This window comes from Haloactinomyces albus, from assembly GCF_031458135.1.
Taxonomy (GTDB): Bacteria; Actinomycetota; Actinomycetes; order Mycobacteriales; family Pseudonocardiaceae; genus Haloactinomyces; species Haloactinomyces albus.
In genome coordinates, this window is sequence record NZ_JAVDXW010000001.1 from 1,548,281 (window position 1) to 1,778,966 (window position 230,686).

210 protein-coding genes, 3 tRNA genes, 2 rRNA genes, 2 pseudogenes and 1 CRISPR repeat array (1 of these 218 only partly in view) are annotated in these 230,686 nt (G+C 67.3%); of the genes and pseudogenes, 98 read left to right on the forward strand and 119 right to left on the reverse strand.

Going from position 1 to position 230,686, the window contains the following annotated elements; translation table 11 throughout:
* The 3 genes from JOF55_RS07235 to JOF55_RS07245 all read right to left on the reverse strand — a co-directional run.
* A 23S ribosomal RNA gene (locus JOF55_RS07235) occupies positions 1 to 573 on the reverse strand; it reaches 2,514 nt to the left of the window's first position.
* Positions 574 to 882: 309 nt separating this feature from the next.
* Positions 883 to 2,405 (reverse strand): 16S ribosomal RNA (locus tag JOF55_RS07240).
* Together the 16S and 23S rRNA genes form the textbook arrangement of a ribosomal RNA operon.
* Positions 2,406 to 2,934: 529 nt before the next feature.
* Complete coding sequence (locus JOF55_RS07245) at positions 2,935 to 3,351, reverse strand: HAD-IA family hydrolase (protein ID WP_310271475.1); 417 nt, start codon at positions 3,349 to 3,351, stop codon at positions 2,935 to 2,937.
* A 339-nt stretch (positions 3,352 to 3,690) separates the two neighbouring features.
* Between JOF55_RS07245 and JOF55_RS07250 the strand changes: the two genes are divergently transcribed.
* Complete coding sequence (locus JOF55_RS07250; protein WP_310271478.1) at positions 3,691 to 4,044, forward strand: Rv3235 family protein; 354 nt, start codon at positions 3,691 to 3,693, stop codon at positions 4,042 to 4,044.
* Positions 4,045 to 4,086: 42 nt separating this feature from the next.
* On the opposite strand, the gene secA is transcribed toward JOF55_RS07250, so the two are convergent.
* The 7 genes from secA to JOF55_RS07285 form a co-directional block, all read right to left on the reverse strand.
* Positions 4,087 to 6,987: a preprotein translocase subunit SecA gene (gene secA / locus JOF55_RS07255; RefSeq protein WP_310271481.1), complete on the reverse strand. Its 2,901-nt coding sequence runs from the start codon at positions 6,985 to 6,987 to the stop codon at positions 4,087 to 4,089.
* A gap of 301 nt (positions 6,988 to 7,288) precedes the next feature.
* A complete protein-coding gene (gene hpf, locus JOF55_RS07260; RefSeq protein WP_310271484.1) occupies positions 7,289 to 8,029 on the reverse strand; it encodes a ribosome hibernation-promoting factor, HPF/YfiA family in 741 nt (246 codons plus the stop codon).
* Positions 8,030 to 8,448: 419 nt separating this feature from the next.
* Entirely contained in the window at positions 8,449 to 9,228 is a 780-nt protein-coding gene (locus tag JOF55_RS07265) for a ComF family protein (RefSeq protein ID WP_310271487.1), read from the reverse strand.
* 66 nt (positions 9,229 to 9,294) lie between these two features.
* On the reverse strand, positions 9,295 to 11,025 hold the full coding sequence (locus tag JOF55_RS07270) for an LpqB family beta-propeller domain-containing protein (RefSeq protein WP_310271490.1): 1,731 nt from the start codon (positions 11,023 to 11,025) through the stop codon (positions 9,295 to 9,297).
* Entirely contained in the window at positions 11,022 to 12,782 is a 1,761-nt protein-coding gene (mtrB, locus tag JOF55_RS07275; RefSeq protein ID WP_310271493.1) for an MtrAB system histidine kinase MtrB, read from the reverse strand. The genes JOF55_RS07270 and mtrB overlap by 4 nt, the downstream gene beginning before the upstream one ends.
* A gap of 42 nt (positions 12,783 to 12,824) precedes the next feature.
* Entirely contained in the window at positions 12,825 to 13,502 is a 678-nt protein-coding gene (gene mtrA / locus JOF55_RS07280) for an MtrAB system response regulator MtrA (protein WP_310271496.1), read from the reverse strand.
* 112 nt (positions 13,503 to 13,614) lie between these two features.
* The gene (locus tag JOF55_RS07285; protein ID WP_310271499.1) at positions 13,615 to 14,271 is read right to left on the reverse strand and encodes a dTMP kinase; all 657 of its coding nucleotides are present in this window, start codon (positions 14,269 to 14,271) and stop codon (positions 13,615 to 13,617) included.
* A 286-nt stretch (positions 14,272 to 14,557) separates the two neighbouring features.
* Here JOF55_RS07285 and JOF55_RS07290 point away from each other — a divergent pair, with 286 nt between their 5' ends.
* Together JOF55_RS07290 and JOF55_RS07295 are read left to right on the forward strand one after the other, a co-directional pair.
* Positions 14,558 to 17,224, forward strand: a complete 2,667-nt coding sequence (locus JOF55_RS07290; RefSeq protein ID WP_310271502.1) for a hypothetical protein — start codon at positions 14,558 to 14,560, stop codon at positions 17,222 to 17,224.
* Positions 17,225 to 17,359: 135 nt separating this feature from the next.
* Positions 17,360 to 17,821, forward strand: a complete 462-nt coding sequence (locus JOF55_RS07295) for a hypothetical protein (RefSeq protein ID WP_310271504.1) — start codon at positions 17,360 to 17,362, stop codon at positions 17,819 to 17,821.
* Between the two features lie 45 nt (positions 17,822 to 17,866).
* On the opposite strand, the gene JOF55_RS07300 is transcribed toward JOF55_RS07295, so the two are convergent.
* The gene (locus JOF55_RS07300; RefSeq protein WP_310271507.1) at positions 17,867 to 19,390 is read right to left on the reverse strand and encodes an amino acid permease; all 1,524 of its coding nucleotides are present in this window, start codon (positions 19,388 to 19,390) and stop codon (positions 17,867 to 17,869) included.
* Positions 19,391 to 19,602: 212 nt separating this feature from the next.
* Between JOF55_RS07300 and JOF55_RS07305 the strand changes: the two genes are divergently transcribed.
* The gene (locus JOF55_RS07305) at positions 19,603 to 20,232 is read left to right on the forward strand and encodes a carbonic anhydrase (protein WP_310271511.1); all 630 of its coding nucleotides are present in this window, start codon (positions 19,603 to 19,605) and stop codon (positions 20,230 to 20,232) included.
* A 25-nt stretch (positions 20,233 to 20,257) separates the two neighbouring features.
* On the opposite strand, the gene manA is transcribed toward JOF55_RS07305, so the two are convergent.
* The 5 genes from manA to JOF55_RS07330 form a co-directional block, all read right to left on the reverse strand.
* Positions 20,258 to 21,487, reverse strand: coding sequence for a mannose-6-phosphate isomerase, class I (gene manA / locus JOF55_RS07310; protein WP_310271514.1), 1,230 nt, complete (start codon positions 21,485 to 21,487; stop codon positions 20,258 to 20,260).
* 141 nt (positions 21,488 to 21,628) lie between these two features.
* The gene (locus tag JOF55_RS07315; RefSeq protein WP_310271517.1) at positions 21,629 to 22,720 is read right to left on the reverse strand and encodes an SIS domain-containing protein; all 1,092 of its coding nucleotides are present in this window, start codon (positions 22,718 to 22,720) and stop codon (positions 21,629 to 21,631) included.
* A 5-nt stretch (positions 22,721 to 22,725) separates the two neighbouring features.
* Positions 22,726 to 22,953 (reverse strand): Trm112 family protein, encoded by a 228-nt coding sequence (locus tag JOF55_RS07320; RefSeq protein WP_310271519.1) that lies wholly within the window; start codon positions 22,951 to 22,953, stop codon positions 22,726 to 22,728.
* A gap of 136 nt (positions 22,954 to 23,089) precedes the next feature.
* Positions 23,090 to 24,439, reverse strand: coding sequence for a phosphomannomutase/phosphoglucomutase (locus JOF55_RS07325; protein WP_310271522.1), 1,350 nt, complete (start codon positions 24,437 to 24,439; stop codon positions 23,090 to 23,092).
* A 130-nt stretch (positions 24,440 to 24,569) separates the two neighbouring features.
* Entirely contained in the window at positions 24,570 to 24,920 is a 351-nt protein-coding gene (locus tag JOF55_RS07330) for a DUF3499 domain-containing protein (protein WP_310271525.1), read from the reverse strand.
* A 103-nt stretch (positions 24,921 to 25,023) separates the two neighbouring features.
* Between JOF55_RS07330 and JOF55_RS07335 the strand changes: the two genes are divergently transcribed.
* Positions 25,024 to 25,497: a metallopeptidase family protein gene (locus tag JOF55_RS07335; RefSeq protein ID WP_310271528.1), complete on the forward strand. Its 474-nt coding sequence runs from the start codon at positions 25,024 to 25,026 to the stop codon at positions 25,495 to 25,497.
* On the opposite strand, the gene JOF55_RS07340 is transcribed toward JOF55_RS07335, so the two are convergent.
* On the reverse strand, positions 25,458 to 28,994 hold the full coding sequence (locus tag JOF55_RS07340; protein WP_310271531.1) for a glycosyltransferase: 3,537 nt from the start codon (positions 28,992 to 28,994) through the stop codon (positions 25,458 to 25,460). The two genes, JOF55_RS07335 and JOF55_RS07340, sit on opposite strands and share 40 nt — an antisense overlap.
* A gap of 175 nt (positions 28,995 to 29,169) precedes the next feature.
* The gene (locus JOF55_RS07345) at positions 29,170 to 29,427 is read right to left on the reverse strand and encodes a WhiB family transcriptional regulator (RefSeq protein WP_310278300.1); all 258 of its coding nucleotides are present in this window, start codon (positions 29,425 to 29,427) and stop codon (positions 29,170 to 29,172) included.
* Between the two features lie 551 nt (positions 29,428 to 29,978).
* Here JOF55_RS07345 and JOF55_RS07350 point away from each other — a divergent pair.
* The 4 genes from JOF55_RS07350 to JOF55_RS07365 all read left to right on the forward strand — a co-directional run bounded on the left by JOF55_RS07350 (position 29,979) and on the right by JOF55_RS07365 (position 33,774).
* Entirely contained in the window at positions 29,979 to 30,728 is a 750-nt protein-coding gene (locus JOF55_RS07350; RefSeq protein ID WP_310271533.1) for a site-2 protease family protein, read from the forward strand.
* 162 nt (positions 30,729 to 30,890) lie between these two features.
* Positions 30,891 to 31,895: a 2-phospho-L-lactate transferase gene (gene cofD / locus JOF55_RS07355; protein ID WP_310271537.1), complete on the forward strand. Its 1,005-nt coding sequence runs from the start codon at positions 30,891 to 30,893 to the stop codon at positions 31,893 to 31,895.
* Positions 31,892 to 33,235: a coenzyme F420-0:L-glutamate ligase gene (locus tag JOF55_RS07360; protein WP_310271540.1), complete on the forward strand. Its 1,344-nt coding sequence runs from the start codon at positions 31,892 to 31,894 to the stop codon at positions 33,233 to 33,235. Before cofD ends, JOF55_RS07360 begins: the two co-directional genes overlap by 4 nt.
* Positions 33,232 to 33,774 carry an NUDIX hydrolase gene (locus tag JOF55_RS07365; RefSeq protein WP_310271543.1) on the forward strand — a complete coding sequence of 181 codons (543 nt, stop codon included), beginning with the start codon at positions 33,232 to 33,234 and terminating at the stop codon, positions 33,772 to 33,774. The genes JOF55_RS07360 and JOF55_RS07365 overlap by 4 nt, the downstream gene beginning before the upstream one ends.
* 60 nt (positions 33,775 to 33,834) lie before the next feature.
* Here the strand turns inward: JOF55_RS07365 and JOF55_RS07370 are convergent, their stop codons facing one another.
* The gene (locus JOF55_RS07370) at positions 33,835 to 34,005 is read right to left on the reverse strand and encodes a hypothetical protein (RefSeq protein ID WP_310271546.1); all 171 of its coding nucleotides are present in this window, start codon (positions 34,003 to 34,005) and stop codon (positions 33,835 to 33,837) included.
* Between the two features lie 152 nt (positions 34,006 to 34,157).
* Positions 34,158 to 35,264 carry a mannose-1-phosphate guanylyltransferase gene (manB, locus tag JOF55_RS07375; protein WP_310271549.1) on the reverse strand — a complete coding sequence of 369 codons (1,107 nt, stop codon included), beginning with the start codon at positions 35,262 to 35,264 and terminating at the stop codon, positions 34,158 to 34,160.
* A 212-nt stretch (positions 35,265 to 35,476) separates the two neighbouring features.
* Between manB and JOF55_RS07380 the strand changes: the two genes are divergently transcribed.
* Positions 35,477 to 36,043 (forward strand): hypothetical protein, encoded by a 567-nt coding sequence (locus JOF55_RS07380; RefSeq protein WP_310271552.1) that lies wholly within the window; start codon positions 35,477 to 35,479, stop codon positions 36,041 to 36,043.
* Positions 36,044 to 36,061: 18 nt separating this feature from the next.
* On the opposite strand, the gene JOF55_RS07385 is transcribed toward JOF55_RS07380, so the two are convergent.
* The 5 genes from JOF55_RS07385 to rfbB form a co-directional block, all read right to left on the reverse strand.
* Positions 36,062 to 36,937 (reverse strand): glycosyltransferase family 2 protein, encoded by an 876-nt coding sequence (locus JOF55_RS07385; RefSeq protein WP_310271554.1) that lies wholly within the window; start codon positions 36,935 to 36,937, stop codon positions 36,062 to 36,064.
* An 81-nt stretch (positions 36,938 to 37,018) separates the two neighbouring features.
* Positions 37,019 to 37,543 (reverse strand): DUF6346 domain-containing protein, encoded by a 525-nt coding sequence (locus tag JOF55_RS07390; RefSeq protein ID WP_310271557.1) that lies wholly within the window; start codon positions 37,541 to 37,543, stop codon positions 37,019 to 37,021.
* A gap of 156 nt (positions 37,544 to 37,699) precedes the next feature.
* Positions 37,700 to 37,930, reverse strand: a complete 231-nt coding sequence (locus JOF55_RS07395) for a hypothetical protein (protein ID WP_310271560.1) — start codon at positions 37,928 to 37,930, stop codon at positions 37,700 to 37,702.
* 155 nt (positions 37,931 to 38,085) lie between these two features.
* On the reverse strand, positions 38,086 to 39,006 hold the full coding sequence (gene rfbD / locus JOF55_RS07400; protein WP_310271563.1) for a dTDP-4-dehydrorhamnose reductase: 921 nt from the start codon (positions 39,004 to 39,006) through the stop codon (positions 38,086 to 38,088).
* Positions 39,003 to 40,061, reverse strand: a complete 1,059-nt coding sequence (gene rfbB / locus JOF55_RS07405) for a dTDP-glucose 4,6-dehydratase (protein WP_310271565.1) — start codon at positions 40,059 to 40,061, stop codon at positions 39,003 to 39,005. The genes rfbD and rfbB overlap by 4 nt, the downstream gene beginning before the upstream one ends.
* A 681-nt stretch (positions 40,062 to 40,742) precedes the next feature.
* Between rfbB and JOF55_RS07410 the strand changes: the two genes are divergently transcribed.
* The 3 genes from JOF55_RS07410 to JOF55_RS07420 all read left to right on the forward strand — a co-directional run bounded on the left by JOF55_RS07410 (position 40,743) and on the right by JOF55_RS07420 (position 43,904).
* Complete coding sequence (locus tag JOF55_RS07410) at positions 40,743 to 42,200, forward strand: LCP family protein (RefSeq protein WP_310271568.1); 1,458 nt, start codon at positions 40,743 to 40,745, stop codon at positions 42,198 to 42,200.
* Positions 42,201 to 42,294: 94 nt separating this feature from the next.
* Positions 42,295 to 43,026, forward strand: a complete 732-nt coding sequence (locus tag JOF55_RS07415; RefSeq protein WP_310271571.1) for a TIGR03089 family protein — start codon at positions 42,295 to 42,297, stop codon at positions 43,024 to 43,026.
* Between the two features lie 95 nt (positions 43,027 to 43,121).
* A complete protein-coding gene (locus JOF55_RS07420) occupies positions 43,122 to 43,904 on the forward strand; it encodes a thioesterase family protein (RefSeq protein ID WP_310271574.1) in 783 nt (260 codons plus the stop codon).
* A gap of 64 nt (positions 43,905 to 43,968) precedes the next feature.
* On the opposite strand, the gene purE is transcribed toward JOF55_RS07420, so the two are convergent.
* The 3 genes from purE to JOF55_RS07435 all read right to left on the reverse strand — a co-directional run bounded on the left by purE (position 43,969) and on the right by JOF55_RS07435 (position 46,669).
* Positions 43,969 to 44,469, reverse strand: coding sequence for a 5-(carboxyamino)imidazole ribonucleotide mutase (gene purE / locus JOF55_RS07425; protein WP_374727415.1), 501 nt, complete (start codon positions 44,467 to 44,469; stop codon positions 43,969 to 43,971).
* Between the two features lie 188 nt (positions 44,470 to 44,657).
* The gene (locus JOF55_RS07430) at positions 44,658 to 45,233 is read right to left on the reverse strand and encodes a DUF397 domain-containing protein (protein WP_310278302.1); all 576 of its coding nucleotides are present in this window, start codon (positions 45,231 to 45,233) and stop codon (positions 44,658 to 44,660) included.
* Positions 45,234 to 45,484: 251 nt separating this feature from the next.
* The gene (locus tag JOF55_RS07435; protein WP_310271582.1) at positions 45,485 to 46,669 is read right to left on the reverse strand and encodes a 5-(carboxyamino)imidazole ribonucleotide synthase; all 1,185 of its coding nucleotides are present in this window, start codon (positions 46,667 to 46,669) and stop codon (positions 45,485 to 45,487) included.
* A gap of 114 nt (positions 46,670 to 46,783) precedes the next feature.
* Here JOF55_RS07435 and JOF55_RS07440 point away from each other — a divergent pair, with 114 nt between their 5' ends.
* Entirely contained in the window at positions 46,784 to 47,329 is a 546-nt protein-coding gene (locus JOF55_RS07440; protein WP_310271585.1) for a GtrA family protein, read from the forward strand.
* Positions 47,330 to 47,382: 53 nt separating this feature from the next.
* Here the strand turns inward: JOF55_RS07440 and JOF55_RS07445 are convergent, their stop codons facing one another.
* Together JOF55_RS07445 and JOF55_RS07450 are read right to left on the reverse strand one after the other, a co-directional pair.
* Positions 47,383 to 48,657: a sensor histidine kinase gene (locus tag JOF55_RS07445; RefSeq protein ID WP_374727244.1), complete on the reverse strand. Its 1,275-nt coding sequence runs from the start codon at positions 48,655 to 48,657 to the stop codon at positions 47,383 to 47,385.
* Between the two features lie 16 nt (positions 48,658 to 48,673).
* Entirely contained in the window at positions 48,674 to 49,348 is a 675-nt protein-coding gene (locus JOF55_RS07450; RefSeq protein ID WP_310271590.1) for a response regulator transcription factor, read from the reverse strand.
* Between the two features lie 189 nt (positions 49,349 to 49,537).
* On the opposite strand from JOF55_RS07450, the gene hisN reads away from it, so the two are divergent.
* The gene (hisN, locus tag JOF55_RS07455; protein ID WP_310271592.1) at positions 49,538 to 50,332 is read left to right on the forward strand and encodes a histidinol-phosphatase; all 795 of its coding nucleotides are present in this window, start codon (positions 49,538 to 49,540) and stop codon (positions 50,330 to 50,332) included.
* 34 nt (positions 50,333 to 50,366) lie between these two features.
* Here the strand turns inward: hisN and JOF55_RS07460 are convergent, their stop codons facing one another.
* From JOF55_RS07460 to JOF55_RS07485, 6 genes are all read right to left on the reverse strand, one after another.
* On the reverse strand, positions 50,367 to 50,669 hold the full coding sequence (locus JOF55_RS07460) for a hypothetical protein (protein WP_310271596.1): 303 nt from the start codon (positions 50,667 to 50,669) through the stop codon (positions 50,367 to 50,369).
* Positions 50,666 to 51,466 carry a TNT domain-containing protein gene (locus tag JOF55_RS07465; RefSeq protein WP_310271599.1) on the reverse strand — a complete coding sequence of 267 codons (801 nt, stop codon included), beginning with the start codon at positions 51,464 to 51,466 and terminating at the stop codon, positions 50,666 to 50,668. Before JOF55_RS07465 ends, JOF55_RS07460 begins: the two co-directional genes overlap by 4 nt.
* Before the next feature lie 559 nt (positions 51,467 to 52,025).
* Positions 52,026 to 52,667 carry an adenosylcobinamide amidohydrolase gene (locus JOF55_RS07470; protein WP_374727416.1) on the reverse strand — a complete coding sequence of 214 codons (642 nt, stop codon included), beginning with the start codon at positions 52,665 to 52,667 and terminating at the stop codon, positions 52,026 to 52,028.
* 77 nt (positions 52,668 to 52,744) lie between these two features.
* Entirely contained in the window at positions 52,745 to 53,695 is a 951-nt protein-coding gene (locus JOF55_RS07475) for a hydroxymethylglutaryl-CoA lyase (protein ID WP_310271605.1), read from the reverse strand.
* Positions 53,696 to 54,235: a PH domain-containing protein gene (locus tag JOF55_RS07480; protein WP_310271608.1), complete on the reverse strand. Its 540-nt coding sequence runs from the start codon at positions 54,233 to 54,235 to the stop codon at positions 53,696 to 53,698.
* Positions 54,236 to 54,343: 108 nt separating this feature from the next.
* Entirely contained in the window at positions 54,344 to 55,180 is an 837-nt protein-coding gene (locus JOF55_RS07485) for a biotin--[acetyl-CoA-carboxylase] ligase (RefSeq protein WP_310271610.1), read from the reverse strand.
* A 310-nt stretch (positions 55,181 to 55,490) separates the two neighbouring features.
* Between JOF55_RS07485 and JOF55_RS07490 the strand changes: the two genes are divergently transcribed.
* Positions 55,491 to 57,128 carry an acyl-CoA carboxylase subunit beta gene (locus tag JOF55_RS07490; RefSeq protein WP_310271613.1) on the forward strand — a complete coding sequence of 546 codons (1,638 nt, stop codon included), beginning with the start codon at positions 55,491 to 55,493 and terminating at the stop codon, positions 57,126 to 57,128.
* A 96-nt stretch (positions 57,129 to 57,224) separates the two neighbouring features.
* Positions 57,225 to 57,488: an acyl-CoA carboxylase subunit epsilon gene (locus JOF55_RS07495; RefSeq protein ID WP_310271615.1), complete on the forward strand. Its 264-nt coding sequence runs from the start codon at positions 57,225 to 57,227 to the stop codon at positions 57,486 to 57,488.
* 77 nt (positions 57,489 to 57,565) lie between these two features.
* Here the strand turns inward: JOF55_RS07495 and JOF55_RS07500 are convergent, their stop codons facing one another.
* A complete protein-coding gene (locus JOF55_RS07500; RefSeq protein WP_310271618.1) occupies positions 57,566 to 58,858 on the reverse strand; it encodes an aminodeoxychorismate synthase component I in 1,293 nt (430 codons plus the stop codon).
* A 109-nt stretch (positions 58,859 to 58,967) separates the two neighbouring features.
* On the opposite strand from JOF55_RS07500, the gene JOF55_RS07505 reads away from it, so the two are divergent.
* From JOF55_RS07505 to JOF55_RS07520, 4 genes are all read left to right on the forward strand, one after another.
* Positions 58,968 to 59,612 (forward strand): Maf family protein, encoded by a 645-nt coding sequence (locus JOF55_RS07505; RefSeq protein ID WP_310271620.1) that lies wholly within the window; start codon positions 58,968 to 58,970, stop codon positions 59,610 to 59,612.
* A gap of 172 nt (positions 59,613 to 59,784) precedes the next feature.
* Positions 59,785 to 61,575 (forward strand): acetyl/propionyl/methylcrotonyl-CoA carboxylase subunit alpha, encoded by a 1,791-nt coding sequence (locus tag JOF55_RS07510; RefSeq protein WP_310271622.1) that lies wholly within the window; start codon positions 59,785 to 59,787, stop codon positions 61,573 to 61,575.
* 98 nt (positions 61,576 to 61,673) lie between these two features.
* Positions 61,674 to 62,039, forward strand: coding sequence for a DUF1707 SHOCT-like domain-containing protein (locus tag JOF55_RS07515; RefSeq protein WP_310271625.1), 366 nt, complete (start codon positions 61,674 to 61,676; stop codon positions 62,037 to 62,039).
* Between the two features lie 70 nt (positions 62,040 to 62,109).
* Positions 62,110 to 62,793 carry a DUF3558 domain-containing protein gene (locus JOF55_RS07520; RefSeq protein WP_310271629.1) on the forward strand — a complete coding sequence of 228 codons (684 nt, stop codon included), beginning with the start codon at positions 62,110 to 62,112 and terminating at the stop codon, positions 62,791 to 62,793.
* A gap of 39 nt (positions 62,794 to 62,832) precedes the next feature.
* Here the strand turns inward: JOF55_RS07520 and JOF55_RS07525 are convergent, their stop codons facing one another.
* On the reverse strand, positions 62,833 to 64,572 hold the full coding sequence (locus tag JOF55_RS07525) for a glycerol-3-phosphate dehydrogenase/oxidase (protein WP_310271632.1): 1,740 nt from the start codon (positions 64,570 to 64,572) through the stop codon (positions 62,833 to 62,835).
* Positions 64,573 to 64,728: 156 nt separating this feature from the next.
* Positions 64,729 to 65,520, reverse strand: coding sequence for a DeoR/GlpR family DNA-binding transcription regulator (locus tag JOF55_RS07530; RefSeq protein ID WP_310271635.1), 792 nt, complete (start codon positions 65,518 to 65,520; stop codon positions 64,729 to 64,731).
* A 439-nt stretch (positions 65,521 to 65,959) separates the two neighbouring features.
* On the opposite strand from JOF55_RS07530, the gene JOF55_RS07535 reads away from it, so the two are divergent.
* Positions 65,960 to 66,703 (forward strand): MIP/aquaporin family protein, encoded by a 744-nt coding sequence (locus JOF55_RS07535; RefSeq protein ID WP_310271638.1) that lies wholly within the window; start codon positions 65,960 to 65,962, stop codon positions 66,701 to 66,703.
* Between the two features lie 91 nt (positions 66,704 to 66,794).
* On the forward strand, positions 66,795 to 68,300 hold the full coding sequence (gene glpK / locus JOF55_RS07540; RefSeq protein WP_310271641.1) for a glycerol kinase GlpK: 1,506 nt from the start codon (positions 66,795 to 66,797) through the stop codon (positions 68,298 to 68,300).
* Positions 68,301 to 68,359: 59 nt separating this feature from the next.
* Here the strand turns inward: glpK and JOF55_RS07545 are convergent, their stop codons facing one another.
* The 4 genes from JOF55_RS07545 to JOF55_RS07560 form a co-directional block, all read right to left on the reverse strand.
* The gene (locus tag JOF55_RS07545; protein WP_310271644.1) at positions 68,360 to 69,247 is read right to left on the reverse strand and encodes an MIP/aquaporin family protein; all 888 of its coding nucleotides are present in this window, start codon (positions 69,245 to 69,247) and stop codon (positions 68,360 to 68,362) included.
* A gap of 159 nt (positions 69,248 to 69,406) precedes the next feature.
* Complete coding sequence (locus JOF55_RS07550) at positions 69,407 to 69,973, reverse strand: STAS domain-containing protein (RefSeq protein ID WP_310271645.1); 567 nt, start codon at positions 69,971 to 69,973, stop codon at positions 69,407 to 69,409.
* A 367-nt stretch (positions 69,974 to 70,340) separates the two neighbouring features.
* Positions 70,341 to 70,754, reverse strand: a complete 414-nt coding sequence (locus JOF55_RS07555; protein WP_310271648.1) for a thiol-disulfide oxidoreductase DCC family protein — start codon at positions 70,752 to 70,754, stop codon at positions 70,341 to 70,343.
* A gap of 47 nt (positions 70,755 to 70,801) precedes the next feature.
* Entirely contained in the window at positions 70,802 to 72,205 is a 1,404-nt protein-coding gene (locus tag JOF55_RS07560; protein ID WP_310271651.1) for an NAD(P)H-quinone dehydrogenase, read from the reverse strand.
* 159 nt (positions 72,206 to 72,364) lie between these two features.
* Here JOF55_RS07560 and JOF55_RS07565 point away from each other — a divergent pair, with 159 nt between their 5' ends.
* Complete coding sequence (locus JOF55_RS07565; RefSeq protein WP_310271655.1) at positions 72,365 to 72,817, forward strand: gamma-glutamylcyclotransferase family protein; 453 nt, start codon at positions 72,365 to 72,367, stop codon at positions 72,815 to 72,817.
* Here the strand turns inward: JOF55_RS07565 and JOF55_RS07570 are convergent.
* The 12 genes from JOF55_RS07570 to mbhE form a co-directional block, all read right to left on the reverse strand.
* Complete coding sequence (locus JOF55_RS07570) at positions 72,782 to 73,546, reverse strand: hypothetical protein (RefSeq protein WP_310271658.1); 765 nt, start codon at positions 73,544 to 73,546, stop codon at positions 72,782 to 72,784. The two genes, JOF55_RS07565 and JOF55_RS07570, sit on opposite strands and share 36 nt — an antisense overlap.
* Before the next feature lie 107 nt (positions 73,547 to 73,653).
* A complete protein-coding gene (locus JOF55_RS07575; protein ID WP_374727417.1) occupies positions 73,654 to 74,985 on the reverse strand; it encodes an amidohydrolase in 1,332 nt (443 codons plus the stop codon).
* 161 nt (positions 74,986 to 75,146) lie between these two features.
* Positions 75,147 to 76,415, reverse strand: a complete 1,269-nt coding sequence (locus tag JOF55_RS07580; RefSeq protein ID WP_310271665.1) for a M20 family metallopeptidase — start codon at positions 76,413 to 76,415, stop codon at positions 75,147 to 75,149.
* A 481-nt stretch (positions 76,416 to 76,896) separates the two neighbouring features.
* Positions 76,897 to 77,208: a hypothetical protein gene (locus tag JOF55_RS07585; protein ID WP_310271668.1), complete on the reverse strand. Its 312-nt coding sequence runs from the start codon at positions 77,206 to 77,208 to the stop codon at positions 76,897 to 76,899.
* A gap of 370 nt (positions 77,209 to 77,578) precedes the next feature.
* Positions 77,579 to 79,228 (reverse strand): BCCT family transporter, encoded by a 1,650-nt coding sequence (locus tag JOF55_RS07590; protein ID WP_374727418.1) that lies wholly within the window; start codon positions 79,226 to 79,228, stop codon positions 77,579 to 77,581.
* Between the two features lie 249 nt (positions 79,229 to 79,477).
* On the reverse strand, positions 79,478 to 79,825 hold the full coding sequence (mnhG, locus tag JOF55_RS07595; protein ID WP_310271674.1) for a monovalent cation/H(+) antiporter subunit G: 348 nt from the start codon (positions 79,823 to 79,825) through the stop codon (positions 79,478 to 79,480).
* Complete coding sequence (locus JOF55_RS07600; RefSeq protein ID WP_310271676.1) at positions 79,822 to 80,088, reverse strand: MrpF/PhaF family protein; 267 nt, start codon at positions 80,086 to 80,088, stop codon at positions 79,822 to 79,824. The genes mnhG and JOF55_RS07600 overlap by 4 nt, the downstream gene beginning before the upstream one ends.
* Complete coding sequence (locus JOF55_RS07605) at positions 80,085 to 80,768, reverse strand: Na+/H+ antiporter subunit E (RefSeq protein WP_310271679.1); 684 nt, start codon at positions 80,766 to 80,768, stop codon at positions 80,085 to 80,087. The genes JOF55_RS07600 and JOF55_RS07605 overlap by 4 nt, the downstream gene beginning before the upstream one ends.
* Positions 80,761 to 82,296, reverse strand: coding sequence for a Na+/H+ antiporter subunit D (locus tag JOF55_RS07610; protein WP_310271682.1), 1,536 nt, complete (start codon positions 82,294 to 82,296; stop codon positions 80,761 to 80,763). The genes JOF55_RS07605 and JOF55_RS07610 overlap by 8 nt, the downstream gene beginning before the upstream one ends.
* Positions 82,293 to 82,709, reverse strand: coding sequence for a Na(+)/H(+) antiporter subunit C (locus JOF55_RS07615; protein WP_310271685.1), 417 nt, complete (start codon positions 82,707 to 82,709; stop codon positions 82,293 to 82,295). Before JOF55_RS07615 ends, JOF55_RS07610 begins: the two co-directional genes overlap by 4 nt.
* Complete coding sequence (locus tag JOF55_RS07620; RefSeq protein ID WP_310271687.1) at positions 82,706 to 83,266, reverse strand: MnhB domain-containing protein; 561 nt, start codon at positions 83,264 to 83,266, stop codon at positions 82,706 to 82,708. Before JOF55_RS07620 ends, JOF55_RS07615 begins: the two co-directional genes overlap by 4 nt.
* Positions 83,263 to 85,725 (reverse strand): hydrogen gas-evolving membrane-bound hydrogenase subunit E, encoded by a 2,463-nt coding sequence (gene mbhE / locus JOF55_RS07625; RefSeq protein ID WP_310271690.1) that lies wholly within the window; start codon positions 85,723 to 85,725, stop codon positions 83,263 to 83,265. The genes JOF55_RS07620 and mbhE overlap by 4 nt, the downstream gene beginning before the upstream one ends.
* 494 nt (positions 85,726 to 86,219) lie before the next feature.
* On the opposite strand from mbhE, the gene JOF55_RS07630 reads away from it, so the two are divergent.
* From JOF55_RS07630 to JOF55_RS07660, 7 genes are all read left to right on the forward strand, one after another.
* On the forward strand, positions 86,220 to 86,636 hold the full coding sequence (locus tag JOF55_RS07630; protein ID WP_310271693.1) for a nucleotidyltransferase family protein: 417 nt from the start codon (positions 86,220 to 86,222) through the stop codon (positions 86,634 to 86,636).
* Positions 86,633 to 87,085: a type VII toxin-antitoxin system HepT family RNase toxin gene (hepT, locus tag JOF55_RS07635; protein WP_310271696.1), complete on the forward strand. Its 453-nt coding sequence runs from the start codon at positions 86,633 to 86,635 to the stop codon at positions 87,083 to 87,085. Before JOF55_RS07630 ends, hepT begins: the two co-directional genes overlap by 4 nt.
* 44 nt (positions 87,086 to 87,129) lie before the next feature.
* Entirely contained in the window at positions 87,130 to 89,016 is a 1,887-nt protein-coding gene (locus JOF55_RS07640) for a serine/threonine-protein kinase (RefSeq protein ID WP_310271700.1), read from the forward strand.
* A gap of 25 nt (positions 89,017 to 89,041) precedes the next feature.
* Positions 89,042 to 89,851, forward strand: a complete 810-nt coding sequence (locus JOF55_RS07645) for a purine-nucleoside phosphorylase (RefSeq protein ID WP_310271703.1) — start codon at positions 89,042 to 89,044, stop codon at positions 89,849 to 89,851.
* Between the two features lie 126 nt (positions 89,852 to 89,977).
* Positions 89,978 to 91,726, forward strand: a complete 1,749-nt coding sequence (locus JOF55_RS07650; protein ID WP_310271706.1) for a phospho-sugar mutase — start codon at positions 89,978 to 89,980, stop codon at positions 91,724 to 91,726.
* A gap of 78 nt (positions 91,727 to 91,804) precedes the next feature.
* Complete coding sequence (locus JOF55_RS07655) at positions 91,805 to 92,257, forward strand: flavodoxin family protein (RefSeq protein ID WP_310271708.1); 453 nt, start codon at positions 91,805 to 91,807, stop codon at positions 92,255 to 92,257.
* 95 nt (positions 92,258 to 92,352) lie between these two features.
* Positions 92,353 to 92,688: a hypothetical protein gene (locus JOF55_RS07660; protein ID WP_310271712.1), complete on the forward strand. Its 336-nt coding sequence runs from the start codon at positions 92,353 to 92,355 to the stop codon at positions 92,686 to 92,688.
* A gap of 102 nt (positions 92,689 to 92,790) precedes the next feature.
* On the opposite strand, the gene JOF55_RS07665 is transcribed toward JOF55_RS07660, so the two are convergent.
* The 3 genes from JOF55_RS07665 to rsmI form a co-directional block, all read right to left on the reverse strand.
* Positions 92,791 to 93,984 carry a glycosyltransferase family 2 protein gene (locus JOF55_RS07665; protein WP_310271715.1) on the reverse strand — a complete coding sequence of 398 codons (1,194 nt, stop codon included), beginning with the start codon at positions 93,982 to 93,984 and terminating at the stop codon, positions 92,791 to 92,793.
* 112 nt (positions 93,985 to 94,096) lie between these two features.
* The gene (gene upp / locus JOF55_RS07670) at positions 94,097 to 94,720 is read right to left on the reverse strand and encodes a uracil phosphoribosyltransferase (protein WP_310271718.1); all 624 of its coding nucleotides are present in this window, start codon (positions 94,718 to 94,720) and stop codon (positions 94,097 to 94,099) included.
* A gap of 110 nt (positions 94,721 to 94,830) precedes the next feature.
* Complete coding sequence (gene rsmI / locus JOF55_RS07675) at positions 94,831 to 95,679, reverse strand: 16S rRNA (cytidine(1402)-2'-O)-methyltransferase (protein ID WP_310271721.1); 849 nt, start codon at positions 95,677 to 95,679, stop codon at positions 94,831 to 94,833.
* Positions 95,680 to 95,702: 23 nt separating this feature from the next.
* Here rsmI and JOF55_RS07680 point away from each other — a divergent pair, with 23 nt between their 5' ends.
* Entirely contained in the window at positions 95,703 to 97,283 is a 1,581-nt protein-coding gene (locus JOF55_RS07680; RefSeq protein WP_310271724.1) for a dolichyl-phosphate-mannose--protein mannosyltransferase, read from the forward strand.
* Positions 97,284 to 97,354: 71 nt separating this feature from the next.
* Here JOF55_RS07680 and JOF55_RS07685 read toward each other — a convergent pair whose 3' ends face one another.
* Positions 97,355 to 98,086, reverse strand: a complete 732-nt coding sequence (locus JOF55_RS07685; RefSeq protein WP_310271726.1) for an ABC transporter permease — start codon at positions 98,084 to 98,086, stop codon at positions 97,355 to 97,357.
* Complete coding sequence (locus tag JOF55_RS07690; protein WP_310271729.1) at positions 98,083 to 99,021, reverse strand: ABC transporter ATP-binding protein; 939 nt, start codon at positions 99,019 to 99,021, stop codon at positions 98,083 to 98,085. The genes JOF55_RS07685 and JOF55_RS07690 overlap by 4 nt, the downstream gene beginning before the upstream one ends.
* Before the next feature lie 144 nt (positions 99,022 to 99,165).
* On the opposite strand from JOF55_RS07690, the gene JOF55_RS07695 reads away from it, so the two are divergent.
* Positions 99,166 to 100,359, forward strand: a complete 1,194-nt coding sequence (locus JOF55_RS07695) for a sensor histidine kinase (RefSeq protein WP_310271733.1) — start codon at positions 99,166 to 99,168, stop codon at positions 100,357 to 100,359.
* Positions 100,356 to 100,958 (forward strand): response regulator, encoded by a 603-nt coding sequence (locus JOF55_RS07700; RefSeq protein WP_310271736.1) that lies wholly within the window; start codon positions 100,356 to 100,358, stop codon positions 100,956 to 100,958. Before JOF55_RS07695 ends, JOF55_RS07700 begins: the two co-directional genes overlap by 4 nt.
* A gap of 85 nt (positions 100,959 to 101,043) precedes the next feature.
* Here the strand turns inward: JOF55_RS07700 and lat are convergent, their stop codons facing one another.
* Positions 101,044 to 102,429, reverse strand: a complete 1,386-nt coding sequence (lat, locus tag JOF55_RS07705) for an L-lysine 6-transaminase (protein ID WP_310271738.1) — start codon at positions 102,427 to 102,429, stop codon at positions 101,044 to 101,046.
* Between the two features lie 330 nt (positions 102,430 to 102,759).
* On the opposite strand from lat, the gene JOF55_RS07710 reads away from it, so the two are divergent.
* The gene (locus JOF55_RS07710) at positions 102,760 to 103,545 is read left to right on the forward strand and encodes an IclR family transcriptional regulator domain-containing protein (protein ID WP_310271741.1); all 786 of its coding nucleotides are present in this window, start codon (positions 102,760 to 102,762) and stop codon (positions 103,543 to 103,545) included.
* A 161-nt stretch (positions 103,546 to 103,706) separates the two neighbouring features.
* On the opposite strand, the pseudogene JOF55_RS07715 reads toward JOF55_RS07710, so the two are convergent.
* Positions 103,707 to 104,582: pseudogene (locus JOF55_RS07715) on the reverse strand (glycine/sarcosine N-methyltransferase); the annotation flags it as partial.
* Between the two features lie 777 nt (positions 104,583 to 105,359).
* On the opposite strand from JOF55_RS07715, the gene scpC reads away from it, so the two are divergent.
* Complete coding sequence (scpC, locus tag JOF55_RS07720) at positions 105,360 to 106,871, forward strand: succinyl-CoA:acetate CoA-transferase ScpC (protein WP_310271747.1); 1,512 nt, start codon at positions 105,360 to 105,362, stop codon at positions 106,869 to 106,871.
* A gap of 82 nt (positions 106,872 to 106,953) precedes the next feature.
* Here the strand turns inward: scpC and JOF55_RS07725 are convergent, their stop codons facing one another.
* The 6 genes from JOF55_RS07725 to JOF55_RS07750 all read right to left on the reverse strand — a co-directional run bounded on the left by JOF55_RS07725 (position 106,954) and on the right by JOF55_RS07750 (position 112,475).
* A complete protein-coding gene (locus JOF55_RS07725; protein ID WP_310271750.1) occupies positions 106,954 to 108,081 on the reverse strand; it encodes a formate/nitrite transporter family protein in 1,128 nt (375 codons plus the stop codon).
* Positions 108,082 to 108,348: 267 nt separating this feature from the next.
* A tRNA-Ala gene (locus JOF55_RS07730) sits at positions 108,349 to 108,421 on the reverse strand.
* Positions 108,422 to 108,490: 69 nt separating this feature from the next.
* Positions 108,491 to 109,342, reverse strand: coding sequence for a divisome protein SepX/GlpR (gene sepX, locus JOF55_RS07735; RefSeq protein ID WP_310271753.1), 852 nt, complete (start codon positions 109,340 to 109,342; stop codon positions 108,491 to 108,493).
* 214 nt (positions 109,343 to 109,556) lie between these two features.
* Entirely contained in the window at positions 109,557 to 110,216 is a 660-nt protein-coding gene (locus JOF55_RS07740; protein ID WP_310271755.1) for a GNAT family N-acetyltransferase, read from the reverse strand.
* 47 nt (positions 110,217 to 110,263) lie between these two features.
* Positions 110,264 to 111,487 (reverse strand): molybdotransferase-like divisome protein Glp, encoded by a 1,224-nt coding sequence (gene glp, locus JOF55_RS07745; RefSeq protein ID WP_310271758.1) that lies wholly within the window; start codon positions 111,485 to 111,487, stop codon positions 110,264 to 110,266.
* A gap of 58 nt (positions 111,488 to 111,545) precedes the next feature.
* A complete protein-coding gene (locus JOF55_RS07750) occupies positions 111,546 to 112,475 on the reverse strand; it encodes a UTP--glucose-1-phosphate uridylyltransferase (protein WP_310271760.1) in 930 nt (309 codons plus the stop codon).
* 38 nt (positions 112,476 to 112,513) lie between these two features.
* Between JOF55_RS07750 and JOF55_RS07755 the strand changes: the two genes are divergently transcribed.
* From JOF55_RS07755 to JOF55_RS07765, 3 genes are all read left to right on the forward strand, one after another.
* Positions 112,514 to 113,170, forward strand: coding sequence for a 5-formyltetrahydrofolate cyclo-ligase (locus JOF55_RS07755; RefSeq protein WP_310271764.1), 657 nt, complete (start codon positions 112,514 to 112,516; stop codon positions 113,168 to 113,170).
* A 145-nt stretch (positions 113,171 to 113,315) separates the two neighbouring features.
* Positions 113,316 to 113,714 carry an FmdB family zinc ribbon protein gene (locus JOF55_RS07760; protein WP_310271766.1) on the forward strand — a complete coding sequence of 133 codons (399 nt, stop codon included), beginning with the start codon at positions 113,316 to 113,318 and terminating at the stop codon, positions 113,712 to 113,714.
* Positions 113,715 to 113,882: 168 nt separating this feature from the next.
* The gene (locus JOF55_RS07765; RefSeq protein WP_310271770.1) at positions 113,883 to 114,590 is read left to right on the forward strand and encodes an SAF domain-containing protein; all 708 of its coding nucleotides are present in this window, start codon (positions 113,883 to 113,885) and stop codon (positions 114,588 to 114,590) included.
* Positions 114,591 to 114,652: 62 nt separating this feature from the next.
* Here JOF55_RS07765 and JOF55_RS07770 read toward each other — a convergent pair whose 3' ends face one another.
* The 7 genes from JOF55_RS07770 to JOF55_RS07800 all read right to left on the reverse strand — a co-directional run bounded on the left by JOF55_RS07770 (position 114,653) and on the right by JOF55_RS07800 (position 121,513).
* Positions 114,653 to 114,850, reverse strand: coding sequence for a hypothetical protein (locus JOF55_RS07770; RefSeq protein ID WP_310271773.1), 198 nt, complete (start codon positions 114,848 to 114,850; stop codon positions 114,653 to 114,655).
* Positions 114,851 to 114,977: 127 nt separating this feature from the next.
* Positions 114,978 to 115,478, reverse strand: a complete 501-nt coding sequence (locus JOF55_RS07775; RefSeq protein WP_374727419.1) for a MogA/MoaB family molybdenum cofactor biosynthesis protein — start codon at positions 115,476 to 115,478, stop codon at positions 114,978 to 114,980.
* Positions 115,479 to 115,703: 225 nt separating this feature from the next.
* Positions 115,704 to 117,209 (reverse strand): trypsin-like peptidase domain-containing protein, encoded by a 1,506-nt coding sequence (locus JOF55_RS07780; protein ID WP_310271779.1) that lies wholly within the window; start codon positions 117,207 to 117,209, stop codon positions 115,704 to 115,706.
* A 119-nt stretch (positions 117,210 to 117,328) separates the two neighbouring features.
* Positions 117,329 to 118,411 carry a galactose-1-phosphate uridylyltransferase gene (galT, locus tag JOF55_RS07785; RefSeq protein WP_310271782.1) on the reverse strand — a complete coding sequence of 361 codons (1,083 nt, stop codon included), beginning with the start codon at positions 118,409 to 118,411 and terminating at the stop codon, positions 117,329 to 117,331.
* Positions 118,408 to 119,223: a DeoR/GlpR family DNA-binding transcription regulator gene (locus JOF55_RS07790; RefSeq protein WP_374727420.1), complete on the reverse strand. Its 816-nt coding sequence runs from the start codon at positions 119,221 to 119,223 to the stop codon at positions 118,408 to 118,410. The genes galT and JOF55_RS07790 overlap by 4 nt, the downstream gene beginning before the upstream one ends.
* A gap of 161 nt (positions 119,224 to 119,384) precedes the next feature.
* Positions 119,385 to 120,824 carry a sensor histidine kinase gene (locus JOF55_RS07795; RefSeq protein ID WP_310271788.1) on the reverse strand — a complete coding sequence of 480 codons (1,440 nt, stop codon included), beginning with the start codon at positions 120,822 to 120,824 and terminating at the stop codon, positions 119,385 to 119,387.
* Positions 120,821 to 121,513 carry a response regulator transcription factor gene (locus JOF55_RS07800; protein ID WP_310271791.1) on the reverse strand — a complete coding sequence of 231 codons (693 nt, stop codon included), beginning with the start codon at positions 121,511 to 121,513 and terminating at the stop codon, positions 120,821 to 120,823. Before JOF55_RS07800 ends, JOF55_RS07795 begins: the two co-directional genes overlap by 4 nt.
* Before the next feature lie 129 nt (positions 121,514 to 121,642).
* On the opposite strand from JOF55_RS07800, the gene bluB reads away from it, so the two are divergent.
* The 5 genes from bluB to JOF55_RS07825 all read left to right on the forward strand — a co-directional run bounded on the left by bluB (position 121,643) and on the right by JOF55_RS07825 (position 125,168).
* Entirely contained in the window at positions 121,643 to 122,323 is a 681-nt protein-coding gene (bluB, locus tag JOF55_RS07805; RefSeq protein ID WP_310271794.1) for a 5,6-dimethylbenzimidazole synthase, read from the forward strand.
* A 122-nt stretch (positions 122,324 to 122,445) separates the two neighbouring features.
* Positions 122,446 to 123,936: a GGDEF domain-containing protein gene (locus JOF55_RS07810; protein WP_310271799.1), complete on the forward strand. Its 1,491-nt coding sequence runs from the start codon at positions 122,446 to 122,448 to the stop codon at positions 123,934 to 123,936.
* A 107-nt stretch (positions 123,937 to 124,043) separates the two neighbouring features.
* Positions 124,044 to 124,116: transfer RNA gene (locus JOF55_RS07815), tRNA-Arg, on the forward strand.
* Positions 124,117 to 124,351: 235 nt separating this feature from the next.
* Positions 124,352 to 124,720: a hypothetical protein gene (locus JOF55_RS07820; RefSeq protein ID WP_310271801.1), complete on the forward strand. Its 369-nt coding sequence runs from the start codon at positions 124,352 to 124,354 to the stop codon at positions 124,718 to 124,720.
* Between the two features lie 16 nt (positions 124,721 to 124,736).
* Complete coding sequence (locus JOF55_RS07825) at positions 124,737 to 125,168, forward strand: NUDIX hydrolase (protein ID WP_310271804.1); 432 nt, start codon at positions 124,737 to 124,739, stop codon at positions 125,166 to 125,168.
* Positions 125,169 to 125,343: 175 nt separating this feature from the next.
* On the opposite strand, the gene JOF55_RS07830 is transcribed toward JOF55_RS07825, so the two are convergent.
* From JOF55_RS07830 to JOF55_RS07840, 3 genes are all read right to left on the reverse strand, one after another.
* Positions 125,344 to 126,402: a hypothetical protein gene (locus tag JOF55_RS07830; protein WP_310271807.1), complete on the reverse strand. Its 1,059-nt coding sequence runs from the start codon at positions 126,400 to 126,402 to the stop codon at positions 125,344 to 125,346.
* Positions 126,399 to 128,534 carry a hypothetical protein gene (locus tag JOF55_RS07835; RefSeq protein ID WP_310271812.1) on the reverse strand — a complete coding sequence of 712 codons (2,136 nt, stop codon included), beginning with the start codon at positions 128,532 to 128,534 and terminating at the stop codon, positions 126,399 to 126,401. The genes JOF55_RS07830 and JOF55_RS07835 overlap by 4 nt, the downstream gene beginning before the upstream one ends.
* A 206-nt stretch (positions 128,535 to 128,740) precedes the next feature.
* Entirely contained in the window at positions 128,741 to 129,058 is a 318-nt protein-coding gene (locus JOF55_RS07840; protein ID WP_310271814.1) for a hypothetical protein, read from the reverse strand.
* 190 nt (positions 129,059 to 129,248) lie between these two features.
* Between JOF55_RS07840 and JOF55_RS07845 the strand changes: the two genes are divergently transcribed.
* Both JOF55_RS07845 and JOF55_RS07850 read left to right on the forward strand, forming a co-directional pair.
* A tRNA-OTHER gene (locus JOF55_RS07845) sits at positions 129,249 to 129,308 on the forward strand.
* 277 nt (positions 129,309 to 129,585) lie between these two features.
* Positions 129,586 to 129,816 (forward strand): FitA-like ribbon-helix-helix domain-containing protein, encoded by a 231-nt coding sequence (locus tag JOF55_RS07850; RefSeq protein WP_310271817.1) that lies wholly within the window; start codon positions 129,586 to 129,588, stop codon positions 129,814 to 129,816.
* 22 nt (positions 129,817 to 129,838) lie between these two features.
* Here JOF55_RS07850 and JOF55_RS07855 read toward each other — a convergent pair whose 3' ends face one another.
* From JOF55_RS07855 to JOF55_RS07875, 5 genes are all read right to left on the reverse strand, one after another.
* Positions 129,839 to 132,364 (reverse strand): EAL domain-containing protein, encoded by a 2,526-nt coding sequence (locus JOF55_RS07855; protein ID WP_310271820.1) that lies wholly within the window; start codon positions 132,362 to 132,364, stop codon positions 129,839 to 129,841.
* Positions 132,365 to 132,601: 237 nt separating this feature from the next.
* On the reverse strand, positions 132,602 to 132,802 hold the full coding sequence (locus JOF55_RS07860; protein WP_310271823.1) for a cold-shock protein: 201 nt from the start codon (positions 132,800 to 132,802) through the stop codon (positions 132,602 to 132,604).
* A gap of 352 nt (positions 132,803 to 133,154) precedes the next feature.
* The gene (locus tag JOF55_RS07865) at positions 133,155 to 134,111 is read right to left on the reverse strand and encodes an acyl-CoA desaturase (protein ID WP_310271826.1); all 957 of its coding nucleotides are present in this window, start codon (positions 134,109 to 134,111) and stop codon (positions 133,155 to 133,157) included.
* Between the two features lie 168 nt (positions 134,112 to 134,279).
* Positions 134,280 to 135,572 carry an MFS transporter gene (locus JOF55_RS07870; RefSeq protein ID WP_310271829.1) on the reverse strand — a complete coding sequence of 431 codons (1,293 nt, stop codon included), beginning with the start codon at positions 135,570 to 135,572 and terminating at the stop codon, positions 134,280 to 134,282.
* Positions 135,573 to 135,648: 76 nt separating this feature from the next.
* Positions 135,649 to 136,251, reverse strand: a complete 603-nt coding sequence (locus JOF55_RS07875; protein WP_310271832.1) for an NADPH-dependent FMN reductase — start codon at positions 136,249 to 136,251, stop codon at positions 135,649 to 135,651.
* A 134-nt stretch (positions 136,252 to 136,385) separates the two neighbouring features.
* Between JOF55_RS07875 and JOF55_RS07880 the strand changes: the two genes are divergently transcribed.
* A complete protein-coding gene (locus JOF55_RS07880; protein WP_310271835.1) occupies positions 136,386 to 137,060 on the forward strand; it encodes a TetR family transcriptional regulator in 675 nt (224 codons plus the stop codon).
* 26 nt (positions 137,061 to 137,086) lie between these two features.
* Here JOF55_RS07880 and JOF55_RS07885 read toward each other — a convergent pair whose 3' ends face one another.
* On the reverse strand, positions 137,087 to 137,794 hold the full coding sequence (locus JOF55_RS07885) for a GAF and ANTAR domain-containing protein (protein WP_310271838.1): 708 nt from the start codon (positions 137,792 to 137,794) through the stop codon (positions 137,087 to 137,089).
* Positions 137,795 to 138,332: 538 nt separating this feature from the next.
* On the opposite strand from JOF55_RS07885, the gene cas3 reads away from it, so the two are divergent.
* From cas3 to cas2e, 8 genes are read left to right on the forward strand one after another with little or no spacing between them, the layout of a single operon-like run.
* Positions 138,333 to 141,173, forward strand: coding sequence for a CRISPR-associated helicase Cas3' (gene cas3, locus JOF55_RS07890; RefSeq protein WP_310271841.1), 2,841 nt, complete (start codon positions 138,333 to 138,335; stop codon positions 141,171 to 141,173).
* Positions 141,163 to 142,809, forward strand: coding sequence for a type I-E CRISPR-associated protein Cse1/CasA (casA, locus tag JOF55_RS07895; protein WP_310271843.1), 1,647 nt, complete (start codon positions 141,163 to 141,165; stop codon positions 142,807 to 142,809). The genes cas3 and casA overlap by 11 nt, the downstream gene beginning before the upstream one ends.
* The gene (gene casB / locus JOF55_RS07900) at positions 142,806 to 143,456 is read left to right on the forward strand and encodes a type I-E CRISPR-associated protein Cse2/CasB (RefSeq protein ID WP_310271846.1); all 651 of its coding nucleotides are present in this window, start codon (positions 142,806 to 142,808) and stop codon (positions 143,454 to 143,456) included. The genes casA and casB overlap by 4 nt, the downstream gene beginning before the upstream one ends.
* Positions 143,457 to 143,461: 5 nt before the next feature.
* A complete protein-coding gene (gene cas7e / locus JOF55_RS07905; RefSeq protein ID WP_310271849.1) occupies positions 143,462 to 144,583 on the forward strand; it encodes a type I-E CRISPR-associated protein Cas7/Cse4/CasC in 1,122 nt (373 codons plus the stop codon).
* On the forward strand, positions 144,580 to 145,311 hold the full coding sequence (cas5e, locus tag JOF55_RS07910) for a type I-E CRISPR-associated protein Cas5/CasD (RefSeq protein ID WP_310271852.1): 732 nt from the start codon (positions 144,580 to 144,582) through the stop codon (positions 145,309 to 145,311). Before cas7e ends, cas5e begins: the two co-directional genes overlap by 4 nt.
* A gap of 1 nt (position 145,312) precedes the next feature.
* Positions 145,313 to 145,999, forward strand: a complete 687-nt coding sequence (gene cas6e, locus JOF55_RS07915; RefSeq protein WP_310271855.1) for a type I-E CRISPR-associated protein Cas6/Cse3/CasE — start codon at positions 145,313 to 145,315, stop codon at positions 145,997 to 145,999.
* Positions 145,996 to 146,946 carry a type I-E CRISPR-associated endonuclease Cas1e gene (gene cas1e / locus JOF55_RS07920; protein ID WP_310271858.1) on the forward strand — a complete coding sequence of 317 codons (951 nt, stop codon included), beginning with the start codon at positions 145,996 to 145,998 and terminating at the stop codon, positions 146,944 to 146,946. Before cas6e ends, cas1e begins: the two co-directional genes overlap by 4 nt.
* Positions 146,943 to 147,362 carry a type I-E CRISPR-associated endoribonuclease Cas2e gene (gene cas2e / locus JOF55_RS07925; protein ID WP_310271862.1) on the forward strand — a complete coding sequence of 140 codons (420 nt, stop codon included), beginning with the start codon at positions 146,943 to 146,945 and terminating at the stop codon, positions 147,360 to 147,362. The genes cas1e and cas2e overlap by 4 nt, the downstream gene beginning before the upstream one ends.
* A 75-nt stretch (positions 147,363 to 147,437) precedes the next feature.
* A CRISPR array of direct repeats spans positions 147,438 to 149,233; the repeat unit is 28 nt; unit sequence GTGCTCCCCGCGTATGCGGGGATGATCC.
* A 320-nt stretch (positions 149,234 to 149,553) separates the two neighbouring features.
* Here the strand turns inward: cas2e and JOF55_RS07930 are convergent.
* Together JOF55_RS07930 and JOF55_RS07935 are read right to left on the reverse strand one after the other, a co-directional pair.
* Positions 149,554 to 149,850 carry a hypothetical protein gene (locus JOF55_RS07930; RefSeq protein ID WP_310271866.1) on the reverse strand — a complete coding sequence of 99 codons (297 nt, stop codon included), beginning with the start codon at positions 149,848 to 149,850 and terminating at the stop codon, positions 149,554 to 149,556.
* A complete protein-coding gene (locus tag JOF55_RS07935; protein WP_310271869.1) occupies positions 149,847 to 150,035 on the reverse strand; it encodes a hypothetical protein in 189 nt (62 codons plus the stop codon). Before JOF55_RS07935 ends, JOF55_RS07930 begins: the two co-directional genes overlap by 4 nt.
* A gap of 352 nt (positions 150,036 to 150,387) precedes the next feature.
* Here JOF55_RS07935 and JOF55_RS07940 point away from each other — a divergent pair, with 352 nt between their 5' ends.
* Both JOF55_RS07940 and JOF55_RS07945 read left to right on the forward strand, forming a co-directional pair.
* Positions 150,388 to 151,239, forward strand: a complete 852-nt coding sequence (locus JOF55_RS07940) for a helix-turn-helix domain-containing protein (protein WP_310271871.1) — start codon at positions 150,388 to 150,390, stop codon at positions 151,237 to 151,239.
* A complete protein-coding gene (locus JOF55_RS07945; protein ID WP_310271873.1) occupies positions 151,236 to 151,427 on the forward strand; it encodes a DUF397 domain-containing protein in 192 nt (63 codons plus the stop codon). The genes JOF55_RS07940 and JOF55_RS07945 overlap by 4 nt, the downstream gene beginning before the upstream one ends.
* Before the next feature lie 302 nt (positions 151,428 to 151,729).
* Here the strand turns inward: JOF55_RS07945 and JOF55_RS07950 are convergent, their stop codons facing one another.
* The 5 genes from JOF55_RS07950 to JOF55_RS07970 form a co-directional block, all read right to left on the reverse strand.
* The gene (locus JOF55_RS07950; RefSeq protein ID WP_310271876.1) at positions 151,730 to 152,218 is read right to left on the reverse strand and encodes a hypothetical protein; all 489 of its coding nucleotides are present in this window, start codon (positions 152,216 to 152,218) and stop codon (positions 151,730 to 151,732) included.
* Between the two features lie 6 nt (positions 152,219 to 152,224).
* Entirely contained in the window at positions 152,225 to 152,851 is a 627-nt protein-coding gene (locus JOF55_RS07955) for a hypothetical protein (protein ID WP_310271878.1), read from the reverse strand.
* 497 nt (positions 152,852 to 153,348) lie between these two features.
* Positions 153,349 to 153,471 carry a hypothetical protein gene (locus tag JOF55_RS07960; RefSeq protein WP_310271880.1) on the reverse strand — a complete coding sequence of 41 codons (123 nt, stop codon included), beginning with the start codon at positions 153,469 to 153,471 and terminating at the stop codon, positions 153,349 to 153,351.
* A gap of 4 nt (positions 153,472 to 153,475) precedes the next feature.
* Entirely contained in the window at positions 153,476 to 153,694 is a 219-nt protein-coding gene (locus JOF55_RS07965; RefSeq protein WP_310271883.1) for a hypothetical protein, read from the reverse strand.
* Positions 153,695 to 153,774: 80 nt separating this feature from the next.
* Positions 153,775 to 155,610 (reverse strand): NAD(P)-binding domain-containing protein, encoded by a 1,836-nt coding sequence (locus JOF55_RS07970; protein ID WP_310271886.1) that lies wholly within the window; start codon positions 155,608 to 155,610, stop codon positions 153,775 to 153,777.
* A 156-nt stretch (positions 155,611 to 155,766) separates the two neighbouring features.
* Here JOF55_RS07970 and JOF55_RS07975 point away from each other — a divergent pair, with 156 nt between their 5' ends.
* The 3 genes from JOF55_RS07975 (at position 155,767) to JOF55_RS07985 (ending at position 159,180) form a co-directional block, all read left to right on the forward strand.
* Positions 155,767 to 157,041, forward strand: coding sequence for a GAF domain-containing protein (locus tag JOF55_RS07975; protein WP_310271888.1), 1,275 nt, complete (start codon positions 155,767 to 155,769; stop codon positions 157,039 to 157,041).
* A gap of 78 nt (positions 157,042 to 157,119) precedes the next feature.
* A complete protein-coding gene (locus JOF55_RS07980) occupies positions 157,120 to 158,328 on the forward strand; it encodes an FUSC family protein (RefSeq protein ID WP_310271891.1) in 1,209 nt (402 codons plus the stop codon).
* A gap of 144 nt (positions 158,329 to 158,472) precedes the next feature.
* On the forward strand, positions 158,473 to 159,180 hold the full coding sequence (locus JOF55_RS07985; protein ID WP_310271894.1) for an ANTAR domain-containing protein: 708 nt from the start codon (positions 158,473 to 158,475) through the stop codon (positions 159,178 to 159,180).
* Between the two features lie 39 nt (positions 159,181 to 159,219).
* Here JOF55_RS07985 and JOF55_RS07990 read toward each other — a convergent pair whose 3' ends face one another.
* Both JOF55_RS07990 and JOF55_RS07995 read right to left on the reverse strand, forming a co-directional pair.
* Entirely contained in the window at positions 159,220 to 159,807 is a 588-nt protein-coding gene (locus tag JOF55_RS07990; protein ID WP_374727421.1) for a protein-L-isoaspartate(D-aspartate) O-methyltransferase, read from the reverse strand.
* A 485-nt stretch (positions 159,808 to 160,292) separates the two neighbouring features.
* Positions 160,293 to 160,709, reverse strand: coding sequence for a CBS domain-containing protein (locus JOF55_RS07995; protein WP_310271900.1), 417 nt, complete (start codon positions 160,707 to 160,709; stop codon positions 160,293 to 160,295).
* A gap of 269 nt (positions 160,710 to 160,978) precedes the next feature.
* On the opposite strand from JOF55_RS07995, the gene JOF55_RS08000 reads away from it, so the two are divergent.
* A complete protein-coding gene (locus JOF55_RS08000; RefSeq protein WP_310271903.1) occupies positions 160,979 to 161,368 on the forward strand; it encodes a DUF2267 domain-containing protein in 390 nt (129 codons plus the stop codon).
* 64 nt (positions 161,369 to 161,432) lie between these two features.
* Here the strand turns inward: JOF55_RS08000 and qcrA are convergent, their stop codons facing one another.
* Together qcrA and qcrC are read right to left on the reverse strand one after the other, a co-directional pair.
* Complete coding sequence (qcrA, locus tag JOF55_RS08005) at positions 161,433 to 162,560, reverse strand: cytochrome bc1 complex Rieske iron-sulfur subunit (RefSeq protein WP_310271907.1); 1,128 nt, start codon at positions 162,558 to 162,560, stop codon at positions 161,433 to 161,435.
* Positions 162,557 to 163,429 carry a cytochrome bc1 complex diheme cytochrome c subunit gene (gene qcrC / locus JOF55_RS08010; protein WP_310271909.1) on the reverse strand — a complete coding sequence of 291 codons (873 nt, stop codon included), beginning with the start codon at positions 163,427 to 163,429 and terminating at the stop codon, positions 162,557 to 162,559. The genes qcrA and qcrC overlap by 4 nt, the downstream gene beginning before the upstream one ends.
* Positions 163,430 to 163,915: 486 nt before the next feature.
* Between qcrC and JOF55_RS08015 the strand changes: the two genes are divergently transcribed.
* The 6 genes from JOF55_RS08015 to JOF55_RS08040 all read left to right on the forward strand — a co-directional run bounded on the left by JOF55_RS08015 (position 163,916) and on the right by JOF55_RS08040 (position 170,694).
* The gene (locus JOF55_RS08015; RefSeq protein ID WP_310271917.1) at positions 163,916 to 164,569 is read left to right on the forward strand and encodes a cytochrome c oxidase subunit II; all 654 of its coding nucleotides are present in this window, start codon (positions 163,916 to 163,918) and stop codon (positions 164,567 to 164,569) included.
* Complete coding sequence (locus tag JOF55_RS08020) at positions 164,566 to 166,218, forward strand: cytochrome c oxidase subunit I (protein ID WP_310271920.1); 1,653 nt, start codon at positions 164,566 to 164,568, stop codon at positions 166,216 to 166,218. The genes JOF55_RS08015 and JOF55_RS08020 overlap by 4 nt, the downstream gene beginning before the upstream one ends.
* Complete coding sequence (locus JOF55_RS08025) at positions 166,215 to 166,790, forward strand: hypothetical protein (RefSeq protein WP_310271923.1); 576 nt, start codon at positions 166,215 to 166,217, stop codon at positions 166,788 to 166,790. The genes JOF55_RS08020 and JOF55_RS08025 overlap by 4 nt, the downstream gene beginning before the upstream one ends.
* A complete protein-coding gene (locus JOF55_RS08030; protein WP_310271926.1) occupies positions 166,787 to 167,470 on the forward strand; it encodes a hypothetical protein in 684 nt (227 codons plus the stop codon). Before JOF55_RS08025 ends, JOF55_RS08030 begins: the two co-directional genes overlap by 4 nt.
* A complete protein-coding gene (gene qcrB / locus JOF55_RS08035) occupies positions 167,464 to 168,975 on the forward strand; it encodes a cytochrome bc1 complex cytochrome b subunit (protein WP_310271929.1) in 1,512 nt (503 codons plus the stop codon). The genes JOF55_RS08030 and qcrB overlap by 7 nt, the downstream gene beginning before the upstream one ends.
* Before the next feature lie 105 nt (positions 168,976 to 169,080).
* Complete coding sequence (locus JOF55_RS08040) at positions 169,081 to 170,694, forward strand: copper chaperone PCu(A)C domain-containing protein (protein WP_310271932.1); 1,614 nt, start codon at positions 169,081 to 169,083, stop codon at positions 170,692 to 170,694.
* Positions 170,695 to 170,752: 58 nt separating this feature from the next.
* On the opposite strand, the gene JOF55_RS08045 is transcribed toward JOF55_RS08040, so the two are convergent.
* A complete protein-coding gene (locus tag JOF55_RS08045) occupies positions 170,753 to 171,196 on the reverse strand; it encodes a hypothetical protein (RefSeq protein ID WP_310271935.1) in 444 nt (147 codons plus the stop codon).
* 208 nt (positions 171,197 to 171,404) lie between these two features.
* Positions 171,405 to 171,662 (reverse strand): annotated as a pseudogene (locus JOF55_RS08050) (EAL domain-containing protein); the annotation flags it as partial.
* Between the two features lie 13 nt (positions 171,663 to 171,675).
* Here JOF55_RS08050 and JOF55_RS08055 point away from each other — a divergent pair.
* Positions 171,676 to 172,215: a hypothetical protein gene (locus tag JOF55_RS08055; protein ID WP_310271939.1), complete on the forward strand. Its 540-nt coding sequence runs from the start codon at positions 171,676 to 171,678 to the stop codon at positions 172,213 to 172,215.
* Here the strand turns inward: JOF55_RS08055 and JOF55_RS08060 are convergent.
* Entirely contained in the window at positions 172,210 to 172,404 is a 195-nt protein-coding gene (locus JOF55_RS08060) for a hypothetical protein (RefSeq protein ID WP_310271942.1), read from the reverse strand. The two genes, JOF55_RS08055 and JOF55_RS08060, sit on opposite strands and share 6 nt — an antisense overlap.
* A 282-nt stretch (positions 172,405 to 172,686) precedes the next feature.
* On the opposite strand from JOF55_RS08060, the gene JOF55_RS08065 reads away from it, so the two are divergent.
* Positions 172,687 to 173,289: a TetR/AcrR family transcriptional regulator gene (locus tag JOF55_RS08065; RefSeq protein WP_310271945.1), complete on the forward strand. Its 603-nt coding sequence runs from the start codon at positions 172,687 to 172,689 to the stop codon at positions 173,287 to 173,289.
* Positions 173,290 to 173,362: 73 nt separating this feature from the next.
* Here the strand turns inward: JOF55_RS08065 and JOF55_RS08070 are convergent, their stop codons facing one another.
* Entirely contained in the window at positions 173,363 to 174,979 is a 1,617-nt protein-coding gene (locus tag JOF55_RS08070; RefSeq protein ID WP_310271948.1) for an FUSC family protein, read from the reverse strand.
* Positions 174,980 to 175,025: 46 nt separating this feature from the next.
* Here JOF55_RS08070 and JOF55_RS08075 point away from each other — a divergent pair, with 46 nt between their 5' ends.
* Positions 175,026 to 175,577, forward strand: a complete 552-nt coding sequence (locus JOF55_RS08075; RefSeq protein WP_310271951.1) for a MarR family winged helix-turn-helix transcriptional regulator — start codon at positions 175,026 to 175,028, stop codon at positions 175,575 to 175,577.
* Between the two features lie 79 nt (positions 175,578 to 175,656).
* Here JOF55_RS08075 and JOF55_RS08080 read toward each other — a convergent pair whose 3' ends face one another.
* The 7 genes from JOF55_RS08080 to JOF55_RS08110 all read right to left on the reverse strand — a co-directional run bounded on the left by JOF55_RS08080 (position 175,657) and on the right by JOF55_RS08110 (position 183,372).
* The gene (locus JOF55_RS08080) at positions 175,657 to 177,270 is read right to left on the reverse strand and encodes a long-chain fatty acid--CoA ligase (RefSeq protein ID WP_310271954.1); all 1,614 of its coding nucleotides are present in this window, start codon (positions 177,268 to 177,270) and stop codon (positions 175,657 to 175,659) included.
* 309 nt (positions 177,271 to 177,579) lie between these two features.
* Positions 177,580 to 177,876: a YrhK family protein gene (locus tag JOF55_RS08085; protein ID WP_310271957.1), complete on the reverse strand. Its 297-nt coding sequence runs from the start codon at positions 177,874 to 177,876 to the stop codon at positions 177,580 to 177,582.
* Positions 177,877 to 177,934: 58 nt separating this feature from the next.
* Complete coding sequence (locus JOF55_RS08090) at positions 177,935 to 179,050, reverse strand: glycosyltransferase family 4 protein (RefSeq protein ID WP_374727422.1); 1,116 nt, start codon at positions 179,048 to 179,050, stop codon at positions 177,935 to 177,937.
* A 47-nt stretch (positions 179,051 to 179,097) separates the two neighbouring features.
* Positions 179,098 to 179,994, reverse strand: a complete 897-nt coding sequence (locus JOF55_RS08095) for an alpha/beta fold hydrolase (RefSeq protein ID WP_310271963.1) — start codon at positions 179,992 to 179,994, stop codon at positions 179,098 to 179,100.
* A gap of 9 nt (positions 179,995 to 180,003) precedes the next feature.
* Positions 180,004 to 181,239, reverse strand: a complete 1,236-nt coding sequence (locus JOF55_RS08100; protein ID WP_310271965.1) for a glycosyltransferase — start codon at positions 181,237 to 181,239, stop codon at positions 180,004 to 180,006.
* A gap of 12 nt (positions 181,240 to 181,251) precedes the next feature.
* Positions 181,252 to 182,202 carry a hypothetical protein gene (locus JOF55_RS08105; RefSeq protein WP_310271968.1) on the reverse strand — a complete coding sequence of 317 codons (951 nt, stop codon included), beginning with the start codon at positions 182,200 to 182,202 and terminating at the stop codon, positions 181,252 to 181,254.
* Between the two features lie 378 nt (positions 182,203 to 182,580).
* Entirely contained in the window at positions 182,581 to 183,372 is a 792-nt protein-coding gene (locus JOF55_RS08110) for a GH25 family lysozyme (protein WP_310271971.1), read from the reverse strand.
* Between the two features lie 287 nt (positions 183,373 to 183,659).
* Between JOF55_RS08110 and JOF55_RS08115 the strand changes: the two genes are divergently transcribed.
* The 9 genes from JOF55_RS08115 (at position 183,660) to JOF55_RS08155 (ending at position 192,616) form a co-directional block, all read left to right on the forward strand.
* Positions 183,660 to 184,355, forward strand: a complete 696-nt coding sequence (locus JOF55_RS08115; protein WP_310271974.1) for a DUF4232 domain-containing protein — start codon at positions 183,660 to 183,662, stop codon at positions 184,353 to 184,355.
* Between the two features lie 163 nt (positions 184,356 to 184,518).
* A complete protein-coding gene (locus tag JOF55_RS08120) occupies positions 184,519 to 185,343 on the forward strand; it encodes a DUF2382 domain-containing protein (protein ID WP_310271977.1) in 825 nt (274 codons plus the stop codon).
* Positions 185,344 to 185,655: 312 nt separating this feature from the next.
* On the forward strand, positions 185,656 to 186,192 hold the full coding sequence (locus JOF55_RS08125; protein WP_310271981.1) for a PRC-barrel domain-containing protein: 537 nt from the start codon (positions 185,656 to 185,658) through the stop codon (positions 186,190 to 186,192).
* 81 nt (positions 186,193 to 186,273) lie between these two features.
* On the forward strand, positions 186,274 to 187,227 hold the full coding sequence (locus JOF55_RS08130; RefSeq protein WP_310271984.1) for a hypothetical protein: 954 nt from the start codon (positions 186,274 to 186,276) through the stop codon (positions 187,225 to 187,227).
* A 163-nt stretch (positions 187,228 to 187,390) separates the two neighbouring features.
* Positions 187,391 to 187,651, forward strand: a complete 261-nt coding sequence (locus tag JOF55_RS08135; RefSeq protein WP_374727423.1) for a hypothetical protein — start codon at positions 187,391 to 187,393, stop codon at positions 187,649 to 187,651.
* 4 nt (positions 187,652 to 187,655) lie between these two features.
* Positions 187,656 to 187,907 carry a hypothetical protein gene (locus JOF55_RS08140; protein WP_310271989.1) on the forward strand — a complete coding sequence of 84 codons (252 nt, stop codon included), beginning with the start codon at positions 187,656 to 187,658 and terminating at the stop codon, positions 187,905 to 187,907.
* Between the two features lie 141 nt (positions 187,908 to 188,048).
* Positions 188,049 to 191,012, forward strand: coding sequence for an FtsK/SpoIIIE domain-containing protein (locus JOF55_RS08145; RefSeq protein ID WP_310271992.1), 2,964 nt, complete (start codon positions 188,049 to 188,051; stop codon positions 191,010 to 191,012).
* Positions 191,009 to 191,431 carry a hypothetical protein gene (locus JOF55_RS08150; RefSeq protein WP_310271996.1) on the forward strand — a complete coding sequence of 141 codons (423 nt, stop codon included), beginning with the start codon at positions 191,009 to 191,011 and terminating at the stop codon, positions 191,429 to 191,431. The genes JOF55_RS08145 and JOF55_RS08150 overlap by 4 nt, the downstream gene beginning before the upstream one ends.
* Positions 191,432 to 191,596: 165 nt before the next feature.
* Positions 191,597 to 192,616, forward strand: a complete 1,020-nt coding sequence (locus JOF55_RS08155; protein WP_310271999.1) for an NADP-dependent oxidoreductase — start codon at positions 191,597 to 191,599, stop codon at positions 192,614 to 192,616.
* Between the two features lie 60 nt (positions 192,617 to 192,676).
* On the opposite strand, the gene JOF55_RS08160 is transcribed toward JOF55_RS08155, so the two are convergent.
* Positions 192,677 to 194,350: an FAD-binding oxidoreductase gene (locus JOF55_RS08160; RefSeq protein WP_310272001.1), complete on the reverse strand. Its 1,674-nt coding sequence runs from the start codon at positions 194,348 to 194,350 to the stop codon at positions 192,677 to 192,679.
* A 16-nt stretch (positions 194,351 to 194,366) separates the two neighbouring features.
* Here JOF55_RS08160 and JOF55_RS08165 point away from each other — a divergent pair, with 16 nt between their 5' ends.
* From JOF55_RS08165 to JOF55_RS08190, 6 genes are all read left to right on the forward strand, one after another.
* The gene (locus JOF55_RS08165) at positions 194,367 to 195,047 is read left to right on the forward strand and encodes a TetR/AcrR family transcriptional regulator (RefSeq protein ID WP_310272004.1); all 681 of its coding nucleotides are present in this window, start codon (positions 194,367 to 194,369) and stop codon (positions 195,045 to 195,047) included.
* Positions 195,044 to 196,672, forward strand: coding sequence for a glycerol-3-phosphate dehydrogenase/oxidase (locus tag JOF55_RS08170; RefSeq protein ID WP_310272007.1), 1,629 nt, complete (start codon positions 195,044 to 195,046; stop codon positions 196,670 to 196,672). Before JOF55_RS08165 ends, JOF55_RS08170 begins: the two co-directional genes overlap by 4 nt.
* A gap of 138 nt (positions 196,673 to 196,810) precedes the next feature.
* Positions 196,811 to 197,083, forward strand: coding sequence for a helix-turn-helix transcriptional regulator (locus JOF55_RS08175; protein WP_310272010.1), 273 nt, complete (start codon positions 196,811 to 196,813; stop codon positions 197,081 to 197,083).
* Positions 197,080 to 197,664 (forward strand): hypothetical protein, encoded by a 585-nt coding sequence (locus JOF55_RS08180; protein ID WP_310272013.1) that lies wholly within the window; start codon positions 197,080 to 197,082, stop codon positions 197,662 to 197,664. Before JOF55_RS08175 ends, JOF55_RS08180 begins: the two co-directional genes overlap by 4 nt.
* On the forward strand, positions 197,657 to 198,568 hold the full coding sequence (locus tag JOF55_RS08185) for an ABC transporter ATP-binding protein (RefSeq protein ID WP_310272014.1): 912 nt from the start codon (positions 197,657 to 197,659) through the stop codon (positions 198,566 to 198,568). The genes JOF55_RS08180 and JOF55_RS08185 overlap by 8 nt, the downstream gene beginning before the upstream one ends.
* Entirely contained in the window at positions 198,565 to 199,860 is a 1,296-nt protein-coding gene (locus tag JOF55_RS08190; protein ID WP_310272017.1) for an ABC transporter permease, read from the forward strand. Before JOF55_RS08185 ends, JOF55_RS08190 begins: the two co-directional genes overlap by 4 nt.
* A 74-nt stretch (positions 199,861 to 199,934) precedes the next feature.
* Here the strand turns inward: JOF55_RS08190 and JOF55_RS08195 are convergent, their stop codons facing one another.
* The 3 genes from JOF55_RS08195 to JOF55_RS08205 form a co-directional block, all read right to left on the reverse strand.
* Positions 199,935 to 201,239: a citrate synthase gene (locus tag JOF55_RS08195; protein WP_310272019.1), complete on the reverse strand. Its 1,305-nt coding sequence runs from the start codon at positions 201,237 to 201,239 to the stop codon at positions 199,935 to 199,937.
* Positions 201,240 to 201,573: 334 nt separating this feature from the next.
* Positions 201,574 to 202,545 (reverse strand): carbohydrate kinase family protein, encoded by a 972-nt coding sequence (locus JOF55_RS08200; protein WP_310272022.1) that lies wholly within the window; start codon positions 202,543 to 202,545, stop codon positions 201,574 to 201,576.
* Entirely contained in the window at positions 202,542 to 203,225 is a 684-nt protein-coding gene (locus tag JOF55_RS08205; protein ID WP_310272024.1) for a TetR/AcrR family transcriptional regulator, read from the reverse strand. The genes JOF55_RS08200 and JOF55_RS08205 overlap by 4 nt, the downstream gene beginning before the upstream one ends.
* A gap of 183 nt (positions 203,226 to 203,408) precedes the next feature.
* On the opposite strand from JOF55_RS08205, the gene JOF55_RS08210 reads away from it, so the two are divergent.
* Complete coding sequence (locus JOF55_RS08210; protein WP_310272028.1) at positions 203,409 to 204,545, forward strand: acyl-CoA dehydrogenase family protein; 1,137 nt, start codon at positions 203,409 to 203,411, stop codon at positions 204,543 to 204,545.
* 87 nt (positions 204,546 to 204,632) lie between these two features.
* On the opposite strand, the gene JOF55_RS08215 is transcribed toward JOF55_RS08210, so the two are convergent.
* Together JOF55_RS08215 and pdxH are read right to left on the reverse strand one after the other, a co-directional pair.
* Positions 204,633 to 205,562, reverse strand: a complete 930-nt coding sequence (locus JOF55_RS08215) for an aldose 1-epimerase family protein (protein WP_310272031.1) — start codon at positions 205,560 to 205,562, stop codon at positions 204,633 to 204,635.
* Between the two features lie 65 nt (positions 205,563 to 205,627).
* Positions 205,628 to 206,281 (reverse strand): pyridoxamine 5'-phosphate oxidase, encoded by a 654-nt coding sequence (gene pdxH / locus JOF55_RS08220; RefSeq protein WP_310272034.1) that lies wholly within the window; start codon positions 206,279 to 206,281, stop codon positions 205,628 to 205,630.
* Positions 206,282 to 206,761: 480 nt separating this feature from the next.
* Here pdxH and JOF55_RS08225 point away from each other — a divergent pair, with 480 nt between their 5' ends.
* The 3 genes from JOF55_RS08225 (at position 206,762) to JOF55_RS08235 (ending at position 210,717) form a co-directional block, all read left to right on the forward strand.
* On the forward strand, positions 206,762 to 207,982 hold the full coding sequence (locus JOF55_RS08225) for a citrate synthase 2 (RefSeq protein ID WP_310272036.1): 1,221 nt from the start codon (positions 206,762 to 206,764) through the stop codon (positions 207,980 to 207,982).
* Positions 207,983 to 208,061: 79 nt separating this feature from the next.
* Positions 208,062 to 208,451, forward strand: a complete 390-nt coding sequence (locus tag JOF55_RS08230; protein WP_310272039.1) for a hypothetical protein — start codon at positions 208,062 to 208,064, stop codon at positions 208,449 to 208,451.
* A gap of 223 nt (positions 208,452 to 208,674) precedes the next feature.
* The gene (locus JOF55_RS08235) at positions 208,675 to 210,717 is read left to right on the forward strand and encodes a bifunctional copper resistance protein CopD/cytochrome c oxidase assembly protein (RefSeq protein ID WP_310272042.1); all 2,043 of its coding nucleotides are present in this window, start codon (positions 208,675 to 208,677) and stop codon (positions 210,715 to 210,717) included.
* Positions 210,718 to 210,817: 100 nt separating this feature from the next.
* Here the strand turns inward: JOF55_RS08235 and JOF55_RS08240 are convergent, their stop codons facing one another.
* Positions 210,818 to 213,109, reverse strand: a complete 2,292-nt coding sequence (locus tag JOF55_RS08240) for a heavy metal translocating P-type ATPase (protein ID WP_310272045.1) — start codon at positions 213,107 to 213,109, stop codon at positions 210,818 to 210,820.
* A 312-nt stretch (positions 213,110 to 213,421) separates the two neighbouring features.
* Here JOF55_RS08240 and JOF55_RS08245 point away from each other — a divergent pair, with 312 nt between their 5' ends.
* From JOF55_RS08245 to sepH, 3 genes are all read left to right on the forward strand, one after another.
* Positions 213,422 to 213,997, forward strand: a complete 576-nt coding sequence (locus JOF55_RS08245; protein WP_310272048.1) for a sigma-70 family RNA polymerase sigma factor — start codon at positions 213,422 to 213,424, stop codon at positions 213,995 to 213,997.
* Between the two features lie 345 nt (positions 213,998 to 214,342).
* Entirely contained in the window at positions 214,343 to 215,488 is a 1,146-nt protein-coding gene (gene serC / locus JOF55_RS08250; RefSeq protein WP_310272050.1) for a phosphoserine transaminase, read from the forward strand.
* A 256-nt stretch (positions 215,489 to 215,744) separates the two neighbouring features.
* Positions 215,745 to 216,962, forward strand: a complete 1,218-nt coding sequence (gene sepH, locus JOF55_RS08255; RefSeq protein WP_310272052.1) for a septation protein SepH — start codon at positions 215,745 to 215,747, stop codon at positions 216,960 to 216,962.
* A 64-nt stretch (positions 216,963 to 217,026) separates the two neighbouring features.
* Here sepH and JOF55_RS08260 read toward each other — a convergent pair whose 3' ends face one another.
* Together JOF55_RS08260 and JOF55_RS08265 are read right to left on the reverse strand one after the other, a co-directional pair.
* Positions 217,027 to 217,734, reverse strand: a complete 708-nt coding sequence (locus JOF55_RS08260; protein ID WP_310272055.1) for a DUF2537 domain-containing protein — start codon at positions 217,732 to 217,734, stop codon at positions 217,027 to 217,029.
* Positions 217,731 to 218,561 (reverse strand): TrmH family RNA methyltransferase, encoded by an 831-nt coding sequence (locus JOF55_RS08265; protein WP_374727424.1) that lies wholly within the window; start codon positions 218,559 to 218,561, stop codon positions 217,731 to 217,733. Before JOF55_RS08265 ends, JOF55_RS08260 begins: the two co-directional genes overlap by 4 nt.
* Before the next feature lie 153 nt (positions 218,562 to 218,714).
* On the opposite strand from JOF55_RS08265, the gene JOF55_RS08270 reads away from it, so the two are divergent.
* The 3 genes from JOF55_RS08270 to JOF55_RS08280 all read left to right on the forward strand — a co-directional run bounded on the left by JOF55_RS08270 (position 218,715) and on the right by JOF55_RS08280 (position 222,796).
* Positions 218,715 to 220,088: a multidrug effflux MFS transporter gene (locus tag JOF55_RS08270; protein WP_310272061.1), complete on the forward strand. Its 1,374-nt coding sequence runs from the start codon at positions 218,715 to 218,717 to the stop codon at positions 220,086 to 220,088.
* Positions 220,089 to 220,236: 148 nt separating this feature from the next.
* Complete coding sequence (locus JOF55_RS08275) at positions 220,237 to 221,172, forward strand: aldo/keto reductase (RefSeq protein ID WP_310272064.1); 936 nt, start codon at positions 220,237 to 220,239, stop codon at positions 221,170 to 221,172.
* A 130-nt stretch (positions 221,173 to 221,302) separates the two neighbouring features.
* Positions 221,303 to 222,796: a glutamate-cysteine ligase family protein gene (locus tag JOF55_RS08280; protein WP_310272067.1), complete on the forward strand. Its 1,494-nt coding sequence runs from the start codon at positions 221,303 to 221,305 to the stop codon at positions 222,794 to 222,796.
* Positions 222,797 to 222,945: 149 nt separating this feature from the next.
* Here JOF55_RS08280 and JOF55_RS08285 read toward each other — a convergent pair whose 3' ends face one another.
* The 3 genes from JOF55_RS08285 to JOF55_RS08295 are packed head-to-tail and all read right to left on the reverse strand — an operon-like array spanning position 222,946 to position 225,920.
* Entirely contained in the window at positions 222,946 to 223,785 is an 840-nt protein-coding gene (locus JOF55_RS08285; protein WP_310272070.1) for an ABC transporter ATP-binding protein, read from the reverse strand.
* A complete protein-coding gene (locus JOF55_RS08290) occupies positions 223,782 to 224,834 on the reverse strand; it encodes a FecCD family ABC transporter permease (protein ID WP_310272072.1) in 1,053 nt (350 codons plus the stop codon). The genes JOF55_RS08285 and JOF55_RS08290 overlap by 4 nt, the downstream gene beginning before the upstream one ends.
* A gap of 3 nt (positions 224,835 to 224,837) precedes the next feature.
* Positions 224,838 to 225,920 carry an ABC transporter substrate-binding protein gene (locus JOF55_RS08295; RefSeq protein WP_310272076.1) on the reverse strand — a complete coding sequence of 361 codons (1,083 nt, stop codon included), beginning with the start codon at positions 225,918 to 225,920 and terminating at the stop codon, positions 224,838 to 224,840.
* A 242-nt stretch (positions 225,921 to 226,162) separates the two neighbouring features.
* Between JOF55_RS08295 and JOF55_RS08300 the strand changes: the two genes are divergently transcribed.
* Positions 226,163 to 226,792: a superoxide dismutase gene (locus tag JOF55_RS08300; RefSeq protein WP_310272079.1), complete on the forward strand. Its 630-nt coding sequence runs from the start codon at positions 226,163 to 226,165 to the stop codon at positions 226,790 to 226,792.
* Positions 226,793 to 227,170: 378 nt separating this feature from the next.
* Positions 227,171 to 228,691 (forward strand): glycosyltransferase family 39 protein, encoded by a 1,521-nt coding sequence (locus JOF55_RS08305; RefSeq protein ID WP_310272082.1) that lies wholly within the window; start codon positions 227,171 to 227,173, stop codon positions 228,689 to 228,691.
* A 148-nt stretch (positions 228,692 to 228,839) separates the two neighbouring features.
* Here JOF55_RS08305 and JOF55_RS08310 read toward each other — a convergent pair whose 3' ends face one another.
* Positions 228,840 to 230,099: a multidrug effflux MFS transporter gene (locus JOF55_RS08310; RefSeq protein WP_310272085.1), complete on the reverse strand. Its 1,260-nt coding sequence runs from the start codon at positions 230,097 to 230,099 to the stop codon at positions 228,840 to 228,842.
* Between the two features lie 84 nt (positions 230,100 to 230,183).
* Here JOF55_RS08310 and JOF55_RS08315 point away from each other — a divergent pair, with 84 nt between their 5' ends.
* A complete protein-coding gene (locus tag JOF55_RS08315) occupies positions 230,184 to 230,663 on the forward strand; it encodes a MarR family winged helix-turn-helix transcriptional regulator (RefSeq protein ID WP_310272088.1) in 480 nt (159 codons plus the stop codon).
* Positions 230,664 to 230,686 lie beyond the last annotated feature (23 nt).

A 230,686-nucleotide genomic window follows, 5' to 3' on the forward strand; every position in this document is an offset into this window, starting at 1 on the left:
TCTCGGGGTACTTTTCACCATTCCCTCACGGTACTCTCCGCTATCGGTCACCAGGAGTATTCAGGCTTACCAGGTGGTCCTGGCCGATTCACACGGGAATCCACGGACCCCGTGCTACTCGGGATCACACCCGGGAGCACGCACCACTTTCACCGACGGGGGTCTCACCCACTACGCCTGCGCATTCCAACGCATTCAGCTGGCCATGCATACACTCCCCGCTGAGGCGGCAGCCCCAACCAGATGCTCCCAACAACCCCGAGCACGCAACGCCTGCCGGCTTGCCACGCACCCGGTTTAGCCACACATCCCGTTTCGCTCGCCACTACTCGGGGAATCGCTATTGCTTTCTCTTCCTGCGGGTACTGAGATGTTTCACTTTCCCGCGTTCCCTCCCACTGCCCTATACATTCAGACAGCGGTGACCGGACATCACTCCGGCCGGGTTTCCCCATTCGGACACCCTCGGATCACAGCTCGGTTGACAGCTCCCCGAGGCTTATCGCAGCCTCCCACGTCCTTCATCGGCTCCTGATGCCGAGGCATCCACCGTGCGCCCTTACACACTTACACACCAAGTATCAAGATGCTCGCATCCACTATACAGTTCTCAAACAACAACCACCACGGCAACACACCCACCACCACCCCAACCAGGGGCAGCACCAGCGGCATGTTCCCTCAGAACCCAACAGTGCACCGACACCGAGACCACCCAGGCCCCAGCAGCATTCCATGTTCGACGTTTCCACACTCTCGGACAGCACCACCCGGTGCGCACCACATCCGGGCACACCCACCAGGCAGCACCCACACCCGGCCACCACCCTGCCCACACCGGGACAGGACACGCCGGCATGTGCGAGTACCAGTGCTCCTTAGAAAGGAGGTGATCCAGCCGCACCTTCCGGTACGGCTACCTTGTTACGACTTCGTCCCAATCGCCGGTCCCACCTTCGACCACTCCCCCCGGCAAACCGGTTGGGCCATGAGCTTCGGGCGTTACCGACTTTCGTGACGTGACGGGCGGTGTGTACAAGGCCCGGGAACGTATTCACCGCAGCACTGCTGATCTGCGATTACTAGCGACTCCGACTTCACAGGGTCGAGTTGCAGACCCCGATCCGAACTGAGACCGGCTTTAAGAGATTCGCTGCCCCTCACGGGTTGGCCACCCTCTGTACCGGCCATTGTAGCATGTGTGAAGCCCTGGGCATAAGGGGCATGATGACTTGACGTCATCCCCACCTTCCTCCGAGTTGACCCCGGCAGTCTCCCGCGAGTCCCCAACCGCATTGCTGGCAACACAGGACAAGGGTTGCGCTCGTTGCGGGACTTAACCCAACATCTCACGACACGAGCTGACGACAGCCATGCACCACCTGTGCACCGGCCCCAAAAAGGGAAACCCTGTCTCCAGAGCGATCCAGGCATGTCAAACCCAGGTAAGGTTCTTCGCGTTGCATCGAATTAATCCACATGCTCCGCCGCTTGTGCGGGCCCCCGTCAATTCCTTTGAGTTTTAGCCTTGCGGCCGTACTCCCCAGGCGGGGCGCTTAATGCGTTAGCTACGGCACGGACACCGTGGAAACAGTCCCCACACCTAGCGCCCAACGTTTACGGCGTGGACTACCAGGGTATCTAATCCTGTTCGCTCCCCACGCTTTCGCTCCTCAGCGTCAGTATCGGCCCAGAGACCCGCCTTCGCCACCGGTGTTCCTCCTGATATCTGCGCATTTCACCGCTACACCAGGAATTCCAGTCTCCCCTACCGAACTCAAGTCTGCCCGTATCGACCGCACGCCTGCCGTTAAGCAACAGGTTTTCACGGCCGACGCGACAAACCGCCTACGAGCTCTTTACGCCCAATAAATCCGGACAACGCTTGCGCCCTACGTATTACCGCGGCTGCTGGCACGTAGTTAGCCGGCGCTTCTTCTGCCCCTACCGTCACCTTCGTCGGGACCGAAAGAGGTTTACAACCCGAAGGCCGTCCTCCCCCACGCGGCGTTGCTGCGTCAGGCTTTCGCCCATTGCGCAAGATTCCCCACTGCAGCCTCCCGTAGGAGTCTGGGCCGTATCTCAGTCCCAGTGTGGCCGGTCACCCTCTCAGGCCGGCTACCCGTCGTCGCCATGGTACGCCGTTACCGCACCATCCAGCTGATAGGCCGCGGGCTCATCCCGTACCGCCGGAGCTTTCCACACACCACCATGCGATGACATGTCCTATCCGGTATTAGACCCCGTTTCCAAGGCTTATCCCCAAGTACAGGGCAGATTGCCCACGTGTTACTCACCCGTCCGCCACTCATCCACCCCTGCGAACAAGAGCTTCAGCGTTCGACTTGCATGTGTTAAGCACGCCGCCAGCGTTCGTCCTGAGCCAGGATCAAACTCTCCAACAAAGGATCATTCAACAACCCCAGCAGAAACACACCCCACAACAGGGCATGCCCCAAAAAAACAAAACCGAAAAAACGGTCCGCATCAAACACAAAACCATCGGCACACTGTTGAGTTCTCAAAGAACACACCCACCACACGGCAGGCCCGCAATAACCGCTTGCTGCACCGAAAACCCTAGCAAACCCACCAGCAACCCACCCAAAGGGGGGTCACCCGAACCGGCCCACCGAGCTCTCACCACGCCACATTCCCACACCGGAAACCCAGCACCGCAACAACACGCTCACCGCATATTAACCTTGCTCCGCTGAAACAGCCCAACCAAACCGGAAACCAATCCCGCCGGACCGCCATTCACCGTAACAAACACCCGAAACCACCCAAAAACCCAGGAAGCAACCGGCCACCAACACCCGACCCGACTCACACCGGCTCGTTCCGTGCTGACAACGAAAACTCTACACATCCCCGAACCCACCCCCCACAACCCACCCCCCACAACCCACAAAACACCAGCACAACCCCCCATTAACACCGCGCCAACACAGGAAAGAGGATTTCCAGTTCGGCGATGGTCGCCGAGATCGAGGAGTGGTGCACGCCGACCATCCCGGTAGCCACCGCCCCCGAGACATTGCTGCGGAGATCATCGACGAACACACAGGTGTACGGCGCGACACCCAGCTTCCGAGCAGTCAGCCGATAGATCTCGACATCCGGCTTCGCCATACCCACCACACCGGAGAGCACGATCACATCGAACAACTCGGACCGATCCGGCCACTCCGGTCCGGTGTCGGCATTGGACAGCAGCGCCGTACGAATACCGGCGTGGCGCGCCCTGCGTACCACGGAAGCCATGGGGAACTCCCCACCAGGATCGATCGCCTCGCCGGGGTCGGTCATGACGCCGCCGTAATCCAACACCAAACCGTTGAGCTCCACACGGACGAGACTACGGCCTGTCCGGTTGGCCTTGGTGGGGTTGAAGTTCTCCCTGAAGCTTCACTCCTCCCCGGGCACAGGGGCGTGCAGTTCTGCCGAGAACCGGCAGGGCCGCCACGGGAAGGTTCGAGCCGCCACCCCCGACGAACAGACTCGCCGCAGGACTTCCAGCTGACACGATCAGGTGAGTATCGCGCTCGACTGACCGGATTCAGCCGCCCACTTCCTCTTGCCCATGAGACGTCATCGACAGGAGGAACCCCCATGTCCCAGGCCACTCGGATCCGGACAGACACCGAGCACATCACACGGACCGTCACGTGCCCGAGTAGGCCTGCGATGGCCGAGCCGCCCGAATCGTCGGTGACCTGCGGTCCGGGTGACCGTACGGCCTCCGCCCTCGCAAGCCGTACGGTCGGACGGCTCCTCGACGTACTCGCGGGGCGAAGGCCGCTGCACCAGATCCGGCACTGGGTTTCCGCTCCCGTCGCCGGCTTCCTCGCGGCAATGGTCCGAGGTAGGTCCACAGCCGACCCGGTCTATCACCTGCGGTCCGTGCACGCGTGCCTGACCAGCGCACGCACGGTCGAAGCCTGCGCGGTCATCGCCGATACCCGGCGTGTACGGGCCCTGACCATACGATTGGAGCGCCAGAGCACCCAGTGGTCCTGCACCATGCTGGCGTTCGTTTGAGCACCGCCCCATAAACAGCGGCTTGTGTCGCTCGGCTGTCGCTCAGCGCTTCTTGTTCTTCTTCGCCTCGGCACGCGCGGCTGCCCGCCGCTCACGTCGGGTGCCGCCGGCCGAGTCCGCGCCGTCGCCGGAGCCATTTTCCGAACCGTTGCCGGAGCCATTGCTGGTCTGTACACCGCCGCTTTCAGCAGGGCCGGAGTAGTTCAGACGCTGGTTCTCCGGTTGCCCCAAGCCCTTACCGCGCAAGGCCGTCGGTGGTTGCTCGGAGTCCGCCGAGAGACCGCCGAGCTGGCTCAGGGCAGGCCCCGCCGAGCTCCTGGAACCGCGGGAGCGGGTCGATTTCGACTGTGGCTGCCCAGCCGATGACCGTCCGTCGGTTGCCTGCCCGTTTCCGTCGGCGCGGCTCACCGAGACCGGCACCGACGGCTCTTCCGGCGCCGGTTCGGGTTCGGCTGCCTCCACCTGGACGTTGAACAGGAGCCCGACGGACTCCTCCTTCAGCGACTCCAGCATGGCGTGGAACATGTCGAATCCCTCGCGCCGATACTCGATCAGCGGGTCACGCTGCGCCATGGCCCGGAGCCCGATGCCCTCCTTGAGGTAATCCATCTCATAAAGGTGCTCACGCCACTTGCGGTCGAGCACGCTGAGCACCACTCGGCGCTCCAGCTCACGCGTCGCACCATCGCCGACCTTGCCGTCGACCTCGGCCTCCCTGCGGTCGTAAGCGGCTTCGGCGTCGGCGACTATCGCCTCGCGCAGCCGCTTATCGGAGAGATCCTCCTCATCCTCGGCAAGGTCTTCCCAGTCGATCGACACCGGGTAGAGAGTCTTGAGTGCCGACCACAACTTCTCGAGATCCCAGTCCTCGGAGTACCCCTCGGCGGTCGCACCCTTGACATACGCACCGATCACATCGTCGAGCATGTGCTTGACCTGCTCACGAAGATCCTCGCCCTCGAGCACCCGGCGACGTTCGGTGTAGATCACCGACCGCTGCTGATTGAGTACCTCGTCGTACTTCAGGACGTTCTTGCGAACCTCCATGTTCTGCTGTTCGACCTGAGTCTGCGCGCTGCGGATCGCCCTGGTCACCATCTTGTGCTCGATCGGAACTTCATCCGGCACCTTGAGACGGGTCATGGCCGTCTCGACCATCGCGGCATTGAACCGGCGCATCAGTTCATCGCCGAGCGAGAGGTAGAACCGCGACTCACCGGGGTCACCCTGCCTGCCCGAACGACCGCGCAGCTGATTGTCGATGCGCCGTGACTCGTGCCGCTCGGTACCGAGCACGTAGAGACCGCCGACCTGCCTGACCTCCTCGGCCTCGGCCTCGACCTGGTCCTTGATCTTGTCGACCACGGAGGGCCATTCCGCCTCGTACTGCTCACGGTTGTCCACCGGATCCAGGCCGCGCCTGCGCAGTTCGGCATCGGCGAGGTGGTCGACATTGCCACCGAGCACGACGTCGGTACCGCGGCCGGCCATATTGGTGGCGACCGTGACCGCACCCTTACGCCCGGCCTCGGCGATGATCCCGGCTTCCGACTCGTGGTGCTTGGCGTTGAGCACGTTGTGTGGCACGCCTTGCTTGGTCAGCAACTTCGCCAAGTACTCCGAGCGATCGACACTGGTGGTACCCACCAGCACGGGCTGGCCGTGCTGGTACTTTTCGGCGATGTCCTCGGCGACGGCGGCGAACTTCGCCTCTTCGCTCTTGTAGACCAGGTCCGGCTGATCCGCACGGATCATCGGCTCGTTCGTGGGAATGGTCACCACGCCGAGCTTGTAGGTGGCCTGAAACTCGGCGGCTTCCGTCTGAGCGGTACCGGTCATACCGGCGAGCTTGTCGTAGAGGCGAAAGTAGTTCTGCAGCGTGATCGTGGCCAGCGTCTGGTTCTCCGCCTGGATCTCCACACCTTCCTTGGCCTCGATGGCCTGGTGCATACCCTCGTTGTAGCGGCGGCCGTGCAGGACGCGGCCGGTGAACTCGTCGACGATGGCGACCTCGCCGTTGCGGACGATGTAGTCCTTGTCCCGCCGGTACAGCTCCTTGGCCTTGATCGCGTTGTTGAGGTAGCCGACCAGGGGCGTGTTGGCCGCCTCGTAGAGATTCTCGATCCCCAACTGGTCCTCGATGACCTCCACGCCCTCTTCGGTGACGCCGACAGTGCGTTTGCGCTCGTCGACCTCGTAGTGCTCGTCGCGCTTGAGCATCGGCGCAAGCCGGGCGAACTCCTGGTACCAGCGCGACGACTGGTCGGCCGGGCCGGAGATGATCAGCGGCGTACGAGCCTCGTCGATGAGGATCGAGTCGACCTCGTCGACGATCGAGAAGAAGTGCCCGCGCTGCACGCACTCGGTCAGGCTCCAGGCCATGTTGTCGCGCAGGTAGTCGAACCCGAACTCGTTGTTCGTGCCGTAGGTGATGTCGGCCAGATAGGCGTCCCGGCGCTGGTCCGGGGTCATATCGGCCGTGATCGCCCCCACTTCGAGACCGAGGAAGCGGTGCACGCGACCCATCCAGTCGGCATCGCGCTTGGCGAGGTAGTCGTTGACCGTGATGACGTGTACGCCCTTGCCCGCGATCGCGTTGAGGTAACCGGGCAGCACGCAAGTCAGGGTCTTGCCTTCACCGGTTTTCATCTCGGCGATCTGCCCGAGATGCAGTGCCGCACCCCCCATGAGCTGCACGTCGAAATGGCGCTGGCCGAGCGTGCGCCTGGCACCTTCCCTGGCGACGGCGAAGGCTTCCGGCAGAAGATCGTCGAGGGACTCGCCCTCTCCGTGCCTGCGCTTGAACTCGTCGGTCTTGGCCCGCAGCTCGGCATCGGACAGCGCGACCGTGTCGTCTTCGAGCTTGTTGATGTGCGCCGCGATGGCACGCAGACGCTTGAGCATCTTGCCCTCGCCGGCGCGAAGCAGTCGGGACAGGACCATCCGGTCGACCTCACTAGCTGATCGTGACGCGCCCGTCACGGACGCTTTTCGCCATCTTATTAGAACCTGCTTCCGACCCGGCCGTTCACTCGAACGCCACATCCGAAGGGACGTCCGCGTTGTGCAACGACCAGGAGGTCGGAGGCCATTCCTGCACCCACCCGGACAGCCCCGAGTGAGTGATCGGACGAACACCGCCGCCCTCCGGTCGGACATCGGCCGACGATGCTGTCCCCCGCGCACCACGGTACGCGGGGGACAGCATCGCGAGTCACTGTTGGCGCAGTTTTGCCTCCGTCATTCAGGCTGCCAATCGGATCACTCCGTAATCGAATCCCCTGCGCCGGTACACGACACTGGCCATGCCGCTGTCCGCGTCGGCGAAGAGGTAGAAATCGTGACCGACCAGCTCCATTTCGTAGAGGGCCTGGTCAACGGTCATCGGTTTGGCCGTGTGCTCTTTCTCCCGCACGATTCGTCCGGGTTCGTTCTCGTCGCCACTCCAGCGCTGGCCGGGAACCTCGACATCACGATCGATGGGCTCGGTCGTCTCCTGCGGGGTCGTCTCCTGCGCGGCCACCTCGCCCCGGGGCGTCTCCTGCTCGGGCTCCTCGAGCAGGACCGTTCGCATATGCGGTTCTCCGGACGGCCCGGATTCGGCACCGTTGGCCATCACCACGGGACGATCCGCCATCGCGGCCGTCGCCTCTGCCACGGATCGCGGGCTGTGCCTTCCGTGGTGGACCTTTCTGCGGTCGTGCTTGCGACTCAGTCGGGTCTCCAGCTTGTTCGTGGCGGAATCCAGAGCGGCGTAGAAGTCGGCTGCGCAGGCTTCGGCGCGGACGGCCGGTCCCCGGCCCTTCAAGGTGATCTCGACCCGCTGGCAATTCTTGGCCTGACGTGGGTTGCGTTCGTGGATCAGCTCCACATCGGCCCGCATGCTCTTCTTGTCGTACCGATCAAGCCGGGTCAGCTTTTCGCCGACATGCTCCCGGTAGTGGGTGGGCACCTCGACGTTGCGGCCCTTGACGACGATGTCCATTCACGACCTCCGTTGCTAAGCGTGCTTCCGTGAGAGGCGGTCACGGTGGCGCCGGAGAGAACACTTGTCGGCTTGCTTCCGGCACCGGAGACCTGGCTTGCACTCCTTTCAGCAGCCCGGATGTGCCCGAACATGAGCGACGTTAGTCCGCTGGTGAGGTTTGCGACAGCCCCCGAGTCGGGCGACGTCAAGGGAACACTCAGCGTAATCACTCCCCTCTTGCGCCGGAGGACTCGGCGAGCACCGTGCGGAAGTGTGCGTTCCCTCTCCGCGGTACGTCCTGCTCATACCCGGATAACGGATGGCTTATGCCACAAGTTCCAAGTTCCTCCCGCTGCGAACCCGGACCCCGTGTGAGCAGGCCGAAAAGGACGCCGACCGGGGAGTGCGGCGGCACGGCCACATCGATCGTCGACGCACTAACGAGCCGTGGCGGTCAGGGCGAGCACGGCGGCCACCCGAACACCCGCTGATTCCAGCGCCCGCACGCAACTCACAGCGGTCGCCCCCGTGGTGATGACATCGTCGAGTAGCACGACCGGTGTACACGATGGGGGAAGCCGCCTCGTTCGGAGCAACACTCGGCCCGACAGATTCCGAACTCGTTCAGCGGAACCGAGACCTACCGAATCCCGGGTCCCCCGACTCAGGGCCAGGCAGTCGGCCACCGCAACCGGTCGTCCGGCCGCGGTGAGCGCCGATGCCGCCCAACGACCGATCCGCGTCATGTGTGCGCCCCCACGTCGCCGGGACATCGATACCCGTGATGGCGCCGGAACCAGCCGGAACGCCATCACGGAACTCTCCCCGGCACCGAGTTCCGAAGCCATGGTGTCGAGGGCCGCGGCCATACAGTGCCCGAAGGGCACTGCCAGGTCCCGACGCCCCGACTCCTTGTAGGCGAGTACCGCGCTCCTGGCCGCACCCCGGTATCGTCCGAGCGCATAGGCGGGCGGGTCCGGCCCGAGCAGCGGCCGCTCCACCCTCCGCAATCCGCGAAGCTCGCCGTGGCAATGCGTACACCATCCGCTTCCGGCGGCGCCGCATCCCGCACAGCACAGTGGCAGCAACAGATCGACAAGTGCCGCGATCGAGTGCCGAACAGTCCGCCCGCGTCCGATCACATCCATGTCCGCGAGCATGCGCGCGAACGGCCCACCTGCCGCGCAGGTCACCGCCGAGCTCGCGCGTGTCGGCAAGCGAGCATCTCCGCAGGCTTGTTCCAAGCACGCGCAAGCCACAAGCGCACGCGGGCCACAAAAGGACTATCCCGGGTAGAACGGAAGAGCCCCGCTACCGAATCGACCCGGCATCAACTGCCACAGATCCCCCTGGTCGCCGACCTGCCACAGTCCGCTGCTATCGGCTACGACCACCTTCTGACCAGGTCCGACGGTCACGGCCTTGAGTGGCTGAACGAGGTTCGCCGAAGCATAGGGATCCCACGTGAGTCCGTTGACCGTCACCTCGACGACCGGGACCGAACTGCTGTCGGTGATGGCCACGAGCGAATCGTTGCTCACCCACCCGATGCCCCTGATGGTCGCTTCCGCAGGACCACCGGAGAGCGCGGTGGGCGAGCTCAGCGTGGTTTTGCTTCCCCGGTCGAGCACACCGGCGACCATGATTCGGCCGCCGACCACCGCTGCGACCCTGGTGCCGCCCCGGGACAGGCGTAGATCCGTAATGGGTTTGTCGGGAAACTGCTTCGTGTCGACCGTGCGTGCCGTCCAGGTCCCGTCACCGTTGCCGACCATGCGCACGACCTTGCGCCCGTCGACAACGGTCCACACCTCCGAGTTGGTGCGCCACGTCGGCCTGCTCATGAAGCTGCCGGTCACTCCGGTGGCGGCGAGCGCCTTGCCGTAGTCCCCGATCCGCATCTCGACCTTTCCGTCGGGGGTGCGCACCACCGTGGCGAGCTTCGAACCGTCCGCCGACCTCCCGGCCGTGATCACCTCGTACACACCGGAACCGGCGGGGCCGGGAACCGCGGGAGCCTGCTGAGTGAGCTTGATGAGTCGCTCGTTCACCACGGCGAGGGGGGCCACATCGGCTCGCACGCTGTTGTCCGCCTTGTAGGTGGCGACATCGGCGGGCCGCAACGCGCCCTCCCCGGGCAGCAACGGCGTGCCCTCCTCCAGCAGTCGCACCCGCGCGTTGCTGACCCCCTGCAGGGACAGCACCACCTGCGCCGCGATCAGCCGCTTGGTCCGCTCGGCCAGGTCCCCCAGTTCGCTGAAGTTGACCACCAGCGCACCGTCGCCTGCTTCGCTCACGTTCGTCTTGGTGTCCACATCCGGTGGCAGCGCCGTTCCCATCGCGCCGCGGAAGCCCTTCGAGGGACCCGCCAGCAGGAATTCGACGACGCGCGTGGGCAGAGTGCTGGCCGGCTGGCTCACCACGTAGCGCAGATCCGGGATCACACCGCCGCGCTCGTGATCGAGAAAGTAGACCGGTGCGGTCATGTAGTTGTCGCTGAAAGATCCCCGACTGACCAGAAGTTCATCCGGTGGGTTCGCGATCCGCCACTCGCCGTTCGCCTGTCGTTCGACTCGGAAATCGGCCTTGTACACGCCCTGCTTCGGCACGAAGGAGTGATCGGTTTTCAACCGCCCGACCTTGCTGACCCGCAGGCCCACTCGCTGCACCCCATCCGGCGCACCGGATGGTTCCGGCAACGGAACGGTGTCCACGTCATCGACGATCAGCAGCTCCGACGGAGCCTTCCAGGCCTGCCGCGCGGCTTCGGTGAAGTGCATTCGGGTCGCTGCATAGTCGTTGGCGGGCGCGGCGACGTTGACGAAGTGACGCACCAACTCCAGCGGACTGAGATCATCGGGGAGTGCGGAGACCCCGGTGTTGGCGGAGTCCTCGTCGACCCGCTTGATGACCTCCGGATCGGAGCGCGTCGGGATCGAGGCGCAGCCGGCCAGCGGAACCAGCACGGCCGCCAGTAGTGCGATCAGCCGTCTGCGCCGGGAGCCCACTCTCATCTCGTCTCCTCCCACGCTCCTCGTTCCGACAACCTTGCCGGGCCGTGATCGGGCCTTTCGGTATCGGCATCCTCCTCCGGCAGTGCCTCTGCCGCCGGGAGTTCTGCCGGTGTGGCCAGCAATGCGTCGGGGGCGGCGATGGTGCGAGCGCTGGGCAGGGGCAGCGGGCTGTCCGCGAAGTCACCGTCGACGTGCCGGGGCAACGTGAGTCGGAAGCAGGAGCCCTGCCCCGGCTCGCCCCAGGCATCCAGCCAGCCGCCGTGCAAGCGGGCATCCTCGGCGCTGATCGAAAGCCCGAGGCCGGTGCCCCCGGTCTTGCGGTCACGGGAAGGGTCGGCACGCCAGAAACGCGTGAACACCAGTTCCGCCTCACCGGGCCGCAGGCCCACACCGTAGTCGCGCACGGTGATCGCGATGGCGTCATCATCGGCATCGAACACGACATCGACGGGCCGTCCCTCGGCGTGGTCGATCGCGTTCGCCACGAGGTTGCGCACGATCCGCTCGACCCGCACCGGGTCGGCAACGATGCCGATCTCCTCCGACGGGAAGTTGGCACGCAGGTCGATACCGCTGGTCTCGGCGATCGGGCGCACCGATTCGACGGCGCGCCGCGCGACCGTCGGGATGTCCAACGGCTCGGTGCTGAGATCGGCCACCCCCGCGTCGAGCCGGGAAATCTCCAGCAGGTCGTTCAGCAATGCCTCGAACCGGTCCAGTTCGTCGACGAGAAGCTGGGCCGACCGTGCCAGTCCTTCCGGGAACTCCTCCCGAGAAGCGTGCAGCACGTCGGCGGCCATCCGCACCGTTGTCAACGGAGTGCGCAACTCGTGCGAGACGTCGGAGGTGAACCGGCGCTGCAACTGGCCGAACTCCTCGAGCTGCTGGATCTGATGCTTGAGGCTGTCGGCCATCTCGTTGAACGAGTCACCGAGCCGGGCCATATCGTCCTCGCCGATCACCCGCATCCGTTCGTCCAGGTTGCCGTCGGCGAGTCGTTCCGCGGTCTGCGCGGCATGCCGTACCGGGCGCACGATCTGCCGGGTGACCAGGTTCGTGATGGCGCCCAGCAGGACGAGGAGAACGAGACTCCCCACCACCAGAGTGCTCTGCACGACCCGGAGAGTGCGTTGCTCCGCGGTCAGCGGGAACAGGAAGTACGCCTGCAACGGGCGGGTGGCGCTGCCCACCGGGCTGCCGACCGCCAGCATCGTCACCCACTTGCCACCGCTGTACGCGGTGGTGATCTGGGTGGCGAACTGACCGCGTTCGACGAACCTGCGCAACTCGGGCGGAACGTCCTCGACCGGGCCCGCCGCGGGTTGTTGGCGCCGCGGGATCGCGGCATGTCCATCCACCAGAACGGGATTGAACGCGCCTACCGCCGAGTCGGTGTTGGACTGCGCCGACACCGAGGTGGTCAATCGATTCAATGCGGACTCGAGCTGTTCGCCGACGTCCTCGGAGTTCGGGTCGACGGCGGTCAGTTCCCGCTCCAGGGTCGGCAGAATCGAATCGACCTGCCGGATCGCCGCGGTTTCCTTGGTTTGCAGCAGCCGGTTGGTGATCTGGGTCTGGAGCACCATGCCGAGCACGAAGACCACCGTCGAGGACAGGGCGAGTGTGCTGACCACGACCCGCAACTGCATGGAGCGCCGCCACACCGACTCGAACCGGTGCCAGCGGCGTCGTAGCTCGTCACGAGCACGTACGACCTTCTGCCGCAGCACGCGGCCACGACGTAGCCAAATACTCACGTCAACCGTTCCCCACCGAGTTCCGAATGGCCACCCGGTGGATCACGGAGGTCCGGCCTTGTAACCGACACCTCGAACCGTCAGCACCACCTCGGGACGCTCGGGATCCTGTTCGATCTTCGAACGCAGCCGCTGCACGTGCACGTTCACCAACCGCGTGTCGGCGGCGTGCCGGTATCCCCAGACCTGTTCCAGCAACACCTCGCGCGTGAACACCTGGCGCGGCTTGCGTGCCAGTGCCACCAGCAGATCGAACTCCAGGGGCGTCAGCGCGATCGGCGTCCCGTCACGGGTGACCTCGTGGCCGGGGACGTCAATGGTGAGATCGCCGATCGAGAGCACCTCGGCAGGCTCACCCTCGGTGCGGCGCAACCGAACCCGCAGCCTGGCGACGAGCTCCTTGGGTTTGAACGGTTTGACGATGTAGTCATCGGCACCCGACTCGAGTCCGAGCACGACATCCACGGTGTCGCTTTTGGCGGTGAGCATCACCACCGGCACCATCGACTCGCCACGGATGGCTTTGCACACGTCGATGCCGTTCATTCCCGGCAGCATCAGGTCGAGCAGCACCAGATCCGGCTTGAGTTCGCGCACGGCAGGCATCGCCTTGGTGCCATCACTGACGACGGCAGTCTCGAAGCCCTCACCACGGAGCACAATGGTGAGCATTTCCGCCAGGGCCGGATCGTCGTCGACCACGAGCACACGTGCCTTCATGCCTCACATGGTTGCACCTGTCACTCAATGGGGAGAAACCACCCGGTAGCCATCACCGCAGGTGGCTGCGTCAGTGCATAGTGCTCAGCACACGGTACCGCCGAACGGGTTATTACCAGTACGTAACTTCCCCGACACTCACGGCGGCCAGTTCGGCGAAGTCCACGTGCTCGGCACCATCCACCACGCGCCACGGCGACCACCAACCGGATTCGGCAAGCTCGGTGTAGACCTCGGCACAGCGCTGCTGGAGAGACGAATCGGTTTCGAACCGGTCGCGGCGCCGCTCGGTATCCGAACGTTCCCGCTGCTCGGCGCGGCTTTCCGCCAGCGCCGTCGGTACCTGCAGCAGGATGTGCAGATCGGGACGGGGCAGGGCGAAGCGCTCGATTTCCAACTCGGAAGCCCAGGCGACGAAGTCACCTTCGGCGCTCTGGTGGAGCCGGGCGGCGCCATAGGCGGCATTGGAAGCGACATAGCGGTCGAGTAGCACGACATCGTGTTGCCGCAGGTCGGTGTGCAGCGCCTCCACTGCTCCGTGGCGGTCCAGGGCATAGAGCACCGCCATGCCGTAAACGGAATCGGCGAGATCGCCGTGAGCACCACGGAGCGCCTCGGCGACGAGGTCGGCGTGCACGTCGGCTCCATAGCGGGGGAATGCCGCACGGGCCACGGAGTGTCCGCGGCGGTCGAGCTCCGCGACGAGCCCGTCGGCAAGCGTGCGCTTGCCCGCGCCGTCCAGTCCCTCGATCACGATCAGTCGTCCCACGCCGGTGACCCTAGCCGAGCCACCACCGTGCTCGGTGCCTGCTCCCGGCTCTCCACCTCCATCGGGAGTACTTCGAGAGCTTGTGCAGGTGGTTGCTTCGGCCGAGGCCGCAGCGCTCCACCGGGCACATCCGGAGCACGCCCATTGGTGTCGAAACGGGGACAATCTCCGCGAAAGCGGTCGCACCATGGCGATTCTCGATGGACAATCATGATCGGCAGTCATGATCGGCAGTGCGGCGATCTCGTCCCCGGCCGCCAACAGCCGGGGCGGACCAGGAGGAACAGTGCAGGCACCCGGGCCCGACACCCGCGTGGTCGAGCTGCGGGTGCACGGAATTCTCGGTACCACGCCACATGACCTGACCGATTCGGTCGCGTCCGTGGATGTCGCAGGCGATGGTGTCGGCCGGATCGTGCGACCCGCCGATCGACTACTGCGCCCGGTCTCCGGGCCTGCGCTCACCGCCGGGGAGCACAGCGTCTCCCGCGTCGTGGAAGGCTACGCGTGGGGCGAAATGACCTCGGGAGGAGCAAAGGCCACCTGGGCACTGCTGTTTCCGTTCGCCCTGGCCAATATGGCCCATTGGATGCTGCCGCCGTCCCGATCGGACAGCCCGCTCAGCAGGGGACTGGCTTTCGTGCTGCGTGCGCTGATGCGAGTGGCCGCGCTGCTGCTGACAATGCTGTTCGTCGCGCAGTCGACCGTGATCGGCCTCGATCTGTTCGCCGCGCAGTGCCTGCGCGTCGGTTCCGGCTGCATGGGTTACGTGCCCGATGTCGTCCGGCACGCGGAGACGGCTCGTTCGATCCTCGCCCTGCTTGCTGTGTCGTCGGTCATCCTGGCGATGCAGTGGCTATCCACCGTGTCCTGGCGTGTGCTGGCTCCGCGGCCGGAAGATCCCCACGACTCGGCACGAGCACCCGTGCTGCCCGGCAGCAACGTGGTGACCGATCCGGACACTCCGGCACTGCGCGCGCTGCACGTCGTCGCGGCCCTGTCCACGGTGGTCCTGCTCGCGCTCGGTGGGCCACTCGCTGTCGACACCGACCCGCGCCGACTTGCCGCGGCCGGCCTGCTCGTGCTGTGCCTCCTCGGCACCGTCGCCCTGGACGACCCAACCGGCACGGGCTCGCACGGTAGCCGCGCCCTGCGGTCGGCGCTGGGACGCCGCCCCCGGCGACTCCTGGTGGCAGCAGCCGCCGTGCTGGTGGCGGCCACGGCCCTCGCTCCACCACCCCTGGACGGCCCGCTTCCCGGATCGGGCCCCACGATCGACGCTCTCACCGCAGGTCTGCTGCTCACCTGCACGGCGCTCGGCCTACTGCTGATTCCCGCCGCGCGGGCGGCGCGGCAGACAGGGACCCGTCTGCCGCGGCACCTGCGTCCGTGGGCGGGGGGTTGGATGGCCGCGCCGACCCTGCTGGTCGCGTGCCTGTTGGGGATCGGTTTCGGAGCCGGGCTCACGCTGAGCCTGCGTCAGGCACTCGGCGATCCCCGGCTGGTCCTGCCCCCCGCCTATACCAGTGTGGCGCTGTTCTGGGGAGCCACCACAGTCCTGACCGTGCTCGCCGCGCTCGTCATCGTGCCGTACGCATGGCTCCGGTGGTGGCGAGCAACCCGTACGGAGAAGGGGGTCTCACCCGAGGTCGCGTTACTGCACGCCGGTCGTCCGCAGGATCAGCAACGTGCCGCGGGTGCCTGGCAGTGGGCAGAGCTGCAACGCCGCTACGGTCACCGCCTGCTGCTCTTCGTCGCCGCCGTACTGACGGTCGGTACCTGCGTGTCCCTGGCGCTGCGCCTGCTGGGAGTACCCCACTCCTTCGAGTGGTCCCGGTGGCTGAGCGGGCTCGGTGTCGGTGCACTCGCGGCACTCGCCGCCGCGGCCCTGCGGACCGTGCATCTGGCCGTACGGAGGCCGCAAGCAGCTCGGCGGCTCGGCGTCCTGTGTGACCTGACGCTGTTCTGGCCGCGTGCGGCCCATCCCGTGGTACCTCCCTGCTACGCGGTCAAGGTCGTTCCGGAATTGGTGCGACGTGCCACCGAACATCTCGCCGACCCCGACACCCGGGTGGTGCTCGTCGGCCACAGCCAAGGCAGTCTGCTGGCCACAGTGGCGGCTGCTCGGCTCATGGACTCGCTGCCCGAATCGGATCGGGAGCGCATCGGGCTGGTCACCGCAGGTTCACAGCTGCAGTGGGCCTACTCACGCGCGTTTCCCGGGACCGCGCCGCACGACGCGCAACGCAAGCTCGCCGGGGCGCTGGGTGGCCGCTGGCGCTCACTGTGCCGGGGAACCGATCCACTCGGCGGGGCCGTAAGCACCTGGAACCGACAGGTCCACGACGGGAAGCTGCTCGGCGTCGGATTCCGCTCGGATGGCACGGAAGGCCCGTTGCCCGCCGCCACTCGCGGCCCCACCGGGGCTTTGGTTCTGGGGGGCGACCACTGGATGCCGGACCCGCAGCGGGGACCGTTCGGACTCCGTCGCTGGGTGCCGGGTGTGCTCCAGCACTCCGAGTACAGCGGCGATCCGGAATGGGATCGGGCCGTGGCGATGGCCGCGGGCCTGGAAATCCCGGTGCGCGGGGCCCAGCTGCCACTGTGCACCCCGGCGACCACCGCGACCCCCTCACTCGAACCCCACCCGGTGCCCGGCACCGTCCCCGACGGCACCGTCCCCGATGACGACGGTGCCTCCCTCGACGTGGCCGGGGGGCAGCACGAGGAGGCATCCCACCCCGTGAACACCCCCGCGCCTGCCGAGCCGGTCAACGGTCACACGTCCGACGTCGCTACGGAGCCACCGCAGCAGACCATCCCGGGAACCATCGAGACCTCCCGGAACATCGAACCCCGCCGATCGATCACCGAACCGCCGGAGGCCACCGACCCACGCGGAAAGACACCACCGTGGGAGCGCGCCGCAGCTTTGCATCCCCTGGACCACTGACACCGAAGCAGAGGATCCCGCGCATCGGCCGAAAGGCTGCTCACGCCGGGGGAGAAGCGCCGAATCGCGCAGCCTCCTCCGGCGCAGGCACGGCAGCAGCATGCCGAGCACGCCACACACGCCGACACTGGCACCATGCATTCTCAACCGGATCGACCCAGCGCGATCCACCAGCGTCCGCACGGGTGCAGTGACGAGGTCGTAGACGCCGTCGGCAAGCTCAGCGAGAGCTTGGAAACCGTCGAGCGAGCTCGTGGGCACCTCTACGAGTTCCACCAGCTGTGCGGAACCGCCGACGCAAAGCTCGGCGAGGCCATCGAAGGGATCCGCAGCGCAGGCCACCCGGAGATCGCCGACACCCTGCAGCGCGAGCTGTTCGGCCGGAACGTGCTACCGGGGCGATGGAGTTTCCAGGTCATCGAGGAATACGACGATGGGTACTGGAGCTGCTTCCGGGAACACGAACGTCACGTACGGGATACGCTCCTGGCCGGACATCGGCATGTAGCCGAATCGGAGATGAAAGAACGCGAACGCAGCACGACCGGGGACGGGCCCCGGCCCTGGCATGCGGCCCGCCCGGAAACGGGCACCTGAACGCCGACGAGCCGGGGATCTTTCGCCCTCGAAGGTTCGTCGCCCTCAGGAATCGCGGCCCAGCGCTCCTCCGTCGGAAACCTCGCTTGCCTGGCGCTGTCCGAGCACGGAGTGGTTACGGCTGTACAGGAAGTAGATCGCCACACCGACGATCATCCAGATGGCGAAACGGATCCACGTCAGCACCGTGAGGTTGATCATCAGCCACAGGCAGGCGATGATCGCCAGAATCGGCACCAACGGCACCAGCGGTGCGCGGAATCCGCGCGGCAGGTCCGGCCGGGTCCGACGCAGCACGATGACACCCAGCGAAACCAGTGAGAACGCGAACAGGGTGCCGACGTTGACCATCTCGGCCAGCCTGCTGAATTCGAAGAAACCCGAGGCGAGCATCACCGCGGTGCCGACCAGCAGGGTCGTACGCACCGGAGTGCCTCGTTGCCCCGTCTTCGCCAGCGGGCGTGGGAGCAGGCCGTCCCGGGCCATCGCGAACAACACGCGGGTCTGTCCGAGCAGCAGAACCATGACCACGGTCGTCAGGCCGATCAGCGCTCCCACCGAGATGAGGGTGGCAGCCCAGTCCACGCCGTTGAGCGTGAACGCGGTCGCCAGCGTCGCGCTCTCGCCGTCCGGGCCGGTGCTCAGCCTGGTGTAGTCGACCATCCCGGTGACCACCAGAGCCACGGCCACATAGAGCACGGTCACGACGGCCACCGAGCCGAGGATGCCGCGTGGCGCGTTGCGCTGCGGATCACGGGTTTCCTCGGCAGTGGTGGCCAAGATGTCGAACCCGATGAACGCGAAGAAAACCAGCGACGCACCGGCCAGCAGGCCGAAGACGCCGAAGGTGCTGGTCTCACCGCCGAGCATCAGCGAGAACAGGGACTGCTCGAGCGCAGGGCCGGACTCGGAGGACGACTGCGCGGGCGGAATGAACGGCGTGTAGTTCCGCGGAGCGATGTAGGCGATGCCCACAACGATGATGAACAGCACGACGGCGACCTTGATCGAGGTGACGACCAGGCTGAACCGTGCCGACAGCTTGGTCCCCGTCACCAGCAAAGCTACCAGCGTCGCGACCAGCAGCATCGCGCCCCAGTCGAACTGCAGCGGCCCGAGCGGCAGCGCTGTCGGCAGCCCCAGACCGAGAATGCCCAGCACTTCCTCCAGATACGTCGACCAACCCTTGGCCACGGCCGCTCCGGCGATGGAGAACTCCAGGATGAGGTCCCAGCCGATGATCCAGGCCAGGAACTCACCGAAGGTGGCGTAGGAATACGTGTAGGCACTTCCCGCCACGGGCACCGTCGAGGCGAACTCGGCGTAGCACAGCGCGGCGAGCGCACAGGTGATCGCGGCGATGACGAAGGCCACGGTCACCGCCGGGCCCGACACATCGCCTGCCACCTGGGCGGCGATGGTGAAGATCCCGGCTCCGACCACGACCGAGACGCCGAACACGATCAGGTCCCAGGTGCCCAGATTCTTGCGAAGTTTGGTATCGGGCTCGTCCGTATCCTTGATCGATTGCTCGACCGACTTGGTGCGCCATATTCCGGTCCCCGGCACCGTCGCCTCCTCTGTCACTCGCTCTGTCACTCGATGGTGGGTCAGCACGATAGCGAGGACTGCGCTCGGCAGGGGAATGACGCAGAACACAATCCACTAACACCACGCGGCCTTCGCCGTGCTTTGCCAACGCCGCGCCGGGATTGTCGCGTTCGAGGTCCCGGTACTCCAGTGCTGGTTCTTGTTCTCGCCAGTGCTGTATTTTGCTGTCCGTGTCAGCATCGACCTCCTTCTCCCCCGACGAGGCTCTTGCCGCCCTGCTGGCGGGCAACCGGCGATTCGTCGACGGCAAGCAATCGCATCCGAACCAGGATGCCGATCACCGTTCGGCCCTGGCATCGGGCCAGCACCCATCCGCGGTGCTGTTCGGATGTTCCGACTCGCGCCTCGCAGCGGAGATCATCTTCGATCATGGCCTGGGGGACCTGTTCGTGGTGCGCACGGCCGGGCACGTCTCCGGACCGGAGGTACTGGGCAGCATCGAGTATGGGGTGGGAGTACTGGGCACGCCCCTGGTGGTCGTGCTCGGGCACGGCTCGTGCGGGGCCGTGTCCGCTGCCGCGAAGGCCCATGCCGAGGGGACGACGCCGAGCGGTCACGTGCGAGACATCGTGGAGCGAGTCACCCCCAGCGTGCTCTCGGCGCGTGCGGCCGGTCTGACGGAAGTCGACGACTTCGTGGATGTACACGTCCGGAAGACCGTCGACTTCCTCGTGGAGCGTTCCCCCCTGCTCGGAACCGAGGTCGCAGCGGGACGCTGTGCGGTGGCCGGACTGTCCTACAGCTTGGCCGAGGGCACGGTGCGATCGGTCGGCAGCCGCGGACCTCTCTCCGAGCACTGAAGTTTTTCCCAAAGCTGCAGCACGTTCACACCGCTCCGGGTGCGGCACGGAAGACCTGTGCCGCACCGTCGGCTGCGATGTCCACCGGACGGGCGATCACAGCCGGGTCGGAGGCAGCCAGCCACACCGACTCGCCCCGGCCCAGCTCCAACTCGCCGTGCGCCGACAGCCGGATACGTCCCCGAGTGCACAGCAGAATCTGCGGCCCGATCGAATCCAGCCGCACACCGCCGGGTGCCTGTGGGGACCAGTCCACGCGGGACAGCTCGAACTCCTCGGCAGGCGTGCGATATACCGTCAGGTTCTGATCCTGCCGCCTGCCCGACAGCACTCGCATGTCGCCGCACTCGAAGTCCAGAACCCGCAGCAGCTCGGCAACATCCACGTGCTTCGGGGTGAGTCCGCACCGCAGGATGTTGTCGGAATTGGCGAGGATCTCCACACCGGTGCCGTGCAGGTAGGCATGCAGATTTCCGGCAGGCAGGAAGATGGCTTCGCCGGGCTGCAGCACGATTCTGTTCAACAGCAGGCTTGCCAGTACTCCGGCGTCGTTCGGGTAATCCGCACCGAGTTCGAGCACCGTGCGGCATTCCATCGCGAACTCACCGTGAGCACGCAGGTGGGCGGCACACGCTTCGAGCAGCTCGGGCATCACGTCCCGCAAATAGTGCTCGGGCAGGGTGATCCACGTGGTGAACAGCGCCCGCAGGCCGTCCTGGTCGGGCTGCGCGGCGAGCAGCCCGGTATGCGCGCGCAAGCTGGGCACGTCGAGTTCGTGCAGCAACCGTACCGTGCGGTGCGCATCCCGGAATCCCGCGAGCGCGTGGAACTCGGTCAGCGCACAGATCAGCTCCGGCTTCGCCGTGGGATCGGGATAGTTGCGATGCGAAGCGTTGCGCGCGATCCCCGAAGCCTCCTCCTCGGCGAACCCCGCGGCTGCCTGGTCGGCCGAGGGGTGCGCCTGCAGGCTCAGCGGCTCGTCCACCGCGAGTACCTTGAGCAGGAAGGGCAGGCGTGTGCCCCAGCGGTCGGTGCACGCGGCGCCCAGCTGGCGTGCGGGTTCGGAACGCAGCAGGTGCAGCAGGGAGACCTCCGAGCCGTCGGCTCGCAGCAACCGGGACGGGTCTCCGGGATGTGCTCCCATCCACAGCTCCGCCTCGGGATGCGGCGCGGGAACGGGGCGGCCGAGCAGGTCCGCGATCGCGGTGCGCGAACCCCATGCGTAAGGGCGCACCGCGTTACGCAGTAACTCCACTGTCGTTCTCGCTTCCTCTCTCGCCGCCTGTTCGATGTTCGCGGGCACAGCCCCCGGCCCAGCAGACCATTGCCCGAGACCTCCATGCCTCGGGGAGATCCCCATCCTGTCCGAAGGATCTCCCCTACTCCGACGGGCGTTTCACCAGCGACTCGAGTGCGCCGGGCGGGCCGACCGGTCGGGACCGCCCATCGTCCCCGCTGCAAGTCCCACGTAGACAGCGGCCAGATCGAACCGGGTCGCCAGCAACATCGACCGCACCACCGGGTCCTCGGAAGCCGAATCCTCCGGGGCGAGAACGTCCGCTCCCGGCAGCGCGGCGACTGCCATCCGCTCCTGCATCCCCGCCTCATCTCCGTAACGCGTACTGATCAGACAGATCCGCAGGCGCGAGGACGAATCCTCCTCCGGGTCGGCGAACAGATCCGCTTCCGTTCCGGTCGAGGCCGCGGCACGGTACAGCGCGTGCCGACTCACGGCCTGCGCATAGCCGGCGGCGTCGCAGGAGACACCCGCATGGCAGCCGAACGCGAAAGCCGCGTGTCCTGCGACAGCGGTGGAGACCGCATCGAGTCCCCACAACAGCGGTTGGCGATCCGCCAACCGCAGCGCCAGCGATTTCGCGGGATTCGTCGAGGTTTCCTGATCGGGAGGCGACAGTGCCGACTGCTGGTCCAGTTCGTCGGCAAGCGTCTCGGTGTCGACGCGCACCAGACCCAGTTCGCGGACCACGCACAGGCCGGCGGTGAACACGTGCGCCAGGGACAGCCCGGGCGGTACGGGCATCTTCGGCGGAAGCAGCTTCGCCCGGCCCGCCACCGATGCCGCGACGGGTCCTTCCGGTGGCGCGGTCAGGACCATGGTCGCACCATGCCGAGTGGCGCGCTCCAACGATTCGGCCAGGACGGAATCACCGGCATCATCGGCGTGGGCGAACACCACATCCAGCGGTCCCACCCAGGACGGCACGGAGTCGGCTCGCACGACCGGCACCGGGCAGGAGGGGCCGAGCAGTGCCGCCAGCATGTCGCACGCGGCAGGGCCGACACCGGGTTGGGCCACCAGGACGAGCGCGCGCGGACGAACATCGGCAAGGCCACCCAGCTCCGCCTCGGCTGCCGTCTCCACCGCGGAACGCACCTGGGCCCCGGAGAGGGCGGCGGCGCGCAGCAGACCACCGGTATCGATCCCGGTCAACCTCGCGGGGTCCTCGAAGAGGCTGTCGTCGAGCATGAACGTCATCCCCTCTCGGGACCACCGGCAGCGGCGTCCGTCCGTGGCCCGCCGACGGCTTCTTCCAGTAGCAGTACCGGAATGCCGTCGCGGACCGGGAAGCTCCGCCCGCAGGCGGTGCAGGTCAGGTATTCGGCCTCGGGGTCACCCGCCAACCCCGGCTGCAACGGCGCATGCTGTGGACAGGGGCAAGCCAGAATCCCCAGAAGCCGGGATTCCCACTCCACGCTCACGATTCCTCCCGAAATCAACGGCCTGCCGGTGTGGCTGGTACGTTCCCCACCGTCGAGGCCACGGCATGCCTTCGCAGGCCCTTTTCGTATCGCCCGGACCGCGCTACCGGATCCGGCGGCCGACCAACGAGTCCGCTCAGTCCCGCAGCACCGCGAGTACCTCATCGCGCAGCGCTGCCATGGTGCCGGTGTCCCCGGCCTCCACATTCAGCCGGAGCAACGGCTCGGTGTTGGACGGGCGCAGGTTGAACCAGGAACCGTCCGTCAGCTCCACGGTAAGCCCGTCGAGCTCGTCGATACGAGCACCATTTCGGTGACGGAACGCCTCGGCGACCGCACGCATCCGCTCGCCCTGGTCACGCACCGTCGAATTGATCTCCCCCGAGGCCGCGTACCGGGAGTAACCCGCCATCAGATCCGCCAACGTGCCGTCCTGCCCACCGAGCGCGGCGAGGACGTGCAACGCGGCGAGCATCCCGGAGTCGGCGCGCCAGAAGTCCCGGAAATAGTAGTGCGCCGAATGCTCCCCACCGAAGATCGCCCCGGTCTCGGCCATCGTCTGCTTGATGAACGAGTGGCCGACACGGGTGCGCACAGGCTTTCCGCCCTGCTCGGCGACGAGCTCGGGAACCACCTTCGAGGTGATGAGATTGTGGATGATCGACGCACCCGGTTCCTTGGCCAGTTCCCGGGTCGCCACCAGCGCCGTGATGGCACTCGGCGAGACCGGGTCGCCGTTGCCGTCGATCACGAAGCAGCGGTCGGCGTCCCCGTCGAAAGCCAGACCGGCGTCGGCACCGACCTCGCGCACCTTTGCCTGCAGATCGACGAGGTTGGCCGGGTCCAGCGGATTCGCCTCGTGGTTCGGGAAGGTGCCGTCCAGCTCGAAGTACAGCGGAACGACCTCCACCGGCAGCTCCTCGAAAACCGGCGGAACGGTGTGCCCGCCCATGCCGTTGCCCGCATCGACCACGACGGTCAGCGGCCGGATCCCGTCGAGAGCGACCAGTTCCCGCAAAAAGGTGGCGTAGGCCCCGAGCATGTCGCGCTCGCTGATCGTGCCCTGCGCACCGAGGAACTCGGGGACCCCGTGGGTCACGAGTTCCTGGATTTCGGACAGCCCGCTGTCCTGCCCGACCGGCGCGGCACCGGCGCGGCACAGCTTGATGCCGTTGTACTGCGCAGGGTTGTGGCTGGCGGTGAACATGGCTGCAGGCAGGTCCAGGTGCCCGGAGGCGAAGTACAGCATGTCGGTACTGGCCAGGCCGATGTAGACGACGTCGATGCCCTGACTCGTCACTCCCTCGGCGAACGCGGCCGCCAGCTCCGGCGAGGACTCCCGCATGTCGTAGCCGATGGCGACGGCCGGGCCGCCGACCAGCCTGGTGAACGCGGCCCCGATGTCGCGGACGACATCGACATCGAGTTCATCGCCCACCACCCCGCGGATGTCGTATGCCTTGACGATCCCCGACAGGTCACGCACGCTGCACTCTCCCCGAAACTCCGGCTCCACGGTGCCTTCCGTGAGCCTACCGGGAATCGCATCCATCGTGGTGACAGATCGGCCATCACGAACGCAGAGCTTCTTTCAGTACGGGTTTCCCGCCTGGATCTCACTCGTCCAGTGGATCGGGCAGAGCGCGCAGATGGCCGCGACGCCCGTACCCGGCCTGCGAATCCTGCCCGCTGCCGGGTCTGCCTGCCTCACGGACCGCCTCGGCGAGGGCAGTCAGGTCGTCGTCCGAGGGTTCCGGCGGCGTGAACTCCCCCTCGTGGCGGACGACCTCCCAGCCCTTGGGCACGGTCAGCCGGAGCGCATGCTCCTCACAGAGGTCGTAGCTGTGTGGCTCGGCATACGTGGCCAGCGGTCCGACGACCGCGGTGGAATCCGAATAGGCATACGTCAGCGTCGCCACCGCCGGGTTGGCACACCCGGTTCTCGAGCAACGCCTGACGGTCAGCACGCCTGGCACGATAGCGTCCTTGTCACGAGGCTCGCCGCAGGCACGCGGAAAAAGGATTCGAACGGCTCTCCACCGGGGTACGGCGAAGGCGTACCCTCGGCGCGTGGTAGTCGCACGTGGATCCCGACGCCAGGTCCGGGGCAGACGGGACCGGCGGGGCCGTGGCCTGCGAGGACCGTTGTACCCGTCCTCCGTCCCGGTCGCCCGGAGCCGGTCGCAGCGCTTCGACGCGCTGGTTCTGGAAGCCCTCGAGCCGATCGAACAGCGCTGGCATACCGAGTTGACGGAGCTCGACGTCGCCGTCGACGAAGTTCCCGAGATCACCATGACCTCCCCGGAGACGGTGGTGTGGGACGACGACGTCGTCGTCGATGCCAACGTGCCACTCGCACGACTGGTCCCCGCAGGGGTCGATCGCCAGGGACTGCCGACCCGCGCACGTATCGTGCTGTATCGCCACCCGCTGGAGGTCAGAGCACGCAGCGGCACGGATATGGCCCATCTGCTGCACGATGTTCTGGTCGAACAGGTCGCCGCCTATCTGGGGCTGGATCCCGGGGTCATCGAGGGACGCTGAGCGAGCTCATCGACCGAAACGGACGGCCCCGGGACGGGAGCAGGCCGCTCCCGTCGCCGCCCGGACATGCGCCGCCGCTGCGGCAGGGCTCCGATCAGAGTGAACAGGATCGCGGCGGCCTGCACGGCCAGCAGGGTGGTCCTCGGCAGCTCCGTGAAGGTCACCCGTACCCGGCTGGCCTGCTCGGGCAACGGGACGGCGACCTGGTGCCCCCACGCTGTGGCCAGGGGTACCGCACGGCCGTCGACACGAGCCTGCCAGCCCGCTTCGTTCTCCGCCCCCAGCACCAGCAGCCGTCCGGGCGCACCCTGCGAGACGCGTACCGTCACGTGTGGCAGAGTGGCCTCGACCACGACCGGCCATGATTCCGGTGCGGGTGCCTTCTCCTTGCGTGCCTGCCTGGCCAGGGCGGGTCCCAGCAGTTCGACCGGGCTGCTGGGCAGCAGCAGACGCAGCACCGCACGGCCGTCGGCGAGTTCGCCGCTGTCGGCCACCAGGTCGCCTGCCACCCCGTGCAGCTTCGCCGCAGTCGTGGCATCCGGTACCGCGATGAATCCCGCGCCGCGCGCGGCCGCCGCCGCCAGGGCACTGCGGACGCGGGAGCGCTGCCCGGACAGCAGATCGGCTTCGATCCGGTGGAGCCAGTCCACCGCCGTGCCGGTGGGAACCACGGCATCCGTACCGAACCGGGGCCGTCCGCCCTCGATGAGCCGGGCGGGCTGCGGGCCGGAATTCAGCGACAGCAGCAGGCCCGGGCCTGCCGGATCGGCCGTGAAGGCAGGGGTGGCCGCAGCCTGCTGCACCCGCAGCGGGCCGCTGCGGCCCGCCAGCACCGCACCCGATGCCACGGCCAGCAGTGCGACCACGAGGGAGGCGGCGGCGACACGCCGAGCCTGCCCGGAACCCGGAATTCCGGCAGCCGTGATCCGGGCAGGTCGTCGCCCACCGTGTGCCGCCGCGAGCACGATCCACACCAGGCCGCAGGCGGCCAGCACCAGAGGGGCTCCTGTCCAGCCGACCGTGCTCGGACCACCCCAGATCGGAGTCACCGGGACCGTGCCGATGATCACCGCCGTCGCCCATCCCGTCAGCGCGACGACGATCCCCGGCAGTACGGCACGGCAGGGTGCCAGCACGATTGCGGCGATCGCCGCGATGACGAGAGCACCGGCGGTCCAGCTCGCGGGCGAACCGCCCGGGCTCAACACCGCCACCGACATCCCGACGGGATCCTCGATCACTCGCGCGCCCAGGCCGTGCACCAGGATCTGCGGATTCCTGAACACCGCCACCGGCCACGGCAGCAGACACGCCACCGGCAGCAGCACGAGCGCGAAGAGCCCGGCGGTACGGCGCGGGGTGTAGCCCCGGGCGGACCGCGCACGGCCGGGGACGAGCACGAAACCGAGCAGCGCCAGTACGACGAGCACGAGATGCATCACCGGCGCGAAGGCTCCGAGCACGGCCAACCCCAACGCGGTCAGGCAGGCCCTGCCCAGCCAGTGACCCGATTTCGCCGCGAGATCGGCGCGCCCGGACAGGCCCACCACGGAGGCGATACCACTCAGCAGCACCGGCATGAGGATGTGTGCGACGACGACACCGAGCCGCCCCTGTGCGGCCGACATCGTCGCAGCCGGAAGCAGGGCATAGGCTGCTGCCGCAGCCGCACGCCAGGACCGCGGCACCGCCGGGAAACGAGCCGCCGCGTAGGCCGAGAGCCCGGCCAGCGGAACTCCCAGGAGCAGCAGTACGGCGACCCCGGTGGCGACTCCGCCGACCGGCGCGAGGACCGTGCCCAATGCGGCGAGCACCAGCAGCGAAGCAGGCGCGGGAGAACCCGTACCGCCGTGAGCAGGATGCCAGGCGGCGAGATACTCGGACCACGTCGCCGCGAGATCGGACGTCGCCAGGAGCCGCCCGCCGTGCAGTTCCGCACCGAACCGCGCGGATTCCGCCAGGGGCCCGTGGAGGAGCACGGCAATCCCCAGCAACACCGCCACCAACAACACCGGCGGGCTCAGCAGGAGTCCACGCAGCACTCTCGAACGATCGACCGGCACGAGCAGCAGCTTGTCTCCCGGTCCGCCACTCGGGACCTGCTCGTCCCGCGACACCGGTGAAGGACGCGGCCGGGAGTCCTCGGGGGTGGCCGTGGTCTCGGTGGCAACGGGCACGACGACCGGCTCGCTCGGCCGACGCAGACCGGCCACCCCACGCCTGCGCCCCCCCCGGGTGCCCGGTGCTCCTGCCGGAAGGGCCTCGGGACCGGCCCTGCGGACGACAGCGGGATCGTGCTGAAACGTCCCTTCGCCCGTCACGGGCAACGTCCGACCCGACATCACGTCCTGCCGCACACGGTTGCGCACCAACCGTGCGATTCCCCCGCGTACACCGTTGCGCAGACGGGTCAGCCGACTGGTCAGCAACCCACGCACGCCCTGCGGGCGGGGAATCACCCGCCGTCGCGCTGCTCGTGCCCGCAGCAGACCGAAACGGCCCGTGAGCAGACCCGACACGGTGGCGAACTCGGCAGCAGCCTCGGGTATGCGGCGCAGCACGGTGAATCCGCACCCTCGGAGCAGGGTGAGCAGGAACAGCCGCACGAGACCGAGTGCGAATGCGAGAGGGGCGCTGTTGACCAGGAAAGTGCGGACGCCGTGGGCGCGCCGTGCCACGGAAACGGCCCGCGTTGCCGGTGCGGGCAGCGCGGAGAGATCCCGCGCTCCCCGTCGCAGCGCACCCCTGTGGCGCATGCGCGCACCCGGTACACGCAGCACGAGATGACCGTCCGCGTTGATCCGCCAGCCCAGATCGATGTCCTCCCCTCCGAGGGAGAACGCCTCGTCGAACCCTTCCAGACGTTCGAAGACGGTACGCCGGATCAACGCACAGGCCGTCGAGACCGCCAAGGTCTCGGATACCTGCAAGGCGGACACGGTGTGCGCACTGTCCTCGACGTTCAGCGCAGGATCCGGTTCCGACTGCCCCATTCCGGTCTGCTGGTGTCCCGAGGTGTCCATCGACAGCCCGGCGTCGATCACCAGCCGGGGATCCTGCCAGTCCAAGCCGAGCGGTCCGAGCATCGCCGCACCGGAGTCCGCATCGGCCACCTGCAGCAGAGTCTGCAGGCAATCCGGCTCGGGGGCCGAGTCGTCGTGCAGCAACCACAGCCACTGGCCCGGGTCGCCCCAACGCTCGGTCGCGTGCTCGACCGCCGCTGCCACCGCCGCGCCGAAACCCGTGCCGCTCGACGGGGTGAGGATACCGTCCAAAAGAGGACCGGCGGCTGTATCGTCCGTACCGCTTCCGGCTGCCCGGGCCAGCAGTGCGGGACTGCCGTCACTCGAGCCCGTGTCCACCGCCAACAGATGCCGGGGACGAATGGTGAGCCGCCGCAGGGCGTCGAGCACCTCGGGCAGCCACTCCTCGCCGTTGTGGCAGACGAGGATCGCCAGCACCGGCGCGGTGCTCAGGCGAGGCACAGAAGCGGCCACAGTAAACCTCCCACCGCTGTGATCCGACTACCGCAAGACGGTAGTGGACCAGCGATGGGAGGTCGCCCCCTACCGGGTGAGGGCAAATTCCTGTCGGATGAGCGCAGATCCGTGACGGACGGGCACGGAAAGTGACTTGCTCATGACGACCACACCGACTGTCCGTGGATTCCGGTTACCCGGCACGGCGCTTGAGCCTGCGGCGTTCCCGCTCGGACAGGCCACCCCAGATCCCGAAGCGCTCATCGTGTTCGAGCGCATACTCCAGACATTCGGAGCGGACCTCGCACCCGGCACAGATACGCTTGGCTTCCCGCGTGGATCCCCCTTTTTCCGGAAAGAACGCCTCCGGGTCCGTCTGAGCGCACAAAGCACGCTCCTGCCACTCCTGTTCCTCCTCGTCCATCTCGAACAGCCCGGCGAGGACATTCATTTCGGCTATGTGCGACTCCCCCCGCTCCATGAGAAGGCCTTCTCCTGTCTGCACCATGTGTGTTTTCCTCCCCCGATCGCTCCCGGTCCCGCGAGCCCTCCCCAGGGCATTCGGGACGCACTCGACCAGCACTCCTACCGATCACACCCGGCGAAGAACGAGTTGTCTCCGCCGCCGGCCGACTCCCTCCGCGAATGTCGGAAAGTTCGACCGACCGCTTGCCTGTCGTGTTTCTCAGCCCCGGCCGATCACCGCATGACTTGCCAGCCGACAGGCTGATAGCTGCGTGTTCCCTCACACACCAACCGTTTCAGCGAAGAATGACACCGTTGTGATTACACCCGTGTAGCTCCTTGCGGTCAAGAAGAAACAGTCTGTAGGGGGACACCGCCACTCCACCACGAAGCGCAGGCACATCCCCACGTTCGGCAGACAGCGGTACTCCATCGGCGCACAGTGCCACTCCGTCCGACTGCCTGCATGATCCTTGATCTAGGAATACCACTCGGTGCGCTTCCACGCCTGCCGAACGACGAAGGGAGACTGGTGGGGTGAACAACACCGCGAAGCGAGTCAGCCCCCTCTTCCTGGCACTGCTCGGCGTGACTGTCGTAGGCGGTGTCCTGGCGAGTCAGGACAACACCGCCGCACGCATCGCGGGTGTCGTGCTGATCGTGCTCGGCGGGTGGGCGAGTTCGCTGTGCCTGCACGAATTCGGCCACGCGATCACCGCGTTTCGCGGTGGTGACCGCGAGGTCCGCGCGAAGGGCTACCTGACCCTGGATCCACGGCACTACACCGATCCGGTGCTGAGCATCGTGCTGCCACTGCTGTTCGTGGCCATCGGCGGAATTCCACTGCCCGGTGGCGCGGTCTGGATCAACCATGCCGCCCTGCGGTCCCGGCGCAGCGAGTCGATGGTGTCGCTGGCCGGGCCGCTGATGAACCTGGCCCTCGGGATCCTTCTCACGGCGGCCGTCGCCACGTTCACCATGCCTGCCGGTCTGGCCGCAGGACTGTCGTATCTGGCTTTTCTGCAGGTCATCGGATTCGTGTTGAACATCCTGCCGGTTCCGGGGCTGGACGGGTACGGCGCGATCGAACCGTGGCTGTCCGGCCCCGCGCGCCGCTTCGGGGAGAAAGCGCGGCCGTGGGCCCCGCTGATCATCATCGCCGTCATCATCGGCATCCCGGGCGCCGGAGTCGCGTTCTTCTCCTTCGCCTTCTGGTTCTTCGACCTGGTCGGCGGCTCCGGCTTGCTGGCCCGCATCGGGGATTCCCTGTTCCGCTTCTGGCAGTAAAACTGCACGGGGGCGCACGTACGCCCCGCAAGAAATGCAGTTTCGCGCGAAACTGCAAAAACCGCCCGCACCTGCGCATGCCGACGGTGCTTGCGGACAACGGCACGAGTCACAGCGAGGTTCACGGCATCGGCCGCGGCCCTCCGTGGGAGGATGCCGGGTGTGAAGGTCGTAGTACTGGTCGGTGGAGTCGGCGGGGCGCGTTTCCTGCTGGGCGTCAAGCAAGCTCTGGGAATGCCCGCGGTCGGTGAACCGGAACAGCCGACACCCCACGAGGTCTCGGCGGTGGTCAACATCGGCGACGACGCCTGGATGCACGGTTTGCGCGTGTGCCCGGATCTGGACACGTGCATGTACACCCTGGGTGGCGGCATCGATTCCGAGAAGGGCTGGGGACGCGTCGAGGAGACCTGGTCGGTCTCGGCCGAGCTGGCTGCCTACGGTGCCGAGCCGAACTGGTTCGGCCTCGGCGACCGCGATATCGCCACCCATTTGGTGCGTTCGAGGATGCTGCGTGCCGGCTACCCGCTGTCGGCGGTGACCGAAGCGCTGTGCGACCGGTGGCGGCCGGGAGTTCGGTTGCTTCCGGTCAGCGACGAGCGCGTCGAGACCCACGTCGCCATCGAGGGCCCGGAAGGGCAGGGGCCTCGGGCAGTGCATTTCCAGGAATGGTGGGTCCGCTACCGTGCCGAGCCGGCAGCGCAGGCGATCGTGCCGGTCGGAGCCGACGAGGCGGAGCCTGCCCCGGGGGTGTCCGAGGCTCTGGAACAAGCCGACGTCGTGCTCATCGCACCGTCCAATCCCGTGGTCAGCATCGGCACCCTGCTGGCCGTACCGGGTTTCGGTGCGGCTCTGCGCGCGACGCAGGCACCGGTGGTCGGGCTGTCCCCGATCGTCGGCGGACAACCGGTGCGCGGTATGGCCGACGCCTGCCTGAACGCGATCGAGGTGGACAGCACGGCCGAGGCCGTCGGCGGACACTACGGCGCGAGGCCCACGGGCGGCGTCCTCGATGCCTGGTTGGTACACAGCGGAGACAATGTCGATGTCCCCGGTGTCGCGGTCCGGCAGGTGCCACTGCTGATGTCCGATGTGGAGGCCACCGCACAGATGGCCCGTGCGGCGTTCGAGATCGCAGGCCTGCCCGTCCCGGAGGGAGCACGATGACCGATCACGCCGCTACGGGTGGAGTGCAGCTGTTCGCCGTTCCCGGACTTCCCGAGTTCGAGCACGGGGACGATCTCGCCGCCTCGATCGCCACCGCGGCGCCCTGGCTCGCCGACGGCGACGTGGTGGTGGTCACCAGCAAAATCGTGTCCAAAGTAGAAGGAAGAACGGTCCGGGCGCCGCTGGATCCGGACCAGCGCGACGCACTTCGCCGCGAGTACGTCCTGTCGGAGTCCACGCACGTGCTTGCCCGGCGCGGGCGGACACTGATCACCCAGAACAAGCTGGGAATCGTACAAGCGGCATCGGGCGTGGACGCCTCCAATGTCGCCTTGGACCACATTGCCCTCCTCCCGGAGGATCCCGACGCCTCGGCGCAGGAGCTGCGCAGTGGGCTACGGCAGCACCTCGGGGTCGAGGTGGCGGTCGTGGTGACCGACACGATGGGCCGGGCATGGCGCATGGGCCAGACCGATGTCGCGATCGGCTCCAGCGGACTCGAAGTGATCCACCGCTACGCGGGCAACACCGACTCCCAGGGCAACGAACTCGCCGTCACCGAGGTCGCCATCGGCGACGAGATCGCAGGCGCGGCCGACCTGGTCAAGGGCAAGCTCGGTGGTGTCCCCGTCGGAGTCGTCCGGGGATTCGTCTCCGACGACGACGGCTCGTGCGGGCGCGACCTCGTCCGCACGGTCGATGACGACCTCTTCCAGCTCGGCACTGCCGAGGCACTGGCGCAGGGACACCGCGAGGCGGTACTGATGCGCCGCTCGGTGCGCTCTTTCACCGATGATCCGGTGGATCCCGAAACTCTGCACCGTGCGGTCGGGGCCGCGCTCACTGCCCCGGCACCGCACCACACCCGCCCGGTGCGCTTCGGGTGGCTGCGTGATCGTGCACTGCGTGGGAAGCTGCTGGACGCGATGCGCGCGGCATGGCTGGAGGACCTGCGAGCCGACGGTCTGTCGGAGGAGCGTGCGCAACGCCGCGTCGGGCGTGGCGACCTGCTCTATGCCGCACCGGAAGTGATCGTGCCGTTTCTGGTGCGGAGCGGCTCGCACGACTACCCGGATGAACGCCGCAGCGATGCGGAACGGTCGATGTTCACCGTCGCAGGGGGCGCGGCGGTGCAGGGACTCCTGGTCTCGCTGGCCGCCGAGGAACTCGGCTCCTGTTGGGTGTCGTCCACACTGTTCTGCCCGGACGTCGTGCGTTCGACACTGGAGCTGCCGGAGTCGTGGGAGCCGCTGGGGGCGGTCGCGGTCGGTCATCCGGAGGAGAAGAGCACCGGACCGCGGCCCCCGCGGGATCTCGACGGCGGATTGGTGGAGCTGTGAGCGGTCCACACACCGACACCCTGCGCACTCTCGGCGAGTGGCGGCCGGATGATCCGCAGCAGGAAGCGCTGCGGCACGCCTTCCTGACGATGCTCGACGCTCGGTCGGATGTGTGTCTGCGTGCGTGTGCACCCGGCCATGTGACCTCGTCGGCCGCACTGGTCGACGCCGCCGGTGAACACGTGATGCTGACCCTGCACCCGAGGGTCGGGCGGTGGCTGCAGCTCGGCGGTCACTGCGAGGCCGAGGACACCACGCTGGCGGGCGCGGCGCTGCGGGAGGCCGCCGAGGAGTCCGGCATGGACGGTTTGACCGTGGACCCCGTCCCGATCCATCTGGACGTGCATCCGATCACGTGTTCACTGGGCACGCCGACCCGGCATTTCGACGTGCGATTCGTCGTGCGCGCACCGGCAGGGGCTCGGCCGACCCGCAGTGCGGAGTCGCTGGACCTGCGCTGGTGGCCTCTGGATGCCCTGCCGGCCGGTTCCGACCTCGCTCCCCTCGTGGCCGCCGCTCGGGCACGGCTGGCGGAGTAGCGATCACGCCGAGTTCTTGAACACGGCAGCCTCCAGCCGCCGCACAATGAACACGCTGCGTCACTCACCTCGGGCTTCACGAACAGCTTGGACAATCTCTTCCACGGTCAACAGGCCTCCGCCGATCGGCTCCCAGGTCGCGAGCTCAGCATTGCGGGCTCGGCGTTCCTCTGCTGTCGGGGACGACATGCTCTCCCCCACCATCTCGGATTGCTGTTCTTGCTCATCCATGGAGAGAGTGTGCCGCTGAACCGGATTGCTACGCGAGGCACATCCCGCGGTGGCCGCGGGCGGACACCGCGGCCGAAGCGAGAGCGGGCGGCAGGTCGAGCACGAACCGCGATCGCCGGATCCGCACGGCCGCGTCCTTCGGCGGCGAGGCGTCAGCAGTCGTGGGAGAACCGGACACCGCTCGGGGGCAGTTCCACACCGGGCCACACCCTGGCACCATCGAGGAGTTCGCACTCCGCGCCGATGACCGCACCGTCACCGATGACACCGCCGCGCACCACGGCGCCCTTGCCGACGCGGGCACCGGCGCCGAGCACGCTGCGCTCCACCACGGCATCCGCTTCGACGTGGGCGCGGGCGAACAAGGTCGATCCCGTGACTGCGGCACCCGCCTCGATCACACAGTCCGCTCCGATGGTGCTGCCTCCCGTCACCGAGGCTTCCGAGGACACCTCGGCCCGGTCGAGCACGAGCGCCTCGCCGGGACGGGCAGGCAGCGCTTCCGAGGGCGCCGCACCACGGACCAGATCGGCGGAGCCACGCACGAACGCTGCCGGGGTGCCCAGATCCAACCAGTACGAGGCGTCGACATGGCCTTGCAGCCGTGCGCCGGAGGCCAGCAATCCGGGGAACGTCTCACGCTCCACCGATACCGGACGTCCCGGAGGGATCGACTCGATCACCGGACGCCGGAAGACATAGCAGCCCGCGTTGACCTGGTCGACCGGCGGATCGTCGGTCTTTTCCAGAAAGGCCGTCACCCGGCCGTCCGCATCGGTGGGCACACAGCCGAACCGGCGCGGATCGTCGACCTTGACCAGATGCAACGTCGCGTCGGCGGAATGGTGCCGGTGCGTGTGCACGAGACCGTGCAGATCCACGCCGGAGAGGATATCGCCGTTGAACACCACGACATCCTGCTCACGCAACCGGTCGGCCACATTGCGGATGGCACCGGCCGTGTCCAGCGGCTCCTGCTCGACGACGTACTCCAGTTCCATTCCCAGCGCCGCCCCGTCACCGAAGTATTCGGCGAACACCTCGGCCTGGTAGGAGGTGCCCAACACCACATGCGTGATTCCCGCGGCACGGAGACGTGAGAGCACATGGGTGAGGAAGGGAACTCCTGCCGTGGGCAGCATCGGCTTCGGCGCCGACAGCGTGAGCGGGCGTAACCGCGTTCCCCGTCCCCCCACGAGCACCACGGCTTCCACCCCACGCAGGGCGGACTCACCGGGACCGGCCGAACCAGCCGACATGTCGCGTCGAGCCTCCTTCACCGAACGAAGTCACTGACGAGTGAACCCATGAGGAATACTCTGGCAGGAGCAGCGTCATCGTGGACACGGCACCCCTGTCAGGATGGCCCCCGATACGGAGCCGTCCCACGGGCCCGACGACCATGTCGGAAGGGCCGGCGCCGCGCTGCGGCCGAATACGCTGATCCGGCGAAGTATTGAGAGGGCACCGCATGGACCCCCGAAACCGAGCCGACGACGCGCTTGACCGTGCGAGGGCACGTGGCGCGTTCGTCGTCACCCCGGACAGCGCGACCTCACCGATGGACGCTTCGAGTACGGAGCGCATTCCGCGTGACATCATCGACGATGCGGACCGTGATTCGAACTCCACAGTGGTCCTGTCCCATTCCCCCCAGCAGGAGCCGTCCGAGCGGAGCGCTCCCTCGCACGGCGGATGGCCACCCGACGGCTACGGGCAATTCCCGTACGACCAGGGCGGGTTCGGCCCACCCCAGTACGGCCAGCCGCAGTACGACCAGTCGCAGCCCGGCCGGCCACAGTACGGGCAACCGCCGTACGCGCAACCGCCGTACAACCAGTCGCACCCCGACCAACTTCGGTACGGCCAGCCGCAGTACGGGCAGCCGCAGTACGGGCAGCTCGACCACGGTCAGTCACAGACCATGCCTCCGAACCCGTATGGTTCCCAGCGCACCACCCACGAGTTCGCTCCCCCCGGCTCATGGGCAGCGCAGCAGTATCCGAATCCCGAAGACTCCCCGGATCCCCGGAGCTGACGTCCGTATCATGCACGGCTACCCTTCGCGGTTCGCCGTGCGCACGGCGATGCGCGCACGCGTTCCCAGCGCTGCGCGCAGAAACAGGCGCAGCGGCAGCCATGCCGCGCCCCGATACCGGTCGGCAAGGTAGCGATAGGCGCTGCGGTGGTGCTCGGTCAGCATCCGGGCCGAGGCCTGTGACGTCGAGTGCCCACCGATGTGCACGATCTCGGCGGAGGGCACGTAGACGTTGAGCCAGCCCGCTCGAGCGAGACGGTCGCCGAGGTCCACGTCTTCGAAGTACATGAAGTAGCGCGGATCGAAACCGGTGACGGAATCCATGGCTTCACGCCGAATCAGCAGGCACGAACCGGACAGCCACCCGGCGGTGCGCTCGGCAAGGGCCACTTCCGACTGCCGGTAGGCACGGCTGAACGGGTTGGACGGCCAGATCTTGCACAGCAGCGCATGGCCCACTCCGCGACCGAGCGAAGGACGCAGTCGTGCCGAGGGGTAGACACCGCCGTCCGGTTCCTTGATGAGCGGTCCGAAGGAACCACCCCGGGGCCAGCGCGCGGCGGCGGCCAGCAGCTCGTCCAGGCAGCCCGCGCCCCATTCCACGTCGGGGTTGACCACGACGACCCATCCGTACTCCTCGCCCAGCTCGGCCACACCCCGGTTTGCCGCCGCGCCGTAGCCGAGGTTGGCACCCATCGGTACCAGGTCGACATCCGGCCGTTCCGCCGCGCGCTCGGGGGCGCCGTCGGTGGACCCGTTGTCGGCGAGGATGACCCGGACTCGCCTGTCGGTGGCCTTGGGCAGCGTGTCCAGGAACCGTTCCAGGGTGCGGCCGGGCGAGTAGGTCACGGTGACGACGGCGAGCTCATCGCCGTAAGTGCGCGAGTCGGTCACGGCGTCATTCTGCCGTGTCACCTGACGCACGCGACGCGCGGCACGGTGGCACGGCGGTTCCGGAGCGATCGCACAGTCCGCCTACTCCTTCGGCAGCTCCGGGGTCTTGCCCCGTATTCGGCGAACCAGCCGGTACGCGCCCGGGAAGCCCACGAGGGGAGCCACCACGCTCATGACCACCATCGCCACGGTCCCCCAAACCGGCCTCGGTTCGAAGTCGGCGCGATAGATCACCGAGCGGGTCGTGGCCTTCGAGGCTGCTTCCTCCCGTTCGACCACCGCGACTGCACGGCCGATGTCGGCGTCGGTCAATTGCGAGTACGGAACCTCACGCATCTCCACCCTGCCGTCATCCCAGCGCACCCTCGCATCACAGACCCACCACCAACCGGTCAGGTACTCCCGGCCCGGCGCCTCGGACTCCGTGATCGGCCCCGAAAAACGGCACTGCTGCGCGACGGCGACACCGCGCGCCACGACCTCGGAACCAGCCGCGAAGCCACCGAAACAATGAGTGGTCAGGTTGATACCGAGAAGAAGCATCAGGATCGAGGCCGCGACCAGCGGAAAATCAGGAACAATGCGCTTGGTTCCTCTTCGCCGCACCGGAAGCAGTGTCCCTCGAAGGAAGCGGGGCACTGCGCTGGAAACCTATTCCGCTTTTCCTGCCCGGTGGTGTCCTTCCAGTGATTCTGCTCATCATAGGTACCACCAATAGCGGCAGAGTTCCGCACGGTGTGAAGGCGGCCTCCTGCGGTACGCTCATGGAATCCAGGCAGTTTTCCCGGCAATTCCCCGCACGTCTTTACCGGCGTTGTGCACCGGCTCCAGAGTGCCCTTGACCCTGTCCAGCGCCGGCTTGACCCTCTTGACGATCTCGGCCGGATTCTGAATCGAGCGCACGATCCTCCGCAGCCATTCGGCCACTCGACGAGTTCGGGACATCGCCGAGGACAGCAATGTCCCGAACGGGTCGGACGAAGACGTCGTCACGATTACCCCGCCTGTTCCCCAGCACTCACCCGACAGCACTCACCCGACACAAGAGATTTGTCCGCGTTTTCCGAGGACGAGTCACTTCACCACGGCACACATCCCACCACATCGCGCAATACGCGAAGGCCGAGATGGTCGAAGCCACAGCTCGATCAGCGTGCGCGCAGGGCGCCACCGTCCCGGGCGAAGGCCTCGGACAGGGCCTGGCGCCACGGCCGCATCGGCGTGCAGCCCTCCTCGATCCAGGCACGTTCGGACAGCGCCGAGAACGCGGGCCGGGGTGCCGGACGGGGGAAATCCGCGGTGGAACAGGGCCGCACGCGATCCGGATCGGCCCCGAGTTCGGAAAAAACCGCACGGGCGAGTTCGAACCAGCTCGCCCGGCCGGAATTGGTGCAGTGCAACACCGCACGTTGCGGCCCCTGTTGCCGCGTGGCCCGGTCGGCAAGCTCGACAAGACCGCTTGCGAGATCGGCTGCCCAGGTCGGCGAACCGAACTGGTCGTCCACAACGGACACCGTCTCGCGCTCGGACTCCAGCCGGGTCATCGTCTTCACGAAATTACCGCCTCGGCCACCGTAGACCCACGAGGTGCGGACCACCCAGGCCCGCGCCTGCGAGGCGAGTACGGCGCGCTCGCCATCGAGCTTCGTTCGCCCGTACACCGTGCGCGGGCTCGGAGTGTGCTCCGGCTCGTACGGCTCGGTGGCATCACCGGGAAACACGTAGTCGGTGGAGACGTGCACCAGCGGTAGCTCGCAGGCTCTGCATGCCTCGGCGAGGGCGGCCGCACCGCCGGTGTTGACCTCGGCGGCACGGGTTCGGTCGGTCTCTGCCGCGTCCACCGCCGTGTAAGCGGCAGCATTGAGCACCACGGGTCGCAATTGCGCATCCCGGGCGGCCTCCGTGAAGGAGTCGACCACGTCGGCGACGGCGTCGGGATCGGCAATGTCCAGTTCGGTGGAGCCCGGGGCGTGTACCAGGCAATTCCGGCCTGCACCGACGCGCCGGGCCAGTTCCCGGCCGAGTTGACCTCGGCCGCCGGGTATCAGCACGGCCAGCCGCGACGTCACGAGGTCCCCCTGGTCCGTGTCACCGGAGACCGCGCCGCAGCGGATCGGGTCGCAGCGGATGAGGCCGCAGAAGCCTCGACTGCCGAACTCTTCAATGGTTCCCACCATTCCCGGTTGTCCCGGTACCACCGCACGGTCTCGTCCAATCCCTCGGTGAAGTCGACAACGGGGACATAGCCCAGCTCCGAGCTGATCTTGTCGTAAGCCACCGAGTAGCGGCGATCGTGCCCTTTGCGGTCGGCGACCCGGCGCACCATCGACCAGTCGGCATCCACGGCATCCAGCAGCTTGCCGGTGAGCTCCCGGTTGGTCAGCTCGGTGCCGCCGCCGATGTTGTAGACCTCGCCGGGCACACCCGACTCGGCCACGAGTTGGATCCCCCGGCAGTGGTCGGTGACGTGCAACCAGTCGCGGACGTTGCCACCGTCGCCGTACAGCGGTACCGGCTCGCCGTTCAGCAGGTTGGTGACGAACAGCGGAATCATCTTCTCCGGGTGCTGGTACGGCCCGTAGTTGTTCGAGCATCGCGTCACGCACACCGGAAGACCATGGGTGCGGTGGTAAGCGCGGGCGAGCAGGTCCGAACCGGCTTTCGACGCCGAGTACGGCGAATTCGGGTCGAGAGGATGCTCTTCCGGCCAGGAGCCGTCCTCGATGGAACCGTAGACCTCGTCGGTGGACACGTGCACGAACTTGCTCACCCCGGCTGCCACCGCCGCGTGCAGCAGCGTGTTCGTTCCGGCAACATTGGTGAGCACGAAGTCCGAGGCTCCCGCGATGGAACGATCGACGTGGGATTCGGCCGCGAAGTGCACCACGACATCGGCTCCGTCCATGACCTCGGCAACCAGGGCCGGATCACAGATGTCACCGTGGACGAAACGCAGGCCGGGCCGGTCGGCGACCGGCCGCAGGTTCTCCTCGGTGGCGGCGTAGGTGAGCTTGTCGAGCACGGTCACCTCGGCTCCGGCGAAAGCCGGGTACACCCCGTCCAGCAGTTGCCGGACGTAGTGCGAGCCGATGAAACCGGCTCCTCCGGTGACCAGAACCCGCATCGCACCATATCCTTTCGACAGTGGTCGCATCAGCCGCCTTGGCGACGGACCCCACCAGCCAAGGCCGAGCCCCCACCGTAATTCGGGCCCACACCACGGCCCGAACCCTCGCAGTCCGGCTCGTCGCCGCACAGAGATACGCCGATGTTACGCAACCCACGGTGAGCATGAAGCGTCACCCGGACGGGTAATGTGCTCCACCTTGGCGGCACACCAGCATGATGGCTCCACCGACACGAGGCAGCGACCGCAGTTAACCTGCAACAGAGGACGGGTGAAACCGCCTGGGATCGTGTAGCACGCACACAGGTAGCCCAAGGAGGATTCAGCGTGGACAACCGGCCACAGCGGCCAGGTGGCCCACCCGGCAGGCCGGGCCAGCCCGGCAGGCCCGTTCCGCCCGGTGACCGGCCGCCCGGAGCGCGCCGCTCCGGCCCGCCGCCCCCTCCCGAACGAAGGGGCAGGCAGGCAGGACCTCCACCGCCCGGCCAATCGAGTCCGCGCCCTTCGCACGGTAACCAGCGCAGCCGTTCCGGTCCCACATCGAGCGATCCGCGAAGGAAGCAGCCCCCTGGCGCCCCTCCGGACAGAGCTCGGCAACGCGGCCAAGGGAACCCCCGCGAACAGCGCCCGCGCGATCGACGCCCGCGCCGACGATGGTTCCACGCCGTCAGAGTCCTCATGGCATTGATCTCGGTCGTCATCCTGGGGACCACCGGTTACGCCTGGGGTACCTTCCGCAACCTCAATTCCGGCCTGCAGGGCAACGACGTCATCAACGAAACCCTGACGGCGCCGGACGGCGCAACGGACATCCTGCTCATCGGCAATGACAGCCGCACCGATGCCCAGGGGAATCCACTCCCGGACGAGGTCCTGAGCAAGCTTCGAGCCAGTGACGACGGGGGCGGCGACCTCACCGACACGATGATCCTGGTCCGCATTCCCAACGGTGGACAGCGCGCCAGTGCCGTGTCCTTCCCCCGGGACACCCGGGTCGAGATGCCCGAGAACTACGGCACCCACAAGCTCAACTCCGCCTATGCGCGGGCGAAGGCGGAGGCCGCGGACAACCTCAAGCAGCAGGGCCTGACCGATCAACAGGTCATCGAGCAACGGGCCACCACACGCGGCCAGAAGTTCCTCATCAAGACGATCGAGCGGATTTCCGGGGTCCACATCGACCACTACGCCGAGGTCAACCTGCTCGGCTTCTACCGGGTCACCAAGGTCATCGGCGGGGTGAAGGTCTGCCTGAAGAATCCGGTCGACGACAGCGAATACTCCGGTGCCGTGTTCCCGGCAGGGCCACAGGTCATCAAGGGCGCGGACGCGCTGGCCTTCGTGCGCCAGCGGCACGGGCTTCCCCGCGGGGATCTCGATCGCATCGTGCGTCAGCAGGTATTCATGTCCGCCTTGGCCAAAAAGATCCTGTCCCGAGGCACGCTGAGCAACCCGGCGAAGCTGTCCGAACTCGTGGACGCACTCAAGGACTCCATCGTCCTGGACAAGGACTGGGACATCCTCAGCTTCGCCCAGAAAATGCAGGGCATCGCAGCAGGAAACATCAAGTTCCACACCATCCCACTGGAGCGCACCGGCGGCTCCGGGAAGATCACGATCGATCGGCAGGAGGTCCAGCGCTTCGTCGACAACCTGCTGCTTCCGCCCGCCGAGCGCAAGGCCAGACAACAGGCCGCAGCAGCCGCGGAGGAAAAGCGGTCCCGGACCACGGTCAACGTCTACAATGCCTCCGACGTCGGCGGGCTTGCCGGGCGTGTGCTCGACAACCTCACCAATGAGGGTTTCGACAGGGGCGTCAGCGCCAACGCCGACTCGCCGATGTCGCAATCGGTCGTCCGGTATGCGCCGGGCGAGCAAGCCGTCGCCAAGCTGGCCGCGAGCGAGCTCGGGGGGCTAGCGACCGAGGCGAGCGACACCGTGGAATCGGGGAGTGTGGAAGTCTACCTGGGCAGCGCGTACAGCGGGCCCGGTACGCGGAACTTCGCCGGTGACAGGACCGTGCGCCTGGACGGTATGCAGCAGAGCAAGCCCCGGCCCGCACAGCAGCCGCACCCTCGGCAGCAGGACCAGGGCAAGCAGCCGATCACGGCAGGTGGTGTCCCCTGCGTCAACTGACGCGCCACCGGGCAATCCACCCACGAACGTGCATCCGAAAGCGCCGTGGATGCCGGTGACCCCGCGCTTCCCGGACTCGCGTTAGCCTGCCCGCATGAGCGTCACCCAAGCACTGCTCGCCCCGATGCTGAACACCGGCTCACCACGGCCGCTGATCACGCACTACGACGATGCCACCGGCGCCCGCGTCGAACTCTCCAGGATCACCGTGGCCAACTGGGCCGCGAAGACGGCGAACTGGCTGGTCGACGAGCTCGATGTCGAGCCGGGTACTCCCGTGGCGGTGTCCCTGCCCGCACACTGGCAGACCGCGGGGATTCTGCTCGGGGCCTGGTGGTGCGGTGCGCAGGTGACCGATGCTGCCCGGGGAGCCGAAGTCGCGCTCGTTCCCGCTGCGGCGACCGGGGCCGGCGAGGGCGCGCGCACGGTGGCCGCGGTCAGCCTGGACCCTCTCGGTGCCTCGGCGACGGATCTGCCCGACGGCGTCGTGGACTACTCCTCCGAAGTCCGTGTGCACGGTGACGAGTTCACATCTCTCGCTCCGATCCCCGGCAGCACACCGGCCCTGCTTCGGTCCACGGTGGATGAGGTGCTCGCTGCCGCGCGGGACCGTGCAGCGGAACTCGGCATCGGCAAGAACGATCGGGTGCTGTCCACCCTGGAGTGGTCTCTGCCCGCAGGCGTCGTCGACGGACTGCTGACCGTGCTGGCGGCCGAGGGATCGCTGGTGCAGCTCACGAACTCCACGGGGACCAATCCCGACCGCGACACGCTGGACAAGCGCCGCTCCGACGAGCGCACCACCGTCGAACTGGGTACCGGCTGAACGGATACCGGCGGCCGAGTCGCAGGCCGACCGTGGTCGGTATCCGGAAACCGGTCACCTCCACCCCGGAACCTACTGGCGAGTAGCATCGGCGTGTGTCGGAATCCCAGTCCCTGTTCCAACCCGATGGCGACCTGTTCGTCCCGACCGAGGCCGCCGGCAATCCCTGGGGAGAGTTGACCGGAGGCGGACCTGTCGCCGGGCTGCTCGCCCGCGCGATCGAGCAAGCGGTCGACGATCCGGAAAGGCTGATCACGCGACTGACCGTCGATCTGATGCGCCCTGTCCCCCGTCGGGGGGTCGCGGTCGCACACAGGACGCTGCGCTCGGGTAAGCGCCTCCAGGTGATCGAAGCAAGCCTCACGCTCGACGGCACCGAGGTGGTCCACGCGGTCGCGCAGGCCGTGCACCGCTCCGAAGTCGGAGAAACCGCACCGGCTCAGCAGGCACCCTTCGCGGGACCGGAAGGCCTGCCGGACGGCTCACTGCTGCCTGCAGGCCTGGGGCTGCGCTGGGGTGTGCACGATGTCGTGGAGGTCCGCTGGATCGCCGACCAGAGCAGCGAGGGACCCAGCAGGGTGTGGATGCGGATGCCGGTGCCGCTGCTGCCGGGGGAGCCGCTGACCCCGCTGGTGCACACGGCGACACTGGTGGACTGCATCAGCGCGGCCAGCCCGATCGGCACGCACTTCGGCCCGTGGATCAACACCGACATCACGCTCTATGTGCACCGGGAACTCGAGGGCGAGTGGCTGGGCATGGAAATGGAGCGGGACACCGAACCCACGGGCGTCGGCGTGACACGGGCGAGGCTGTTCGACCGGTGCGGCCCGCTCGGAGTCGCCAACGAGGCCGTCATGGTCAACCAGCTCGGCTGAGGCGGCGGGAAGGTCTGAGGTTTTAGGGAAAACTTCAGAGGCCCTTCCCCGCATTCGGCTACCACTACTCGGAAGCCCTGTCCTGGGAGAGCTCATCCTGCAGTGCGGTGTGCTTGTCCTGCACGAGGCTTTCGAGGTTGCCCTGGAAGGCCGCCATGTCCGCGCGCAGGCGAGCGCCCAGTTCCCCGGAGTCGGCAGCCAGCATCCGGACCGCGAGCAGTCCCGCATTGCGTGCTCCCCCGACCGAGACCGTGGCGACCGGCACACCGGCGGGCATCTGCACGATCGACAGCAGCGAGTCCATCCCGTCGAGGTGCTTCAGCGGGACGGGCACGCCGATCACCGGCAACACCGTGGCCGAAGCGACCATGCCCGGCAGGTGCGCCGCTCCTCCCGCACCGGCGATGATGGCTCGGATTCCCCGGTCGGCGGCTTCGCGCGCGTAGTCGAGCATCCGCTGCGGGGTACGGTGCGCCGAGTACACCCCCGCCTCGAACGGCACGTCGAACTCGGTCAGCGCCTCGCCCGCCGCCTGCATCACCGGCCAGTCCGAGTCACTGCCCATGACCACACCGACCAGCGGGGCGTCACCTTCCGCCACTTTCTGCCTCCCGAACTCTCACCGCGTTGCCGGACTCACCCGAAAAGCCTAAAGCACACGCGCGGCGGGCCGGTCAGGCAGCGTCCGCAGCAGGGCCGTAGCAGTTTTCGGCAAAACTGCGCGCCCTGTTCCCCGGGGGGAGGGCAGAGCGATCAGCGATGCGGCACGGCACCGGCCACGAACGCCCGCCACTGCGCCGAGGTGAACGCCAGCACCGGCGAAGCCTCCCCCAGCTTGCTGTCCCGCACACCGACCCAGCCCGACACGTTGGTAGCCGCTTCAACACACGTGTTCTGCCCCTGTGACCGGCTCGACTTTCGCCATCCCCCGCACGACGAAGCGCACACCGAACTTCTTCGTAGTTCACCGTCATAGCTGTCGATCTGGACCGCAGACGATTCCAGCCCCAGGAACAGCGAGAACCACTCGGGCGCAGTATCGAGGAAGTCGCTCCACCAGTCACACCCCTTCTTCGCTCGTTTGAGCAGCTCTCGGAAGAACTCGATGCGTTCCGGATGCCCGTACCACGTGAGCAGGACTTCCAAGTCTGCCGCCGAGGGAAGATTGCGCATCGTCTCGATGTGCCCGATCTGACTCGGTGCCTTCCCCAGTAGCTCGGCCGCATCTTGACGGCTCACGCCGTTGGACTCCCGCAGTTTACGCAGCTCGAACGAAGGAGCAGGGACATGGGCGAGGTCAGCATGGGGACATGGGCCAAGATCGACGATCTATCCCATCCACCACCACGTGTGCCACGACGTGATCGAGTTCGAACTCGGCGGACGAGGCTCCGGCATCGAACTGGTCGCCACCGAAGCCGGACTGGCCAACCTGGTCCAGCGGGGCAGCGAAGCACTGAACGCACTGCGCTTTCAGCAGCAGGGCCCCAGCAGCACGAGGACCGACCCGTCGAAGGCGACCGAGTTCCGTTTGCGTCACCCGGCCGACGACTTCGACGACTTCGACGATCAGCGAACGGTCAGTGCACGGAGTAGCCGTCGGGCCACTCGCCGTGCCCCAGCCAGTGCGCCGCCAGCTTCGCCTGTCGCCGGATCTCGTCCATCTCCTCGCCCAGCACCGTCACATGGCCGAGCTTGCGCCCGGGCCGCTCGGCCTTGCCGTACAGATGCACCTTGGCCTGCGGGAAGCGCGCGAACAGGTGATGCAGCCGCTCGTCCAGCACCATCCGCGGTTCGGTGGGAGCGCCGAGCACGTTGCCCATGACCACGGCGGGAGCGCTCAAACCGGTATCGCCCAGCGGATAGTCCAGGACCGCACGCAGGTGCTGCTCGAACTGCGAGGTCCGCGCCCCCTCGATCGTCCAGTGCCCGGAGTTGTGCGGTCGCATGGCCAGCTCGTTGACGACCAGCCCCTGCTCGGTCTCGAACAACTCGACCGCGAGCAGTCCCACTACGCCGAGCTCCTCGGCGATCTTCAGCGCGAGGTCCTGGGCCTGCTGGGTAACGGCTTCGGAAGTGTTCGGAGCGGGAGCCAGCACCTCGACACAGATTCCCTCCGACTGCACGGTCTCGACCAGCGGCCAGGCCGCGCCCTGGCCGAACGGCGACCGGGCAACCAGCGCGGACAGCTCCCGACGCAGCGCCACCCGCTGCTCGACCATCAGCGGCGCCTGCGCGTCGAGCAGTTCGGACACGGTGCGCTTCGCGCTCTCCGGCGTGTTCAGCACCCACACACCCTTGCCGTCATAGCCGCCCCGCGCGGTCTTGAGCACGCACGGCCAGCCGTACTCGGCACCGAACTCGAGCACCTCGGAAACCTCGGTGACCGCCGCGAACGGCGGAACCGGCAGGCCCAGTTCGGCGATCCTGCGCCGCATCACCAACTTGTCCTGCGCGTGCAGCAGTGCCTCCGGCCCGGGATGTACTGCCACCCCGGCCGCACTCAGCGTGCGCAGGTGCTCGGCGGGGACGTGCTCGTGATCGAAAGTGACGGCATCACACCCCTCGGCGAAGGTGCGCAGAGCGGCCAGGTCGCTGTGATGGCCGATCTCGACGTTCGGGGCGACGAGCGCTGCAGGCTCTTCCTTGGAGGTGGCCAATACCTTGAGTGACTGCCCCAGTGGGATTCCCGCCTGGTGCGTCATCCTCGCGAGCTGGCCACCACCGATCATGCCGACAACTGGAGTTCCGGTGCGATGGTCCACGAGGTGTACAGCCTAACCGGTGAAAGATGCGAGTTCGTATCGACCGTGCCACAGGACACGTGTCCGTTCACCACCACAGGATATCGGCCCGAGCAGCTCCGTAGACTCGATGCCGTGTTCGTCGTCGATTCGGTGCTCACACACCTCCCGCAGGCTTGCCGCAGGATCGTGGTCAAGCATCGCGAGTTGCTCAAGTTCGGGATCGTCGGCGCGACCACGTTCTTCATCGACACGGCCATCTTCTACGTGCTGAAGTGGACCGTTCTCGAACCCAAGCCGGTCACCGCGAAGGTGTTCGCGGTGCTGGTGGCCACCATCGTCTCCTACGTCCTCAACCGCGAGTGGTCCTTCCGCGAACGCGGCGGGCGGGAAAGACACCACGAAGCCTCCCTGTACTTCCTGGTCAGCGGCATCGCCGTGGCTCTGTACGCGGCGCCGCTGTGGATCTCGCGCTATGTGCTGCTGCTGCAGACGCCCTACACCGGCAGGCTGACGGAGGAGATCGCCGACTTCACCTCCGGGCAGATCATCGGCCTGCTGCTCGGCATGGCATTTCGCTGGTGGGCATTCCGCCGGTGGGTCTTTCCCGACGACGGCGAACCCCCGCGTCAGTCGGGCGAGCCTCCGAGCCCCCGCTCCGAGACGGTTTCCTCCAGCTGAGACGCCTCATACAGGCGGATGCACACCCGCTTCCGGCGGCCGAGGCCGCCGGCTCAGCGCGGTGTGGAGTCGGTCTTCCACGGCATTCCGAGAACATCGTCCGCACGCGCCACGGGCAGAAAGACCTCGAACATCGCGGGCCGTGCCGAACTCAGCTCCAGCCGTCCGCCGTCCGCCTCGACGAGAGCCCGCGCCAGTGCCAGACCCACTCCGGTCGAGCCGCCCGCCGAGAATCCCCGCTCGAACACGTGGTGGACGAGCTGCTCCGGGACCCCCGGTCCGCTGTCACTGACCTCGACGACGACGGTGCCGCTGCCGTGCCGGGCCGCCAGCGTGACCGGCCCCTCACCATGGCGCACCGCATTGTCCAGCAGCACACCAATGGCTTCGCGCAGCCGCGCCGGGGTGGCTCGGGCAAGCAGTCCCTCCTCGACGCGCAAGCGCAGCGTTCGACCCGCCGAACGCAGCAGCTCTCGCCACTCGGTGGCGACGTCGCCGAGTTCGTTGGACACATCGAGCGGCTCCGCGTCTCTGGCCCGTGCCGCGGTCGCGGCGGCAAGCAGGTCATCCAGCACCCCGGAGAGTCGTTCGGCCTGTTCGAGAGCCGCGGCGGCCTCCTCGGCGGTCGCCTCCTCGCCGGTCTCGGCAAGCGTCTCCAGCCGTAGCTGAAGTGCGGTGAGACGGCTGCGCAGTTGGTGCGAAACATCACCGATGAGTTCCCGCTCGCGCTGAACGAGATGTGAAAGCGCGGACCCCGAGGCATCGAGGGCATCCGCGACACGGTCGAGCTCGGGTACCCCGTGCCGCTTCGGATCCGACCGGAAATCGCCCGCACCGAGCCTGTTCGCGCGGGCCGCGACATGCCGGAGCGGCTCGGCGAGCCGCCGCGCCGTCAGAGTCGCCACGAGCGTCCCCGTCCCGGCGGACAACACGGCCAGCATCAGCACCACCCCGGCCATCTGCAGTTGCCGGGTCCGCACCGGGCCGCTCGGCACGGCCAGCCGGACGCTGCCGCTCTGCACCATGGACACCGTCTCCACGACCGGGTCCTCACCGGGGACGGGGCCGAGAACGTACTCCCTGCCGCGTATGTGCACCGTCAACCGCGCCTCGTCCGGGACCACGAGCCGAACGTCGCTCAAGTCGATCGGCCTTCCGGCCGCGATCTGCTCGTCCAGCCGCGTGGCGATCTGTTGCGCCCGGGTGGACAGGTTGCTGCGGGTGATGTCCTCGACAACTTTCAGCGCGCTGAAACCCAGCGGCAGTCCCAGCACCAGCACCGTCACCGCAACCGCGAGCAGAGTCGCCTGCAACACCCGTCTGCGCATCGCCGAGGGACCGCTGTCAATCGACGTTGAAACGGAATCCGACGCCGCGCACCGTGGCGATGCGCTGCTCATCGGCCCGGCCGTTGCCGTCACCGAGTTTCCGCCGCAACCAGGAGATGTGCATATCCAGTGTCTTGCTGCCCTTGCGGGCCGGTTCCGGCCAGACCCTGTCGAGAATCTCCTCCCGCGTCACGACCTGCCCGGCGTGCTGCATCAGCACCCGCAGAAGTTCGAACTCCTTGTTGGCCAGTTGCACTTCGCTCTCATCGACCAGCACCCGGCGGGCAGTGAGTTCCAGACGCACCCCGCCTGCTTCCAGATTCTCCGGCGCCCCGCGCCGCAGCAGCGCACGAATCCGGGCCATCAGTTCGGCCAACCGGAACGGTTTGGCGACGTAGTCGTCGGCACCGGCGTCGAGCCCGACCACGAAGTCGACCTCGTCGGTGCGGGCGGTGAGCATGAGCACGGGAACGCCCCGCCCCTGGGTACGCAGCCTGCGACACACTTCCAGCCCATCCATACCGGGCAAGCCGAGGTCCAGCACGAGCAGATCGATTCCGCCCGATGCGGCCGCACGCAGTGTCGGGGGGCCCTCCTCGAGTACCTGCACCGAGTAGCCCTCTCGCTGCAGTGCCCTCGACAACGGCACCGCGATGGCTGGGTCGTCCTCGGCCAGCAGTACTACACTCACGCCTCCCAGCCTAGAGGTCGAATCGTCCGGTCCTCGCTCACACACCGACTCTCCAGCGCACCCGCGCGGAATCGAGCACGCGCACGAAAGGCACCGTCCGCGTGGAGGGTCGACGTGTTCGACGCGCGCTTCGATCCACTCCCCGGGCACGGAACCGGAATCCGCCGGGCGGAACCTAGAGTGCTGGGCATGACGATCGCCGATGACCTCGAACTCGCCCTGCGACTCGCCGACCGCGCCGACGCGATCACCGCCGCCCGGTTCCGCGCACGGGACCTGGACGTCCACCGCAAACCCGACCGCACCCCGGTCACCGACGCCGACATCGCCGTCGAGGACGCGGTGCGCGAGATTCTCACCGAGCAGCGTCCGGGAGACGTCGTAGCAGGTGAGGAACGCGGTGGTGCCGTGGGCGACGGCCGGGCGTGGGTACTCGACCCGATCGACGGGACGAAGAACTTCCTGCGCGGTGTACCGGCGTGGGCGAGCCTGATCGCCCTCGTCGAAGAAGGGCGTCCCGTACTGGGTGTGATCAGCGCGCCCGCCTTGCAACGGCGCTGGTGGGCAGCCTCCGGTGCAGGGGCCTGGAGCACCCGCGACGGAAGCGAACCCGGCCGCATCTCGGTCTCGGGAGTGCGCGATGCCTCGGATGCCTATGTGTCGACGACGAATCTCGGCGAGTGGGTGCAACACCACTCTCGGGAGGCCTACCTGCGGCTGATCGACGCCTGCTGGGAGAACCGCGCATTCGGCGACTTCTGGCACCACTGCCTGGTGGCCGAGGGCGCGATCGACCTGGCCGTCGAGCCGATCATCAACGCCTGGGACGTCGCGGCCGTGCAGATCCTCATCGAGGAGGCCGGAGGGACCTTCACGGACCTGGCCGGAAACCCCCGGTACGACGGCGGCAATGCCCTGTCGTCGAACGGCCACCTGCACTCCACTGCGCTGCGGCTGCTCGGAGCTCCCGCGCAGCCGTCCTGAGCGGGGCGAATCCTTCCGAGGCCGGGCGGCTCCCTCACTGCTGTACGGAGGTTCCTCCCGGTGGAGTGCTCGTCGGATCGACAGGACCGACGACTCCGCGCAGCGCCTGCGTCCAGGTGAGCCTGCCGAACAAGTAGAAGCAGGCCACCTGCTCGCTGGAAAAGCGCGCCCAGTCGTAGCGGTTTCCCTGCTCCCGCCAGAACACCTCCCAGGCGGGCCGCCCGTCGACCTCCTCGCGCAGCAGGCACCAGGCATCATCGGCTTCGGCTCCCACCGAAACCACCTGTGGCGGCACACCCATTGCTTCGAGCCATCCGGTCACGGATTCGGCGTTCACTGCGTCTCCTGCTGCACATCCGCCGGCGTCTCCCGGCTCGGCTTCTCGTCCGGTCCCGTGCCCTCCGCCCGCTCGGTGCCGATGCGCAGGGTCGAGGCTTTCGAGGTCCGGGCTTCCTCCGCACTCTGCTCGGCAGGAAGCTCGGTAAGATACCCCATCGCCACCAGTTCGGCGATCGCGTAGATCGTCCGGTAACGGAGGCCACCGCCCGGCTGGGCGAACCACGGCGCCGTGATCGCCTGCCAGACGGGCAGCGGCAGCAACACCCGATAACGGTGGTACCCGCGATCCAGGTGTTCCGGAGGCAGGCACCGGAGGGCGAACGCGGTGCCTGCGGCAGCCAGTGCCCGGCCCGCATCGTCGCCGATCCGATCCACGACGGTGCCGGGGTCCAGGACCACCGCCGCACCGGGCTGCACCCCACCTTCCGGCACGTCCGCCGAGGCGGGCCACACGTAGGAGCGGCCATCGCCGTACGGACCGGCCCTGGCGACGTAGGCACGTTCCCATTCGATCTCGTCGAGTTGCCCGAGCGGGTCGTACTCGGCGACGAGGCCTCCCGGAACCTGCCGGCTCCCCTCGGGAGGCGGATTTCTCCGGGAACTTCCCGCACCGGTCGCACCGGTGCGCACACGCGCGAAGGCACCGGTGTCGACGATCAGATCCGACCGGGGATGGTCCCGAGGAGGAAAGCACGGCGGGGAAGCACGCGCGTCACCGACCTCGGGCACGGACCACTGCTTGCTCGGTCGACTCGCCGCGACCGGCATGTGTCCGATGGGAAACTGATGCAGCACGAAAGCCACGACAGCGGAATTGCGGTCGTTCCTCCGCAGGGGGCGCTGCGACGGTTCGGCCTGCCGCCCCGGTGCCGGCGGATGCGGGGCCGGCGGATGCGGGGCCGACGGATGCGGGGCCGACGGCTGCGGGGATGGTGGCGATGCCCCCGGCGCGGAGCCGGGGCGAAACGCCTCCGGCGGGGTAGGTTGCTGCGGCGGCTGAGCGGGAGCAGGCGCCGAGCCGTACGGGGCCGAGCCGTACGGGGCCGAGCCGTACAGGGTCGAACCGTACAGGGGCCGCGGCGCTCCGCCCGCCGCCTGCGGTGCGGCCCATGCTCGGTGCACGGCCTGCGGAGTGGTCGTCGGCCCCGGATCACCACCTGCCGTACCCGACGTAGCCGGCCCTCCCGCTGCGGGGACGGATCCGTGTGCCTCGCCGAGGGCGGGGAGCGGCCCGGTCCCGGCATCGGCCGGATCCGGTGGCCGACCTCCGAATCGAGTGATCGCCGCGGCAGGTATCGGTCCCGTGTGCGCTGCGTTTTCCTCGCAGGCGCCGGGAACCGAGGCCCGCATTCGCTCATCCATCGTCGGTCCGATATCGGGGGTTTTCGACCCGCAGACCCGCCGTGACCGCGGCATGCACGGCACGGGCGAGAGCCGAACCGACACGAGAACGGGGACCGCCGTAGGGTTCGGCCTCGCCATCGACCGGGCACAGCACCACTGCCGCATCGGTGCAGGTGCCGGTGCCCTCGACGCCCGCCTGTACCAGTGCCTGCGCCTTCGCCTCCGCCACGGTGGCAACGGCGTTGACCAGGGCCGATTCGCTCAATCGCACCGGCGACCAGCACATCGCGTTGATCGTGCCCACACCGGGAACGTGCTCCCCCGCGGGCAGGGACGCTTCGGCCGCCCAGATCGGGTACCCGACACCGGTTGTGACGGTCGCCTGGACACCGTTGTCGATCGCGGTCACTTCATGGCGGACGTCGACAGCGGTGAGCATCCCGACACCGTCACCGGTCAGGCCGAGTTCACCGGCCATTTCCGCCACATGCTCGGCCGGATCGCCGCGGTCGTAGTCGGAGGCGACCGTGGCGTTGAGGACCCAGTGTCGCGGTCCGAGGCCACCACCGTGGGTGGCGGACGATACCGCCAGCCAGGGCCGGTCTCCGCGCCACACCAGGAGCGGCCGAGTCCGCACGGTATGCAACGTCATCCTGTGCAGTGCCGCCTCGCTTCGGGAAGCCACCTGCGGGGAGAGCACATCGGACACGGGTTGCTCGGCCCAGGGGCTCATCGGGCGAGCGCCTTGACGACAGCCGACGGGCTGGGCTTCCCGAGGTGCTCGGCCATCCACACGCTGGTATCGGCGAGGGAGCGCAGATCGACTCCGTGCCGGATTCCGAGTCCCTCCAGCATCCACACCAGGTCCTCGGTGGCGAGGTTGCCGGTGGCCGATCCGGCGTACGGACATCCGCCCAGGCCGCCCGCCGAGGCGTCCACTGTGGAAACACCGAGGCGGAGTGCGGCGTAGGTGTTGCCCAGGGCTTGGCCGTAGGTGTCGTGGAAGTGCACCGCCAGCCGGTGCAACGGCACTCCCGCGGCCACGAAGGCCCGGATCACCGTCTCGACATGGCCGGGAGTGGCCACGCCGATGGTGTCACCGAGGGAGATCTGACTGCAGCCCATGTCGAGCAGCCGCTGCCCCACCGACACCACCTGGTCCACGGCGACCGGGCCCTCCCAGGGATCACCGAAGACCATCGACACGTACCCCCGCACGTTCAGGCCTTCCGCCACCGCATGCCGCACGACGGGGTCGAACATGACGAACTGCTCGTCCAGACCGCGATTGAGGTTGCGGCGGGTGAACGTCTCCGTGGCCGATGCGAAGATCGCGATGTCGTCCACCCCGGACTCCAGCGCGCGGTCCAGCCCTCGTGAGTTCGGTACCAGGACGGGATAGCGCACCCCGTCGGCCCGGCGCAGCTCGCCGAAGAGCTCGACGGCATCGGCGAGCTGCGGCACCCACTCGGGGTGCACGAAACTGGTGGTCTCCACCACCGGCAGACCCGCGACGGCCAGCCGCTCCAGGAATTCGAGCTTGACGTCGAGGGGCACGATCCCGCTCTCGTTCTGCAGACCGTCCCTGGGGCCGACTTCCCAGATCGTGACCTCAGCGGGCACGTCATCGGACTCGGGCGAGGCCACCGCGCTCGGCAGACCCAGCTCTCGCGGATCCATTCAGTACTCTCCCTCCCACCGGGACTCCGGCTCCCGGCGGTACCTGTCATCATCATCGGAGTCGTCGTTGACCTCGCGGTACAGCAGCGAGTGCACCCGTTCCACACCGGGAATGTCATCGAACTCCAACGGCTCGTCCGAGGCGGACTCGACGATCAGTGTGCCGCTGCCGAGCATCCGATCCACGATGCCGTGCCGGAAGCGCACGCTGTTGATCCGCGACATCGGAATGTCGATTCCGGAGCGGGTGAACACCCCTTCCCGCACCATCAAGCGGTGGCTGGTGACGACGAAATGCGTGGTGCGCCACCGCAGCAGCGGCGCCAAAGTCAGTCCGATGATCAGGCTTCCACCGAGTGCAGCCAGCGTGATCCAGACCGGAACCTGCCAGTCGGTCCCCATGGCCAGCGCAGCCAGGTAGGTTCCACCACCGACCACACCGAGAAACACCAGGACCGGCACGATGAGCGTCTTCCAGTGCGGATGCCTGTGCACGACCACGTGCTCGTCCGCGCCGAGCAGATCATCGGGATAGGCCACCGAACCCCTCCTCAGCCGGTGCGGTGCGGGCAATCGACCACGTTACCGGCAGGCTCCTGCCCGTCGCCGCACCCGCGGAGCAATCCGGTGGCGGTTTTCGAGCGGAAATCACTCCGAAGCCGGACGCACGTGCACCACGTCACCGGCCGACACCGGAGTGCTGCGCCCCGTGGCCGTCCGGACGTTCAAGCGGCCGCTCGCGTCGATTCCGGTGGCCGTTCCGGACAGCGGCTCGCCACCACCGAACTCCACTCGCACCTGCTGCCCGAGCGTGGCGCACAATCGCTGATAGCGCTCGAGCAGACCGTCGGCACCGGGAATGCCCCCGTACTCTCGCCACGAGCGCTCGAGGTCGGCGAACGACTCCAGAATTCGCGCGGCGAACTCCTCGCGGTCGACCTGCGCACCTTCGGCGGCCAGCGACGTCGCCGGAAGGCCTCCCGCACCGGTGGGCAGGTCCCCGGCTTCGTGATGCACATTGACGCCGATGCCGAGCACGATCGCCATGCCGTCGAGTGTCGACACGCCCTCGGCGAGAATCCCCGCGGCCTTGTGCCGGGACTCCCCGAGCAGAAGATCGTTCGGCCATTTCAGTCCGACGGCGACCTCGGTCGTTTCGCGGACCGTCTCGGCGAGAGCCACACCGGCAACCAGCGGCAGCCACGACAGCGCCGACTGCGCCACCACCACCGGACGCAGCAGGATGCTCATGTGCAGGCCGTAACAGGGTGGCGACACCCACGATCGCTGCATCCGTCCCCGGCCCGCCTGCTGCTCCTCCGCGATCAGCACCGTCCGGTCCGCGGCACCACCGGCGGCCTCGGCGACCAGGTCCGTGTTGGTCGAGCCGGTCACGGGCACGACGTCCAGCGCGCTGTAGGGACCGTTGCCGACCAGGCGATCACGGAGCTTGTCGGCGTTGAGTGGTGTCGGCGTCGTCCTCACACTCCAAGACTACGAGTCCCGGTGGACCGGATATTCACACCACCGCCGGTAAGCCTGCCAACGTGTACCGGCGCAACCACGAGACCGTGCACACCGGTTCCAACCTCCTTCTACGATCGCAGCTTTCCGACGGCGGCATCGTTGTTCTCCGTGATGCGGAAGCCGACGCCGAATTCGCGGCGACACTGGCGCGGACACTGGCCAACGGACTGCTCCGGAGAATCCGCATGAGACCGAACAGCGCAGTAAGTGACACGCATCACACCCGGTCTCCGGGTGTTCGCCGCCGCCCCTGGCTAGGCTGCCGGGCATGAGCAGTGCGACCGAACCGATCGGTGAGCCGCCAGCCGGTGAACCGGATATTCACACCACCGCCGGTAAGCTTGCCGACCTGTACCGGCGCAACCACGAGGCCGTGCATGCCGGTTCCGAGCGAGCGGTGGAAAAGCAACACGCCAAGGGCAAGAAGACCGCTCGGGAACGAGTCGAGGCGTTGCTGGATACCGGCTCGTTCATCGAGCTCGACGAGCACGCCCGGCACCGGTCGACGAACTTCGGGATGGAGGCTTCCCGCCCGTACGGCGACGGGGTGGTGACCGGCCATGGCACGGTCGACGGTCGCCAGGTGTGCGTGTTCTCGCAGGACTTCACCGTGTTCGGCGGCAGCCTGGGCGAAGTGTTCGGCGAGAAGATCGTCAAGGTGATGGATCTGGCGCTGAAGACGGGCTGCCCGCTGATCGGCATCAACGACTCCGGGGGTGCGCGCATCCAGGAGGGTGTGGTCGCGCTCGGTCTCTACGCCGAGATCTTCAAGCGCAACACGCATGCCTCCGGGGTGATCCCGCAGATCTCGCTGATCGTGGGACCCTGCGCGGGCGGTGCGGTGTATTCGCCTGCGATCACCGACTTCACCGTGATGGTCGATGAGACCTCGCACATGTTCATCACCGGACCCGACGTCATCAAGACCGTCACCGGTGAGGACGTCACCTTCGAGGAGCTCGGCGGCGCCCAGACGCACAATGCCACCTCCGGCAACGCGCACTACATGGCCTCCGACGAGGAAGACGCGATCTCCTACGTCCAGGAGCTGCTGTCGTACCTGCCCGCCAACAACCTCTCGGAGCCGCCCACCTTCGAGGCCGAGCAGATCGAGGGCTCGATCACCGAGTCGATCAGCGATGCCGACCGCGAGCTCGACACGTTGATCCCGGACTCGCCGAACCAGCCCTACGACATGCACGAGGTGCTCACCCACGTCCTCGACGACGGGGAGTTCCTCGAGGTCTCGAAGCTGTTCGCGCCGAACATCGTGGTCGGCTACGGCCGCATCGAGGGCCACAGCGTGGGTATCGTGGCCAACCAGCCCACCCAGCTGGCGGGCACCCTGGACATCGACGCCAGCGAGAAGGCCGCCCGGTTCGTGCGCACCTGCGATGCCTTCAACATCCCGGTGGTGACCTTCGTCGACGTCCCCGGGTTCCTGCCCGGCACCGATCAGGAGTGGAACGGCATCATCCGGCGCGGCGCCAAGCTGCTGTACGCCTATGCCGAGGCGACCGTGCCACTGGCCACGGTCATCACCCGCAAGGCCTACGGTGGGGCCTACGACGTGATGGGCTCCAAGCACCTCGGCGCCGACATCAACCTGGCCTGGCCCACCGCGCAGATCGCGGTCATGGGCGCCCAAGGGGCGGCCAACATCCTCTACCGGCGTCAACTGTCCGAAGCCGCCGAGAAGGGCGAGGACGTCGAGGCACTGCGTGCCCAGCTGCAGCAGGAGTACGAGGACACCCTGGCCAACCCCTACGTGGCCGCCGAGCGCGGCTACGTCGACTCGGTGATCCCCCCGTCGCACACCCGCGGCCACCTCGCCCGCAGCCTGCGCATGCTGCGGACCAAACGCGACAGCCTGCCCGCCAAGAAGCACGGCAACATCCCCCTGTGAGGGAATCGAGCCGGGCGGGTACCGAGGACGTGACCGGTCGGGAGTGCTGGTTCCTGCCGGAACCGACAGTCGGCACTCCCGCCCCAGGAGGTGCACATGAGTGACGAGAGCGCTCCCCACGACGAGCCGCAGCGGCCGGTGCTGCGCATCGTGCGTGGTGCTCCCGACGACGCCGAGATCGCCGCACTCACCGCGGCCCTGACCGGTGTCGCCGCAGCCAACGCCGCCGCGGCCACCACGCCGCGGCGGCGGCCCCTGTCGATGTGGGCCGACCGCTCCGCGGGACTGCGTCATCCCGGCGGCAGGCGTCCCCTTCGCCCCGGCCCCAACGCCTGGCGCGCCTCCGCACTACCGCAGTGAGGACGGTTTCGCGCGGAACCGCACACCGATAAAAATGCAGTTTCGCGCGAAACTGCATTTTTCCTGCCCGGGAGGGCCTACTCCGTTGCGCCGAGGAGGGAAAGCAGGGGCGCTGCCTTGGTCAGGCACTCCTGCCACTCCCGTTCCGGGGCGGAGTCCGCGGTGATCCCCCCGCCGACACCGAAGCGCAGCTCACCGCCTGCGTACTCCAGAGTCCGGATGGCCACGTTGAGTTCGGCACCGGCCACCGGTGAGGACATCCCGACAGTGCCGCAGTACACCTCGCGCGGCTCGGACTCCAACTCGGCGATGATCTCCAGCGCGCGCACTTTCGGGGCTCCGGTCACCGACGCCGGAGGGAACGCGGCAGCCAGCAGCGCCGAGGTCGGCACGCCCTCGGCGAGCTCGGCCCGTACCTCGGACACCAGGTGCCACACCCCCGGATGCGGTTGCACCTCCAGCAATCGAGGGGTCGTGACGCGTCCGACCTCGGCGACTCGGCCCAGATCGTTGCGCGCCATGTCGACGATCATCACGTTCTCGGCCACGTCTTTCGTGGATTCCCGCAGAACCTGCGCGTTGCCGTCGTCACCGGGACCGCGCCGAGGTGTCGTGCCCTTGATCGGGCTACTGCGGACAACGGTGCCGTGCCGCGACAGGAACAGCTCGGGAGACAGGGAGGCCACGGCGCCCCACCCACCTCCCACATAGGCGGCACGCGCGGGGCCGAACCGCGCACTGCCCGCCGCGAACAGCTCCAGGGGATCTCCCTCGAACGGCAGGGAAAACCGGCTGCAGATGTTGGCCTGGAAAATCTCGCCCGTCGCGATCTCGTCGAGGCACCCTCGCACGGCCTTGTGGTGCCGTCCGGGTTCCGGTCCCGTGACCGGGCCCGCCGACCATGACGACTCCCCTCCGTGCGTGGTGGCGGCAACCAGTTCACCGAGTTCGGTCAACAGCTCCTCGGGGGGTTCTCCGGCATGCAATGCCTCGAACCACCACTGCCCGTCCGCATCGCGACGCAGGACATGATCGGCCCATCCCCAGGCAGCCTGCGGCAACCCGCGCCCGGTGGGAAACCGACCGGGATCGGTCAGTCCGTAACCCAGGTAGCCGATCCATCCGCCACCGATGGCTCCCGGCGGGGCGGATACCGATACCGCCGGCTGGTCATCGAGCGTGGCGAACGCCTCCGCCGCATCGACCGGGGCAATCCTCACCGAGGGGGCCAACACAGCACTGCCGCCGAACCAGTCACCGGTCAACGCAGCAGGCGGCGCCAACCCGCGGCGACACGCGCGCGCGCCAAGCCGCCGCAACACCTGCTCCGCGCTCGCGGTGCCGCTGATCGGTCGGACGAAGAGTTGCACCGCTCCAGTATGACGGCCGACCACCACTGTTCCCGTCCGGCCACGAGCGGCGGCTCCGAAAAGGCCGCGGCACATCCGGGCAGGCGCGCCGGGCGCTACAGTCACGAGCGTGCGTTTCGTCCTTGCTTCCGCCTCACCCGCCCGCCTGTCCGTCCTGCGCTCCGCCGGAATCGACCCGCTCGTACGGGTATCCGGCGTCGACGAGGACGCCGTGGCAGCAGCACTGACCGACCCCACGCCTGCCGAACTCGTGACCGCTCTCGCCGAGAGCAAGGCCGAGGCCGTGATCCCCGCCATCGCGGACGAGGTGCCGGATGCGGTGATCGTCGGCTGCGACTCGATGCTGTCGACCCAGGAGGAGCACGGACCGGAGGTCGTGGGCAAACCCGCCACCGCCGAGGTGGCTGCGCAGCGCTGGAAACGGATGGCGGGCGGCACCGGCGAACTGCTCACCGGACACGCGGTCGTGCGGCTACGCGATGGGGCGATCGAAGCACGGGCACGCGATCACCTGTCGACCACCGTGCGGTTCGCCGAACCGACCGACGCCGAACTCGACACCTACATTGCCACCGGCGAGCCGCTGGCAGTGGCCGGTGGTTTCACCCTGGATGGCCTCGGCGGCTGGTTCGTCGAGGGCGTGGACGGCGACCCCTCCAGTGTGATCGGCATCAGCCTGCCGCTCACCCGCAAACTGCTCGGCCGGGTTCACGTGAGTGTCGTCTCACTGTGGGGCACGCAGGCCACATCCTGACGGGCACCAGCGCAGGAAACACGACCGTGTGAACTCTTTGACGTGTTCTCCGGCCACAACGGCGTACGGTCACACTTTATAGGACGGTGACCAACCACAATACGGCGACGAACGCTTAGACTCTTCAGCGATTTTCGGTGTCGTTGCTGTCGGTTTTCTTAGGAGGCATGGCGTGCCCGAGCAGGACTCGACCGGCCACGCGCGGTTGCGCAAGGTGTTGGTGGCGAATCGTGGTGAGATTGCGGTGCGGGTGGTGCGTGCGTGTGCGGATGCGGGCATGGCCAGTGTGGCGGTGTATGCCGAGCCGGATGCGGGGGCGCCGTTCGTGCGGTTGGCTGATGAGGCGTTTGCGTTGGGTGGGGCCACGGCGGCGGAGAGTTATCTGGATATCGGCAAGATTGTGGAGGTGGCTTGCCGGTCGGGGGCGGATGCGGTGCATCCGGGGTATGGGTTTTTGTCGGAGAATGCCGAGTTCGCCGAGGCGGTGTTGGCGGCGGGGTTGGTGTGGATCGGTCCGTCGCCGCAGGCGATTCGGGATCTGGGGGACAAGGTCACCGCGCGGCATATTGCCACTGCTGCGGGGGCGCCGTTGGTGCCGGGCACGCGGGAGCCGGTGGCCGGGTCGGCGGAGGTGGTGGCCTTTGCCGAGCAGTACGGGTTGCCGGTGGCGATCAAGGCGGCCTTTGGTGGGGGTGGCCGGGGGTTGAAGGTGGCTCGGAGTGTGGCCGAGATTCCGGAGTTGTTCGATTCGGCGGTGCGGGAGGCCGAGGGGGCCTTCGGCCGGGGTGAGTGTTTCGTGGAGCGGTATCTGGACCGGCCGCGGCATGTGGAGGCCCAGGTGTTGGCCGATGTGCATGGCCGGGTGGTGGTGGTCGGTACGCGGGATTGTTCGTTGCAGCGGCGGCATCAGAAGTTGGTCGAGGAGGCTCCGGCGCCGTTTTTGACCGAGCAGCAGCGTGGCACCATTCATGAGGCCGCGCGGGCGATTTGTGTCGAGGCCGGTTATCACGGGGCCGGTACGGTGGAGTTTTTGGTCGGCGCTGATGGCACGATCTCGTTTTTGGAGGTCAATACCCGGTTGCAGGTCGAGCATCCGGTCAGTGAGGAAACCACCGGGCTGGATCTGGTTCGTGAGCAGTTCGCCATCGCCGAGGGGCGCCCGCTGGCGGTGACGGCCGATCCGCCCGCCCGGGGGCATGCCATCGAGTTCCGCATCAACGGTGAGGACGCCGGGCGTAACTTCCTGCCCACGCCGGGGGCGGTGACCCGGTTGGACTGGCCGGCCGGGCCGGGGGTGCGCATCGATGCCGGGGTGGAGACCGGCAGCGTTATCGGCGGCCAGTTCGACTCGCTGCTGGCCAAGGTCATCGTCACCGGCGACAGCCGGGCCCAGGCGCTGCAGCGGTCGGCGCGGGTGCTGGCGGAGATGACCGTGGAGGGGCTGGCCACCGTGCTGCCGTTTCACCGTGCCATCGTGGCGGACCCGGCCTTTGCCGCCGAGCACGGCGCCGAGAGTTTCACCGTGCACACCCGCTGGATCGAAACCGAGTTCGCCAACACCATCGCCCCGCACCCCGGCGCGGCCGAGCCGGCCGAGACCGAGCCCCGCAGGCAGGTCACCGTCGAAGTCGACGGGCGGCGCCTGCAGGTGTCCCTGCCCGCCGACCTGGCCGCCCCGGCCGGTGGTGGCTCCGCGGCCCCGGCCAAACCCCGCAGGCGCAGCAGCGGCGGCGCGGCAGCGGCCTCCGGCGACGCGGTCACCGCCCCCATGCAGGGCACCGTCATCACCCTGACCGTCGACGACGGCGACCACGTCGACACCGGCGACCAAATCCTGGTACTGGAAGCCATGAAAATGGAAAACCCCGTCACCGCCCACAAAACCGGCACCATCACCGGCCTGAAAACCCAACCCGGCGACTCCGTCAGCCAAGGCACCACCCTCTGCGACATCAAAGACTAGACTGAACGTGTTCATGGCTTGGGGACTCCCTCCCGGACCCCTTGCCCAACACGGAAAACCGTGTTGAAGGCCGCACCAGGCAGCCACGGATGTGCAGCGTGAGCGAAAACCAGCGGGACCAGCACCTGCGGATCGGTGATCCCGAACGCAACCAGGCAATCAACCTGCTCGGGGAGCATCTCTCCGCCGGACGTCTGGATGTCCAGGAGTTCGACGAGCGTTGCGCGCGGGTGGCTTCCGCTCGGTTTCGTTCCGACCTGTCGGCACTGTTCGACGATCTACCTGCGCCACGTCCGGCCGCTCCCGCACAACAGGAGAAATCCGCCCGGGGAGTCGGGGGCGCCGTACTCGGCCTGTCGGTGCTCCTCGCACTCGTGGCCCTGGCCTTGCTGACCAGGCAACTATTGCTGCTCGTGCTCGTCCTCGGTGGTGTCGCGTTCTGGCTACTACGCCGCCGAGGATGAGCCGCCCTGCTCACTTGCTCGCCCCGCGCGCTTCCACTGCACGGGGTGGTCACTTCGCTACGGTGGCACCATGCACAGCTCGCTGCTCGTCGGCCGACAACGGCGATTCGGGACTCTCGTGGCCGGTACTCTCCTGGTGAGCGGATGCGGATTCGTACAGACCGAGAATGCCACCGGCATCGTCGGGGCCACCGAACCAGCACTGTCCGAAACGGTGTCGGCTTCCCCGCCGAGCACAGCACCACTCCCGCCACGCCCGGCCGACTTGCCGTTGAACGGGATCGACCCGTGCGAGCTGCTCACCGCGCAGCAGCGCGCCCGGCTCGGTTTCGACCGCGAACCGCTCACCGCTGCCGCGCCGGGCTTCGGTAATGTCGCCACCTGCAATTTCCGTAACAGCACGGCGCAGGTCGGCGCGCGGCTGTCCCTGGTGACCGGCGAAAGCATGGACGTGTGGACCAGCGATGCCGCACGAGTACGGGCCACACCCGTCGAGATCGCGGGATTCCCGGCGCTGGTGGTTCGCACCCCCGAATTGAATCTGGCCTGCAACGTGGCGGTGGATGTCGCCGAGGGCCAGCATGTGGATGTGCTGTACCGAAACGACGGCGCGAATCCTCCGCCGCCGCTCCATCGGTTGTGCGCGGGTGCCAAGCGGGTCGCGGAAGCTGCCGTGACCCGCTTGAAAGAGCCGAGCCCCTCGAAGACCAGCTCCTCTCCCAGCCCCTCACCCACCGTCAAGCTGAACGACTGAACCCGCTCGCGAATCGACCGCCCTCGCGGGCATCGGGTATCAACTGACGGGTTCGGTGAGGTCTTCGCGCACGTCCGGAGCCGCGGAGCGCTTCGCGTCGGCCGCCTGATCGTCGGGCTGAATCTGCGAGTCCCGCTCGGCTTCGACACGCGCAGTGTAGACCTCGATTTCCCGCGCGATCCGCTGCTCGTCCCAGCCCAGCAGATCGGCCATCAACCGGGCCACCTCCTCGGCACATCCGACACCACGGTGGGGGTACTCGATCGAGATGCGAGTGCGCCGCGTGAGCACGTCCTCCAGGTGGAGCGCACCTTCACGGCTGACCGCGTAGACCACCTCGATCCGGAGGTAGTTCGGTGCCTCGTGCAGTGGCTGAAGCAGCTCGGTCCGGTCATCGGCGAGACGGAGAACGTCGTGGATCAGCGATCCGTAGCGATCCAGCAGATGCCGGATCCGGTACGGGTGCAGGCCGTGCCGGGAGGCGAGCTGATCGGCCTGATTGACCAGCGCATGGTAACCGTCGGCGCCGAGGAGTGGCACCTTGTCGGTGATCGACGAAGCGATCCGACCGGAGACGTCACTGCCGATCGCATCGACCGCATCGGCGGCCATGACGCGGTAGGTCGTGTACTTGCCACCGGCGATGGCAACCAGTCCCGGAGCGACATGGGCCACCGCGTGTTCCCGTGAGAGTTTCGAGCTCTCGTCGCTTTCCCCCGCCAGCAGAGGGCGCAGACCTGCGTAGACACCTTCGATGTCGTCCTGGGTCAGCGGAGTCGCCAGGACCGAGTTGACGTGCTCGAGGATGTAGTCGATATCGGCCTTGGTCGCGGCGGGGTGCGCGAGGTCGAGGTGCCAGTCGGTGTCGGTGGTCCCGATGATCCAGTGGTTGCCCCACGGAGTCACGAAGAGTACGGACTTCTCGGTGCGCAGGATCAGCCCCGAGTCGGAGACGATGCGGTCGCGAGGCACGACGATGTGCACGCCCTTGCTGGCCCGCACCCGGAAACGTCCGCGACTCCCGGACAGTCGCTGCAGTTCGTCGGTCCACACGCCGGTCGCATTGATGACGGCCTGGGCGCGCACTTCGGTCTCTTCGCCGTTTTCCACATCGCGCAACCGAACGCCCGCGACCCGGTCGGCCTCCCGCAGAAACCCGATCACCTGTGTCGACGTACGCACGACGGCGCCGTAGCGCACTGCCGTGCGAGCCACGGTCATCGTGTGCCGTGCGTCGTCGGCCTGGGCGTCGTAGTAGCGGACGCCACCGATCAGGGCGCTGCGTTTGAGCGCGGGCACCATACGCTGCACGCCCGCGCGCGTCAGGTGCTTCTGTCCCGGAACCGACCGGGAGCCGCCCATGGTGTCGTAGAGCATCAGCCCGGCCGCCGTGTACGGGCGCTCCCACACGCGATGTGTCAGCGGGTAGAGGAAGCTGACCGGTTTCACCAGGTGCGGGGCCAAGCGGGTCAGCATCAGCTCACGCTCGTGCAAGGCCTCCCGGACCAGGGAGAACTCCAGCTGTTCGAGATAACGCAGGCCACCGTGGAACAGCTTGCTGGAGCGGCTGGAGGTGCCCGCGGCCAGGTCTCTGGCCTCCACGAGTGCGACCCGCAAGCCACGAGTGGCCGCGTCCAGTGCGGCTCCCGCACCGGTCACACCGCCGCCGATCACGACGACGTCGAATTCCTCGGAACCCAGCCGCCGCCAGTTCACGTCACGATCGGTGGGTCCGAGCCTGCCTTCCATCCGGGCGGTTTCGGATTCGTCCTTGGACACTGGTGTCCTCCTCGCTCGTATCGCCCACCGCCGACACGGGCTCGAGCCCGCGTTCCCCTGGTGGTCATCATGCCCGATGCACGCGCTGTGCGCGTTTCTCGACACTTCTCGTGATGCCCGGCGGCACCTTTCGTGTAAGAGGCCCCGGCACGGGACTCAACTCGCCTGCCGGACAGTGGCACCTCGTTCACGCAGCATCTCGATCTCGGACGGTGCGGTCTTGCTGTCCACGAGGACGATGTCGAAGTCCTCTGCGGGGGCCACCGCATGCAGCGCGCGCCTGCGAAACTTGGTGTGGTCGACGTAGAGCACCCGGCTACTGGCAGAGGCCAGCATGGCCTTTTTGAGCTGCACCATCTCCTGCTGCGGATAGAAGCACACGCCCTCGGTCACGGCGGAGACCGACATGATCGCCAGATCGACTCGCATCCCGCGGAGCGCGTCGAGTGCCATGCCGCCGACGAAAGCGTCCGCCCACGGGAGGTAGTCACCTCCGACAGAGATCAGGTGGATCCCCTGCTGTCCGGCCAGTTCGCCGAACACACCCCGATGGTTGGTCACCACCGTCAGCGGCGCCCGCTCCGGCAGGAGGCGAGCCAGATGCACCCCTGTCGTCGAATCGTCGAGCATCACCGCCTGGCCCGGCTCGACCAGCTCGGCAGCCGCGCGGGCGAGTTGCTGCTTCTCGGCCTCGTTCTGCTGCAGGCGGTATTCGGACGCCGCCTCGTACAGCAGAGAGGAAGCGGCCGAGACGTATCCGCGGTTGCGGTGCACCAGTCCCTGCGACTCCAGGTCGGCGAGGTCGCGATAGACGGTCATGGCACTCGTACCGACAGTGGAGACCAGGTCGTCGATGCGCAGGCTGCCCTCGGCCATGACCAACTCGGTGATCCTGCGTCGGCGATCCTGCTGCCGTGCAGACGGGCGTTTGCCCGGCGTCGTCGCCATCGTCTTTCCGTAACCTCCCGCACCGCCATCTTCCACCGGCAGCTCCCCATCCTCCATCGTCGCCGACCCGGTACGGGCTCGCACCGGCGGCAGCGAAGTCACGAGCTGCGGCCGTATCCGCACTCGTTCGTTCGCACCGTCTTTACCGATAAAAACATCAAACAGAAGGTATTGCAATGTTGCTTTTCACATGTCTACTGTGACTCAGTCGCCGACGAGTTCGAACACGGACACACCGACACGGCGATGCATACGGATGGACACCGGACAGGCCCTGCAGTCAGGTACGAACGAACGGCGGCACCCGTGGACAAGGAACACCTCGGACAGGAGCACCCCGACCGGGGATGCCGCACGCAGTACCGCTCCGGCTCACTCCCACTGGTGGGGAGTCGGTTCTTCGGACACGGGCCCCGACGACACATGAGGAGAGCCTGAGATGAGCGCCGGTGAGATCTTCCTCTGGGAACTCATGGGCACCGCCACGCTGACCCTGCTCGGCTGTGGCGTGGTGGCCAATGTGACCCTGCGCAACACACTCGGACACAACGGCGGCTGGCTCCTGGTCACCTTCGGCTGGGGTTTTGCCGTGTTCGCCGGTGCCAGTATCGCGGCCCCCTCCGGCGCCCACATCAATCCCGCGGTCACACTCGGTCTTGCCGTGAACGGGCAGACCCCGTGGGGCCAGGTGCCGATCTACCTGCTGGGACAGCTCATCGGGGCCACGCTCGGGGCCGTGCTGTGCTGGGCCGCCTACAAGCTGCAGTTCGACACCCACGACGACCCCGTCAATACGCGGGGCATCTTCTCCACCGGGCCGACCGTGCGCCATGCCCCGTGGAATCTCGTCACCGAGATCATCGGCACCTTCATTCTGGTGTTCTGGATCGTGCTCAACCCGGGAGCCGAAGTCAGTGCGAGCGGGGTTCCGGAGTTCGGCAATGCGGCGCTCGGCTACGCCGCGGTCGCGTTCATCGTCGTCGTGATCGGCACCTCGCTCGGGGGGCCCACCGGCTACGCGATCAACCCGGCTCGCGACCTCGGACCGCGCATCGCCTACGCGATACTGCCGATCAAGGGGAAGGGCTCCGCCGATTGGGCCTATTCCTGGGTCCCGATCCTCGGTCCGATTCTCGGCGGTGCACTCGCGGGCGCGCTCGCGCTTGCGCTGCCCGCAACCTGAGAAGAGAGCATCCTCGACTCAGTACACCTGGAACGTGCCCACTTGCGACAGCGAACCACACAGGACGAACCCACGGCAGGAAGGTAGTGACATGGCCTCCTACATCGCCGCCATCGATCAGGGCACCACCTCGACCCGCTGCATGATCTTCGATCATTCCGGTCGGGTCGTGTCCGTCGACCAGCTCGAACACCAGCAGATCATGCCCAGAGCCGGGTGGGTCGAGCACGATCCGGAGGAAGTGTGGACCAACACCCGCCAGGTCTGTGCCGGCGCCTTGGCCAAAGCGGACCTGGTTCTCTCGGAGATCGCGGCAGTCGGGATCACCAACCAGCGTGAAACCACCGTGGTGTGGGAGAAGGCCACCGGCAGGCCGGTCTACAACGCGATCGTGTGGCAGGACATCCGGACCGACGCGATCGTCGAGGAACTCGCCGCACTCGGCGGCGGCAAGGACCGCTATCACGAAAAGACCGGGCTGACGCTGTCGCCCTACTTCTCCGGCACCAAGATTCGCTGGATTCTCGACAATGTGGACGGGGTTCGAGAGCGCGCCGAAAACGGTGAACTGCTCTTCGGCAACATGGACACGTGGGTGCTCTGGAACTCCACCGGCGGGACCGAGGGTGGTCTGCATGTCACCGACCCCACCAACGCCTCCCGCACCCTGCTGATGAACCTGCGGACGTTGGAGTGGGACCCCGACATCTGCGCCGAGATCGGTATTCCGATGTCGATGCTGCCGGAGATCCGCTCGTCCTCGGAGGTCTACGGTTACTTCCGCGAGCGGGGCGTGTTCGGTGGGCTGCCGATCGCGGGCATTCTCGGCGATCAGCAGGCGGCGACCTTCGGGCAGGCATGCCTGGCACCCGGTGAGGCCAAGAACACCTACGGCACCGGCAATTTCCTGCTGCTCAATACCGGAACGGAGCCGGTCATCAGCGAGAACGGCCTGCTCACCACGGTCGGCTACAAGATCGGCAGACGCGAGACCGTCTACTGCCTGGAGGGCTCCATCGCGGTCACCGGGTCCCTGGTGCAGTGGCTGCGCGACAATCTCGGAATCATCGACACCGCACCGGAGATCGAACAGCTCGCGGCCTCGGTGGAGGACAACGGCGACGCGTACTTCGTGCCCGCTTTCTCGGGGCTGTTCGCACCGCACTGGCGCTCCGACGCGCGCGGCGCCATCGTCGGCCTCACCCGGTTCGTCGACCGTGGTCACCTCGCCCGCGCGGTGCTGGAAGCGACGGGATTCCAGACTCGTGAAGTGATCGAGGCGATGAACGCCGACTCCGGCGTCGAACTGAAATCACTGAAAGTCGACGGCGGCATGGTCGTCAACGACCTGCTCATGCAGTTTCAGGCCGATATCCTGGGAGTTCCGGTGGTCCGTCCGATGGTCAACGAAACCACCGCACTGGGTGCGGCCTACGCGGCCGGGTTGGCCGTCGGATTCTGGTCGAGTGAGGACGACATCCGCGCGAACTGGGCCAAGGACAAGCAGTGGAACCCCCTCATGCCCGCCGAACGCCGCGAGCAGCAGTTCCACAACTGGCAAAAAGCCGTCACCAAAACGTTCGACTGGATCGAATAGAGCGGGTCGAACAAGGACGTGCGCCATGCGCGCGCCGTGCGTGCCGGACGAGCTCCGGACTATTCCGGAACTCGTCCCGTCTCGGGTTCGGAGCGCTCCGTGAGTACTTGGCCGATGAAAAGATCATAGACCACGGCACCGATCACACCGCCGACGAGCGGACCCACGATGGGGATCCAGAAGTAGAAGCCGAACCATTCGTGGCTGCCGGGAAAGGCCAGGTCTCCCCATCCTGTGAGATAGGTCCACACTCTGGGGCCGAAGTCCCTGGCGGGGTTGATCGCGTATCCCGCGTTGGGGCCGAACGTCAGACCGATCACGGTGACGACCATGCCGATCAGGAAGGGTCCGATGTTGGAGGCGGGCGCCATGTTGCGTTTGTCGATCAAAGCACAGATGAGTCCGACCAGAACCGCGGTACCGACGATCTGATCCAGCAGTGGTCCCCACCACGATCCGCCGAAATAGTCGGCGGGATAGGTGGCGAAGATGGAGAACGTGCTCAGTGACTCCGACCGCGGAAGGCCCGCCGAGGCGTTGAACGCCTCGATAGCCGGCACGTAGACGGCGTATACCAGGGCCGCCGCGAGGAAGGCTCCGATGAACTGAGCCAGCCAGTAGGGCACCACCTTGTACCACGGGAAGCTCCGGCGCACCGCGAATGCCAACGTCACCGCCGGATTGATATGGGCACCGCTGATCCCGCCCGCGACGTACACGCCGAACACGACACCGAAGCCCCATCCCCATATGATGATCAGCCAGTTCGCCGCCCCGAACTCCGCCGCCTGCCGCCCGGACTCCGGCAGGGCGGCGACCGCGACGGCGACCGAACCACAGCCGAGCAGGACCAGAGTGAACGTCCCCAGCACTTCCGCCAGTGCCTCGCCCCCGAGCCCGCGTCGGAAACGCCAATGAGACCGGGAGGGAGCCGCGACTTCAGCCATCAGCCCTCCTTAGGACCTCGCCTGGCCGTAACCGGCATTGCAAGCGTAGCCGAGACGACGGAGGTATGCCGGGCAAACTTCAACCCTCTCCCCGGGCACGGGGCACGCAGTTTCGCCGGAAACCGGCACAGCCCTGCTCGCCGGGTCACCGATACTCGGTCACGACCTCACCACGTGATCGCCAGGTGGCTTCCGAACCGGGTTCGGTGCTGGGCCGAAGGAATCCGGTTTCCCCCGCAGGGACCGCGGAGCCGGCCGTACCCGGTCGGGGACCTCGACGATCGTCCGTTCCGATTCCCCCGGGTCGAAGGCGACATCGTCCGGACCAACGGCAGGGCACCCGCCATACGCGAACTGCCCGGCGAGACCCAGCACCTCCAACGGGCGATCCACCGCTCGTACGCCCGTCAGCAGCGACAACTGCTTACCGGTGGCCCCGGCGTGGCGCTGTGCCCGGGACAGCACCATGATGGCGTCGACCCCGAGGAACGTGACGGCCGTCAGGTCCAGCACGATGACACGGGCGGTCGAGCCCAGCCGGGACCGAAGCACTTCCGAAAAGTGAGAAAAACTCACCGAATCGAGCATCCCGGAGGCTTTGAGCACGATCAGACCCGGTTGCGGACGTTCCACGCACAGTGTCAGCCGAGCATCATGGTTCCTCACCCGCCCGGAGCAACGGGACTCCCGCACGGAGCCGTGGTGCTCATGCGATATTGCAGTCATGTAATCCACCTTTGTGAACCACAGTGTGCATCACAGGGCGCCGAGGGCACCCGAGCTGATCCAGCATTGCGCCTACGATGCGCCACGTGAAATTACTTTTCACCTCAGGAGGCTGCCTCTTGAACCCGGTGTCCGATCTCACTCTAAGGCATGAGAGGGAATCACGCCAGCGGATCAATTCACATCACGGCACGATAAATCTTGATGTCGCAAAAACTCCGGGAGGACATCGAAGCCCTCCCGGAAAAACGATCGATCTCCGCCAATTATCCGGTTCTCGGGATGGAACCAATCCGCCGTAACTTGATATTGCTTTCTTGAACGACTCTTTCGGGGCGAGCACGGCCCACGACGCGGTACCCGGCTTTCAGCCGCTCCGAGCTCCCGGGCGCTGTTCCGCGGGCAGCCTGCATGCCGGCGTCGCGAACGCCAGATGATGCCGATTCGCCGAGACCCAGCGATACACCCGGTCCGCCACGGTACGGACCACAGGCGCGGCAAGAGCCCTGCCTACCAGCTTCCACGGTCCACGGCAGTGCTTCAGCAGTTCCGCCAGGGCCATCCCGCCGCCGGACACATGTCGTTCCTGATCGACCCAGAGCACCTCGTGCCGCGCACGCTCCTCGGTCGTGCCCAGCGCAGCCAGGTCCTCCTCCTGCCACGGCACCAGCCTGACACGCACGGGTAAGCGCTCGACGACTCGTGCGCTACCGGTACAGAAGCCGCAGTCACCGTCATACACCAGCACGGGCAGTTCGGCCTGCTTCGGCCGTTCGGGCATGAGAATCACCTCGCCCTCAGTATCCCCGAGAAACCTCTGTCCGCATGTCAGTCGAGGTCGTCGTGCCGCATGAGCTGCCGACCGGCCTCGGTCAGCGAGCCCGAGAGCGCCGGATACACCGAGAAGGTGTTCGCCAGGTCCTCCACGGTGACCTGGTTCTGCACCGACAACGCCAGCGGCAGAATCAACTCGCTGGCGTTCGGCGCGACCACCACGCCACCGACGACGACACCGGTGGCCGGACGGCAGAACACCTTGAGGAACCCCCTGCGCACCCCCTCCATCTTCGCGCGGGGGTTTCCGGACAGCGGCAGCATCACGGTTCGGGCGGGTACCTCCCCCGACTCGATCGATTGCTGGCTGATACCGACCGTGGCGATCTCCGGGTGTGTGAAGACGTTCGCCGCCACTGTCTTCATCTTGATCGGAGTGACACCTTCCCCAAGGGCGTGCCACATCGCGATACGCCCCTGCATCGCGGCCACCGAGGCCAGCGGCAACACACCGGTGCAGTCTCCGGCCGCATACACACCGGGAACACTCGTGCGAGAAACCCGGTCCACCGGGATGTAGCCGCCACGTCCCGGCTCGATACCGATACGTTCCAGACCGATGTCGGAGGTGTTCGGCACCGAACCGACGGTCATCAGGGCGTGGCTGGCCTCGATCTGCCTGCCATCGGCCACGTGAATCAGCACCCCGGAATCGGTACGTTCCACTCGTTCGGCCCTGGCGTGTTTGACCACCTCGGTCTCGCGTTCGGCGAAGACCTCCTCCAGCACGGCCGCAGCGTCGGCGTCCTCGTGCGGAAGCACCCGGTCCCGACTCGAGACCAGGGTCACCTTCACGCCCATCTGGGTGTAGGCCGAGGCGAACTCGACCCCTGTCACACCGGAACCGATCACGGCGAGGTGCTCGGGCAGTTCCGGCAGGTCGTAGAGCTGCCGCCAGGTCAGGATGCGCTCGCCGTCGGGTTCGGCGCCAGGCAGGATGCGTGGTGTCGCACCGGTCGAAATCAACACCTCATCGGCGATCAGGTCCTCGTGACCACCCTCGGCAAGCTCCGCCCGTACGCAGTGCTGAGCCAGCCCCTGCGTGGTGTCGACGAAACGGGCCCATCCTCCGAGAATCCGCACGCCCTCACGGCGCACCCGGGAACGGATGTCGGCCGACTGTGCCAGTGCCAGTCCCTTGACCCGGCCGTGCACGACGGAACTGTCGACCCTCACCTCACCGTCGTCGGCGTCGATGCCGAGTTCCTGCGCATTCCGGAAGGAAGCACGTCCTCCGGCGGAGGCGATGAACGTCTTCGAGGGCACGCAGTCATAGAGCACGCAGGCTCCGCCCAGCCCCTCGGACTCGACGAGCGTGACATCCGCTCCGTTCTGCGCAGCGACGAGGGCCGCTTCGTACCCTGCAGGCCCACCTCCCATGATGACGATGCGGGTCACTTCGCTGTCCTCCTCGAGTTAAGCCTTGTGGGCGACGGCTCAACCGTACGCGGCAGCAAAATTCCTGTGTTCGTATGGTGCCGCCGGATCGAGTGATCTTCACTGCACACCCGGCCCGGCCCGTCCGACAGAGCGCGTCATCGTCGTTACCCTGAAAGCGTGCCGCTTTATGCCGCCTACGGATCCAATATGGATCCTGCCCAGATGATGGAGCGAGCCCCGCACTCCCCGATCGCGGGGACGGGCTGGTTGATGGACTGGCGGCTGACTTTCGGCGGTGAGGACTACGGCTGGGAAGGCGCGCTCGCCACGATCGTCGAGCATGCCGGCTCCGAAGTGTTCACCGTGCTCTACGACGTCAGCCCGGAGGACGAGCGCCAACTCGATCGGTGGGAGGGCTCCGAACTCGGGATGCACAAGAAGCTGCGCCTGCGGGTGCAGACCCTTGACGGGCCGGTGCTGGCCTGGATGTACGTCCTCGATGCGTATGAGGGTGGGCTACCGTCGGCGCGGTATCTCGGCGTGGTCGCCGACGCGGCCGAATCGGCCGGAGCACCGGCCGACTATGTCGCGAAGCTACGCACCCGCCCCTGCAGCAAGAACGGACCATAGGCGAGCACGGCCCGAAGCTTGCTCGAAGGGTTGCTGAACCGGCGTTCGCGTGGCGCCTTGCGGCGTTGGCGCTCGATCGGGCAGCGATCCGGATCGAGAGTTCCGGGAATCCCGCACGAGTTCGAGCACGGCATCGGCCCGCCTCGTTCCCCTGCGGTCCACTCGGCGGCTCACCCGCTCCGTGAGCAACTCCCGCAAGCGCTCGGCACCGTCGGCATCGAGTTCGGCGAGCGCCTGCTTCAGGCAGGCCAGCGCCATCGTCCGGGGCCCGGTACACAGGAGTTCGGCCAGCGCTATGTCGAGCGCGTACACCCGGAGACCATCGAGCTCGACCACGTCGGACTCCCGGATCCTCCCCTGATGCATCACAAGACCGGGCCGCGAACGCAGCTGACGATCGTAGGGCATCGTGACGTGGATCGACGATCCCGCCGCGGCCGAACATCCGTGCATGGCCACAGCCGTCGGTCCGGACAGCACCGAACAGGGACCTGCGCGCAGCAGCGCCGCCGCCGCGCGCGTCAGAGGGTCGTGCACCCGTCGACCGGGAACCACCACCCCCGCCCACAGCTCCACCCACGCACCGTCGGCCAGCGCCTCCCGCAACCCGTCGGAACCGAACAGACGTACGGCCTTCGCCCGGGACAGCGCGGAATGGGGCGGTCCGGAACGGAACGGTGCTTCCTCTGGTCGACGGCCGGAATCCGGGGACACAATCGAAGTGGTCATACCCTCAAGAGGCCGCAGCACCCCACTCTGATTCGCCCCGAACGAGTGAAACCATCTTCATTGCTGTTCACCAGGGCACCGATTCGGCGATTCCGGGCTGATCGGAGTCATTCGGAGTCATTCAGGGCGGACAGAGCCGCGTGGACCATCGTCCGGATACCGACCAGCAGGGCCCGCTCATCCAGGTCGAAGCTCGGCTGGTGCAGATCGGCGAATCCGTCGTCCTCCTTCGAGGACACGCCGAGCCTGCCGAACGAGCCCGGAACATGCTCCAGATACCAGCCGAAATCCTCGCCCCCGGAGGACTGCGGTGTTTCGGCCAGGGCATGCTCACCGAGCGCCGCCGACACTCCCGCACGAAGCAGGTGGGTGCTGACGGTGTCATTGACCACCGGCGGCACGCCGCGGCGATGCTGCAGGTCGTAGCCGACTCCGAGGGGCGCCAGCAATCCCTGCACGAGTTCGTGCACGAGGGGGCCGAGCTCGGCCCAGGTGTCACGATTACCGGTCCGCAGTGTTCCACGCACGAGCCCGTCCTGCGGAATGGCGTTCGGTGCCTCGCCCGCATGTACGGCACCCCAGGCGAGAACCGTTCCGGTGCGTGAATCGACCCGCCGGGACAGCAGCTCGGGCAGGCCGGTGATCACCGTTCCCAGGGCATGCACGAGGTCACCGGTCAGATGCGGCCGGGAGGTGTGCCCCCCGGGTGAGTTCAGAGACAGCTCGAGCAGATCGCTGGCCGAGGTCAGCGGGCCGATCTTGGTCCCGACCCGCCCCACGGGCAGGCGGGGATCACAGTGCAGGCCGAAGATCCGCTCCACGCCGTCGAGTCCACCCGCAGCCAGCACGTCCAGTGCACCACCCGGCATGACTTCCTCGGCGTGCTGGAAGATCAGGCGGACCCGGCCGGACAGGTGGGGTGCGCTCGCCAACGCCAGTGCGGTGCCCAGCAGGATCGTCGTGTGCGCATCGTGGCCGCAGGCATGCGCGGTCCCCTCCACCGTGGAGGCGAATTCGAGTCCCGTGTCCTCGGTGAGCGGCAACGCGTCGATGTCCGCTCGCAATGCGACCGTGCGCTGTGGCTGGTGAGTGCGGGGACCGATCTCGCAGACCAATCCCGTTCCTCCCGGCAAGGTGCGCGGCCGGAGTCCTGCCCGAGTGAGCTGCTCGGCCAGAAAGGCCGTTGTCTCGTGCTCGGCGCGGGACAGTTCCGGATGGGCATGGATGTGCCTGCGCCAGGCCAGCACGTGATGCGCATGGGCGGCAATCCACGCATCCAGCCAGGACGGGCCGCGCCCGGCACCGAGATCCTCCGGCCCGGACTCCGCAGCGGAAGCCGCAGCGGGTGACTCGGCCCCGGCGGCCCCACCGGGTATGTCCGGGTCAGCGGTGGAGTCCGAACCGGAATCCGTGTCCGGGGAGGCCGAACCATCGAGCATCGCGATGCCCGCCGGCTTCTCCGGCACCTGTTCGGTAGTTGTTCCGGCGACAGGTGAATCCCCGTCAGCGGAGTCCCGCTGAACTGATTTTCGCTCAGCGGAAGTCCCGTCGGCAGCAGGATATCCGCTGCGGGGGTCCGAACCACGAGAGTCCAACACGGTCACGTCACGCCTCCCGACGCGCAATACGCCTTCGATGATCGCCGCACACCGGACTCGGATCTGCGCCGGAGAGCGGCCAGCAGACGGGCACGCTGCTCCCCGTCCATGGCTGCGGCAACCGCCGTCTCGGCGATGGCCAGCGCGCCGTCGAGCACCGCGCGGTCGGCCGAGGCGGATGCACAGGCCGCCGCGAACTCCGCTTGATGGTTCACCGCGGTACCGCACTCCACGGCGATCGTCGGATGCACGGCGGGCACCTCGTGGGACACATTGCCCATATCGGTGCTGCCGATGACCCATTCGCGTGCCACCGCCCGGCCGAGCGGCTTCCGTCCGAGCCCGGTGATCGCCGTGCGGTATGCCTCCGACAACCACTCGTCACAGGCCAACTCGGCATACACCGGCGACACCTGCACGACCTCGTGGCCACACCCGGTCGCCGTCGCACCGGCTTCGAAGCAGGCCCGGATGCGGTTCTCCAAGCGCTGCAGGGAATCGCAGTCGGCGGCACGCAGGTTGTACACCGCCGTGGTGGATGCGGGCACGATGTTCGGTGCCGTACCACCCGCTGTCACGATACCGTGCACCATCTGGTGCTGCTCGAGGTGCTGCCTGAGCAGGCCGATCCCGACCTGTGCGACCGTCAGGGCATCTGCGGCGTTCACCCCGAGTTCGGGCGCGGCAGCGGCATGTGCGGCCCGCCCGGTGTAGCGCACCTCGAGGTCGGTGATCGCCAGCGAACGCGGTGTACACACGTCCTCGGTGCCGGGGTGCACCAGCAGCGCCACGGCGACATCGTCGAAGACACCGTGTTCGAGCATCAGGACCTTGCCGCCACCGGTTTCCTCCGCAGGGGTACCGATCACCCGGACGGTCAGGCCGAGTTCGCCGGCGACGTCGGCCAGTGCCAGACCGGCTCCCACGGCGGCGGCCGCGATGATGTTGTGGCCACAGGCGTGCCCGATCTCCGGCAACGCGTCGTACTCCGCACAGAGTCCCACCACGAACTCCCCCGAGCCGTAGTCGGCCGTGAACGCGGTGTCGAGCCCCGCCACCCCGGTACGCACGTGGAATCCCTGCGCGGCCAGTAGCTCGGTGAGCTTGCCCGCACTCCGGTGCTCGACGAAGCTGAGTTCCGGCTCCGCGTGAATACTGCGAGACAGCCCGATCAGCGCACTGCCGTGGCGCTGCACCGCCATGCGACAGGTGTCGTGGACATCCGCGCCGGTGGGGCACTCGGAACGATGTTGATGGGGACCGGTACTCATTTGCACCCATCCTGCAACACCGAGCGGCAACGGGCCCTCTCGGCCGAGGTCGAAGTATTTCACCGGTCATTGTGCCGCGCTGAACGGCAAGAACGATTCAGCCGAGCTATAGCTGGGTAACACCCCCGGTGAGGCGAGCACACCATGCTCGTCTCACCGGGGGTCAGGGTGTGGGCCGGCACCGGTCGGGGGGCTTCCCGGTGCCGGCCCACGTCTGTATCGACCCACGTTCGGGGCCGGAGACCGGAGCGGCAGCTCCACACACCGATATGCCCGGAGCAGCAGCTCCACACACGTCGATATGCCCGGAGCCAAGCTCCACACACGTCGGAATGCACAGTGTGCCGAGTAGACGGCACTGCGCACCGATCATGCTGATTGCGAAAATCCCACAGGTTCGGCTTCAGGTCCAGTCCACAGCGGAGAGAACTCGCAACCGATCTCACTGAAACCGACTCGGAGGTCTGTTTTTCCGAGGCGCTCAGCCACGTTTCCGCCAATTGAGACCGAAGTACGTCTTACCACGCAGCTTCCGCATCAGGAGGACAAAGGCGATCAGAGCCGCTCCTGCCAGGCCGATCGCGTAGCGCCGATCCTGTCCGAGGAGGTCCGGGCCGGAATCCTCCGGGCCGGGCTGCGGCAGCTCGGCAGCCGGTTGCTCATCGGTGGGAGGTGCGGCCTGCGCGTGCACCACCGCGGCGGGCGGGGCGGCCGATCCTGCCACGGTCACCGGGGTGAGCATGAGGAACGAGCCGATCGTGAGAACAGCAAGCACGCGGACCGCCTGCCGCATGATGGCGTCACCACCCTCTCCGTACAGGCTTTCCGTACAGGTCCGCCCAATATACCCATCCGATCATATTCCGTACTGCCCGTAACGGGCTTCGGCGAAATCCCCCCGGATCGGAGTACTCGACGGACGGAGACGCTCCGACGCTCGTGTGGCCGGTGCCGATCGGTTCACCGCCGGGTTCCCGTGCGTGTCCACACCACCTGGCGGGTGGTCGGCGAAAGCCACCAACGACGATCTTCCGCGACAAAAAGCGGTGTTCCCGGCCGAGAGACCGGGAACACCGCTCTGCCACACGGAGAGGAGGAATGTGCGGCACTCTTTCCGGTGACGTTCGTGGTCACATCATCGAGTGATCACGAGCGTGCCGGTGTCATGCTCCACTCGACGTGGAGGTGCCCTTCTCGCCCGACGATCCGGTGGAGTCCTGCTCCGCATCGGACTCGGAATCCTCGGAACGCGCTCCGGCCGCCGCGGGCACCCGGACATAGCTCTGCCGCAGTCCGGACATCGGTCCGGGCTCCTCAGCACCCGGCGTCAAGCGCTCGCCTGCCAGTGCCTTGCCGATACCGACACACATCAGCAGCAGCACGATGCAGAACGGCAGTCCCGTGACGATCGAGGCGGCTTGCAGCGCACTGAGCGCGTCCGCACCGGTCACGGCACCGGCTGCCAGCAGCACCGCGGCGACGACGCCCTCGGTGACCGCCCAGAACAGCCGCTGCTGCCACTTCGGATTCGGGTCCCCACCGTTGGTGAGGATGTCGACCACCAGCGATCCCGAGTCCGAGGAGGTGGCGAAGAACAGCACCACCACCACGATGGCCAGTACGGAGGCGAGCATCGCGAAGATGTCACCTACCGGCAGTTGCTCGATCAGCGTGAACATCGCGGTGTTCGTCCCCGCCTCGGCGAGGTCGTTGCTCGGGTCGGCCAGCAGCTTCTGCAGCGCCGAGTTGCCGAAGACGCTCAGCCACACGAACGAGGCACCGACCGGGGCGAACATGGCGCCCACGATGAAGTTGCGGATCGTGCGGCCGTAGGAAATGCGGGCGATGAACATCCCGACGAACGGCGACCAGGCGATCCACCAACCCCAGTAGAACAGCGTCCAGCCGGCCTGCCACTCCTGAGCGTCGGCGTTGCCCGGGAAGGTCTCGAAGCTCATCTGCGGCAGGTGCTGCAGGTAGTAGCCGACGTTGGACGCGAGCGTGTTCAGCAGATCGAGCGAGGGCCCGAAGAAGAACACGAACAGCATCAGGGCGAAGGCCAGCCACAGGTTGATCAGGGACAGGTTCCGAATGCCCTTGTCGATGCCGACCATCACCGATACGACGGCGACCGCGGTGATCAGCAGAATGATGCCGACCTGCAGGTACGCGTTGTTCTCGATACCGAACAGCGTCTCCAGGCCCGCACCGACCTGGCTGCCGCCGAGGCCCAGCGAGGTCGCGAGGCCGAACAGGGTGCCGAACACCGCGAGGATGTCGACGGTGTTGCCCATCCACCCGTAGATGCGCTCGCCGATCAGGGGATACAACGCCGCGGCGGGCCGCAGCGGCAGTCCCTTGCGGAACGCGAAGTACCCGAGCGCGAGCCCCAGGACGATGTAGACCGCCCACGGGTGCACACCCCAGTGGAAGAAGGTGTAGTTCATCGCCCGCTCGGCAGCGGCGGGCGTGCTGCCCTCACCGGTCGGCGGGCTCTGGAAGTGGGTGATCGGCTCGCTCACCGCGTAGTAGACGAGCCCGATCCCCATGCCGGCCGTGAACAGCATCGCGAACCACGCGAGGGTGCTGTACTCCGGACGGGAATCGGGCGGGCCGAGCCGGATCGTGCCGTAGCGGCTGAACGCCAACACCAGTGCGAAGATCACGAAGAAGGTCGCCGAGAGGATGTAGAGCCACTCGAAATTCTTCGTGATGAAGCTGTTCGCGGCGCTGGAGGCATCGGACACGCTGGACGGAGCAAACACTCCCCACAGCACGAACCCGATGACGACGATCGCCGAGATGACGAACACCGGCGGGTTCGTATGCCTTTTCAAATATTGAATCACAGAGTGTCACCCTCCTGGTACGCAAAGCAGGCAGGAGCGGTGACCACACTGCGAACCACACATGATCGTGCGGTGCGTGTTTCACCCTCCGCCTGGATTCCCCAGTGCGACTTGAATATCACGGCGTTCGACCATAAAGCCCCATACCGCAAACGCGGCAACCATAACGTGAATCGATACACAGTTGAAACATGAATCGGGCTTCAATCAAGCCTACCGGTGGTGTTTCTCACGGTCGAGACGCTGCCCGAGTTCATCGAGCACCAATGTATCCCGACGAATACTGTCCGCTCGGTAAGCGGCACGCCCGACGAGCTGGGACAACACTGGTGAGGTCAACATTTGGAACAGCGCGACGAGGATCAGTGCCGAGGCGTTGCGATATTCCAGATGTACGGCGGTTCCGATCAGAATGAGGATCAACCCGAGCGTCTGGGGTTTGGTCGCGGCTTGCAGTCGCGCGGCGACATCGGGAAAACTCATCAGCCCGATCGCACCGAGTAGACACGACAGGGAACCACCGAGCAGGCACACCGCGGAGAACACATCCAGCCAGCTCATCGATACGGCTCCTTCTTTTCCACCAGCCGCGCGGCACTGACCGATCCGGTGAAGGCCAGCAACGCGAACGCGGCAGCCAGCGCGATATTCGATCCGTCCGAGCGCATCGCCATACCGACAGCGGTCGCGGCCACGACCAGGGTCACGAACACATCGAGCGCCACGATTCGATCCAACGTGGACCGCCCCCTCAGCAGTCGCACGATCGAGAGCAGCCCGGCCAGACACAACATGCCGAATGCGATATCGAAGACAAAACTCATCGGGACGCCCTCTCTTCGGCAACGTGCGCATCGACCATGGTGACCTCCGCACGGGACCCGACCGCATGAACCACCCGCCGCTCCCACGCCAGCACACCGCGGCGGACCGAAGGAGCGTCCTCCTGCCTCATTCCGAGTGTGTAGACGTAGCAGATCCGGTTGACGCGATCGACCTGCAGGACGAACGTCCCGGGAGCCAGCGAAATCGCATTGGCCACCATCGCGGTCAGGTGGTCGGAATTCGTCACCAGGGTCACCGCGACGATGCCCGCTCGGGCCCCTGGGCCGTGGCGCAACGCCTGCCAGGAAACCCGCACGGTGGAGATCACCATGTCCCAGGCCAGAAAGCCCACGAGCTGCAGGAATCGCCACGGCCGCACCACGATGTTGGTGGCAATCGGCGGGGCCGGGAACACCGCGGTCACCAGCAGCGCGACGAGGACGCCGAAGAACACGGTGCCCACGTCGAAGGTGCCCCACAGCATGACCCAGACCAGCACCAACCAGACCAACAACGGGAGCCTGCGTACCGCACGGGCCACCGGGCGGCGCCTGCTCACCACATGCTCGGCCGGCCGGTGCTCGGCCGGAGGGTACTCACCACCGGAGTGCGCATCCCCGGAGTGCGCATCCCCGGAGTGCGCATTCCCGGGCTGGTCAGCCCCGAACCGGTCAGCCACCGGCACCACCTCCCAGCACCGCCGTGCGATACGTCGCGTCCTGCATCAGGTCGACCGCCGCACGCCCGCTGATCTCGGCCAGTGGCCCCGCCACCACGACGATCATCACGCTGGCCGCCACCAGAATCCCCGAGGCCACCATCATCGCGGGAGACGTGGTTCCGGTCCCGACCACGAGTTCATCGGTCGGGTCGGGATCTCCCGCAGGGGTCTGGACCCTGCCCCAGAATGCCCGGGTCCACACCCGGGCCACGGCATACAGGGTCAGCAGGCTGGTCAGCACGGCACCACCGGCGACCACGTAGGCCGTCCACGTCCCCGCGGTGATCCCGGCCTGCAGCAGGGCGAGTTTGGCGATGAAGCCGGAGAACGGCGGTATCCCGGCCAGGCTCAGGGCGGGGATCGCGAACAGCACCGAAACCAGCGGTGCGGCCTTGGCCAACCCTCCCATCCCGCTCAGGGCCACAGTGCCGGTGTGCCGTGTAATCAAACCGCTGACCAGGAACAAGGTGGCCTGGACGGTGATGTGGTGCACCACATAGAGAATCACCCCGGTGAGCCCGGCGATGTCATAGACACCGAGACCGAACAGCATGTACCCGATATGACTGACCAGCAGGAAGGACAGCATGCGGTTCAGGTCGTCCTGTGCCAGCGCCCCCAGTGCGCCGACGATCATGGTGATCAGCGCGATTCCCAGCATCAGCTGCCAGGTCGCGTTGTGCTCGAACACCAGCGTCTGGGTGCGGATCATCGCGTAGATGCCCACCTTGGTCAGCAGTCCCGCGAAGACGGCGGTGATCGGCGCGGGCGCGTTCGGGTAGCTGTCCGGCAACCAGAAGTGCAGGGGCACCATCGCGGACTTGACCCCGAACACGATCATCACGAGCAAGCCGAGCGAGGTCTGCAGCCCGTCCGGCAGATCGTTCACCTGCCGTGCCAGATCGGCGAGGTTGACCGTGCCGGTGGCGGCATAGACCAGGGCGATCACGGTCAGGAACAGCAGCGACGAGGTCAGGCTGACGATCGTGTAGGTCATCCCCGGCCGCACCCGGGCCGCAGTGGTGCGCCGGGTGATCAACACGTACGAGGACGAGAGCATGATCTCGAAGGCGACGAACAGGTTGAACAGGTCGCCGGTGAGGTAGGCCAGCGATACACCCGCGCACAGCATCAGGTAGATCGGGTGGAACGTGGTGCTGGAGGTGCCGCGCCCGTAGTCGGTGATGCGCTGCCCGATCGAGTAGATCAGCACCGCGAAGGTCACCACTGCCGAGACGAGCAGCAGCAGCGCGGCCAGCCGGTCCGCGATCAAAGTGATACCCAGCGGCGCGGGCCAGCCGCCCAGTTGCAGTACGACGGGACCGTGGAGGTCGGCGACATAGAGCAGATACGCCGCATCCGCGATGATCGCGCCCAGCACGAGGATGCCGAGCGCCCGCTGGATGTCGGCGAACCGGCCGAACGCCAGGGACAGACCCGCCGCCACCAACGGCAGGAGCACCGGCAGGGCCACCAGAGCGGTCACTGCGTGGCCTCCGTTTCCATTTCCTCCTCGTCCTCCTCGGACTCGGCGAGCCTGCGTTCCAAGCGACGGATCCGGCGGTCCTCGACGTCGTCACGCACCTCGTCATGGCCCAGCAGCAGCCAGGCACGGTAAGCCAAGGCGAGCAGGAACGTGGTCAAGGCGAAGGTGATGACCACGGCGGTCAACGCCATCGCCTGCGGGAACGGATCGGCCATCTTGGCGGGAGGCGTTTCGCCGATCATCGGGGGGCGGCCCGGTGGTCCTCCGGCCAGTTGCAGCATCAGATTGGCGCCGTGGCCGAGAATCACGATACCGAGCAGGATACGCATCAGCGACCGCTGCAGGAGCAGGTAGAACCCACCCGCGTACAGCCCGCCGAGCACGAGCGCCATCGTCACGTTCACGGTGCTCATCGCTGTCCCCTTTCGGCAGCGGCCACATCGGCCTCGATTCCCGAGCCGAGCGTGCGCAGCAGGTCGAGAACCACGCCGAGGATCAGGAGGTACACGCCGATATCGAGGAACAGGCTGCTGACGAGCTTGATCTTGCCCAGCAGCGGGACGGTGAACGTGTAGATGTCGCTTTCCAGCACCACCTCACCGAACAGCAGCGGGACGAAACTGGTGAGTGTGGCGATGGTCAGGCCGATACCGATGAGCACCGGTGGCCGCATGGACACGGTCGAGCTGTCGTCCATCCGCCCTCCCGCGAGATAGCGCAGCACGAAGGCCTGACCGGCGACCAGGCCACCGCTGAATCCCCCTCCGGTGTGGCTGTGGCCTGCGAACAGCAGGTAAAGCGAGAATACGATCACGGTCGGAAACAGGGTGCGGGCGGCGAGTTCCAACAGGACCGTGCGCTCTCGCCGGTCCCGGGTGTAGCCGGACAGCAGCCACCGCTCGGTCGGTACGTCCCAATTGGTCCACTTCATCGCCGATGCCCCGGGTGGCCGGGAACCGAGATCGGTCATTCGCGCACCTCCTCCTGTTGCGAGCCACTACCCTGCGCACCACTGCCCCGTGAGCCACCGCGCCGGGGACCTGCCCCGGGGCCGCCCCGGGGCGGCCCCCTACCGTGCCCGGCGCGTGGGGGCTCGGCCTCGTCCGATGCGGGCTGCTCGGTCATGGGTAGCGAGCCACGTCGCCGTCGTCGCTGATAGCGCGAGGTCAGCACCAGACTCGCGACACCGGTCGCGGTGACCGCGAGCACCGAGATCTCCCCGATCGTGTCGAACGCGCGGAAGTCCACGATGATCGCGTTGACCACGTTCGTTGCCCCCGCTCCTTCCTCGGCGCGGGCGATGTACTGTTCGCTGACGCCGGAGCGGGTCTGCCGAGCAGAGCTGAAAATCATCGACGCGAAGGCCATGAACACGCCTCCGGCAATCGCGATGAGCATCTTCGGTATCCGCAGGCCGGGTGCCGGTTCCGACTGGATGAATCGCGGCGGAAGCCGCCGCAGGACGAACACGAACGCCACCAGCGTCAGCGTCTCCACCAGGAACTGCGTCAACGCCAGGTCCGGGGCACCGTCGACGATGAACATCCCGCCGATGCCGTAACCGATCACGCCGACCAGCAGCACAGCGGTCAGACGCCGCCTCGCCCGCACCACGCCGACCACGGCGATCAGAATCACCACCGCCAGCGGTACCTGCAGAATCCGATCCCACGCCCGGAGATCCTCGATCGGGGTGTGCCTCGTGAGCAGTGCCGACCCCGACACGGTGAGCACGGTGAGCAGGATGACGCCCAGGTAGGTCGGCAGCGAACCGGCCTGGAGCCGTCCGGTGACCCCGACGGCGATCCGTTCCAGCAGCGCCATGATCCGTTCATAGCCGCGCTGCGCATTCAGCGGATTCGGCAGCCGCTCCCGCAGGCTCGTGATCCGCCCGCGTGCCGCGTGCACGGTCAGACCGCCTGCCAGTGCGAGCAGCGAGCACAGCAGCGGCAGGCTCGGACCGTGCCACAGTGCCAGGTGATACGGATCGGCACCGGCGTCGAACACGTCCGCATAACCGGCGCTGAGCACGTCGACGAGCGGATACGCCGCCCCCAGCACGACCCCGGCGATCGCCGGTAGCGCAGCGGGCAGGAACAGGACGGCACCCGACGAGCGCGCCTCGGTCGCGGCGACACCGCGTTTGCCGGCGAAGGCACCCCACAGCAGCCTCGCGGTGTAGCCGACGGTGAACACCGAACCGAGCACGAGCCCCGCCACGATGACCAGGTCACCACTACCTCCGTGCAGAAATCCCTCGAAGGCGGCTTCCTTGCCCAGAAATCCCAGCGCGGGCGGCAGCCCGGCCATCGACGCCGCGGCCAACGTCGCGATCACCGCAAGCCAGGGCATGCGTTTACCCAGGCCGGACAGTTCCCGAAGGTCGCGGGTGCCTGCCTGGTGATCGATGATGCCGACGATGAGGAACAGCGCCGCCTTGAACAACCCGTGCGCGAGCAGCATGGCCACGGCGGCCATCGCAGCGATGCGTGTCCCGGCGCCTGCGAGCACCATCAGGAAACCGAGTTGGCTGACGGTGCCGTAGGCGAGCAGCTTTTTCAGGTCGTACTCGTGCAGTGCCCGCCACCCTGCGACGATCATCGTGACGGTGCCGAACACGGCGGTCAGCACCGACCAGTGCGCCACGCCCAGGAACACCGGCGTCAGGGCGGCCACGAGAAACACACCCGCTTTGACCATCGAGGCGGCGTGCAGGTAGGCGCTGATCGGTGTCGGCGCCACCATCGCGGCGGGCAACCAGTTGTGGAACGGCAGTTGCGCGGACTTGGTGAAAGCGCCGATCAGGATCAACACGGCAGCGACTCCGATGGCATCGCCACCGGGCGGATTCGCCACCAACTCGGAGATCAGGTAGGTTTCCGCGGCCTCACCGAGCACGATGAACCCGAGCAGCATCGCGAGCCCGCCGAAAATGGTGACCAGCAGCGCCTGCATCGCCGAACGCCGCGACTCGCGGCTGATACCGGCCTGCCCCACCAGCAGGAACGAGCAGATCGTGGTCAATTCCCAGAAGATGTAGACCACGAGGAGGTCGTCGGCCAGCACCAGCCCGAGCATCACCCCGGCAAAGGCCAGCAGCAAGGGAGCCGAGCGTTTTCCGTCCGCGCTGGAACCGAAGTAGCCGACGGAGTACAGCAGCACCAGCACACCCATGCCGGAGACCAGCAGCGTCATCAGCAGGGCGAGCGGATCCAGCCGGAAGGTGATTTCCAGACCGAGGTGGGGAGCCCACGCCAGCGTCTCGACGATCTCCTGCCCGCCCAGCACGTCTCCCGCTCGGGTCAGCACCCAGGCCAGCGCGGCCGCAGGAGGCAACGCCGCCACCGTGCAGGTAGCACGGGTGCTGCGTGCGGCCACGAACGGCAGGACCAGGGCCACCAGCAGGTGTGCGGCCACCAACGCGAGCAAGGGCGCCTCCCTGGCGATCATCACGGGCGGACGGCGGACGGATCCGGCACAGCGGACAACCGGGATTGTTCGTTACCCGCACCGACGGCACCACCGCGTGCCACATCAGCCCGTCCGAGCAGCGGCGCTTCCCCGAACACCGCACCGTGCCGAACACTCCGGCCGACTTCGACCCCGCCCGGCGGCACGGATCTTCCGGTGCTTCACCGCAGGCAGGATCGTGGGCAGGACTTCGCCGGATTCGATCAGTACCCAATGTATCCGAAACGCCCTGTCCGCACACATCTGTTCGACAACGGGCCCGGAGAAATCACTCGCCGATTCGGGCGCGCTTTCGTTGCGATCAAAGGAACTTGTTCGCCCGGAGCGCGTACAGCGGCCGGTCGAGCACAGTGGGAAAGTTCACGATCGGTAACGCGGTCACATCACCGAGTGTCCCCGGTGGCGACGAAACGTGTTCGACCGCTGTCGGGGTGCTGCGCCATAATCGGACCATGGTCACCCCGATCGAAGGTCTCCGACGTCTGGAAGCCGCCGCGGAGTCCGGTGAGCTCTCCGCCCTGTGCGAGCGGCACGGCATCCGCATCGTCACGGTTTTCGGCAGTATCGGACGCGGCGAGGACAATCCGCGTGATCTCGATGTCGCCGTCCTGACCGAGCAGGACAACGACTTCGACCTGCTTCAGGCGCGCGCGGACTTCGAGGAGCTCGCCGATGTCCACGACGACAACTTCGACTTCGCCCACCTGAACAACGGCGGCCCGGTGATCAGGGAGAATGCTCTCATCGGCAGTATCGGACTGTACGAGGCACAGCCAGGTGAGCAACTCGAGAGGGGAACCGCAGCGGCGATGGAACGCATGGACACCGACTGGCTCCGTCGGCTGAACCTGAAACTGCTCGCCCGATGACACAAGAGAGCCCGTCCTACCACGTTGTCAATGCGCGTCTCACCGAGATCAAAATGCTCATCGAGGATCTCGAAGAGCTGGGGCTGGTGACCGCGGAGGACCTACGCCGCGATCGGCGTACGCGACATCTCGCGGAACGCGAATTAAGCCAGGTCATCGAGCTCGCGGCATCGATCAATATCCACATCGTGGCAGCGTTGCGAGGGCGCGCTCCCGAGTCTTATTACAACTCGTTCGGTGAGCTGGCACGGCTCGGTGTGATCGAGGACGAGTTCGCTCGTCGTCTGCAGCCGTCAACCGGGATGCGCAACGTTCTGGTGCATGAGTACATGGCCGTCGATTACCAGCGGGTGGCCGCTACGATTCCGCTCGCCATCGAGCAGTACAGCGAGTATGTGCGTCAAGTAGCACGCTGGATGGCTGAACGCTGGGAAGCCGAGCAGCAGTAGACACTGCTGCCACGGGGAGATGTGACGCGGTGGACAATGGGAGTGTGTCCGAGCCGCAGGGGGAACCACCACAGAGCGAGTCGCCGGGAGGCGAAGCTCCGGAGGTCGAGTCTCCGGAGGGTGAGCCGGCGGAAACCGAGTCACCCGAAACCGAGTCGTCGGAGGAGGCCCCGCACCCGGATACCGGCCGGCTGATCGCCGACCGATACCGGCTGGACACCAGGATCGGCGGCGGCGCGATGGGTACCGTCTGGGCGGGCACCGACGAGCTGCTCCGCAGGCCGGTGGCCGTCAAGTCGGTGCGGCTTCCGGCAGGCATGCCCGAGCACGAGGCCGATGAACTCCGCGAACGCACGTTGCGCGAAGCACGCGCGATCGCCGTGGTCTCGCATCCGAACGTGGTGACGCTCTACGACGTGGCGCGCGACGAGGGCGAGCCGTTCGTCGTCATGGAGCTGGTGCCCTCGCAGAGCCTCGCCACGATCCTGCGGGAGCACGGTCCGCTCGAGGAGACACAGCTCGCCACCATCACCGATCACATCGCCTCCGCGCTGGAGGCCGCGCACCGCTCCGGAATCATCCACCGCGATGTCAAGCCGGGCAACGTGCTGCTCGGTGAGCACGGCCGCATCAAGATCAGCGACTTCGGGATCTCCCGCAACCTCTCCGAGGCGAGCCTGACCCGCACCGGAATCATGCTGGGCACTCCCGCCTTCATCGCACCGGAGGTCGCAGCGGGCGACTCCGTCGGTATCGCCGCCGATCTGTGGGGGCTCGGTGCGACACTGTTCGCCGCCTCCGAGGGACATCCGCCCTACGACTCGGACGGTAATCCGATGGCCACCGTGAGTGCGGTGGTGCACGGCCCGGTGCCCGAACCGTCCCGCACCGGGCCGCTCGGGGAGGTCATCACCGCACTCATGGTCAAGGATCCGTACCGGCGGATGCCGCTGGCCGAGGTGCGCCGCCACGTACAGCCCCTGCTGCCGGATCCCGGCAGCCATCCGTTCGGACAGTTGCTCGATCCGGACGTCCCCACCGTCCGGGTGCGGAAACCGGCTGCCCCCTCCGGACCTGCTCTCTTCGAACCCGCCCTTTCCGGATCTGCCGCCTCCGATTCTTCCGTGCCCGCTGCCCCGAGCCGATCGGCGGAGGAGCAAGCCGGCGCCGAGCAGCAAGCGCAGGAGGAAGCCGGTCCCGCACAACTGGCCGACAATCCCGGTCCGCTTCCGTTCACACCTCGCGATCCCGCCCCCCGACGGCGGTCACCTTGGCCGGTCATCGCTCTGACGATCGGGGCTGTGCTGGTCTTCACGCTCGCGGTGGGGGCCGGGTTCGCAGCAAGCCGTACCTGGGCCGGACGGACGGTTCTGCCCACGTCCACCACTCCAAGCCCCACCACACGGCCGGATGCATCGCCATCGCTGGTGACGCATACCGGCCGGGCCCAACACCCCGGTGACGACGGTGCAGGACGGTTCACGGTTTCCGTGCCGCAGGACTGGACCCTCTTCCACGGTTACCGCAGTGGACCACCCACCCACAGCATGACGGTCCACTTCGTCTCCCCCGATGGACGTAGAGACCTGGCCGTCCAGCGCTTCGGTGGCTACTACGCCCGGGGATACACCACCCAGGGGTACCTGAACGCCCTGCCGGATATCGCCACGGGCCCGTCGGGGACTTTCCGGCTCACCACGAACAGGACAGTGCGCACGCAGGGCTACAACGATCGGTATCTGTCGTACGAGTCCACGCTGCGCGGGGTGTTGCCCCCCGCGGAATCCCCCATCACCCGCACGACCTTCGCACGGATGATTCCCCACGACGGTGACCTGTGGATACTGCGCGCCACGGTCCCCGGTGAGCAGGCTGCCCGCGGAAAAGCCCTGTTCGACAGGGTGCTTGCCGGTTTCGAGCCGCTACCGTGACGCCGATTGGTTAGGCTGGCGAGCCGTGACTCCTTCGACGACTTCCGATCCCGCCGCAGCCGCGGGCGCGGCAGCAGGCACTCTCGCCGAACTCACCGGAGCGGCCCAGCACGACCTCGCGGTGATCCTGGGGTCGGGATGGCGGCCCGCTGCCGAGGAAATCGGCACTCCCACCGCCGAGCTGAGCATGTCCGAGTTGCCCGGCTTCACCGCACCCAGCGCCGTCGGACACAGCGGGCAGGTGTGGTCCGTTCCGGTCGCAGGCAAGCAGGTGCTCATCATGCTCGGGCGCACCCATCTTTACGAGGGTGGCGGTGTCGAGAAGGTCGTGCACGGCGTGCGCACGGCCACCGCGGCCGGTTGCGGCACCATCGTGCTCACCAACGCCGCGGGCGGCCTGCGGCAGGGGATGCAGGTCGGTCAACCGGTGCTCATCAGCGACCACCTGAACATGACCACCTGGTCACCCCTGGTCGGCGCCCGCTTCACCGACCTCACCGACCTCTACGCGCAGCGGTTGCGCGACATCGCCAGGGACGTCGATCCTTCCCTCGAAGAAGGCGTGTACGCGGGGATGGCGGGGCCACACTTCGAGACACCCGCCGAGATCCGCATGCTGCGCGCTCTCGGCGCCGACCTGGTCGGTATGTCCACGGTGCAGGAGGCCATTGCCGCACGTGCGGCGGGAGCGGAGGTGTTCGGCCTGTCGCTGGTGACCAACCTCGCCGCGGGAATCACCGGAGAACCGCTGAATCACCAGGAGGTTCTGGAGGCGGGCAAGGCAGCGGCGGGCCGCATGGGCAAACTCCTGCGCTCGCTGGTCGAGCGGGCCTGAGCGTCGCCACGGCCGAGGGATCGCGGTTTTCCGGGAAAGTCGTGCTCCTGCGGCCGAGTGTGCCGCTGCGCAGTTTTCGGCAGAACTGCGGTCTCAACCACTCGCACAGCAGTCACCGAGGTGCTTATGCGGAGTTCGCTCGATCCCCGGGTTCGTGCTGCCACCTACCGGTGGATCGCCGATGACCTCGATCCGGAGTCCGGGTCCGAACTGCAGGAGATCCTCGCCTCGGCCATCGCGGGCTCGGCCGAGGCCATCGCGGATCTCGACGATCGTATGTCGACGTCGTTGACGTTCGGCACGTCCGGCCTTCGTGGTCCCGTGCGTGCCGGCCCGAACGGGATGAATCGCGCCGTGGTCGTGCGCACGACCGCGGGACTGGCCGCGTGGCTGTCCGCGCAGGGCAGTGGCGGTGGGATCGCCGTTGTCGGCAGTGACGCCCGGCACGGCTCGGGGCAATTCGCCGAGGACACCGCCGGGGTCCTCGCTGCGGCCGGGTTCGATGTGCGCATGCTCGCCGAGCCGCTGCCGACACCGGTACTGGCGCATGCGACGCGCACTCTCGGCGCGGTGGTAGGGGTGCAGATCACTGCTTCGCACAATCCGCCCCAGGACAACGGTTACAAGGTCTACCTGCACGGCGGGATCCAGCTCGTCGACCCCGCCGACACCGAGATCGAAGCCGCGATCTCGGAGGTGGCTGCGGCGATTTCGATTCCGCGCGAGCGCTCCTGGACGGTGCACCACACCGCGCTGAACGATTACCTGGCTCGGCTGGCGTCTCTACCGCGCGGTAAGAGCCGTGATTTGCGGATCGCGGCCACCGCGTTGCACGGCGTCGGTGCCCAGCCACTGCGGTATGCCCTGCACCTGGTGGGGTTCACCGACGTGCACCTGGTGGCCGCCCAAACCGAACCCGATGCCGATTTCCCGACGGTGAGCTTCCCGAACCCGGAGGAACCGGGCGCCGCCGACGCCCTGCTCGCGCTGGCAGCGGAGATCGATGCGGATCTTGCCGTGGCGCTGGATCCCGATGCCGATCGCTGCGCGCTCGGCATCCCCGCGGGCGACGGCACCTGGCGGATGTTGCGCGGCGACGAGACCGGTGCCCTGCTCGGTGAATACATATTGTCCACTCCGGACCGAGAAGCCCACCCGGACCCGCTGGTGGCCACCACCATCGTCTCCGCCACGATGCTGCGGGAAATCGCCTCCGCCCACCATGCCCGGTACGACGAGACCCTCACCGGCTTCAAATGGCTCGTGCGCTCCGGTGACGGTTCCGGCAGCGGGCTGATCTACGCCTACGAAGAAGCGCTCGGGCACTGCGTGGACCCCGACCATGTCCGCGACAAGGACGGCATCTCCGCCGCGGTGCTGGCCTGCGACATGGCCGCCACCGGCAAGGAGTCCGGACGGAGCCTGCAGGACGGGCTCGACACCCTCGCGCGATCGCACGGCGTGCACGAGACCGGCCAGTTCGCACTACGCGTCACCGACCTCGGCAGGATCGAGGAAACGATGCGGCGACTGCGCGCCGAACCTCCGCAGGAACTCGCGGGCGTGGCAGTACGGTCTCGTGACCTGTTGCCGGACTCCGACACCCTGGTGTTTCACGGAGAGGCACGGGAGTCTCCCCTCGGACACGGTGGCTCCCGGCACGAGGGCTCCCGGCACGATGACGCGGGAAGCGGCGGGCTGCGGGTCGTCGTGCGTCCTTCCGGCACCGAACCCAAGCTCAAGTGCTACCTGCAGGTCGTCGAAAGCGTCCCGGAGCCGGGCGGTCGCGGCGATCTCGATGCAGCCCTACAGCGCGCTCGCTCCCGCCTGTCCGAACTGCACAGCGCCGTGTCGGCACTCGTGACTCGCGAGTGAATTCCCCGCTCGCACCGCCCCGCGCACTCCCGAGCACTGAAGTGCCCGGACCGAACCGGCTGGACTAGACTGGCTGCGATGCCGCGGCTACTGATCGTGCACCACACTCCGTCTCCGGGGATGCAGGCGATGTTCGAGAAGGTCCTCGAGGGAGCAACCACCGACGAGATCGAAGACGTCGAGGTCGTCCGGCGTGCCGCACTGTCGGCCACCGCGAGCGATGTGCTGGAGGCGGACGGCTACCTGCTCGGCACCCCGGCCAACCTGGGCTACATCTCGGGTGCACTGAAGCACTTCTTCGACCAGATCTACTACCCCTGCCTGGACTCCACCGGCGGACGGCCGTACGGGCTGTACGTGCACGGCAACGAAGGCCCCGAAGGCGCGCTCAGGGCCGTCGGCTCCATCACCTCCGGCCTGGGCTGGAAACAGGCGGCGGAGCCCGTCACCCATTCCGGGCAGCCGGACGCACGGGCTCTGGAGGCCTGTTGGGAGCTCGGTGCCACTCTCGCCGCCAACCTGATGCCGTAGGACCTCCGACCGTCCCGGCGTCCGCTTCGTCACTTTCCGCAGTTTCGGCAGGATGCGGGCTTGCAAGTGAAGCCGTAGTGGGAGACCCTTTCACAGTGAGTGAGGAAACGATCGAACTCGAACTCGACGATTCCGGCGTCTCCGTGGATCTTCCCCAACCCACTGGTGACATGGACCAGATTCAGGGTGTGCCCTACCGACCGGTCGAGTTCCGTGACGACGATCTCCCGACCGCGCTGGAGCGGTCCGCCCGCTGGCTGCGCCAAGCGCAGGACTGGCTGGGCGAGCCCGTGGACGTCATCGCCGTCCACCTCGATTACGACGACCGCCAGGGTGCGCCCTACTATGATCTGAAGTTGCTGTGCAACGAGGAGGACCTGGCAGGCGCACCGGTCGCGATACGCAAGGCAGCGGCGGAAAACACGGGCTGACCCGGTACACGCAGGAACATCCACCTACCGTGGCCCGTCCGGACCATACCGGTGGGCGGGCCACGGACCTCGTAACGAAGATCCGCAGAAGCCGGCCTCGGATCAGAACCCGGTGTTGCGTCCCTTCCACTCCGTGGCCCTGCGCAGTACCTGCACGGCGCCGTCGAGCAGCACACCGCCGAACAGGGCATTGGTGAACGGCGCCAACGGTGCCAATGACGCCTTGGCACGCATCACCCGCGCCGTACGAGTATGGGCGGTTCCCTGTGCGGCCCAGCCCACGAGTCCGACGGCCACCAGGACCGGCCGGTGAGCACGCACGCCGGTCAGTACCGCCACCGGCGCGGTCAGCGACAACGCGACCTGGCCGAGCCCGCCACCGATCAGGACCGTCAGTGACCCCTGGGTACCGGCGACGAAACTCTTGCGAAACGACACCCATCCCTGGCGGAACGGGTCCATACCGCTGGTGGTCACATGGTCCAGCCCGTCCACGGTCCGGGTGATCCCGCCGTGGTCACGCACGGAGGTCGCGATGGCGACATCCTCGTTGCGCCTGCCCGCGAGGGCCGCCCAACCGCCCATCTTCTCGTAGTGCGAACGTCGCAGCAGGATGCAGTGGCCGATGGCGAAGGCCTTGCTGCCCCGGCCGGACGGGTCAGCGTTCTCCCCGATCATCTGCAGACCGGCAGGCATCAGTACAGGCCAGCTCGCGGAGTGTTCGCTGGGCGGTCCTCCCGGTGTGGAGACCAGGTCGGCGTCGGCCCGTTCGGCCGTTGCCAGCAATCTGGACAGCAACTCGGGGGCGAGCACGGTGTCCGCATCGACGAAGAGCAGCCACTCCCCGGGCTCGGGATGCCCTGCCGACTCGACACCGACGTGCATGGCATGGACCTTGCCGCTCCAGCCCGGTGGTGGACCCTCACTGCGCACGACCTGCACGCGCGGATCCGCATCGGCGTGGGCCTGCGCGATGTCGCCGGTCGCGTCGGTCGAACCGTCGTCCACGACCATGATGCGCAGCGTGGGGTCGTTTCCGGACGGGTGTCCGGAAGCACCACCGCGCGGATCATAGGTCTGCGAGCGGACCCCGTGCAGGCAGTCATCCAGCACGGCCGCCTCGTTCCGGGCGGGAACGATGACGGTGACGGTCGGCGGCAGCACAGTGGTGGGTGGTGCCTCGTGCAGGGGCAGGATGGCGCGCGCCTTCCGGATGGTGCGCACGCTGCGATACACGGATCCGGCGATCGCCGCGCCCAGCACAGCAGTCCGAAGGCCTATGTGTCGTGAAGCCACAGTCACCAGCTTGCCATGAGACGGGTAAAACGGACGCCCCCGCAGGTGGGAACTCTCGTGAAACGCCACGGGGACGCCGTGCGCGGAAAACGGAGGCAACCTGCCGGAGAACCTACCGGGGACCGTACTCGCGGTCTCCGGCATCGCCCAGTCCGGGAACGATGAAACCGGACTCGTTGAGCCGCTCGTCCACGCTCGCGGTGATCACCCGTGCGGGCAGGCCGCTCCGCCCGAGCCGGTCGATGCCTTCCGGAGCGGCCAGAGTGCAGATCACGGTGACATCATCGGCTCCACGCTCGGCCAGTATCCGAATCGTGTGCACCATCGAACCACCGGTCGCCAACATCGGATCGAGCACGAACACGGGCACGTTCGACAGGTCGGAGGGCAGGGATTCCATGTACGGCGTGGGTTGCAGGGTTTCCTCGTCCCTGGCCAAGCCGACGAACCCCATCCGGGCCTCCGGGATCAGCCGGTGAGCCTGGTCGGCCATGCCGAGACCGGCCCGCAACACCGGCACCAGCAACGGCGGATTCGCCAGGCGGTGCCCCGTGGTCCGTGCGACCGGGGTGTGGATCGGTTCTTCGGCCACGTCCGCATCGCGGGTGGCCTCGTAGATCAGCATGAGCGTGAGTTCCTGCAACGCGGCCCGAAACGCCGCGTTGTCCGTCCGCGCATCACGCATGGTGGACAGTCTTGCCTGCGTCAGGGGGTGGTCGACGACCCGGACATCCATGAGACATCACGGTATCCGCCGAGGTGGGGCAGGCACCGGCGGGAACCCTCCGACCGCGGCGGGAGCACGGCAGGATCGCGCCGGAAACACGACATCACCGCGACCGGGCCTCACTCCCTGGCGTGCAGCACCGCATCGTAGAGATCCTTCTTACGGACGCCGCTGACCTCGGCGATCTCCGCGACCGCGTCCTTGAGCCGCACCCCGTCGGCGGCACGCTGTTCGACCTGCCCGACCAGTTCCGCCGGATCACTCGGCGGCACTGCCGCCGCACCCGCGACCACGACGGTGATCTCCCCACGCACACCTTCGGCCGCCCAGGCGGCGAGTTCCGCCAGCCTGCCGCGGCGTACCTCCTCATAGGTCTTGGTCAACTCCCGGCACACCGCGGCTTCCCGGTCGTCCCCCAACACCGCGGAAGCATCGGCGAGGGTGTCGGCGAGGCGGTGGGGTGCCTCGAAGAACACGCACGTACGCTGCTCGGCCACGATCCGGCCGAACCAGCGCCGCCGCTCCCCCTGCTTGCGTGGCGGGAATCCCTCGAAGCAGAACCGGTCCGAGGGCAGCCCCGACACCGCCAGCGCAGTGGTCACCGCACTCGGTCCCGGCAGGCAGGTGACCGGGATTCCCTCGGCCGCGCAGGCCGACACCAGCCGGTATCCCGGGTCGGACACGCTCGGCATCCCCGCATCGGTGACCAACAGCACGGTACGGCCCGCCCGCAGCTCATCGAGCAACGCAGGCGTGCGCGCGGACTCCACGGCGTCGTAGTAACTGGTCACACGGCCTGCCGGGCGCACTCCGAGCGCCGTGGACAGGGCGCGCACCCGCCTGGTGTCCTCGGCGGCCACGACCGCGGCCGTTCCCAGCGCCTCGGTCAATCGAGGCGAAGCGTCCCTGGCATCACCGAGCGGGGTGGCGGCCAGCACCAGCGCGCCCGATCCGAATACGGCATTCACGCATCCCACCCTACGATTTGGGTGTGAGCGTCCTAGTGTCGAACTCCGGTGGCCGTACTGCCGACACCGATGAAACGGTCCGCGCCGGCGAGACGCCCCCGGCACGGTCCCCCGGAGAAGACGACCGGACGCGATTGCTCGATCCGCTGATGCCCACCGACAGGCTCCGAAGCTGGCTGATCACGATCGTGCTCAGCCTGATCGCGGGTGTGGTGCGGTTCTGGGAGTTGGGGCACGCCACCGACAACGGCACCCCGATCTTCGACGAGAAGCACTACGTCCCCCAGGCGTGGCAAATGCTGCGCAACGGTGGCTACGAGGACAATCCGGGATACGAACTGGTTGCTCATCCTCCGGTCGGCAAACATCTGATCGCGATCGGCGAGTGGCTGTTCGGGTACGACCCCTGGGGCTGGCGGGTGAGTGCGGCGCTGGCGGGCACGCTGATGGTGCTGCTGATCATCCGTATCGCCCGGCGCCTGACCCGCTCCACTCTGCTGGGAGCACTGGCTGGCATCCTGCTGATCTGCGACGGGCTCAGCCACGTCCAATCCCGAGTGGGCATGCTCGACATCTTCCATGCGGCGTTCGTGCTGACCGCCTTCGCGTTCCTGCTGATCGACCGGGACCGGATGCGGGAACGGTTCAGGACAGTCGTCGTCGAGGGCCGCATCGGTGCCACCCCGTGGGGTCCGCGGCTGGGTTTTCGCTGGTGGCGGTTCGCCGCCGGGATCTCACTCGGACTCGCGTGCGGCGTGAAGTGGAGTGGTATCTACTACGTCGCCGCATTCGGGTTGCTCAGCGTGATCTGGGATGCGCTGGCCCGGCGGACGGCCGGGGTGCGGCGTCCCTGGGCGGGTGCGCTGCTGCGCGATACCGTGCCCGCGCTGGCCTCGCTGCTGGTGTTGCCCTTGGCGGTGTACTTCGCCACCTGGGCAGGCTGGTTCGCCAGTGAAACCGCCACCGACCGGCACGCGGCGACTGTGGCCGACGATGTCGGTTTCGCGTTTCTGCCCGACGTGTTCCGCTCGCTGCTGTACTACCACTTCAATGTCCTGGAGTTCCACACCAATCTGGTCACCGGGAACGACCCGCATCCGTGGGAGTCGAAGCCGTGGGCGTGGCCGATGGGCATGCGTCCGATGCTCTACTACTACGAGTCCGGTATGCCCGGTTGTGGGCGTGCGGACTGCGTACAGGCGATCATGCTGCTCGGTACTCCGGCGCTGTGGTGGACGGCGCTGCCGGTCGCCGGCTGGGCCGTGTGGCGTGCGGCGAGCCGAATGGACTGGCGCTATGCCGCCGTGCTGGTCGGCTACTCCGCCGGTTTTCTGCCGTGGTTCGTCAACCTCGACCGGCAGATGTACTACTTCTACGCGACCCCGCTGGCGCCGTTCCTCGTGCTGGGCATCGTGCTGGTGCTCGGCGAGATACTCGGGCCCGCCCGAGCGCACGGTGAGCGCCGTAAAACCGGGCTGCTGGTGGTCGCCCTCTACGTCGGCGTCGTCGTGGCGAACTTCGTCTGGCTCTGGCCGATCCTCAACGGCTTCCCCATCACCGAAGCACGCTGGGATGCCGAGCTCTGGCTGCCTTCCTGGCGTTGAGCCACCGGTGAATGCGGCGTTGTGGCAGCGAGAATGCCACAACGCCGCATTCGCCCCGTCTTCCTGCCGAATCAGGAACGTGGCTCCCACCGGAACCAGCGGCGCGCGAGGAGTCCCGCGACGACGATCCACGCGAGCAGCATGCCCATCGCGGGGAGAGCACCGGTGAGCTGCGTGAGCCAGTCGCCCTCGGCCAACGAGCGGCGGACCAGGTCGGCGACCGCACCCCCGGGAACGGCCAGCGCCAACAGGTTGGTCCCCCCGCTCACCGAAGCCCAGACGGCGCCGGCGAACAGGGCCATGAAGAACGGCAGCGTCGTGATCTGAGCCTGCTCGGACGTGGACGTGTGCGCGCTGGTGGCCAGCCCGGCCGCAATGCACATCACGGTCCCGCCCACCGCGGCGAGCGCGACCAGGACCGGGTTGCCCGGCACGGGCGCCCCGGCGGCCACGGCGATCACCGTCATCACGACCACCTGAAGCAGGCCGAGCACCACGGAGGGCAGCAGCGTTCCGGTCAGCACCACAACCGGACTCGGTTCCGCGCTGCACAGCCGCTTGAGATAGAGATCCTCACGGCGACTGGTGACCGAGGCGGTCACGGTGAAGTAGACGGTGAACCCCAGCACGAACAGCATCTGCAGCGACAGCACCATCGCCCACGTGCGAGCACCACCGCCCACTCCAGTGGCCATGGCGAAGCCCATCAGGAGCGGGATCAGTATCGCCGTAGTCGCCACGGTCTTGTTGCGCAGCAGCAGTTTCGCCTCGGTCGTTGCCAGGGCGAACACCGGGGAGTTCATCGGGCGGTCACCACCTCGCGTGTCCGGTCATCGGCATCGATGTGTCCTTCGTGTACGGCGTGGAAGACGTCGTCCAGCGATGCGTGCTGTGCCCGCAGCCGGGCCAGCCGGACGTCCTGTTCGTCCGCCCATCCGAGCGCGGTGTGCAGATCGTGCTGCAGGTGATCGGTGCGCACCTCGACCTTTCCGTTCGCGTCGCGGCGAATGTCCCCGGTCAGGTCCGGCAGGGCGCCGATCTCGCCGGGCAGCTCGAACTCGATCCGGGCGCGCTGGGTGGCCAGCACGTCGGTCAGCGAACCGGACACCGCGATGCGGCCGGCGTGCATGATGGCCAGCCGGTGGGCGAGTCGCTCGGCTTCCTCCAGATAGTGCGTGGTCAGCAGCACCGTCGTCCCCGCCACCAGCAGGTTCCGCACGATCTCCCAGGTGGCCTTGCGGGATTCCGGGTCGAGGCCGGTGGTCGGCTCGTCGAGGAACAACACCTCGGGGTTTCCCAGGGTTGCCAGCACCAGGTCCAGGCGCCGCCGTTCCCCGCCGGAGAGCTGCTTGACGCGTACGTCTCTCCTGTGGTGCAGATTCAGCGCTTCGAGCGCGGAATCCACCCGAGCCGGATTGCTGATCATCGACTGCCACAGTCGTACCGTCTCGGCCACGGTGAGGTCTCCGGAGAAACCGCTGTGCTGCAGCATGATCCCGACCCGGGGACGCACGCGGGCACGGTCGCGCACGGGATCCATGCCGAACACGCGTACCCGTCCCCGGTCGGGAGTCCGGTGTCCCTCGATCGTTTCCATCGTGGTGGTCTTGCCCGCACCGTTGGTGCCGAGCAGCGCGAACAACTCGCCCGGGGCGACGTCGAAACCGACCCCCCGGACGGCTTCGAAATCGCCGTACGAGCAGTGCAGCTCGCCGACATCGATCACTGGTCCGTCCATGCCCTCAGTCTGGTTCCGGCACCCGAGTCCCGGTAGTGCCGCCCGTCATCGGACCGATTCCGGCTGTCAGCGATCGCGATGACAGATGTCATGGAAGCCCGGCCGGTGGCGAGCTCCGCGGCATCGATCGGCCATGCTGTTCTCGTGTCTTCCGCTGTTGCCGAGTTCGATCCCAAGCGGGTACGGCGCCTGCGCCGCTACACCTGGTGGTCCGTGGTGCCGATGGCGCCGGTCTACGCGGCGATCGTGGCGCTCAGCCTCGTCAACGGCTTCACCGACGGTACCTACACGACGATCGATCTCCTGGTGCTCGGTCCCGTGCTGCTCGTCCTCACCACCGAGGCAACGCGCTTCTGCACGAGCACGATGCGCGGTCTGGGGCAGGGGTATCACCACAGCGCCGAGCAGGCGATCGTCTTCGTCGCCGCGCTGCTGACAGCGGGGGCCGTGCTCGCGACCAGACCCGAGCACGGCTTCGTCTGGGTGTTGATTCCCGGCATACTGGCCGCCTCGATCGTGGCGAACGCCGCCGTCCGCCTGAGGTGGCCGTTGACGTTCGCCACGTGTGGTTCGACGGTGCTCGTGTTCACCGCCGCCTCCTGGCGTTACGGCCCTCCGATCGTTCCGATCAGATTCGCCCTGCTCGCCGCTGTCGTCGTCGCGTTCACGATCTTCGTCTTGGTGGTGGCGGTGTGGTTCTGGGATGTGGTCCTCGAACTGGACCGGGCACGTTCGATGTCGGCGGAACTCGCCGTCGCGCAGGAGCGTCTGCGGTTCGCCGCAGAGTTGCACGACGTGCAGGGGCACCATCTGCAGGCCATCGCGCTGAAGGGCGAGCTGGCGGAACGGCTGATCGGGGCCGACGACGGTGCGGCACGAGCGCAGGCGGCCGAGGTCGCCGAACTCGCCAGAACGGCGCTGCAAGAGACCCGGGCGCTGGTGCACGGATACCGGCACAGCGATCTGGGCACGGAACTCGACAACGCCCGCGGGGTCCTGGAGGCGGCGGGGATCACCACCACGGTTTCCGGACGGCCCCAGTCCGTGGCTCCGCCGCTGCAGCCGTTGTTCGGTGCCCTGGTGCGGGAGGGCGCCACCAATGTGCTGCGGCACAGCCGTGCGCTGCGCTGCGAAATGAGCATCGCCACCGACGAGCACGCCAGCGAAGTGGTGCTGCGCAACGACGGCGTGCATGCGAGCGGCGATACGTCCGGAACGGGAATCGAAGGGCTGCGGGAGCGCTTCGCCACACTGGGCGGGCAGGTACGCGCCGAACATCGCGACGGTTGGTTCGAGCTGGCCGGACACGCCGAGGAACCGAGGAGGGCGGAAGCGTGATCCGCGTGGTGCTGGCCGACGACGAGGACCTCATCCGGGGCGCACTGGCCGCGCTGCTCGACCTCGAAAGCGACATCAGCGTGGTCGGCCAGGCCAGCAGTGGCGATGAAGCACTGCAAGCCGTTCGGCAGCATCGGCCGGACATCGCCGTACTCGACCTGGAGATGCCGAAACTGGACGGCGTACAGGCCACGACGGAGATCAGGAGCGTACTGAGCGTGCCGGTCGTGCTGGTCACCCGCCACGCCCGGCCGGGTGTGCTCAAACGGGCGCTGGCTGCGGGGGTGCGCGGTTTCGTGCCGAAGACGACGCCGGCCACCCGGCTGGCGGCCATCCTGCGCGATGTGCACGGTGGTGGCCGTTACGTCGACCCGGAGATCGCGGCGAGCGCGCTGACCGAGGGAACGTGCCCGTTGACCACTCGTGAGCTCGAACTTCTCCGGCTCACCCTGCGCGGCAGCACGATCTCCGCCATCGCCGAGGAGGCGCACCTCGCCGCGGGCACGGTCCGCAACTACCTCTCGGCGGCGATGAGCAAACTCGGTGCGGGCACACGGTACGAGGCGGCGCGGCACGCCTGGGAGGAAGGCTGGATCTGACCGCACCGTTGCGCACGGAAGTGAACGCCGACTCCCGTCACTCCCATCGCGGCGAAAGTTGGCGTTCACTCCGCGTGCCGGTCGCTCAGGAGAGCTCACCGAGAGTCTTGCGGAGTGCGAGCACGGCATCGGTGAGTTCGTCGGGACGCACCGACAGGGCCGGTCGCCAGCGCAGCGAACGCGGCCCGGACGGCAGGAACAACGTGTGGTGCCGCTCGCGGGCGATGCTGATCGCACGGTCGCGCAGCGCCGAGTCGGGGAAGTCGACCGCGCACATCAGCCCTCGGCCACGCGGATGGCTGAGCACGGACGGAAACTCCTCGGCAAGCCCACGCAGTTCGGCCACCAACATCTCGCCCATGCGGCGCGTGTGGGCGAGCAGGTCCTCGGACTCGATGATCTCCAGAATCCTGGTGGCGCGCACCATGTCCACCAGGCCACCGCCCCAGGTGGAGCTGAGGCGGCTGCCCTCGCGGAAGGCGTTGTCGGCGACGTCGAGGACACGGCGACCGCCCATCACCCCGCACACCTGCACGCGCTTGCCGAACGCGACCAGGTCCGGTTCGAGCCCGAGCGACTGATACGCCCAGGCATACCCGGTGAGCCCGCCACCGGTCTGCACCTCGTCGGCGATGGTCAGCACGTCGTGCTCGCGGCACAGGTCCTGCATCGCCTGGAGGAACTCCGGGCGCAGGTGACGGTCGCCGCCTTCGCCTTGGACGGGTTCGTAGACGAAGCAGGCGATTTCGCGACCGTACCGCTGCAGCGCGGCCTCGGCGGTCTCCAGCGCGGCGATCTCGGCGGGAAGCAGGTCGGTGCAGTCCCGATCGGTACCCGGCTCGACGGCGGGACTGGGAATGCGCGGCCAGTCGAACGCGGGGTAATCGCGGATCTTGGTCGGATCGGTGTTGGTCAGCGACATGGTGTAGCCGGTGCGGCCGTGAAACGCCTTCTGCAGGTGCATGGCCCGGCATCCCCGCACGGGAGTGCTCCGGGCGGAGTTGATCTTGGTCTTCCAGTCGAAGGCGACCTTCAGGGCGTTTTCCACCGCGAGCCCCCCGCCCTCGATGAAAAACAGCAGCGGCAGCTCCGGATCTCCGAACACGCGCTTCAGGACCTCGGCGAAGCGGGCCTGTTCGACAGTGGCGAAGTCGGGGTTGGCGGGTTTGACCCGAGCGGCACGAACGAGCGCGGCCTCGAAGTCGGGCTCGCGAAGTCCCGGATGCCCGTGCCCGAGCGGCGCCGAGCTGAAGAACATCGTCATGTCGAGATACTCGGTGCCGTCACGCAGGTCACGCAGGCGACAACCCCGCCCGGAGTCCAAGTCGACCACGATGTCCAGCAGATCGCCGGTCACGTGCGCGCGCAGCTCGGTGACGGCGGTTTCCGCTCGGTCCCGCAGAAGCTCCTGCGCACGCTGATTCGAGACCTCGGCACCGGTGGAATCGATGGTCTCTTGCTGTGCGGTCATGCTCGACCTCCCGGCACTACGTGGGGCGCGGCTCTGCGGGCCGCGACGGCAACCCTCACTTGAAGCAATGGTTACACGAGACCAACGTCACAAATCAATATTTTCCCGAATATATCCTTCAAGTCAGGATATTTTCCTTTGCCCTGGATTGCTTCGCTCTCCGTGCGAGTACAGCCGGAAGACCACACGGTGATGCCGCTCGCGGCGGGCCGATGCGGGTCCCACACCGCATACCGCACACATACAGCCCGCGTTCGAGCGGCACCGGAGGGACCGCGGCACTGAAGCGACTAAAATCGCAGGCCGCACAGCAGCGAACATGAGGCGGCGATGGTCGAGGAACGTGGTGCGCATTTCATTCGCTCCGTCGAGCGGGCGCTGGCGGTGCTGCGTGCCTTCTCTCCCGAGCAACCGGAGCTGACGCTGACGGAGGTGGCCACCGCGACCGAGATCGATCGCGCCGGTGCTCGCCGACTCCTGCACACCCTGATGGACCTGGGCTACGTACGCCATGACGGGCGGCACTTCGCACTGACACCACAGGTACTCGAGTTCGGTTACGCCTACCTGTCCAGCCGCCCGCTCCCACAGATCGCCGAACCCCATCTGCAGCGGCTGACCGGGGAACTGCACGAAATGACCGCGCTGGCGGTCCTCGAACGCGACGAGATCTGCTACGTCGCACAGGTGCCCAGCCCCAAGCTGCTGTCCGTGACCATCCCGGTGGGCACTCGCTTTCCCGCGCACGCCACGTCGATGGGCAAGATCCTGCTCGCGGGACTGCCCCCGGAACGGTTGGAGGCACGATTGGGCGGCATGGACCTGCGGCCCGTCACGGCCAACACCATCACGACGCGGGAAGCACTGCGCACGGAACTGGCCGCGGTCCGCAAGCGGGGCTTCGTGGTCTCCGACAACGAACTGGAAAGCGGGCTGCGTGGGGTGGCCGTGCCCGTTCGCGATCACGCCGGGCGGGTCTTCGCGGCCGTCAATGTGTCCCTGCACGCCGAGAGCGCGTCCGAGGACTCGGTTCAGCAGGAGATCGTGCCACGACTGCTTGCGACCGCCTCCCGCATCGAAGCGGATCTACGGCTGAAACCCACCACACCGATGTAGGTACATCCGGGCGACGAGCGCATCCGGCCGGAAGAGACGGCTGCCCGGGCGCACGACCGGTCCGTGACGCACTCGTCGCCGAGTCACCGGCCGGTGACTCGGCGACGAGGCAGCCACCCCGTGGCAGGGGTCATCGCGGGATCGCCGCGTGATGATCAGCTATCGGTCAACTCGCCGGCCTCCCGGTACGACTTCTCCGCCACGTGGATGAAGTAGTCGGGATCGGCCTCGGCGTATGTTTCCTGGAAATCGCCGAAGGTGTCGATCTGCTGGAATCCCACGTCCCGCATCAAACCGCGCAGATAATTCTTCCGCAGCGGGTACATGTTCAGGAAGTACTCGCTGTTGTCCGGGAACGTGTACTTGTATCGTGCCAACCCGTCGTCGACGTGGTCCGGCACGGCCGAAACCTGCTCGCCGCAGTAGTAGTAGGTGCGGTTGCTGCCGGAACCATTGTCCAGGACAGCATCGTAATTGCGCTGATCGATGATCAGAACACCGTCGTGGGAGAGCATCGCGTAGAACTCGGCCAGCGCCTTGCGTCGATCGTGCTCGGCGAACAGGTGGGTGAACGAATTGCCGAGGCAGATGATCGCGTCGAATTCACCGTGCACGTCACGATTGAGCCAGCGCCAGTCGGCGTTGACCACGCGCAGGACGTGACCACCGTAGTCGATCCCGTTCTGGAACGCCTTCGCCAGCATCTGGGGACTACCGTCCGCGCTGACCGTGTCGAACCCTTCCTCCACCAGGCGAACCGAGTGGAATCCGGTTCCGGTTGCCGCGTCGAGCACGGTCTGCACACCGCGCGACTTGAGCTGGTCGATGAAGAAGCGACCTTCGCTCTCGGTGCGCTTCTTCCAGTTGATCAGCTCGTCCCACTTGTCCACCATGCCACCGACGTACTCTTGGGTGTAGTGGTCGGTGTCGCGCACCTCGGTCGGGTTTTCGCCGAATACCTGCTGTTCCAGTTCGATGGAACTGACCGACTCGGCATACCCGTCCACGTGAGGACGCTTGTTCGCGCTCTGGGTCATACTCCGTTTCCTGAACTCGTTTCGACCGCACATCACCATGATGTGCAGCGCAGACCCGACGGAAATGACATGTGATTCCACAAAACCGTCGGCGCATATGGATGCCCGGCATGCTGACACCGCACTCCCGGGAAAAGCGGGAGCCGATATCGTCGGCGTCATTGCCCGGCGCGTTGTCGCCACAGATCTGTGCGCCACTGGTGACGTTAGGGCACGCGGCCCGCGAAGCAAGCAGAAAATCCCTGTGACCCTGTACACACCCGCTTTCGCGGGATTGTCGCCGTGACTTCGCCATACCCGCTGACCAGGCAATTCCGTGGCCACCGGCCCGCTCCGGCACCGCCGACACCGGCAGGTACTCGGCGAACCGGAGGTTCGCGCTGCGACCACTTGTGTCGCGGTGCGAACTCCCGCGCCCTCGACTGCGGTCGGGCTCCTCCGTGGCTCCGCAATGGGCGATGAAGTCGCGCCCGAGACATCGGATCTCGAATAACACCATGTCAAAACGATTCAGAAACCACAGTTCCCCGCCTGGCGGATACCTCCGTCACCGCGACCGGGCACCGGTGCACAGCAGCACTGTAAGCCAGCTCACACTTTTGCCTCAGAGCGGGACCCCTACGATCTGCGTCACACCTGCCAAGCACCCGTGCACGCAAAGCCTCCTCGGGAATGTGCGCGCGAGAAACCGGGCATTGGCGGCGAAAAACGCAAGCAGCAAGGTGAGCAATTCCGACCATGGACAGCAGGGGCGGATTTCGCGGGAGTGGAGGCATCATGCCCAGCAGGGTCCGAAACCGGCACTTGGCGGACAGGATCGTGGAAGCCGACGAAGCGGCACAACTGATCCCCGCAGGAGCCAACGTCGGCATGAGCGGATTCACCGGCGCCGGCTACCCGAAAGAGGTGCCGGGGGCACTGGCCAAGCGCCTGGCGCAGGCCAACGCCCAGGGAGACCCCATGAAGGTCAGCCTGTGGACGGGTGCCTCCACGGCTCCCGAACTCGACGGGGCACTCGCGGAAGCCGAGGGGATCGAGTTACGACTGCCCTACCAGTCCGATCCGGTCAGCCGCGAGAAGATCAACTCCGGCCGGATGGATTACATCGACATCCACCTCTCGCACGTGGCGCAGCGGGTCCGGCAGGGATTCCTCGGGCCGCTGGATGTCGCCGTGATCGAGGTCAGCGGGGTCACCGAGGACGGCAAGCTGATTCCCTCCTCCTCGATCGGCAACAACAAGACCTGGATCGAGCAGGCCGACCGGGTGATCCTCGAGGTCAACTCCTGGCAGAGCGAGCAGCTCGAGGGCATGCACGACATCTACAACGGCACCGCGCTGCCGCCGAACCGGCAGCCGCTCCCGCTGACCGGTCCCGGCGACCGTATCGGCGCACCGTACCTGGAGTGCCCGGCCGAGAAGATCGCCGCCGTGGTCGAGACCGAGGCACCCGACCGCAACACCGTGTTCAAGGAACCGGACGCGGTCTCGCGCGACATCGCCGAGCACGTACTGGACTTTTTCACCTCGGAGGTGCGGTGCGGGCGGCTCCCGCAGAGCCTGCTACCACTGCAATCCGGGGTGGGCAATGTCGCCAACGCCGTGCTCGCCGGTCTCCGGGAGGGCCCCTTCTCCGGGCTCACCGCCTATACCGAGGTCATCCAGGACGGGATGCTGGACCTGATCGACTCGGGCACACTGCGCATGGCCTCGGCGACCGCGTTCTCGCTGAGCCCCGCCGCGGTTGACCGGTTCAACAAGCACGCGGGCACCTACCGGAACCGAATCCTGCTGCGCCCCCAGGAGATCAGCAACCATCCCGAGGTGGTGCGCCGCCTGGGTTGCCTGGCGATGAACGGTGCCGTGGAAGCCGACATCTACGGCAACATCAACTCCACGCACATGATGGGCAGCAGAATCCAGAACGGCATCGGCGGCTCGGGAGACTTCGCCCGCAACGCCTACACCTCGATCTTCATCACACCGTCCCAAGCCAAGAACGGCGCCATCTCGGCCATCGTGCCCATGGTCTCGCACGTGGACCACACCGAGCACGACGTCGACGTCATCGTCACCGAACAAGGTGCGGCGGATCTACGTGGCCTGGCACCGAGACAGCGGGCCAGGAAGATCATCGAGCACTGCGCACACCCGGACTTCCGACCCGCACTGCGGGACTACTACGAACGGTCACTGCACGCCACCCAGGGTGGCCAAACCCCGCACCTACTCGACGAATCCCTGTCCTGGCACCGGAAATACCTGCAGGAAGGCACCATGCGCACATGAGCCACCGGAATCGACCGATGGCTCGATGGATTCGGCCGTTCGGTGTCCGCACCGAGGGCCGGATCCATCCGCTCGGCGCGGCTCAGTTCCGACGTACCACCCAGGGACTTCTCCGCCAGGGGCGAGGACGGAGAATCGGCTCTCCCGCCTTCTCGTTCCGTTCCACGATCAGGTAGTCGTGGTGCTCCTCGACCACGGGTTCGATCTCGGGAGTCTGGTGCCCGCTGACCACCGCGAACCAGCGGGAATGGCTGCGCAGGTGCCGGTAGTCGTCGACGCTCATCGTGATCTCGGTGGTGCAGTTGGAAGTGGAACACTCGCACCTGAACTGCGCGATGCCCTCGGGTTCGCCGTTGGCCGACGAGCGCTGCCGGAGGCGTTCGCTGAGGCGGGAGAACACGGCCTCGTTCTCGGCCAGGCGTCGCGCGCGGCGGCGATTCATCTGTGCTCCGGCACGAACCTGTCCGTAGTTGAGCAACGAGACGAGGAGCACACCGCCGATGATGTTGCCTGCAGTGGCCGCACCCAGCCACATCACGTACGTCCCGAGCGAGGTGGCGCCGGCGAGGGTGGCGGCCAGGATGTAGCCGCTGGAGGCGATGCAGTGAGCCAATCCCAGCAAGCCCACCGGAAAGGTGATCAGCCAGATCACGGCGATCTGCCCGATCGTGCTCTGGGCACTGGTGACCAGCCACGACATCAAAGCGATCAGCAATCCCCCGAGAATGCCGCTGGTGAACACGCTCACCAGCGGTTGATCCACGGCCTTGACGCCCAACTGCACCAATTCGGCCACCACCGCGGGTTGCAGCGCGCCGGTGACGGTCGCCAGCGCCGCGAAGGTCAGCGCACCGAGCACGTTGGCTGCGAACACGACCACCCACAGTCGCAACGTGGCAGGCAGGTGGCGACGCTCTTCGAGGATGAGCACGACGGGAAACAGGGTGTTCTCGGTGAACAGTTGAGCCCGTCCGATGACCACTGCGATGAATCCCAGCGGATAGAGCAGCTCGGCGATGAACTCGCCTCCGTCACCGGGCAGGGCGGCGAGTGTTCCGGACACTCCCAGCCCGGTGAGCCCCATGAACAGACCGGCGGCAAGCCCGGAGAAACCGAGGGCGCTGGCCGTGCGGTTCAGTTCGGAACGAGCGTCGTCAAGGACCCGCTCGTAGATCTCGCGCGCGGTCAACCGCCCCGACTCAGTTGCCATCGGTGTTCCTCAAGTCTTCCGAGATGTCGACATGCCGTATCCGTGCACACCGCCAGGGCTTTCAGTAACAAGGAAACACCCGTGCCGACCTTCACCTTCCCGATCACCCCGAGCCAGCTCGACGCCGGACGGCGCCGACCTTCGGCCTGTTCGGCTTCTCGTGGGTCATCGTTTACTTTCCGGCGGCACGAAAAGATCCCCCACGCTGCTCATGTAGGGGATCTTCGTGTGTGTCCTTCGCTGCAGGAACACCCTGTATTGATGTTGTGGAGCTGCGGGGAATCGAACCCCGGACCTTCTCGATGCGAACGAGACGCGCTACCAACTGCGCTACAGCCCCTTGCCGAGTGCGGGACCAGCTTAGCAAGCCCCGAAAGCACCCGACGACACCCCCCTCGGTTCGGCCCTCCTACTCGCCCACGGCGCGGCGATACGGCTCCCAGGTTCGTTCGTCCAACTCGTCGAACATCGGATCCTCGTCATCGATGTCGAGGGCGACCGCGTGGGACGAGTACGCAGGTGGAACCTCACGGGAGGCACCGTGGCCGTACTTCCCACCGGGCTCGTCGGCGTGCCCGCCCTCACCAACCCCGTCATAGGACTCCGGGTCCTCGTACTCGTCGAACTCCGGGTCGGCCTCGCCCGAGAGACGAGCCAGCCTGCGCGCTCGGACATCCTCCTCGATCCGAACCTGCCTGCGTAGGTAGGTCAGATATCCGACGAGCGCGACATCGACGAGCGCGTGGAACCACCAGGCGACCGACCAGACCAGCGCGGCGAGCACCGCCGTGGCCACCGCCGTCAGCAGCATGCCGAACACGATTCGCTGCCTACGGGCGTAGATGGCCCGCGCGGCGAGCGCTGCGGCCTCCGGATCGAAACCACCCCGGCCCGGGCGGTATCGACGCCCCGCACGGGCGTCATCGCTGTAGACCCGACGCCACTGGCCGTTTTCGGTGTACTCGTCCCCCGCATCGATCTCCGCGTCGACCTCCGGGTCGACCTCCGGGTCGACGTCGGTCATCTCGCCCTCGTCCATGTCATCCCGGTCGGTGTCAGGCATTGCGAACGCCTCCTTGACCCTTGTGGTTCTCGCTCTACCGGACGCCGCCGGACGCCGGCCGCCACCTCGACGCACCACGCGCGCCGCCAGCGCGGAATCGGTGGTGTGCGCGACCTCCTGGCGGCGGCGGGCGAACATCGGCACGAGGACGACCAGCCAGGCCACCGCCAGCGCAACAAAGATCAACGAGCTGAGCACGCCTCGCCACCTCCCCCTGGCCAACGGCAGCACACACCTGCGATCACCACGCTAGCCACATCGATCATGCCTGTCTTGGAGCCACGCCGAACCCATGACGTTCCGCGTCGCGGTGAAAATACTGCGTTCGCAGCAATCGGATCCGCCATTCGCCGGTTGCAGCGGTCACCACCTGGCCGGCTGCTGCCCGGCAGGCCGGTCCACCCGAACCGACTCAGGGTCGACTGGTGCGCCCCGCACGGACCAGCACCGAGACCGCACCTTCCGGAACGTCCTCCGTCGTCAGCCCGTAGACGTAGTGATCGCGCCACGCCCCCGCCACGTCGAGGTACCGCTCGAAGAGACCCTCCCGGCGAAAACCCGCCTTCTCCAGGACCCGAATGCTGGCGATGTTCTCCGGCCGGACCGTGGCTTCCAAACGATGCAGCCCGGCCGGACCGAAGGCATGATCGACGGCGAGGGCGACCGCCGCCGTGGCGGTTCCGCCGCCTGCCACGTGCTCGGTGACCCAGTAACCGATCCAGGCCGAGCGCAGCGCCCCGCGCACGATGTTGCCGACGGTGATCTGACCGGCGAAACGCCCGTCGACGGTGATGACGAACGGCAGGGCCTGCCCACTCCGGCCCAGACTGCGCAGCGCGTTCCACTGGCCGGGCCAGGCGAGCACCGAATTGCGTTCCTGCCAGTCGCCGACGGGGGTCGGCTCCCACCGTTGCAGGTATCCTCGATCACGCAGCCGGGTGCTGCTCCATGCCGAGCCGTCCCGCAACCGGGGAGGACGCAATGCGACCTCGCCCGCCACGACCACAAGAGGTCCCAACTCGGCAGGCCAGCCCGGGTGACGCCCGCCTGCGTCCGAGGGCAGCACATCCATAGGTTCACCGCACCCGTTCGTCGTTCCTGCCGTTTACGGCGCACCGCTCACACCCGCTGGGACAGGAAGCTGATCGGGACGCTCTCTCCCTCGGCGACCTCGGTGACCTCCTCGTCGATGATCATCAGGCAGTTCGCCTCAGCCAACGAGGCGAGCAGGTGGGTCCCCGAAGTACCGACCGGCTGAACGAGGTAGGTCTCGTTGTTCGGATCACGCAGAAGTTGGCCGCGCAGGAAGGTACGGCGTCCGTGCGGAGCACTGACCGGAGACAGCAGCTCGGCCGAAATCCTCCGCCGATGCGGATTGGGCTTGCCCAGCGCAGCGCGGATCAGCGGCCGCACCAGCACTTCGAACACCACCAGCGCACTCACCGGATTGCCGGGCAGCACGAAGGTCGGAACCTCATCCGGTCCCAGGCGCCCCATCCCCTGCACCGATCCGGGGTGCATCGCCACTCGGGCCATGTCGAGATCACCGAGCTCGGCCAAGGCCGCACGGACGTCGGCACCGTCCGACCCGCCCACGCCACCGGCGATCACCACGATCTCGGACAGCAGCAGCCGCCCCTCCACCACCTCGCGCAGCCGTTTCGCATCGGTGCTGACGATGCCGACCCGCGTCACGTCCGCACCGGCATCTCTCGCCGCGGCGGCCAGTGCGTAGGAATTGACGTCGACGACCTGGCCCTGACCAGGTGTGCGGTCGATGTCGACCAGCTCATCACCGACCGAGATCAGCGAGACCCTCGGCCGTGGGTGCACCAGCACCTTGCTGCGGCCGACGGCCGCGAGCAGCCCCACCTGAGCCGCTCCGATGGAGGAGCTCCGGCGCACGGCCACATCGCCTGCCTGCACGTCCTCTCCCGTGCGGCGGACGAACGCCGCCGACGGCACCGCCTGACGCACCGTGACCTTGGCCGGATGCCGGTCGGTATGGTCCAGCGGCACCACCGCGTCGGCCAGGGTGGGCATCGGTGCACCGGTGACCACATGCACCGCCTGACCGGGTTGCAGACGACGCGGTTGCCGCGACCCAGACGGGATCTCGCCCACCACGGGAAGCACGGCAGGCTCCTCGGCCGCGTGCTGAACGTCGACGCTGCGCACCGCATAGCCGTCCACGGCCGCTTGATCGAATCCGGGCAATGCCCGCTCGGCGACGACCTCCTCCGCGCACAGCATCCCCTGCGCTTCGGAGATCGCCACACGAACCGGCGAGGGCCGCACCGCGGCCCCGAGAACGCGTGCGAGCTGCTCGTCCACTGACCTCATGGCTGTCGACCTCTTCCGGCGCACACCGGACCGTGACCGTGCGAAAACCAGCGTGGCTTCACCGCTCGTTCAACCGCCGGCTCAGCCAGTCCCGCAGGCCCGGCCCGTACTCGGGATTCTCCAGCGCGAAGTCCACCGCAGCTTTCAGGAAATCGCCAGGATTTCCCAGGTCGTGTCGCCCACCTCGATGTACCACGACATGCACCGGATGTCCTTCGGAGATCAGCAACGCTACGGCATCGGTGAGCTGCAGCTCGCCTCCGGCACCCGGTTCGATCCGCTGCAACGCCTCGAACACCACCCGATCGAGCAAGTAGCGACCGGCGGCGGCCAGGTTCGACGGCGCGTCCTCCGGAGCGGGCTTCTCGACCATTCCGTGCACCGTTTTGACGTCGTCTTCATCGGTGTCGGTGACCCGGAAGATGCCGTAGGACCGTGTCTGTTCGGGGGGCACATCGAACGCGCACAGCACACTGCCGCCATGCCGGGCACGGATCTCGGCCATCCGCGTCAGCACTCCGGCCTCCTCCCCGGTGGGAAAGACCAGATCGTCCGGCAGCAGGACGGCGACGGCCTCCTCGGAGCCGGCCAGGTTCGGTTCGGCGCACCCCACGGCATGGCCCAGTCCCAACGCTTGTTCCTGCAACGCGGTCTCGGCGGAGAGCAGGTTCGGTCCTCGCCGCACCTTGTTCAGCAGCTCGTCCTTACCGCGCTCCGCCAAGGTCTTTTCCAGATCGGGCTGGGGACGGAAGTACTCGGTCACAGCCTGCTTGTCCGGGGAGGTGACGATGACGAGCCGGTCGGCTCCCGCCTCGGCCGCTTCGGCGGCCACGAGTTCGATGCCCGGGGTGTCGACGACAGGAAGCAGCTCCTTGGGCACCGCCTTGGTCGTCGGCAGAAATCGAGTGCCCAGGCCGGCGGCGGGCACAATGGCGGTCCGAAATGCGGCGGGGTACGTACCCCGTGGCGTCCTTGTCGGGCTACTCATGGCCGCGAGCTTAGCGACGTTGGCTATCGTTCGTCGCTGTGACGCTTTCGCCCGAAGAAGTGACCCGCAAGAAGCAGTGGCGTACCCGCCTGCTGGCCGAGCGCACGGAGAAGACGGAAGGGACGCGCTCGGCCGAGGCGGCGGCATTACGCACATCGATACTGGAGCACATCGGCGGCAGCTCCCCGTCCGGCAGCAGCCCGGCAGGCCGTGCTCCGGGAGACAGCGCTCCGGGAAACAGCGCTCCCGTCACCGTGTGCGCCTACGTTCCGATCGGCTCCGAACCGGGCTCACCGGACCTGCTCGACGGTCTCCGCGAGTACGGTTGCCGCGTCCTCCTGCCGATCGTGGTCGGTGCGGAACCGCTGGAGTGGGCCGAGTACACCGGTCCGGAGTCGCTGCGCTCCGCCCGGTACGGGCTGCTGGAGCCCGCGGGCACGCACCTCGGTCAAACAGCACTCGGAGACGCCGACGTCGTTCTCGTTCCCGCGCTCGCGGTGGATCGCAACGGAACCCGGCTCGGACGGGGCGGAGGGCACTACGATCGTTCACTGCCGCTGGCGGACTCGCGGGCGCAACTGATCGCCGTGGTCAGCGATCACGAGTTCGTCGACCACCTGCCCGGGGAGGCCCATGACGTGCGGATGAGCGCCGTGCTGACCCCGGAGCGGGGGGTTGTGCCGCTTCCGTTGTGACACACACCTGTTTGCGCTGGCCACCTGATGTAACGCATTATTGTATTGGCACTCGTATGGCGTGAGTGCCAACCGTCAGTGCCACTAGCTGCAGTACGGATGACTGCACTACGAGTGCCCACGTGATCTCCGGAGGTTGAGGGCCGTGCCCACCTACCAGTATGCCTGCACCGAATGCGGGCACAACTTCGAGACGGTGCAGTCCTTCAAGGAGGACTCCCTGACCGAGTGCCCGCAGTGCACCGGACTGCTGCGCAAGCTGTTCTCCGCGGTCGGCATCGTGTTCAAGGGCAGCGGCTTCTACCGCACCGACAGCCGTTCCGGCTCCACCTCCAGCGAGTCGAGCTCGCCGAATTCCTCCGGTGATTCGGCAGGCGATTCCCCGAGCTCCGCGAGCTCCTCGAACGACTCGGGCGGTTCAGGCTCCGGTTCCTCGTCCGCCGACTCGTCGAGTTCCGGTTCCTCGTCGACCGGATCCTCGTCGACCGGTTCCTCGTCGGCCGGTTCGTCCGGCTCGCAGACAACGGCAGCCGCCGCGTCCTGACCGGTGCGGCCCCGGGGCCGTCGACCCCGAGGCCATCGGCCGGATGACCGCAGCCGGTTGTCCCCAGGATGCGGAGTTGTCCACAGATGTCTCAGTGGACTCCCGTAATCCGGGTAACCCCGCCTTACCTTCGAATCCGGATCAACACCGGAGGAGGCGGGAGACCTCATGTCGCACAAGACGCCGCAGTCGCACAACACCGGGAACGGACTCCGGCTCGACGTGACCGTGCGGGACCGGCTGCGGGGAATCCTGCACAGCCGTCACGGCGTCCGCATGTCGCTCCTTCGCCGAGTGGCAGCGGTCGCCCTCATCCTGGTTGCCGGTGTCCTGGCACTGCGTCCACATCCCGGCTCCGCTGCGGCCGAGACGTCGGTACTGGTCGCGGCACGCGACCTCGCAGCGGGCACGGCGCTGGCTCCCGACGATGTCCGGGTGCGGACGGTTCCGAAGACTCTCGTTCCTGCCGGAACCCTGCGCGACACCGAGTCCATCAGGGGACGGGTACTGGCCGGCGCGATGCGCCGTGGCGGGATTCTGACCGATCTCCGTCTCGTGGGGAAGTCGTTGACCAGGGTGACGACCGGGAGCGACGACCACGCCGCCGTGGCGATCCGACCGGCCGATCCCGCCGTGGCCGAGCTGCTTCACGCGGGACGCGAGGTGGACGTCATCGCCGCTGCCACGCGCCCGGGCGAACCCGAGGTCCTGGCCGAACGGGTGCCGGTGCTTGCGGTGCACTCCACCGGGAGCGGCCGTGGCGGGGCACATCTCGATGATCGGGAACAGCTGGTCGTGGTGGGGCTTCCGCAGAAGCGGGCCGCTGCGGTTGCCTCGGCCACACTCACCCGGTCGGTGACCGTGACCCTGCGCTGACGCGGCGCCGACCCGGCACACCGGCAGGGGCAGCAGTACCGCCACACGCCGGGCTCACTGCTTCAGGAGCCGTGATGCGGCGGACGGTTCTCGTGGTACCAGCGTTCCGATTCGCTTTCCCCGTTCTCGCCCACAACACGGTCGTCCGAGGTGGTCTCCGGGAGAATGTCTCCGAAGACCTCGGTGAGCTTGCGCGCACGGTGGTGGCCGGTGTTGTCGGGACTGCTCCCGTGTTGATTACCGTCTCGACGATCCGTCACGAGCACCATTGTCCTCGAAAGGCGCGGGCAGCAGCGGAACACCTTGCTCCACCCGCCGGTGCAGGGAGCGGGGCACCGGCCACGGGATGCTCACGAATGCCGCACGCTCCCCTCACCGGGAAACGGATCAGGCCGATTCCAGCCCCGAGAGCTGCTCGATCACATGTGTCACCAGCGGAGTCAACGTCGCCATGCCATCGCGAATAGCCGCTCGGGATCCGGCGAGGTTCACCACCAGAGTGCTGCCGGACACCCCCACGAGCCCCCGGGAAACACCGGCGTCCACCGCCCCGGCTGCCAGCCCGGAGGCCCGCAGCGCCTCGGCGATACCCGGAATCGGCCGGTCGAGAACGCCCGACGTCGCATCCGGAGTGACATCGCGCGGGGACACGCCGGTACCGCCCACCGTGATCACCACGTCGACGCCGCCGATGACCGCCGTGTTCAACGCGTTGCGGATATCGACCGTCTCACCGGCCACCGCGACGGTACCATCGACGATGAATCCGGCTTCCTCCAGTAGCTCGGTCACCAGCGGACCGGTGCTGTCCTCCTGTTCACCCTGCGCGGCCCTGTCGTCCACGACGACCACGAGAGCCCGTCCCAACCGCTGCGCGCTGCGTTCCATGCCGGTTACCGTAGTCGTCTGCGTCTCGTCGGTCAGATCCAGTGAGTCGGAGGGATCGTCGCCACCCCTGGTGGGGTGGGAGATCACACTGCCTGGTCCATTCGCCATGCTCTCGGTTTCTTCCTGTCCTCGGGCTGTGGACTGGGATCATTCCCGACCGGGCGCGGAGAGCGCGTCCGGCCAGGATGGTCGCACATGCCGGGCCGCCTGCGATCATCGCTAGCCTTACTTGCCGGTCAGGGTGACCTGGGTGGTGCGTTTGTTGCCGCCGTTGCCATCGGTCAACGTCAACGTCACCCGATCACCCGGCGCGTGGGAACGAATCGCCGCGATCAACTCGTCGGCACTGGTGATCACCCGGTTGTTGACCTTGGTGATGACGTCCCCGGCACGGACACCGCCCTGCTCCGCCGGGCTACCGGGATCGACCTTGACCACGCGAGCGCCGGAAATGCCGTCCGCAGGGGTGATCCGCACACCCAACGTGGTCTGTTCGGCCGATCCGGTCTCGATCAGTTGCCGGCCGATGCGTCGCGCGTGATCGATCGGGATCGCGAAGCCCAGTCCGACCGAGCCCGCACTGCCCCGTCCGGAGCTGGGGCTGTAGATCGCCGAGTTGATGCCGACCACACGGCCGTTCATGTTCACCAGCGGGCCACCCGAGTTGCCCGGGTTGATGGCGGCGTCGGTCTGCAGAGCATTGATCACAGTGGACTGGCTACCCTGGCTTCCGCCTGCCCGCACCGGGCGGTTCTTGGCGCTGATGATGCCGCTGGTGACGGTGCCGGACAGTCCGAAGGGCGAGCCGATGGCCACCACCGATGCCCCTACCTCCAGATTGCCCGATCGACCGAGTTCGGCGGGGTTGAGGCCGGTCGCATCGATCTTGAGCACCGCCAGATCGGACTTCGGGGCCGTACCGACGACCTCGGCGGACAGCACCCTGCGGTCGTTGAGCCGCACGGCGATCCGGCCTTGTTGGCCACCCTGCACCACGTGGTTGTTGGTGAGGATGTAGCCGTCCTGGCTGATGATGATGCCCGAGCCGGAACCCTGCCCCTGCATGGTCTGCACCTGGATCTGGACCACGCTCGGCAGCACCTTGTCGGCGACCGCCTGGACGGATCCTGCCGGGGCATCGGAGGTGTTGCTGGCCGGTGGCGGCGCGTCGAGCGCGGTCACGGCGGAGTTGCCCGAGCCCGAACCACCGAGCTGGTTCCAGGCGAAGCTACCGACACCACCGCCGATCAGGCCTGCCACCAGCGCCAGGGTGGTCACCCCCGCGACAAGCCTGCCCTTTCCGCCGCGCCCGCTTCGGGGCAGCGTCTGCGTTGCGTTCGCCGGCTGTGGGTATCCGCCCTGACCCTGCTGCCACCCCTGGCCGTACTGCCCCGGAGGAAACGGTCCTTGAGCAGGCTGCTCCTGGCCGTACTGGCCCGGGGAATACTGCTGCTGTCCATAGTGGACCTGGGCGTACGGCGAGCCCGAGGCATACGGCTGACCCTGCGGGTACTGCTGGGCCGTGTGCGGATACTGCGCCGGGTGCTGTTCCGGCGTTGCCTGCAGGTCCGACTGCTGCTCCGCAGCGGCGGAGGGTTGTTGTTCCGTCGACTGGGAATACTCCCCGGCAGAGGGCATGTCACCGGGCGTGCCCTGCTGCGGAGCACTCTCTGCCTGCTGATCGGAATCCCTCGGCGTGTCTCCGGAGGGCCCTGGGGTGTTTTCCGTCATGGCTCCACTCTGCGTCATGGGTCTGAGAGCCGCCTGAGATCAGGCTGTGGAGAAAAAGTTCCATCGAACGATCCAGATATGACTCACCGTAATGATACCTACCCTCAGCGGGTGGGTGATCAGATCGCCCGGAGTCGCTCGGCGATCCGCTCCGGAGTCACGTCGTTGATCCACACTCCCATACCGGACTCGGAACCGGCCAGGTATTTGAGCTTGTCCGAGGCCCGCAGCACCGAGAACACCTCGAGATGCAGCCAGGACAGCTCCCGGCCCGTGCGGACCGGTGCCTGGTACCAGGCGGCGATGTAGGGCAGCGGGCGATCGTAGAGCCCATCGAGGCGGCGCAGGACCTCCAGGTACGTGGCCGCGAAGTCATCGCGTTCGGCATCGGTCAACGCCGGGATGTCCGGGACCTGCCGATGCGGCAGCAGATGCACCTCCACGGGCCACCGTGCCGCGGCGGGAACGAACGCCGTCCAGTACTCGGAGTCCACGAGCACCCGATCGCCCGCGGCGCGCTCGGCAGCGAGCACATCTCCGAGCAGGTGCCTGCCGTGCTCGGCTCGGTAGTCCTCCGCCACCCGCAGCATTCGCTCGGTTTTGGGGGTGACGAACGGATAGCCGTAGATCTGCCCGTGCGGATGGTGCAGCGTGACACCGATCTCCTCGCCCCGGTTCTCGAAACAGAAGACCTGTTCGACTCCGGGCGTCTCGGAAAGCGCGGAGGTGCGGTCGGCCCAGGCGTCCACGACCGTGCGCACCCGGCTGTGACCGAGTCTGCCGAACGAGGTGTGGTGCTCCGAAGTGAAGCACATCACCTCGCACCGGCCCTGCGCGGGCGCCGACGGGACCAGGCCCGTCCCGTCCACGGTCCCGGCCCCTCCCTCGATCCCCCCGGAAAACGACGGGAACCGGTTCTCGAACACGACCACGTCGTAGTCGGACTCCGGTATCTCGCTGAGTCGTCCCGGGCTGCTCGGGCACAGCGGGCACAGATCAGCAGGGGGCTTGTAGGTCCGGGACTGGCGGTGAGCGGCCATCGCCACCCACTCACCGGTGAGCGGATCCCGCCGCATCTCCGAGGCGGGAGCCTGCTCCGGCAGATCACGAGCGTCCTCGGCCACCCGCGGCGGGGCGTGCGGATCGGTGTCGAAGTAGATGATCTCCCGGCCATCGGCCAGGTTCCGCGCAGTACGTCTCACAGTTCACTTTCCTGTTCCGACACGGCCTCTCCGGAACCGGGAGCTTCGGCGATGGTCAATTCGGCTACCTGTTCGCCCAGGACACGGCGGGCTTCCTCGGGCAACCCGTCATCGCTGATCAGCACATCGGCCTCGTCCAACCCGACGATGGTGGAAATCCCCACCGTGGACCACTTGGCGTGATCGGCGATCACGACCAGCCGGTTCGCCGCCTCGGCCAGTGCCCGGTTGGTCTCGCTCTCGTTGAGATTCGGGGTGGTGAATCCCGCCCGAGGGGCCATGCCGTGCACCCCGAGAAACACCACGTCCAGGTGCAGCGAGCGCAGGGTCCGCACCGCGACAGGTCCGACCAGCGCGTCCGAGGGGGTGCGCACTCCTCCGGTCAGGACCACGGTGCGATCGGTGCGGCCACGCTGCTGAAGCATGTCGGCAACCCGGATCGAGTTGGTCACCACGGTCAGGTCGGCCACGTCATCGAGATGCCGGGCGAGCGTCCAGGTCGTGGTTCCCGCCGACAGGCCGATGGCGGTGCCGGGCCGCACCATCCCGGCGGCCAGTCGCGCGATCGCCTCCTTCTCGGCCGGTTGACGCATCGACTTCGCCTCGAAACCCGGCTCGTCGGTGCTGCGTCCCACCATCGACGTGGCACCGCCGTAGACCTTCTCCACCAGGCCACGACCGGCCAGCGCGTCGAGGTCGCGGCGGATGGTCATGTCCGAGACACCGAGTCGCAGGACCAGGTCACTGACCTGGACGGCGCCGGTTCGGCGCACCTCCTCCAGGATCACTTCCTGACGCTGACGTGCGAGCACTCCACTCATCCCGTCCGAATCCGTCGCCTATCGATCCGTCGTCTATTGGCATCACTACCTGACACAAGTCAACATAAAACAACACTACCCGCTCCCCTCATATGGGGAAATCGAGACATGCTGTGGAAGAGGACACAAACCGTGTTCGCTGATGTTGTCTTTCAGGTGTCAAGTTCCGATCCCGGCCTGCCCGGCAGATGCATCCGCAGCAAAGCACCACCTTCGGGAGCCTCACCCGCCCACGCGCTGCCTCCGTGCCGCTCGGCGACCTGCTTGACGATCGCCAGGCCCAGACCGGAACCGGGCAGCATCCGCGACTCCGTGGATCGGTAGAAGCGCTCGAACACGTGCGGCCGGTCCTCCGGTGGGATGCCGGGACCGCTGTCGGCGACCTCCAGTACCGCGAAACCCGAGTCATGCTGCCGTAGCTCGATCCGGACGGTACCGCCTTGCGGACTCCACTTGGCCCCGTTGTCCAGCAGGTTCAGCACAGCCCGCTCCAGTGCGGTCGCGTCCCCCAGCATCGACCACGGCTGCAGTCGCACGTCGAACTCGGCCCCGGCCGCACGACGCCGTGCACGCTCCAGGGCTCGCTCCACCACATCCACCAGTTCCACCGGCTCGTGCACGGCGTTCGGTGCGTCCTCCCTGGCAAGCTCGACGAGGTCACCCACCAATGCGGACAACTCGGTGAGCTGCGCCTGCACATCGGTGAACATTTCATCGCGGTCCTGCTCGGACAACGTCGGCGCACCGGGTCGGTCCGAGGCCATCAGCAACTCCAGGTTGGTGCGCAGCGAGGTCAACGGCGTCCGCAGTTCATGGCCCGCATCGGCGACCAGGCGACGCTGCTGCTCCTGGGACTCGGCCAACGCACCGAGCATCCTGTTGAAGCTCATGGTCAGGCGTGCCAGCTCGTCATCACCACTGACGGGGATCGGCCGGAGTTCACCGGTGCGTGCCACCCGTTCGGTCGCCGCCGTCAGGCGTTGCACCGGACGCAGGGCAGTGCGCCCCACGGCCGTTCCCGCCGCCGCGGCGAGCAGAATCCCGGCGCCGCCGATGACGACCAGCACCACGCTGAGCTGAGCAAGTGTCTCCTTGGTCGGCTCCAGGGACTGCGACATCACCAGCGCCGTGTTCTCGGCCGCGGGAATCGCCACCACCCTGCTATTGGTCTCCTCATCGGTACGCAGGGAAAATGGTTGCTGATCCCGCGCGACAGCCAGCTCGGCCGGACCCCACGGTGGCTCCTGGCCCGGACCGGTGATCTCCGTGCCGTCGGCCCGCACCAGGCTGATCTTCAGGTTCGCCGCCGCGTAGAAGGCCGCGGGGACCGACCGCAGGTCCGGCCCGAGCACCCGAGGCCCCGACACGGCCTGACTGGCCCGCTGCATGAGGTTGTTGTCGACCTGCTGGTAGAGGCTGTCGCGCACGGTGACGAACGCCCCCACCGAGACGAGAGCGACCACTCCGGCCACACAGAACGCCGCGAGCAACGTGACACGGTTGCGCAGGGAGACACGCTGCCACCGACGAGTATCGCGCTCCCCGGCCGGAATGCTGATCAGGTCGGGCGGCGGTGGTGCGGGTGTGGTCACGGCGGTGTCTCCCGGAGCACGTAGCCCACTCCGCGGACGGTGTGGATCAGGCGTGTCTCCCCCTCGGCTTCGGTCTTACGCCGCAGGTAACCGATGTAGACCTCCAGGGCATTGCCGGAAGTGGGAAAGTCATACCCCCACACGTCCTCCAGCAGGCGACTGCGGGTCAGTACCTGCTTGGGATGTGCCATGAGCAGTTCCAGCAGGGAGAACTCCGTCCGCGTCAGGCTGATCGCCCGCTCGCCTCTGCGGACTTCCCTGGTTCCCGGGTCCAGCTCCAGGTCCGCGAAACGCAGCGCTTCGGGGCGCTGCTCCCCGACCTCCGGTGGCCCCGTCCTGCGCAGCAGGGCGCGGACGCGCGCCAACAGTTCCTCCAGAGCGAACGGTTTGGGCAGGTAGTCGTCGGCCCCGGCGTCGAGGCCCGCGACCCGGTCGGAAACCGCCTCCCTCGCCGTGAGCACCAGGATCGGAAGGTCGTCGCCGGTGCTGCGCAACCTGCGGGCGACCTCCAAACCATCGACCCTGGGCATCATGACGTCGAGAACCATCGCGTCCGGCCGCTGGTCCACCAGCTGGTCCAGTGCCTGCTGACCATCCGTCGCGAGTTCGACCTGGTAGCCGTTGAACTGCAACGACCGCCGCAAGGACTCTCGCACGGCACGGTCATCGTCGACGACGAGGATGCGCATACGCCCAGTGTTACGCGATGCCCTGAGAACCACCTGAGAGCCGGTCCCCTTCTGGCGGGACGTGAGCAGGCTCGCGTCTGTGCCGGGCCGCTATGACGACCGCGGAAGCACCGGGCAGGATGGTCCGCGATGACTACTGCCGGACGATCACCACGGGGCACTTCCGAAGCACCTTCCACGGATCTCTACGACGTCATGAACCGCCGCCGGGACGTGCGGTCGGAGTTCACCGGCGAGGAGATCGCACCGGACGTTCTGCGGCGCGTGCTGACCGCCGCGCACAGCGCCCCCAGTGTCGGGCTGTCCCAGCCCTGGGATTTCGTGGTCGTGCGCAACGACTCCACTCGTCGTGCCTTCCGCGAGCACGTCCTCGCCGAACGCAGTGTCTTCGCAGCCCAGCTCAGCGGCGAGCGCGCCGAGACATTCTCCAAAATCAAGGTCGAGGGCGTCGTCGAGTCCTCGTTGTGCATCGCCGTGACCTATGACCCGGAGCGCGGTGCCCCGGAGGTGCTCGGACGGCACGCCATCGCCGATGCGGGGCTCTACTCGGTCTGCCTGGCGATCCAGAACCTGTGGCTGGCAGCGACCGCCGAAGGGCTCGGCGTGGGGTGGGTCAGTTTCTACCGGGAGGATTTCCTGCGGCGCCTGCTGGACATCCCCTCCGGCGTCCGCCCGGTCGCCTGGTTGTGTCTCGGCCCCGTGCGTTCACTGGCCGACACGCCCGACCTGGAGCGCCACGGCTGGCGCAAGCGCCTGCAACTCGAGGACGTCGTCCACGACGAGAAGTACCGACACGACTTCAGCCGGTAGTCTGTACCTCGAACAGCACGTGTCCGGCAGGTTACCGAGCGGGTAGCCCAGAACGGGTAGTGCCTGGAGCGGGCTGCCGGGAGAAGCGACTGCGAGGCGTTGTGCTGCACGAGACTCCGGTGATGGCGGGGCAGATCCCCGAGCAGGACCGCAGGGTGCGGCTCCTGCTGGAGTCGGCACGTTTCAACGAGGCCGCCGAACTGTTCGACCAGGTGACGGCCACCGCGACGAACGCCGTCGGTGAGGAGTGGGACCGCTCCACGGTCCTGGCCCACCGGGCACTGAACGCCTGGCGACTCGGGAGGATCCCGGCCGCGCTGGAGTTGGCCGCCGAAGGCTGGACCGAACTCGACAACGAACAGCCGACCGGCGTGGCAGCGGCCCAGACGATCGGCATGCTCGGTTCCCTGCTGGACACGATCGGGCACCGGTCCTCGGCGCTGGACCTCATGACACGATCGGTCGAGGTGGCCCGGGATGCCGGTGACCCGGACACGCTCGCACAGTGCCTGCAGCGCAAGGCCCATGCCCTGCTGTTCCGGGCAACCGCGCGTTCCGATGAGGTCGACCCGGAAGAGCAGTTCGCAGCCGCGCGGGAGCTGTACGAGGAAGCGCTACCACTGGTCCGGGCCGACCTGATCCGCCGGAGTGTGCTCGCGGGTGGCGCACGTGCCCTGGCCGGGGCCGGTGAGACCGAGAAAGCCGAATGCCGGGCACAGCGGGCACTGCGGCTCAGCCAGGAAGCCGCGGACTGGCTGAGCGGATCGCTCGCCATGTGGGTCCTGGGCCTGATCCGCCGGGAGCAGGGGCGGCCGGAGGACGCACGGACCTTCCTCAGTCGCGCGCTGGACTGCGCGGAGAAGATCCAGGACATGCTGCTGCTGGCGCGGTTCGCCCAGGATCTGTCGATGGTCTGCGAGGAACTCGACGATCTCGTCGGCGAGGCCGCAGCCCTCCGAAGATCGCTGAGCGCAAGTCGCACGACGGTCCGGTTCCTGCAGGAAGGACTGGGGCAGGCCCTGGAGCAGCGACGCGCCGCCGTACAGGCTCAGCAGATAGCCACCGCCGCGCAGGCAGCGGTGCTCCGGGACCCGCTGACCAACCTGACCAACCGCCTCGGACTGGAGCGCCGAGCTCCCGGACTGCTCGAACAGACCGCCGCACAGGGGCGGGTGCCGTGGCTGGTGCTGATCGATGTGGACTGGTTCAAGGAGATCAACGATGAGGCCGGGCACTCGGCCGGCGACGTCGTTCTCCAGGAGCTCGCGCACCTGTTGCGCCGCGAGTGCCGCACCGATGACCTGATCTGCCGCTGGGCGGGTGACGAGTTCGTGGTCCTGCTGGTGGACGCCTCCGAGGATTCGAAGGAGGCCGGGCCGATCGTCGCGGAACGGATCCGAGCCGCCGTGGACGACCACGACTGGCGGCTCGTCCTCGGAAGTACCGAACAACTGCCGACGACGAGCATCGGCGTCGCCGCCGGGCCCGCGGAGCTGGACCATCTTTTCGCCGCGGCCGACGTCGCGCTGTACCGGGCCAAGCAAGCGGGACGCAACCGCATCGAGGTCGACCGGCAGCCCCCCGGTCCGCCCTGGCCCGCACCCAACCGGTAGGGCTTGCGCCGTGTGCCCGGCCGGGTGTCGCCGACGTTTTTCCGACCGGTACTGTACAAAGCACGGTCGGAGCCGCTGCGGGTCCGCTGCGGCCGTGACTCGCACGTGCCCCCGTAGCTCAGGGGATAGAGCACCGCTCTCCTAAAGCGGGTGTCGCAGGTTCGAATCCTGCCGGGGGCGCCTAGGCCGCGAGGAACACAGCCGGGGCAGTCCCGGTGCCGTGCTCGATCAGGGCTGTCCGGGTGGCGACGTTGATCTCGACGCGCGAGCTCTTGACACGGGCCATATCCAGAAATCGCATGCTCCGAGTACGTACTTCGAGTATGCGAGGTGGGCGTGGAGGACCGACCAACGGTCGAGCAGCTGATGGAGCGTTTCGCGGCGGGTTGGAAAATCCCGCACACACACGCCTGGGATGACCTACTGGCTGCGAATGTGGAGCTGTGTCAGCCGCTGTTGCCCAACCGCCGAGGCCGAGCAGCGCGACCGCGGCGGCGGATACTGGATCGCCGAAACAGACCCCACCGCAGCAGCCCAGGCGGTCACCATCCAACGGACGATGGAGAGCGTTCCGTGGGCGGTCCTGGCCACCGATGGGGCCTTCAACACCATGCAGCACCTCGGGCTGAACAACTGGCCGAATATCGCCGCCTGCGATCACGAAGACCTGGACGCGCTGCTACGCCAGTGCGAAACTTGGGAAGCTGAGCACGACCCGAACGGCCAAGCCCTCCCCCGCTCCAAGCGCCACGATGACAAAGCCATCGCCGTCGTCCGGTGGTAGCACTGAGGAAAAAACCATGCCGGAGACGCCCAAGCATTCGGTCAGCGTGGCCGGTGTCGTCATCGACGAAGCCGAGCGAGTGTTGCTCATCCAACGCCGCGACAACGGCCATTGGGAACCGCCCGGCGGTGTCCTCGAACTCGGCGAAGGCTTCACCGAGGGAGTCTGCCGCGAAGTGCACGAGGAGACCGGCCTGACCATCGACGTCGATCGACTCACCGGCGTGTACAAAAACATGACCCGCGGCGTCGTCGTCATTGTCTTTCGCTGTCGAGCCCTCGACGGAACCATCCATCCCACCGACGAGGCAGCACGGGTGGAGTGGTGCGAGCTGTCCGAAGCGCTCTCCCTGATGAATGAGGCCTACGCCGTGCGCATCTCCGATGCCTACAAGGACACACCTCCTACTCGCACCCACGACGGAGTTCGGCTTACCGCGCACACCTGACCCGGAGTGCGTGTGTGCAGAGTTTCTTTTCTTCTTCTCGGCGGCCCCTCCGGGGCCGCCGAGAAGAAGAAATGTCCTCACTGGACAGGCAGGCTCCGGGATGACCACCAAACAGTACCTCTACGGAGAGAGAAGCCGGTAGATATCGACTCCGTATCATCGCCGCGCGAGGTGCTTATTCACTCTCTGAAGAAATTGGCAGGAAATCCGACAGCCGCGTATACTTGATCAAATCTTTCAAAGTGTTAGCGGTGAAGACCTTCCCTCGCGTTGCAGTAATCAGTTGTCCCATGTCTTCCCGGCGAATTCCAAATCCTCGGCCGTCAATGCAGGCTACGACCTCGAACGCCGGCTCGCCCTCGCGTTCACGGTCGTCGCGCATCGTGGCCAGACGGTGAATCCGAGCCACCTTGTCTCGAGCAGTTCCGTCGTCTCCGGTGATCTTCGCTTCGATAATCACCGCCGGATCAACTTCGTCCGGTGTGAAAAAATCAGGCGCCTGGTCAAAGCCCGGCACACGCTCGGCACGTTTGGTTTTACGAAAGGGAATACGAGCAGCATGAAGTCGATCTTCGATGGCGTTCTCCATCACGTCACCGACAAGCTCGGAGACGCCATCGCGGTGGCTCGCAAACGGCCTGCCGAGATAGCGCTCATACAACAATACTGCATACGGGATATGTTCCTCGGCGGCGTACCGAACCGAATCGAGCCCTTCCTTGGTGTCGATCTTGTCGAGTCGGTGGATCATGCCTTCTTGTGCCTCGGCGGGTCCCTGGGCCAGGACCGCACACGCTGCCATAAAGAGCGCAGTGGTGCGCTCGACGGTCAACTTCGAAGAGCCACCGCGTGTCGAGAAGTAGTTCGGGTCAGTTCGGATCTTGGAATCAAGATTTCTACTCCAGCCGTTTGTAAACTCGACGTCAGTCTCTTCCTTCGCCAGGTCCTGCCACTCAGGCGGGGTGACTCCCACAATGGTCCGAAGGACGATGGCTGCGACTGCGTTCTCGCGCGCGGCCTTCCAGCACCTATCGACATCTACGACCTTAAAGCCGTCGGTGTGCCTACGTAGCGCCTCGTATCCAGCCCGGAAATCTGAGTACTCCAGGAATGTCGTTCCCTTGGGCAGCAGCATAAACTGCGACGTCAGATCGTCGAAGGTGGACTGGACGAGGCCGCTTAGATTGTCTGCAATCTCTTGGGGCTCGAATTGGTAAGGCCGTAACGTACTCATCGGTAGGTTCCTTCTGTCTCATTTCGGACCCATCGGACGGCCTCCATAGCCGTCTCGAATCGATCTTCCAGCGACTCTTCGGGGTCCCACGTTGCGCGCAGATGTCTAATCGCACTGGCGGCGATGTGCCCAGCTTCTAGGCACGCAATGTCACCTTCAGTTGGCTTGTAGGGCACCTTACGCATTGCTTCCACGTCAGCCTCCACGCGCTGCTTCACACTTCGGGGGTGCTCTGAGCTGACGTCCTCGGCTCGGCATACGAACACAGTGTCTAAGATCGAGGATTTAGTGCCCGTGATGTGCAAAGAGGCGGACATCTCACCGGGAGCGACGAGCGTTTCGGTGCAGGTAAGACCTGCATCGAGGATCGCGATTATCAACGGCACGTATGCTTCTGACTCGTTGTGGTGGTAGGTGAAGACAAGGGGCGCGCCAGGTTTCATCGCATATGACATCTGGCAAAAGACTTCACTGAGCCCCGAGGCGAACTCCTGGATCCCGCGCAGCCGAGTCACGTTGCCCGTTAGTTCGTCGTCGGTTCGCGTGGTATCGGGGCTAAATTGTACATGCGCTCTCATGAATCTCCGGAGCCAAACATAGCAGAAGTCCATAAGTTCCGCGTACTGCACGTTGTCGAAATACGGCGGATCAGTGAACACACCATCGAGAGAATCGGACCGAAGGCTCAGTTTCTGAGATGGTGCGCTCGCTATCCACGCAGCCTGTGGCTCGGCGGTGGGCTCGGAATCGGTCAGCGGCGCCTCAATCGATTCTCCCACAATCGGAATCATGTTTTTCCGATTGTTTACGTATGTGATCTCGTAAGGTTGCTTCGCGTACTGCTTCGCTTTCACATATTTACCCACGAAGTGCTCGAACGACCCGGAGCCAACTTTGGAAATTCCCAACAGATTGTTCTCGCACGCCAGTAGTGCGACCGGAAACCCGTGAACAGCGAAAATATCCTGACACTTCAGCGCGTAGGTATCATAGCGGCAAAGCAGATTCTGGTATCGGAGGAAGTCGCTGAACACCGTTGCAAGTGCGTAGCGCACTTCATTATTCGATACCTCTCCGATGCGGCGCATCAATAGGCCGAGGCCGAGCAGTTGCCGGTCACTGAACAAATCACGCCAGTGCTTGTAACCCCAACGATGGAGGCGGTTTGTCTCGTCTCCGGATTGGATGGCGTCGTCCGGAATCACCAAACCGTCACCCCATTCGTATAGAAGCTCCGAGGCTTGTTCGATTCGCGCTAAGTCCTCGGTATCTGGGGTCTTGAACTGGCGACCATCCACCTTGTCGTAACAAGTTCTGCAGTGATACTCGATGCCGAACGGTCGGTGCCTAGGCGGGCTAGCTAGCAGAGGAGTGAACTTAAAATGCTCAGAACAGTGCTGACAAGTTGCCTTGCTTCGACTCGCAGGACGAGTTTTCAAGTCGAATCCGCACTCCGGGCAGTGCGGGTGGCTCGACCGTTCGACCTCACGCAGCGCATCACAGTCTTGACAGTGGTAAACCTCGCGCGGGTGTCGGACGGCCTCGGCGAGACGCAGGCCAGGAAAAAGATCGACCTTCTCGCCACATGATGGGCAATCACAAGTCTTAACGTGGTGGAAGTACTTGACTTCCGCCGTCTCAAAGCAATTAGTGCACCGCGTCTGGTAAAGGTGCCCGATATGTTCGTGGACGTTGGCTATCACATATTGCGCCTCGCTCTGGAAAAGCTCGAGGTCGAGTGGCGAGACTCCTTGACGGACCGTCCAGTAAGCCATCGGGTTCACATCCCCACCGACGAGACTCAGGCCCAGGCGTGCGGCCTCGAAGACGGTCGTTCCGCCACCCATAAACGGGTCCGCCATCACTCCACGTATGGAGTGGCCCTTGAAGTAGTCCGACGAAAGCGAGTCTTGCCCAAACTCCGACAACAGCAGCGAGCGAAAAACCGATCCCGGACGGCGAGCGAACCACTTGTGGATCGAGATGATCGGACGGTATGACTGCTGCACCTGCTTCTCGCGCAACGCGAGCCTTGCCACAAAGGTCGGCTCGAAGCGCGCCTCTAGACGGCGTGCGGGGCATTGCCGTTCTGTCTCGCCCGTCTCCGGATTCGTGACTGCATCCCTCGTCATGATCGGACCCCATGGGGACGCACTGACAGTACACTGGAGCTGCGGCCATGAGGGTGATAAATAACACACCAGAGGCTGATTGGGCCAGATCCCTGGCGTGGATCGTCAGGCAAGTGGAGAAGCACAGGGTTCACTGTAGTGCTCGCAGCCTATGAAGCGTCGCGGGCGTGTCTGCAGAGCCTGCAGCGTTAGCACGCGAGTATGGTTCACTTGTTCCTAGCTCGGTTGGTCACGGTCATGACGAGTTCCCGCAAGGCTTGCGCCATAGTGAAGCCGTTCCGCTGGCACCACGTTTGGAACTGGACGTACTCGCTCATAGGCAGCCTGAACTTGACGAGCTGTTTCCCCTCCTCGCGCGACATCGTTGCCCGAGGGCTGGACGTACCCGCGGAGGTCGACGGCGCCTCGTCCACGGCAGCACGGCCATGCGCGCGATCCTTCAGCCAGGAAGCAATAGTCGCGCGATCGTCGGCCGAAGCATCGGCGAGCAGCTGCGCAAGGTCAGGGTCGAGCTTCGCCGTCATGGATACGTATGCTAGCTGAATCCTGGTCAGCCCCATTGCAGACGGTCGAGCGAGGCCATCTCGTACGTATGTCGTGGCCCTCGGGGCACATCTGGGGCACACGAGGCCGACCAGCGATCATCAACAACGACAACCGGCCGCAACCGCACAGCCAGGTCACGAGCGATGCAGGCGCGCCGCCGCAGGTCAGGCCCCCGACTGAAATGACCTCATAAAGCGGGTGTCGCAGGTTCGAATCCTGCCGGGGGCGCACACTCTGACCAGCGGAAACGCCGACTACCTCATTCTGGCCGCCAACGCCCTGGTCACCTACCGCAGCGCCGGCTCCACCCGCCGGCGGTCGGCAACTCTTCGCCATCGACACAGGTCGCACGAGCTTCTGCGAAGGCAGCGATCGAGTGCTCCGCCTTGAACCTCCGCCCGCTCGCCAGGACTCCGAAGGCGTGATCGTGTCAGCGAGCATTGTCGACTCCGGACAGAAACATCGCCGGCATTGCTATCAACGACAGCAGAGGAAGGTGAGCGTGATGGCCACACTGACGGTTCGTGGGCTCGACGACGAGCTCCACGCACGACTGCGCGTCCACGCTGCCCAGCGCGGGCGCTCCATGGAGGCCGAAGTACGGGCGATCCTGCAAGATCGGCTGTCTTCTTCTCCGCTGCCTGCCTCGGGCCTGGGCAGTCGCATGCACGCCCGGTTCGCGGCCATCGAGGACGCAGAACTCGAACCGCCCTCACGGAGCGAGGTACCCCGGTGATCGGAAAGCCCGGTCACGGCCGTTACCCGAGGCCGTCACGGCGAGGGAGCTGGGTGACGAGTTGGTCGATGGGGACGGGCTTGCTCAGGTAGTAGCCCTGGACTTCGTCACAGCCGAGGCGACGCAGCAGATCGAACTGTTGGGCCGTTTCGACCCCTTCCGCCACGACGTCGAGTCCGACGGCGTGGGCCATGGCGATGATGCTGGTGACGATGGTCTCGAGATCGTGGGAGTCACCGAGGTCGGTGACGAACGAGCGGTCGATTTTGAGGGTGTCCAGGGGCAGGCGCCGCAGTTGGGCCAGCGAGGAGTATCCGGTCCCGAAGTCGTCGATCGCCAGGTACACACCGAGTTCGCGCAGTTCGCGCAGCACGCGTGCTGCTTGCATGGGATCGTGCATGATCGCGTTCTCGGTGACCTCGAGGCACAGGGCGTGGGCGGGCAGACCGGCCTCGGCGAGTGCGTGCTGGACCATGGCCCCCAGGTGGGGATCCTCGAGCTGGCGTGGTGAGAGGTTCGCGTTGAGTTGGAGGTCGAGTTCGTGGCGCTCGCGTTCGGCAGCGAGCTGGCGGGTCGCCATGCGCAGCATGTGCGTTCCGATGGAGTTGATCAAGTCGCTTTCTTCGGCTATCGGAATGAACTCGCCGGGTGAAACCGTGCCGTGGTCCGGGTGTGTCCACCGCAACAGCCCCTCCACGCCGACGGTGCGTTCGGTGCGCAGGTCGACGACGGGCTGATAGGCCACCCAGAGCTGATCGCGGGACACGGCGTGGCGAAGATCCTGATCCAGCACCATGTGCCGCTGCACACGTTCGCGATGTTCGACGCCGAAAAACGCATATCGCTTGGTGCTCTGCGTCTTGGCCTGGTACATGGCCACATCGGCATCGCGCAGCAGGTCCCGGCCGCTTCGGGTGTCGCCCGACAGGGAAACCGAGATCCCGATGCTCCCGTTGACGTGCAGTTGCCTGCCCTGCAGGTGGATCGGCTGGGTGAGGGCCTCGAGGAGGTATTCACCGAGCTCGGCGATGCGGTCGTGACCGCTCTCGCCGGACAGGACGACGAATTCGTCACCGCCGAGCCGACCGACCAGAGTTTCACCTGCTGTTGCGCGCACCAGCCTTTCCCCGACGATGCGCAGCACCTCGTCACCGGCGCCGTGACCGAGGGAATCGTTGATGCGCTTGAAATTGTCCAGATCGATGTACAGCACGGCTATCGAATGCTTCCCCGCGCGCTCGTCGCAGTGCCGCAGCACCAGCGTCCGGTTGGCCAGCCCGGTGAGCGGGTCGTGGGTGGCTTCGTATTCCAGGCGCTGCCGGGCGGCCCTGCTCTCGGAGATGTCGGTGAACGAGACCACGACCGCGTGGGGCGGGTGATCCTGCGAGTTCAACACGCGGGCGGTAACCGCCAGCCACACGCTGTGGCCGTCCACACGCTCGAGGCGAACCACTCGCGAGTTCTCCGGCTCTCCGGTCCGCTGGGTCAGTGTGGAGGGGTGCTCCTCCGGCCGCAGCGCTCCCCCGGACTCGCCGAACAGGAGCCAGGATGTGGGCCGGGAGCCGACGATTTCGGATTCGGGTGCGCCGAAGATACGCTGAGCTGCGGGATTGGCCGATTCGATGATGCCCGCCGAGCCGACCACGATGACGCCCTCGTCGAGAGCGGCGACCACGATGGCGTAATCCTGCTCGGCTCGCCGGCGCTCTGCCGCCTCGTGGCGAGCCAGGTCCTGCTGTATCCGTGTGATCCGGCGGGTTTCCTCCAGGATGCGCGTTCGCATGGTCTCCACTGCACGCGCGACCGTGTTCAGCTCGGGTGGCCCCACCGATCCGACGGGGCGGTCGAGATGGCCCCCGGCCACCTGATCGACCTGGGAGACGAGGGTGCGCAGCGGTCGAGTGAGCGATCTGCGGAGAAAGAGAACCGTGCCTGCCGCGACGACAAGGCCGGTCAGCACAGTGCTCACGGTAAGCCAATTCGCTGCCGAGCGCGCCGCCTCGGCCGTGGCGGTTTCCGATGCTGCGATCTCGTTGATTCGGTTCTGCAGCTCGGCCAGCTCGGCCCGCAACGCGTCGAAACTCCGCTGCGCGATCAGTGCCTGGTCCGGGGGAAGGTCCGTGGGACCCTGGTTCCTCCCCTGCTCGACTCTCGGCTGGGCAGCCTGCTGGTGCCAGGTTCGAGCTGCCTGGCGAACCTCGGCCAAGGAGCTCATCACCGTCGGGTAGTCGCCCAGCTGCCTGCTGATGGCGGACTGCAGACGCGCGGCATCGTTCCTGCCGTCCGTATACGCGTCGAGGGAGGAAGGATCACGGGTGAGCTGAAACCCCCGTGCTGCTTTGGCCTGGTTGAAGTAGGCCGCCGTCAATCCGGTGGCCGCTCGCTGAGCCGGAAGAACCACGGTGGTCAGGTGCGTGGTCACAGCCTCGGCCCGCTGGCGGAACCCGACCGTGCCCACGGCGATGACAACGAGCAGCGCGACCAGGACCGCCACCAGCATGTAGACGCGCCCCAGCAGTGAAAGCCGTCCGCGCCGCAGCGAAACCATATCCCAGTATGTGACGATGAGCCGCCCTGGTGCTCGGGCGTACGGCCCCTGCCCCCGACGTTCCCGGCGTGGCGGTGGATCGCTCTCCGCTGCCATTCCTCGTCACGGGTGGGAGCCGTGCGGTACGGAAGCAGCCCCCTCTCCACCACTAGAACCGAAGTGGTGGGGAGGGGGCTGCGTTTCCCGAGGTGTCCCCGCCGACGTTCACGCCGATCGAGGCATCATGAGAGAAAGAACTCAGACCTGAACGTTGTTGGCCTGCGGCCCCTTGGGACCCTGGGTGACCTCGTAGGTCACCTGCTGGTTCTCTTCAAGGCTGCGGAAGCCGCCCGCGTCGATGGCCGAGTAGTGCACGAACACGTCGGAACCACCCTCGGCGGGGGTGATGAAGCCGAAACCCTTTTCGGCGCTGAACCACTTCACGGTTCCCTGTGCCATGTCTGTCTCCTGTTCAAGCTGGGAAAGCGGGGACACGGTTGTGGCCCCGGGCCGCGGCGGGTTTCACAGACGGCAACTACTCCAGCATTGACCAAAGACAGCAGCGCGCCCGCACGAACCTCTGAGCGAGCGTGCACACACACGAACCCAGAAACCGCGACGGCCACTCTCCACAACCACCGAGTCTCCTGAACTATTCCCGCGCTCGGCACATGTGTCGCCGTGGAAATCCCCGGAGCGTGCGCCTCCTCGGACAGGAAACCGGTGCGAAGCTGTCCATGCAGGTCACCACCGGTACGCCCCGGCCGTGAAGGGGGAGAACCCTATCGGGTCGCTCGGCCACCACGGCCGGTCAGGTGCTCCGCGGGGTGCGCTTGGCCAGGCGTTGCGGCGTGGGCCAGCGGACCTGATGTACCCAGCCGAGCTGTTCGAAGATCCGGATCACCCGGGCCGAGGTGTCGAGTTGGCCGCGGCCGACTCCGTGGCGGGCACAGGTGGGGTCGGCGTGGTGGGAGTTGTGCCAGGACTCGCCGAAGGACACGATCGCCATCGGCCAGAAGTTGGCCGCCTTGTCGCGGGAGGCGAAGGGGCGTTCGCCGATCATGTGGCAGATGGAGTTGACCGCCCAGCTGACGTGGTGCAGCACTCCGACCCGTACGAGGCCCGCCCAGAAGAATCCGGTCACCGCACCCCACCAGGACCAGGTGAGCAAGCCGCCCAGCAGTGCGGGCAGGGTCAGCGTCGCCAGGGTGAACACCGGGAACAAGCTGTTGACCCGGACCAGTCCGCGGTCCTTGAGCAGGTCGGGGGCGAATTTCTTCCGGTTGGTCTGGTTCCGCTTGAAGAACCAGCCCATGTGGGCGTGCCAGAACCCGCGGACGACCGCGACGGGCCCGGTGCCGTAGAGCCAGGGCGAGTGCGGGTCACCTTCCTTGTCGGCGTAGGCATGATGGCGGCGGTGGTCGGCGACCCACTGGATCACCGGCCCCTGCACCGCGAAACTGCCCGCCACGGCCAGTGCGATGCGCAACGGCCTTCGGGCTTTGAACGACCGGTGGGTGAAGTGGCGGTGAAAACCGACCGTCACACCGAGCCCGCTCACGTAGTAGAAGAAAACGGCCAAGCCGATATCCACCCAGCCCAGCCCCCAGCCCCAGGCGACGGGCACAGCAGCCAGCAGGGCCAGCAACGGCACGGTGGTGAAGAGTGCGATCAGGGCGATCTCGCCTCGGGGATGTGGGCGTTCGACGATCGGAGCGTGTGCATCGCCGGATTGCGACGCCTTCGAGAGGGCCTCTGTTGTGGACATCGAACTCTCCTGGGAAGTCGAGCGCGTTGCGCACTCGGATCGGCAGGACGGAAACGGCTCGACTGTCGAGTACCCACTTGTTCCACCGAGCATGCCGACACACGCCGGACCTGGTGCCCACCGGATCCGGTGGGCTCTGTGCCACCGGATCGGCATCCGCGGTCGCCGTTAGGCACGCACGTCAGCACCATCGACGCGGCTGAACTCCGAGGCGGTGTCGTCGACGGAGGCCGCCGCGGTCAGGCGGTCCGGGCGGAATGCGGTGGCAGCGGCCAGGGCGATGAGGGCGGCCAGGATCGCTGCGGCGAGGAAGACGGCCCGGATGCCGTGGGGACCGGCGATCGGGCCGAGCAGCAGCGGGGAGGCGAACTGGCCGAGCAGCATCATCGAAGTCAGGTAGGAAATCGCCCGCCCTCGTACTTGCCTGGGAACTGCCGTGCCGACGAGGACGGAGGTCGCAGGCATGATCAGCCCCATGCCCAGGCCCAGCAGTGGGGTGCCCGCCAGCAACATCCACGGCCGGGTGGCGGCGGCGAGTATCGCGAAGCCCGCTATCGGCAGCGTGAGGCCGACGAGAAAGATCGGGTAGTAGCGCAGGTGGCGGCGGATCCGGCCGTAGACCAGGCCGACCAGGGCGGTGGCCGCGGTGGTCACGGCGATGAACACCGACACGGCCAGCGGGTCGGTGACGTCGAGCCGGGCCAACCGCTGGGGTACGAACACCATGACGGCGTACAGCAGCACCGCCGTGGTCAACGACAGCGCGTATATCCACAACAACGCCGGTGTCCGCCGCAGCAGTGTCGATATCCGAACGGGGGTGTCGGCCGTGCTGCCGGCCGCCGTGTCGGCGGAGGTGCCGCGGGGCGGCCGGGCATCGGGCACCAGCCAGATGGCTGCGGCCGCGATGGGCAGCGCGATGAGATACACCGTGAACGGGCCGCGCCAACTGATCCCACCGAGGGCTCCGCCCAGCATCGGCCACAGGATCCCGCCGATGCTGCCTGCTGTGGAGCGGTAGCCCATCACGGTGTCGGCCCGGTCCTGCCACAGGTTCAGCAGGCTCACGGTGAGCCCGTTGATCACGGCGGCTGCGGCCACCCCGAAAGCCGCCCGCGAGGCCAGCAGCGCCGGGTAGCCGGTGGCCAGCGCACCTGCGGCGCCGAACACCGCGTAGGCGACGAGCCCGGCCGCGAGCACCCGCCGGGTTCCGGTCCGGTCGATCAGCGCGCCGACCAACGGCCCGGACAGGGCGATCAGCAGCGAGTGGGTGGTGATGACCACCCCCGCCTGTCCGGCGCCGAGGTCGAAATCATCGCGGATCAGCGCCACCACCGGTGAGATCACCGCACCGGCCATCACTCCCAGCGTGGCCGAGGCCAGCAGCGCGGCCAGCGCCCCCGTCCCGGCACGTCGAAGCGGAGCCGGGGCGGGTGACGCGGGAACTCGTGTCGTGCTCATGGGAATGCTCCACTCGCTGGTGCGGTGATCGACTGCTGTGGCGGATCGAGTGCTGCGGTGATCGACTACTGGGCGGTCAGGCGTTGTAGGGGCGGGCTTCGCGGGCGTCCCGCAGCGCGTGTGCCCACCAGGCGAGTTGGTCGAGCAGGACCTTGGCGGCCCCGTTCACCACCTCGGGGTCATGGGGTTGGCCGTGCTCGTCGAACCGGTTGGGGGCCATGGCGAAGCTCACCGTTTCCCGGATGGTGACCGCGTGCAGCTCGGCGAAGACCGGGCGAAGCTGCTCCACCGAGCGCTGACCTCCGGCCAGACCGCCGTAGGAGACGAAGCCGACCGGCTTGGCCTGCCATTCCCGGTACAGGGAGTCGATGGCGAGCTTCAGCGGGCCCGGGTAGCCGTGGTTGTACTCGGGGGTGACGACGACGAACGCGTCGGCGGCGCCGATCCGGTCGGCGAACGTCCGCACCTGTGGGGAGGCGTACTCGCCTGTGGACACCTTGGGCGCAGGCTGCGCCTGTTGCTCCGCGGGGATGGCGGTGTCGGCGAGGTCGATCACGTCGATGGCCATGTCGGCGTGCTGTTCGGCCTGGCCGACGAACCAGTGGGCCACGGTGGGCCCGAAGCGGCCCTCTCGGGTGCTGCCGATGATGACGGCCAGTCGAAGCGGGGTGGTGGACATCGGAAATCTCCTTACCTCGTGCTGTGGTGGACCCACTCAAACACAAAGTGCCTCTCGGTGGCAAGTTTACATGGGAAGCAAAAAAACCCAGGAGGCTTTTGCCTATTGAAGGCGACATGCTTAGACTGGCCGGTATGACGGCGCACACCTCCGAGACCGGGGACCGGACCCTGCCGCTTCGTGAGCGCAAGAAGCTGCGCACCCGCCGCGAGCTGGCCGATGCGGCGCTGACCCTGTTCACCGAGCGGGGTTTCGACGCGACCACGCTCGACGAACTGGTCGACGCGGTCGAGGTATCCAAGCGCACCTTCTTCCGCTACTTCTCCTCCAAGGAAGAAGTCGCCATGGCCGCGGAGGCGGAGCTGTGGGACACCTACGTCGCCGTCTTCGCCGACCGCGAGATCCACGGTCCGGCGTTGACCACCCTGCGAGAGGCGCTGTCGGCCGCGATCCTGAACCTGGGCGACGACTGGGAGCAGCGCTTCATGACCGCCCGCTGGCTCGCCGCGAGAACCCCCGCGCTCCGCGACCACAGCCTGCTGTCCTCCATCACCGTGCAGCGGCGACTCGTGGACGAGCTCGAAGCCAAACTCGGCGGCGACAGCCGCGAGGACGTCCGGCTACGCCTGCTCGGCGAGCTCGCCCTCAGCGCCTGGCGCTGCGGCGCCAGCAACTGGGTCCGCGCCAACCGGGAGAGCTGGACGCACGGCGGCGACCACGGCGGGCGCACCGCGCTCGTGCGCCACGTCGAGGAAGCCTTCGACGCCCTCCCCGCAAGCCTCGCCCTCTCCACTCCCGACGGTCCCTGACCGGAGCGGCGGGAAGAGGATTCGGGTTACTGCGACCACATGTCCCGGCCGGAGCTTTCGTGGTCATCGACCATCCACCGGGCCAACTCGGCCAGTTTGATGTTGCTGTCCTGGGAAGAGCGAACCAACTGCCGGAATGCCTGCTCGCCCGTGATCTTCTCCCGGGCCATCAGCAGACCCTTGGCCTGGCCGATGACATCGCGCGTGGCCAGCGCCTCGGTGAGCTGATCCTCCCGCCTCTTGCCGGAGAGCACCACCGCCGCGTAGGAGGCGAACAGCTCGCCGACGACCCGCGTCTGCCCATCGAATTGCCCCGGGGCGGTCGCGTACAGGTTCAGCGCGCCGATGGTGTCGCTTTCGGCGAACAACTGAAACGAGACCATGCTGCGCATACCGATCTCGGCGGCACGAGGCGCGAAGGCCGGCCACCGGTCCTCACAGGTCAGATCATCGACGAGGATGGTGTTCTCCGAGCGGATCGCTTGCAGACACGGGCCCTCACCGAGTTCGGACTGCAGTTGGTCGCAGTAGCTCACCAGCTCACTGGTGGGTGCTTGTGCGGTCACCCGCCGGCGCTCGGACCAGCTGATGCCCGCGTAGTCAGCTCCGGGCACAGTGGTCACTGCGGCATGCGTAATCGCCTCCAGCGTGGCAGTGAGGTCCTGCTCGGCCTCCAACCGGCGGGCGAGAGCACCCAATACCCGAACAAGATCGTATACGGTCTCGCCCTGCATCCGCCTCTCCTCGCAGTCGCCGAGATCGGTGCTGCGGGAGCGCCCACAGTAGACACCTCACCCCTGACGACAGGTGTTTCGGTGCGGCTAGGGCTCAACCGGCGAAGGGAACAATAGCACCAGGCGACAGGTAACTATCCGGTAGGTAGATCAACTCGAGAGTTGGCCGGGCCAGGACGACTGGCATCGAATACCCCCTCGAACGTCCACAATAGTCATTTTTGAGTATGTGGACACCTGATTTCCCTCTCTAGAATGATCACGCAGCGCGAGCTTACGGATACTCCCGGGAATCTCGCAGACACTGGTGGCGGCCATGACCAGCGATGACGTGCAATTCCAACGTGGGGTGGACAGCTATGAGCCTCTGTCGAAGCTCCGCCGATGTCGGCGGCTTCACCACCTCCACTCCACAGCGGACCGATGCACGAGGCCGGCGCATTGCAGGAGTGTCGGTGATTGCTGTTTGAGTCTTCGTGCAGTGCCGGATCGCTGCGACTCGACGATGGCGTGTGTCTGATCAACAGGGCTGGGGACAATGGTACTGAGTGAAGCGGCCCGCTCGGTCTGGGCGAAGTCCTTCAACGAAGCGGGGGACTGGCTGCCGCTGTGGCAGCACATGGACGACTCCGCCGACATCGCCGGGTGGCTGTTCGACCACTGGCTGGCACCCGGTGTGGTCCGGCTGCTGGCGGAGGAGTTCGCGGGTGATGTCACCGCCGCCCGCGCAGCGGTGACGTTTCTGGCCGGTGTGCACGACCTGGGGAAGGCGACCCCGGCCTTCGCCGTGCAGAACACCGTCCTCGCCCAGCGGATGCGGGACCAGGGCTTGTACATGCCGCCGACGAAGGCCGAACTTCCCGAACGGCATCTCGCCCACCACACCGTCGCAGGCCACCACCTGCTGATCGAGTGGCTCCTCGGCAAGGGGTGGCAGAAGCGTTCGGCCAGGGCGTGGGGCGTGGTGCTGGGCGGTCACCACGGGGTTCCGCCGGACTCCGCTGCCGAGAATGCGTCACGGAACCATCCGGAGCTTTACGGCACTGGTGCCTGGCGCACGGTTCAACAGGAACTGGCCGAACGTGCGGCGGTTCGTTCCGGAACCTCCGAACGTCTTGCCGAATGGGAGAACCTGAAGCTCTCCGCCGGTTTCCAGGTTCTGGTCACGGGCTTGGTGATCGTTTCCGACTGGATCGCGAGCAACGAGGATCTCCTGCCGTTCTCGACCGGCGAACTACCGGAGGTTTCCGAAAACGTCGAGCGCACATCGCGAGCGCTCGGCGAGTTGCGGTTACCGGCACCGTGGCGGCCGAACGGCGTGCCGAACGATGTGGCGGAGCTGTTCCGAGCACGGTTTCGACTTCCCGCCGATGCCGCACCACGCCCGGTGCAGCACGCTGCCTGCGAAGTGGCCGGCACCGCCTCCGAGCCGGGTCTGGTCATCATCGAGGCACCCATGGGTGAGGGCAAGACCGAGGCGGCACTCGCCGCGTCCGAGACCATGGCGGCACGGTGGGGTACGGGCGGAGTCCTCGTCGCGCTGCCCACCCAAGCCACGAGCGATGCCATGTTCCATCGCGTGGTCGATTGGCTGGACGCGATGGGAGCCGAGGACCAGCAGGTCGGCGGGGCGATCACACTCAGCCACGGCAAGGCTCGATTCAATCGCCTGTTCCAGGGACTGGTCCGCGCAGGCCGCTCGATCGAGGTCGGGTGCGACGAGAAACAGGACCGAACACCACACGCGGTCGTGGCGCACTCGTGGTTGTCGGGCCGGAAGAAGTCCCAACTGGCCAACTTCACGATCGGCACCATCGACCAACTGCTGTTCGCGGGCCTGAAGTCGCGACATCTGATGCTTCGGCACCTGGGGCTGGCAGGCAAGGTGGTCATCCTGGACGAGGTCCATGCCTACGACGCCCACATGAACTCGTACCTGATCAAGGTACTCACCTGGCTGGGGGCTTACCGGGTTCCGGTCCTCGCGTTGTCGGCGACCCTGCCCGCCGACCGGCGTCGGGCCCTGCTGGAAGCCTACCGGCAGGGCCGGAAGTACGGCCCTGGCGATGGTGCCGGTCAGGACTTGGCGGCCATCCCCGCCGATGTGGACGGAAACCCCGGCTATCCGCTTCTCACCTGGAGCGAGGGCCCCCAGGTGAGGACGAAGGTCGTCGAGCCATCCGGTCGGCGCACCGAGGTGTCGATCGACGTGCTCGGCGGCAGCGTCGAGGACGATCTCGATGCGCTGACCTGCCTGCTGCGGGATGCGCTGTCCGAGGGTGGTTGCGCCGCCGTCGTGCGGAACACGGTTCGTCGGGTACTGGATACCGCGAGTCGGCTGGAGCAGGAGTTCCCCGGCGAAGTGACAGTGGCTCACTCCCGGTTCATGGCAGCCGACCGGATGCGCAAGGACAGTGAGCTGCTTGATCGTTTCGGCTCTCCGGATCGGGCCGTGCGACGGCCGGAGCGGCACATCGTGGTCGCCTCGCAGGTGATCGAGCAGTCCCTCGACGTCGACTTCGACCTGCTGGTCACCGATCTCGCACCGGCCGATCTCGTACTCCAGCGAATGGGGCGTCTGCACCGGCATCAGCGCGGCACAGGGCAAGGCGACCGGCCATCGACACTGCGCTCGGCACGCGCCTACCTCACCGGAGTGGACTGCACACAGAACCCACCGGAACTCGAACCCGCGTCGGCTCGGCACATCTACGGCGCGTACTGGCTACTCCGGTCGGCTGCCGTGCTTCAGCCGTACTTCGGAAGCAGCATCACGCTGCCCGACGACATCGCCGCACTCGTGCAGCGCGCCTACGGCCCCGAACAGGTCGAGCCCGAGGACTGGCGGGGCGCGGTGTCCGAGGCCTGGCAACAGTGGCGCGAGAGGACGGAAAGCCGCGAGTCCAAGGCACGCGATTTCCAGATCGCCGCACCGACCCGCCCCGGAAAGGCGATCATCGGGTGGGTCTCGGCCAATGTGGGAGAAGCCGACGATGACGCACAGGGACAGGGGCAGGTACGCGACGGCGCGCCCACCCTCGAAGTGATCCTCGTCCAACACGACGAATCCGGACACTGGTTCACCCCGAACTGGCTGCCGCAGGGCAGCGGGAAACTCGCGATTCCTCGCGAGGAGACACCCCCGGACGGTCTCGCCCAGGTCATGGCGTCGTGCTCGCTGCGACTCCCGCTGACCTTCAGCAACGCCGACGCGGAAGAGGAACTCTGGGCGGCCACCCCACCGGCCTGGGAGCAGTCCGCGCTCATCTACCGCATGCCGGTCCTTCCCGTCGATGCGGACGGTTGGGGACGGATCGGCGACCGACAGATTCGCTACACCCCCGAGATGGGGCTGGAGGTGGTCGACAGTGCCGACTGAAACGGACTTCAACCTGCTCGACGAACCGTGGATCATCGTGCTCGGCACCGACGGCCGCGAACGGCACGTGTCGATCCTCGATGCCCTCGAGCAGGCCCCTCGGCTCGGCATGATCGGTGGTGAGGTGCCCACGCAGGCGTTCGCGATCACGCGGCTGCTGTTGGCCTTCCTGCACCGCGCGATCGACGGGCCGGACGATCAGGACGAGTGGGAAGGAGTGTGGGCCGCCGAGGAGCTGCCGATGGACCGGATTCGCGAGTACGCCGAGCGCGTGCGGCCCCGGTTCGGCCTGTTCGCCGCCGAAGCACCGTTTTTCCAGGTCGCGGGTTTGCGGACTGCGAAGAACGAGGTGTCGGGCCTGGAGAAGATCGTCGCGGACGTACCCAACGGGGAGCCCTTCTTCACCACACGGTCGGCGGCGAGCCTGCGGCGGATCGACGCGGCCGAGGCCGCGCGATGGCTCGTGCACGCCCACGCCTTCGATCCCTCCGGCATCAAGTCCGGCGCCGTGGGTGATCCGAACGTCAAGGGCGGTAGGGGCTATCCGATCGGCACCGGATGGTCGGGGCAGATCGGTGGTGTGCTCCCGCAGGGTGCGAACCTCCGGGAGACGCTGCTGCTCAATCTCATCTCCCGCGATGTCGAGACCTTCGTCCGCATCGGTGGACAGGACGATGTGCCGCCGTGGGAGCGCGATCCGGACGGGCCGGAGTGGCAGGAGGAACGCCCGCCGCGCGGAGCTATCGACCTGTACACGTGGCAGACCCGCCGGGTGCGCCTCGCGGGGGATCGCAACGGGGTGACCGGGGTGCTGCTGGCCAACGGGGACAAGATCCGGCCGCAGAACCGGCATGGCCTCGATCCGCACACCGCCTGGCGCTACAGCGACCCGCAGTCCAAGAAATTCAAGACCACGGTGTACATGCCGCAGCCGCATGATCCGAACCGATCGGTGTGGCGGGGGATCGCGGCCATGCTCCCCTCGATTTCCGGGCGCCGGAGCAGCGGCAGCGAGCCCCAGCAGTTCCTGGCTCCCGGGGTGCTGCAGTGGCTCGGTGACCTGGTCGCCGAAGGACTTCTCCCGGAGAACTACGTTCCCCGCGTTCGGGTGCAGGGCGCGGAGTACGGCGCACAGAGCGCCACCTACAGCGAGATCGTCGACGACGTCCTGCCGCTGTCGGTGGTTTTGCTTCGCCAGGACCGGCCCGCCGCCGGGCAGACGGCCACGGAAGCGGTGGCCGATGCCGAAAAGGTCGGAACGGCGATCTGGAGTTTCGCCGAGAACCTCGCGCAGGCCGGTGGAGCCGAACCCAAGTCCGGGGCGGGGGATCGTGCACGGGAACAGCTCTACGCGGCCCTCGAAACGCCCTACCGCGAGTGGCTGGCCGAGCTGGGCCCCGATCGGGACCTTTCCGAAGCCCGTGCCGCATGGCAGCGAACCGTCCGGGCAGCCACCACCCCGCTCGCGGAAGAGCTGATCGAGGCCGCACCACCGGCGGCGTGGGTCGGGCGAACCATCCGGGAACGGTTGGTGACCGCCGCGCTGGCGGAGGTGTGGTTCAAAGCCGGCCTCGGAAAGGCACTTCCCCTCGCCCGCAACCATTCGGAGAACACAGCACTGGAGGCAGCGGTATGACCTCGACAGGCACCGCACCACAGACCGGCCCGACGAGAAAGCTGGGCCCACTCGGAACCGCTCTCGACTGGCGGTTCACCCGGTTGCAGGAGGAGTACTCACGGGAGGCACCGTCGGCGAAGGCGACTCTCGCGAGGCTGCGCCGTGGGCTCGGCAAACCGGCAGGCAGCGTCCCCGAGGTCTGGGAGAGCACCATCGGTGCGGTCCCGGAATCGCTGAGCTGGGACCGCGATGAGCCGAGCCGAGCCGAGCAGGCGGCCCACGCCGCCTTCACCCTGTTCGCACTGCACCAGCAGTCCCTGTCCGTGGCCGCACACGCGCCCGGAACCTCCTTCGGGCGTGCCGTGGGATTTCTGCGGTTCGACTCCACCCGAAGCGAGGAGGCCGTGACCCGCAGGTTCATGGCCGTCTCCACCGCCGAGTCCGCCGACGAGGTGCTTGTCCACATGCGAGGACTCGTCACGCAACTCCGCTCGGCACAACGCGGCTTCGACTACGCACGACTGGCCGACGACCTCACCGGGCTACTGACCCCCGGGCGAGCCACGCGAGTGCGGCTGGCCTGGGGACGGGACTTCTACCGCACCACCACGGACACCGCCGAGAGCGGCAACGACGAATCCACCGACGACATCACCGAGGAGTGAGCACCATGAGCCGCACCCTGATCGACATTCACATCCTGCAGACCGTCCCGCCGAGCAATCTCAACCGCGACGACACGGGCAGCCCGAAAACGGCGGTCTACGGCGGAGTGCGCCGGGCCCGGGTCTCGAGCCAGGCGTGGAAGCGCGCCACGCGCGTTGCCTTCGACTCCCACCTCGACACCTCCGAGCTCGGCACCCGCACCAAGCGTGTCGTGGAGTTGCTGGCCGCCGAGATCAACGACCGAGCACCGGAGCTCTCCGAGCGGGCCACGGACCTGGCCACCGAGACCATCAAGGCCGTCGGCATCGAGGTCAAAGCACCGGAAAAGGACAAGGCTCCCCAGTCCGGCTATCTCCTCTTCCTCAGCAGGCGCCAGATTCAGAACCTCGCGGACGCGGCGATCGAGGCGGCCGGTGCCGACGACGTGAAAAAGGCACTCAAGGACGCCAAGGTCAAGGACCTGGCCGACCGTGATCACTCCGTCGACATCTCGCTGTTCGGCCGCATGGTGGCCGACCAGGCCGACATCAACGTCGACGCCGCGGCGCAGGTGGCGCACGCGATCAGCGTGCACCCGGCGGAGACCGAGTTCGACTACTACACCGCGGTCGACGACCACACCGGCGATGACGAGACCGGCGCTGGCATGATCGGCACCGTCGAGTTCAACTCCTCCACCCTCTACCGCTACGCCACGGTCGACGTGAACCGGCTCGCCGACAACCTCGGGAGCACGATCGCGGTTCGCCGAGCGGTGGAGGCGTTCCTCGAGTCGTTCGTGCGATCGATGCCCTCCGGCAAGCAGAACACCTTCGCCAACCGCACCCTGCCGGAAGCGGTGGTGGTGCTGGCGCGGGAGAGCCAGCCCATCAATCTCGTGGGGGCCTTCGAGAGCCCGGTGCGGGAGTCGGACCGGGCGGGCCGCACCAAGCGGGCAGCGGACGCGCTGCGCGACGAGGCCCGTGAGATCGAGCGGGCCTACGGCGAGCAGCCGATCGACAGTTGGGTCACCCGGCTCGGAGACGACACGGCAAGCCTCGACGATCTGGGGCCGAACGTGCCGCTGACCGAGCTGGTGACGCAGCTCGGGGACCTGGTCGGATCGCGTGTCGAGGAGCGCTCATGACCGTGGTCGCGCTCAGGTTGGCAGGCCCGCTGCAATCGTGGGGTTCGCGCAGCCGGTTCGTGCGACGCGAGACCGAGACGGCACCCACCAAGAGCGGGGTGCTCGGACTGGTCGCCGCCGCCCGGGGGATGCGTCGCAGCGACCCGTTGGAGGGACTGCTGGGACTGCGGTTCGGCGTGCGCCTCGATCAGCCCGGCCAACTGGTCCGGGACTTTCAGACCGCACAGCGCCCCAAGCGGGAAAAGGACGGCACCACGAGCTGGTCCTCCCTGCCGCTGTCGCATCGGTACTACGTCTCCGACGCCGTGTACCTGGCCGTGCTCGAAGGTGACCGCGAGCTCGCCGAAGGGATCGACGAGGCCGTGCGCAGCCCGGAATTTCCGCTGTATCTCGGCAGGCGCTCCTGCCCACCGGCTGGCCCCGTGGCGGTGGGAGTCTCCGAGAACGACCTCGAGGGTGCTCTCGCGAGCCTGCCCTGGATGGCCGGCACTCGGCAACAGCGACGACACCGCGCGAGGACCGTGCGTCTGGCCACGGTGTGCGATGCGGACTCGGAGGAGCCCGGCGGGGAACTGGTGCGGGACGTTCCGGTGAGCTTCGATCCGAACCGGCGGCAGCACGCCTGGCGCTCGATCACGCGCGGAACCGTCGAGGTCGACAACCCCCACGGCGTCGCCGATGCCGATACCGGTGACGAGCACGATCCGATGGCGATCCTGGGAGGTTGAGGTGTTCCTGACGAAAATGCCGCTCAATCCGAGGCGGCGAGGCGCACGGGTGCTGCTGTCGTCACCGCAGGCCCTGCACGCTGCCGTGCTGGCCGGATTCGCCGACGCACGCTCCACTGCGGAGGGGCGGATCCTGTGGCGACTCGACACCTATGACCGGCACCGGACCGTGCTCTACACCGCCAGCCCGGAAAAACCCGACTTCACCCATCTCGTCGAACAGGCAGGCTGGCCCACGACCGAGGCCTGGCAGACCCGCGACTACGACGGCTTGCTGGACTCGCTGCGGCCGGGGCAGCGCTGGCAGTTCCGGCTCACGGCGAACCCGGTGCGGTCCGGCCGCAGGGAGAGTTGGAACACCACGAAGCCGCTCGGGCACGTCACGGTGAAACAGCAGGAACAGTGGCTGCTCGATCGAGCACCGCGACTGGGCTTTCAACTCGTCTCCGGCCGAGCAGGCGCCGAGGGCGCAGCCGAACCCGATCTCGCGATCGTCGATCGGAACACCCGCCGCTTCCAACGGCAGGGAAACCCGGTCACGATCTCCACGGCCACCTTCGAGGGCCACCTGGAGATCACCGACGCCGCAGCGCTACGCCAATCCCTCAGCTTCGGGATCGGCCGGGCCAAGGCATACGGGTGCGGCCTGCTCACCGTGGCCCCGCCCCCGAGGAGCGATCCGGCATGACCTCCATCGGGCAGCGGCCGACCCAGCCACGAGAGCTCGTCCGCGCGGTGGATCGGGTGTCGTTCCTCTACCTGGAGCGCTGTGTCGTCAACCGCGACAGCAACGCGATCACCGCGACCGACGAGCGGGGCACTGTCCACGTCCCGGCCGCCTCCGTCGGAGTGCTGCTTCTGGGACCGGGCACGACCATCACCCACCAGGCGATCGCGTTGATGTCGGACAGCGGCTCGACCGTGGTGTGGGTCGGTGAGCAGGGTGTGCGGTACTACGCGCACGGTGTCTCACTGGCCCGCTCGTCCCGGCTCCTCGAGGCGCAGGCCGAGGCGGTCACCAATCGCCGGTCGAGGTTGCGGGTCGCCCGCGCGATGTACGAGATGCGCTTTCCCGACGAGGACGTTTCGAGCCTCACAATGCAGCAACTTCGAGGAAGGGAGGGAGCACGGGTTCGCCGTGTCTATCGACAGCACTCCGAACGTACCGGGGTTCCGTGGTCGAAACGCACTTATGACGTGGAGGACTGGGAATCCGGCGATCCGGTCAACCAGGCACTGTCGGCAGCGAACTCGGCGCTGTACGGCATCGTGCATTCGGTCATCGTCGCGCTCGGATGCTCGCCGGCGCTGGGGTTCGTCCACACCGGTCATCACCGATCGTTCGTGTACGACATCGCGGATCTGTACAAGGCGGAGCTGACGATCCCGGTCGCTTTCGACGTGGCAGCGGAGACGGCCACGGACATCGGAGGCGAAACCCGCCGACTCCTGCGCGACGCCTTACACGGCGGCAAGCTGCTGGAGCGGTGCGCCCGGGACATCCAACGACTGATCCTCAGCCCGGAGGAGAACGACGAAACAGCCGAGGAGTATCTCGATTTCGACGTCATCTCGCTGTGGGACGAGCACGGGAACTTCGTGCCCGGAGGAGTGTCCTACGGCGGTGAGTCATGACCGTTGTCGTGCTGACCGCCGTTCCTCCCGGCTTGCGTGGCCATCTGACTCGATGGCTGCTGGAGATCAGTCCAGGCGTCTTCGTCGGGCACATCTCCACCCGTGTTCGGGAGGAGCTGTGGCTACGCATCGTCGAGTTCGCGGCCGACGGCAGAGCGCTCATGGTCCACTCGACGCGTGGTGAGCAGCGGTTGTCCTTCAAGGTGCACGGCCACGACTGGACTCCGGTCGACCACGATGGACTCATGCTCATGCGCAGGCAAACCGTGCCCGATTACGTGCCGGCCGCGTACGAATCCACGGACAAACCCGCAGCACAGCAAAAGCAGGCATCGAGCCCTGATCGCTCGTCGGGAGTCGCCGCCGACGCCGTGTGGAAGCGCCGTGACAAACGCAAGAAGTTCAAGCGGAAGTAGCCACGACGGATGGGTCGCTCACTCAAACTGAAGCTGTTTTGCAGGGTGGTGTAGTATACTCCCTGGTCAGCAAGTGTGCTCCCCGCGTATGCGGGGATGATCCCTACCGACGCCGTTCAAACAACGGTTCCGGTGTGTGCTCCCCGCGTATGCGGGGATGATCCCCGAGCATGACGCAGAACGTGTACATGGCCCGTGTGCTCCCCGCGTATGCGGGGATGATCCCACGCCACAACGGGCAGCGGGGCAGGGTTGACAGTGCTCCCCGCGTATGCGGGGATGATCCCTGGTCATGAGCGACGGCGTTCCGACTCGTGACGTGCTCCCCGCGTATGCGGGGATGATCCCTCGCGCACGTTGGCCAGCGTGGCGTGCTCGAGGTGCTCCCCGCGTATGCGGGGATGATCCCGAACGTGAACAGCGGGCGGTCGGATCCGGTGGGTGCTCCCCGCGTATGCGGGGATGATCCGCACACACCCGCCAGTACGTGAAACGCCCCAGGGTGCTCCCCGCGTATGCGGGGATGATCCCCGCTGTTACGGTCACTCGACGCTCGACGGTGTGTGCTCCCCGCGTATGCGGGGATGATCCCACGTATCGCCAGGTACCACCACCCCGCGATGTGTGCTCCCCGCGTATGCGGGGATGATCCGTTGCGCTCATCCGAGGGGATTGTCTCACTCTCGTGCTCCCCGCGTATGCGGGGATGATCCGGAGTTTGCTTGGCTGGATGAGAACGTTGAGGCGTGCTCCCCGCGTATGCGGGGATGATCCGGCCTCCATGAGCACCACTGACACGTTCCCCCGGTGCTCCCCGCGTATGCGGGGATGATCCTCTCCGCGAGGATCAACGCCATGAACGGCACCCGTGCTCCCCGCGTATGCGGGGATGATCCGCAACCACCGGGGGTAGTCGCCTACCCGTCCCCGTGCTCCCCGCGTATGCGGGGATGATCCTCCCACCCGTGGTTTCGGAAGCGGTGGTGATCAGTGCTCCCCGCGTATGCGGGGATGATCCGTCATGGGGAACACACCGTATTTTTTGCGCTCGTGCTCCCCGCGTATGCGGGGATGATCCGCACGTACAGCCTAGGCAGATGCCAGGCAGGAGGTGCTCCCCGCGTATGCGGGGATGATCCTGCGGAATCGCCGATTCGCAATGCAGAGGCAGAGTGCTCCCCGCGTATGCGGGGATGATCCCGAATGGCACGCACTGGCCGGGATCTCCATCGCGTGCTCCCCGCGTATGCGGGGATGATCCCGAATGGCACGCACTGGCCGGGATCTCCATCGCGTGCTCCCCGCGTATGCGGGGATGATCCAACGGGGGTATCTGCGCATCCACGCTTGCCCGCGTGCTCCCCGCGTATGCGGGGATGATCCCGCCATCGCCCGCGAGCTCGGCCGCAGCCCCTCGTGCTCCCCGCGTATGCGGGGATGATCCGGGAATTATCCAAGCGCGGGGACACTACACGTTGTGCTCCCCGCGTATGCGGGGATGATCCGCAACGCTGATCGCACTCGACAGGATGCGCTCCGTGCTCCCCGCGTATGCGGGGATGATCCCTGGACCCTGTTACGTGCGAGCCTGCTCCATCGGTGCTCCCCGCGTATGCGGGGATGATCCCTGGACCCTGTTACGTGCGAGCCTGCTCCATCGGTGCTCCCCGCGTATGCGGGGATGATCCCGGCGACGTCACCCTGTGGCGCGCCAGCGACGAGTGCTCCCCGCGTATGCGGGGATGATCCCGGCAGCGTGACCTCGGCGTGCCGTAGTCGTAAGTGCTCCCCGCGTATGCGGGGATGATCCGGTGAGCTCGGGGAAGACGCGGCACATCCGGCCGTGCTCCCCGCGTATGCGGGGATGATCCGCACAGGTGCAGCCGGTGACCGCGTCTACGGCACGGTGCTCCCACTCAGGAGGGGGTGAGTCCGTGTGACGTGTGCTGCCGTGCAGATGCACGAGAAAGTCCCCGCACACGTGGGGTGAGCCGCTGGGAAATTTCGCGAGAAATTGGTCGCACCAGGAGTCCCCGCGTATGCGGGGCGGGTTCCTTGATGTGGCCCGTGGTGGGGTGGAGGGCTGCCCGGCACCCTCGGGGGCAGGTGTCGGGCAGCCGGCGGACCGGCGCCGGACGGGTTCGGGGGTCGACGGCGCCGGGCCGGGTCCGCTGGCGGATGGTGCAGCGGGTTACAGGTTGTGCAGTCCGTCGAGGACGCGGCGCAGCGTCGGCAGGTCCACCGGCGCCCACGTGCCGGTGGGTGCGTCCGGGTCGGTGGTGGGCCAGGCGATCGACGCATCCGGCAGGTCCGGAGGGATCATCGGAAGCCGCTCGGTGCGGTCCTGCTCGCGGGACTGGGCCAGCAACTGGGCCACCGTCAGCGCACCGGCACCGGCGTGCTGGGGCTGCGGCGCGGTGGCCCACACGACACCGAGCACCGGTGCGACCAGCAGCAGCGCGGCAATGGCGAGGGCGAGGGCGGTCACCGGTGCTGCCCGCGCTCATCGGGACGAATACCGTCGCAGACGGCTTCGTGGGCATCCAGCACCAGCGCCTCGGGCTCCTCATGCCCGCACCGGTAGCAGGAACGCGCACACCGGGCGACCCGCTCGGCCTCGGTCTCACCCCCACGCCGATACATGTGCGGCTTGATGTGCGATTCGGTACTCATCGCCCCTCCCCAGCGGTAGCGGCGAGCACACGCAGGCAGTCCGGGCAGCACCGACGCCGCGTGGCGACATGACCGGGCTTGGCCCACATCACCGGCTGACCACACGCACCCGGCCCAAACCGATCCCGAGACCAATGGGTGTACGGATCCCGCAGATGCGTACCGGGCAACCAACGCGGCCACACCTCCGGATGCAACTCAGGAACCGACAGGGCAATCGGCAACGACATGACCTAACCTCCTTGCAAGAGTGGATCACTGTAACGCGATCCATATTGATGGATTGCGTTACAGTGCCGCAATGCTCCGATCAGGTGACGATCTGTATTGCCATGGGGCATAGGATTGGTTCATGGCCCGATCCAGACCTACCGGCCCCAAGGCACGATCGCTGGCTGCCGAGCTGCGCAAAGTCCGGCAAGATACCGGAGTCGGCGTACGCGAACTGGCTCGTAGAATCGGTACTTCGCACGGCTGGGTCACACGCACCGAGTCCGGCTCGCGCCCGATCACCGTGGACGATGTGACGAGCATCCTCGTCGCGCTGGAAATCTCCAGCAACGAGCGCGAGCGGCTCGTTGCGATGGCACACGAGGCAGACGATCCCAACTGGCTCCGCCCCGGCATCCCCGGTGTGCGCGAGGAGCTGGTGACGCTGATCGAGTACGAGCGCACCGCCACGCACATGGTCGAGGCAGCGCCGCTACTGATCCCCGGAATCCTCCAGACCGCAGATTACGCCCGCGCCATCATGGCCGGACTTCCGACCGGTGAGCGTGAGGCCAAAATCGGCATGCGCGCCGGACGTCGCGATGTCCTCGAACGGCAGCACGCACCGGCCTTCGAGACCATCATCCTCGAGCACGTACTCCGCGATCAGGTATGTGCTCCGGGCGCCCAGGCAGACCAACTGCGGCACCTACTGAAAATGTCCAAGCTGCCGAATGTCATGATTCGCGTCATCCCGTCCCAACGCCACGGATGGACGCCCCTGCACAGCGGGCACTTCATCTTCTTCGAGTTCGGGACCGCATCACCGATCGTGCACCTGGAAACATTGGGGTCCGGGATCTTCCTGTCCTCGCCTGCAGTGGTCGATACCTACTCAAGCGCGATAGGTACCCTTCGGCAGGTAGCAATGAACGAGGAGGCCACCACCGAGTTCATCGCTACCTGCATCGAACAGGCAGAGGAGACCTCATGACGGTACCCCCAGCAAACTGGCGCAAGTCTACCCACTCTTCACGGGAGACGGCGTGCGTCGAGGTCGGCCGTGTCGGCGATGGTGCGGCCGTGCGCGACACCAAGGATCGCGCTGCGGGCTACTTCACCGCGGACCGCGCGCAGTGGCGGACGTTCGTCGCCGCGATCAAGGCGGACCGCTTCGCCTGACGGCAAGCACAGCGGTCCTCGGTATCGGAGGTATCGGGGGCCGCTCTCGCACAGCCGCCACACCTGTGGCGACTGTTCACAGCGGCCAGGACGCGACTGGATGCCTCGATCATCAGCGCAGTGCGGTTGCAGTGCGCAATGCCTACGGCAGCTCGACCAGCACAGCCGACCACCTCGCTGGCACTATCCCAGTAACTCACCGGAGTCGCCGGTGACCGAGCAGAGGCGGTACCGTGTTCCCAACACGGCCAGCCCCTCTGCCTTCCGGGCATGGGCTGGTTTTTATGCCGGAAACCATGAGATCACTCTTCGGCCCGAACGGACCCTCTTTCATCTTCAGGCCGATCCAAATGGATTTGTATCGAATCGGGACTGAACATTCCCAACAGCGGGGGATTCGCATTTATCTTTCTGGCTGCTTCATGAAGAGACTCGCGAATAAATGGGTAAAGAGCAAGCATGGCCGCCCGATTCAGAAACTCCTCGAGAGCATCTTGCTCCACGTTCACTTCTTCGTCGGTCACATAGAAGGCAGCGCCATCCACAACGTAGCCGGCGTCAGGCCCATGAACCACCAACCGCGCACGTAAGTTGACGTTCCTGCTGTCAACCTGGATCCGGAATTGCCACTCCTGTTCCGACGTGTCTTCCTGGTCGGAACCATCCGCAGCGGAGGCAGCAGGCGAATCCCCATCGAAGCCGTTGTAAAGCCGCGCCTGGACCTCGTAAAACTGAATATTTTTCAGTTCTACGACACCAAGAAGCTCCTGCCCGGTCTTGATTTCTTTCATGAACGCCTATCCTGCAACCGCATAGTCGGAACGCCCCCATTTTGGTGGGGCGGGATAATTACCCTTGCCCACGTTGACATGGGAACTCGCTGCGGTTGCGAAAGTCGCAAGCGATCCGGATGCTTTTACCGTCTCCGTGGAATGAACACAGGGATGCCGATTCCCGAAGTTTCCATTCGCAAGCCAGCGATCAATATCCGCTAATTCACGACGAGATGGGTAAGAAACATCATCATCGTAGTCCTTGCCTACTTCACGGAGCCAAGCATTTACTTCCGACCACAGCCAGACTCCGCCGGCAACATGATTGAACGGGGATGGAAAAGGAGTGTTCTTGTAACGCTCACCCCGTGTCCACTGCCCCACCGCTTGGACCGTCGAATCGATCCTGTCAGCAATGTCCGCCTTGGTCACAAGATCCTCGTAGGTACGATGGAAGACAGTCCCGAAACGCTGTTCCATATCGACAACCAGAAGTTTCGCAGCTTGAAAGGCTGTTTCCCCTTCACTTGCCACTGTGAGCAAACACGTTCCGCCATGCTGACTGTATGTAGCGTCATAGTCCTCATAGATTCTGTGGACAGTTTCGCCACTGAGCGCGTCGATCACAAAGATGAACTCGTACTGGCCCATCGTCGCTCCTCCTACATCAGCATCCCTATCACACAACGTACCACCATCGTTTCAGTTCTGAAACAGCCTTAGCTGGGTCGGCCCTTCGCTCGGGGATGCGGCGACAGTTCGTGCCGGTCAGGGCACTGCTGAGACTTCCGCTTGATCTGCCGAGCATGGGTACTTGGGTTACGGGGCGTGCTCGAGACCTCGATGTAGTCATCACCACAGGGGCACAAGAGGCGATAACCGTGGCCTGCCTCGATATATCGCCAGCCATGCTCGTCGACGAGCTTCTTGATCACTTTGTCGACGTCGGGCTTGTCATGATACCGGTGGCCCTTGCCCAACGAGTCCCCTCACATTCGGCACGCAGCGATCCGCTGGCACGCTGGGTGGCGAATCACTCAGCGTGTGATCATACCGAATAGAGTTACCACATGTTTCTGATACGACGCTGCCACGTGTGTATGGATGGCAGCGCGTAGTCGCGAGCGTCGACTCCTGCTCCACCTGCCTCAGGGCAACTCCGTGCCGTCCGCGAGCACAACGGTGGGCTCGGTGAGCTCGCGAACCCGATCGTGGGCGATACCGAGGATCATACCGCCGGCTACTTCACCACAGATCACAGCAGTCAGCACCGAACTATGCCTGTCGTCCGGCCTCGTTCCGGCGATTCACAGTGGTCAGAAAGTTGCGAAACCACAGCGCGGCGAGCACGAAGAAACCGACCGCGAACACGACTTGGAGCGGCCACGGCCCCAGCGACGTACCAAAGAACGCATACCGCAGCCCGTTGAGAGCGAAAATGACGCTGACCAGTAACCACAGGTATCTCCGCCACCGCGGCTGTGCGTTCCGCATGCTTATGCAACAGACCGTAGACGAGGGCACCACCCCGACACCACGATGCGGGCCACGGCAGGCGGCGGGTCGGTGATCGCTCAGCTGAGGTGGTGCACCTCCGGCAGGCCGTACACCGGAGTGGGGATGTTCTCGTAGCGGGCCTTGAGCTGCAGGGCGAGATACAGCGAGTAGTGCCGCGACTGGTGCAGGTTCCCGCCGTGGAACCACAGACCCTCCTGCCGGGTCGGCTTCCACATGTTGCGCTGCTCGCCCTCCCACGGCCCGGGGTCCTTGGCGGTGCCGGACCCGAGACCCCAGCACTTGCCGACCTTGTCCGCGACCTCCTGGCCGATCAGGTCGGCCGCCCAGCCGTTCATCGAGCCGTAGCCGGTCGCGTACACCACGAGATCCGCGGGCAGCTCCGTGCCGTCGGCGAGCACGACGGTGTGCTCGGTGAGCTCGCGGACCTGACCGTGGGCGAGCTTGATGTCCCCGTTCGCGACGAGCTCGGAGGCCCCGACATCGATGTAGTAACCGGAGCCGCGGCGCAGGTACTTCATGAACAGCCCGGAGCCGTCCTCGCCCCAGTCGTGCCGGAAGCCCGCCTTCTCCAGGCGCTCGTAGAAGTCGGCGTCGCGCTCGGCGATCGCCTGATACACCGGGATCTGGAACTCGTGCATGATCCGGTACGGCAGCGAGGCGAACGTCAGGTCCGCCTTGTGCGTGGTCATCCCGGCGGCGACGGCGCGCTCGGAGTACAGGTCGCCGAGGCCGAGCTCCATCAGCGAGTCCGACTTGACGACGTGCGTCGAGGAGCGCTGCACCATGGTGACGTCGGCGCCGACCTCCCACAGCGCGCCGCAGATGTCGTGCGCGGAGTTGTTCGAGCCGATCACCACGGCGCGCCTGCCCGCGTACTCCTCGGGGCCGGGATGCCCGCTGGAGTGGTGCTGCTCACCGGTGAAGAGGTCCTGGCCGGGCAGTGTCGGGACGTTGGGCTTGCCGGACATGCCGGTGGCGAGCACCAGTTGTTTCGGCCGGAGTGTCACCGGCTCGCCGTCGCGGTCGATGTGGACGGCCCACTCCCCGGCCTGCTCGTCGTAGGAGGCCGAGGTGCAGGTGCTCGACGTCCAGTACGGCACCTCCATCACCTGCGTGTACATCTCCAACCAGTCACCGATCTTGTCCTTCGGCGAGAAGATCGGCCAGTTGTCCGGGAAGGGCAGGTACGGCAGGTGGTCGTACCACACGGGATCGTGCAGGCAGAGCGTCTTGTACCGGTTGCGCCACGAGTCACCGGCGCGGGCGTTGCGCTCGACGACCAGCGCGGGGACACCGAGCTGGCGCAGCCGCGCGCCGAGCGCGATACCACCCTGGCCGCCGCCCACCACGACCACGTAGGGCTGCCGGGTGTAGCCGAGCCGGGACTGTTCCTCGGCGCGCCGGTCGGTCCAGTGGAGCCGGTCGGGGTCGGTGCCGTGCACGGCGCCCTTCGGGCGGCTCGTGCCCGTGTTCTCCTCGTGTCCCTTGAGCTCGTGCATGGTGGTCAGCAGCGTCCACGCGCCCTCGTCGGTGAGCCGCAGGTGACCGTGCCCGCGGCCGACCGCCGTTTCGAACTCGATCCACGCCGAGGTGACGCCCTCGGCGTCGTCCGGTGGTTCCGTGGTGCGAAAGCCCGACGGGTCCGTGCCCTCCAGCCGCGCCGTCAACATGTCGGCCACGCCCTCGCGTCCCTCGACCGTGGTGAGGTTCCAGGTGAACGCGATCAGGTCGCGCCAGAAGCTGTCGATGGCGAACATCCCCGCCGCCCGTCGCACGTCGCGGGCGGTCAGTGCGGCCTCGAAGTCCGCGAGCCATGCGTCCACCCGCTGCTGTGGCGTCGCGTCGTTCGGTGCCGAGTACTCCGGTGCGTCGGGTTGGACAGTGCCGGTCATCACGACTCCTCTCGCTCCGTGTGACTCACAGCACACCGCACGAGGCGACGGCGGGCAAGGGTTGCACCACGTTGCATCGCACCCGGAAGTGGATATGGCGCCGATCACACAACAGGCGCTATCGTCGAGGAGGACCCGCCGACGGGAACGGTGATCGTGAGCGGCTTCGGTGCGATCGGGCAAGGCACGGACCTGCATGCGTACGCCCGCGCTCTCGCCAGGACGCACGACGCCGTCATCGGTGGTTCGCGTCCACCGATGCGTCCGCGCGAACTCGTCGCCCGGTCGTGGTCCCGCGTTCTCGCGCTCGGTCTCGATCCCGACGGGCGGAACACGCGCAACCCGTTGCCCGTGGAGCAGGTGGAGCGCCTGCGCGGGGAGTCGCCGCTGAGCTCGGTCATCGGCGAGCTCAGAGCGGTGATCTCCTCGGTGGCGGAGGCGTCGCAGTTCCTGCTCGTGGTCACCAATGGCGACGGCGTCATCCTCTGGCGGGAGGGCGCGGCGAGCACCAGGTTGCGCGCGGACGATCTCGGTTTCGTCGAGGGCGCGCTGTGGACCGAGTCGGCGGTCGGCACCAACGCCATCGGCACGGCGATCGCCGAGGCGGCCCCCGTGCAGCTGTTTTCCGCGGAGCACTTCGAGCAGCCGCAACACCCGTGGTACTGCACGGCCGCGCCGATGCACGATCCCCGCACCGGTGAGCTGCTCGGCATCGTCGACGTCAGCGGTCCGGCACTGACCCTGCACCCGACCGTCGGTGCGCTCGTCGAGACCGCGGTGCGGCTCGCCGAGCTGCGGCTCTGGCGCCAGCACCAGCACCGGCTCGAACGGCTGCGCACGGCCGCGGCCCCGCGGCTCGCCGGTGTCGACGGTCCCGTGCTGCTCGTCGACGAGCACGGATGGGTCGCGCACAGTGCGGGCATCGCCGCCGGGGAACGCATCGCCGTGCCGCGCGGCGATCGGCCGATCGCCGTACCGGGGCTGGGACTGTGCCTGCCGGAAGCCGTCGCGGGCGGGTGGCTGGTGCGCCCCGCCGGTACCGACACCGCCGTGCGTCTGCTGCTCGACCTGTCCGGATCGCCCCTGATCGAGGTCAGCGGCAGTGGAACGCCGTGGCGCAGTTCCCTGAGCATCCGGCACGCCGAGATCCTGCTTTTGCTGCACCTGGCCGGGCCGACGGGCATGAGCGCCGCGACGCTGAGCACGGCACTGCACGGCGACACCGACCACGTGGTGACGGTGCGCGCGGAAGTGTCCCGGCTGCGCAAGCTCCTCGGCGCTGTCGTGGACACGAGGCCCTACCGCGTGGCGAGCGGGGTCGAGCTGCGGGTGGAGTTCGGCGCGGCCGAAGACCGGCGGGACTGTGCCTTCCTGCGTGACTCGGCAGCACCCGGAGTGCGCGCCGTGGCAAGTCCCCACCGGGTGCGGTGAGACACCGGGGAGCATTCCCGGCCCCGCAGCGAGGTACCCGAAGGTCTGTGGTCACGACGAAGGAGATGGCAAGGACCGATGGGTGACGATCGCGGACCGGATCGGGCGTCGAGCTCGGTGTGGAACGAACTACGGGGCAGGCTGCATGGTGTCCTGGAGCGTTTCGGCCTGAACAACGACGCCCTGTTGCTGATGCTCAAAAGCGTCGTGGCCGCGACCCTGGCCTGGTTCATCGCCGAGGACGTCCTGGGCGCACCCTCGTCGACCTTCGCACCGTTCAGCGCGGTGCTGATGATCCACGCCACCGTCTCCCGTTCGGTGAACCACTCCCTGCGCTATGTGACCGCGATGGTCGGCGGAGTTGTACTGGCCGGGATACTGCTGCCCCTGCTGGGGCCTGCGGTGTGGACATTCGCGCTGTTGGTGGTCTCGGCCCTGCTGCTGGGCCAGTGGCGCAGGCTCGGCAGCCACGGCTCGCAGGTCACGGTGGCGGCGATGTTCAGCTACGCTGCGTTCTTCCAGGCCAGCGACCGGACATCGAGCTGGATGCAGTTGGCCAGCATCACAGGCCTCATCGTGCTGGGCTGCGTTATCGGCGTGGTGACCAACCTGGCGATCGTGCCCCCGCTGCGCTACCGCACCGCCGAACACGGCGTCCAGACCCTGGCCCACACGCTTGCGAGGCTCCTGGAGGACATCACCGAGCGCCTGCGTTCCGGAGAGCTCGACGCGAACCAGGCCGAATCCTGGTGGGAACGCGCCAGCGAGTTCCGCAACACCGTGGCCCAAACCCGCTACAGCGTCGAGGACGCCGCGGAAACCGTGCGGCTGAACCCGAGGCGCCTGCTGCTGCGGCGCGGCCCCTCGTTCGCCGGACACCGCAGCACCGTCAGTGCGCTGGGCAGCCACAGCGAACAGATCTACTCCATCACCCGGGCCTTGAACGACATCAGCCAGGCCGAGCGTCTCGATTCCGCTCAGAAATCGTTCCTCGTCCACTACGCCGATACTCTCGAGGCCGCGGCCTCGGGCATCCGCGTCCTCGGTGACCTGCACACCTATCAGGACCTGCGCGAGGAGAACGAGCTCGACGACCGCATCGAGCAAGGTCGCAGCGCCCACCGGAGCCTCAGCGAGCTGATCGATGTCCACCACCTGGACAAGAGCAGCCGGTGGCCCGTCTACGAGGCCCTGCAGATCGACGGGCGCCGACTCGTCGAAGAACTCGCCCAGGCCGAGCATGAACTCGCCCGGCTCGAAAGCACCAGCCGCCCCCGTGGGCCGTGACCGACGGGGGCGGCTCCCGACCTCGTTGACCAGGCGTGTCCTCGGACGAACCACCGGATTCGGGATGATCTCGCAGGCGATCACCCGTGGTTCGGGCTAGCATGGTTGGTCTTGGCAACTGTGCTCTGTGCGAGGAAGGTAGCGATGTCCACGCCCACCGACTACGAGGAGCTGGCCACCCGACTCGCGCACATGGCCCGTGACCTCCTCCAACAGAAATCGGTGCAGGACACGCTCGACCGGATCGTCGAGTACGCGGTGCAGCTCATCGAGGGGTGCTCCGACGCCGGAATCCTGGTGCTGCGCAAAAGGCAACAGGTCGAGACCCTGGCCACCACCAGCGACCGCGTCCGTGAATCCGACCGCGCCCAAGGCGAAGAAGCCGAAGGACCCTGCTTCGACGCGGCCAACGGAGGAGCACATATCTATCGCATCGCCGACCTGTCGGAGAGCCAACAGCGCTGGCCCCGCTACGCACCGCGCGTCCGCGAGCTCGGTTACGGCAGCATGATGGGATTCCTCCTGTTCACCGAACAGGACAACCTCGGCGCCCTGAACCTCTACGCACCGCAGCCCAGCGCCTTCACCGAACGCTCCGAACAAGCGGGCTGGATCCTGGCCTCGCACGCCGCGATCGCCCTGTCCAGCGCCCGCACCGAAGCCGACCTGCACACCGCCATCTCCACACGCCAGGAAATCGGCGAAGCGCTCGGCATCGTCATGGAACGCCACAAGCTCTCCGAGAGCCAGGCCTTCGACAAGATCAGAAAGGCCTCGCAGGACAACAACACCAAACTCCGCGAGATCGCCCACCACATCATCCACACCGGAGAGACCCCCGGAGCGAGCTAGGCGGTGTCCCGCGATCGGGTCAGCGCGTCCGGTCCGGCCTCAGTCGGTGGTGAGCGGCACGAAGGCGACGTCGGCGAGTTCCTCGGTGCGCCCGCCGTGGTAACGCAGCAGCGTGCCCGCGCTGCCGGTGCCGACCGGGCAGACCAGCGTGCCGGACGGGGTGAGCTGCTCGGCCAGCGCCGAAGGCAACTCCTCCGCGGCCATGGCGGTGACCAGGATGGCGGGAAACAGTGCCCGGTCCGGAGCGCCGAGACTGCCGTCGCCGGTGCGCACCTCGACGTTGTCGTAGCCGAGTTCGGCCAGCCTGGTGCGCGCCCCCTCGGCGAGCTCGGGATGCCGCTCGATGGTCACCACCGCCCGGCAGCACCGGGACAGCACGGCCGCGCCGTAGCCGGACCCGGTGCCCACCTCCAGAGCGGTGTCCTCCGGTCCGACCCCGAGGGAACCGGTGCTGAACGCCACGATCCAGGGGGTGGAGATCGTCTGGCCCGCGCCGATGCTCAGCGGCACGTCCAGGTAGGCATCCGCCGCCACGGCCTCCGGGACGAACCGTTCACGAGGTACCTCGCCCATCGCGTCGAGTACCCGCCGGTCGGTGATGCCTTCGGCATGAAGGCGGCGGACCATCTCGGCGCGTTGCCCGCTCGGTGTCGGCACAGTTCCTCCTTCATCTGCTCAACAGCAGTGCCACCGCCTGCGATGGCGGGTCAATCGCGATTCAGGATCGACCCGCGACGGTGGACTTGCCGATTCCGGGCGGCCCGCCGACGAGTACCAGCATCACGGCTCCGCGCTCGAGGTGCCGCAGGAGTCCGGAGCGGGGTCGACGGCGAGGCCGAGGTAGACGTCGGGGGCCAGCCTGCGGTTGAGTTCCAGCTCCCGGCGGCAGGCATCGAGGCGCCGCTTCTCGGGTGCTGAAGCCGAGGAAGCCCAGGTCGACCGGCTTTTTCATCCTGTAGGCGCGGTCGCCGGCGAAGAAGACCGCTCCGATATGGGTTCCCCGGCGGCGACCTGCAGAGATTTTCCGCCATTTCCTCCGAACCTCTGTACGGGCGTGCCGGTTTTGGAGCGGAAAACATCCAGCCCCGCTCACGTGGCTGCCCGTGGTGAACTCAGCGGGAGATGTCCTCCACAACGCTGCCCGTCTGGGGCTCCGACTGCTCCCGAGCTACGTCGGCTTGGGCGAGCATCCCGATCAGACGCTGGTCCTGGTCTATCACCGGAATCCTGCGTATCTGGTGCTGGGCCATCAGGGTCAGCGCTTCGTCCACCGGGACACCGGCCCCCACGCACACCGGCTCGGAGTGGGCCACGTCCGCGGCGAACATCTCTTCGGGATTGCCGCCGTCGGCCAGGCAGCCCACCACGATGTCGCGGTCGGTCAGGATGCCGGTGGGCCGCTGGTCCTGATCGCAGATCGGCAAGGACCCCACACCCATATCGCGCATCTTCGCCGCAACCGTGACCAGGGTGTCCTGCCCTTGAGCGCACTCCGGATTCACTGACATCAGTTCACGCACGGTGGTCATCGCCGTGCCTCCTCCCCGTGGTCTCCTGGTGGTTCCGTCGGACTACCCGATTGAGCCCGAAACCACGCAGATCACCGCAGGACACCGGTCGTTCCGGGGCACCGGTCTCTGCGGGGCACCGGTGCGGCCGGTCATCGCCGGGTCCTCCCGGCGCCGCTGTCGTCCACGGGTTTGCCGGGCACCGGCGGCGGAAACCCACGGATCGGTTCGGCAACCACCCACGCGAACTGTCGCACCATTCCGGCGTATGGGTAACGAGGAGTTCCACCGTGAAGTATCCCGAGTTTCTGGCCAAGGTGCGGGAACGTGGTGAGTACGGCAGCCAGGAGGAGACCGAGCGCGTCATCCGGACCGTGCTCGCCGTACTCGGCACGCGGCTGGCAGGCGGGGAGTCCCACGATCTCGCCGCGCAACTGCCCCAGCAGGTCGCCGACGTCCTGCGGGTGCAGTCGGCCGAGGGCAGTGCCATGAGCCTCGACCAGTTCCTGGGCAAGATCGCGACCCGGCTCGGCAGTGCCAGTATCGAGACCGCCCGATGGGATGCCAGCGCCGTGCTCAGCACGATGGCCGAGAGCATCGCCGGTGGCGAGCTCAATCAGGTCCTGAGCCAGTTGCCGTCGAGCTTTTCGAGCCTGTTCGGCCACCCCGAACTGGCGTGAACCCGGCGCGGCGGAACGTGGTGTCCTGTCCGCGTGGAGGGCTCGCTCATGGGTGCGGGCGTGCTCATGGGCGGGTTCGCCGCTCCCAGAATCCGGGTCCGACCGGCTCGATGAAGCCACCCCGGGCCACGAAGTACCCCTCCTCGTTGACCGTGATGGGCAGCTGCGGAAGGGGCCGGGCGGCCGGGCCGAAGATCGGCTTCGCCGATGCGGTGATGAGGAATTCGGACTGGTGGCACGGGCAGAGGGTGATGTGGTTCTGCGAGTCGTACTGCGACGCCGGGCAGCCCAGATGCGTGCATATCTTGGAAAAGGCGTAGTAGTCGCCGTAGTTGAAGTCCTCCTGGCCGGGGCGTTTGGTGACCTCCGTGCCGGGGCGGAGTCGGATGAGCATCACCGGCGCGTCGGAGGCGCGCTCGGCGGCGAGCAACAGCTCCTTCTCGCCACGATCGGACTCCCGGAACGGGAACACGGTCATCATCGCGCCCGGCTGCATGTCCTCGGGCCGGACGCGATCGATCTCGCCGAGCACACCGCTCTGGCTGCGTAGATAGACGGTCTCGCCGCCCAACGGCTTCCAGCCGGTGATCCACAGCGGGGCCTTGTCGCCGCCCGTCCACGGGTAGCGGACGAATCCGCCGATGGCCAGGACGCCCGCGGCGGCGCCGAACAACCCGACGGCACCGAGCATGGCGCGCTTGATCAGCGGGCGGCGGGGAAGGTTGGTGTCCTCGCCGATCTCCTCGAAGTGGGCCACCGCCGTCTTGCGGGCAAGCTCGTCGGACGGACCGTCGTGGCGCTGCTGTACCGAGACCTCGTCCGGGAAGAACTTCTTGATGTGCATGATCACGCCGATACCCAGTGTCAGTACCGCGAGACCGAAGGCGCCTCCGACGACCGGGGTGTAGAGCGCGTAGAGCGTGTACCCGTCCTCGGACGGGCTCACGTACTCGTTCGGCCAGAGGCTGTATGCGAGCACGAACGCGATCGCGAGCAGTGCGGACAGCACGAACCACAGCGCAACCGACCACTCGGCCCGTTTCTCCGCCCGCTTCTCGGCTCGGGTCGTGGGTTCCGGTCGCCGGGGGGTGTTGGCCACGACCTCGACGTCGTCGAGGTCGCCCGCCAGCCGGGCCAGTTGCTCGCGGCTCATGCCCGCCGGATCGCGTTTGCTCGGGTCGTCTCCGGTCACGCTCTGGCTCCCAACCACGCAGTGATGCCGACCAGTGCCACCACACCCAACAGCCACGCGACCACGCCCTCCGTGGTCGGGCCGAGCTCGCCGATGTTGAATCCTCCCGGGGTGTTTCGCTGGCCTCGGACCTCGAGGACGTAGGCGATGATGTCCTCCTTCTCCTTCGGGGTGAGCTGACGGTCACCGAACGCCGGCATGGCCTGCGGGCCGGTGAGCATCGCGGCATAGAGCTGGTCGGGAGTGGCCGTGCGCAGGATGGGGGCGTACTTGCCCGAGGTCAGCGCGCCGCCGCGGCCGGTGAAGTTGTGGCAGGAAGCGCAATTGAGCCGGAACAGCAGGCCACCGCGGGCCGTGTCCTGGCCGACCAGCTCGGTACCGCTCCGCTGCGGTAGTTCCGGGCCTCCCCCGTGGGCCTGCACGTACGCGCCCAGCGCCAGCAGATTCCGCTCGCCCCGGACGGTGTCCGGGTCGAACTCCGGGGGCGGCGGCTTGCGCACGGCCTGCGCCTCCTGGCGGGCCAGCGGCATGCGCCCGGTGGAGACCTGGAAGTAGACCGCGGCCTCGCCCACCCCGATCAGGCTCGGCCCGCGGTCCTGCACCCCCTGCAGGTTCTCCCCGTGGCAGCTGATGCAGCTGTTGTTGTAGAGCCGCCTGCCCTCGGCGAGCACCGTGTCCTGAGCGGTGACGACCTGCGGCTGCGGAACGAGCATCGTGTACAGCCCCCCGGTCGCCAGCAGGCCGATCGCGAGGGCGAGCCCACTGCGGAGCCTGCGGCGCAGCTTGCCGTCCGACTGTTGTTTCGACCGTCGTTTCGGCTGCCGTTTCGGCTGTCGCCACCGAGGGGACCGGGAGTCCGTGGAATCCATTGTCGACGTTGTTCAGTCCTCGCAGTCGTGGCCGGAGGTGCGTGGCGGAAGCAGGAATCATCGCGGAGGCGCATACCCGTCGAGGGGCGCGATCCGCGCATGACGCGGTTCAAGCATGCTCAAGGGCGCATACCCGCGCAAAAGGAAGCGCGCCGACAACCACCGATCAGGTGATTCTCGCGGTGGATTCGGTCGGGCAGCCCACAGCACATCCGGCGGAAAGATCCCGACGATACCGGCCAAGGTGCTCGGCACATCCCTCCACTGAGGACTCCAGCGCATCGACGCCCCGTGGCTTGTCGTTTTGACAGGGGGTAAAGGCGACACCACCCTGAGTGGGCGCAAAAGCCATCGTCAGGTGTGCTCTCCGGCAGGACCGAATCGCCGTCCGCGGTGGCGGCGAGACACGAGGGAATGCCGGACGGGCAAGCCATCCGCGCACATCGACCCGCAAGCAGTGCCCGGGACTTGCCCGGAGGAGGTTGCATGCCCTTCCTGAAAGTGTTCAACCAGGTCTTCAGCGTGTGGGCAACGATCGCCGGGATCGTCTTCGCCCTGGTCACCGTCACCCTGCTCGTGGCGATCATCCGCAACCGGGCGAATCGGCGTGCGAATCCGCCGTTTCGGGCGTCGAAGAACAACCCCCTGGAAGTGGGCTACGTCGTGGTGCTCGCCGGGATCGCCGCCGCCCTGTTCTACGGCAGCTTCCAGGCGAACTCCGCCCTCAACCACGGCAAGGGCCTCGCGGCCGAGACGACCACTCCCGCCGCGCACATCGACGTCACCGCTTACCGCTGGTGCTGGGAGTTCTCCTACCAGGAAGCGCCGGTGACCGTGACCGGCACCTGCACGGCCCGCGACTTCCCCACCGTGGTGGTACCGGCCGGTCGGCCGGTGGAGTTCAACATCACCTCGGAGGACGTGGTGCACGCGTTCTGGCTGCCCGACTTCGCCGTCAAACGTGATGCCTTTCCGGACCACGTGAACACGCTGCGGATGGTCTTCCCCGAGGAAGGTCGGTGGCGGGGACGCTGCTCCGAGTACTGCGGGACCCACCACGTCACCATGGACTTCTACGTGCGCGCGGTCTCCCCGGCCGAGTACCAGCAGTACCTGCAAAACGGCGGGGCGGCGGTATGACGACGACGGCGGGCCGATCCGCGCCCACCGAGCCCCGCCCCGGCGGTAAGGCGGGCTCGATCGTCGGCTGGCTGGCCAGCACCGATCACAAGCGGATCGGGCTGCTGACCCTGGGGACCTCGCTCGTGCTCATGCTGGTGGCCGGTGGTCTCGCGCTGGCCATGCGCGCCCAGCTCGCCCAGCCCCAGCTGGAGATACTGACCAACGACCGCTACAACCAGTTCTTCACCATCCACGGCTCGATGATGATCTACCTGGTCGTGACACCGTTCGCGATCGGAGCCGGGCTGTATCTCGTCCCCTTGCAGATCGGCGCCCCGAACGTCGCCGCGCCCCGGATGACCATGCTCTCCTACTGGCTCTACCTCACCGGTGCGGTGGTCATGCTCTCGGGATTCTCCGCCGACACCGGGGCCGCCGACCACGGCTGGTACGCCTACCCGCCGCTGGCCAGCAGCCGCTACACACCCGGGCAGGGAGTGACCCTGTGGATCGTCGGAGTGGCCCTGGCCAGCCTGGGCATCCTGCTGATGGCAGGCGCCGTGCTGTGGACGGTGCTGCTCAAGCGCGCCCGGAACATGACCATGCTGCGGATGCCGGTGTTCAGCTGGTCGATCGTGGCCACGAACCTGATGGTGATCGGGGCGTTCCCGACACTGCTCGTCGCGGTGGGGATCCTCGGGGCGGGCCGGGTGTACCCGGATCTGTTCACCGAGAACGTGTGGAACATCGGCTACCAGCATCTCTTCTGGTTCTTCGGGCACCCCGTGGTCTACGTGATGTTCTTTCCGTTCGTCGGTGCGGTGGCCGAAGTGCTGGCCACGTTCGCGAGCCGCCGGTTCTTCGGCTACAAGTTCCTCGTGCTGTCGCTGCTGCTGTTCTCGGCACTGTCGATGAGCGTGTGGGGCCACCACATGTTCACCACCGGCCAAGCGGCGAGCAACTACTACTCGCTGACCTCGATCCTGCTGGTGGTCCCGGCGGGCATCGAGTACTTCGACATGCTCGCCACGGTCGTCGGTGGACGGCTGCGGTTTCCCACGCCGATGCTGTTCGCGCTGGCGTTCCTTCCGCAGTTCCTCATCGGCGGCCTGACCGGCATCATGGTCGGCACCCCGGCGCTGGACTACCAGATGCAGGACAGCTACTTCCTCGTGGGGCACTGGCACTACACGCTCGCAGCGGGCAGCCTGTTCGGGCTGTTCGCCGGTGTGTACTTCTGGTTCCCCAAGGTCAGCGGCCGGCTGCTGCGCGAGGGACTGGGCAAGGCGCACTTCTGGTTGTGGATCGCAGGGACGAACCTGACGTTCCTGCCGATGTTCTGGCTCGGGCTGGAAGGCATGCCGCGACGAATCCCCAGCTACCTACCGCGGGACGGGTTCACCACCGAGAACCTCATCGCGAGCGCCGGTGCGGGCCTGCTGGGGGTGGGTGCGCTGGTGTTCCTGGCCAACGTCGTGGTCTCGCTGCGGCGCCCGCACCACGCCCCACCGGATCCCTGGCAGGGGCACACCCTGGAGTGGGCCACCTCCTCGCCGCCGCCGACGTTCAACTTCAGCGAGCGCTACCCGATTCCGCCGGTGCACAGCTATGCCCCGCTGCTCGACCTGCGGGAGCAGGAGCAATCGACCCGGTCGGGGGTGGGATGAAGCCGTCACACGCCGTCGTCGGCGGGTGGGCAGCGGGCAACCTCGTGCTCGCCCTGATCCTCCTGTTCGCATTCCGGCCCGAGGGGTTCCTGGAGCAGCTGCTCTACATCTGGTCGAGCGCCCTCGTCGCGGGATTCGGGGTGGTCGTCCTGCTGGTGACGCGGTCGGGACGGGTCGGTGTGCAGCAGCGGCAGCCGAGACGCGCCACCGCCGGGGTATTCGCCGCGCTCGGGATAGCGGTGGGGCTGACCGGTTTCGCCTACGGCTGGTGGCTGTCGGTGATCGCGTTCTACCCGCTGGTGCTGGCGGTGTGGCTGCTGCGTGGCGAACGGCTGCACCGCCGAGCGCGCCCGTGGCCCGCCGCGCTCGGCGACACCGAGCCCGCGGGCCCGCCGCGCTTCGTGCATCAGGGCGCCTCCCTCGGCGCCACGACATCGGTACCCGCGGAGCACGCCGCGCACGGACCGCCCCGGCCTCCACCCCCGCGACCGTCGCATCGACTGCGCAAGGCCGCCTTGCTGATCGCCGGAGCGCGTGCAGCCGGGAAAATGCTGAGGAGGCGCAGGCGATGAGCGCGCACATGGTGCACATGGCGATGATGGGGTTGCTCGTCTCGGTCGCCGCGCCGACGCTGCTGCTCGTGCTCGCCCGCATCGCCCCGCGACTGGACCGCTGGACCGTGCCCGCCGCGGTGGTTCTGCCCGGCTTCGTCCTCCTGCATGCGGCCGTCACCGTCTGGGATCACAGCGCTCGACTTCCTCCCCTGCTCGACGCGGCAATGCCGGTCGCGATGCTCGGCGGAGCAGTGCTGTTCTGGGCGCCGGTTCTGGGAGCCCGGCATCGGCTGCCGGACACCGGTCGCACGTTGTACCTGTACACCGCCATGCCGCTGCTGGATCTGGCCGGAGTCTGGCTCGTCGTCGTCGGCGACAGCGCAGGCGGACTGTCCATGATCGCCGGGATGCTGCCGCTGGGAGTGATCGCTGTGGTCGTCACCTGGAACTGGATCCACCGCGAGGAGCGGCGTGCCGTGGCCGAGGAGCCTGCCCACAGCGCTGACGGGCCCGCCTATGACACGGCCGCGCTGTCCGCAGTGGAAGGAGGGACGAGCATGGGCGTGCACACTCGGACCGAGTTCCCGCCGCGGGAGGGCCGAGCCCGGGGAGGACGAGGGCGGGAGGCCCGAAGTCGGGACCACCGGCACCGGGAGCACCGGCTGCAGGACCACCGGCACCGGGACCGGACATGGTGAGGCGCACCGGCGGCCTCAAGCGGGCCATCGCCAATCGCATCGCCGAGGGACTCGACCAGCGCTACCAACTGTCCGGGGCGCTGCGCAAGGAGTCCTCGCACGTCTTCCCCAAGCACCACTCGTTCCTGTGGGGCGAGTTGGCGCTGTACTCCTTCGTGGTGCTGGTGCTGTCCGGGACCTTCCTGGCGCTGTTCTTCGTCCCGGACACCAGCGAGGTCGTCTACACCGGCCCGTACGAACCCTTGCGGGGCCTGCACGCCTCCCGGGCCTACCAGTCGGCGCTCAAGATCTCCTTCGAGGTGCGCGGCGGCTTGTTCATCCGCCAACTGCACCACTGGGCCGCGCTGGTGTTCGTCGCGACGATCGTGCTGCACATGGCCCGCAACTTCTTCACCGGCGCTTTCCGCAAGCCACGCGAGTTCACCTGGCTCACCGGCGTGGCACTGCTCATGATCTCGCTCGTGGAGGGCTACACCGGCTACTCCATGCTCGACGACCTGCTGTCCGGCATCGGCGTGCGGATCATCTCCGGGTTGCTGCTGTCCGTACCGGTCGTCGGCACGTGGCTGCACTGGCTCGTCTTCGGCGGCGAGTTCGAGGGCGATATCTGGATCTCCCGATTCTTCGTCGGCCACGTGTTCCTGCTGCCCGGCCTCCTGTTCGCGCTGATCGCGGTGCACCTGGCGCTGGTGTGGTATCAGAAGCACACCCAGTTCCCCGGGCCGGGCGCGCGCGAATCCAACGTCGTGGGCGATCGCACCGCACCCGGCTTCGGCGGCCGAACCCTGGCGAACGGGATCTGCGTCCTCGGTGTGCTCGCGCTGCTGGGCGCGTTCTTCCAGATCAACCCGATCTTCCTCTGGGGTCCGTACACCCCGGCCCAAATCTCCACCGGCGTGCAGCCGGACTGGTACATCGCTTTCTTCATCGGCGCCCTGCGGCTGTTCCCGCCCTGGAGCATCCATCTGGGGCCGTACACCATCCCGGCGCCGTTCTGGCCGGGCCTCGTACTGCCACTGCTGATGTTCCTGCTCCTGGCCATCCACCCGTTCTACGAGCAGTGGTCCACCAAGGACCGCCGCAGGCACCACCTCCTCCAGCGGCCGCGGGACAATCCGGTCCGCACCGGCCTGGGCGCGATGGCACTCACCTTCTACCTGGTGCTGTTCATCGCCGGGGGCGACGACATCCACGCGATCGCGTTCAACATCCCCTTCGAGTGGTTCGTGTGGGGCGGGCGGATCGGCCTGCTCCTGCTGCCGCCGCTCGCCTACGTCATCACCCACCGGATCTGCCGCGGGCTGCAGCGCGCCGACCGGGACACGCTCGAACGCGGCATCCGCACCGGCCTGCTGCGGGAGCGCCGGGACGGGGTGTTCGTCGAGGTGCGCCAGCCGCCGGGCGGGGTGGACCACGAGGATCGCCCCGTGCCCATGGAATACGGCGGAGCCCGGGTCGACCGGGGCGTCGCGGCGCGTGCGGAAGGCGACGAGCGTCCCGAGTGAACCGCCTCGGTGGGGCGGACGTGTTGCCGGAAACTTCCGCCCCTGCGCGCTCGGATGCTCGATCGGCCATGCATAGCGTGAGTGCCTGCGGGTACATAACCGGGTATGCCGAGACACCGGACAGACGTGGACGGCCTGCGCCGAGCGGCCCGCCCGCGCACCACGGCGCTGGCCGTCACGCTGATTGGTCTGGTGGTCCTGGTCACCGGTTGCGGTTCCGGACAGCTCGGCAGGCGGCACCTGCAGCGGATCGGCAGCGGCTCCGAAGGCCAGGTGGGCAGCATGCTGGTCCGCGACGCCACGTTCGCCTATGACCACCCGATCGAAGGTAACGCCGTCTACCAACCGGGTGAGTCGGTCGCTGTGCGGGCGACCATCGTCAACGAGGGCAGCACCACGGATCGGCTGGTGTCGGTGAGCAGTCCGATCGCCGATGAGGGCCTTGTCCGCGGAGAGCACACCATCCCCGGCGGACATACCCTCACGGCCGGCTACACCGAGCCCGTCGCCTCGATCACACTGCCCAACACGACCTCGATCGACCTGCGGCTGCTCGGCCTGAACACGGCACTCCGATCCGGCCCCACCTACCCCGTCGTCTTCACTTTCGCCCGTGCCGGTGAGATCCGCATCGAGTTGCGGGTGGACAACCCGGACGTGCCCGGTGAGTACTGCCCGCTGCCGCCGAACGGGAAGGCGCCGAAGGTGCTCACCGCTCCGCCCGGCCGCGGCCCGATACCACCCAGGAATCCCCTGCCGGACTGCGCCGCCATTCCCACGAGCATCCCCACGGTTCAGCTGCTCGACGTCGAGGGCCCGCTGCTCCGGCCCACCTGGGCCACCGAGCACGATGTGCTGCTCGGCTTCATCGAGAAGGACGGCCGGCGGCTGGTCCGGGTGGACCCCGAGACCGGCGAGACCCTCCGCGCGCGCGAGCTCGAGAATGCCGGGGAGGACTTCGGACTGATCCCGCAACCCGACGAGCGAGTGGCCCTGCCGCTGACCGAGCCCGGCCGAGTTGCCCTGCTCGACACCGAGTCCCTGGTGGAGGTCGGCGGCATCGATGCGGTCCCGGCCCCGTCTCGGGTGACGGTGGACGAGCTTTCGAAGACGCTGTTCGTCCTCTCCGAGGACGGTTCGACGGTGACCGGTGTGGACTACGAGCGGCAAGAAGTGCTGTTCCGGCAAGAGGTGCAGGCAGGGCCGGAGGCAGTGGTGGCTCCGGGCAACGACACCGAACCCTCGTTCTGGCTGGTCACTCCGGAGGGCTTCACCTATTTCCACGGGGAGCAACCGGAACCGATGGGCACGCTGCGGGTCCCGCTGAGCCACAAGACCTTCAGCTCGGACGACACCGTGCCGAAGAGCGCTTACTTCGCCGAGGAAGGCTCCAGCCGAGTGCAGCTCGTGGAGGGGGACTCGCGAGGCGGATTGGAGGTCGTGGAAAGCAACGACTTCGGCGAGACGATCGAGCACGTCGAGGCCGAGCCCGAAGAGGAGCACCGCGTGTACGCGGTGACCGCCACGAAACTGATCAGCATGCGGTACGATTCCCTCGAGGTCATCACCACGACCGAGTACCGCAGCACGCTCGAACGGGCCGGCCTCGGCCATGCCCGGATCTCGGATCTCACCGTCGGGGACGACTATCTGTATCTGGCGGTGGAGGGCGAGCCGTACGTGCTGAAGATCAGGAAGGAAGAGTCGCTGACCGAATGAGGACCTCGACGCTTCCTCGGTCTCCTCGTGGCGACCCTCTCCCGCACCGGCCGACCAGTCAGCGGCGGCTCGTGGACAACGGCTCGACACTGGCCTCGTACAGGTAGGCCTCGGTCGCGTATTTCGCGTAGAGACCCCGTTGGATATAGGGAACCTGCTCCGACGGAAACGAGTAGTGGAGCTGCCCGGCGGTCCCGGTGACTCGAACCACTCGCCCCTCCTCGATCTCGACCGGCCTGCTGGTCACCACCAGCAGCGTGTCGTCTCCGAAGTCTCCGCCGGAGAGTTCGAACGATTGCGGCCCGCGCACCTCGGACACCGCCGCGCTGATCGTGACGGTGCGCCCGAGGTAATTCCCCTGGTAGAAGTACTGCTCCTGCTGGAGCTCTTCGACGGTGACGCCCCGCTGCGGCCCGGCGGTGTCGCCGCCTCCGCAACCGGCCACCACCGGCACGAAGACCAGCGCGCCGAGCACGGTCAGCCTGCCGACCCTGCGTGTCATGGATTCCGCCCGAGCTCCCATGGCCCGGGGCTACCCCGATGGTCTCCCGGCTAACAAGAGGCCCGGTTGATCCACCCGCCCTCGAGGAGGCGACGGAATTCCTGTGCAGGCAGTGGGTGGGAAAACGGCCATCCCCGGTAGGAGTAGTCGACCCGAGGCCCCCGAGCAGCCGGGACTGGGTGGCGGTCTCCACTCCTTCGACGATGCAGCTGCGTCCCATCGCGCGGCTCATGTCCACCACGGTCCGGGCGAGCGCGCGGTTGGTATCGCTGTCGCCATCGGGCACGAACGAGCGGTCCAGCTTGAGGATCTGCACGGGAAGGTCCTTCAGGCGGGCCGGCGAGGAGCAGCCCGTGCTGAAGTCGTCAATGGCGAACCACACGCCACGCCCTGCCAGCTCGACCATGATCCGCCGGCTCCGGGCGGGCAGGTTCACCAGGGAGGTTTCGGTCACCTCGAGAACCACACGGTGCGGTTCGATGCCGGACTCGGCGATCTTCCTCCTGCACCGAGGGCGAGCTGCGTATCTCGCAGCGGACAGGCCGACCGTCCTGAGCGGGTCAACCTACGCTGGTGCCCCGGCGGCCAACTCGCCCGGCAGACCCGCCGTGCTGTTCGTGCGGCTGCTGCTCATGCGGCCGGAGCAGGTCCGCGGCGGTCATGCCCAGCATGTCCTGACGCAGGTGGCCCAGCAGACCGCACAGCGCGTCGTTGCATCGAGCAGGCTCGGATTCATCGAGGAGACCGATCCCGATCGGCGCGAGATCGAAGAGGTCGGTGAACAGCCGACCCGCTCGCGACTGCCGGGCCGTGGTCGCTATGCACCTTCCCGAAACGACATGTTCCTCCGGATCTCCGGTGGGCTTGGCGGCTGCCTGCTCAACCGACACGTTCTCGTGATTTACCGGCGTCGACCCCCGTTCAACGATCGGTCACGACCACCGCTGCACCACGGCCAACGGGGAAACCGGGATCCGGCCTCCCCGTTGGTGGCCTCGAAAGCTCACCGGTTCTCATGATCCCACCCGGTGGGCTCCGCAGCTGTGGCAGATCAGCCGGGAGCTCAGGCCTCGGACAGTGCCGTTGTCCAGCTCCTGAGCATGCAGGGCATGGTGTCCGCAGACCTGGCAGGCCAACGTGGACAGAGTGGCGGGTACGGAGTCGGTCACCGGCTGGGGGCCGGAATGTTCGTGCGAGTCGGGGTTCATCAGCAGCTCCTGGCTCGTCCGCTCCAGCGATGAGGGAGAGCCGCCCGACAGGCCCCACCGTCGTGGCCACCGGCACGGGACCCCACCGGCACGGGACCTGGAAAAAGCCGATAGGCGGCACCCTCACCAGGGCAATGCCGGCTCCTTGCTCAACCAGCCACCGCATACCCTAGAAGAGAAAGACCGGTCTGTCTAATCGGAGTGTGCCTCGACCGCGCCCGAGCGTGAGGTAATTCCACAACCGGTCCCGTATCCTGCGGCGCCGGGTTACAGTGAGGAAATATGTCCACAGCCACCGAATCCCCGCCGCGCGCCGGGCCGCGAAAGCGCATCCTGGATGCCGCCTACGCGTTGTTCGCCCGGCGCGGGATCGGTGCCGTCGGCATCGACGAGATCATCTCCCGTTCCGGGGTGGCCAAGGCCACCCTGTATCGCCACTTTCCGAGCAAGACCGACCTGGTGCTTGCTTTTCTGGCCGAACGCGAGCAGCGCTGGACCGTAGGTGTGGTCCGGGACGAGATCTCCCGGCGAGCAGCGGACCCCGAGGAACAACTGCTGGCCATCTTCGACGTGTTCGACGAGTGGTTCGGCCGTACCGACTTCGAGGGTTGCTCGTTCATCAACGTGCTCCTGGAAATGCACTGCCACGGCCCCGAACACCCGCTGACCCACGCCAGCGCCCAGTACCTGGACAACATCCGCACTCTCGTGCGTGGCCTGGGCGACAGAGCCGGCCTGCATGACCCGGACTCCTTCGCCCACTCCTGGCACATCCTCATGAAGGGCTCCATCGTCGCCGCTGCCGAAGGCGACAGCCACGCCGCCCGGCGCGCGCAGGCCATGGGTCGCTACCTCATCGACCAGCACCGCGCCGCCACCTCGTAGGAGCAGGCGCCTCGGACGCTGGCCGGTAGCCGTGCGGAGGGGCCGAAGTTTTTCGGCGAAACTTCCACCCTCGTCAAGGTCGACCGGAGGCACTCCAGGTCTCCACCTTCTCGTCCAGCAGCACATAGGCCCGGTGGGACGCGTCGAGCAATTCCTCGGTGGGCAACTTCGAATCCCGCACCTCGCCCTCGGCGACGTCGTATGCCTCGTGCAGTTCGATCAGGGCTCGGCGGAGCCGATTCGGCTGCACCGGATCCGCGGTGCTGAGCTCGTGCACCCGCGCGAGCGCACGGTGCACCCGCGACAGCCACGCCCGATTGGGCAGGAACCATGCCACGCCCACGGCGATCGCAGCGCCGAGCAACGTCGCCCACAGACGGTTCGAGGCCAGCTCACCGGGACCGGCCGGCGATGCCAGCGCGCTCACCAGCAAGGCGACCGGTGTCGCGAAGGCCAGGCCGACGGCATAGTTGGCCAGCACGGTCATCTCCGCACCCCACTGCAGCACGGCCAACAGGATGATGATCACCCACGGAGCGGGATGGGCCGTCAACAGGGCGAGCCCGATGAGCACGCCGAACACCGTCCCCGCCACGCGCTGGACCATCCGCGAAACCGAACTCGACGTGCTGGTCGCCTGCAGGACCGACACCGCCGACACCGCCGCCCAGTAGGCATGCCCGATGCCGAGCAGGTTGGCCACCGTTCCCGCGATGAGGGCCGCCACGCCCACTCGGATCGCGTACGGCAACAGCCAGGTCCCGGCGTGTCGATCGGGGCGCAGCGCCGCGCGCATGACCTCGCCGATCACCCGCCACCGCGACACCGGTGCAGGGAGTACAGCCGGCTTCGACTCTCCCTCGGACATGAGGCCGGGAAAACCATACCCACGACGAATCCCGGTGGCGGCGGCACGAACGTCCTCAGCGGCCACCTCCGTGGTGTCGGTGGGCATCAGCAGCGCTTCGCAGGCCTCGGTCGCACGGACGAGGTCGAGGTGAGCCGGTGTTTCCCGATGCCGCCACCCCACCAGTGCGACGCTGTTCCACGCCGTTTCCACCGCGACCGCCGCACGGTGCCGGGTCGCCAGGTTCGGCCGTGCCGCCAGGTGCGCTGCGGTCGCCTCGAGCGCGGCGGCCACGGCCCTGCGCTGCGGCCCCAGCCCGCTGACCACGGCCCCCGCGATGCTCACGGCCCAGGCGAATGCGGCGCTGATCGCGGTCATCGCGATGTGCGGGCCCAGATCCGAGTGCGTGAGTGCCAGATGTGCACAGGCGCCGGTCGCGAACGCGAAGATCAGTCCTCCGGGGGCGCCGAGCCGCACGGCGGTGCCTGCCGCAGTGGCCACGGCTCCCACGACCGCCGTCGCCAGCAGCGCCAGCGGCTCGTGCCACATCTGCCCGCCTGCGAACACCGCGATCACGTCGCCCATCGCGACGGCGAGCACCATCGCAACGGCCACCACCGCCAGGGTGCGGGCCTGCTGCCGATACGGCTCGCTGCGAGCGTAGACGCTGGTCAGTGCCCCGAACACCGCACCGGCCACCAGGTCCAGCCGGTCCACCTGGAGCAGGACCAGCAGGGGGACCAACATGGACAGGAATGCCCTGGCGGCGGGCCATGCGAACGGCCCGCCCCTGCGTACACGGAACGCATCCGGCAGATTTCGAGTCAGCACTGTAGTGGGCACGTTCTCTCATCCTACACAGTTATTTCACTAGTAAAATGGAAGTGAGATGAAACGAACACCAGACCTGATCGAAACCGCCCGGTCGCAGTGGCAGGAAGCCCGGCCCGACCTGGACACCACCAGCATCGATGTGATCGGGCGAATCCTGCGCGCCGCAGTCGTTCTCCGACAACGCCTGGACGCGGCATTCGCCGACGAAGGCCTCAACCGTGCCGAGTTCGACCTGCTTTGCGCGCTTCGCCGGACCGGGGCCCCCGTGACTCCGGGACGGCTCAGCGAGCTGACCGTGTCCTCGGGAGCGGCGACAACCAAGCGCGTTCACCAGCTCACCGAGCGCGGTCTGCTGGAACGCACCACCGATGAGCGCGACCGGCGCAGCGCGCGCATCCTGCTCACCGAGCACGGCCGAGAAGTGATCGACCGTGCCTTCACCCGCAACATCGAAGCCGAAAAGCACCTGCTCTCGGCGCTGAGTTCGCGCAGACGCGAGTCCCTTGCCGGGGGCCTGGCCGACCTCCTGCGCACGCTGGAAGGTTCGTCGGACCCGGCGAGCCTGACCGCCGGAGTCCGCGACGATCCGACCACCGACGAGGGGTGATCGATCGCCGGGGGTGGGCCGGAGGAGCCCCGGTTCCGGGAAAAACCGGGACCCCGCACCCGGTCTCACGGGTGGATTCCTACCCGATCAGCTGCTCGCGCAGGGTCTTCTTGGAGAACTTGCCGGTGCTGGTCTTGGGCAACTCCGGCACGAACCGGACCTCGTCCGGCAGCCACCACTTGGCGACCCGGTCGCGCAGGTGCTCCACAAGCTCGTCCTCGGTGAGCTGTTCCCCCTCGGTGACGACGACGCAGGCAAGCGGGCGCTCCGTCCACCGTGGATCGGGTTTGGCGATCACGGCGGCCTCGGTCACTCGGGGATGCGCCATGATGTGGTTCTCCAGTTCCACCGACGAGATCCACTCACCGCCGGACTTCACCAGGTCCTTGGTGCGGTCGACGAGTCGCACGAACCCGTGTTCGTCGATCGTGGCCACGTCCCCGGTGCGCAGCCAGCCATCGGCCGTGAACGCGTCGGTGCCGACACCGTCGCCGTAGTAGGCCGAGGCGATCCACGGTCCCGCCGCCTGCAGCTCGCCCGCGGACACGCCGTCCCAGGGCTGCTCGGTTTCGGCATCCATGTCCACGATGCGCAGATCCACCAGCGGGACCGCCTGCCCCTGGGTCGCACGGACCTCGGCCAGACCCTCGGCGTCGAGGTCGTCGTGGTGGCTGCGCGGGGTCGCGGCCGAGGCCAGTGGGCTCGTCTCGGTCATTCCCCACGCCTGGGTGATCGGAATACCGATCGCTTCGCGCCATCCTTCCGACAGCGCCCTCGGAATGGCCGAACCACCGCCGACCACCGTCCGCAGGCTCGACAGGTCGTGCTCACCCAGCAGCGGCAGCATCCCCATCCAGATGGTCGGCACGCCCGCCGTGACCGTCACGCGGTGCCGCTCGATCGCGCCGACCAGTGCCTCGGGCTTCATCGCGGGACCGGGAAAGACCAGGTCCGAGCCTGCGAACACCGCGGCATACGGCAATCCCCAGGCATTGACGTGGAACATCGGAACCACCGGCAGCAACGTGTCGCGCTCGCTCAGTCCGAGCGAGTCGGCGGTGAGGCTGACCAGCGAATGCAGCACGGTCGAGCGGTGCGAGTAGACCACGCCCTTCGGGTTGCCGGTCGTGCCCGAGGTGTAGCACATGGCGGCGGCCGCGTTCTCGTCGTCGACCCGGAAATCACCTTCGTGCGGTGCGGCCTGCGCCAGCAAGTGCTCGTAATCGTGCACGCGCGGATCGTCCGGGAGATCGGCGTCCGCACCATCGTCGATCACCACGAAGTGCCGCACGGTGGAAAGCTTGTCGGCCAGCGGCCACAGGACGGGCAACAGCGAGCGGTCGACGAACACGATGTCGTCCTCGGCGTGCTCGGCGATGTAGCTGATCTGTTCCGGGAACAGCCGGATGTTCAGGGTGTGCAACACGCGGCCGGTGCACGGTACGGCGAAATACAGTTCGAGGTGGCGCTGGGTGTTCCAGCCGAAGGTTCCCACCCGCGCGTCCGCCGGAGCCTCCAGAGTCTCCAGCACGGTCGCCAACCGGCGGACCCTCGTGGCCCACTCCGCGTAGGTCGCCGTGCTTTCACTTCCGTCGGCGGTGGCCGTGACCATGGTCTTGTTGCCGAAGTGGCGTTCTGCTCGGTGAAAAAGATGCGGCAGGGTCAGTGGTCGATCCTGCATCAAACCGTGCATGCTGTGTTCTCCCTTGTCGCCGAGCGCACATGCGGGGCGTGGTCTTGAGAGCCCGCGCCCCGTTCACAGGGTCGGCCCTGTTCGTGCAACGGGATGACTGCGCTTTCCCCCGTCGGAGTGAAAATTACCGACTGGTGGCCTTTCTCACAATCCGAGTTGCCCGAGTCGGACGGTCGATCCGCGACCTCCTCGGCGGAGCCAGGTTCCGTCTGGTGAATCATGTGCGGTGGGGTCGGTCAATTTCGCGAGAAATTGACCAACCCCACCCAGAGGCAAGATCAGCCGGACACGCCACTACCGGACACACCACTAGAAGTCCCCGGCCGACTCGTGCGCCTGTTGACCTGCGGGCCGCAACCGCTGCAGGTGCATACGCCTGCTGAGACGGATGACCGGGCGAATCGCCAGTTCGATACTGCCCACGAGGAACAGCCATGTTCCCGCCGTGGTCGTCGACTCGAAGAAGAACAGAGCGCTGCCCACCGTGAACCACAGGGCGATCAGGATGTCGTTGCCGATGCTGAGCACCTCGTAGCGCCTGCGAATCAGCAACTCCTCATGACCGATCCGCAGTACCAGCGGCGTGGAACCAGCATGATCACTCATGCCACCAGTGTTCCCCGAGGAAGGACAGCACGCACTCCCGCCTTTCGGTGGCAAGCAATCACTGCCGCCCCAGCACGGACCGCATCAGTGCCAGCAACCGTCGAGCCGAGGACGCCCAGGTGAAACCGGCCGCCTGCGTGCGCGCCGCGGAGACCAGCCGGGCGCGGTGCTCCGGTTCCTCCAGTCTCCGCACCGCGGCTGCGAAATCCTCGGCGGAATCCGGGGCGAAGAACTCGGCGTGTCCACCGGTGACCTCCCGGAAGATGGTCAGGTCACTGCACACCACCGGGGTTTGCGCATTCATCGCCTCGATGACGGGCAGTCCGAATCCCTCGTCCCTGGATGCGGTGACCAGCGCCGCCGAATTCGCGAGCAGCCCGCGGTATTCGTCGTCACCGACACCGCGCCGGAAAACCACGTCGGCACCGGGAGGAACGGAGTCGGCCAACTCCGCTTCCCGGGCCGGGTCGATGCGGCTCAGCAAATGCAGTCGGTACTCGGGCAGTGCCGCCATTCCCGCCAGCAACGTCTCGACGTTCTTGTACGGCATGAACGATCCCATGTACACCAGGTCGCGCCGATCGCCCCGCACACCACCGGTGTTCACCTCGCCACTCGTGCTCTCCGCAGGCCCGGTGTCCGCCGCGGAGGAGCCCACCGAGGGAGCATTGGGCACCACGGCGACGGGGCGCCGGGTCAGCCGGTACTCGGCGATGAGGTCCCTGGTGGTCGCACTGACGGTGACGACGGCATCGGCTCGGTTGAGCAACACCCGCTGGGGCCAGAACGCCCGGTGATAAAGACGCCAGATGAGCCGCACCGGAAGCGGCAGGAAACCGGGCGGCTGCGGATGCCGGTAGTAAATCAGGTCATGCAGGGTCAGGATCAGGCGATACCGTCGTCGGAAGCCACCGATGACCTGGAGCGGGCTGAACACGACATCCGCGCCGAGACGGTGCAACCGCCGCGACAACCAAAGTTCCCGTGGTGCGAACGGACTGTTCACGACGACATACGGGACGTCGCCGGGCAGCAGCCTCAACTGTGCCTCGTCGTGGATCAACATCGTCACGGGATGCAGGCGATGCAATGCCTCGATCAAGCTCGCACCGTACCGGCTGATCCCGTCGTGCACATCGGTTCGCGTCCATCGTGCGTCGACGAACACGGTCATCGGCTTTTCGGGCAAGCTGTCCCCTTCGCTACCGCACTCCCCGGCGTTCATGGGGCGACGAGGAACCGCTGAATCGCACGAGCGGCAGCCGCCGGAGTCTCGTAGTGCACCAGATGACCGACCTCGGGAAGCACCACCAGTTCGGCGTCGGCCAGCTCGGCCACCAGCCCGCGCTGCCCGCCCACCGGGGCGATGTCGTCCGTGGCTCCGGCGATCAGCAGGGTGCGCGTGGTGAGCGCCGCGGCATAGTCGGCGACGGTGTGCGTCACCGAGGCCTCGTAGGTCTCGGCGAGCAATGCCGGGCTGTGGAAACGACTGAAGTAGCGCAGATGGCTGTCGTGCACGAATCGGCGCAGCTGTTTGTCCCGGGTACGTACCATGGCTCTGCTCGCGGCGAGCACGATCATCCTGTTCGACAGCAGTGCCCGGCCGAGCCGTGTGGGCAGTGCCCTGCCGAGCCGGTAGTACACGGAGGTCAGCAGGGACAACACCGCACGTGGCCCGCGCAACGCGGGCGTCGAGATCGGATTGACCAGAATGAGCCGGTGTACCAGCTCGGGCGCCGCGGAGGCGACGTGCGCCGCGATGAGCGACCCGAACGAATGCCCCAGCAACAACACCGGCCGGGCACGCCCGCCGAGCCGCTCCACCAGTTCGATCACGAGGCGGGCATATCCCTCGATGTCGTGGCGCCGCCCCCACATCGGCCCCGAGTCGCCGAACCCGGGCAGATCCGGCACCACGACGGCGCGAGAGGAGAAGTGCTCGGCGATGGGCTCCAGACCATGGTGGGTGCCGCGCAGGCCGTGGATCATGACGAGAGGTACCTCGTCGGCGGAGTGCTGCGCGGCGGGGTCGGCACCGTGGATCCAGTAGTGCAGGTCGCTGCCGCCGATCCGCACCGTGTGCTCGACCGGACCGGGACTCGGTTCCGCAATGCTCATGGCTGCCACTCAGCTCGCGAGGCCGGTTCGCACCGCGATCGGCTCCGGGACTTCCTCGGCGTCGAGCACGTGCCGATAGATCCGTTCGAACCTCGCCAGGATCGCGTCGATGTCGTGCTGGGACACCAGTTCCTGGCTCGCCGCCCCCATCCGATCGATGGTGGAGCGGTCGCCGATGACCCTGTCGATCGCCTTGACCAGAGCGTGTACGTCCCGAGGTGGGTACAGCCAGCCGTTGCGTCCCGGCCGTACCAAGTGCGGTAGTGCCATGGCGTTGGCGAGCACCACGGGAGTACCGGCCGACATCGCCTCCATGGTGGCCAGGCTCTGCAACTCGGCCACACTCGGCATGCAGAACAGATCGGCGCGAGCATAGGCATCGAGCAGCTCGTCGTCGCCGACGAAGCCGAAGAAATGGACCCGATCGGCGATGCCGAGTTCGGCGGCAAGCTGTTCGAAGTACTCCCGGCGAGCACCGTCACCCACGATCTCCAGCCTCGTCGGTACCTGCGTATGCAGCAACGACATGGCCCGCAGCAGGTCCTCGATGTGCTTTTCCTCGTCGAGCCGCCCGACGAACAGCACGGTGCGAGTGTCCGGATCCGGGTTGCTTCTGCGGAAGGCAGCCGCCCGCCGCCGATATCGGCCGACGTCGATCCCGCAGGAGACCGGCATCGCCTGGTGGGCGAAACCGTTGTCCCGCAGCAACTGCACGGCGCGCGGTGTCGGCGCGGTCACCAGCTGCGCCTTACCGTAGTGCTTGATCAGCTGACGCCACAGCAACCGCGCGGCGGCGGTCTGTAGCTTCCGCGGAACCCGGATGTATCCGAAGATGTTCTCCGGCATGAAGTGGTTGGTCGCCACCAGGCCGATGCCGCGCTGTCGAGCGGCATTGATGAGGCCCCGCCCGATGAAGAAGTGCGACTGCGCGTGCACCACATCGGGCCGGATCTCGTCGAGCAGCCGCTTGGCGGCCGCGGAAGCACGCCAGGGCGTGCAGACCCGGATCGTGGGATGCACCGGAGTCGCGTGGGTCCCGACACGGTGCACCGTGACCCCCTCTTCGACCGTGGTGCTGGAGTGCCGGTCGGTCGAGTGGCAGATCACGTGCACATCGTGCCCCCGACCGGCCAACCCCGTGGCCAGCCGGTGTCCGAAGTTCGCCGCACCGTTGACGTCGGGCGGATAGGTAACCGCACCGACCACGATCCGCAGTGGCCGTCGGGTGAGCGGTTGGGAAGTCAAGTGGTACTCCTGTCAGAGACGATCGATCGAAGTCGGTTCGACGAGTTCACGACTCTCGGCCACGACGTGGTGCGCAGGGCGTTCCTCCCGCTCGGGGTGATACCGCGCCAGTGCGAACACCCCGGCACAGGCAATGACCGCGCACACTGCTTCACCGGCCGCCGTCCACGTGCCGACCTGGTCGGCTTCCCCCAGCAAGCCGATGCCGAGGCCCACCGCCACCAGCGGGTCGATCACGGTCAGACATGCCACCACCAGATCCGGTGGTCCGCTGGCATAGCCGTGCTGCAGCATCCACCCGCCGATCAGCAGTGCCGCAGCGATACCGACGAGCGGACGCATGTCGATCCCCGCGAGTTCCCACGACGTGACCTGCTGCGAGACCGCTCGCATCAACAGGGAGACGAGTCCGTAGGCGACCGCACATCCGGCAACATAGGCCACACAGCGGACCCTGCCCCTGTTCAGGACCGCGATGGTTCCCAGCACCAGGACCACCCCGGCGACCAGCCGGATGGCCGTGGTCGCCGCCTCGTCCGGGACCGGAGTCGCCTGCGCGCTTCCGGCGGCGAGAAACACGAAGGACGCGACACCGCACGTGCAGGCCGCCACGGCGAGCACCGCCGAGCGGTGGATCTCACGGACACGCATTCCCTGCTCACGCACGCTGAGCAGCACGGTGATGGGCAGCGCCAGCACGCCGACCGGCTGCACCACACTCAGCGGGGCCAACCCGAGCGCCAGTGCGTGCAACAGTGCCCCGCCGACCAGGCAGCTCAGCCCCAGTAACCAGCGGGGGGTACGGACGAGTTGCAGCTGTGACCGGATTCCGAAACCCTGGAGGCCGATGGTGGTGTGCACAGCACCGTGCTGCAGCCGTGCGCCGACAGCGCACCCGCAGGCGGCCAGTGCCGCAAGGGCTATCGCGAGCAGGATCATCGTGAACCACATCCACGAGGACATCCCGCTACCGGCGAGAGCATCCGCAGTCGTCTATCCACATCATCAATCTCGCGCATCCTGGCCTCGCCCCACATCCGGGGCCACACCCCCATTTTCCCTGAGGCTTTCTACGCACACGCCCCATCGTGTCTTCCGCCGGGCACCTCAGACCTCCGTGAGCACGGACCGAGCGGACGGTTCGGCTCACGAGACTGCCACATCACCCCGGTGACGCTGCGGCCCACGGTCACGACTCTAGAGCAACCGCGCTGAGAGATTGTCAGGGAACACGTCACCGACCCCGATGGGAAAGCGCACGCAGGCGAGCACGGCCCCGTGGCACCACTTCCCTCACCGGGGACTGAAATCGCAGGTCACCGCGCCGTCCGCGGTCCGCCCTCAACGCGGGATCGTCAGAACCTCTCCCACATAAATCAGGTCGGGGTCCGTGATTGCGTTCACGTCGGCGATGGTTCGCCAGTCCACCCCGAAGCGCGCCCCGATCCCCGAGAGAGTGTCGCCGGGCTGAACGACATAGGTTCCACCCGGTGGCGGAGGCGACGGTGGCGGGGGAACCATCCCTCCGGTGAGCACGGACAGCTCGACGAGCGCGACATCGAGATCCGTGTTGCCCGCGATGCCGGGGACCTGGCCCTCCGAGGAATACTGGTGCAGGACCACCCGATCGGTGAGGTATCCGGGCTTGCCCGGGTCACGGCCGTAGTGGGCCACCCACAGGGACACTCCGGAGTCGACCCAGCTGTCCGTGCCGAGCTTGGCGTCGAACCAGTATGTGGAGGAGTAGACCATCACCTCGTGGCGGCCCGTGTGCCCACGAATGGCGTTGATGAAGCCCTTCACCCAGCTCGCGAGGTCGGTGCCTTCGGTCTCGATGTCCAGGCACGGCGGGAGATCGCCCGGTGCACCGGAGTCGAGCCGGGCCAACTGCGCGGCGAAGTCCGCGGCGTCCTGCTGCGGCGTGTTCGTGTCCGGTCGCGCGAAGTGGTACAGGCCGGTGACCATTCCGGCCCTGCGAGCACCCGCCAGCTGAGAGTCCAACGTGGGACTCACGTAACCGACGCCCTCCGTGGCCTTGATGTAGGTGAACCGGTAGCCGGCATCGCGCACCGCCGACCAATCGGGTTCACCCTGGTAACGCGCCACATCGATACCCGGGATTCGCGTGGCCATCGCACACCTCTCGGATCGATTCGGGTCGTGCCGGGTACTCCGGGCTCGGATGCTCGGGGCTCGTGCAGGCGGTACTCGTGCAGGCGGTACTCGTGCAGGCGGTACTCGTGCAGGCGGTACTCGTGCAGACGGGCTCCGCGTGCTCCGGCACTGTTCAACATAGCGGAATCGGCGGCGAAAGCGGACCACCATCGGAGTTACATCGGATATCCCGCCATACGTCTTCACCGACGGGAGGATCGGTCGACGACGATCCCGCCGCAGCGGTGAGTAAGGAGGTGGCCATCGTGACCTCGCACGGATTGGACACCGTCAGCCGAATAGCGATACGGGCATCGGGAGTGCTGATGGTCGGCGTGCTCCTGGCAAGTTGTGGGCAGCAGGCGCAGCAGGCGGCCGGGCCCGCTCCCGCAGTGCAGGCGGGGCCCGCACCGTCCGTTCCTGCCCCCGCGTCATCGAGCGAGAGCACGGCGGGAACAGCACCACCTTCGCGATCCGCCGCGCACCCGCGGAAGCCGAGCACGCAGGCGAGCACTCCCACCACCGAGGCATCGCGGCAATCGACGACGGTCGAACGCTGCCACACCTCGATGCTCACCGGCAGTCTTCGGCAGGGACATCCGGCCGCCGGGCAGCGCTACGCGGAGCTGACTCTGCACAACGGCAGCGACCGGGTCTGCACCATCCACGGCTACCCGGGGCTGCAACTGGTCGACTCGAACGGACATCCCCTGGCCACCGACGTGCATCGGATCCCGCGGCAGGAGCCCGAACCGATCCGTCTGTCCTCGGGGGAATCCGTGTCGGCAACCCTGCACTGGGGTGTCGTGCCGACCGGAGAGGAACCGGTCAGCGGTCCCTGCGGACCCGAACCGGCAGGCATCGAAGTCATCCCGCCGGACGAGAGGGAGCCGCTGACCGTGGCCTGGACGCTCGGACCGGTCTGCGGAAACGGTTCCCTGGACACCACGGCACTGCACTGATTCCGACGCACATGAGAGGGGCTGACTGGGGGTATCCCCCGCAAACGGGCTTCTTCGGCACTGCACCGATTCCGACAGGCACGAGAAGGACTGAATGGGGGTGGGCTGAATGGGTAATCCCCGGGAAGAGGCTTTTTCAGCCGACGCGATTGAGGCGATATTCATGAAGGACGTCAGGCAGGCACAGGATTTGATCGGCAGCGATGTGTACGACCGCGACGGCGGCAAGGTCGGCCGTATCGGCAACGTCTACATGGATGACGACACTCGCCAGCCCGAGTGGGTGACCGTACGGACCGGCATGTTCGGGACGAAGGAGAGCTTCGTGCCGCTGTCCAGGGCCAGCGCCACGGATTCGGGCATCAACGTCGATGTCACCCGAGACCAGGTCAAGGACGCGCCGCGGATCGAAGCGGAGCAGGGCCACCTGTCCGAGCAGGAGGGCCAGGAGCTCTACAGCTACTACCAGATTCAGCCGACCTCCACCGGCAGGCACGCTTCCGGCGAGGAAGCGACCTCGCAGCAGGAAGGTGGCAGGCACGAGCGGGCCGAGACCACCGGGCAGCGTCGGTCGTCCCAACAGTCGGGGACATCGGCGGAGCCGGAGTCGATGACCCGTTCCGAGGAGCATCTCCGTGTCGGCAAGGAGAATGTCGAATCGGGCCGGGTGCGCCTGCGCAAGTACGTCACCACCGAGCAGGAGTCGGTGACGGTGCCCGTCAGCCACGAGGAGGTACGTGTCGAGCGGGAGCCGATCAGCGAGTCCGAACAGCAGCGGATGTCCGGCGGTGAGATCGGCGAATCCGAGGACGAGGTCGTCCTGCACGCGGAGCAGCCGGTGGTCGGCAAGGAATCCGTACCTGTGGAACGGGCGAAGTTGAACACGGAAGAGGTCACCGAGGAACAGACCGTCTCCGACGAGGTGCAGCGGGAGCAGTTCGACGTCGACGAGCAGAACGCACAGCGCCGCAGAGAGCAAGGCTCGTGAGCAGCCGACAGCGGTTCGTCGGTGCCTCGTGGCGTACACCGGCGAACCGCTGTGGCAACGCTGTGGCAACGTCGGCAGCATCGGCACCGGCGGCATCAGCGGCACCGCTCGCCCCGTGAATGTCCGTGCACTCCCGAGCGGGGTGCGGAGTGCCCGCACTGCGCAGCAGCTGATTGATCACCACCTGATTGCTCACTCGAACGAGTGAGTCATAACGCATGCCCGGTTGCGGGAGATCGCGTCCGCGTGCAGCGTCTTCGGCGCAGCGCCGCTGTACCGGAGACTCGTCACGGCGCCACCCTGCCGACGGACATGATCGAGGCGAGATACATGGACGACGCCACACGCGCACAGGAACTGATCGGCAACGACGTCTACGGCCGCGACGGCGACAAGCTCGGCCGTGTGGGGCACGTGTACGTGGACGATGCCACCCACCATCCGGAGTGGGTGACGGTCCGTACCGGCCTGTTCGGCATGAGGGAGAGCTTCGTCCCGCTCGCGGGCGCCTCGACCCACGAGCACCGGATCGACCTCGACGTATCCGGGGAGCGGGTCAAGGAGGCTCCCCGCGTGGAAGCCGAGCACGGCCACCTGTCCGAGCAGGAAGGCCGGGACCTCTACAGCTACTACGGCATCGAGCGGCCGACGACCGGGGCACCACAGCCGGTGTCCGCCCGACAACAGGCGGAAGGCCCCACGCCCGGCCGGAACCCGGCGGGCCGGGCCATCGAAGTGGTGGCGACGGAAACCGGCAGGCACCACCGCTCGGAGTCCGCTCCCGAGGACCGGCGGCTGATCCCTCGCCCCGACCGGACACAGCAGGGCAAGCACCGGAAGGAGCAGTGAAGTCCTCCCGGAAACCTCGGCTCTCTTCCGGACGCAGGGACGTGCGTCTCCCATTCCCCCATGGGCGAGAATGTCTCCGCCATGGCTGAAGAAACCGAGCTCGAACTGTTGATAACGGTCGTGGTCGCCGCAGCGGGCGATCATGCGGCGCGCGAGGCGTGCCGGGAACTGGTTCGACGGGTCGGCGGCCGAATCGTGGAATCCGGTGACTGCTCCGACGAGGAGCCCGGCTGCTGGTCGGTCACCCTCCTGTGCCGCGGCGGCGAAGCCGATCACCGGGTGAGTGCCGCGGCGCTCTCCCGCGCCGTCCGCAACTTCCTGCGAGAGCTCGGCCCCGGCTACGGCAACTCACGCGTCTCCTGCGAACCACCGACCGCCTGGACCGTGGTGGACAACCCCGAGCTGGTGGGCAAGCTGGTCGACGGGGGTGAGCGACTGCTGGTGGAGGCATGGCCGGGTGATTCCCCGCTCCCGATGTCCCCAGGACAACCGTCCCCACCGTCCGGCACCCGGATCTCGTCCGATCCGGCCCGCTCCGCCGATCCGGAGGCGATCGGTGACCCCGACGAGTCCATCCCGGCCGAGAGCGCCGAGCCTCGACTCGACGACCTCGACGAGAACGGCAGGCCACGTGTCCGGCTCGGCCTGGTGGTCGACGTGCTGAGCCAACGGCAGTCCGGTGCGGAGTGGCCCGCGAGGGCGTTGGCAAGCCGGGTGTCCCACACCATCACCGTCACCGGCAGCACCGAGCATCCCCCCGTGGTGCGCGTGGTCCTGGATCTCGGCCCGTTCGTGGGAACGGTGTCCGAGCTCGTGCCGTGGGCGGTCACCGAGTTCGGCGGCCGGGGATGGTCACCTCCACAGGCGCACGCGAGAGGCAGCGTGGCTCGCTGGTCGACCGCATCCGCTCCCCGGTCCGGGATCACGGCGATCGAGCTCTTCGCCTTCGAACCGGAATCCGGCACGACGGATCCCGCACGAGCCACAGCAGCCGTTGCCGCCACCGTGGCCTCAGCATCCGACATCCCCGGATAGAGACCGCACCCGGCCGTGCTCACACACGGCACACCCGTCGCGACGGTGAGCGTCGACCTGCCTGCGCGGGCTCCGGTGGCGGACGCTAACTTGTCGACCGATACAGCACCTGCTCCGGCAGATCCCATTCATCCCGTTGCGCACCATGGAGGACCCCGTACAGATGGCAGGCGTGGAAGAGGTTCGCGCAGGCATCGCCCTGGCGAACCAGAAGGCCTCGGAAGGCATCGCCGCACTGCAGCAGGCCACCCTGGCACTGGAGGAAGCCCAGCAGGCGCTGGCCACCGCGACCCAGGGCAGCAGCCAGGAAGAGATCCAACACGCCTACGGCATGCTCGCCGAGGCCACGCAGACCCTGAACGGGGTACAGGGCACGGTTCAGGCGAGCATCTCCTCCACCGAGGGCTACGCGGGACGGCTGTAGCACGGTGTCCGCGCTGGAAGAACTCCTGCAGGCACTGCAGCACGTCGACGATCAACTTGCTCGGGGACAGCAACACCTGGTGCACGCGCGGAGATCACTGCGGGAAGCCGAAGCGGCGCTGACCCGTATCGATCCCGATCATCCCGAGACCGTGGTCCCGCCGGGACTCCCTCGGTCGAAGGACCGGATCGAGGACACACTCACGAAGGTCGAGCACGTCACCGATGCGCTCCGGGACTTCGCCTCGCGGCTGTAGTCACCCTGGGGCAACTCGGTTCCTCGCGACGTCGACCCGACCCAGGCACGCCGAAGATGAGGATCTCGACACATCGCCCGCCGGATCGGCTGGAGAGTGGTACTTTGCTCACGGTCAGTAACGCCTGCACCGGGGTGGGATGTGCGTAACCGCAACGAGCGTCGCAGTGCCATCGAGGCAGCTTTCGAGCGTCTGAGCGCCCGCGTCGCCACCGCCCTCGGTGCGGCAGCGAACGAGAGCGCACGTGTCCGCGCCGAGCATGCTCGGCAGGAGTGCGCGCTGCGGATCGCCCAGCACGGCTCCTCGGCAGTGGAACGTGATCCGTCGCTGGTCGAGGACTCGGACACGCCCGCCTTCCGGGAGGCGCTCGACGAAGCGCTGCGCGAGCGCGCGAACGTCCACGCGCAGTGGGCGGACGGCCCCGCGCAGCTCGCCGATCTGGTCGCCGCGGAAGCGCCCGGTACCGCCTCGCTGCCGTGGCAGGACTGGCTCGGCCGAATCGGTACGGCCGAGGCCACCTCCCCCACACCGCAGCTGTGGCGTCTCGGCACCGCCGAGGTGCCGGAATCGCCGGATCCGCAGCCCTTCCCGGCTGCCGTGCCCTTCCTCGACGAGTCGCATCTGCGTGTCACGTCCACCGGGGCTTCCCAGGAGGGGCAACGGACCAGCCGGGAAACGGCGACCCGAGACGCCGCCGAATCCCTGGTGCAGAACCTGCTGCTGCGGGTGTTGAGCTACTACCAGCCGGGACTGGTGCGCATCCACGTCTGGGACGTGGCACGGCTGACCGGAACATTTCCGGGCCTGTACCCCCTGACGCGGGCCGACCTGCTCACCGCGCACGATCCGACACGGCTGGACGCGATGCTCGAGGAACTCTCCGAGCACATCCGCCGTATCCACACCAGCGCCTTGCTCGGCGGGCACACCTCACTGCGCTCGCTGGCGGACGAAACCGGTCACCGCAGTGAACCGTGGCGTATCGCGGTGCTCTTCGGCGACGGCGAGCCGCTCAAGGACGAGCAACAGCAACAGTTGCAGCGCATCGCCCGCAACGGGCCGGCCTGCGGGGTGCAGCTCCTCGTCGTGGACCTGCCGATGACGGTGAACAGTGCACTCGAATCGATCACGCTGCTCGCTCCGGAGCGGGCCCGTACCAGCATGACGGGCCCCCACGCGGTGATGCGCCCCGACGAGGTGCTTCCCCGGGAACGGGTGACCAGGGCGTGCTCGGCCATCGCCAACGAGTTCCTCGCCCGGCGCTCCCGCGTGCACACCTTCGACGATCTGCTGCCCGAGCAGCTCTGGGCGCATCACTCGACCTCCGGACTGCAAGCGCCGGTCGGCTTCCACGAGGGCGAGCAGGTCTGGATCACGCTGGGAGACGCGAGCCCGCACCTGCTGATCGGCGGTCCGAGCGGCTCGGGCAAGACGAACTTCCTGTACGGCATGCTGGGTAGCCTGGCCGCACGCTACAGCCCCGACGAGCTCGAGCTGTACCTGCTGGACTTCAAGGAGGGCGTGTCCTTCACCCAGTTCACGCCGGGGCGCCGCGATCCGAGCTGGCTGCCGCATGCCCAGCTCGTCGGGGTCAACGTGAACACCGACCGCGAGTTCGGTCTGGCCCTGTTGCGGTTCCTGTCCGAGGAGATGCGACGACGAGCCGATGCGGCGAAGGAACACGAAGTCACCAAGCTGGAGGAACTGCGCGCCGAGGACCCCCAGGGCCGGTGGCCCCGTATCGTGGCGGTGATCGACGAGTTCCAGTATCTGTTCGCCGAACGGGACGAGGTCTCCGCACAGGCCGCCACGCTTCTGGAAGACGTCGCGCGCCGAGGCCGCTCGCAGGGGATCCACCTGGTACTGGCCAGCCAGGACGTCTCCGGCATCGAGGCTTTCTGGGGCAAACCCGCGATCTTCGAGCAGTTCATCCTGCGTGTCGCACTACCCAAGGCGCGCCGGGTGCTGGTCGACACCAACCCGACCGCGCTCGAACTCCCCCGCTGGCATGCGGTCGTCAATCACGAGTCCGGGGTCAAGCACGGCAACGAGATCGCACGGATTCCGGATGCCACCGCAAAGAACAGCTTCGACGAGTTGCAGCAGTGCCTGTGGCAACGGCACCTGCGCGAGCAGGACACCGAACGCGCGACGCCGCCACGCCTGTTCGACGGATCGAACCTTCCCGTGCTGGGCACACTCGGCGAATTCCAGCGGTTGCGGGCAACTCCGACCACCACACCACCGCAGGTGCTGCTGGGACAGGTGATCGATGTGGACGGCACGGCGGCATCGGTACCGCTCACCCGCTCCCCGGGCCGCAACCTCGCCGTACTCGGTTCGGTACACCAGGACGCGACCAGTGTGCTGGGCACCGCGGCATTGTCCCTGGCACGGCAGCATTCTCCCGGAAGGATCGGGTTCACCGTGGCCGGCCTGGTGGAGGATTCCGACGAGGAGGCGCGCGCGCTGGTGGGTGCGCTACGGCGTTCGGGACACGAGGTCGAATGTCTCGGCCCGGGCGACCTCGAAACCGCACTGAACGATCTGGCGGATCTCGTCGACGAGCGCGCGGCGGCCGCTTTCGAGGGTACTCCGCCGGTACCGCACTGCCTGGTGCTCTACGCGGCGGACGCGGCACACACGCTCCTGGAACGCAAGAATCCGGAGACACGTGTGAGCGGCCAGGACCAGTTGCGCAAGATTCTCAAGCAGGGACCGGAGTCCCGTATTCACACCGTCGGGTGGTGGCGTAGCGCGCAGCGCCTGAAGAACGCCCTCGGCATGGGCCCGGTGGACGACATCGGTGCCTGGGTGGCCTTCGATGTCCACGGTCAGGAACTCACGTCCTTCGCCGCAGGCCAGGTCGTGAACTGGTCACCGCGAGCTCGCCGGGGGCTGTTCTTCGACCGTTCGATCCATTCGCGTCCCCAGGTCATCCTGCCGTTCGATCCGACGGGCATGGCGGATGAAGGCACGGTCGCAGGCGTGCCACAACCGCGCGACTCCGGTGACAGTGGCTCCCACGACGAGTTCCACGGCGACTCCCACGGCGACTCCCACGGCGAGCTCGATCGGTCCGAGCATGCAGGAGGAAACGGGTGAGCGAGGTCCCGCCCGGTGAACCGTACCGGGCAGTCGAGCGATACAAGGAGATCACCGCGATGGCCACCAGCGCGGTGGACCGCACGCACGAACTCGAGCGCAAGCGTGCCGCACGACTCGAGGACGCGACCACGGCCAGGCAGGAGCGCACCGCCGAGGCCGAGCAGCAGGAGGAGCAGGTCACCGAAGCTGTCCGGCTGCGGTGGAACGCCGCGATGGAGGCGCTGTGGGACGAGCGCTGGATGCGTGTCACCAGGATGCCCGCACCGGACCCTTCCGCTCCCGCGGCGACACCCGACGAGTCGATCCACTCGGTGCAGGCGGCCTACCTGGATCTCCACGAAGCCCTGGGCAAGTCCCGCTGGTCGGTGACGTCCTGGCTACCCAAGCCCCGCCGCCGTAGCCGCGGTGAGGAGTAGGCGGCTTTCCGATCGGTCCCGGTGGGGTTGAAGTTTTCCCCGACTTCAATCCCTCCGTCATGGCGAGTAAGCCAGGAGACCGACCAGTCGGTATCCTAATGTCGCACGATCGGAGTATCGTAGGTACAATTACGATACGCAATCGTTTCGTATTTGGAGATTCACGTGGCAGACAAGGCAGTACCCGAGCAGGCCCTGGAAGTCCGACTGGCATCCCGTCCGAATGGTTGGCCCACCAGGGAGAACTTCGACCTCGTCGAAGCCCCGGTCCCCGAACCCGGCGACGGACAGATCCTCGTGCGCAACAAGGTCATGAGCGTCGACCCCGCCATGCGTGGCCGGATGAACAACGCCAAGTCCTACGTACCACCGTTCGAGATCGACAAACCGCTGTCCGGCGGCGCGGTCGGTGAGGTCGTGGTCTCCAACTCCCGGCACTTCTCGGCCGGCCAGACCGTGCTGCACCAACTCGGATGGCGCGAGTACGCGACCGTCGGCGAGTCGCATGCCGTCGCGGTCGCGGAGGAGAACGCCCCGCTCGGTGCCTACCTCGGCGTGCTCGGCATGCCGGGGCTGACGGCCTACGTCGGACTGTTCGACATCGCGAGTTTCCAGCAGGGCGACACCGTGTTCGTTTCCGGCGCGGCCGGGGCCGTCGGTTCCGTCGTGGGACAACTGGCCAAGCTGCACGGGGCCACCCGAGTGATCGGCAGCGCGGGCTCGCCCGAGAAGGTTCGCTCCCTCACCGAGGATCTGGGCTTCGACGCCGCCTTCAACTACAAGGACGCCCCCGTGGCCGAGCAACTGAAGACTGCGGCCCCGGACGGGATCGACGTGTACTTCGACAACGTCGGCGGTGACCACCTCGAAGCAGCGATCGGCTCGCTCAACGAGTTCGGACGCATCGCCGCATGCGGGGCAGTATCGCAGTACAACGCGACGGAGCCGCAGCCGGGACCGCGCAACATGTTCCAGTTCGTCACCAAGCGGCTGAGCATGCGCGGGTTCATCGTGATCGACCACGCCGACCGGCGTGACCGGTTCTTCAGCGACGTCGGCCCCCTGGTCCGCGACGGCAAGCTCCGTTACGAGGAGACCACGGTAGAGGGGCTGCGCAACGCGCCGGATGCTTTCCTCGGCATGCTGCGAGGAGAGAACACCGGCAAGATGCTCGTCACCGTCTGAGAGCTGCACCCCGTGGGGTGAACGGAACTTTCGTCCCGCTGGAAGAGACGAGCAGTCCGCTCACTCCTCCTGCCACCGGTCGACCAGCTTGCCGGGATTGAGGATCCCCGTGGGATCCACCGCCTTCTTCGCCGCCGTCAGCACCTGGACGCCGACCGAGCCGATCTCGTCGGCGAGCCAGGGCTGATGGTCGGTGCCGACCGCGTGCTGATGGGTGAGCGTGCCGCGTCCCATCGCGCGGCCGGGCGTCCGTTCGACGATGGCATCGGTGGCCGCCTGCTTCGCCCGCTGCCACTGCCCGAGTGGATCCTGCTGGTCCCGCCCCGCGAGCACCGTGAAGTACAGCGACGCACCGGTCTCGTAGGCATGCGAGACGTGGCACATCACGATCGGAGTCCTTCCGTCGACCTCGAGGGTGCGGAGCAGCGCCGCCCGCACGGCCGAGCGCAGTTCACTCAGACCCGCCCAGTGCGTCGCCGTCTCCAGCGTCTCCACGCACACCCCGTGGTCCAGCAGCGTGTCCCGCTGTCGCGGACCGGAAAAACGATTCGCCCGCCAGGACTCGCCGACCTTGCCGCCGAGCCGAACCGGACGGAACCGGCGCAGGGCGCGCAGGGTCGCATCCCGCCGCTCATCGAGCTCGCGCCGACTCGCTGCCTCCCAGCCCAGCACCAGCATGCACGGTTCGTGCATCCGCCTGCCGCGCAGCAGCGTCCGCAGCGCCCGGGCCTTCATTCCACCGGAGAACTCGAACCCGACCTCGGTCTCGTCCGCATCGGACAAGCGCGTGACATCGGCGAGCGTGCGCGATTGTGCCAGCGTGCGCACGGCTTCCGCCCCGACCTGCCAGCCATCGAGCACCACAGCCTCGTACCGACTGTGCACCGGAGCCGGACGCACCCGCAGTGCCACTTCCGTGATCACGCCGAGTGCCCCCTCACCGCCGACCGCGAGCTGGCGCAGGTCCGGCCCGGCGGCCGAAGCCGGAGCCGTTCCGAGCCGCCACTCACCGACCGGTGTCGCCGCTCGCACGCCCTCGACCATGCCCTCGAAGCGCCCGTGCCCCGCGGAGGCCTGCCCGGCCGAACGAGTCGCCGCGAAACCACCGATGGTGGCCCGCTCGAAGGACTGCGGGAAGTGCCCGAGCGTAAAACCGTGGGCGGCCAGCAACGCCTCCGCGTCCGGAGCGCGCATCCCCCCTTGCAGGACGGCAACGTGCGAGACGGGGTCCACCGAGACGAGCCGGTTCAGTCGGGCGAGATCGAGGACGATGACGGCGACCTTGCCGCCACGCAGGGAGCTGACGCCGCCGACCACGGAAGTACCGCCGCCGAAGGGGACCACGGCGATGTCGTGCCGAGCGCACAGTTCCAGTACCCGCTGTACCTGCTCCGGGTCGGCAGGCAGCACCACGGCATCCGGCACGGCGACACCGTTTCCCCCGCGCCGCCGCATCAGGTCGCCGTAGGAAAGGCCCCCCGCGCGGCCGAGCCGCTGCCCGGTTTCGGTCAGCACGTGGTTCTCGCCCAACAGCGCCACGAGCTCGGAGGACACCACCTGCGGAAGCGCTGTCTCGGACACGTCGATCAGCGACGGCGGGACGGCGGGCGTGGGCGCTTCGCTCAGTCCGATGCGTTGGCGTAACCAGCGCATCGCGTGCGCGGAAAGGGGCGCGGCTCCGGCGCCCGACGGTGCCCAACTACCTCGCAGGGTGTGGTCGATCGAGTCGCTCACCAGTACAGTGTTACACATGACGTGCCAACGTCACACCGTCAGCCAACATCCGCCTCGGGAGCCCGGCGGTCCCGCGGTGAAGGCGGCGACGAACCGGGTCTCCGACGAGGTCCTGCTCCGGGCAGCTCGTGAGTGCGTGCTGGCCCACGGCGTGCGCCGCAGCACGCTGACCGAGATAGCCCGGCGCGCCGGGGTCAGCAGGATGACGCTCTACCGCCGCTTCCCCGACGTGCACAGCATGGTCGCGGCACTGATGACCGAGGAATTCTCCGGGACACTGCGACGTGCCCGCGCCGAGGAGGGCACGGGCACAGCCCGACAGCGTCTGGTCACCGTCACGATCCGCTGCGTGCGGTTATTGCAATCCGAACCGCTGCTGCGGCGCATTCTGGAAACCGATGCGGAGATGCTGGTTCCCTACCTGGTGGAACGACTGGGAAGCACCCAACTGGCCGCCGAACGTTTCGCCCGCGAGTACCTGCGCGAAGGCCACACCGACGGTTCGATCCGCCGCAGCGACCCCGACACTCAGGCCAGGACATTGCTACTGATCACGCAGCCCTTCGTGATCTCCGCGGCTCCGGCATCCACCGGCATCGATCCGCAAGAGCTGACCACCGAGCTCACCCGACTGCTCGACGCCACCCTCCGACCCGCCGAGTCCGCCGCCGAAGCCACTGCCGAGGAGGCGCGATGACCACCACACCGCTGCCCGCCGGATCCCTGCGTGCCACCTCGCTCAACGCCGCCCGGCGCGACCAGGAGCTCTCCGAGGTGGGCAACGGCGGACACGTGGACATGCTGATCGTGGGCGGCGGGGTCACCGGCACCGGAGTGGCCCTCGACGCGGCGGCGCGCGGATTGTCGGTCGCGCTGGTCGAGGCAGCGGATCTCGCCTGGGGCACCTCGCGCTGGTCCAGCAAGCTCGTGCACGGCGGACTGCGCTGCCTCGCGCACGGCGAACTCGGTTCGGCCAGGGAGAACGCCGTTGAACGCGGGGTACTGATGACCCGAACGGCACCGCACCTGGTGCGAACCCTGCCCCAACTCATACCCCTGCACAGCGGAATATCGCGCCGCTCCGAACTGGTGCTGTCCGGTGGCCTGCACACGGACGACGCACTCCGTCGCAGCGCTCGAACCCCCTCCTCGGTGCTGCCACCCCCGCACCGGGTGCCGGAGGCCGAGGCCAGGGCGCTCGTGCCCGGACTACGCTTGGACGGTCTTCGGGGTGGGCTGCTGAGTTTCGACGGTCAACTCGTCGATGACGCTCGCCTGGTCGTGGCTCTCGCGCGCACGGCGGCGGGATTCGGCGCCCGCATCCTCACCCGGGTACGCGCGCGGGCCCTCGACCACACCGGTGCCGAGGTGGTCGACCAGCGCAGCGGCGAATCGCTGCGTATCCACGCACGGTCGGTGGTCAACGCGGCCGGGGTGTGGGCGGGCGAACTCGCCCCGGACATCCGGCTGCGGCCGACACGTGGTTCCCACCTCGTACTCGATGCGGATGCGGCCGGACTCGCCGGAACCGCCGTCGTTTCCCCGCTTCCGGGGCAATCCGGGCGGTTCCTGCTCTGCCTGCCTCAGCCCGACGGCCATGCCTACCTGGGGGTGACCGACGAGCCCGTCGACGGACCGGTGCCCTCGGTGCCCGAGGTTCCGGAGTCCGATGTGGACTTCCTGTTGAGCGCCGGGAGCGAGGCTCTCGGGCATCCCCTGCGCAGGGAGCACGTGCTGGGATCCTTTGTCGGACTACGGCCCCTGCTGGGGACGGCGCCCGGATCGGGCGGCGCACTCGGTGGCTTCTCCCTCGGGGGACGCCTGCGCCGCGACCGGGAATCGGCCGATCCGTCTCGCAGGCATGCCGTCCTGACCTCCTCCGAGGGAGTGGTCACCGTGGTCGGTGGGAAGCTGACCACCTACCGGAGGATGGCCGCCGACACCGTCGACACGGCAATCCGCACCGCGGGGTTGCCCGCCGGACCGTCCCGGACCACCGCCGTACCGCTGGTCGGCGCCACCGAACGCGCACGGCTGGACAGCATCGAGGCCAGTCCTCGATTGATCTCGCGCTACGGCACCGAAGCCGTCCGGATCACCGCCCTCGCCGAGTTCGATTCCGATCTCGGCGAACGAGTCGTGCCCGCACTGCCGCTCACGGCGGCCGAGGTGCTGTGGGCCGTACGGCACGAGGGGGTTCTCGACACCGACGACGTCCTCGACCGGCGCACCCGCATCGGCCTGACCGCAGCCGAGCGTACGGCCGCCTACCCGGCCGTCGCCGAACTCGTCGCGCGAGCACTGCACGGTGTCCACGCCTGACGAATACCGAACGATCTTCACGAATTCTGCCGATTGCCGGACGCACGAGGGCACCGTCCGGCAGGGTGATCACCATGCCACCGATCACTTCGATGGAAATACTTGCCATTATGTTGGGTTTTTGCAATAGTCTGATGTGTGAGTCCAGTACGACGCGGTAGTGACCTGCCGATCCACAACCGTCTGCAAGTCCTGCGGGCCGAACGTGGGTTGACCAGGGTCCAGCTCGCCGAGGCAGTCGAGGTGAACCCGCAGACCATCGGTGCGCTGGAGCGCGGGGACCACTACCCGAGCCTGGACCTGGCGTTCCGGCTCTGCGACGTCTTCGGGCTGCCCGTGGAGGCGGTGTTCAGCCGCGAACCATTCACACCGCTGTCGAGCCGGGTCTATCACCAGGGGGAACGGACATGAGCAGGCTCGCGGAGCAACTGCGCCAGGCGCGGAACGCGGCGCGGCACCGAGAAAGACGCCGTCGGCAACTGATGGGCCGGGCACTACCGAACTGGCGGGTCCGGTCGCGGCGCCGCGTGCTGGCACTGCTGTGGCTGTTCGGTCCGCTCTCGCTGATCACGATGACTCTGGCGCTGGAATGGGGAAACCCGGTACTGCCCTGGATCTACACCCCGATCCTGGTCTCCTGGTTCCCACTGGGGATGATCCTGCGCGTCCTGACAGCGGCGAGCATCGACTCGTCCGACTCCGTCCTCGACGAACGCGAACGGCAGGTCCGCGACAGCCTCACCCGTGTCGCCTTCACGGTGCTGCTGGTCTGCAACTTCCTGCTCGTCGTCTACCTGGGACAACCCGATCCCGGCCCCCTGCTGGTAAGCAAAGCCACGGTCCTGCTCATCTGCTCCATCCTGCTGTCCACGTCGGTGCCGACGGCACTGCTCGCGTGGCGGATGCCGGACGACGATCCGGAAGACTTCGACGAAACCGTCCCCGGCGCACCCACGACCGGGGCCAACGGAGAAGGAGAACGAAATGCCTGAGGGGGTACTGGAGATCGACCGGGTCTCCAAAAGATACGGGAATGTCGTGGCACTGGAGGACATGGCGTTCGCGGTGCGTGCGGGCGAGATGTTCGGCTTCGTCGGCAGCAACGGTGCGGGCAAGACCACCACGATGCGTATCGCACTCGGGGTGCTGGCCGCCGATTCCGGCGAGGTGCGCTGGAACGGCACACCGCTGGATCTGCGCACCCGGCGCCGCATCGGATACATGCCCGAGGAGCGTGGCCTGTATCCGAAGATGAAGGCCGCCGACCAGCTCGCCTACCTCGGTGAGCTGCACGGGATGTCGACACGCGACGCCCGCAGGGGCGCCGAGCGGTGGACCGAACGGCTCGGGCTGTCCGAACGCCGCAACGACGAGGTGCAAAAGCTCAGCCTCGGCAACCAGCAGCGCGTGCAACTGGCCGCCGCGCTGATTCACGAGCCCGACGTGCTCATCCTCGACGAACCGTTCTCCGGCCTGGATCCGGTCGCCGTCGACGTGATGAGCCAGGTACTGCGGGAGATGTGCGATTCCGGGGTGCCGGTGGTGTTCTCCAGCCACCAGCTCGAGCTCGTGCAACGCCTGTGCGATCGGATCGGCATCGTGCGCCGCGGGCGGATGGTGGCCGCGGGAACCGTCGACGAGTTGCGCGACAGCGGCACGGCCACGCTGGTGGTCGACGCCCCCGAGGCGCCCGCGGGATGGGCCGAAGGCCTTCCCGGGGTCCACGTGCTCGGCACCGAGTCCGGGCGCACCACCCTGGAACTGGCCGAAGGCACCGACGACCAGGCCGTCCTCGGCGCGGCTCTGGCCACCGGCCCGGTCCACGAGTTCAGCAGGAGACGCCCCGAGCTGACCGAACTGTTCCGCAACGTCGTCACCGAGGAGAGCGCCGCATGACCGCCCCCGGCAGGACCAGCACCCACCAACAGGGCAGCAACCGGGCCAGCCCCCATCCGCAGGGCACCGGTCAGCAGGGCACCGGTCAGCAGGGCACGGGCGGAACGGGCTCCGCGCGAACCGTGTGGCTGGTGGCCCGCCGTGAACTCGACACCCGGGTGCGTACGCGCTCGTTCGTTCTCGGCACCCTGGTCATGATTCTGCTCATCGCTGCTTATCCGGCGCTGATGTTCTTCATCGGCCAGAACGCGAGCGCGACCACCGTGGGATTCACCGGCCGGGCCGCCGCGGTGATCCAGCCGACGGAAATCACGGCGGAGTCGATGGGCGAATCCGTCGAGGGCCGCGAGATCACCGACGTGGCGGACGGCAAGCAACAGGTCCGTGCGGGCGAACTCGATGCGCTGGTCACCGGCACGCCGGGGGCACTGAAGCTCATCGTCGAGGACCGGCCCGACGCAGGACTCCGGGCAGTCCTGGATGCCGTGGCCGGGCAGCAGGCGCTCAACACCGAACTCTCCCGGGCCGGGCTGGACCCGGCCGAGGTCAACGCCGCGGTGGCCTCCGCCAAGGTGGCGGTGACCAGTCTGGAACCCGCCGATCCGCAGCAGGGCCAGCGGCTCGCGCTCGCAATGGCGGCGGCCTTCCTGCTCTACTTCATGCTGATCGGATCCAGCCAGATGGTGGCCCAGGGGGTGGTCGAGGAGAAGTCCAGCCGCGTGGTCGAAATTCTGCTCTCGACCATCCGGCCGAGCCAGCTACTCGCGGGCAAGGTGCTCGGTATCGGCCTGACCGGGCTGCTGCAGTTCCTCGTCATCGGTGTCGTCGGAGTGGTCGCGACCACCACGACCGGGCTGATGACCCTGCCCTCGACCGCGTCGGCCGGAACCCTGGTATGGGCTCTGGTCTGGTTCCTGCTCGGATTCTTCTTCTACGCCACGATCATGGCGGCAGGCGCTTCCCTGGTCTCCCGCCAGGAAGACCTGCAAGGGGTCGTGATGCCGATCATCATGCTGCTGATCGTTCCGTTCGTCGTCGGCATCTCGATTCTGCCGAACGACCCGGAAAGCTCGCTCGGTACGGCGTTGTCATTGGTGCCCGGCTTCTCGCCGGTGCTCATGCCGATGCGAATCGCACTCGGCGTGGCCGCACCGTGGGAGATCGCGGTCTCGATCGTCCTGTCCGTGCTCGCCACCGCCGCGTTGCTGTGGCTCGGTGGCCGGATCTACTCCAACGCCGTACTGCGCACCGGTGCCCGCGTCAAGCTCTCCGAGGCACTGCGGGCGGCCTGAGACGGTCGTGTGTGGGGGGGGTGGTCAATTTCTCGCGAAATTGACCACCCCCCACAACCGGTTGCGAGATGGATTCAGCGCTGGTCGAGCGGCGTGTACGACCGCTCCGGCTGACCGGTGTAGACCTGACGCGGCCTGCTGATCTTGCGCTGCGGATCGACCAGCATCTCCCGCCAGTGCGCGATCCAGCCCGGCAGGCGCCCCAGCGCGAACAGCACGGTGAAGTACTTCGTCGGGAATCCCATCGCCTTGTAGATCAGGCCGGTGTAGAAGTCGACATTCGGATAGAGCTTGCGCTCCACGAAGTAGTCGTCGGACAGCGCCCGCTCCTCCAGCTTCAGCGCGATGTCCAGCAGCGGGTCGTTGGATCCGAGCTTGGCGAGCACCTCGTCCGCCGTCTTCTTGACGATCCTGGCGCGCGGATCGTAGTTCTTGTAGACCCGGTGGCCGAAGCCCATCAGCTTCACCCCCGGCTCCTTGTTCTTGACCCGCTCGACGAACCTGTCCACGTCGCCGCCGTCCGCGCGAATGCCCTCCAGCATGTCCAGTACCGCGCTGTTGGCACCACCGTGCAGCGGGCCGAACAGAGCGTTGATCCCGGCCGAAATGCTGGCGAAGAGGTTGGCCTCGGAGGACCCCACCATCCGCACGGTCGACGTCGAGCAGTTCTGCTCGTGATCGGCGTGCAGGATGAACAGCAGGTCCAGCGCCCGCGTCAGCGCCGGGTCCACCTCGTAGGGCTCGGCGGGAAAACCGAAGGTCATCCGCAGGAAGTTCTCCACCAGACCAAGCGAGTTGTCCGGGTAGAGGAACGGCTGTCCCACCGACTTCTTGTAGGCATAGGCCGCGATGGTCGGCAGCTTGGCCAACAACCGGTGCGTGGACAGCTCGACCTGGTTGTCATCGAACGGGTTGAGGCTGTCCTGGTAGAAGGTGGACAACGCCGAAACCGCCGAGGACAGCACCGGCATCGGGTGGGCATCCCGAGGAAACCCGTCGAAGAACTGCTTGAGGTCTTCGTGCAGCAGCGTGTGTCGCTGGATGCGCTGTGCGAACTCCTCGTATTGCTGCTTGCTCGGCAGCTCACCGTAAATCAGCAGGTAGCTGACCTCGACGAAGTTCGACTTGTCCGCGAGTTCCTCGATGGGATAACCCCGGTAGCGCAGGATACCGGCGTCACCGTCGATGTAGGTGATCTCGGAGTTGCAAGCCGCCGTGTTGACGAAGCCCGGATCGAGCGTCACCAAACCGGTTCTGGCCATCAGCTTATCGAGATCCACGCCGGGTGCACCCTCGGTGGACGGCATCACGTTCATCTCGTGCTCGCCGGCGTCGTAGCGCAGCGCGACTTTACGTTTGGTGGTCGCGTCGTCGGGCATTCGGAACCTCTCGCGCTCAGTCGGGGGTGGCACTGATGTGCGCAGCCGGCAGGCCGGTGCGCCGCAGCCCGGACTGCTCTCTCACGTGGAGCGCGCCCGGCGACACGCACGCCGGTCGGTCTTGGTGAACTACCGCAGTACCACCCCGTTGGAGTCCTGTCAGTTGTCACGCTAGACCGCAGTAGGCCTCTCGCGCAGCAACCGTTTCTGCTGAACCGCGCAGGTGGGACCACGATCACATCATTTCGGCCCTCCGCACCGGCTCAACGCGCCGGTTTCGAGCCGCGGAGTTCGCCGCGGGGCGGCGTCTCGGAGACCCATCCGGCCACGCCCCTCACCCGAGGGGGTCGGGGCGGTCGATCTCGGTGGAGTACGGCGGTTCCGCACCGGAACGCGAGACCGTCACTGCCGCCGCCGACGCGGCGAACCCCAGGGCACGCTGCCACTGCTGCCGGTCGAGTGCGCGCATGGCCGCCGCCGACAGGGCGTCGTGGCGGTACAGCCAGGTCAGCAGGGCCGCTTGGACCGTGTCCCCTGCTCCGATCGTGTCCGCGACCGACGCGGCGATTCCCGGCACCTCGATGGTCCGCCCCTCGTCGGTCAGCACCATCAGCCCATCGGCTCCCCTGGTCAGCACCACGGCCGCCGGTCCGCGGCGCTGCCATTGCCGGAGCACGTCGACCAGATCGGCTGCCTCCGCTGCCGCCGATTGCTCTCCCGCCAGCCAGGCGGCGTCTTCGACCGAGAGCTTGAGCAGGTCGATACCCGGCAGCCAGGAGAGGAAGCGCTTGCGGTAGGCCTCGGTGTCCTCGATCAGCTCGGAGCGGATGTTCGGATCGAGCGCGACGAACGTGCCGCGCCGGGCCTGGCGGAGCAGAATGCTCTCGTACACGGTGGCGCCGGGCTCCAGGACCATGGACAGCGTGCCGAAGGAGACCGCTGCGGTCTCCTCGGGAAGTGGTCCCGGATCCGTCACGAAGCGGCTCGCGGTCGCGGCGGCGTAGAAGCTGTAGCGGGCCGATCCCTCGGCATCGAGCACCACCGCGGCCAATGTCGTCGGCTCCGCACCACGCTGCACCGCACCGGTGTCCACGCCGGCCGCGCTCAACCGATCGAGCAGCTTGTCACCGAACCGGTCGGTGGATAACCGGCTCAGGAAGGTCGCGGGAACACCGAGTCTGCCCAACGCGATCGCCACGTTGTAGGGGCCACCGCCCAGCCTCGGATGCAACGGCCCGAGTTCACCGCGCGGGGTGGATGGATCCGGAGTGAGGTCGACCAGCGCCTCGCCACAGACGACGATCATGTTCTCTCCGTGCCGTCGGGGGCGCCTGCGTCGCCGCCCGGCGACCGGTCCGAACGGGTGCTCAGCCCTCCGAGGAGGAACTGCGACAGCGCAGCGAATGCCTCGGAGTCGGACAGCCCGGTGCGCTCACCGATCTCGCCCCGCTGGATCGCGGTGATGGTCAGGCCGACCATCTCGCCGACCAGCGCCGCATCCACCTCACGGAACACCCCGTCGCGCACACCCGCCTTGACCGCGGAACGGATCTGCTCGGCAGCGGCCCTGGCGTTGGCCTCGTACGTGGCCCGTGTCGCGGGATTGGCCGCCATGTCCTCGATGAACCGTCGTGAAGCGGGCAGCAGTGCCTCGGAGGCAGCCTCCAGATAGGCACGCATCCACGAACGCACATCCGACACTCCGGCGACGCGCCGCTCGACGCTCGCGGTCGCACCCTTGAAGTAGTGGCCGACGACCCGGACCGAGAGTTGCTCCTTGCTCCCGGCCAGCGTGTACAGCGTCGACTTCGAGCACCGCAGCCGCGCGGCCAGGTCGTCGAGCGTGAAGTGGGCGAAGCCCTCCGCGAGGAACAGGTCGCACAACCGGTCCAGCAGATCCGCTCGACGCGCGTGCACCGCAGGACTGGCCGGGGCCGCCCGACGGTGCAGCTCACCGGCGCCTGCCACCGGATCGGACATGGTCATGGTTCGAGACTGCCACAGCCCGGTGATTCGTCCGGCACACGGGATCCGGACCCGTCCGGTATCGGTGTTGCCTCGGCGCGCCTGACAGTACTATAAACAGTCCTACAGTACTGAAAAGAGTACTGTTTCCGATCGTCGTCTCTCCACACGGCGTCCTCAACACAGCCACAGGAGTGCACCGCCATGCCCGCTCAGCGCATGCTCGCCACCACCGAGGCAACCGATCTGCTCGCTCTGACCAGGGAAATCGCACGCGACGAGATCGCACCGGCGGCTGCCGAGCACGAGGCCGCCGAGCATTTCCCCCGGGATACCTTCCGGCTGCTCGGCAAGTCCGGCCTGCTCGGGCTGCCCTACCCCGAGGAACACGGTGGCGGTGCCCAGCCCTACGAGGTCTACCTGCAGGTCCTCGAAGAACTCGGCAGCGCGTCGATGACCGTCGGTGTCGGGCTGTCGGTGCACACCATGGCGTGCTTCCCACTGGCCCACTTCGGCACGGACGAGCAGCGAGCCCGCTGGCTGCCGGACATGCTCGGCGGGGACGCTCTCGGCGCCTACGCGCTGTCCGAAGCACACGCGGGTTCCGATGCGGCGGCACTGCGCACGCGGGCCGAACCTGCCGGTACCGGATACTCCGTCACCGGGACGAAGTGCTGGACCACCCACGGCGGTGTTGCGGACTTCTACACGCTGATGGCGCGTACCTCCGACGACGCCGTCAGCTGCCTGCTCGTCGACGGCGCCACCGAAGGACTCTCCGCCGGGGCGCCGGAACGCAAGATGGGACTGACGGGATCACCGACCACCGAACTGCACTTCGAGGATGCGCCGGTTGCGGGTGACCGCCTCATCGGCGCCGAAGGCGACGGCCTCAGGATCGCACTGACCGCGCTGGATTCCGGCAGGCTCGGCATCGCCGCCTGCGCGGTCGGACTCGCACAGGCCGCACTCGACCTCGCCGTCGACTACGCCAAGCAGCGCAGTCAGTTCGGGCAGCCGATCATCGAGTTCCAGGGTATGGAGTTCCTGCTGGCCGACATGGCCGCCGCCGTGCACTCGGCGCGTGCGACGTACCTCGACGCCGCACGACGGCGGGATGCCGGGATGTCGTTCCGGCAGGAGGCCTCGATCGCCAAGCTCGTCGCCACCGATGCGGCGATGAAGGTGACCACCGATGCCGTGCAGGTACTCGGCGGTGCCGGTTACACCCGTGAATTCCCGGCCGAGCGCTACATGCGGGAGGCCAAGGTGCTGCAGATCTTCGAGGGCACCAACCAGATCCAGCGGATGCTCATCGGGCGCCACCTCGCCAAGTCGTGACCGTGGGAGCAGTTTTCCCAGAACCGAAAGCATCCACCTCGCGGAGTCCCGACCCGGTCTCCGGGAAAACCGCCACGCCCCGCGCGCTCAGCCCACCGGGCGCAAACCCCACCGAGCGGTCCACCCCTCACCGGGAGGCAGGGTGATCAGGCCGGTGCCGGAGTTGAGCGCATCCGGCGGGCAGGTCATCGGCTCGATCGCGACTGCCCGCCCCCGGCCGGGAAACTCCGATGCCGTGAACACCTGCACCCAGCCGAACACCGGGTCCGCCCACACCTCGACGCCGTGCCCGGACGAGTCGGTGACCGAGTGGCGCACGAGCTGCTCCGGATCGTCCGGCCGCGGACTCGCCCCACCGAAGGCGGTATCCAGAACGACGCCACCGAGCCGCCGACCGCTGCGTAGGTCCAGTTCATCGCCCTCCAGCGCACGCGACGGCCGGGCGGGCAACAGCCGCTCGGAATCCACCGGGAGCACGCTGGATGCGGCGAGCCGCACGGTGCAATCGTCGGTCTCGGCGTTGCCCGCCCTCGGATACGGGTGCACCCCCACTCCGAACGGAACCGCGCGAGAGCCGAGGTTCTCGACGGTGTGCGTAACGGTCAATCCGTCCGCATCCAGCGAATAACCGATCGACGTCAGCAGCGGCACCGGCCATCCCGGCTGCACGGGCACCATCGCGTGCAGGACGACGATGCCCTCGGCGTGCTCGGTCACCGTCCACGGAACGTGACGCAACAGCCCGTGAATGGCGTTGTGCTTGTCCGGCTCGGTGAGCGCGAGCTGCTGTGGGTCTCCCTCCAGGATCCATCGGCCGTCGGCCACCCGGTTGGGCCACGGAATCAGCACCGCACCGGCACCGCCGGGAGGCCGCTCGTCGGCATCATAGGTCTCCGAGTAGGGCACGCCGTCGACCTCGAACGCGCGCAGGGCCGCGCCGACCTCGGTGACCACGGCTCGCGCGGTGCCGTACGTGATCTCGAACTGTCTGCCGGTGGCAGGGATGGGCTCGTCCACAGCCACACCCTAAGCCGAGGACGGCGCTGCTTGCTCAGGCTCTCCGCGCCCCGAGAGGAACGCGGTCAGGGAGCCAGACGTTCGATGGTCCAGAGATCGTTCTCGCGCCGGAAACGCAACCGATCGTGCAGGCGGTCCGGACGCCCCTGCCAGAACTCGACGGATTCCGGCAGGATCCGCCACCCACCCCAATGCGGCGGGACCGGCACCTGCTCGGCGTCGGAGAAGCGGCGCTCGATGCCGTTGAGCGACGACTCCAGGGCGGAGCGGCCCGGAACGACTCGTGACTGCGGTGATGCCCACGCACCGAGCTGAGATCCGCGGGGACGCGCCGTCCAGTACTCCGTGGTCTCCTCGGCCGTGAGCTTCTCGACCGTGCCGCGCACATTGACCTGACGTTGCAGGGCAAGCCACGGGAACGTCGCCGCCGCGACCCCGGTGGAGGCGAGGTCATGGCTCTTGGCGGAGGTGTAGTTGGTGAAAAACACCAGCCCACGCTGATCGAACCCCTTGCACAGCACGGTGCGGGAAGACGGCATCCCGTCGGCATCGGCCGTGGCCAGCACCATCGCGTTGGGTTCGCTCATCTCGGCCTGCACGGCCGCGTCGAACCACTCCCGGAGTTGCTCATGCCAGGTCCCGGCGAGTACCGCTTCCTCCAGCGGGCCCGCATCGTGCGAAACTCGCATGCTCGACAACGTGGCGTTTGCCTCCGACATCCGTGGTTCCTCCCTCTCTCGGTCGCGCGGCCAGACTCGGCGGGGTTGCGGTGCTGCTGGACTGCTCGGGCGACTGTGACGCCGGAGACTACGGACTCGCACGGCGGGCGCAACATCATGCAAGCATCCGGGCACCGCGCCGAAGCGAGCCACTGGCGACGACGGTAAACGGCAGTCGAAGATCTGCTGAATCACCGGGTTGGCCACAATCGATTCCGTCATCGATACAGTGACATTAATCACGACCTTGCTGTGCCCATCGAGCCTTCGTCGAGTTCCGTTCGGTTCCGCAACACGGTCCTGTGACTTTGCTCATCAGCGGCCTACGGCATTGCTTCCGGCAGCCGTTCGGGTGCAGTGTTGGGCACACAGCAACGGCCGCGGCCACTGGCCGTGCCCTGCCACCCCGCCACGTCCCGCCGCATGCCCGGACATCCCCGGATATGCGGGTCCCACCAGCAGCGAGGAGACGAGGCGACGATGCCGAACCCAGTTGAGGAAAAGACCGGGCAAACCACCGCAGGGCAAGACGCGCCGCGGTCGGCCGACTCGGGACAGGACCACTCCCGGCCGGAGCAATCCGAACAATCCGCTTTCCGCCCCGGCCTGGAAGGCGTGGTGGCCTTCGAAACCGAAATCGCCGAACCCGACCGCGACGGAGGCGCGCTGCGGTACCGCGGCGTCGATATCGAGGACCTGGCGGGCAAGGTGTCCTTCGGCGATGTGTGGGCCCTGCTCGTCGACGGACGTTTCGGCAACGGCCTGCGGCCCGCCGGAGACGCGCAATTGCCGATTGGCACCGGTGATGTGCGCGTCGACGTACAGTCCGCCCTGGCCATGCTGGCCCCGGAACACGGCTTCGAACCGCTGCTCGACATCGGTGACGAGCAGGTACGCGACCAGCTCGCCCGCACGTCCGAACTCGGCTTGTCCTACGTGGCACAGTCCGCTCGCGGAGATCGACCCGCCGTGGCACAGCAGGACATCGACCGGTGCTCGACCGTGACCGAACGATTCCTGACGCGCTGGCGCGGCGAGGCCGACCCCGCCCACGTCAAGGCGCTGGACGCCTATTGGGTCTCGGCGGCCGAACACGGCCTGAATGCCTCGACGTTCACCGCACGCGTGATCGCCTCGACCGGCGCCGATGTCGCAGCGGCCCTCTCCGGTGCCATCGGAGCGATGTCCGGACCACTGCACGGCGGTGCTCCCGCTCGCGTGCTGCCGATGGTCGAGGAAGTCGAACGCACCGGCGACGCCCGCAAGGTGGTCGAGTCCGTTCTCGACCGCGGCGACCGGCTCATGGGCTTCGGTCACCGGGTCTACCGCGCCGAGGACCCACGAGCACGCGTGCTGCGCAACACCTGCAAACAACTGGGCGCACCGCGTTTCGAGGTGGCCTCCGAGCTGGAACAGGCCGCACTGTCGGTGCTGGCCGAACGCCGCCCCGACCGGCCGATCGCCACCAACGTCGAGTTCTGGGCGGCCCTGATCCTCGACTTCGCCCAGGTACCCACGCACATGATGCCCGCGATGTTCACCTGCGCCCGTACGGCGGGGTGGTGTGCGCACATCCTGGAGCAGAAACGCACCGGCAGACTGGTGCGTCCCTCGGCGCGCTACGTCGGGCCGGGACCGCGTCCGCCGCAGGAGCTCGAGGGATGGTCGTCGATCGTTCCGCTGGATGCCGCCGTGGGCTGACCCGTCGAGGCGCATGCCGCCTCGGCAGTCGCGGGGGTGAACCCGCCGGGAACTCTTCCGGGGGGCGTGGTCGACGTGTATGGACGTGCACCACGTCGAACCGTTGGCTCTGTCCAGTGCCCTGTCCGGTTGGAAGTTCGCCCACGGGTGGGATCTGGCTGATCCTGCTGGTGGCGCTCGCCCACGGCACGGGCTGATGCGGGTGCGGCGGCGCGCGCCGCATCAGCCCCGGCCCGTGCATCGCACCGCGCTCTTCGCCGCCGGGCTGCTGAGCCGGGTGCCGGCGATCTTCGGAAACTGGCTGGAGTCGGCGCGGCGCAGCGCGCCGACGGCGACCTCCGAGGCCGAGGGCACGAACGCGGGAGCCATGGCAAGCATCGATGACGTCGACGAGGACGAGCGCGCGCACCAGACCTACAACGCGATGTCGGCCCGCCTGGCAGGCCCCGAAGAGGGCAACCCGCCATGACCCATCCCGAGCTCCACAGGCCGGGTGTGGTGCTGTTCGGCACGGCCGCATCGGCCTTGCCGTGATGGCCGCGGGCATGGCCCACATGCTGGTGGCGCTGTAAGCGCAAGTCACCCTGCTCGCCGGTGCCTCCCGGCACCGAATCGACAAGGGTTTATCCTGCGCATCGACCGGTTCGGGGAGCCGACCGGCCGGCATATCCGCATCGAACCGAGGTCGATTCATGCCCGATTCCGTACCGACCACCGACTCCGCGGGGCCGCGGGATCCGCAGGCGCCGCGCACCCGTTCCGGAGCCGCCATACCCGGCCGGTCGGCCGTCCTGGCTTGGGCAGTGGCCGGGGCGATCGGCGCGGTGGTACTGATCACCGTCCTGATACTCACGGCCGGAAGCGCAGTCTATTCGGTCCTGGGGTATGCCGATCCCGGCGCGGTGACGAAGCTGGGCGTCAACATCCTTCGCTGGGTGGTCGACGTGGCCGGTGCCGCGTGTGTGGGTTCACTGGTCTTCTCCGCCTTCTTCACCACCCCCCAGCAGTCCGGCATCGTCTCCGCCGATGGCTATGCGGCCCTGCGCTTCGGTGGGGGCGCGGCCTGGGCGTGGTTCGGTGGAGCGCTGCTCATGACCCTGTTCGACGCCGCCGACTCCGCGGGTCAACCGGTTTCCGAGGTCGCCGACTCCGAGGCCTTGCTCGGTCTGCTCGGCGCGCTCGACGCGCCCAAGGCGTGGCTGTTGTCCGCACTGTGTTCCCTGATCGTGGCCGTGTCCTGTCAGGTGGTGCTCCGCTGGCGAACGAGCATGGTGCTGGCGGGGGTGGCGGCCGTGGGACTGCTGCCTCCGGTGTTCGTGAGCAACTCGGCCTCCAATGCCGGGCACGATTTCGCCACCAACAGCCTCGTGTTCCACATCCTCGCCGCTTCCCTGTGGCTGGGCGTGCTGATCGCGATGGCTGCCCACGTACGCCGCAGGGGTGCCCACCTCGCCTCCGTCACCACACGGTATCGGCGGTTCGCTCTGGGCTGCTGGCTCGTGCTGGCCGTATCGGGCACGATCGATGCGCTGGTGCTGATGACGCCGACCCGGTTACTCGGCACCGGCTACGGGAGTTTGGTGCTGCTCAAGGCAGTCTGCTTGCTGCTCCTCGGCGCGATAAGCGTCCTCGCGCGCAGGCGGGTCTCCGGCGTGGCCCGTTCCGGCGACTCGCGTCGCGCCCTGTTGCACCTGGTCGGCCTCGATACCGCGATCATGCTGGTCACCATCGGTGTGTCGATGGGAATGGCGCATACTCCACCGCCGAACCTGCTCACCCGCGATGTGACCGCCACCGAAGTGATCTTCGGTTACAGCCTGCCGGACCCGCCCACACTGCTGCGGTTCGTGACCATGTGGCGCCTCGACCTGATCCTGGGCACGGCCGCGCTCGTCCTCGCCGCCGGATACCTGCTCGGTGTGCGCAGGCTGCGCTCGCGCGGCGAGCACTGGCCGGGGGGACGTGTCGTGGCATGGCTGAGCGGATGCGCGGCGATCCTGGTGGGGACCTCCTCCGGCCTGGGGATGTACGCACCGGCGGTGTTCAGCGTGCACATGATCACGCACGTGCTGCTGAACATGCTCGCCCCCGCACTGCTCGTGCTCGGTGGGCCGGTGACTCTCGCCCTGCGTGCCCTGCCCTCCGCCGCTTCCGGGCAGCTGTACGGTCCCCGCGAATGGGTACTCGCGATCACGCGGTCTCCCCTGGTGCGCGTGCTCACCCACCCGGCGCTCGCCGCGGTGCTGCTGATCGGTTCCCTCTACGGGCTGTACCTGACCGGGCTCTTCGAGGCCGCGATGGAGGAGCACTGGGCGCATCAGATCCTGTACGTGTATTTCCTGGTGACCGGGTACCTGTACTACTGGGCGGTTGTCGGGGTGGATGCCACACCACGACAGCTGCCGCACCTGCCTCGGCTCGGGATCGTGCTCGGCGCCATGCCGTTCCAGGTCTTCTTCGGCGTGATCGTCATGAGCATGCCCACGGTGATCGCGGGCAACTACTACCGCACCCTGGACCTGCCGTGGGCATCGGAACTGCTCGCCGATCAGCGACTCGGCGGAGTGATCGGCTGGCTCGCGGGCGAAGTACCACTGATGCTGGCCCTGGCCGTCCTGCTGTGGCAGTGGCATCGCGATCAGCAGGACGGGGACGGCAGCGGCGCCGAGGGCTCCGACGAGGACGCCGCCCACACCGCGATGCTGGCCAAGCTGGCCGAGTCGCGACGGTCCTGACCTCACACCGCCCGCCACGGGAAACCACCCCGGTTCCGCCACCACCCGTTGCGTGTGGGGATGGAGAATTGCAGTTTCGCGCGAAACTGCAATTTTTCGGTCACGCCGAGGCCGTCCCAGGAGAGGCCGACGTGGCCCCGGAGGGGAAGCGGCGCAGGCGCAGGCTGTTCGACACGACGAAGCCGGAGGACAACGCCATGGCCCCGCCTGCGATCAGGGGATTCAGCAGCCCCAGCATCGCCAGTGGAATCGCGGCGACGTTGTAGCCGAAGGCCCACACGAGGTTACCGCGAATGGTGCGCAGCGTGCCGCGGGCGAGCTTGATCGCATCCGGGGCCGCGGTCAGGTCCTCGCGCACCAGGATCAGGTCGGCGGCCTTGATCGCCACGTCGGTACCGGCCACCACCGCCAGCCCGAGATCGGCGGTGGCCAGTGCCGGGGCGTCATTGACGCCATCGCCCACGACCGCCACCGCGCGTCCCTCGGACTGCAGCCCACGTACGACGTCGACCTTCTCCCCGGGAAGCACTTCCGCGATCGTCTCCTCGATGCCGACCTCGCCTGCCACGGCACTGGCGGTAGCCGCATTGTCCCCGGTCAGCAGCACAGTGCGGAGGCCGAGCCGATGCAGTTCACGTACGGCCCGCTCCGCGGAGGGCTTGACCAGATCCGCCAGGGCCAGCACGGCGAGCACCCGACCATCGCACCCGATGACCACGGTCGTCCTCCCCTGCTGCTCCCACTGTTCGCGCTGTCGATCGAGCTCCGGAGGAATCCCCAGACCGCGCTCGGTGAACAGCTTCGCGCGGCCCGCCAGCACCTCGTGCGCGTCCACGACGCCGGCTGCCCCGAGCCCCGGCTCGTTGGTGAACCGCTCGACCTGCGGCAGCTCACCCAGCTCCGTGCGTGCTGCCGAACCGATCGCCGCGGCGACCGCGTGTTCCGAGGCCTCCTCCAGCGCACCGGCCAAGCGCAGCACCTCGGCGCGATCGACGTCGTCGGCGCAGGAGACGTCCACCAGCGACATCCGGCCGGAGGTGACCGTGCCGGTCTTGTCGAACACGACCGTGTCGATGGCGCGCGTGGATTCCAGGGCCTGATACCCCTTGAGGAAGATCCCGAGTTGCGCCCCCCGCCCGGACGCCGCCATCAATGCGGTCGGAGTCGCCAGTCCCAGCGCGCACGGACAGGCGATGATCAGTACGGACAGGGCCGCCGTGAACGACCGCTCGACCGAACCGTCGACGAGCAGCCATCCGCTGAAGGTGAGCAGCGCGAGCACCAGCACGGTGGGCACGAAGTACGCCGAGATGCGGTCGGCCATACGTTGCACGGCAGCCTTGCCCGTCTGCGCCTCTTCGACCAGGCGCACCATCGCGGCGAGCTGGGTGTCTCGCCCCACCCTGGTGGCTTCGACCACGAGCCGTCCGTTCGAGACCACCGTTCCCCCGGTGACCTCGTCGCCCGCAGCGACCTCGAGCGGAACCGACTCGCCCGTCATCGAACTGCAGTCGATCGCGGCCTGCCCCTCGACGACACGGCCGTCGGTCGCGATCGTGCCACCGGGCCGGGTGAGGAAACGCTGACCGACCTGCAGATGCTCGATCGCGATATCGCGCTGTGAACCGTCCTCGAGCAGCACGGTGGCACTTTTGGCACTGAGCTCGGCGAGCGCACGGAGCGCACCCCCGGCCTTGCGCTGTGCCCTGGCTTCGAAGTACCTGCCCGCCAGGACGAAGGTCGTGACCCCGGCGGCCACCTCCAGATACGCCACGCCTTTCGAGTTCAGCAGCAGCCACAGGCCGGAGGCGTCGGAGGTGACGTCGGCACTGGTGAACATCGCGTACAGCGACCAGACACCGGCGGCGGTGATACCGATCGAGACCAGCGTATCCATCGAGGACGAGCCGTGCCGCGCGTTGACGAACGCTGCCCGGTGGAAGGGCCAGGCCGACCATCCCGCGACCGGCAGTGCGAGAGCCACGAGCAACCATTGCCAGCCCGGGAAGCGCGCCGCGGGCATGACCGTGAACAGGATGGCCAGGTCCGCCAGCGGAACGAACAGCAGCACGGAGACCACGAGTCTGCGCCACAGGTCGCGCGTACGGTCCTCGGAATGCGCTGCGGGCTCGTCCGCAGCGGCCGGGCGAATCACCTCGGCGCTGTAGCCCGCCTTCTGCACGGTTTCCGTGAGCACGTCGTCGTCGGCCGGTGCGGGCACTGTCACGCTCGCACGCGCGGTCGCATAGTTGACACTGGCCCGCACACCGTCGAGCTTGTTCAGCTTGCGTTCGACGCGGACCGCACAGGCAGCACAGGTCATACCACTCACAGCCAGCTCCACATCACGCTCGGTGGCTGTCTCTTCGGTGAGCGACGGAGTCGCCGACATGGTCACCTGCACCTTTCCGTAACGGTCGAACCACAGCGGGATCGGACAAGAACCGCAGCGGGCTCACGGTACCGAGCCCCGCGGACAGGGTCTCGGTCGTCGTCGCGGGAGTCCACACGGTGCGGGTCGTCCGAACGGCCTCCCCGGTTCCCGGCGCCGCTGCGAGTTCCTCTCGGGAGCGAAGGTATTGTGCCCTGCGGTGGAGATACGGCCGAGGGGTTGCCCGCGTGGGTCCCGCGCGTGTTTCGGGGCCGCCGTGATGTCCCGGGAGCGAGGAGGACGCACCGGTACCCGCTGCCCGGAGCCTGGTGGATGACGGTGGACGACCAGCAACTGACACGGTATGCGATCGCGGCGAGGCAGGGCGACCGTGCGGCCGCCGCCGCCTTTGTCCGGGGTACGCAGCGGCAGGTTTGGCAGCTGCTGCGATACCTGACCGACCCTCGCCATGCCGAGGACCTCACCCAGGACTGCTACGTGCGGGCTTTCTCCTCGCTGCCCTCGTTTCGGGGCGATTCCTCCGCACGCAGCTGGCTCCTGGCGATCGCACGCCGCGTCGCCGCCGATCACCTGCGCAGGCGGCGCAGGCGTCCGCAGCAGGCCGATTGTGCGGACTGGCAGGCAGCCGCCGAGCACGCCCAGCCGTCCGAACCACCGGACATGGTCGAGGGTTACGCGCTCCGCACCGCCCTCGGCGCTCTCGATCCGGACCGGCGGGAGGCATTCGTACTCACCCAGGTGCTGGGGCTCAGCTACGAGGAAACCGCCCGGGTCTGCGGCTGCAGAACCGGCACGGTGCGCTCCCGGGTGTCCAGGGCCCGCTCCGACCTCGCCGAACGCCTGCGCAGTGCGGACCCACCCGCTCGTGCCGTTGACGGGGACGGGTAGCTGCCGAACCGTGGCCGGTGCCCCTCGTCACGATCGTGGGTTGCTCCTTTCCTGCAGAAGCTTAGGGTGAGCAGGGACGGGAGTTCTTCGGCAAGCACCGAGGAGGGCCTTAAGTCCTGTTCCGACCGCCGATGGTGGCCAACAGGCCGTCCCGGACAGTAGGTTGCCCGTGGCCGGTTCGCGGCAACCGCGGTCGACGAGTCTTCCCGACCGTTGCCGCGGCACGGCCCGTGCTTGAGCCGGCAACGGCGCCGGTCATCTGGCCACTCTCCCGAGAGCGTTTGCAAGCACAGCCTGTGCGCAGTACAGGTTGGTTCCAACACAACAACGACCGGAGGCGCCGGCATGACGCAGGCCGAAACCACCACCGACCCGACGACCTTGCAGTTGCCCACCGACCTCGTTCCCTCGGACGGTCGGTTCGGCTGCGGTCCGTCCAAGGTCCGTACCGAGCAGCTCGCGCGACTCGCCGACGAGGGCGCCGGGCTGATGGGAACCTCGCACCGCCAGAAACCGGTGAAGTCCCTCGTCGGGCGCGTGCGGGAAGGTCTCCGCCAGCTGTTCTCCCTGCCCGAGGACTATGAGGTCGTCCTCGGCGTCGGCGGCACCACCGCCTTCTGGGACGCGGCGACATTCGGGCTCGTTCGCGAGCGCGCGCTGCATCTGACCTACGGCGAGTTCACGCAGAAGTTCGCCAAAGCCACCCAGGACGCCCCCTTCCTCAAGGACTCCATGGTGGTCTCGGCCGAACCCGGCAGCGCGCCGGAGCCGGTCTCGGACCCGAGCGTGGACCTGATCGCCTGGGCCCACAACGAGACCTCGACCGGTGTGATGCTGCCACCGGCGCGGCCCGCCGGTTCCGAGAACGCGCTGATCGCCGTGGACGCCACATCGGGTGCGGGCGGGCTCCCGTTCAACCCGGCCGATGTCGATGTGTACTACTTCGCACCGCAGAAGAGCTTCGCCTCCGACGGCGGCCTCTGGATCGCCGCGATGAGCCCGGCCGCGATCGAGCGGATCGGTGAAATCGGCGCCTCCGACCGCTGGGTACCGGAGTTTCTGTCGCTGACCACGGCACTGGACAACTCGCGGAAGGACCAGACCTACAACACCCCGGCGTTGGCCACGCTGTTCCTGCTGGCCGACCAGATCGAGTGGATGCTCGGCCAGGGCGGCCTGGACTGGTGCGTGCAGCGCACGGCCGAGTCCTCGGGCAGGCTGTACTCCTGGGCGGAGGCCGCGGACTACGCGACCCCGTTCGTCACCGACCCGGCCAAGCGTTCCCAGGTGGTCGGCACGATCGATTTCACCGATTCGATCGACGCCGCGGCGGTGGCCCAGGCACTGCGCGCAAACGGGATCGTGGACACCGAGCCCTACCGCAAGCTCGGCCGCAACCAGCTGCGGATCGGGACATTCCCGGCCATCGAGCCCGATGACGTCACCGCACTGACCCGCTCCATCGACTGGGTCATCAACAAGCTGGGCTGAGCGCGCACGTCCTCCACCCACAGCCACAACTGATCACCGCGTGTCACCGGTGCAAAAAATGAGTGCTCTTACTGATTCGCACCATCCCCGTTCTTGGGGCAAGATCGTGACACGCAGACACGTGGCGGTCCCGGCGTGCCTGCCCCGTCAAGGCGGCACGCCGGGTTACCGTTACGGCTGGTGACATGCAGTAGCGGGAGGCGCCCAATTCCTGGCCGAGATGGGAAGGCTCCTGGCCGAGATGGGGAGGCTGCGTATGCGAGCGCTACGGGTGGTCGGGCTCGACGAGGACGGCGAGACCGTCATCTGTGAGGACCCCGACAACGGCGAACGCTTTTCCGTGACCGCGGACGAACGTCTGCGGGCTGCTGCCCGAGGCGATCTGACCCGGCTCGGCCAGGCACAGATCGAGATGGAAGCCCAGATGCGGCCCCGTGAGATCCAGGCCCGCATCCGTGGTGGCGCTTCCGTCGAGCAGGTCGCGGCAGCCTCCGGCCTTCCGGAGCAGCGCGTCGAGCGCTACGCCTACCCCGTGCTGCTGGAGCGTGCCCAAACCGCCGAGAAGGCCCAGCGGGCACATCCGGTTCGCGAGGACGGGCCGGACGTGCAGACACTCGGTGAGGTCGTCGCGCACACCTTCGGGATGCGCGGGCACGACTACACGGAGACGACGTGGGACTCGTGGCGCGGGGAGGACGGCAAGTGGGTCGTCCAACTGTGCTGGCAGGCGGGCAAGTCCGAGAACACCGCCTACTGGGCGTTTCACCCGGGTGCGCACGGAGGGACGGTCGCCGCGCTGGACGAACACGCCGTCGACCTCCTCGATCCCTCCCCCAATCGCCCGCTGCGCACCGTGCGTCCGGTGACCGAACTGGCGCGGGAAGCACTCGAACTCGACCAGAGCGGTGCGGAGGAGAGCGCGGCGGACGACCTCGGCATCGGCCGGACCTCGAGTCCCGTTGCGGAGCAGGCATCACCCCGGCCGGAGCGGGACGCCGCACTCCCCCCTGCTTCCCAGTTCGGTACCCAGCCCGGCCCGCAGGTCGGTCCCCAGGTCGGCGCGGAGGCAACACCACCACCGGCACGGCCGACACCGCAGGTACCGCCTGTCGCTAGTGGCCTGCACCTCGATGCCCCACCCGGCAGCGGTCAGCCCGGTGGAGCAATGCCCGGTGGAGCAGCACCCGGTGGAGCAATGCCCGGTGGAACAGCGCCCGGTGGAACAGCGCCCGGTGGCGCCCACCCCGCTGGATCGGCAACCGGCGAGGCCACGAACGGGAGGAGTGGGCGAACCGAGACCGGTGAGCAGGTGGACTCCCTGCCCACGGAAGCCTCCGAAGCGACGAACGCTCTCGGCGACGAATCCGCACTGGACTCCACCACGGCCGAACAGAGCCAACGCCGAGGACGCAAGAATCACCCGATCGTGCCTTCTTGGGAGGACGTGCTGCTCGGCGTTCGCTCGCACCGCTGAACAGACACGGTCTCCCAGCGGTCGGTCAATTTCGCGAGAAATTGGCCGACCGACTCGGCACGCGCTACCCCAGCAAGTCGAGCAGCAGGGCGAACCAGGCCAGGAGGATCCCTCCTGCCGTGCCCAACGCCACCCAACGCCACACCGGAACGCGCCGTCCCAGCCAGATCGAGGGAGCGAACCCTGCGGCCATCGCCGCGTTGACGATCAGCGCCAGAAGCACACTGACCTCCGCCAGCCCGGACGAGACGATGACGAGCGCGATGGTGACGAGGGCGGCGACGAGCGCACTCACGGTCAGACCGGTGGCCCACGGTGTCGGCTCGGCTTCACCCGTGGCCGGCAAGCCCTGCCCCACGGAGCGGGCATGCGGCGAAGTCCACCGTGAGGTGTCCTCCGGTCCCTCCCGGTCGAGCCGCTGCGGGACAGCCCGATGCACCTGCCCGCTGCTCGGATCCACGTACTCGACCGCGACATCGATCTCCGCCGCCAGGCGGGTCGCGAGTTGCCGCCCGCGCCGCTCCACCGCCCGTGCGGCGAAGTCGGCATCCGCCCCCTCGCGTTCGGCGACCCTGCCTGCCACATGTGCCCATTCGTGCAGCGCTTCGAGCAAGGCGCCGGACACCGGGAGATGAGCCGGGTCACGTTCGGTGTGGTCGTACGAGCGGAGCAGCACCGCGCGCCCCGACCGCGCGCGCAGTTCCAGCGTCGACTCCCGTGTACCCGTGTCCGTGGCGGCCGTACTCCTCGCCCGACTCACCGATCGACTCACCGTCCGCCTCCCACGGCCCCCTCGCCGATGGCGTGGAAGGCGATCGCTGCCGAGGTGGCGACGTTGAGTGAGTCCACCCCGTCGGCCATGGGAATGCGGACCGTCACATCCGCAGCCGCGAAGGCCTGCTCGGTCAGGCCCGGCCCTTCGGAACCCAACAGCAGCGCGACGGGCCCCTGGTGCAGCTCCGCCGCATGCAGCGGCACCGCACTCGGTTGCGGAGACAGCGCGGCGATCCGGAAACCGCCGTCACTCAACAGCTTCAGATCGGCGGGCCAGGAGTGCATGCGCGCGAACGGCACACGCAACACGTGTCCCATCGACACACGGACACTGCGCCGATACAGCGGATCCGAACACCCGGACCCGAGTAGCAATCCGTCGATGCCGAGTGCGGCGGCATTGCGGAACAGCGACCCGAGGTTCTCGTGATCACCGATGCCTTCCAGCACGGCCAGGCGCCGCGCCGTGGCGGTCAACTGCGCGGGTTCGACCTCGGGTGCGCGATCGGCGATGGCCAGCACACCCCGGTTCAGATGGAAACCGACAATCCCGGCCATCACCTCGGCGTCAACGATATAGGCGGGCACATCGAGATCGACGATCTCGTCCGCGAGTTCCTCGATGCGCCGCCGCACTCCGAGCAGAGCGCGGACCGGGTAGGGGGAGGCGAGCATGCGCCGAACCACGACGACGCCCTCCGCGATGACCAGTCCCCGGCCACCGGGACGGTCGGGGCGCCGGTCGGCGGTCGACAGATCACGGAAGTCGTCGACCCGTCGGTCCTCCACTGCGGTCACTTCGATCAGCCGCGCCACGCCGTTCATTTTTTCATTCGCCACGCGCACCCATCCGCACGCCGCCCACCTCGGCGGTGGCCAATGTCACCCGGGGTGCAACAAGATTAGTTGGCATAAATCAACGGTTGCGTTCGTTGAACGGAATCGCAGCGAAGTGTTGCCGATCCGAGGAGGAAAGCCGTGGAGGAACAGACTTCCCCGCCCGGAAGAACCGATGCGGCAGTCGGCGGCAGCAACTCCAGCTTGCGACGGAAGGTGCGTTTCGCACTGATCCTCGGTGGGCTGACTGCGTTCGGCCCCCTGTCCATGGACATGTACCTGCCCGCTCTACCGCAGCTGACCGAGGACCTGGGGGCCACGACAGCACAGGCCCAGCTCACTCTGACGTCGGTGCTGCTCGGCTTGGCCTTCGGCCAGCTCATCGCCGGACCGCTCAGCGATTCCGTCGGTCGGCGCAAGCCGCTCATGGTCGGCCTCGGGGTCTACATCACCGCCTCGGTGCTGTGCGCGCTGTCCGAGTCCGTCTACGCGCTGGCTGCCCTCCGCTTCCTGCAAGGGCTCGGTGCCGCCGCCGGCATGGTCATCGCTCGTGCCTCGGTACGCGACCTCTACTCGGGGCTGGAGGTCGCCCGGTTCTTCTCCGGATTGATGCTGGTCACCGGATTGGCACCGATCCTCGCGCCGGTCATCGGCGGGCAGATTCTGACCTACACCACATGGCGTGGGGTTTTCGTCGTACTGACCACGTTCGGCGTACTGCTGATGTCGGTGGTCGTGTTCGCGCTCCCGGAGACCAAACCGCCGGAGTGGCGCCAGCCCACCCGGCTGAAGAGCACTTTCGCCACCTTCGGTCGGTTGATCGCCGAGCCATCATTCCTCGGCAACGCACTCACCGCCGGACTCGCGATGGCCGCGATGTTCGCCTACATCTCCGGTTCATCCTTCGTCCTGCAGGACATCTACGGCATGTCCCCGCAGACCTACAGCCTCGTCTTCAGCATGAACGCGATCGGGCTGGTCGCCGCCGGACAGGTCAACGCCAGACTGGTCGGGCGGGTGGCCACGGAGTCGCAGTTGCTGCTCAGCGCTCTCACCTCGGCCTCGGTCGCCGGAGTCCTGCTGGTCAGTACCGTCCTTTTCGGGCTTCCCCTGCCGGTGCTCCTGGCGGCGCTGTTCGTGATGATCGCCAGTCTCGGCTTCGTCATGCCCAACACCACGACGCTGGTGCTGGCCAATCACCGGGAGGTATCGGGCTCGGCGTCCGCGCTTCTCGGGGTCAGCCAGTTCGTGGTCGGCGCACTCGCCGCACCGCTGGTCGGTCTGGGCGGTGTCGGCTCGGCCCTGCCCATGGTGTTGGTGATGTTCGGAGTGGTGCTCGCCGCGACCACCGTGTATGTGACGCTCGGACGCCGGGCCTCTCACTCGGCCGAGCGCGTCACCGTGGCCAGTGGCCACAGCACCGGCGGTGACAGCAGCGGCGATCACAGCACCTCGTCCGGGGCGGCCCGGAGCTCCCCCACCGAGTCGGCGCGGGAGCGTTCCGCCGAGCGCTGAGGCCGGTTGCGATTTCGTGCGCTCGGCAACAGGCCGGTATCCTGCGATGCGATCCTGCGATGCGATACAGCCGCCCCCGGAGCGGGAGAGGCGCATCCCACTTTCCCGAGGGGCGACGGTGCTGATCCGCCGGTGCTAACTTCGTTCCATGGCCCCACTCGGCAGCACGGATTTGGACGTTTTCCCGATTTGCCTCGGCGGTAACGTGTTCGGCTGGACGGCCGATCGCGCCGAGTCGTACACGGTGCTCGACGCCTATGTGGCCGCGGGGGGCAACTTCATCGACACCGCCGACTCGTACTCGGCCTTTGCCGCGGGAAATGAAGGCGGTGAATCCGAGACGGTCCTCGGCGAGTGGCTGCGTGCGCGCGGCAACCGCGACAGCATCGTCCTCGCGACCAAGGTCGGCAAGTGGGATCGGCGTCCGGGCCTGTCGCCTGCGAACATCCGGGCGGCTGCCGAGGACTCGCTGCGCCGCCTCGGCACCGACCACATCGATCTCTACTACGCCCACGAAGACGATCGATCGACGCCGCTGGAAGAGACGCTGAGCGCCTTCGACGAACTGGTACGCGCGGGCAAGGTCCGCCACATCGCGGCTTCCAACTACACCGCGCCACGCCTGGCCGAGGCGCTGGCCGTGTCCGACCGCGAGGGCCTCGCCCGGTATCGGGCACTGCAACCACATTACAATCTCGTCGAGCGCGCCGAGTACGAACGGGAGCTCGCCGGCCTCGCCGCAGCGGAGAATCTCACCGTGCTCCCGTACTACGCGCTGGCGAAGGGTTTTCTGACGGGCAAGTACCGGCCGGGAAACGATCTCTCGAACAGCCCTCGTGCCACGGGCGCCCGCTCCTACCTCGACGAGCGGGGCGTCAAGGTGCTGGCCGCTCTCGACGAGATCGCCACGCTGCGTAATGTCTCGATTCCTGCTGTCTCACTCGCATGGCTGATCGCTCAGGAGAACGTGGGTGCTCCGATCGCCAGCGCACGTACCACCGAACAGCTCACCACGATCCTGCCCGCGGCCGAGATCACGCTGACCGAGGTCGAACTGAAGCGCCTGCACATCGCCTCCGTCTGAGCAGTCCGAACAGCGAAGCACCACCGTTTTGGCCCCTGGTACGGGCGCTGCCGATGTGCCACCGTGAATTTCCTGCTGACCAGCCTTGAGGCCGCTGTGATCGGCCGGGAAAGCGGGGGAGGTACGGCACATGGGAAAGCAGCTGGCCAACCGGTCGTTCAGGCCTGCGGACCGCCAGCGGTACCGGGAGAAGATGCAGCGGGGGCTGGACGCGCTGGCCCGGATGCTCGCCGGGGGCGATTTCTCTTTCCCGCACCAGCAGATGGGCCTGGAGATGGAGCTCAGCCTCGTCAATGACGAGATGGATCCGTCGATGTCGAACAGCGTGGTGCTGGAGAAGATCAGCGACCCGTCCTTCACGACCGAACTCGGTCAGCACAACATCGAAATCAACGTACGCCCCCGCGTGCTGGCCGGTGACGGTGCTCTGGAGCTGGAAGAGGAGCTGCGTACGGCCTTGGTCGACACCGACGGCAAGGCGCATGATGCCGGCGCGAAACTCGTCATGATCGGCACACTGCCAACCCTGCGCAGCACACACTTCGACCCACGGTGGTTGTCCCGGCCGCCGCGCTACTCGATGCTCAATCAGCAGATCTGCGACGCCCGCGGCGAGGGGATTCTGCTGAACATGGAGGGGACACCGCTGAGCGAGGGCGGCCCGGAACGGTTGCGCTCGTACGCGGAGTCGATCCTGCCCACCTCGGCGTGCACCTCGGTACAGCTGCACCTGCAGGTCGCGCCGGAGGACTTCGCCGCGCATTGGAACGCCGCCCAGTGCCTGGCCGGGGTGCAATTGGCGATCGGCTCCAATTCACCATTCCTGCTGGGCAAGGCTCTCTGGCAGGAGACACGGATACCGCTGTTCCAGCAGGCCACCGACAGCCGTCCCGAAGAACTGAAGAACCAGGGGGTGCGCCCGCGGGTGTGGTTCGGAGACCGCTGGATCACGTCGATCTTCGATCTGTTCGAGGAGAACGTCCGCTACTTCCCGGCGCTGCTGCCGGAACCGGAGGAAGAGGACCCGGTGGCAGCGCTGGACGCGGGCCGGGCGCCGACCTTGGCCGAACTGCGACTGCACAACGGCACGATCTGGCGCTGGAATCGCCCGGTTTACGACCTGGTCGACGGCGTCCCACACCTGCGGGTGGAGAACCGGGTTCTCCCGGCCGGGCCGACCGTCATCGATGTGCTGGCCAACGCGGCCTTCTTCTACGGTGCCCAGCGGTCCCTGACCGAGCAGGACCGTCCGCTCTGGACTCGGATGTCGTTCACCGCGGCCGAGGAGAACTTCTACACCGGCGGACGCAATGGCATGGGGGGTCATTTGTACTGGCCCGATGTGGGGTGGGTCGCTCCGGACGAGCTGGTACTGCGCCGCCTGCTGCCGATGGCGCACGAGGGCCTGCGGAACCTCGGAGTCTCCGATGCCGCGCGGGAGCGCCACCTCGGTGTGATCGAGCAGCGCTGCCTGCACGGCCAGACCGGATCGACATGGCAGCGCGACACGGTCGCACTGCTGGAGCAGCGAATGGACCGCAGGGAGGCGCTGCGGAGCATGTTGCGCCGCTACGTCGACTTGACCGAGGTGGGCGAGCCCGTGCACACCTGGCCCGTGGAATGACAGTTTCGCGCGAAATCACAAAAATGCGGTTTCGCGCGAAACTGCAAAAATCTTCGGTGACGAGACCTTCGGGGCAGGTCACAGCGCCGTCAGGCCGTGCCGTCGTGGCCGTCAAACCATTCCGTGGCCGTCAAACCATTCCGTGGCCGTCAGGCCGTGCCGTGGAGGTCGAGGACGGGGCGCGTGGCCGCGCCGTTCGGTGGCTCTGTCGTCGCCGCTTCCGGTGCCTGCCCCACCGATTCCGGTGATGCTTCCGGCACACGCAGCCGCCCGCGCACACCGAAAACCTCGGCGAGCAGCTGCTCGTCGAGCACCTCCACGGGAGTACCCACCGCGACCACACGCCCGGCGTCGAGCACGGCCAAGCGATCACAGTACTCGGCCGCATGGCGCAGGTCGTGCAGCGTGAGCAGCACCGCCAACCCCTCCGAGGCAAGCTTGCGCAGCAGCTCCAGCACCCCGAACTGATGGCGCAGGTCGAGGTGGTTGGTGGGCTCGTCGAGCACGAGAACCTCGGGGTGCTGTGCCAGTGCCCGCGCGATCATCACCCGCTGCAGCTCTCCACCGGACAGGGTCCGCACATCCCGGTGCTGCCACTGCTGCATCTCGGTGGCAGCCAGTGCCTCCGCGACGATGTCCCGGTCCTCGGTGCGCATCGGCTCCAGCAGTCCCAGATGCGGCACTCGTCCCTGCTCGACCACCTCCCGCACCGTCAACGCGACCCGGTTTTCGGATTCCTGCGTCGTGGCCGCCAGGGTTCGTGCCATGCGCCGCCGGGGCGTCGAGGCCACCGGCAGGCCCGCCACGTCCACGGCACCGGCGGCCGGCCGGATCGACCGGTACAGGGTGCGCAGCAGGGTCGTCTTGCCACTGCCGTTCGGGCCGACCAGCCCCAGCACCTCGCCTGCGGCCACCTCCAGGTCCACATCGGACACGACACTGCGGCCTCCCAGATCGACCCGGAGGCCACGGATCGACGCTCCCGTCACAACGACCTCCTTCGGCGTCGCAGCATGAGCAGGAAAACCGGGCCTCCCACGATCGCGGTGAGCACACCGACGGGCAGCTCCGACGGTGCCACCACCAGGCGTGCCGCCAGGTCGGCCAGCACGAGAAACACCGCACCCAACAGCGCCGAGGCCATCAGCATTCGCCGGGCCTCCGAGCCGACGAGGAAAGTCGCAGCGTGCGGGACCAGCAGCCCGACGAACACAATGCCCCCCGCCACCGCCACCGAGGTACCCGCAAGCAGGGAAATACCGACCAGCGCCAGCATCCGGAAACGCCGTGCGTTCATGCCCAGCGCGGCGGCGCCGTCGTCACCGGCGTGGAGCACGTTCATCCACCGACCAGCCGCCAGGGAGACGGCCAACGCGAGTACGAGCACCGCGCCGGGAACCGCCAGCAGCCCCCATCTCGATCCGCCCAGACCACCGGCCATCCAGAACATGACCTGCTTGGCCTGCTCCCCGGTGGCGAACGTGTGGATCATCAGCGAGGTCAGCGCCCACGCGACCTGACCGACCGCGAGCCCACCGAGAATCAGCGTGGTCACCGAACCCGAACGCCCCGCGAACGCCAGGACCGCAAGCAGCGCCCCCAGCCCGCCCAGGAACGCCGCTGCGGGCAATGTCGCCATCCCCAGTGTCCCGGCGCCGACACCGAGCACGGTCAACAGCGTGACCGCCAGCCCCGCCCCACTGGACACGCCGAGCAGGTACGGGTCGGCCATCGGGTTTCCGGTGACGAGCTGGGCGACCCCGCCCGACAGTGCCAGCGCCGCGCCGACCACCACGGCGGTGACCACCCGGGGCATCCGGGACTCCCAGACGATCACCTCCCGTACCGGTGACCAGTCCGCATCCAGCCAGGGGACCACCGGCTCGGCCACGATGCGCCACACCTGGGGCAGGGGGAGCTGCACGGAACCCATCGACACGGCCAGACCACCGACGATGACCAGGGAGATCAGCAATACGGTCTGCACGACCACGGTCCGGGCCACGCCGCTCGACGGCTTGCGCGGAACGGTTACCACTGCTCACACCCCGTGCAGTTCGCGGGCGAGCTGCTCGACCGCGCCGGGAAATCGGATGCCCTCGATCAACTGGACGAGATCCAGGGTGATGTAGCGGTCGTGGCGCACGGCCGGAGTCTGCGAGGCCAGCGGATGTTGCTCCAAAAACGCCCGCTTGTCCCGCACCGATCCGCCGCCGCTCAGGTAGTCGACGAGCACGATCGCCTCGGGTGCTCGGGCCGCGACCTGTTCCCAGCTCACGGTGGCGAAGTTGTCGGTGACGTCGGCGAACACGTTGCGCGCTCCCGCTCTCGTCAGCACATCGTTGCCGATGCCGTGCCCACCGAGGGTCAACGGGGTTTTCTCCCCGGAGTCGTAGACGAACACGTCGACCGGCCGCACGCCGCTCAGCCGCTGCTCGACGGCCTGCACCCGGTCCTCGACGTCCGCGGCGAGCTCGGCGGCACCGTCCCGCAGGCCGAGGACCTTGCCGAACATGGCGATGTCGTCGAGCAACGTCCGCATGCCCACCGGGGATTCGGTACAGGCTTCCGAGAGCAGCAGCGTGTCGATCCCCTTGGCTTCCAGGGACGCCCGGCCGCGTCCTTCGGCCTCGTTGAAGGCACTGGCATAGCCGCCGATGACGAGGTCCGGCTTCGCCGCGAGGATGCGTTCGACCGACGGATACTTCTCGGCCAGGAGCGGCACCTTCGCGTACTCGGCGGCAACCGGCTCCGGCGGTGCGTGGTCGTCCGGGAAGGCGGTGCCGACGAGGCGATCGCCGAGCCCGATCGCCAGCAGGATCTCGGTGGCGTGCTGGTTCAGGCTCACCACCCGTTGCGGCGGTTCTTCGATGGTCACGGTGCGTCCGCAGTTGTCGACCCGTACTGCGCCGGGTGGAGTACGGGGCGAACTCGCGGTACCGCAACCGGTCAGCACGCAGGCGGTCAGAGCCAGGACGAGCAAGCGTCGGACGTTTCGCGCTGTTGTGCGCATCGTTGCCTTCCGGGTGGGGCCTGCCGCGGCGGCCCGGATCCACCACGGGTTTCCCGCGCGGCCACCCAAGCCCCGACCGCAGACCACGACGGTCGATGGAGCCTCCCCCACGGGCGGGTGATCGGGCTCGCCGCGCGCGGGCGCGGCCCACCGTTGCGGGTCAGCGCCGGAGTTCGACCGGACTTTCCCCGCTCGTGAGGTTCTCGTCCGGATGCTCCACGACCGTCCCGAGGCAGGTCAATCGATCAGCGGTGAGATCCATACCTCTCCAGATGCGTGTACGGCGCAGTTGCTACTAGTTTGCAATTACGACAGACTGTCCACTGGCACCGCAAGCTCCAGGGAGGCGTTTCATGGCTCAGTACGTGCTGCCCGAGTTGGACTACGACTACTCGGCGCTGGAGCCCGCGATCGCAGGCGAGATCAACGAGCTGCACCACAGCAAGCACCACGCGACCTACGTCAAGGGTGCGAACGACACCATCGACAAGATCGCCGAGGCGCGTGACAAGGGCGACTTCTCCTCGATCGTCGGTCTGGAGACCACACTGGCGTTCAACCTGGCAGGCCACTCCCTGCACCTGGTGTGGTGGAAGGTGCTGAGCCCCGACGGCGGCGACAAACCCACCGGCGAACTCGCGGCGGCCATCGATCAGGACTTCGGCTCGTTCGATGCCTTCCGCGCGCAGATGGAGGCGGTCTCGACCACCATCCAGGGCAATGGCTGGGGCGTGTTGGCCTGGGACCCGGTGGGGCAGCGCCTGATCACCCAGCAACTCCGCGATCACCACTCGAACCTGTCGATCGCCACGACGCCGCTGCTCGTGTTCGACATCTGGGAGCACGCCTACTACCTGCAGTACAAGAACGCGAAGGCGGACTACGTTCAGCAGCTCTGGAACGTCGTCAACTGGACCGAGGTCGCCCGGCGGTTCGCCGACGCGCGAGCCGGCTACAACGGGTTGCGACTGCCCGCGGCATGACACCCGATCCGGTGTGAGACGACGGAAGAAGGTCCGGTTTTGCCGGGGAAACCGCACCCGAGCAACCGCGCCTACCCGGGCACGGTTCCCCGGAGCCGCGGCCTTCTCCCGTGCCCCGGCGGTGAATGCTCCGACAAGCGACACTGCCGAGGAACCTCGGGACTCTCCTGCGGGTGAGTCCCGAGGTTTTTCACGTCGCTGACAACGATCGGAAGCGCCGTGTGCGGCGAAACCGCCCACCTGCGCTCCGCGCGGCTTCGAGGCGGAGCGGCGCCCGGTGCGGGCGATGGACACACTCCGAGGGTTTCTCGCGGGCGGTAGCTACGATCAGTCCGGTATCGATCACCCGATCGAGGACCGACGACGGAGAAACACCTCATGATCAGCACCATCCCCGCCACGACAGAGGTGCCGGCACCACAGGAACGTCTCGTACCACTGGCGAAAGCACCCGTCTTCCTGATCACCGGCATGATGGCGCTGCTGATGACGCTGGCCAGTGGCTGGTACGGGTATTTCGGTGACGAGCTGTACTTCCTGGCGGCGGGCGACCATCTCGCGTGGGGCTATGCGGATCAGCAACCATTGGTGCCGCTGCTGGCTCGGGTGATGGAGTTCCTTTTCCCGGGGTCTCCCCTGGGGCTCCGGGTTCCGGCCATTCTGACCACCGCGGCCGGTATCCCCCTTTCCGCGCTCATCGCCCGAGAATTCGGCGGTGACCGCCGCGCACAGGTGCTCACCTCGGGCGCCTTCGCGATCTGCCCGCAGTTTCTGCTCAACGGCCGCCTGCTGGGCACCATGACCTTCGACCCGGTGCTGTGGACGCTGCTCGGTTGGCTGCTCGTCCGCTGGGTCCGGCTGTACCAGGAGGGCCGCGCGGACAACCGCCTGCTGTTGTGGGCGGGCGTGGTCACCGCGGTGACGATCCAGGTCAAGTTCCTCGTCCTCGGCTTCTGGGTGGCTGCGGGAATCGCCCTGCTGCTCGTGGGGCCACGGAACCTGCTGCGGCAGCCGATGCTGTGGGCGGGGGCGGCCCTCGCCGTGGTGACGACGATTCCCACGTTGATCTGGCAAGCCACCCACGGCTGGCCGCAACTGGCCATGCGACAGGTCATCAACGCGGAAACCCAACTCGGCGGCCCGGCGCTCGTGCTGCGCGGGCTGATCGTGGCGGGCATCGTGGGTGCCGCGCTGCTCTGCTACGGCCTGCTGCGACTGCTGCTGGCCCGGGAACTGCGCCCCTACCGGTTTCTCGGGATCGCCTTCTGCGTGTTGACCGCGATCTTCCTGGTCGTGGGCGCGCGCGAGTACTACATGTCCGGGTTGTATCCCCTGCTCTGGGCGGTTGCCGCCGTGGGACTGCAGCGGCGCCGGGAGGCCGAGGTCAGGTCACTCGGAACCCGGCTCGCCTGGCCCATCTATGCGGTCTCGACCGTGATCTGCGTGTCCACCCTGACTCCCGAGCCGCTCTGGTCGCGCCTTCCCGGCGATCTCGTGAATCACAGCGGCGGTCAGTGGTCGGAACTCGTCCGGGACACCACCGCCGCACTGCATTCGCTGCCCGCCGAAAAGCAACAGCACACGGCGATCATCACCTCCGGCTACTGGGCTGCCGGTGCTCTGCATCACTTCGGCCCCGAGCATGGAATCCGCACCGTATACAGCGGAAGCCGTGGCTATGGTTACTTCGGACGGCCACCGGAAACCACCGGCGTGACCCTCTACATCGGCAGCACGCGCCAATCCCTCCAGCGCTACTTCGGCAGCGTACGCCGGATCGGCACGGTGGGTCCGGGCAACGATCCCCGGCTCGGTCGTCCGATCTGGCTCGCCGAAGAACGTACAGCCTCCTGGGGCCGGATCTGGCCGAGGATTCGCGGTATGGGCATGTGGCAGTAACGAGTGGATCCCCCCGGCGAGTGGGGAACCCGCCGGTTGTCGTGGCCGGTCCCGGCCGTACCGGCGTCACCGGCGCCGACACGACCGGGCCTCGTACGGCTGACGTGTGGGCCTGTGCCCGGACCTGTGGTCGCGGTCGATATCGGGCTCAACCGACGGTGGCGGGCTCCTGATCGAGGGCGGTGCTGTCCTGCGGAGTCGAGCTCTTTCGCGTGAGGACACCGAAGGCGAGCACCGCGAGAACGATCGAGACGATCATGGCCAGCCCCATCGGCACGGCCGTTCCCTCTCCCATGATCCCGACCAGTGGCGAAACCACGGCGGCGAGGGTGAACTGCAGGAAGCCCAGGAACGCCGAGCCGGTCCCTGCGTACGTGCCGGCTTCCTCCAGTGCCAGCGCGGTGGCGTTGGAGAAGACGAAACCCAGCGATCCCTGGAAGCACGCGAACAGGACGAGTGTGGGAACCGTGGGCACTCCACTGAGGATGGCCACCAGCAGGCCTGCGGTCGCCGGCACGGCTACCGCGAGCCCCGTGGAGATCATGTGGCGGTACGGGACACGGCCCGCCAGTGCCGAGGCCACGCTGCTGGTGATCAGGATGACCAGTGCGTTGAGACTGAAGACGAGCGTGTAGGCACTGGTCGACATCCCCATCACGTTCTGGACCACGAACGGCGAGGCGGAGATGTAGGCGAACAGTGCGGTGAACGCGAAGCAGAAGGTGAGCAGGTAACCGACGTAGTTGCGGTTGGTCAGCACCGCATGCGCTCCGCTGATGGTCGCCTTGAGGCCGCCTCGGGTGCGCACGGACTCCGGGAGCGTTTCCTTGACGTAGGTCAGCGCACCGATGAACATGATCAGGGTCAGCGCCGCCAAGACCCAGAACACCGGACGCCATCCGAAGTTCGCGATGATCGTACCGCCCGCCAGCGGAGCGGCCACCGGGGCGATGACACTGATGATGATCATCATGCCCTGGAGTTTCGCGGCAGCAGCGCCGCGAGAGGTATCGGAGATGATGGCCCTGGCCAGCACGACTCCGGCTGCTCCGCTCAGGCCCTGCACGAAGCGGGCCGCGGCGAGAATCTCGACACTGGGAGCCAGTGCACCCGCGATACTGGCGATCAGGCACACGAAGGAGCCGATGAGGATGGGGCGCCGTCGTCCGGTGGCATCGGAGAGCGCTCCGATGAACAACTGCCCGATGCCGAGCCCGAGCAGGAAGGCGGTCAGCGTCAACTGGATGCCGGTGGCCGTGGTTTCCAGGTCGCCGGCCATGTCCGGGAAGGCAGGAAGATACATGTCGGTCGCCAGTGGGGCGACGGCGGTGAGCAGAGCGAGGATCACGACCAGAATCCCGCTCATGGGACTGGGTACGCGCACGGAGGCGCCGGACGAATCGGACATCGAAGCTCTTTTCCGCGGGAGACGAGTTCTCAAAACATTTATGAATACATATATATGATGACATATAGAAGTATGGTGAGCCACATGCACGCGGATCATGCGGCGTCGACGGAGCAGCGCGAGTTGGCGACCGTGCTACGCAACCTGGCCTGGACGATCGATCGGCTGGTTCCCGAAGTGGCGGGCCTCGATCCGTTGCCCACCACCGAACTCGCCGTGATCAAGTACGTCCAGGCATCTCCGGGCATCACGGTCAGCGAACTGGCCAGGCACCTGGGAATGCAGCAGAGCAACGTCAGCGCGGCCGTGCGTGACCTGGTCGAGCGTGGTCTCGTCGCCCGAGAGAGCAGCCCGGCCGACCGGCGGGTGACCCGGCTGGTCCCGACCGAGAAGTCGCTGGCCGCGAAAGATTCCATCGACACCGTGTGGTCCGGCACCATCCGGGCCGCGATGGGCCGGCTCACCCACGAGCAGGTCGCGGCCATCGAGGCCGCATCCGGCGCGCTGCAGGCCCTCGACCAGGCCCTGCACACCGAACAACCCGAGCCGCGAGCACACCAGTGAGGAACGCCGTCCTCAGCGTCGGA

Excerpts from the sequence above, each read along its gene's own strand:
- JOF55_RS07250 (WP_310271478.1), top strand. The coding sequence starts at position 3,691 with ATGGCCGAGCCGCCCGAATCGTCGGTGACCTGCGGTCCGGGTGACCGT.
- secA (WP_310271481.1), bottom strand. The coding sequence starts at position 6,987 with ATGGTCCTGTCCCGACTGCTTCGCGCCGGCGAGGGCAAGATGCTCAAG.
- hpf (WP_310271484.1), bottom strand. The coding sequence starts at position 8,029 with ATGGACATCGTCGTCAAGGGCCGCAACGTCGAGGTGCCCACCCACTAC.
- JOF55_RS07270 (WP_310271490.1), bottom strand. The coding sequence starts at position 11,025 with ATGAGAGTGGGCTCCCGGCGCAGACGGCTGATCGCACTACTGGCGGCC.
- mtrA (WP_310271496.1), bottom strand. The coding sequence starts at position 13,502 with ATGAAGGCACGTGTGCTCGTGGTCGACGACGATCCGGCCCTGGCGGAA.
- JOF55_RS07295 (WP_310271504.1), top strand. The coding sequence starts at position 17,360 with ATGCATTCTCAACCGGATCGACCCAGCGCGATCCACCAGCGTCCGCAC.
- JOF55_RS07315 (WP_310271517.1), bottom strand. The coding sequence starts at position 22,720 with ATGCTCGACGACAGCCTCTTCGAGGACCCCGCGAGGTTGACCGGGATC.
- JOF55_RS07345 (WP_310278300.1), bottom strand. The coding sequence starts at position 29,427 with ATGAATGTCCTCGCCGGGCTGTTCGAGATGGACGAGGAGGAACAGGAG.
- JOF55_RS07360 (WP_310271540.1), top strand. The coding sequence starts at position 31,892 with ATGACCGATCACGCCGCTACGGGTGGAGTGCAGCTGTTCGCCGTTCCC.
- JOF55_RS07370 (WP_310271546.1), bottom strand. The coding sequence starts at position 34,005 with ATGGATGAGCAAGAACAGCAATCCGAGATGGTGGGGGAGAGCATGTCG.
- manB (WP_310271549.1), bottom strand. The coding sequence starts at position 35,264 with ATGTCGGCTGGTTCGGCCGGTCCCGGTGAGTCCGCCCTGCGTGGGGTG.
- JOF55_RS07380 (WP_310271552.1), top strand. The coding sequence starts at position 35,477 with ATGGACCCCCGAAACCGAGCCGACGACGCGCTTGACCGTGCGAGGGCA.
- rfbB (WP_310271565.1), bottom strand. The coding sequence starts at position 40,061 with ATGCGGGTTCTGGTCACCGGAGGAGCCGGTTTCATCGGCTCGCACTAC.
- JOF55_RS07410 (WP_310271568.1), top strand. The coding sequence starts at position 40,743 with ATGGCATTGATCTCGGTCGTCATCCTGGGGACCACCGGTTACGCCTGG.
- JOF55_RS07415 (WP_310271571.1), top strand. The coding sequence starts at position 42,295 with ATGAGCGTCACCCAAGCACTGCTCGCCCCGATGCTGAACACCGGCTCA.
- purE (WP_374727415.1), bottom strand. The coding sequence starts at position 44,469 with ATGGGCAGTGACTCGGACTGGCCGGTGATGCAGGCGGCGGGCGAGGCG.
- JOF55_RS07445 (WP_374727244.1), bottom strand. The coding sequence starts at position 48,657 with ATGCGCAGACGGGTGTTGCAGGCGACTCTGCTCGCGGTTGCGGTGACG.
- hisN (WP_310271592.1), top strand. The coding sequence starts at position 49,538 with ATGACGATCGCCGATGACCTCGAACTCGCCCTGCGACTCGCCGACCGC.
- JOF55_RS07470 (WP_374727416.1), bottom strand. The coding sequence starts at position 52,667 with ATGACGTTGCATACCGTGCGGACTCGGCCGCTCCTGGTGTGGCGCGGA.
- JOF55_RS07475 (WP_310271605.1), bottom strand. The coding sequence starts at position 53,695 with ATGGATCCGCGAGAGCTGGGTCTGCCGAGCGCGGTGGCCTCGCCCGAG.
- JOF55_RS07490 (WP_310271613.1), top strand. The coding sequence starts at position 55,491 with ATGAGCAGTGCGACCGAACCGATCGGTGAGCCGCCAGCCGGTGAACCG.
- JOF55_RS07495 (WP_310271615.1), top strand. The coding sequence starts at position 57,225 with ATGAGTGACGAGAGCGCTCCCCACGACGAGCCGCAGCGGCCGGTGCTG.
- JOF55_RS07520 (WP_310271629.1), top strand. The coding sequence starts at position 62,110 with ATGCACAGCTCGCTGCTCGTCGGCCGACAACGGCGATTCGGGACTCTC.
- JOF55_RS07530 (WP_310271635.1), bottom strand. The coding sequence starts at position 65,520 with ATGGCGACGACGCCGGGCAAACGCCCGTCTGCACGGCAGCAGGATCGC.
- JOF55_RS07535 (WP_310271638.1), top strand. The coding sequence starts at position 65,960 with ATGAGCGCCGGTGAGATCTTCCTCTGGGAACTCATGGGCACCGCCACG.
- glpK (WP_310271641.1), top strand. The coding sequence starts at position 66,795 with ATGGCCTCCTACATCGCCGCCATCGATCAGGGCACCACCTCGACCCGC.
- JOF55_RS07545 (WP_310271644.1), bottom strand. The coding sequence starts at position 69,247 with ATGGCTGAAGTCGCGGCTCCCTCCCGGTCTCATTGGCGTTTCCGACGC.
- JOF55_RS07550 (WP_310271645.1), bottom strand. The coding sequence starts at position 69,973 with ATGACTGCAATATCGCATGAGCACCACGGCTCCGTGCGGGAGTCCCGT.
- JOF55_RS07555 (WP_310271648.1), bottom strand. The coding sequence starts at position 70,754 with ATGCCCGAACGGCCGAAGCAGGCCGAACTGCCCGTGCTGGTGTATGAC.
- JOF55_RS07570 (WP_310271658.1), bottom strand. The coding sequence starts at position 73,546 with ATGACCACTTCGATTGTGTCCCCGGATTCCGGCCGTCGACCAGAGGAA.
- JOF55_RS07575 (WP_374727417.1), bottom strand. The coding sequence starts at position 74,985 with ATGCTCGATGGTTCGGCCTCCCCGGACACGGATTCCGGTTCGGACTCC.
- JOF55_RS07580 (WP_310271665.1), bottom strand. The coding sequence starts at position 76,415 with ATGAGTACCGGTCCCCATCAACATCGTTCCGAGTGCCCCACCGGCGCG.
- JOF55_RS07585 (WP_310271668.1), bottom strand. The coding sequence starts at position 77,208 with ATGCGGCAGGCGGTCCGCGTGCTTGCTGTTCTCACGATCGGCTCGTTC.
- mnhG (WP_310271674.1), bottom strand. The coding sequence starts at position 79,825 with ATGAGCTGGCTGGATGTGTTCTCCGCGGTGTGCCTGCTCGGTGGTTCC.
- JOF55_RS07600 (WP_310271676.1), bottom strand. The coding sequence starts at position 80,088 with ATGAGTTTTGTCTTCGATATCGCATTCGGCATGTTGTGTCTGGCCGGG.
- JOF55_RS07615 (WP_310271685.1), bottom strand. The coding sequence starts at position 82,709 with ATGAGCACCGTGAACGTGACGATGGCGCTCGTGCTCGGCGGGCTGTAC.
- JOF55_RS07620 (WP_310271687.1), bottom strand. The coding sequence starts at position 83,266 with ATGACCGATCTCGGTTCCCGGCCACCCGGGGCATCGGCGATGAAGTGG.
- JOF55_RS07630 (WP_310271693.1), top strand. The coding sequence starts at position 86,220 with ATGGTCACCCCGATCGAAGGTCTCCGACGTCTGGAAGCCGCCGCGGAG.
- hepT (WP_310271696.1), top strand. The coding sequence starts at position 86,633 with ATGACACAAGAGAGCCCGTCCTACCACGTTGTCAATGCGCGTCTCACC.
- JOF55_RS07650 (WP_310271706.1), top strand. The coding sequence starts at position 89,978 with ATGCGGAGTTCGCTCGATCCCCGGGTTCGTGCTGCCACCTACCGGTGG.
- JOF55_RS07655 (WP_310271708.1), top strand. The coding sequence starts at position 91,805 with ATGCCGCGGCTACTGATCGTGCACCACACTCCGTCTCCGGGGATGCAG.
- upp (WP_310271718.1), bottom strand. The coding sequence starts at position 94,720 with ATGGATGTCCGGGTCGTCGACCACCCCCTGACGCAGGCAAGACTGTCC.
- JOF55_RS07685 (WP_310271726.1), bottom strand. The coding sequence starts at position 98,086 with ATGAACTCCCCGGTGTTCGCCCTGGCAACGACCGAGGCGAAACTGCTG.
- JOF55_RS07690 (WP_310271729.1), bottom strand. The coding sequence starts at position 99,021 with ATGGACGGACCAGTGATCGATGTCGGCGAGCTGCACTGCTCGTACGGC.
- lat (WP_310271738.1), bottom strand. The coding sequence starts at position 102,429 with ATGACCGCACAGCAAGAGACCATCGATTCCACCGGTGCCGAGGTCTCG.
- JOF55_RS07710 (WP_310271741.1), top strand. The coding sequence starts at position 102,760 with ATGGTCGAGGAACGTGGTGCGCATTTCATTCGCTCCGTCGAGCGGGCG.
- scpC (WP_310271747.1), top strand. The coding sequence starts at position 105,360 with ATGCCCAGCAGGGTCCGAAACCGGCACTTGGCGGACAGGATCGTGGAA.
- JOF55_RS07725 (WP_310271750.1), bottom strand. The coding sequence starts at position 108,081 with ATGGCAACTGAGTCGGGGCGGTTGACCGCGCGCGAGATCTACGAGCGG.
- JOF55_RS07740 (WP_310271755.1), bottom strand. The coding sequence starts at position 110,216 with ATGGATGTGCTGCCCTCGGACGCAGGCGGGCGTCACCCGGGCTGGCCT.
- glp (WP_310271758.1), bottom strand. The coding sequence starts at position 111,487 with ATGAGGTCAGTGGACGAGCAGCTCGCACGCGTTCTCGGGGCCGCGGTG.
- JOF55_RS07750 (WP_310271760.1), bottom strand. The coding sequence starts at position 112,475 with ATGAGTAGCCCGACAAGGACGCCACGGGGTACGTACCCCGCCGCATTT.
- JOF55_RS07765 (WP_310271770.1), top strand. The coding sequence starts at position 113,883 with ATGTCGCACAAGACGCCGCAGTCGCACAACACCGGGAACGGACTCCGG.
- JOF55_RS07775 (WP_374727419.1), bottom strand. The coding sequence starts at position 115,478 with ATGGAACGCAGCGCGCAGCGGTTGGGACGGGCTCTCGTGGTCGTCGTG.
- JOF55_RS07780 (WP_310271779.1), bottom strand. The coding sequence starts at position 117,209 with ATGACGGAAAACACCCCAGGGCCCTCCGGAGACACGCCGAGGGATTCC.
- JOF55_RS07800 (WP_310271791.1), bottom strand. The coding sequence starts at position 121,513 with ATGCGCATCCTCGTCGTCGACGATGACCGTGCCGTGCGAGAGTCCTTG.
- bluB (WP_310271794.1), top strand. The coding sequence starts at position 121,643 with ATGACTACTGCCGGACGATCACCACGGGGCACTTCCGAAGCACCTTCC.
- JOF55_RS07810 (WP_310271799.1), top strand. The coding sequence starts at position 122,446 with ATGGCGGGGCAGATCCCCGAGCAGGACCGCAGGGTGCGGCTCCTGCTG.
- JOF55_RS07820 (WP_310271801.1), top strand. The coding sequence starts at position 124,352 with ATGACCTACTGGCTGCGAATGTGGAGCTGTGTCAGCCGCTGTTGCCCA.
- JOF55_RS07825 (WP_310271804.1), top strand. The coding sequence starts at position 124,737 with ATGCCGGAGACGCCCAAGCATTCGGTCAGCGTGGCCGGTGTCGTCATC.
- JOF55_RS07830 (WP_310271807.1), bottom strand. The coding sequence starts at position 126,402 with ATGAGTACGTTACGGCCTTACCAATTCGAGCCCCAAGAGATTGCAGAC.
- JOF55_RS07835 (WP_310271812.1), bottom strand. The coding sequence starts at position 128,534 with ATGACGAGGGATGCAGTCACGAATCCGGAGACGGGCGAGACAGAACGG.
- JOF55_RS07840 (WP_310271814.1), bottom strand. The coding sequence starts at position 129,058 with ATGACGGCGAAGCTCGACCCTGACCTTGCGCAGCTGCTCGCCGATGCT.
- JOF55_RS07850 (WP_310271817.1), top strand. The coding sequence starts at position 129,586 with ATGGCCACACTGACGGTTCGTGGGCTCGACGACGAGCTCCACGCACGA.
- JOF55_RS07855 (WP_310271820.1), bottom strand. The coding sequence starts at position 132,364 with ATGGTTTCGCTGCGGCGCGGACGGCTTTCACTGCTGGGGCGCGTCTAC.
- JOF55_RS07860 (WP_310271823.1), bottom strand. The coding sequence starts at position 132,802 with ATGGCACAGGGAACCGTGAAGTGGTTCAGCGCCGAAAAGGGTTTCGGC.
- JOF55_RS07865 (WP_310271826.1), bottom strand. The coding sequence starts at position 134,111 with ATGTCCACAACAGAGGCCCTCTCGAAGGCGTCGCAATCCGGCGATGCA.
- JOF55_RS07870 (WP_310271829.1), bottom strand. The coding sequence starts at position 135,572 with ATGAGCACGACACGAGTTCCCGCGTCACCCGCCCCGGCTCCGCTTCGA.
- JOF55_RS07875 (WP_310271832.1), bottom strand. The coding sequence starts at position 136,251 with ATGTCCACCACCCCGCTTCGACTGGCCGTCATCATCGGCAGCACCCGA.
- JOF55_RS07880 (WP_310271835.1), top strand. The coding sequence starts at position 136,386 with ATGACGGCGCACACCTCCGAGACCGGGGACCGGACCCTGCCGCTTCGT.
- JOF55_RS07885 (WP_310271838.1), bottom strand. The coding sequence starts at position 137,794 with ATGCAGGGCGAGACCGTATACGATCTTGTTCGGGTATTGGGTGCTCTC.
- cas3 (WP_310271841.1), top strand. The coding sequence starts at position 138,333 with ATGGTACTGAGTGAAGCGGCCCGCTCGGTCTGGGCGAAGTCCTTCAAC.
- casB (WP_310271846.1), top strand. The coding sequence starts at position 142,806 with ATGACCTCGACAGGCACCGCACCACAGACCGGCCCGACGAGAAAGCTG.
- cas7e (WP_310271849.1), top strand. The coding sequence starts at position 143,462 with ATGAGCCGCACCCTGATCGACATTCACATCCTGCAGACCGTCCCGCCG.
- cas5e (WP_310271852.1), top strand. The coding sequence starts at position 144,580 with ATGACCGTGGTCGCGCTCAGGTTGGCAGGCCCGCTGCAATCGTGGGGT.
- cas1e (WP_310271858.1), top strand. The coding sequence starts at position 145,996 with ATGACCTCCATCGGGCAGCGGCCGACCCAGCCACGAGAGCTCGTCCGC.
- cas2e (WP_310271862.1), top strand. The coding sequence starts at position 146,943 with ATGACCGTTGTCGTGCTGACCGCCGTTCCTCCCGGCTTGCGTGGCCAT.
- JOF55_RS07935 (WP_310271869.1), bottom strand. The coding sequence starts at position 150,035 with ATGAGTACCGAATCGCACATCAAGCCGCACATGTATCGGCGTGGGGGT.
- JOF55_RS07940 (WP_310271871.1), top strand. The coding sequence starts at position 150,388 with ATGGCCCGATCCAGACCTACCGGCCCCAAGGCACGATCGCTGGCTGCC.
- JOF55_RS07945 (WP_310271873.1), top strand. The coding sequence starts at position 151,236 with ATGACGGTACCCCCAGCAAACTGGCGCAAGTCTACCCACTCTTCACGG.
- JOF55_RS07950 (WP_310271876.1), bottom strand. The coding sequence starts at position 152,218 with ATGAAAGAAATCAAGACCGGGCAGGAGCTTCTTGGTGTCGTAGAACTG.
- JOF55_RS07955 (WP_310271878.1), bottom strand. The coding sequence starts at position 152,851 with ATGGGCCAGTACGAGTTCATCTTTGTGATCGACGCGCTCAGTGGCGAA.
- JOF55_RS07965 (WP_310271883.1), bottom strand. The coding sequence starts at position 153,694 with ATGCGGAACGCACAGCCGCGGTGGCGGAGATACCTGTGGTTACTGGTC.
- JOF55_RS07970 (WP_310271886.1), bottom strand. The coding sequence starts at position 155,610 with ATGACCGGCACTGTCCAACCCGACGCACCGGAGTACTCGGCACCGAAC.
- JOF55_RS07980 (WP_310271891.1), top strand. The coding sequence starts at position 157,120 with ATGGGTGACGATCGCGGACCGGATCGGGCGTCGAGCTCGGTGTGGAAC.
- JOF55_RS07985 (WP_310271894.1), top strand. The coding sequence starts at position 158,473 with ATGTCCACGCCCACCGACTACGAGGAGCTGGCCACCCGACTCGCGCAC.
- JOF55_RS07990 (WP_374727421.1), bottom strand. The coding sequence starts at position 159,807 with ATGGTCCGCCGCCTTCATGCCGAAGGCATCACCGACCGGCGGGTACTC.
- JOF55_RS07995 (WP_310271900.1), bottom strand. The coding sequence starts at position 160,709 with ATGACCACCGTGCGTGAACTGATGTCAGTGAATCCGGAGTGCGCTCAA.
- qcrC (WP_310271909.1), bottom strand. The coding sequence starts at position 163,429 with ATGGATTCCACGGACTCCCGGTCCCCTCGGTGGCGACAGCCGAAACGG.
- JOF55_RS08015 (WP_310271917.1), top strand. The coding sequence starts at position 163,916 with ATGCCCTTCCTGAAAGTGTTCAACCAGGTCTTCAGCGTGTGGGCAACG.
- JOF55_RS08020 (WP_310271920.1), top strand. The coding sequence starts at position 164,566 with ATGACGACGACGGCGGGCCGATCCGCGCCCACCGAGCCCCGCCCCGGC.
- JOF55_RS08025 (WP_310271923.1), top strand. The coding sequence starts at position 166,215 with ATGAAGCCGTCACACGCCGTCGTCGGCGGGTGGGCAGCGGGCAACCTC.
- JOF55_RS08030 (WP_310271926.1), top strand. The coding sequence starts at position 166,787 with ATGAGCGCGCACATGGTGCACATGGCGATGATGGGGTTGCTCGTCTCG.
- qcrB (WP_310271929.1), top strand. The coding sequence starts at position 167,464 with ATGGTGAGGCGCACCGGCGGCCTCAAGCGGGCCATCGCCAATCGCATC.
- JOF55_RS08040 (WP_310271932.1), top strand. The coding sequence starts at position 169,081 with ATGCCGAGACACCGGACAGACGTGGACGGCCTGCGCCGAGCGGCCCGC.
- JOF55_RS08045 (WP_310271935.1), bottom strand. The coding sequence starts at position 171,196 with ATGACACGCAGGGTCGGCAGGCTGACCGTGCTCGGCGCGCTGGTCTTC.
- JOF55_RS08055 (WP_310271939.1), top strand. The coding sequence starts at position 171,676 with ATGCCGGACTCGGCGATCTTCCTCCTGCACCGAGGGCGAGCTGCGTAT.
- JOF55_RS08060 (WP_310271942.1), bottom strand. The coding sequence starts at position 172,404 with ATGAACCCCGACTCGCACGAACATTCCGGCCCCCAGCCGGTGACCGAC.
- JOF55_RS08065 (WP_310271945.1), top strand. The coding sequence starts at position 172,687 with ATGTCCACAGCCACCGAATCCCCGCCGCGCGCCGGGCCGCGAAAGCGC.
- JOF55_RS08075 (WP_310271951.1), top strand. The coding sequence starts at position 175,026 with ATGAAACGAACACCAGACCTGATCGAAACCGCCCGGTCGCAGTGGCAG.
- JOF55_RS08080 (WP_310271954.1), bottom strand. The coding sequence starts at position 177,270 with ATGCACGGTTTGATGCAGGATCGACCACTGACCCTGCCGCATCTTTTT.
- JOF55_RS08085 (WP_310271957.1), bottom strand. The coding sequence starts at position 177,876 with ATGAGTGATCATGCTGGTTCCACGCCGCTGGTACTGCGGATCGGTCAT.
- JOF55_RS08090 (WP_374727422.1), bottom strand. The coding sequence starts at position 179,050 with ATGACCGTGTTCGTCGACGCACGATGGACGCGAACCGATGTGCACGAC.
- JOF55_RS08095 (WP_310271963.1), bottom strand. The coding sequence starts at position 179,994 with ATGAGCATTGCGGAACCGAGTCCCGGTCCGGTCGAGCACACGGTGCGG.
- JOF55_RS08105 (WP_310271968.1), bottom strand. The coding sequence starts at position 182,202 with ATGTCCTCGTGGATGTGGTTCACGATGATCCTGCTCGCGATAGCCCTT.
- JOF55_RS08110 (WP_310271971.1), bottom strand. The coding sequence starts at position 183,372 with ATGGCCACGCGAATCCCGGGTATCGATGTGGCGCGTTACCAGGGTGAA.
- JOF55_RS08120 (WP_310271977.1), top strand. The coding sequence starts at position 184,519 with ATGAAGGACGTCAGGCAGGCACAGGATTTGATCGGCAGCGATGTGTAC.
- JOF55_RS08125 (WP_310271981.1), top strand. The coding sequence starts at position 185,656 with ATGATCGAGGCGAGATACATGGACGACGCCACACGCGCACAGGAACTG.
- JOF55_RS08130 (WP_310271984.1), top strand. The coding sequence starts at position 186,274 with ATGGCTGAAGAAACCGAGCTCGAACTGTTGATAACGGTCGTGGTCGCC.
- JOF55_RS08135 (WP_374727423.1), top strand. The coding sequence starts at position 187,391 with ATGGCAGGCGTGGAAGAGGTTCGCGCAGGCATCGCCCTGGCGAACCAG.
- JOF55_RS08165 (WP_310272004.1), top strand. The coding sequence starts at position 194,367 with ATGACGTGCCAACGTCACACCGTCAGCCAACATCCGCCTCGGGAGCCC.
- JOF55_RS08170 (WP_310272007.1), top strand. The coding sequence starts at position 195,044 with ATGACCACCACACCGCTGCCCGCCGGATCCCTGCGTGCCACCTCGCTC.
- JOF55_RS08180 (WP_310272013.1), top strand. The coding sequence starts at position 197,080 with ATGAGCAGGCTCGCGGAGCAACTGCGCCAGGCGCGGAACGCGGCGCGG.
- JOF55_RS08185 (WP_310272014.1), top strand. The coding sequence starts at position 197,657 with ATGCCTGAGGGGGTACTGGAGATCGACCGGGTCTCCAAAAGATACGGG.
- JOF55_RS08190 (WP_310272017.1), top strand. The coding sequence starts at position 198,565 with ATGACCGCCCCCGGCAGGACCAGCACCCACCAACAGGGCAGCAACCGG.
- JOF55_RS08195 (WP_310272019.1), bottom strand. The coding sequence starts at position 201,239 with ATGCCCGACGACGCGACCACCAAACGTAAAGTCGCGCTGCGCTACGAC.
- JOF55_RS08200 (WP_310272022.1), bottom strand. The coding sequence starts at position 202,545 with ATGATCGTCGTCTGTGGCGAGGCGCTGGTCGACCTCACTCCGGATCCA.
- JOF55_RS08205 (WP_310272024.1), bottom strand. The coding sequence starts at position 203,225 with ATGACCATGTCCGATCCGGTGGCAGGCGCCGGTGAGCTGCACCGTCGG.
- JOF55_RS08210 (WP_310272028.1), top strand. The coding sequence starts at position 203,409 with ATGCCCGCTCAGCGCATGCTCGCCACCACCGAGGCAACCGATCTGCTC.
- pdxH (WP_310272034.1), bottom strand. The coding sequence starts at position 206,281 with ATGTCGGAGGCAAACGCCACGTTGTCGAGCATGCGAGTTTCGCACGAT.
- JOF55_RS08225 (WP_310272036.1), top strand. The coding sequence starts at position 206,762 with ATGCCGAACCCAGTTGAGGAAAAGACCGGGCAAACCACCGCAGGGCAA.
- JOF55_RS08230 (WP_310272039.1), top strand. The coding sequence starts at position 208,062 with ATGGACGTGCACCACGTCGAACCGTTGGCTCTGTCCAGTGCCCTGTCC.
- JOF55_RS08235 (WP_310272042.1), top strand. The coding sequence starts at position 208,675 with ATGCCCGATTCCGTACCGACCACCGACTCCGCGGGGCCGCGGGATCCG.
- JOF55_RS08240 (WP_310272045.1), bottom strand. The coding sequence starts at position 213,109 with ATGTCGGCGACTCCGTCGCTCACCGAAGAGACAGCCACCGAGCGTGAT.
- JOF55_RS08245 (WP_310272048.1), top strand. The coding sequence starts at position 213,422 with ATGACGGTGGACGACCAGCAACTGACACGGTATGCGATCGCGGCGAGG.
- serC (WP_310272050.1), top strand. The coding sequence starts at position 214,343 with ATGACGCAGGCCGAAACCACCACCGACCCGACGACCTTGCAGTTGCCC.
- sepH (WP_310272052.1), top strand. The coding sequence starts at position 215,745 with ATGCGAGCGCTACGGGTGGTCGGGCTCGACGAGGACGGCGAGACCGTC.
- JOF55_RS08265 (WP_374727424.1), bottom strand. The coding sequence starts at position 218,561 with ATGAACGGCGTGGCGCGGCTGATCGAAGTGACCGCAGTGGAGGACCGA.
- JOF55_RS08275 (WP_310272064.1), top strand. The coding sequence starts at position 220,237 with ATGGCCCCACTCGGCAGCACGGATTTGGACGTTTTCCCGATTTGCCTC.
- JOF55_RS08280 (WP_310272067.1), top strand. The coding sequence starts at position 221,303 with ATGGGAAAGCAGCTGGCCAACCGGTCGTTCAGGCCTGCGGACCGCCAG.
- JOF55_RS08300 (WP_310272079.1), top strand. The coding sequence starts at position 226,163 with ATGGCTCAGTACGTGCTGCCCGAGTTGGACTACGACTACTCGGCGCTG.
- JOF55_RS08305 (WP_310272082.1), top strand. The coding sequence starts at position 227,171 with ATGATCAGCACCATCCCCGCCACGACAGAGGTGCCGGCACCACAGGAA.
- JOF55_RS08310 (WP_310272085.1), bottom strand. The coding sequence starts at position 230,099 with ATGTCCGATTCGTCCGGCGCCTCCGTGCGCGTACCCAGTCCCATGAGC.
- JOF55_RS08315 (WP_310272088.1), top strand. The coding sequence starts at position 230,184 with ATGCACGCGGATCATGCGGCGTCGACGGAGCAGCGCGAGTTGGCGACC.